At 72.2% G+C, this 165,389-nt stretch carries 128 protein-coding genes, 1 tRNA gene and 4 pseudogenes; 39 read left to right on the top strand and 94 right to left on the bottom strand.

Annotated features, from left to right (window positions below; translation table 11 throughout):
• Positions 1–22 precede the first annotated feature (22 nt).
• Complete coding sequence (locus tag STBA_RS06875) at positions 23–2,161, top strand: 3-hydroxyacyl-CoA dehydrogenase NAD-binding domain-containing protein (RefSeq protein WP_077058385.1); 2,139 nt, start codon at positions 23–25, stop codon at positions 2,159–2,161.
• A gap of 167 nt (positions 2,162–2,328) precedes the next feature.
• Positions 2,329–2,739 carry a VOC family protein gene (locus STBA_RS06880; RefSeq protein WP_077058386.1) on the top strand — a complete coding sequence of 137 codons (411 nt, stop codon included), beginning with the start codon at positions 2,329–2,331 and terminating at the stop codon, positions 2,737–2,739.
• Between the two features lie 60 nt (positions 2,740–2,799).
• Here STBA_RS06880 and dxs read toward each other — a convergent pair whose 3' ends face one another.
• The 9 genes and pseudogenes from dxs to acnA all read right to left on the bottom strand — a co-directional run bounded on the left by dxs (position 2,800) and on the right by acnA (position 16,233).
• The gene (gene dxs / locus STBA_RS06885) at positions 2,800–4,719 is read right to left on the bottom strand and encodes a 1-deoxy-D-xylulose-5-phosphate synthase (protein WP_077058387.1); all 1,920 of its coding nucleotides are present in this window, start codon (positions 4,717–4,719) and stop codon (positions 2,800–2,802) included.
• Between the two features lie 151 nt (positions 4,720–4,870).
• Positions 4,871–6,172, bottom strand: coding sequence for an ABC transporter permease (locus STBA_RS06890; protein ID WP_077058388.1), 1,302 nt, complete (start codon positions 6,170–6,172; stop codon positions 4,871–4,873).
• An 86-nt stretch (positions 6,173–6,258) separates the two neighbouring features.
• A pseudogene (locus STBA_RS06895) lies at positions 6,259–7,038 on the bottom strand (ATP-binding cassette domain-containing protein); the annotation flags it as partial.
• 165 nt (positions 7,039–7,203) lie between these two features.
• Positions 7,204–8,310 (bottom strand): substrate-binding domain-containing protein, encoded by a 1,107-nt coding sequence (locus STBA_RS06900; RefSeq protein ID WP_077058389.1) that lies wholly within the window; start codon positions 8,308–8,310, stop codon positions 7,204–7,206.
• 244 nt (positions 8,311–8,554) lie between these two features.
• Entirely contained in the window at positions 8,555–9,739 is a 1,185-nt protein-coding gene (locus tag STBA_RS06905; protein WP_077058390.1) for an ROK family transcriptional regulator, read from the bottom strand.
• A 171-nt stretch (positions 9,740–9,910) separates the two neighbouring features.
• Positions 9,911–10,774 (bottom strand): carbohydrate ABC transporter permease, encoded by an 864-nt coding sequence (locus STBA_RS06910; RefSeq protein WP_077058391.1) that lies wholly within the window; start codon positions 10,772–10,774, stop codon positions 9,911–9,913.
• Between the two features lie 25 nt (positions 10,775–10,799).
• Entirely contained in the window at positions 10,800–11,825 is a 1,026-nt protein-coding gene (locus STBA_RS06915; protein WP_079251771.1) for a sugar ABC transporter permease, read from the bottom strand.
• Positions 11,826–11,841: 16 nt separating this feature from the next.
• Complete coding sequence (gene ngcE / locus STBA_RS06920; protein WP_077058392.1) at positions 11,842–13,260, bottom strand: N-acetylglucosamine/diacetylchitobiose ABC transporter substrate-binding protein; 1,419 nt, start codon at positions 13,258–13,260, stop codon at positions 11,842–11,844.
• Between the two features lie 252 nt (positions 13,261–13,512).
• Positions 13,513–16,233: an aconitate hydratase AcnA gene (acnA, locus tag STBA_RS06925; protein ID WP_077058393.1), complete on the bottom strand. Its 2,721-nt coding sequence runs from the start codon at positions 16,231–16,233 to the stop codon at positions 13,513–13,515.
• A gap of 593 nt (positions 16,234–16,826) precedes the next feature.
• Between acnA and STBA_RS06930 the strand changes: the two genes are divergently transcribed.
• Positions 16,827–18,356 (top strand): UDP-N-acetylglucosamine 1-carboxyvinyltransferase, encoded by a 1,530-nt coding sequence (locus tag STBA_RS06930; protein WP_077058394.1) that lies wholly within the window; start codon positions 16,827–16,829, stop codon positions 18,354–18,356.
• A gap of 187 nt (positions 18,357–18,543) precedes the next feature.
• Positions 18,544–18,819, top strand: a complete 276-nt coding sequence (locus STBA_RS06935; RefSeq protein ID WP_077058395.1) for a hypothetical protein — start codon at positions 18,544–18,546, stop codon at positions 18,817–18,819.
• On the opposite strand, the gene STBA_RS06940 is transcribed toward STBA_RS06935, so the two are convergent.
• Together STBA_RS06940 and STBA_RS06945 are read right to left on the bottom strand one after the other, a co-directional pair.
• Positions 18,814–19,659 (bottom strand): GNAT family N-acetyltransferase, encoded by an 846-nt coding sequence (locus tag STBA_RS06940; RefSeq protein ID WP_077058396.1) that lies wholly within the window; start codon positions 19,657–19,659, stop codon positions 18,814–18,816. The genes STBA_RS06935 and STBA_RS06940 overlap by 6 nt on opposite strands.
• A gap of 97 nt (positions 19,660–19,756) precedes the next feature.
• Positions 19,757–21,025, bottom strand: coding sequence for an Nramp family divalent metal transporter (locus STBA_RS06945; RefSeq protein ID WP_077058397.1), 1,269 nt, complete (start codon positions 21,023–21,025; stop codon positions 19,757–19,759).
• Between the two features lie 156 nt (positions 21,026–21,181).
• On the opposite strand from STBA_RS06945, the gene STBA_RS06950 reads away from it, so the two are divergent.
• The 10 genes and pseudogenes from STBA_RS06950 to STBA_RS06995 all read left to right on the top strand — a co-directional run bounded on the left by STBA_RS06950 (position 21,182) and on the right by STBA_RS06995 (position 32,510).
• Complete coding sequence (locus tag STBA_RS06950; RefSeq protein WP_077058398.1) at positions 21,182–21,937, top strand: Clp protease N-terminal domain-containing protein; 756 nt, start codon at positions 21,182–21,184, stop codon at positions 21,935–21,937.
• Positions 21,938–21,977: 40 nt separating this feature from the next.
• A pseudogene (locus STBA_RS06955) lies at positions 21,978–23,333 on the top strand (3' terminal RNA ribose 2'-O-methyltransferase Hen1); the annotation flags it as partial.
• Positions 23,334–23,341: 8 nt separating this feature from the next.
• Positions 23,342–23,998 (top strand): annotated as a pseudogene (locus STBA_RS06960) (polynucleotide kinase-phosphatase); the annotation flags it as partial.
• A gap of 74 nt (positions 23,999–24,072) precedes the next feature.
• Positions 24,073–24,753: a Crp/Fnr family transcriptional regulator gene (locus STBA_RS06965; RefSeq protein WP_077058399.1), complete on the top strand. Its 681-nt coding sequence runs from the start codon at positions 24,073–24,075 to the stop codon at positions 24,751–24,753.
• Between the two features lie 190 nt (positions 24,754–24,943).
• Positions 24,944–25,759 (top strand): hypothetical protein, encoded by an 816-nt coding sequence (locus STBA_RS06970; RefSeq protein ID WP_077058400.1) that lies wholly within the window; start codon positions 24,944–24,946, stop codon positions 25,757–25,759.
• The gene (locus STBA_RS06975) at positions 25,756–28,068 is read left to right on the top strand and encodes a hypothetical protein (protein WP_077058401.1); all 2,313 of its coding nucleotides are present in this window, start codon (positions 25,756–25,758) and stop codon (positions 28,066–28,068) included. Before STBA_RS06970 ends, STBA_RS06975 begins: the two co-directional genes overlap by 4 nt.
• Before the next feature lie 104 nt (positions 28,069–28,172).
• Positions 28,173–29,234, top strand: a complete 1,062-nt coding sequence (locus STBA_RS06980; protein ID WP_143659446.1) for a hypothetical protein — start codon at positions 28,173–28,175, stop codon at positions 29,232–29,234.
• The gene (locus STBA_RS06985) at positions 29,231–30,463 is read left to right on the top strand and encodes an arginine deiminase (RefSeq protein WP_077058403.1); all 1,233 of its coding nucleotides are present in this window, start codon (positions 29,231–29,233) and stop codon (positions 30,461–30,463) included. Before STBA_RS06980 ends, STBA_RS06985 begins: the two co-directional genes overlap by 4 nt.
• A 94-nt stretch (positions 30,464–30,557) precedes the next feature.
• Complete coding sequence (gene argF / locus STBA_RS06990) at positions 30,558–31,556, top strand: ornithine carbamoyltransferase (RefSeq protein WP_077058404.1); 999 nt, start codon at positions 30,558–30,560, stop codon at positions 31,554–31,556.
• A gap of 309 nt (positions 31,557–31,865) precedes the next feature.
• The gene (locus tag STBA_RS06995; protein ID WP_077058405.1) at positions 31,866–32,510 is read left to right on the top strand and encodes a hypothetical protein; all 645 of its coding nucleotides are present in this window, start codon (positions 31,866–31,868) and stop codon (positions 32,508–32,510) included.
• 88 nt (positions 32,511–32,598) lie between these two features.
• Here STBA_RS06995 and STBA_RS07000 read toward each other — a convergent pair whose 3' ends face one another.
• The 3 genes from STBA_RS07000 to STBA_RS07010 form a co-directional block, all read right to left on the bottom strand.
• Complete coding sequence (locus STBA_RS07000; RefSeq protein WP_077058406.1) at positions 32,599–33,144, bottom strand: isochorismatase family protein; 546 nt, start codon at positions 33,142–33,144, stop codon at positions 32,599–32,601.
• 167 nt (positions 33,145–33,311) lie between these two features.
• On the bottom strand, positions 33,312–33,872 hold the full coding sequence (locus STBA_RS07005; RefSeq protein WP_077058407.1) for a hydroxylase: 561 nt from the start codon (positions 33,870–33,872) through the stop codon (positions 33,312–33,314).
• 115 nt (positions 33,873–33,987) lie between these two features.
• Positions 33,988–34,689 (bottom strand): hypothetical protein, encoded by a 702-nt coding sequence (locus tag STBA_RS07010; protein ID WP_077058408.1) that lies wholly within the window; start codon positions 34,687–34,689, stop codon positions 33,988–33,990.
• A 93-nt stretch (positions 34,690–34,782) separates the two neighbouring features.
• On the opposite strand from STBA_RS07010, the gene STBA_RS07015 reads away from it, so the two are divergent.
• Positions 34,783–35,565 (top strand): alpha/beta fold hydrolase, encoded by a 783-nt coding sequence (locus STBA_RS07015; protein WP_077058409.1) that lies wholly within the window; start codon positions 34,783–34,785, stop codon positions 35,563–35,565.
• A gap of 3 nt (positions 35,566–35,568) precedes the next feature.
• On the opposite strand, the gene STBA_RS07020 is transcribed toward STBA_RS07015, so the two are convergent.
• The 7 genes from STBA_RS07020 to STBA_RS07050 form a co-directional block, all read right to left on the bottom strand.
• On the bottom strand, positions 35,569–36,099 hold the full coding sequence (locus STBA_RS07020; protein WP_077063157.1) for a GrpB family protein: 531 nt from the start codon (positions 36,097–36,099) through the stop codon (positions 35,569–35,571).
• Between the two features lie 157 nt (positions 36,100–36,256).
• Positions 36,257–37,219, bottom strand: a complete 963-nt coding sequence (locus tag STBA_RS07025; RefSeq protein ID WP_077058410.1) for a carbon-nitrogen hydrolase family protein — start codon at positions 37,217–37,219, stop codon at positions 36,257–36,259.
• Positions 37,220–37,767: 548 nt separating this feature from the next.
• Positions 37,768–38,652: a homocysteine S-methyltransferase gene (mmuM, locus tag STBA_RS07030; RefSeq protein WP_077058411.1), complete on the bottom strand. Its 885-nt coding sequence runs from the start codon at positions 38,650–38,652 to the stop codon at positions 37,768–37,770.
• The gene (locus STBA_RS07035) at positions 38,649–39,572 is read right to left on the bottom strand and encodes an LLM class F420-dependent oxidoreductase (RefSeq protein WP_077058412.1); all 924 of its coding nucleotides are present in this window, start codon (positions 39,570–39,572) and stop codon (positions 38,649–38,651) included. Before STBA_RS07035 ends, mmuM begins: the two co-directional genes overlap by 4 nt.
• Positions 39,573–39,660: 88 nt before the next feature.
• Positions 39,661–42,345, bottom strand: coding sequence for a BTAD domain-containing putative transcriptional regulator (locus STBA_RS07040; RefSeq protein WP_077058413.1), 2,685 nt, complete (start codon positions 42,343–42,345; stop codon positions 39,661–39,663).
• 36 nt (positions 42,346–42,381) lie between these two features.
• The gene (locus tag STBA_RS07045) at positions 42,382–43,746 is read right to left on the bottom strand and encodes a TRAM domain-containing protein (RefSeq protein ID WP_077058414.1); all 1,365 of its coding nucleotides are present in this window, start codon (positions 43,744–43,746) and stop codon (positions 42,382–42,384) included.
• A gap of 40 nt (positions 43,747–43,786) precedes the next feature.
• Entirely contained in the window at positions 43,787–45,808 is a 2,022-nt protein-coding gene (locus STBA_RS07050) for an APC family permease (protein WP_077058415.1), read from the bottom strand.
• A gap of 83 nt (positions 45,809–45,891) precedes the next feature.
• Here STBA_RS07050 and STBA_RS07055 point away from each other — a divergent pair, with 83 nt between their 5' ends.
• Both STBA_RS07055 and STBA_RS07060 read left to right on the top strand, forming a co-directional pair.
• Positions 45,892–46,554 carry a TrkA family potassium uptake protein gene (locus STBA_RS07055; protein ID WP_077058416.1) on the top strand — a complete coding sequence of 221 codons (663 nt, stop codon included), beginning with the start codon at positions 45,892–45,894 and terminating at the stop codon, positions 46,552–46,554.
• A gap of 13 nt (positions 46,555–46,567) precedes the next feature.
• Positions 46,568–47,266 carry a TrkA family potassium uptake protein gene (locus STBA_RS07060; protein WP_077058417.1) on the top strand — a complete coding sequence of 233 codons (699 nt, stop codon included), beginning with the start codon at positions 46,568–46,570 and terminating at the stop codon, positions 47,264–47,266.
• Here STBA_RS07060 and STBA_RS07065 read toward each other — a convergent pair.
• From STBA_RS07065 to dut, 11 genes are all read right to left on the bottom strand, one after another.
• Positions 47,263–48,024, bottom strand: a complete 762-nt coding sequence (locus STBA_RS07065; protein WP_077058418.1) for a DUF3159 domain-containing protein — start codon at positions 48,022–48,024, stop codon at positions 47,263–47,265. The two genes, STBA_RS07060 and STBA_RS07065, sit on opposite strands and share 4 nt — an antisense overlap.
• Positions 48,025–48,028: 4 nt before the next feature.
• Entirely contained in the window at positions 48,029–48,418 is a 390-nt protein-coding gene (locus STBA_RS07070; protein WP_107484991.1) for an OB-fold nucleic acid binding domain-containing protein, read from the bottom strand.
• A gap of 39 nt (positions 48,419–48,457) precedes the next feature.
• Positions 48,458–49,138, bottom strand: a complete 681-nt coding sequence (locus tag STBA_RS07075; protein ID WP_077058420.1) for a response regulator — start codon at positions 49,136–49,138, stop codon at positions 48,458–48,460.
• Positions 49,113–51,671 carry a sensor histidine kinase KdpD gene (locus STBA_RS07080; protein ID WP_077058421.1) on the bottom strand — a complete coding sequence of 853 codons (2,559 nt, stop codon included), beginning with the start codon at positions 51,669–51,671 and terminating at the stop codon, positions 49,113–49,115. Before STBA_RS07080 ends, STBA_RS07075 begins: the two co-directional genes overlap by 26 nt.
• A 121-nt stretch (positions 51,672–51,792) precedes the next feature.
• On the bottom strand, positions 51,793–52,401 hold the full coding sequence (gene kdpC / locus STBA_RS07085; protein ID WP_077063158.1) for a potassium-transporting ATPase subunit KdpC: 609 nt from the start codon (positions 52,399–52,401) through the stop codon (positions 51,793–51,795).
• A 5-nt stretch (positions 52,402–52,406) separates the two neighbouring features.
• Entirely contained in the window at positions 52,407–54,512 is a 2,106-nt protein-coding gene (gene kdpB / locus STBA_RS07090) for a potassium-transporting ATPase subunit KdpB (RefSeq protein ID WP_077058422.1), read from the bottom strand.
• Positions 54,509–56,173 (bottom strand): potassium-transporting ATPase subunit KdpA, encoded by a 1,665-nt coding sequence (kdpA, locus tag STBA_RS07095; protein ID WP_077058423.1) that lies wholly within the window; start codon positions 56,171–56,173, stop codon positions 54,509–54,511. Before kdpA ends, kdpB begins: the two co-directional genes overlap by 4 nt.
• A 9-nt stretch (positions 56,174–56,182) precedes the next feature.
• Positions 56,183–56,272 (bottom strand): K(+)-transporting ATPase subunit F, encoded by a 90-nt coding sequence (kdpF, locus tag STBA_RS07100; protein WP_077058424.1) that lies wholly within the window; start codon positions 56,270–56,272, stop codon positions 56,183–56,185.
• 236 nt (positions 56,273–56,508) lie between these two features.
• Complete coding sequence (locus STBA_RS07105; protein WP_077058425.1) at positions 56,509–56,787, bottom strand: hypothetical protein; 279 nt, start codon at positions 56,785–56,787, stop codon at positions 56,509–56,511.
• An 84-nt stretch (positions 56,788–56,871) separates the two neighbouring features.
• Positions 56,872–57,639 (bottom strand): DUF3710 domain-containing protein, encoded by a 768-nt coding sequence (locus STBA_RS07110; RefSeq protein ID WP_077058426.1) that lies wholly within the window; start codon positions 57,637–57,639, stop codon positions 56,872–56,874.
• Position 57,640: 1 nt separating this feature from the next.
• Positions 57,641–58,156, bottom strand: coding sequence for a dUTP diphosphatase (dut, locus tag STBA_RS07115; protein ID WP_077058427.1), 516 nt, complete (start codon positions 58,154–58,156; stop codon positions 57,641–57,643).
• Between the two features lie 69 nt (positions 58,157–58,225).
• Here dut and STBA_RS07120 point away from each other — a divergent pair, with 69 nt between their 5' ends.
• Positions 58,226–58,678 carry a DUF3093 domain-containing protein gene (locus STBA_RS07120; protein ID WP_077058428.1) on the top strand — a complete coding sequence of 151 codons (453 nt, stop codon included), beginning with the start codon at positions 58,226–58,228 and terminating at the stop codon, positions 58,676–58,678.
• A 19-nt stretch (positions 58,679–58,697) separates the two neighbouring features.
• Here the strand turns inward: STBA_RS07120 and STBA_RS07125 are convergent, their stop codons facing one another.
• From STBA_RS07125 to STBA_RS07135, 3 genes are all read right to left on the bottom strand, one after another.
• On the bottom strand, positions 58,698–58,997 hold the full coding sequence (locus tag STBA_RS07125; protein WP_077058429.1) for a DUF4193 domain-containing protein: 300 nt from the start codon (positions 58,995–58,997) through the stop codon (positions 58,698–58,700).
• A gap of 272 nt (positions 58,998–59,269) precedes the next feature.
• Positions 59,270–60,532: a HAMP domain-containing sensor histidine kinase gene (locus STBA_RS07130; RefSeq protein WP_077058430.1), complete on the bottom strand. Its 1,263-nt coding sequence runs from the start codon at positions 60,530–60,532 to the stop codon at positions 59,270–59,272.
• 3 nt (positions 60,533–60,535) lie between these two features.
• Positions 60,536–61,189 (bottom strand): response regulator transcription factor, encoded by a 654-nt coding sequence (locus tag STBA_RS07135; protein WP_077058431.1) that lies wholly within the window; start codon positions 61,187–61,189, stop codon positions 60,536–60,538.
• Positions 61,190–61,494: 305 nt separating this feature from the next.
• Between STBA_RS07135 and STBA_RS37650 the strand changes: the two genes are divergently transcribed.
• Positions 61,495–61,656: a hypothetical protein gene (locus STBA_RS37650; RefSeq protein ID WP_171987661.1), complete on the top strand. Its 162-nt coding sequence runs from the start codon at positions 61,495–61,497 to the stop codon at positions 61,654–61,656.
• Between the two features lie 68 nt (positions 61,657–61,724).
• Here the strand turns inward: STBA_RS37650 and STBA_RS07140 are convergent, their stop codons facing one another.
• Complete coding sequence (locus STBA_RS07140; RefSeq protein ID WP_077058432.1) at positions 61,725–62,552, bottom strand: inositol monophosphatase family protein; 828 nt, start codon at positions 62,550–62,552, stop codon at positions 61,725–61,727.
• 12 nt (positions 62,553–62,564) lie between these two features.
• Positions 62,565–63,692: a ferrochelatase gene (locus tag STBA_RS07145; RefSeq protein ID WP_077063159.1), complete on the bottom strand. Its 1,128-nt coding sequence runs from the start codon at positions 63,690–63,692 to the stop codon at positions 62,565–62,567.
• A gap of 527 nt (positions 63,693–64,219) precedes the next feature.
• On the opposite strand from STBA_RS07145, the gene sepH reads away from it, so the two are divergent.
• Positions 64,220–65,221 (top strand): septation protein SepH, encoded by a 1,002-nt coding sequence (gene sepH, locus STBA_RS07150; RefSeq protein ID WP_077058433.1) that lies wholly within the window; start codon positions 64,220–64,222, stop codon positions 65,219–65,221.
• An 18-nt stretch (positions 65,222–65,239) separates the two neighbouring features.
• Here the strand turns inward: sepH and STBA_RS07155 are convergent, their stop codons facing one another.
• Positions 65,240–66,073, bottom strand: a complete 834-nt coding sequence (locus tag STBA_RS07155; protein ID WP_253195211.1) for a sulfurtransferase — start codon at positions 66,071–66,073, stop codon at positions 65,240–65,242.
• Positions 66,074–66,168: 95 nt separating this feature from the next.
• Here STBA_RS07155 and STBA_RS07160 point away from each other — a divergent pair, with 95 nt between their 5' ends.
• On the top strand, positions 66,169–66,951 hold the full coding sequence (locus tag STBA_RS07160) for a VOC family protein (protein ID WP_077058435.1): 783 nt from the start codon (positions 66,169–66,171) through the stop codon (positions 66,949–66,951).
• A gap of 46 nt (positions 66,952–66,997) precedes the next feature.
• On the opposite strand, the gene STBA_RS07165 is transcribed toward STBA_RS07160, so the two are convergent.
• From STBA_RS07165 to STBA_RS07180, 4 genes are read right to left on the bottom strand one after another with little or no spacing between them, the layout of a single operon-like run.
• Positions 66,998–67,678 (bottom strand): thymidine kinase, encoded by a 681-nt coding sequence (locus tag STBA_RS07165; protein WP_077058436.1) that lies wholly within the window; start codon positions 67,676–67,678, stop codon positions 66,998–67,000.
• Positions 67,679–67,695: 17 nt separating this feature from the next.
• Positions 67,696–68,889, bottom strand: a complete 1,194-nt coding sequence (locus STBA_RS07170; RefSeq protein WP_077058437.1) for a nucleotide pyrophosphatase/phosphodiesterase family protein — start codon at positions 68,887–68,889, stop codon at positions 67,696–67,698.
• Entirely contained in the window at positions 68,886–69,473 is a 588-nt protein-coding gene (locus STBA_RS07175; RefSeq protein ID WP_077058438.1) for a DUF5998 family protein, read from the bottom strand. Before STBA_RS07175 ends, STBA_RS07170 begins: the two co-directional genes overlap by 4 nt.
• Positions 69,474–69,520: 47 nt before the next feature.
• Entirely contained in the window at positions 69,521–72,214 is a 2,694-nt protein-coding gene (locus STBA_RS07180; RefSeq protein WP_077058439.1) for a GNAT family N-acetyltransferase, read from the bottom strand.
• Positions 72,215–72,314: 100 nt separating this feature from the next.
• Here STBA_RS07180 and STBA_RS07185 point away from each other — a divergent pair, with 100 nt between their 5' ends.
• Positions 72,315–72,605, top strand: a complete 291-nt coding sequence (locus STBA_RS07185) for an HPr family phosphocarrier protein (RefSeq protein WP_077058440.1) — start codon at positions 72,315–72,317, stop codon at positions 72,603–72,605.
• Positions 72,606–72,710: 105 nt separating this feature from the next.
• Here the strand turns inward: STBA_RS07185 and STBA_RS07190 are convergent, their stop codons facing one another.
• The 3 genes from STBA_RS07190 to STBA_RS07200 form a co-directional block, all read right to left on the bottom strand.
• Entirely contained in the window at positions 72,711–73,388 is a 678-nt protein-coding gene (locus tag STBA_RS07190; RefSeq protein ID WP_077058441.1) for a GntR family transcriptional regulator, read from the bottom strand.
• Positions 73,389–73,608: 220 nt separating this feature from the next.
• Positions 73,609–74,997 (bottom strand): pitrilysin family protein, encoded by a 1,389-nt coding sequence (locus STBA_RS07195; RefSeq protein WP_077058442.1) that lies wholly within the window; start codon positions 74,995–74,997, stop codon positions 73,609–73,611.
• Complete coding sequence (locus tag STBA_RS07200) at positions 74,994–76,352, bottom strand: pitrilysin family protein (protein WP_077058443.1); 1,359 nt, start codon at positions 76,350–76,352, stop codon at positions 74,994–74,996. Before STBA_RS07200 ends, STBA_RS07195 begins: the two co-directional genes overlap by 4 nt.
• Positions 76,353–76,499: 147 nt before the next feature.
• On the opposite strand from STBA_RS07200, the gene STBA_RS07205 reads away from it, so the two are divergent.
• The gene (locus tag STBA_RS07205) at positions 76,500–78,953 is read left to right on the top strand and encodes a DNA topoisomerase IV subunit A (protein ID WP_077058444.1); all 2,454 of its coding nucleotides are present in this window, start codon (positions 76,500–76,502) and stop codon (positions 78,951–78,953) included.
• A gap of 14 nt (positions 78,954–78,967) precedes the next feature.
• On the opposite strand, the gene STBA_RS07210 is transcribed toward STBA_RS07205, so the two are convergent.
• The 8 genes from STBA_RS07210 to STBA_RS07245 form a co-directional block, all read right to left on the bottom strand.
• Positions 78,968–80,044 carry a GTP-binding protein gene (locus STBA_RS07210; protein ID WP_077058445.1) on the bottom strand — a complete coding sequence of 359 codons (1,077 nt, stop codon included), beginning with the start codon at positions 80,042–80,044 and terminating at the stop codon, positions 78,968–78,970.
• 94 nt (positions 80,045–80,138) lie between these two features.
• The gene (locus STBA_RS07215) at positions 80,139–81,953 is read right to left on the bottom strand and encodes a glycosyl hydrolase family 28-related protein (protein WP_079251776.1); all 1,815 of its coding nucleotides are present in this window, start codon (positions 81,951–81,953) and stop codon (positions 80,139–80,141) included.
• A 46-nt stretch (positions 81,954–81,999) separates the two neighbouring features.
• Complete coding sequence (locus STBA_RS07220; protein ID WP_077058446.1) at positions 82,000–83,604, bottom strand: glycoside hydrolase family 13 protein; 1,605 nt, start codon at positions 83,602–83,604, stop codon at positions 82,000–82,002.
• An 18-nt stretch (positions 83,605–83,622) separates the two neighbouring features.
• Positions 83,623–84,492 carry a carbohydrate ABC transporter permease gene (locus STBA_RS07225; protein WP_077058447.1) on the bottom strand — a complete coding sequence of 290 codons (870 nt, stop codon included), beginning with the start codon at positions 84,490–84,492 and terminating at the stop codon, positions 83,623–83,625.
• Positions 84,493–84,505: 13 nt separating this feature from the next.
• On the bottom strand, positions 84,506–85,417 hold the full coding sequence (locus STBA_RS07230; RefSeq protein WP_077058448.1) for a sugar ABC transporter permease: 912 nt from the start codon (positions 85,415–85,417) through the stop codon (positions 84,506–84,508).
• Between the two features lies 1 nt (position 85,418).
• Positions 85,419–86,783: an extracellular solute-binding protein gene (locus tag STBA_RS07235; RefSeq protein WP_077058449.1), complete on the bottom strand. Its 1,365-nt coding sequence runs from the start codon at positions 86,781–86,783 to the stop codon at positions 85,419–85,421.
• A 99-nt stretch (positions 86,784–86,882) separates the two neighbouring features.
• A complete protein-coding gene (locus STBA_RS07240; protein WP_077058450.1) occupies positions 86,883–87,902 on the bottom strand; it encodes a LacI family DNA-binding transcriptional regulator in 1,020 nt (339 codons plus the stop codon).
• Positions 87,903–87,982: 80 nt separating this feature from the next.
• Positions 87,983–90,100, bottom strand: coding sequence for a DNA topoisomerase IV subunit B (locus STBA_RS07245; RefSeq protein WP_077058451.1), 2,118 nt, complete (start codon positions 90,098–90,100; stop codon positions 87,983–87,985).
• A 423-nt stretch (positions 90,101–90,523) separates the two neighbouring features.
• Between STBA_RS07245 and STBA_RS07250 the strand changes: the two genes are divergently transcribed.
• Positions 90,524–90,754, top strand: coding sequence for a hypothetical protein (locus tag STBA_RS07250; protein ID WP_077058452.1), 231 nt, complete (start codon positions 90,524–90,526; stop codon positions 90,752–90,754).
• A 100-nt stretch (positions 90,755–90,854) separates the two neighbouring features.
• Here STBA_RS07250 and STBA_RS07255 read toward each other — a convergent pair whose 3' ends face one another.
• From STBA_RS07255 to STBA_RS07280, 6 genes are all read right to left on the bottom strand, one after another.
• On the bottom strand, positions 90,855–91,685 hold the full coding sequence (locus STBA_RS07255; RefSeq protein WP_077058453.1) for a serine protease: 831 nt from the start codon (positions 91,683–91,685) through the stop codon (positions 90,855–90,857).
• Positions 91,686–91,813: 128 nt separating this feature from the next.
• Positions 91,814–93,448 (bottom strand): RNA polymerase sigma factor, encoded by a 1,635-nt coding sequence (locus tag STBA_RS07260; protein WP_077058454.1) that lies wholly within the window; start codon positions 93,446–93,448, stop codon positions 91,814–91,816.
• A 288-nt stretch (positions 93,449–93,736) separates the two neighbouring features.
• Positions 93,737–94,729 (bottom strand): FadR/GntR family transcriptional regulator, encoded by a 993-nt coding sequence (locus STBA_RS07265; protein WP_077058455.1) that lies wholly within the window; start codon positions 94,727–94,729, stop codon positions 93,737–93,739.
• A 144-nt stretch (positions 94,730–94,873) separates the two neighbouring features.
• On the bottom strand, positions 94,874–96,673 hold the full coding sequence (locus STBA_RS07270; RefSeq protein ID WP_077058456.1) for an ATP-binding cassette domain-containing protein: 1,800 nt from the start codon (positions 96,671–96,673) through the stop codon (positions 94,874–94,876).
• Between the two features lie 96 nt (positions 96,674–96,769).
• Positions 96,770–97,510, bottom strand: coding sequence for an NUDIX domain-containing protein (locus STBA_RS07275; protein ID WP_077058457.1), 741 nt, complete (start codon positions 97,508–97,510; stop codon positions 96,770–96,772).
• 31 nt (positions 97,511–97,541) lie between these two features.
• Positions 97,542–98,690, bottom strand: coding sequence for a DUF4192 domain-containing protein (locus STBA_RS07280; RefSeq protein WP_079251777.1), 1,149 nt, complete (start codon positions 98,688–98,690; stop codon positions 97,542–97,544).
• Positions 98,691–98,823: 133 nt separating this feature from the next.
• Here STBA_RS07280 and STBA_RS07285 point away from each other — a divergent pair, with 133 nt between their 5' ends.
• Positions 98,824–101,016 (top strand): RecQ family ATP-dependent DNA helicase, encoded by a 2,193-nt coding sequence (locus STBA_RS07285; RefSeq protein WP_077058459.1) that lies wholly within the window; start codon positions 98,824–98,826, stop codon positions 101,014–101,016.
• 26 nt (positions 101,017–101,042) lie between these two features.
• Here STBA_RS07285 and STBA_RS07290 read toward each other — a convergent pair whose 3' ends face one another.
• The 4 genes from STBA_RS07290 to STBA_RS07305 all read right to left on the bottom strand — a co-directional run bounded on the left by STBA_RS07290 (position 101,043) and on the right by STBA_RS07305 (position 103,990).
• Positions 101,043–101,747, bottom strand: a complete 705-nt coding sequence (locus tag STBA_RS07290; RefSeq protein ID WP_077063161.1) for a ribonuclease HII — start codon at positions 101,745–101,747, stop codon at positions 101,043–101,045.
• A gap of 13 nt (positions 101,748–101,760) precedes the next feature.
• A complete protein-coding gene (locus STBA_RS07295; RefSeq protein ID WP_077058460.1) occupies positions 101,761–102,426 on the bottom strand; it encodes a histidine phosphatase family protein in 666 nt (221 codons plus the stop codon).
• Between the two features lie 53 nt (positions 102,427–102,479).
• Positions 102,480–103,088 (bottom strand): YdbC family protein, encoded by a 609-nt coding sequence (locus STBA_RS07300; RefSeq protein WP_077058461.1) that lies wholly within the window; start codon positions 103,086–103,088, stop codon positions 102,480–102,482.
• Positions 103,089–103,225: 137 nt separating this feature from the next.
• A complete protein-coding gene (locus tag STBA_RS07305) occupies positions 103,226–103,990 on the bottom strand; it encodes an NAD(P)H-binding protein (RefSeq protein ID WP_077058462.1) in 765 nt (254 codons plus the stop codon).
• A gap of 172 nt (positions 103,991–104,162) precedes the next feature.
• Between STBA_RS07305 and STBA_RS07310 the strand changes: the two genes are divergently transcribed.
• Entirely contained in the window at positions 104,163–105,299 is a 1,137-nt protein-coding gene (locus STBA_RS07310; protein ID WP_077058463.1) for a hypothetical protein, read from the top strand.
• A gap of 73 nt (positions 105,300–105,372) precedes the next feature.
• Here the strand turns inward: STBA_RS07310 and STBA_RS07315 are convergent, their stop codons facing one another.
• Both STBA_RS07315 and nrdR read right to left on the bottom strand, forming a co-directional pair.
• Positions 105,373–108,267: a vitamin B12-dependent ribonucleotide reductase gene (locus STBA_RS07315; RefSeq protein ID WP_077058464.1), complete on the bottom strand. Its 2,895-nt coding sequence runs from the start codon at positions 108,265–108,267 to the stop codon at positions 105,373–105,375.
• A gap of 123 nt (positions 108,268–108,390) precedes the next feature.
• Positions 108,391–108,924: a transcriptional regulator NrdR gene (nrdR, locus tag STBA_RS07320; protein WP_077058465.1), complete on the bottom strand. Its 534-nt coding sequence runs from the start codon at positions 108,922–108,924 to the stop codon at positions 108,391–108,393.
• Between the two features lie 454 nt (positions 108,925–109,378).
• Here nrdR and lexA point away from each other — a divergent pair, with 454 nt between their 5' ends.
• A complete protein-coding gene (lexA, locus tag STBA_RS07325) occupies positions 109,379–110,128 on the top strand; it encodes a transcriptional repressor LexA (protein ID WP_077058466.1) in 750 nt (249 codons plus the stop codon).
• Between the two features lie 17 nt (positions 110,129–110,145).
• Here lexA and STBA_RS07330 read toward each other — a convergent pair whose 3' ends face one another.
• The 4 genes from STBA_RS07330 to STBA_RS07345 form a co-directional block, all read right to left on the bottom strand.
• Positions 110,146–112,146, bottom strand: a complete 2,001-nt coding sequence (locus tag STBA_RS07330) for an ATP-dependent DNA helicase (protein WP_077058467.1) — start codon at positions 112,144–112,146, stop codon at positions 110,146–110,148.
• Positions 112,147–112,218: 72 nt separating this feature from the next.
• Positions 112,219–113,967 carry an IucA/IucC family siderophore biosynthesis protein gene (locus STBA_RS07335; RefSeq protein WP_077058468.1) on the bottom strand — a complete coding sequence of 583 codons (1,749 nt, stop codon included), beginning with the start codon at positions 113,965–113,967 and terminating at the stop codon, positions 112,219–112,221.
• Between the two features lie 30 nt (positions 113,968–113,997).
• The gene (locus STBA_RS07340) at positions 113,998–114,666 is read right to left on the bottom strand and encodes a GNAT family N-acetyltransferase (protein WP_077058469.1); all 669 of its coding nucleotides are present in this window, start codon (positions 114,664–114,666) and stop codon (positions 113,998–114,000) included.
• Between the two features lie 10 nt (positions 114,667–114,676).
• The gene (locus STBA_RS07345) at positions 114,677–116,605 is read right to left on the bottom strand and encodes an IucA/IucC family protein (RefSeq protein WP_077063162.1); all 1,929 of its coding nucleotides are present in this window, start codon (positions 116,603–116,605) and stop codon (positions 114,677–114,679) included.
• Positions 116,606–116,893: 288 nt separating this feature from the next.
• Here STBA_RS07345 and STBA_RS07350 point away from each other — a divergent pair, with 288 nt between their 5' ends.
• Complete coding sequence (locus tag STBA_RS07350; protein ID WP_077058470.1) at positions 116,894–118,117, top strand: hypothetical protein; 1,224 nt, start codon at positions 116,894–116,896, stop codon at positions 118,115–118,117.
• Positions 118,118–118,199: 82 nt separating this feature from the next.
• On the opposite strand, the gene panD is transcribed toward STBA_RS07350, so the two are convergent.
• The 6 genes from panD to miaA form a co-directional block, all read right to left on the bottom strand.
• Positions 118,200–118,622, bottom strand: a complete 423-nt coding sequence (gene panD, locus STBA_RS07355) for an aspartate 1-decarboxylase (protein WP_077058471.1) — start codon at positions 118,620–118,622, stop codon at positions 118,200–118,202.
• Positions 118,623–118,818: 196 nt separating this feature from the next.
• Positions 118,819–120,309 carry a GTPase HflX gene (hflX, locus tag STBA_RS07360; protein ID WP_077058472.1) on the bottom strand — a complete coding sequence of 497 codons (1,491 nt, stop codon included), beginning with the start codon at positions 120,307–120,309 and terminating at the stop codon, positions 118,819–118,821.
• A 173-nt stretch (positions 120,310–120,482) separates the two neighbouring features.
• Complete coding sequence (locus STBA_RS07365) at positions 120,483–122,606, bottom strand: HD domain-containing protein (protein WP_077058473.1); 2,124 nt, start codon at positions 122,604–122,606, stop codon at positions 120,483–120,485.
• Between the two features lie 152 nt (positions 122,607–122,758).
• On the bottom strand, positions 122,759–123,670 hold the full coding sequence (dapF, locus tag STBA_RS07370; protein ID WP_079251778.1) for a diaminopimelate epimerase: 912 nt from the start codon (positions 123,668–123,670) through the stop codon (positions 122,759–122,761).
• A gap of 29 nt (positions 123,671–123,699) precedes the next feature.
• On the bottom strand, positions 123,700–124,206 hold the full coding sequence (locus STBA_RS07375; RefSeq protein ID WP_077058474.1) for a hypothetical protein: 507 nt from the start codon (positions 124,204–124,206) through the stop codon (positions 123,700–123,702).
• Positions 124,207–124,310: 104 nt separating this feature from the next.
• Positions 124,311–125,258, bottom strand: coding sequence for a tRNA (adenosine(37)-N6)-dimethylallyltransferase MiaA (gene miaA / locus STBA_RS07380; RefSeq protein WP_077058475.1), 948 nt, complete (start codon positions 125,256–125,258; stop codon positions 124,311–124,313).
• Positions 125,259–125,397: 139 nt separating this feature from the next.
• Between miaA and STBA_RS07385 the strand changes: the two genes are divergently transcribed.
• Positions 125,398–125,676 carry a hypothetical protein gene (locus STBA_RS07385; protein WP_077058476.1) on the top strand — a complete coding sequence of 93 codons (279 nt, stop codon included), beginning with the start codon at positions 125,398–125,400 and terminating at the stop codon, positions 125,674–125,676.
• A gap of 33 nt (positions 125,677–125,709) precedes the next feature.
• Positions 125,710–125,925, top strand: a complete 216-nt coding sequence (locus STBA_RS07390) for an antitoxin (RefSeq protein ID WP_077058477.1) — start codon at positions 125,710–125,712, stop codon at positions 125,923–125,925.
• A 20-nt stretch (positions 125,926–125,945) separates the two neighbouring features.
• Here the strand turns inward: STBA_RS07390 and STBA_RS07395 are convergent, their stop codons facing one another.
• Both STBA_RS07395 and miaB read right to left on the bottom strand, forming a co-directional pair.
• The gene (locus STBA_RS07395; RefSeq protein ID WP_077058478.1) at positions 125,946–126,653 is read right to left on the bottom strand and encodes a class III extradiol dioxygenase subunit B-like domain-containing protein; all 708 of its coding nucleotides are present in this window, start codon (positions 126,651–126,653) and stop codon (positions 125,946–125,948) included.
• A 38-nt stretch (positions 126,654–126,691) separates the two neighbouring features.
• Positions 126,692–128,197: a tRNA (N6-isopentenyl adenosine(37)-C2)-methylthiotransferase MiaB gene (miaB, locus tag STBA_RS07400; RefSeq protein ID WP_107484994.1), complete on the bottom strand. Its 1,506-nt coding sequence runs from the start codon at positions 128,195–128,197 to the stop codon at positions 126,692–126,694.
• A gap of 78 nt (positions 128,198–128,275) precedes the next feature.
• Here miaB and STBA_RS07405 point away from each other — a divergent pair, with 78 nt between their 5' ends.
• Together STBA_RS07405 and STBA_RS07410 are read left to right on the top strand one after the other, a co-directional pair.
• Entirely contained in the window at positions 128,276–129,274 is a 999-nt protein-coding gene (locus tag STBA_RS07405) for a TAXI family TRAP transporter solute-binding subunit (protein ID WP_077058480.1), read from the top strand.
• 43 nt (positions 129,275–129,317) lie between these two features.
• Entirely contained in the window at positions 129,318–132,398 is a 3,081-nt protein-coding gene (locus STBA_RS07410; RefSeq protein WP_077058481.1) for a glycoside hydrolase family 38 C-terminal domain-containing protein, read from the top strand.
• Here the strand turns inward: STBA_RS07410 and STBA_RS07415 are convergent.
• Together STBA_RS07415 and STBA_RS07420 are read right to left on the bottom strand one after the other, a co-directional pair.
• Positions 132,361–133,812 (bottom strand): HAMP domain-containing sensor histidine kinase, encoded by a 1,452-nt coding sequence (locus STBA_RS07415; protein ID WP_077058482.1) that lies wholly within the window; start codon positions 133,810–133,812, stop codon positions 132,361–132,363. The genes STBA_RS07410 and STBA_RS07415 overlap by 38 nt on opposite strands.
• 9 nt (positions 133,813–133,821) lie before the next feature.
• Positions 133,822–134,511 (bottom strand): response regulator transcription factor, encoded by a 690-nt coding sequence (locus STBA_RS07420; RefSeq protein ID WP_077058483.1) that lies wholly within the window; start codon positions 134,509–134,511, stop codon positions 133,822–133,824.
• A gap of 235 nt (positions 134,512–134,746) precedes the next feature.
• Between STBA_RS07420 and STBA_RS07425 the strand changes: the two genes are divergently transcribed.
• The 5 genes from STBA_RS07425 (at position 134,747) to STBA_RS07445 (ending at position 139,759) form a co-directional block, all read left to right on the top strand.
• A complete protein-coding gene (locus STBA_RS07425) occupies positions 134,747–135,532 on the top strand; it encodes an amino acid ABC transporter ATP-binding protein (protein WP_077058484.1) in 786 nt (261 codons plus the stop codon).
• 61 nt (positions 135,533–135,593) lie between these two features.
• Complete coding sequence (locus STBA_RS07430; RefSeq protein WP_077058485.1) at positions 135,594–136,421, top strand: glutamate ABC transporter substrate-binding protein; 828 nt, start codon at positions 135,594–135,596, stop codon at positions 136,419–136,421.
• An 84-nt stretch (positions 136,422–136,505) separates the two neighbouring features.
• Positions 136,506–137,180, top strand: coding sequence for an amino acid ABC transporter permease (locus STBA_RS07435; protein ID WP_077058486.1), 675 nt, complete (start codon positions 136,506–136,508; stop codon positions 137,178–137,180).
• Positions 137,177–138,109 (top strand): amino acid ABC transporter permease, encoded by a 933-nt coding sequence (locus STBA_RS07440; protein ID WP_077058487.1) that lies wholly within the window; start codon positions 137,177–137,179, stop codon positions 138,107–138,109. The genes STBA_RS07435 and STBA_RS07440 overlap by 4 nt, the downstream gene beginning before the upstream one ends.
• A gap of 72 nt (positions 138,110–138,181) precedes the next feature.
• Positions 138,182–139,759: an FAD-dependent monooxygenase gene (locus tag STBA_RS07445; RefSeq protein WP_077058488.1), complete on the top strand. Its 1,578-nt coding sequence runs from the start codon at positions 138,182–138,184 to the stop codon at positions 139,757–139,759.
• A gap of 100 nt (positions 139,760–139,859) precedes the next feature.
• On the opposite strand, the pseudogene recX reads toward STBA_RS07445, so the two are convergent.
• The 6 genes and pseudogenes from recX to STBA_RS07475 all read right to left on the bottom strand — a co-directional run.
• Positions 139,860–140,564, bottom strand: a pseudogene (gene recX, locus STBA_RS07450) (recombination regulator RecX); the annotation flags it as partial.
• Positions 140,447–141,583, bottom strand: coding sequence for a recombinase RecA (recA, locus tag STBA_RS07455; protein WP_077058489.1), 1,137 nt, complete (start codon positions 141,581–141,583; stop codon positions 140,447–140,449). The pseudogene recX and the gene recA, both read right to left, overlap by 118 nt.
• A gap of 162 nt (positions 141,584–141,745) precedes the next feature.
• Complete coding sequence (locus STBA_RS07460) at positions 141,746–141,940, bottom strand: DUF3046 domain-containing protein (protein ID WP_077058490.1); 195 nt, start codon at positions 141,938–141,940, stop codon at positions 141,746–141,748.
• A gap of 41 nt (positions 141,941–141,981) precedes the next feature.
• Complete coding sequence (locus tag STBA_RS07465; protein ID WP_077058491.1) at positions 141,982–142,290, bottom strand: AzlD domain-containing protein; 309 nt, start codon at positions 142,288–142,290, stop codon at positions 141,982–141,984.
• The gene (locus tag STBA_RS07470; protein ID WP_077058492.1) at positions 142,287–143,090 is read right to left on the bottom strand and encodes an AzlC family ABC transporter permease; all 804 of its coding nucleotides are present in this window, start codon (positions 143,088–143,090) and stop codon (positions 142,287–142,289) included. Before STBA_RS07470 ends, STBA_RS07465 begins: the two co-directional genes overlap by 4 nt.
• A gap of 9 nt (positions 143,091–143,099) precedes the next feature.
• A complete protein-coding gene (locus STBA_RS07475; RefSeq protein WP_077063164.1) occupies positions 143,100–143,963 on the bottom strand; it encodes an AraC family transcriptional regulator in 864 nt (287 codons plus the stop codon).
• A gap of 73 nt (positions 143,964–144,036) precedes the next feature.
• On the opposite strand from STBA_RS07475, the gene STBA_RS07480 reads away from it, so the two are divergent.
• The gene (locus STBA_RS07480) at positions 144,037–148,704 is read left to right on the top strand and encodes an ATP-dependent helicase (RefSeq protein WP_077058493.1); all 4,668 of its coding nucleotides are present in this window, start codon (positions 144,037–144,039) and stop codon (positions 148,702–148,704) included.
• A 67-nt stretch (positions 148,705–148,771) separates the two neighbouring features.
• Here STBA_RS07480 and STBA_RS07485 read toward each other — a convergent pair whose 3' ends face one another.
• The 8 genes from STBA_RS07485 to STBA_RS07520 form a co-directional block, all read right to left on the bottom strand.
• Complete coding sequence (locus STBA_RS07485; RefSeq protein ID WP_077058494.1) at positions 148,772–149,176, bottom strand: helix-turn-helix transcriptional regulator; 405 nt, start codon at positions 149,174–149,176, stop codon at positions 148,772–148,774.
• Between the two features lie 95 nt (positions 149,177–149,271).
• Positions 149,272–149,853: a CinA family protein gene (locus tag STBA_RS07490; protein WP_077063165.1), complete on the bottom strand. Its 582-nt coding sequence runs from the start codon at positions 149,851–149,853 to the stop codon at positions 149,272–149,274.
• A complete protein-coding gene (gene pgsA, locus STBA_RS07495) occupies positions 149,843–150,400 on the bottom strand; it encodes a CDP-diacylglycerol--glycerol-3-phosphate 3-phosphatidyltransferase (protein ID WP_366510753.1) in 558 nt (185 codons plus the stop codon). Before pgsA ends, STBA_RS07490 begins: the two co-directional genes overlap by 11 nt.
• A gap of 110 nt (positions 150,401–150,510) precedes the next feature.
• On the bottom strand, positions 150,511–152,049 hold the full coding sequence (locus STBA_RS07500) for a radical SAM protein (protein WP_077058496.1): 1,539 nt from the start codon (positions 152,047–152,049) through the stop codon (positions 150,511–150,513).
• A 51-nt stretch (positions 152,050–152,100) separates the two neighbouring features.
• The gene (locus STBA_RS07505; RefSeq protein WP_077058497.1) at positions 152,101–152,919 is read right to left on the bottom strand and encodes a helix-turn-helix domain-containing protein; all 819 of its coding nucleotides are present in this window, start codon (positions 152,917–152,919) and stop codon (positions 152,101–152,103) included.
• Between the two features lie 131 nt (positions 152,920–153,050).
• Positions 153,051–155,705 (bottom strand): DNA translocase FtsK, encoded by a 2,655-nt coding sequence (locus STBA_RS07510; protein WP_077058498.1) that lies wholly within the window; start codon positions 155,703–155,705, stop codon positions 153,051–153,053.
• Between the two features lie 58 nt (positions 155,706–155,763).
• The gene (locus STBA_RS07515) at positions 155,764–156,441 is read right to left on the bottom strand and encodes a response regulator (protein WP_077058499.1); all 678 of its coding nucleotides are present in this window, start codon (positions 156,439–156,441) and stop codon (positions 155,764–155,766) included.
• 390 nt (positions 156,442–156,831) lie between these two features.
• Positions 156,832–162,375, bottom strand: a complete 5,544-nt coding sequence (locus STBA_RS07520; protein WP_077063166.1) for a HAMP domain-containing protein — start codon at positions 162,373–162,375, stop codon at positions 156,832–156,834.
• A 236-nt stretch (positions 162,376–162,611) separates the two neighbouring features.
• Between STBA_RS07520 and STBA_RS07525 the strand changes: the two genes are divergently transcribed.
• The gene (locus STBA_RS07525; RefSeq protein ID WP_077058500.1) at positions 162,612–165,221 is read left to right on the top strand and encodes a SpoIIE family protein phosphatase; all 2,610 of its coding nucleotides are present in this window, start codon (positions 162,612–162,614) and stop codon (positions 165,219–165,221) included.
• A 78-nt stretch (positions 165,222–165,299) separates the two neighbouring features.
• Here STBA_RS07525 and STBA_RS38260 read toward each other — a convergent pair.
• Positions 165,300–165,372, bottom strand: a tRNA-Thr gene (locus STBA_RS38260).
• Positions 165,373–165,389: the final 17 nt, after the last annotated feature.

Here is a 165,389-nt window from a genome sequence, read left to right on the forward strand (position 1 = left end):
CCATGGACGTCAAGGAGATGCAGTGAGCGACGCGCAGGCGACCGCAGAGGTGTTGAGGGGCGCCGCCGAGGCGTTCCCCGACGAGGTGGTCACCGAGGCCAGGGTGCGCCATCTGGACCTGCCGCTCGGCGGGGGGCGGTTCGCCCTCATCACCCTGGACAACGGGTTCGACCACACCAAACCGACCACGTTCGGGCCGCGTTCGCTGGCCAATGTCGACGCGGCGATCGACCAGGTCGAGGCGGAGGCCGCGGCGGGTGAGATCGTCGGGGTCGGGCTGACGGGGAAGCCGTTCGTCTTCGCCGTGGGCGCCGACCTCAAGGGCGTGAAGGTACTGCGGCGGCACGAGGAGGCCCTGACGATCGGGGTCGGCGGGCACGACGTGTTCCGCCGCCTCGCGGCGCTGCCGGTGCCGACGTTCGCCTACTACAACGGTGCCGCGCTCGGCGGCGGTGTCGAGGCGGGGCTGCACTGCACGTACCGGACGGTGTCGGCGGCGGTGACGGCGTTCGCGCTGCCCGAGGTGTTCCTCGGCCTGGTGCCCGGGTGGGGCGGCTGCACTCTCCTGCCGAACCTGATCGGCGCCGACCGGGCGGTCACGGTCATCATCGAGAACGCCCTGAACCAGAACCGCATGCTGAACGGTCAGAAGGTGTACGAGCTGGGCATCGCCGATGCCCTGTTCGAGGCGGCGGACTTCCTGGAGCAGTCCCTGCTGTGGACCTCGGCCGTGCTGCGCGGCGAGATCGAGGTGGCCCGCCAGGACCCGGACCGCGGCGAGGCATGGGACCGGGCCGTGGCGCGCGGCCGGGAGATCGCCGACGGCAAGGTACACGGGGCCGCGCCGGCCGCCTACCGTGCGCTCGACATCATCGAGCAGGTGCGCAACGGGGACCTGCGGGCCGGGTTCGCGGCGGAGGACGTGGCGCTCGCCGACCTCATCATGGGCGACGAACTGCGGGCCGGTCTGTACGCGTTCGATCTGGTGCAGCGCCGTGCCAAGCGCCCGGTGGGCGCGCCGGACAAGTCGCTGGCCCGGCCGGTGACGAAGGTCGGGATCGTCGGCGCGGGCCTGATGGCCTCGCAGCTCGCGCTGCTGTTCGCGCGCCGCCTTGAGGTGCCGGTGGTACTCACCGACATCGACCAGGAGCGGATCGACAAGGGCGTGGCCTGGGTCCACGAGCAGGTCGACTTCCTGCTGCTGAAGGGCCGCGTCAACCAGGACAAGGCCAACCGGCTGAAGGCCGCGGTCACCGGCTCGCTGGACAAGGCGGAGGCGTTCGCGGACGCGGACTTCGTCATCGAGGCGGTCTTCGAGGAGCCGGCCCTCAAGCGGCAGGTGTTCGCGGAGCTGGAGGCCGTGGTGCCTGAGCACGCGATCCTGGCGACCAACACCTCGTCGCTGTCGGTCACCGGAATGGCCGCGGAACTGGCCCACCCGGAGCGGGTGGTCGGATTCCACTTCTTCAACCCGGTGGCCGTACTGCCGCTGCTGGAGGTCGTGCGGGCCGAGCGCACCGACGACGCGTCGCTGGCAACGGCGTTCGCGGTGGCCAAGAAGCTGAAGAAGTCGGCGGTGCTGGTGAAGGACGCGCCGGCGTTCGTCGTCAACCGCATCCTGACCCGCTTCATGGGGGAGGTCCTCGGCGCCATTGACGAGGGCACGCCCGTGGAGGTGGCCGACCGGGCGCTGGCGCCGCTCGGCCTGCCGATGTCGCCGATCGTGCTGCTCGACCTGGTGGGGCCCGCGGTGGCGCACCACGTGGCGGGCACGCTCAGCGCCGCGTTCCCCGAGCGTTTCCGCGTCTCGGCCAATCTCGGCCGCGTCGTCGAGGCGGGCAAGCGCACGCTGTACGTGCACGACGCGGGCAAGCCCGAGCTTGACCCCGAGGTGGCGGCGCTGTTCGAGGTCGGCGACGCGGTGCAGAGCGAGGAGCAGGTCCGCGCGCGGGCGCTGGACGCGATCGCCGAGGAGATCGGCCTGATGCTGGAGGAGGGCGTGGTCGCGGAGGCGCAGGACATCGACCTGTGCCTGCTGACCGGTGCCGGCTGGCCGTTCCACCTGGGCGGCATCACCCCCTACCTGGACAGCTCCGGAGTCTCGCGGCGCGTCCTGGGGCGGCGGCTGCTGCCCGCGGGCGTGGCGAGCGTTCCCGAGTGACGCGGGACTTCGCGGGAACGGCGGCATCCGGCCCTGGCCGGGTGCCGCCGTTCGTCGTGGACAAACTTCTGCGGATTTCCCGGCGTGGAGCGATGAGTCAGGGAAAGGGCGCGGGTCTTATTGTGTGACGGCCCACGAGGGCCGGCCACGAGAGAGAAGAGGCCACCGTGTCGACCAAGATCTTCATCAACCTGCCCGTGCAGGACCTGCCCCGCTCCCGGGACTTCTTCACCAAGCTGGGCTACTCCTTCGACCCGCAGTTCTCGGACGAGAACGCCGCCTCCCTGGTGATCAGCGACAACATCATCGTGATGCTGCTGGTCGAGTCGTTCTACGGGACGTTCACGAAGAAGAAGATCGCCGACGCCCACGAGACGTCGGAGGTGATGCTCGCGCTGAGTGCCGACAGCCGCGAGCAGGTGGACGAGCTGGTGGACCGGGCGCTGGCCTCGGGCGGGCAGCCGACCGGCGAGACGCAGGACCACGGGTTCATGTACGGGCGCGCCTTCGAGGACCCGGACGGCCACCACTGGGAGGTCACCTGGATGGACATGTCCGCGGTGCAGGAGCAGAGCTGAGCACGGCCGGGGGCCCGCGGGGGTGGCGCGGGGCCGTCCGGCCGTGCCGGGCGGTCCTGGTCAGTCGGTGGTGAGGCGCGAGGCCTCTTCGGTGTCCTCGTACCGGCTGTCGAGGCGGGACACCAGGCCGGTGATCTGGCGGGCGATGTCAGGTCCTGTGAGGCCGATTTCGGCGAGCACCTGTTCGCGGCTGCCGTGTTCGAGGAAGCGGGCCGGGATGCCGAAGTCGCGCAGGGGGATGTCGACGCCGGCGTCGCGCAGGGCCTGCGCCACGGCCGAGCCGACGCCGCCCGCGCGGCTGTTGTCCTCCACCGTGACGACGACCCGGTGGCGTTCGGCCAGGGCGGGCAGCTCCGGGTCGACCGGCTTGACCCAGCGCGGGTCGACGACGGTGGAGGTGATCCCCTGGCGGCCGAGCAGCTCGGCCGCCTCCAGGCAGACGGGGGCCAGCGCGCCGATGGACACCAGGAGCACGTCGGGCCGGTCGCTGCCGGGGTGGCGCAGGACGTCCATGCCGCCGACGGTGCCCACGGCGGGCACGGGGGCGGCGACCTTGCCGCGGGAGTAGCGCACGACGGTGGGCGCGTCCTTCACCTCGACGGCCTCGCGGAGCTGGGCGCGCAGCTGGTCGGCGTCACGGGGAGCGGCGAGGCGCAGCCCGGGCACGCACTGGAGGATGGACATGTCCCACATGCCGTGGTGCGAGGCCCCGTCGGGCCCGGTGATCCCGGCCCGGTCCAGGACGAACGTGACGCCGCAGCGGTGCAGCGCTACGTCCATCAGCAGCTGGTCGAAGGCGCGGTTGAGGAACGTCGCGTAGACGGCGAAGACGGGGTGCAGCCCGCCGGTGGCGAGCCCCGCGGCGGAGACCGCGCCGTGCTGCTCGGCGATGCCGACGTCGAAGACCCGGTCGGGGAACGCCTCGGCGAAGGCGTGCAGGCCGACGGGGCGGAGCATGGCGGCGGTGATGGCCACGATGTCCTCGCGCTCGTGGCCGAGCTTGAGGATCTCCTCGCCGAAGACGGAGGTCCAGTCGGCGCCCGAGGCGGCCACGGGCAGGCCGGTGTCCGGGTGGATGACGCCGACCGAGTGGAACTGGTCGGCCTCGTCCTCGCGGGCGGGCTGGTAGCCGCGGCCCTTCTCGGTGAGGCAGTGCACGATGACGGGGCCGCCGAAGCGCTTGGCGCGCTGGAGGGCGGACTCCAGGGCTTGGAGGTCGTGCCCGTCGATCGGGCCGACGTACTTCAGGCCCAGGTCCTCGAACATCCCCTGGGGGGCGATGACATCCTTCAACCCCTTCTTGGCGCCGTGCAGGGTCCCGTAGAGGGGGCGCCCGACGACGGGGGTGCGGTTGAGCATCTGCTTGCCGCGGGCGAGGAAGCGCTCGTAGCCGTCGGTGGTGCGCAGGGTGGCGAGGTGGTTGGCCAGACCGCCGATGGTGGGCGAGTAGGAGCGTTCGTTGTCGTTGACGACGATGACGAGCGGCCGGTCCTTGGCGGCGGCGATGTTGTTCAGCGCCTCCCAGGCCATGCCGCCGGTGAGCGCGCCGTCGCCCGTGACGGCGACCACGTGCCTGCCGTTGTCCTTGAGCTGGTTGGCCTTGGCGAGCCCGTCGGCCCAGCCCAGAACGGTCGAGGCGTGACTGTTTTCGATCACGTCGTGCTCGGATTCGGCCCGCGAGGGGTACCCGGACAAGCCGCCTTTCGCCCGAAGCGCGGAGAAGTCACGCCTGCCGGTGATCAGCTTGTGCACGTAGCTCTGGTGTCCGGTGTCCCACAGAATCCGGTCCGCGGGTGAGTCGAACACGCGGTGGAGCGCGATGGTCAGCTCGACGACGCCCAGGTTGGGGCCGAGGTGGCCACCGGTTCTGGCGACCGCGTCGATGAGGAAGGAGCGGATCTCCCCGGCGAGCCGGGTCAGTTGCTCGAAGGTGAGCCGGTCGAGATCGCGCGGTCCCGAGATACGGGTCAGCAGCGGCACCGTTCCTCCTTGCGGTCGGGGGCTTCGACGGATGGCCGTCCGACGAGTTTAGTGTTCCCTCCTGGACCCCCATGGTCTCAGGATGCGAGATACGTCACCAACGCGCCACAGCCCGGGCCGCATGGCGCAGCCCGGGCTGATCAGTGACCGGTCATGTTCGCCCGGCTGTTCGTTGTGTGCGCCGGGAGACCGAGTCGAGAACGACCGCGATCAGCAGGACGGCACCCGTGATCATGTACTGGATCTCGCTCGACATGCCCATGAGGTTCAGCCCGGTGGTGATGGACTGGATGACCAGCGTGCCGAGCAGGGCCGACCAGACCCAGCCGCGTCCGCCGAAGAGGCTCGTGCCGCCGATGACCGCGGCGGCGATGACGTTCATCAGCAGATTGCCGGAGCCCAGGTTCTTGGCGGCGCCGCCGGACTGGGCGGCGAAGAACAGACCGCCGAACGCCGCGAGGGTACCCGCGATGGTGAAGACGGTCATCCGGACGCGTTCCACGTTGATGCCGGCGCGGCGCGCCGCCTCCGCGTTGCCGCCGACGGCAAAGATCTGCCGCCCGTAGGTGGTGCGGCGGACCATGAAGTCGGCGAGCAGCAGCACCGCGAGGAAGATGACCAGCGCGAGCGGGAGGCCGCGGTGCTGGTTGAGGGTGTAGGCGGTGATGAACGCCGCGGCCGCCACCAGGCCGCCGCGCAGCAGGATCTCGCTCGTCGGCCGGGTGGGCAGCCCCGCGGCCTGGCGGCGGCGCTCGTGGCGCCACAGTGCGAGGAGGTAGCCGGCGGTGATGACGGTGGCCAGCGAGTACGCGGCGGCGATATCGCTGAAGTAGAAGTCGCGGAAGTCGCGGACCAGGCTGTCGCGCGGCGTGTTGATGGTGCCCTCGTCGCCCATCACCCAGATCTGCAGGCCGCTCCAGCCGAGGAAGCCGGCCAGGGTGACGACGAAGGCGGGGACGCCGATTCTGGCGAAGAAGAAGCCGTGGATGGTGCCGACGACGGCACCGGCACCGAGCGCGAGCAGGATGGCGAGCAGGTCGTTCACGCCGTGCGTGACCGAGAGCACCGCCCAGATCGCCGCGGAGAGTCCGGCCATGGAGCCGATGGACAGGTCGATCTCGCCCAGCAGGAGGACCAGGACGATGCCCACGGCCATGATGCCGGGGCCCGCGATGTAGATGGCGATGTTGGTCAGGTTGCGCGGGGTGAGGAAGCTGCCGGTCTCGGCCTCGAAGATGATGGCGATGAGGATGACGCCGACCACGACGGGGATGGAGCCGAGTTCGCCGCCCCGTATCCGGCGGCGGAAGTCCTCCAGGTAGCCGGCCAGACCCCGTTCGCGTACCAGCAGCCGCGGGTCGGGGGCGGGGTCCGCGCCCGGCGCGGTGGCGGGTGAGTCCTGTGCCGTGGCCGGCCCGGGGGACGCCTGCTTCTCGCGAGGGACGTCGCTCACGGTGCCTCCTGCGTTTCTTCCGTGCCGGTGGCGCCGTCGGCGCCGTCGGCGCCGTCAGTGCTGTCTTCCGACGCCCGTTCCTGCTCCCGCTCTTGCTCCGGGGTGGTCCTGCGCTGCCTGCGCACCACGGCGTTGTCGGCCGCGCCGGTGATCGCGGAGATGATCTGCTCGCCCGTGGTGGTGGCGGCGGAGAAGACGCCGTTGTTCCGGCCGAGCCGCAGCACGATGATGTCGTCGGCGACGGCCTGGACCTCGGCCATGTTGTGGCTGATGAGGATGACGGCGAGGCCGCGGTCGCGCAGCCGTTCGACGAGATCGAGGACCTGCGCCGTCTGCTCGACGCCGAGGGCCGCGGTGGGCTCGTCGAGGATGACCACCTCGGGGGAGCCGACCAGGGCGCGGGCGATGGCGACGACCTGCCGCTGGCCGCCGGAGAGGGACGCGACGGGAATGCGCACGCTGGGGATGCGGATGGACAGGGTGTCCAGCAGTTCCTTCGCGCGCTGTTCCATCGCGACCTGGTCGAGGATGTGGCGGCTGCGTATTTCCCGGCCGAGGAAGAGGTTGGCGACGACGTCGAGGTTGTCGCACAGCGCGAGGTCCTGGTAGACGGTCGCGATGCCCAGTTCCTGGGCGTCGTGGGGGCGGGTGATGCGGACGGGGTCGCCCTTCCACGTGATGGTGCCCGAATCGATGGGGTGGACCCCGGCGATCGTCTTCACGAGGGTGGATTTCCCGGCTCCGTTGTCACCCACCAGGGCGGTGACTTCGCCGGGGCGGATCTCCAGGTCGACGTCGGTGAGCGCCTGGACGGCGCCGAACCGCTTGGAGACGCCGCGCAGGGCCAGGACGGGTGCGGCGGTCAACTGAACCTCCTTGCATGAGGGTGTCCTTGCGCCCGGCCTGCCGCCGGCCGGTGATGGCGGCCGGCGGCGGCACGGCGGGCGCAGGGCCCGGGCCGTCCGGGTGACGGGGGACGGCCTTCGGGAGTGGTGGTGCGGTGCGGCGGCCCGGTGGCCGGGCCGGCCGGCTCAACCGAGTCCGGCCTCCTCGCATGCCTGGGCGAAGTCGTCGGTGCAGATGTCCTCGACCGTGTAGAAGTCGTCGGCGATGACGGTGTCCGTGATGTCGTCGACGGTGACGGCGACCGGTTCGAGCAGCGCACTGGGGACGCCCTGCTCGGTCGGGCTGTCGACGCTGTCCGGGGTCAGTTCGGAGAAGTCCTCGTCGTTGAGGAGCCGGACGGCGATCTCCGCGGTGGTCTCGGCCTCGATCCGCAGGGCCTTGTAGATGGTGAACGTCTGCTCACCGGCGACGATGCGCTGAAGGCCGGCGAGCTCCGCGTCCTGGCCGCCCACGGGGACGTCCGTGATGCCGGCCGAGTTCAGCGCGGTGATGACGCCGGCGGCCATGCCGTCGTTGGCGACGTAGACCCCGTCGATGTTCTCCTCGCCCAGGGACTCGATGGCCGCGGTCATCTCCTCGTTGGCCGTGGCGGCCTCCCAGCCCGGGATGTCCTGCTCGAAGACGACCTCGACGGTGCCGTCCAGAACGGAGTGGGCGCCGCGCTTGAACATCGGGGCGTTCGGGTCCGTGGGCGAGCCGTTGATCATGACGACGTTGGCGCCCTCGGCCTCGTCGCCCAGGGCGGCGAGCAGGGACTCGCCCTGGAGCCGGCCGACGCGCTCGTTGTCGTAGGAGACGTAGGCGCTGATCGGGCCCTCGGCGAGCCGGTCGTAGGCCACGACGGGGACGCCCTCGGCGGCCGCGTCCTCCACCCAGCTCGCGGTGGCCGAGGCGTCCACGGGGTCGAGGATGATCACGTCGACACCCTGGGTGAGCAACGCGTCGAACTGCTGCTTCTGGAGGTTGGTGTCCTCACTGGCGTTGCTGTATTGGACTTCGCACTCCGCACACAGCTCGGCGATTTTGCCCTCGATATAGGGACGGTCGAAGGACTCATAACGCGTGGTGGCGTCCTCGGGCAGCAGCAGGCCGATGGTGCCGCCGGACTCACCGCCGTTGCCCTCGTTCCCCTCGTCGTCGTCGCCGCCGCCTGCCTCGCCACAGGCGGCCAGGGCAACCGTCAGGGCGATGGACGCGGCTCCCGCGGCGAGAACTCTCAGATGTTGACGCATAGTTGGCTCCGCCTCCCGGTTGGGCCGCATACCGCGGCCATGGGTCGGCTGAGAGCTAACTCCGCCTGCTTCTTGCCGTCAATACATAAACCCGGGTTCAACCAAACCGATACCTTCCTTCACGACTGAAACGAAGGTTTCGGCAAACAATTACAAGGGTAGAAAGCATCGCCCCACATGTTCGGAAGCGACGCTTTTCTTTGTTTTTCGTTGGATTTACTTCTTAACTCTTCAACGAGGCCGGTCAGGCCGTGGCACCGACCGGCCCGAGCAACATGCCGTCGCCCATCTCGCGCAGCACCAGCGCCAGCGCGCCGAGCACCTCCGCCCGGCCGCCGAGCGCCCCCGGCACCAGGGACAGCTGGCGGGCCGCGCTCGGTATGGCGTAACGGCCGACCGAGTCGCGGATCGGCCCGAGAGCGATCTCGCCCGCCTCGGCGAGATCCCCGCCGAGGACGATGCGGCTGGGGTTGAGCAGATTGCACAGCTGCGCGACGCCGGTCCCGATGTGGCGGCCGATGTCGGCGACCACCCGGCGGCAGCCGGGATCGCCCTCGCGGGCCAGCTGCACGACCCGGTGCATCGTCAGGTCCTGGCCGTGGCTCGCGTGCAGCAGCGGGAGCACGTGCCGGGCCGCGGTGAACGTCTCCAGGCAGCCGCGGTTGCCGCACCGGCAGACCGGGCCCGACTCGTCCAGCGTGATGTGGCCGATCTCCCCCGCCGTTCCTCCGGGGCCGCGGTAGATCTGCCCGTTGATGACCAGGCCGGCGCCGACACCGCTGGCCACCTTGATGTACGCCAGGTCGCCCGAGCCGCGCCCGCTGCCCCAGACGAACTCGCCCAGCGCGCCGAGATTGGCGTCATTGTCCACATGGACCCTGACGCCCGTGCGCGCGGCCAGCTCCTCGCGCGGATTGGTGCCGCGCCAGCCCGGCAGGATCGCGGTGGAGCCGAGCGCCCCGGTCTCCACGTCGATCGGTCCCGGAACGCCCAGGCCGATGCCGATGATCTTCGCGCGGTCGACGCCGGCCACCCCGAGCAGCCGGGCGACCAGCTTCTCGGCCCGGCCGAAGCCCTGGTCGGCGGAGGAGTCCACGTCGAACGGCTCGGCCTCCTCGGCCAGCACCTGGTGGGCCAGATTGCCCACGGCCACGCGCAGATGGGAGTGCCCGAAGTCGACGCCGACGACGATGCCCGCGTCGCTGGAGAGCGACACGCTCCGCGCCCGCCGGCCGCCGGCCGAGGTGGTGCGCACCTCGACGGTGCCAAGCTCCTTCAATTCCCGAACAATATTGGACACCGTCGCCGCGGACAGTCCCGTGGTCCTGGCGATGTCCGCCTGGGTCAGTGAACCGGCCGCCCGCACGGCGCGGACCACCCTCTCCAGGTTGGCCCGGTGCAGCGAGGACTGCGACCCCGGAGTCTCCACGGCTCACTCCACTTCCCGTCTCGGGCGGGCGCCACGGTGGGCCCGCCGGCCGCTCCGACAGCGGTAGGAGACGGCGCCGGGCCCACTATATGAACTCAAGGGCTGGCGTGGGAGAACAGCAGGGAAACCGCTTGCCCTTCCGAGGTGTCGAGGTGTCCGGGAATGGCCTTGCTACCGCACCGCGCCCGCCGTCAGCCCCGTCTGCACCTGCCGCTGGAAGGTGATGTAGACGACCAGGACCGGCAGCATCGCCATCGTCACGCCCGCGTACAGCGCACCCCAGTCGCCCTCGTAGCCCTGCTGCACCATCAGCGCGGCCAGTCCCTGCGGCAGCACCGCATCGTCCGGGTCGCCGATGTTCAGCACCCTGGGCAGGACGAACTGGTTCCACTGGCCGAGGAAGTTGAAGATCCCGATGCTGATGAGTCCGGGCTGGGCCATCGGCATCATGATCTGGAAGAACGTCCTGGTGTGCGACGCGCCGTCCAGGGTGGCCGCCTCCTGCACGCCGGTGGGCAGGGTGCGGAAGAAGGAGACCAGGAAGAAGATGGTGAACGGCAGCGAGTAGGCGATGTAGACGATGATGAGGCCCTGCCGGGTGTTCAGCAGACCGAAGTTGTTCAGAATGAAGAAGAGCGGCACCAGCGCGAGGAACACCGGAAACATCATTCCGCCCACGAACAGCAGGTGGATGAGGCGGTTGCCGCGGAAGGTGAACCGCGCCAGGACGTAGGCCGCCATGGAGCCCAGGAGCATCGTGCCGGTCAGCGATCCCGCCAGGATGATCAGCGAGTTCATGGTGTAGCGGCCGATGTCCGCGTTGGTCCACGCGTTGGTGAAGTTGTCCCACTCCAGGCCCGTGGGCAGGCCGAACGGGTCCGAGACCAGGTCCGCGTGCGGGCGGAGACTGGAGATCACGACCCAGATCAGCGGCCCGGCGGCCAGGATGACCCACACCACGAGGAAGGAGTGGGCGAAGACGTTGAGCACACCGCCGGTACGCTCGCCGGCTTCTCTGTGCTGCTGCTCGCTCATGCGAAGATCTCCCCAGGTGAGGCGTTCAGTACTCGATCCGATCCCGGCGGCCCACGAGCATCATCAGCACCGAGAAGACGAGGGTGACGAGGAATAGGGCCACGCCGATGGCGGTGGCGTAGCCGGCCTGGCCGTCGCGGAACGCCTTCTCGAAGAGATAGGTCGGCACGACGTCCATTCCGTGCTCCGGCACCATGACGTTCACCAGCGCAAAGGCGTCCAGGGCCTGGATGCCCATGTAGATCCAGCCGGTGCGGATCGTCTCCCAGGTCAGCGGGAACGTGATGCGGAAGAACGTCACGGTCCGCCCGGCACCGTCGAGCAGCGACGCCTCGTAGATCTCCCGGGGGATCGAGCTCATCGCGGCCGAGAACAGCACCACGTAGAAGCCGACGAAGGACCAGCACAGCACGGCCAGCACGCACCACAGCGCCAGGTCGCCGCCGAGCCAGTCCTCCTGGCGCCAGGAGTCGAGGCCGACCGCGCCGAGCCCCTCGTTGAGGATGCCGCTGCGCGGGCTGTAGATGCGGGCGAAGATCACCGCGATGATCGCCAGGGACAGCACCTGCGGGAAGAAGTAGACGATCTTGTAGAAGCGGGAGCCGAAGACCCCGGAGACCGTCTCGTTGCTCCGCTGCCTGCCGCCCGCGTTCACCATGTAGGCGAAGAACAGGCCGAGGGAAAGCGTGATGACGGGCGCCAGGACGAGCAGCACCAGGCTGTTGCCCATGGCGTCCCAGAACTTGTCGTCGTTCCAGAGGCGTTCGTAGTTCTCGAAACCGGTGAACGTGTAATTGCTGCTGAAACCCGACCAGTCCGTCATCGAGTAGTAGAACGCCTGGAGAAATGGCGACACCACGAAGAGCAGATAGACCAGCAGCGGCAGCGAAAGGAACCAGGTGATGAACCGGTACTTGTCCAGCGTCCGGTAACGCCGGTCGTACCGCACGCGCTGGGGAGTGAGCCGGGGCGGCAGGAAGAACGCCGCCGCTAGGTGCAATCTGGTGGTGGGAGGCAGGCTCGCGGCCTCCCGTTCTTTGCGGACTTCCATACCGCCCCTCCCCCGGTCAGATGTGCTGGAACTTCGTGATCGAGTCGTCCTGAGCCGTGGCGTCGGCGGCCCGCTGGCAGCGGGTGATCGCCTCGTCGGGCTCGATCTCGCCGGCCATCATGGCCGCGATGGCGCCGCCGATCTCCTCGTTGTTGAGCTGGCGGTACCAGTCGGGCATCCGGGGGATCAGCAGATTGTCGCCCGCGGCGGCCAGGGTCTCGCTGGCACTGGTGAGGCCGGGCGGCAGGGTGAGCCCGTCGGCGGCGCCGCGCACGCACGTCAGGGAGGAGACCAGCTCGGTGAAGTTCCGCGTGGACTCGGCGCCGAGCATGATGCGCAGGAATTCAAGACCGCCCGGGACATTGGCCGCATCGGCGGGGACGAAGAACGGCTCGCTGCCCGACGCCCAGATCGTCTCGAAGGGCATGGCGTCGGAGGAGTCCAGGCTGGTGGGCGGCCCCACCGCCATCTCGAAGTCCTCCGGGGTGTTCTGCGCGGACTCGTTCTCCACCCAGGAGCCGTTGGGGATGAACAGGGCCCGGCCCTGGTTCCACTCGTCCTGCGACTCCTCGTGGGTCAGCCCCGGGCTGCCCTGGAGGATGTAACCGCGCGCCGCCAGCTCGTAGTACGCCTCGAACGCGGCGCGGACCGCATCGTGGCGCCAGGCGTTGGGCTCCAGGTTGTCAATGGCACGCAGGACATCGGCGCCGCCGATCTTCCCGATGAACGGGTAGAGCGTGAAGTTGAAGTAGTAGGGATAAACGCCGGGATAGGTCCAGCCGGCGATGCCCTCCTGCTTGGCCTTCTCGCATACGGCGATCATCTCGTCCCACGTGCGCGGATACTCCACCTCCAGCCGTTCCAGCGCGGTACGCGAGTACCACTGGCCGTAGACGGTGTAGGCGTAGTTGAACTGGTAGACGGGGTCGCTGCCGAACTGGCCCATCTCGACGACGCCCGGCATCAGCGTGTCCCGGACCGTGACCGAGGGGTCGTCGAGGGACGGCGCGTCCAGCAGCTCGGTGAGGTCGTGCACCTGATCGTTGCGGAGCAGCGCGGCGATGTCCATGGCGTCCGCACCGCTGTTGTTGATGACGTCCGGCGGGTCGCCCTGCACCATGCGGGGCTGGAGCCTGGTCCGGATCTCGGTGGTCTTGGTGTGGTCGACGGAGCCGTAGCTGCCCTGGTAGATCTCCTCGGCGTCGAGGGCGTACTGGTCGCCGAAACCGCCGTCGAAGATGACGACTTCGAGCTCGGCGTCCGGGCTGACGCCGAACGGATTGGAGTCGGTGGCCTCCTGACGCTCGACGCTGTCGCCGTCGTCGCCGCCACTGGCACAGGAGGACAGGGCACCGACGGCCGGGATGGTGAACAGCCCCGCCGCTGCGGACCTCCTGATCAGCGTGCGGCGGTTGAGGTACGGACTGGAAGTCATGTTCAAGTCCTCGCCTTCACAAGGGACGCGGGCGGTAGGTCGCCGCCGGAATCCCCGACAGGTATAGTCCACTTGGCGCGGCCGCGAAAGATCGCGGACTGGATCGCCCACAGGCTTTTCCGAGTTGAGATCTCCGCGACACACAGCGAGGCCGCCCTCCTCAAGGAACGGGAGGGCGGCCCCGGTGGCGTGCGGCGATGACTCCGCGTCGCCGGTGTCCCGGCGTCGGACGGACGCCGGGAAAGGTGTCGGTCAGGCGCCGATCAGCGAACGCAGCACGTACTGCATGATGCCGCCGTTGCGGTAGTAGTCGGCCTCGCCCGGGGTGTCGATCCTGACCGGCGCGTCGAACTCGACGCCGGTGTCGGTGGTCACCTTGACGGTCGCGGGAATTCCGCCCTCGTTCAGCGCGGTGACGCCCGTGATGGAGTAGGTCTCCTCACCGGTGAGCCCGAGCGCGGCGGCCGTCCGTCCCTCGGGGAACTGGAGCGGCAGGACGCCCATGCCGATCAGGTTGGAGCGGTGGATGCGCTCGTAGGACTCGGCGATCACGGCCCGCACGCCGAGCAGCGCGGTGCCCTTGGCGGCCCAGTCGCGCGAGGAGCCGGAACCGTACTCCTTGCCCGCCAGGACAATCAGCGGGGTGCCGGCGGCCTCGTAGTTCTGCGCGGCGTCGTAGATGAACGAAACCGGCGCGTCCTCCTGGGTGAAGTCGCGGGTGTAGCCGCCCTCGGTGCCGGGCGCGATCTGGTTGCGCAGCCGGATGTTGGCGAACGTGCCCCGGATCATCACCTCGTGGTTGCCGCGGCGGGAACCGTAGGAGTTGAAGTCGCGGCGCTCAACGCCGTGCTCGGTCAGGTACTTCCCGGCGGGGGTGTCCGCCTTGATCGCGCCGGCGGGCGAGATGTGGTCGGTGGTCACCGAGTCGCCGAGCTTGGCCAGCGCCCGTGCGCCGGTGATGTCGGTGACGGGGGCCGGCTTCGTCGTCATGCCCTCGAAGTAGGGGGGCTTGCGGACGTAGGTGGACTCCGGGTCCCACTCGAAGGTGTCCCCGGTGGGAATCGACAGCGCGTTCCACTGGGCATCGCCCGCGAAGACGTCCGAGTAGCTCTGCCCGAACATCTCCTGGCCGATGGCCGAGGCGACGACCTCCTCGATCTCCTGCTCGGTGGGCCAGATGTCGCGCAGGTAGACCGGCCTGCCGTCCTGGTCGGCGCCCAGCGGCTCGGAGGTGATGTCCACCTTCATCGAGCCGGCGATGGCGTAGGCCACCACCAGCGGCGGGGACGCCAGGTAGTTCATCTTGACGTCCGGGTTGATGCGGCCCTCGAAATTGCGATTGCCCGAGAGCACGGAGACGACCGCCAGGTCGTTGTCGTTGACCGCCTGCGAGACCTCCTCGGGCAGCGGGCCCGAGTTGCCGATGCAGGTGGTGCAGCCGTAGCCGACCAGGTTGAACCCGAGCTTGTCCAGGTAGGGGGTGAGGCCCGCCCGGTCGTAGTAGTCCATGACGACCTTGGAGCCGGGCGCCAGCGTGGTCTTGACCCACGGTTTGCGGCTCAGGCCGCGCTCCACCGCCTTCTTGGCCAGCAGGGCGGCGCCCACCATGACGGAGGGGTTGGACGTGTTGGTGCAGGAGGTGATCGCGGCCACCGTCACGGCGCCGTGATCCAGCTCGAAGGTGGTGCCGTCGGCCCCGGTCACGGTGACGGGGTGGCTGGGCATGCCGTTGCTGACCGCCGGGGAGTCGGAGGCTGGGAAGGACTCCTTGCCCGCCTCGTCGCCGTCGACGTCCGGCACGTAGGCGCGCACGTCATCGGCGAACTTGCGCTTGGCCTCGGTGAGGGCGATGCGGTCCTGCGGACGCTTGGGGCCCGCGATGGACGGCACGACGGAGGCGAGGTCGAGCTCCAGGTACTCGGAGAAGTCCGGCTCGGCCGCCGGGTCGTGCCACAGGCCCTGCTCCTTGGTGTACGCCTCGACGAGGGCGAGCTGCTGCTCGTCGCGGCCGGTGAGCCTGAGGTAGTTGACGGTCTCGGCGTCGATGGGGAAGATCGCGGCCGTCGAGCCGAACTCGGGCGACATGTTGCCGATCGTCGCGCGGTTGGCCAGCGGAACCGCGGACACGCCCTCGCCGTAGAACTCGACGAACTTGCCGACGACGCCGTGCTTGCGCAGCATCTCGGTGATGGTCAGCACCAGGTCGGTGGCCGTGGTCCCGGTGGGCAGCTCGCCGGTCAGCTTGAAGCCGACGACCCGCGGGATGAGCATGGAGACCGGCTGGCCGAGCATGGCCGCCTCGGCCTCGATGCCACCGACGCCCCAGCCGAGCACGCCGAGCCCGTTGACCATGGTGGTGTGCGAGTCGGTGCCGACCAGCGTGTCCGGGTACGCCTGGCCGCCGCGCACCATGACGGTGCGGGCCAGGTGCTCGATGTTGACCTGGTGGACGATGCCGGTGCCCGGCGGGACGACCTTGAACTCGTCGAATGCGGTCTGTCCCCAGCGCAGGAACTGGTAACGCTCGCGGTTGCGGCCGTACTCCAGCTCCACGTTCTGCTGGAACGCGTTGGCCGTTCCGAACTTGTCGGCGATGACCGAGTGGTCGATGACCAGCTCGGCGGGGGCGAGCGGATTGATCCGCGAGGCGTCGCCGCCCAGCTCGCGGACGGCCTCGCGCATGGTGGCGAGGTCCACCACGCAGGGCACGCCGGTGAAGTCCTGCATGATCACGCGGGCCGGCGTGAACTGGATCTCCTGGCTCGGCTGGGCGTTCGCGTCCCAGCCTGCGAGCGCCCGGATGTGAGCGGAGGTGATGTTCGCCCCGTCCTCGGTACGGAGCAGATTCTCCAGCAGGACCTTCAGGCTGTACGGCAGGCGGGCCGACCCCTCCACCTTGTCCAGCCGGAAGATCTCGTACGACTCGTCGCCCACCCGCAGTGTGCTGCGGGCGTCGAAGCTGTTCGCCGACACGACTGTCTCCTTCAACACATGAAATTCGCGCGTACTACGCATCCTGCCGCCCGCTCCGCGCCGGGTCTCGCTGAGGTGACCCTAAGCTGGCCGCCGGGGGCGATGCGGTGGCAGCGTCGTCCTGTCACCAGATATCTCGATGTCGAGATAACCCTAACGCATGCGCGCCCGCGGCTCATGCGCAAGACCGCCCGCGTCGCCGCCCCGGCGGCCGTGCTCGGGGCGGGCCTCGCGCCGGCGGCGCCGACCTCGGGCGCGTCGCCGCACACGGCGAGTCAGGACGATCCGGCGCCGCAAAGCGGGGAGGGCGGGTAAAGCCTGCGCCGGCCGGGGTGCGGCCGGATCGCGCAACCGGGCGGACCGCCGTACGGGGGTCCGCGCCGCCGCCGGCGGCCGGGACCGTTCCGCTCGGCCCCGGTGTTCAGGCCCGACACGCCGCCGCGGCCCGGAAGGGGGACGCTCCCGGCCGTCGCTCGTCCGAGTGGGCCGCACGGCCGTCCGCGGGACGGCGACACGCCGACGCTCCGGCGCGTCATCACCCGAACGGCCCCCACCGACACGCCTCATCTCATATGTGAGATAAGCTCGATAGCATGATCGATGACTACCTCGCCCGGATCGGTCAGCTCATTCGGGACGCACGCCAACATCGCGGCTGGACGCAGGTACAGCTCGCGGAAGCACTCGGGACCAGCCAGAGCGCGGTCAATCGCATCGAGCGAGGCAATCAGAACATCAGCCTTGAGATGATCGCGCGCATCGGCGAAGCCCTGGACAGCGAGATCGTCTCGCTCGGCTACGCCGGCCCGATGCATCTGCGGGTGGTCGGCGGACGGCGGCTGCACGGCAGCATCGACGTCAAGACGAGTAAGAACGCCTGCGTCGCGCTGCTCTGCGCCACCCTGCTCAACTCGGGCCGCACCGTGCTGCGCCGGGTCGCCAGGATCGAGGAGGTCTTCCGCATCCTCGAAGTCCTCGGCTCGATCGGCGTCCGCAGCCGCTGGATCAACGAGGGCGCCGACCTGGAGATCATCCCCCCGGCCGAGCTGGATCTCGACGCGATCGACCACGAGGCGGCGCGCCGCACCCGGAGCATCATCATGTTCCTCGGTCCGCTGCTGCACCGCATGGACCACTTCAAGATCCCCTACGCGGGCGGCTGCGACCTGGGCACGCGCACGGTCGAGCCGCACATGATGGCGCTGCGGCGCTTCGGACTCGACGTCACCGCGACCGAGGGCATGTACCACGCCACGGTCAACCGGCAGATCGGGCCGGAGCGGGCCATCGTGCTGACCGAGCGCGGGGACACCGTCACGGAGAACGCGCTGCTCGCCGCCGCCCGCCACGACGGGGTCACCGTCATCAGGAACGCGTCGTCCAACTACATGGTCCAGGACCTGTGCTTCTTCCTTGAGCAGCTCGGGGTGCGGATCGACGGGGTCGGCACGACCACGCTCGCCGTGCACGGCGTGCCGGAGATCGACCGGGACGTGGACTACTCGCCCTCGGAGGACCCGGTCGAGGCGATGAGCCTGATCGCCGCCGCGGTGGTCACCGAGTCGCAGCTGACGATCCGCCGGGTGCCGCTGGAGTTCCTGGAGATCGAGCTGGCCGTTCTGGAGGGTATGGGCCTGGACCACGATCTCGGCCCCGAGTACGCGGCGGACAACGGACGCACCCGGCTGGCCGACCTGACGGTGCGGCCCTCCAAGCTCGAAGCGCCGATCGACAAGATCCACCCGATGCCGTTCCCCGGCCTCAACATCGACAATGCGCCGTTCTTCGCGGCCATCGCGGCCTCGGCGCACGGCTCGACGCTGATCCACGACTGGGTCTACGACAACCGCGCCATCTACCTCACCGACCTCAACCGTCTGGGCGGCCGGCTCCAGCTGCTCGACCCGCACCGGGTGCTGGTGGAGGGCCCGACGCGGTGGCGGGCGGCCGAGATGATGTGCCCGCCCGCGCTGCGGCCCGCGGTGGTCGTCCTGCTGGCGATGATGGCCGCCGAGGGGACCTCCGTCCTGCGGAACGTCTACGTCATCAACCGCGGCTACGAGGATCTGGCCGAGCGGCTGAACTCGGTGGGTGCGCAGATCGAGACGTTCCGGGACATCTGATGCGCCGCCCGTCCCACGGGCCCCCCGCGGGGCGGAGGGTCCGCGGGGGCATACTGGGGGGAGTCACGATTCGGTCGCGTTTTCCTCACCGGACCGGCCAATTCCGCCGGGCCGCATGACCCGGGGCGTTCCGGGGGATCGTGCTCACAGGACCGGTGAACACCCGGCTGCGGTGAGGAGTTCCGTCATGGACCAGGCACTGGACAACAGGCTGGACAAGAGGCTCGACAACAAGGCGACCGGGCGGACGCTCGTCCTCTTCGGCGCCACGTTCGTGCTCGCGGTGCTCGCTTCCCCGGTGTTCGTGCTCTACGAACTGCTGCTCGGCGCCTTCGGCCTGGTCGCCACGGGCCTGCTCACCCGCGGCAGGGAGGGCACCAAGGCGCGGGCGGCCACCGTCGTCTTCGCCGGGCTGCTGGCCGGGAGCCTGCCGTACCTGGCCGCCGCGCCCTTCGTCTCATGACGGCAGGCGCAGCGCCACCCGGTCGCTGACGGGCCGGTAGCCGAGGCGCTGGTAGAGCGCGTTGGTCGTCGCATTCGCCACATCGGTGAACAGCACGATCTCCTCCGCCCCTGCCGCCAGGGCACGGCTGCCCGCCGCCGCGGTGACAGCCGCGGCATAGCCGCACCGGCGGTGTTCCGGCGGGGTGTAGACGAAGGCGACGCGCACGGTGCCCTCGATGCGCCGGGTCAGGGTCGCCATCGCGGCCGGAGCGCCGTCCTGGTGCTCCCAGAGCACGATGCCGTCGTGGCGCAGGCGGTCCTCGACGACCCCGGCCGCCGTGGCCGTCGGCATGCCGACCTCCGCGCAGAAGGCCGTGGCCCAGGCCGTCAGCAGGGCGCGGTCCGCCGCCGTGGCGCTCCTGGCCCGGCCGTGCGGGGCGGGCTCGGGCGCCGCGGGCGTGCCCAGCCGGTACAGCCGGGACCCGTAGGCGACGGCGGTCCCCGGGCCCCACGCCCGGGTGAACGCCGCGGCGGACTCCGCCGGCAGTTCGATCGCGGTGGGGGCGTGCTCCCCCACCGCTCCGGCCAGCAGTCCGGCCAGCGGCGCCACGGCGGACGCGGGGAGTCCGCTGACCTGCAGGCCGCCGGGCGGCGCGTGCACCAGCGCGGCCAGAACCCGGCCGTCCGCCTCCTGCCACCAGCCGAGCCAGGGCGGCGGCGCGCCGGCGGCCCGGCCGGCCGGGCGCCGCAGCGCGTCGGTGAGCGTGAGGAGGACCGTGTGCTCGACGGGCCGGGAGACGAGGAAGTCGCCGGCCGCCGCTACGAAGGCCCCGGCGTCATGCGTGGTGCGCCAGCTCATCGCCCCATCGTGGACGCCCGCACGCCCGGCGCACCACATCTTTTGCGCGCGGGCGTCCGGGCCGCGCGCCGACCGGACGGGCGCTGAGCACTGAGCGCTACCAGGGCAGGTCCCTGACCTGCTGCACGCACAGCACCAGGAAGAGCACGCCAGAGGCAAGCAGCATCACGTTGCTGAGTGGCCCGTTGCGCCACTGGCGCGGCACGCGGTCGGTGTTCAGCAGCCACAGCAGGGTCAGCGCGAGGAACGGCATGAAGAACGCGCCGAGCACGCCGTAGGTGAGGATCAGTCCGATCGGCTGGTCGAGCCACAGCAAGCCCATCGGGGGGAACGTCAGCCACAGCAGGTAGGCACGGAACGGCCGGGAGCGCTCCCTGTCCTCCTCGGGCACGGCGAGGGTGGGCTTGACGTGGCCGAGGAAGTCGGTGAACAGCAGGCTGACGCCGTGCCAGACGCCGATCACCGAGCTGAAAGAGGCGGAGAAGAAACCGATCAGGAACAGCTTTGCGGTGACCGTGCCGAAGCGTTCCTCCAGCACGTCGCCGATGTCGAGCAGGCCGCGGTCCCCCTGGCTCAGGGCGAGGTCGGCGGCGTTCAGCAGCTCCGCGCCGATCACCAGCATGGCGACGACGAACAGGCCGGTGGTGGCGTACGCGACGCGGTTGTCCAGGCGCATCATCGGCATCCACGACGGGCCCCGCCAGCCCTTGGCCGTCACCCAGTAGCCGTAGGCGGCCAGCGTGATCGTGCCGCCGACGCCGCCCATGAGGCCGAGCGTGTACAGCACCGACCCGTCCGGCAGGGTCGGCACCAGGCCCGCGGCGAGGGCGCCGGAGTCGGGGCCGATCCGGATGGCGATGCCGACGACGACCACGAACATCACGCCGACGAAGGCCATCATCAGCTTCTCGACGACGGTGTACCGGTTGAACCAGACGCACACGAGCCCGAGCAGCCCGGCGATGATGCCCCAGGTGCGCAGCGAGGGGCCGTCGGGGAAGAGGGCCACCAGCGGCAGCGCGCTGGCCGACATCGCGGTGGCGCCGTAGACGAAGCCCCAGACCACGATGTAGATGCCGAAGTACACCGCGGTCCAGCGGCCGAGGCCGCGCCAGCCCTCGAAGATCGTTTGGCCGGTGGCCAGGTGCCACCGGCCGGTGGCCTCCGCGAGGGAGATCTTGATCAGGCAGCCGAGCACCGCGGCCCACACGAGCGTGTAGCCGTACCGTTCGCCGGCCACGGCCGTCGCGACCAGATCGCCCGCGCCCACTCCGGTCGCCGCGACCACGAGGCCCGGGCCTATCAACCGCCAGCGGCTCCTGGGCGGTTCGGTCTGCTCATGCGTCGTCTTCGCCACGCCGGACATCCTGCCCCGGCGCGCACCGTTTGATTAGCACACGCCAATAACGGATGAGCCGGTGCACGCCGGTGCACGCCGGTGCACGCCGGTGCCCTTCCGCCGCGAACCTGAAGGGGTTATCTTGGGGTTATCCCATAACCCCACCAGAGAGGCGGTACTTCCATGCCCAAGATCAACGTCTATCTGCCGGACGAGCTGGCGGAGGCCGTCAAGGACACCGGCATCCCCGTCTCAGCCGTCTGCCAGCGCGCCCTGGAGCAGGCCGTGCGCCGCATCACCGCGATCCGCGAGAGCACCGCGGACACGTTCGACCCCGAAGACCCCACGGCGCTGGTCAGCTTCACCCCGCGCGCCAGGAGCGCGATCAAGCACGCCCAACGGCTGGCCGCGGCAGAGAACGGCGCGGTGATCACCACGCGCCACCTGCTCGACGGCGTCCTGGCCGAGGAGGGAAACCTCGCGCTGCGCGTCCTGGACGTGCTGGAGGTCGCCCCGGCGACGGTGCGTCAGGAGCTGGCCCGCCGCGGCGGCGAGAGCGGCCGCGAGCCTGGCGGGCCCGCGTTCAGCACCGCCGCGGCCAACGCCCTGGAGATGACCACCACCGAGGCGACCGGCCTCGGCCACAATTACATCGGCTGCGAGCACCTGTTGCTCGGCATGATCAGCGAGCCGGAGGGCACCGCGGGCCGCACGCTGCGCGCCCTCGGCGCCGAGTACCGGCTGGCCCGCCGCGCGGTCAACGCCGCCCTCGCCGGCTACGTGCACCTGCGCGCCCAGACCGCCGCGGCCGCCCCCGGAGCGGCCGCGGCGGGGGCCGGTGCCCTCGCGGAGGTGGTCAAACGGGAGCTGGCACCGCTGGTCGAACGCCTGGAGCGGCTGGAGCGGCAGGTCGGCCCCGAGCCGGGCGCCACGCGATGATTCCGCCGGCCGCCGACCCGTTCGCGGCATACTTCCCCGGGTGTTCCTGACGATATCCGCGGCCGGCGACGCCGGCCGCCCCGCCACAGACCTGGGCTTCCTGCTGCACAAACACCCGGAAAAGGCCCAGGAGTTCAGCACGTCAGCAGGCACGGCCCACGTCTTCTACCCGGCGGCGGACGAACGGCGCTGCACCGTGGCCCTGCTGCTCGATGTCGACCCGGTCGCACTCGTGCGCGGGCGCGGGCGCGGGGCCGCGCCCGACGCCACGCTCGCCCAGTACGTGAACGACCGCCCCTACGCGGCCTCCTCACTGCTCGCGGTCGCGCTCGGCCAGGTGTTCCGCACCGCGCTGCGCGGCGACTGCGCGGCCCGCCCCGAGCTGCCGGGGCGGGCGCTGCCGCTGCGCGTCGAGGTGCCCGCGCTCCCCGCGCGCGGCGGTGCGGACGTGGTGCGGCGGCTGTTCGAGCCGCTGGGCTGGGCGGTGACGGCGGTGCCGGTCGCGCTGGACGAGACGTTCCCCGAATGGGGCGACTCCCGGTATCTGCGGCTGACGCTGACCGGCACGGCCACGCTGTCGGCCGCGCTGCGCCAGCTGTACGTGCTGCTGCCGGTGCTCGACGCGGCCAAGCACTACTGGATCACGGCGGAAGAGGTGGACAAGCTGCTGCGGGCCGGGGACGGCTGGCTGGCTGGCCGGGCACCCGGAGCACAGGCTGATCGTCGACCGCTACCTGGCCCACCGCACCGCCCTGACCAGGCAGGCGCTGACGCGGCTCGAACTGGCGCGGCTCGCCGAGCTGGACGACGGCGCCGTCGAGGAGCTGGACAACGCCGTCGCCGACGGCCAGGACGGCACCGCGGACGAGGACCCGGCGGCCGGGGAGGGCGCCGGGGCCCCGGTGCCGCTCGCCGTCCAGCGGCGCACCGCGGTCCTCGACGCGCTGCGGGCGAGCGGCGCGAGCCGCGTGCTCGATCTCGGCTGCGGCGGCGGGCAGTTGCTGGGCGCGCTGCTGGCGGAGAAACGGCTGACGGAGGTCGTCGGCATGGACGTCTCGGCGCGCGCCCTGGCCGCGGCCCACCGGCGGCTCGGCGTGGACCGCATGCCGGAGCGGCAGCGCGCGCGGCTCCGGCTGATCCAGGGCTCGCTGGTGTACACCGACGCACGCCTGGAGGGCTACGACGCGGCCGTGCTGTGCGAGGTGATCGAGCACGTGGACCCGCCGCGGCTGCCCGCGCTCGCCCACGCCGTGTTCGGCGCGGCCCGGCCCGGGACGGTGATCGTCACCACGCCGAACGCCGAGTACAACAGCCGCTGGGAGACGCTGCCCGCCGGGCAGTTCCGGCACACCGACCACCGTTCGAGTGGACCCGGGCCCAGTTCGCCGCCTGGGCCACCGAGGCGCGCTCGGCGCGGCGGCGGAGCGCGGTGTCGACGTGGCGTCCCTCGCCGCGCGGCAGCGGGAACGCGCCGCGGACGCCGAGGCCTTCACGGCGGCGTACCGCACGTACTGCCGGCCCACGGGCGAGGGGCTCGACGGCGTGCGCATCGCGCCGTTCCAGCTCCTGGCCTCGGAGGGGCGTTCGCTCGCCGCGCTGCCGCACGACGAGCAGCTGGCGCTGATCGACCGCGTGGTGGAGCGTGACCCGCTGTTGTCCACGACCCGGCGGCTGGCGGTGGACACCGGGGACGAGGCGTCGGTGGCCGAGGGCGTGCGCTGGTGGCTCGGCCTGACCGCGGACGGCGGCGAGGGCATGGTCGTCAAGCCGCGCGCGGCGTACGTGCGGGGCGCGGACGGGCGGCTGGTCCAGCCGGGCATCAAGTGCCGCGGCCGGGAGTACCTGCGGATCGTCTACGGCCCCGAGTACACGCGCCCGGAGAACCTTGGGCGCCTGCGGCAGCGGAGCCTGGGCCACAAGCGGTCGCTGGCCCTGCGCGAGTACGCGCTGGGTCTTGAGGCGCTGGACCGGGTCGCGGCCGGCGAGCCGGTGTGGCGCGTGCACGAGGCAGTGTTCGCCGTACTGGCGCTGGAGTCCGAGCCGGTGGACCCGCGCCTGTAGCCGCGAACGGCCGGGGTCCCGGCGTGTATTGACGGGTGTGCGGCGGTTCTGACAGCGTGCCGCGGGGGGCGAGCATGAGTCTTTTCGGGCAAGACCCCTTCCTGGACGCGCTGGCGCGCGAGGACCGCCGCGCGCTCCTCGCCGCGGGCGCACCCCGGAGCTACGCGCCGGGCGATGTCATGGTGCGCGAGCGTGACACCACCACCTTCGTGCTGGCGATCCTCAGCGGCTGGTCCGTCGTCTCGGTCGGCACCGAACGCGGGACCCGGCTGATCCTCGCGCTGCGCGGCGCGGGCGAGGTGGTCGGCGACCTGGCGGCCGTGGACCAGCATCCGCGCAGCGCCACGGTCACCGCGCTCGGCCCGGTGGAGTGCGTGGTGTTGCCGGGCGAGCGGTTCCGTCGGTTCCTCTCCGCCCGCCCGGCCGCGACGCAGCTGATCATGCGCCAGCTGTCGGCGCGGCTGCGCAGCGCGGACGTGGAACGGCGTTCGCTGGCCTCGGAGCCGGTGCTGCAACGGCTGGCGGCACGCCTGGTCGAGTTGGTCGAACGGGCGGGGCGGCAGGCGCCCGAGGGGGTCGTCGTCGACCTGCCGCTCCCCCAGCACGACTTGGCCGCCGCGGTCGGCGCGACCAGGGAGGCGGTCGCCAAGGCGCTGCGGCTGCTGCGCGGTCAGGGGCTCGTGGAGACGGGCACCCGGCGGCTGGTGGTGAAGGACATCGGCGTGCTGCGCCTGCTGGCCGCGGGCCGCGACTGACCGCGCGCGGGGGGGCGCACGAACCAAGCGGGGGCGCGCGCGACGGGGGCGCGCGATGGTGGCGTGCGCCCCGAATATCACCTCAATCGGCGCCGGTTGTGTAAACGGCTACATCGCGCCCTCCGCATCCGCGCCACGCTGTTTCCCGAACGACCCACTCACCGGGCGGCGAAGGCGGCAGGGGGACAGCGTGGCCAGTACGGAAGAACGGGCCGTGTACCGGCTCGTGGTCTGCGGGGACGTCAAGGATTCCGGACGGTTGAATCTCGGCGCGAAACTGCGGATGCGCGAAAGTCTCTACCAGGTGTTCCAGGACGCGCTCGACGCCGTCGACGTGGGACCGGAGCAGGTGGACGTCATCGATCGGGGCGACGGGCTGCTGCTGTCGTTCGAGCCGGGGGTGCCGCCCGCGCTGATCGCGGGCGTGTGGCTCGAGGAGGTGCGGCAGGGCCTGATCGAGCGCAGGCCCGTGCTGCACGACCGGCTGCGGATGCGGCTCGCCATGCACCAGGGCCCGGTCTCGCACGACGGCAGGGGCCCCGTCGGCCGGGCCGTCGACCTCGCCTGCCGGCTGTGCGACTGCGATCCGGCGCGGCGCGTCCTCGACGCCTCCGACAGCGATCTGGTGCTGGTCGTCTCCGACCCCTTCCACGGCGCGGTGATCGCGGACAGCGTCGGCGAGCGGTTCGTCGAGCCGGAGGCGTACCGGCCGTTCCGCGTCTCGGTGAAGGAGACGGACGAGATCGCCTGGTTCCGCGTTCCCGGGCTGCCGGTGCCGCCTGACCTGACGGGGGGAGGCGGCACCGGCACCGCCCCCGGCGGGGCGCCGCCCGCGCCGGAAGGGCGCGAGCCCGGCGCGGCGGGCGGCGATACGGAACGCGACCTGTCGCGGTACCGCATCGACGTGCACGACGGGGACAGCACCGTGGTGTCGGCCCGCACCATCGAGGGCGGGCTGACCATCAAGCACGGCAACCGCTCGCGCCGCGACGGGCAGCAGCAGTGAGCGAGGACGGACAGGACGCGGACGACGCGAAGGGCAGACCCCCCGAGGGCGGCGGTCCGAAGGGCGGCGCCAAGGACGAGGGGAAGGACGACGGCGGCCGGGAGGGCAAGGAGAACCGGTTCTCCGGTGCGCACGCCGGCCCGCGGGACGGCGCACACGGCGCGGGCGCCGTGCACGCCGTGCGCCAGGCACGCGCCAACTACACCACCGTGCACGGGAGCAGCACGCTGGTCGACAGCTCCCGCATCGACCGGGTACAGGTCGGCGACACCCACCACTATCACTACGGGCCGCGCACCGCCCCCCTGGTGACCGGCGCGGTGACCACCGAGGAACTGCGGCGCCTGCGCCTGGTGTTCGCGCCGCCGCCCGAGTACCCGGCGCTGCTCGACCACCTCCGCGGGCGCCGCGTGCTCGCGCTGTGCGGCGACCCGGGCAGCGGGCGCGGCTGCACGGCGGTGTCCCTCCTGGACGAGGTGGCACACGGCGCGGTGGAGCGCATGGACCCGCGCACCGAACTGTCCGCGCTGTCCGGCGACGCCATCCGGGAGGGCCACGGCTACGCCCTCGAACTGGCCGGCGGCACCGGCCGCCCCGCCGAGCTGCACCTGGACCGGCTGGGTGCCCTGCTGGCCGAGCGCAACGCCCATCTGGTCCTGGTCGTGGACGCCGGGGACCTGGGCGACGCGTTGCTGCGCGGCCGGTACGGAAGGCTGTTCCTGCCGCCCCCGCCGCAGGAGGTGCTGAAGCGGCATGTGGCCTCGCTGGTGAAGGGCGAGGAACGGCGCACGCACGCCCTGGGCGTCGCGGAGCGCGACGACGTGCGCGGCGCACTCGGTCTCACGCGCCTGCGCCCGCGCGAGGCGGTCGCGCTGGCCGGGCTCCTGGCCCGGCACGCCGGCGGCGACCTGGACGACGCGGGCCTGCTCGCCGAGTGCACGCGCTTCGCGCCCCGGCAGGCCGCGCTGTGGTTCGCCGGTGCGGGCCGGGGCGCGACCCTGCGCGCGGCGCTGCCGACGCTGCGGCCCGCGGCGCTGCGCCTGGGCCTTGCGGTGTACGACGGTGCCCCCTTCAGCGTGGCCGCCGAGGCCGCCGAGGCGCTGACCTGGGAGCTGGCCACGACCCTCGCCCCGGGGCGGACGCCGGGCCGGCCGCTGTTCACCGAGGATCTGCGGGCCCGGCTGACCGCGGCCCGCGCCGGGCTCGGCACGGGCGAGGTCTCCCTCGGCGACGACCAGGTGCCGGTGCGCACCGTGCGGTTCGAGGGGCGGGGCCTGCCCTGGGCGGTGCTCTCCCACGTCTGGGAGGAGCACCACAACGCCCGCGGCCCGATGTGCCGGTGGCTGAACGCCCAGTGCGACGACCCACGCCCACTGGCCTGGGTGCCGGCCGCGCTCGCGGCGGGCGCGCTGGCCACCCTGGACTTTCCGTTCGCGGAGGCCGAACTGCTGATGCCGCTGGCCGGCTCCGAGTCCGGCACCCAGCGGCTCGCCGCCGCCACCGCCCTGGCCCAGACCGCCCGCACCCCGCGACTGCGGCCCGTCGTCGCGTCCCTGGTGCGGGGGTGGGCCGAGGACGGCAACGAGCTGCTGCGCAGCACGGCCGCCCTGGTCCACGGCTACGGAACGGTGGCCGGTTCCGTGGCCCGTTCGCTGGACGCGCTCGGCCCGCTCTCCGAGCCGGGGGACGACGCGGCGCCCGAGGCCGCCTGGGCGCAGTTGCAGGACGTGTCCTACAGCGTGGTGCGGCTGGCCGCGGGTGCCGAACCGGACACCGTGCTGCGGCGGCTCGGCCAGTGGCTCGGGGACCGGCGGATCGGCCGCAGGGACCTCGCGCTGCTGAGCATCATCCAGCTGACGGGAAGCCGCACCTGGCAGCTGTGGGGTCTGGACGAGCAGCCGGAGCTCGAAGCCCACCAGAACTGGCCGCTGACGGCCGCGCTGATCGCGGCCGGACCCGAGCGGGCACCGCTGCTCGCCGATCTGGTGTGGGCCGGGCTCGACACCGCCAGGTCGCGGGACGCGCTGCTCGTGGGCTTCAGGTCGTGGATGCGCCGGTCGGCGCGGAACGCGGAGCTGCTCGACGCCCTCTGCGCGTTCCTGCCGCTGCTGGTGAGCGGCCCGGCCGACGCCGCACGGCTGCGGGCCCTGGTGACGCGGCTCGCCCGCGACCCGGACGAGCCGATCCCGCCCGCGACGGTCGAACGGCTCGGCGCGGCCCTGGGCGCCGGGCCAGGGCCGCGCCCCGGCGGCCGGGACACTCCCGCCGCCCCCACACCGAGCACGCGCAGAAGGGAATCGACCGTATGAACGCGCACACCTGGAATCAGCCGCAACCGCCTCAGCACCTGCCGCAGCCGAGACCGATCCACCCACCGCAGGCCCGGCCCGGTTTCGCGGCCCAGCGGCCCGCCATGCCCGCCCCACCCACCACACCCGCCGCACCGGCCCCGCCCGTGCAGGAGCTCGCGGGCCCGTTCCTGCGGGAGTACGCGCCGTCCTGGCCGTTCCGGCACCCGAGCGCGCAGGTGGCCTCGGTGCTGTTCTTCCGCGGCAGACAGCCGCGCGTGGTCCTGCCCGAGGGACAGGAGGGCGTCTGGCCGCTGCGGCTGCTGCGCCGCCCCTACGCGGTGTTCGAGATACAACTGGGCACGCACACGCTGTCGTTCCACATGCGGCTGCCGGCCGCGGACAGCGTCTCGTTCTTCCCCGTGCGGGTGGGGGTGGCGTGGCGCGTGGCGGACCCGCTGCGAGTGGCCAGGGAGCAGGTGTCGGACGTGGCCAAGCTGCTGGCGCCGCTGTGGGAGGAGCGGCTGAAGGACATCTCGCGGCGGTTCCCGATCACCCAGGCCGAGCAGGTGGACACGGCGGTGCGGCAGGAGCTGAGCGGCAGTGACCTGGGCACCCGGTACGGCATCGAGCTGGAGGTGTTCGTCGACATCACGCCGGACGAGCTGACGATCAAGCACGCCGGCGAGGTGCTGAGGGCCCAGCACGGCCAGGCCATGGAGCGGCTGGAACAGCAGCTTCAGCTCATGAAGAACGAACACGAGCGGACCGTCGTCCGCGAGTGGGCGACGCACTTCCAGCAGGCGATGTCGCAGGGCGACACGGCGGTGATGGCCGAGCTGATGGCGCGCCACCGCGACGACATCCCCGGCATCAGGAGCATGCTGAAGAACGAGCAGCTGACGGCCAGACGGGACGGCATGGAGCTGCTGTCCCGGCTGATCGAGGGCGGCATGCTGGAGTCCTGGCAGCTCGGGGACCAGGCGCAGGCCGTGGTCGACTTCGTGCGGCAGGGCACGCAGCGGATGATCGACACCGCGGCGCGCCGGACGACGCCCGACCCCGGGGTGGCGGGCGGCGAACTGCCCGAGGCGCGGCGTGAGGTGTTCTGGCAGACGCAGCAGGAGACGCAGGAGACCGAGGACCCCGCGGACGGCGGGGGGCCGGGCCGCAGAATGGACCCATGACCTTCCATGTCGACTCCGAGACCGGGCGGCTGCGCCGAGTGATCCTCCACCGCCCCGGCCTCGAACTGAAACGGCTCACGCCGACGAACAAGGACGAGCTGCTCTTCGACGACGTGCTGTGGGTGCGGCGGGCCCAGCAGGAGCACGACATCTTCGCCGAGCTGCTGCGGTCCCGCGGCGTCGACGTGCGGCTGTTCGGGGACCTGCTGACCGAGAGCCTGGACGTGCCCGCCGCGCGGGCCCTGGTCCTCGACCGCGTCTTCGACGAGCGCGAGTACGGTCCGCTGGCCACGGACCGGCTGCGGGGGGTGTTCGACGGGCTGCCGACGGCGGAGCTGGCCGAGGTGCTGATCGGCGGCATGACGAAGCGGGAGTACCTGGAGCGGTACGAGGAGCCGGCCTCGGTGCGGTTCCACGTGATGGACCTGGACGATTTCCTGCTCAATCCGCTGCCCAACCACCTCTTCGCGCGGGACACCTCGGCCTGGGTGTACGACGGGGTGGCGATCAACGCGATGCGCTGGCCCGCCAGGCACCGGGAAAGTGTGCACTTCGAGGCCGTGTACGGCCACCACCCGCTGTTCGCCGGCCCCGGCGCCGGTGACTTCCACATCTGGTCGGAGGGACTCGGTGCGCACCCGTCCACCATCGAGGGCGGGGACGTGCTGGTCATCGGCAACGGCGCGGTGCTGGTGGGGCTGAGCGAGCGGACCACGCCGCAGGCGGTGGAGCTGCTGGCCCGCCGGCTGTTCGCGGCCGGCTCGGCGCGCGTGATCGTTGCGCTGGACATGCCGAAGCGGCGGGCGTTCATGCACCTGGACACGGTGCTGACGATGGTCGACGGGGAGACGTTCACCCAGTACGCGGGGCTCGGGATGCTGCGCTCGTACACGATCCAGCCGGGCTCCGGGGACGAGGAGCTGAAGGTCACCGACCACCCGCCGGAGCACATGCACCGGGCCATCGCCGCCGCGCTCGGCCTCGGTGGCATCCGGGTGCTGGCCCCGGTCCAGGACGTGCACTCGGCCGAACGGGAGCAGTGGGACGACGGTTGCAACGTGCTGGCGGTCGAACCGGGCGTGGTGGTGGCCTACGAGCGGACCGTCACCGCGAACACGCATCTGCGCGAGCACGGCTTCGAGGTGCTGGAGATCCCGGGCAGCGAGCTGGGACGCGGCCGGGGCGGCCCGCGGTGCATGAGCTGTCCCGTGGAACGGGACGCCGTATGAGCCTGTACCGCCGTCCGCCCCTGGCGCGATCTGCATACTCATGTAGAATTCCGCATACTATTTCAACAAGATCCGCGCGACGTACGGAGTCGATATGGCGACAGAGCTTTCGGGCCGCCACCTGCTCAAGGAGCTCGACCTCACCCCCGAGGAGTTCCGCTCGCTCATCGCCCTGGCCACGGAGCTGAAGGCGGCCAAGCAGTCGGGCAGCGAAACCAGGGCCCTGACGGGCAAACACATCGCGCTGGTCTTCGAGAAGAGTTCGACGCGCACGCGCTGCGCGTTCGAGGTGGCCGCCGCGGACCAGGGCGCGGCAACCACCTGCCTCGACCCCTCCGGCTCGCACATCGGCCGCAAGGAGTCGGCACGCGACACGGCCCGCGTGCTCGGCCGCATGTTCGACGCGATCCAGTACCGGGGCAGCGCCCAGCGCACCGTGGAGGAGCTGGCCGCGCACGCGGGCGTTCCCGTCTACAACGGACTGACGGACGAGTGGCACCCGACCCAGATGCTGGCCGACGTGCTGACCATGGCCGAGCACGGGCCGGGGCCGCTGGAGCGGACGGCCTTCGCCTACCTCGGCGACGCCCGCAACAACATGGGGAACTCCTACCTGGTCACCGGCGCTCTGCTCGGCATGGACGTGCGCATCGCAGCCCCCGCGCAACTGTGGCCGGACGCCGCGGTGCAGGCGGAGGCCAGGCGCCTGGCCGGGGAAACGGGTGCGCGGATCACGCTCACCGAGGACGTGGCCGAGGGCGTGCACGGCGCCGACTTCGTCGCCACCGATGTGTGGGTCTCCCTCGGCGAGCCCCAGGAGGTATGGGACGAACGGATCGCGCTGCTGCGCCCCTACGCGGTGACCGGGGACGTGCTGCGCGCCACCGGCAACCCGGACGTGAAGTTTCTGCACTGCCTCCCCGCGTTCCACGACCTGGGCACCGAGGTCGGCCGGGAGATCCACGCGCGGCACGGCCTGGACTCGCTCGAAGTCACCGACGAGGTCTTCGAGTCCGAGCGGTCGATCGTCTTCGATCAGGCGGAGAACCGGCTGCACACCATCAAGGCCCTGATGGTCGCGACCCTCGGCTGACCAGGCAAACGCCGCCCCCGCGGGCGCCGGGTGCGTGCCGGGTGCGTGCCGGGCGCGTGCCAGGGGGCCGTCGTCCGAACGTTCCGGGTGCGCGCACATCGTCCGGCGCATACGTCAGTTCACGTGAAGGACGCGTTCCGGTCGCACACGGGATCTACATTACCTGCGCGGGGCGGCCACGGACTTGGGGGGCCGCGGCGGACAGAGGGCTTGGCACCGGCCGCTCCTCGTGCACACCTCGCGGGTGCGCCATGCGGCTCCCGAAGCCGCCGCCCGCCCACGAACCGACCGAACGAAGGACGTCATTCCGTGCGAAGAAAAGCCGCTGTACTCCTGTCCCTCTGCGGCCTGCTGGCCGTGTCGACGCTCGGCGCCACGGCCGCCTCCGGGGCGCCGCAGACCGACGACGACGCGCCCGCGCCGGCCGGCTGGGAACGCGTCGACACGCAGCTCCTCAACGAACTGCTCGCCGACGACGGCGCCGCCCCGCTCAACGCCTCGGCCGACGAGCCGGAGGAGCTGCCCTGGGCCGTCCAGTCCGTGAACACCGGCCTGTTCGTCGCCTCGGAGCAGCGCTACGCCGAGCCGTACACGGGCGTGCTGCGCGCCCGTTCCGACTCGGTCGGCGGCGGCTGGGAGCAGTTCGACATCTACTTCGACGATGCCTCGGAGACCGTCACGCTGACCTCGCGGGCGAACGGCCTGAACGTGGCCACCGAGCGCAACTTCACGGGCGCGTCGAACGGAGTGCTGCGCGCCCGCTCCGAGGGCGTCGGCAGCTGGGAGCGGTTCGTCCTCTACTACCACGACGACCTCCAGACCTTCGCCTTCCGCTCCGTGGTCAACGACCTCTTCGTCGCCACGGAGCAGAACAACACCGGCTCGCTCCAGAACGTGCTGCGGGCCCGCTCCGACTGGATCAACGGCTCCTGGGAGCAGTTCTACCTTTTCTGAGGCGGACGGCGGACGGCCGCCCGCGGCGGCGCCGAGGGGGCGCCGCCGCGCACACGGCCCAACGGGCCGAACGGGCCGGACGGCCCGGTCACCGGGCGCCGCGGGCACTGCCCGCGGCGCCGTTCCCGTCGAACGTCACCGTTTCCGGGGCCGCGACCACCACGCCCGCCGCCCGCAGCGTCGCCTCGATCTCGCGCGGCACACCGGCCCGCAGGCTGGCGTGCGCGCCACGCACCAGTACCACCCGGTGGCCGCGGTCGAGCGCGGCGAGCGCGGTGGCCCGCACCACCGACTCGCTGTGCATCCCGGCCACCACCACCTCGGCCCCGACCGGGACCAGGCCGGCCAGGCCGCTGCCGGCGAAGGCATCCGGCCGGGTCCTGTGCACGACGGGCTCGCCGTCGAGCGGGCGGAGGAGCGGCTCGTGCCCGCCCGGAGGTCCGGCGGCGCCGGTGTCCTCCCCGGCACCGGCCTCGCGCACATGGATGACGACCGCGCCCGCGGTGCGCGCCCGCCGCAGCAGGTCCCCGATCACGGCGGAGACGGAGGAGAGGGCCGGACCACCGGGCGCGGGCGTGGGGGCGGGGTCCGACGGGGTCATGGATAAGTCGAGAAGAAGCAGCACAGGGGCCATCGACGCAGGGTAGCAACCGCCCTCCGACGCCAACTTCCGCGGAGGGCCTAAGCGTTGCTCTGCACGGCGGCATCCCGACGGGCCCCGCGCCGGGTTTGCCCCACCCGACGAGGCGGACGTCGTGGCGCGCCAGGGCCGCCCGGTCAGCGCGCGACGGGACAGGACCGTCACGGTGCGAAGGCGGTCGCGTTTTCCCCGACCCACTGGGCGAACGTCCGGGCCGGACGTCCGGTGACCCGCTCCACCGTGGGCAGCACGGTGTACCCCGCTGCGGGCGGATCGGTGCGCATGGCGAGGAAGAAGGCGACGTCCTCGTCCGAGAAACCGGCACCGCGCCACTGCGCGACGGCCTCCTCCCGGGACAGCTCGGCGTACCGCACCTCGCGGCCGAGGACCTCGGCGAGGGTGCGGACCTTGTCCCGAACGGTCAGCGCCTCGGGGCCGGTCAGCCAGTACTCCTGGCCGCCGTGCCCTTCGGCGGTCAGCGCCGCAGCGGCGACGGCGGCGATGTCCGCCTCGTGGATCATCGCGCTGCGAGCCTCGGGGAACGCCTCGCGCACGACACCGTCCTTCCGCACGGAATCCGCCCACTCCAGCGCGTTGGACATGAACTCCACGGGTGCGAGCCGCGTCCAGACGAAGCCGCCGTCCGCCGCCGCCCCGGCGGCCAGGGCCTCGTCCAGCGGGGTCGCCTCGGTCTCGCCCTTGAGCACGGTGATCCGCCGCACGCCGGAGCGCCGCGCGAGAGCCGCGATCTCCCGCCCGTTGGCCAGGGGCGAGAAGTCCGCGCCGCCACCGCCGAGCGGTGAACCCCCCGCGCCCCGGCCGACGCCGCGGGCGCCGTCAGGACGTCCTGACCAGAGGCCGCCAGTACTGCTTGTCCTCCCGGTCCCGCACCACGAACCCGAGCTTCTGCACCTCCTCCCTCAACTCCGCCACGTCATCGCCGTGCTTCTTCCTCAGCGCCGTCTCCCTCGCCCTCAGCACGGCATTGGCCGCGGGCGGCAGATCCGGGGTGCCCGGCACCCACCGGCGGTACAGCTCGGCGTAAGGATCGCTCTGCCCGGCCCACCGGTAGCCGTGCTCCTGGAAACCCCGCGCGAGTGCGGCCGGGCTGCTTTCGTGCCGCTCACGCAGCAGCTCGCGCGACGCCGGGTCGAGGATCACCAGCTGCTTGCCGTCGACGAACACCGCGTCCACGTCGGAGCGGGCTATGCGGCGTGACATGCCGTCCTTGTCGAGCCGTATCTCCCCGTCCACAAGCGTCACCTTCAGACAGGAGGCCAGGGCGAGGGCGGCGAACCCGAGCCCGAGCAGCAGCCCCGCGGCGGCGAGCGCCACCGCCACCCACGGCCCGTCGAACGAGGCGATCAGCTCGAAGGGACCCTGCATCGGCGCCCACGGCCGGTCGGCCAACCAGCCGGCCACCGGCGGCAGCACAGCGCCGAACAAAACGCCGAGCACCGGGGCGCCCACGATGATCAGCAGCCGGTCGCGGAGGGAGAGCCCCAGCACCGTAGGTCCTGTCGTCTTGCCGTACTCCATGCCGTCACCGTAAGTGACCGCAGGGCCACGGCACAGTAGTCCAAGGTCTTGTTCCCACCCGACTTTCGTCAACTTTAGTTGTAGGGTCTGCGCGTGTCCCTTCCCCTCCTCTCCCACGACACGGCCGGAGAAGGCCCCGCATTGCTGCTGCTGCACTCCGCCGTCTGCGACCGGCGGATGTGGGACCCGCAGTGGCGGATGTTCCTCGACGCCGGATTCCGGGTACTCCGCTGCGACTTCAGAGGCCACGGCGACACCCCCGCGCCGGACGGCCCCTACCGGGACGCCACCGACGTGTGCGACCTGCTCGACGCCCTGGGGGTGGCGGAAACGGCGGTCGTCGCCTCGTCCTCCGGCGGCGCGGTGGCACTCGAACTGGCCGCCCGCCGGCCGGAACGGGTCACCGCGCTGGTGCTGCTGAACACCGGCTCACCCGCCCACCCGCCCTCGGCAGCGCTGCGCGGCATCGCCTCCCGCGAAAGGGCACTGATCGAGGCCGGGGACGTGGCCGGCGCCGTCGAACTCGGCGTGCACACCTGGCTCGGCCCCGAAGCGGACGCGAACACCCGGGCCGTGGTGCGGCTGATGCGGCGCCGCGCCCTGGACATGCGGCCCGCCGCGGAGGACGCCGGGCGGGCCGGGGCAGCGGCCTTCCGCCCCGAGGACGTCAAGGCGCCCACGCTCGCCGTATCGGGCGCGCACGACCTGCACGACTTCCGGCAGGTCGCCGCCGGGCTGCCAAACCTCCTGCCCGCCGCCGAGCACGTGGAGCTGCCGTGGGCCGGGCACCTGCCGAATCTGGAACGCCCGGCGGAAACCGCCCTGCTCGTCCTGGACTTCGTCGAGCGGCACACGGCCGGGGCGCGGGGGCGCTGACGGTCAGTCCTCCCAGACGTCCACCCGCGGCAGGCCCCTGGCCTCGCGTTCGCGGTCGATGAGGCGCTGGATCACCTCCGTCTTCCCCTTCGTGTACTCAAGGCTGCTCCGCCGCTCGGCGGCCAGCCTGCGCTTCACCGCTGCGTACTCCGCCGCGGCCTCCGGATGCGCCCGCAGGTGGTCGCGCAGGAGCCGTTCGTTGCGCGTGGGCCAGGAGGCGGCGGTGACGACGTGGAGGTGGAACGCGCGCCGCCCGGCGCCGTCCGCGCGGTAGTAGAAGAAGCGGCCGGTCATGCCCGTCTCCTCGGGCACGTAGCCGAGCCGCGCCAGCACGGCTGCCCGTTCCGGTGTCACCTGCTCCAGCGTGTCGACGGACGCCATCAGGTCGATGATCGGCTTGGCCGCCAGCCCGGGGACGGACGTGCTGCCCACATGCTCGATCGCGCGGAAGAGTCCGGGCAGCGCCGCGGTCAGTTCCTCGCCCGCGCGCCCGGCCAGCGCGGCCCAGGCGGGGTCGTGGTCTGCTATCACCATGGTCACGGGCCAAGCCTAGAACCCGGTGTCGGTTGCTCACCCTGGCCGGCCGCAGGGCAACGGGCCCGAGAGCCGCGTTCACGCCGGGCCATCCCCGTGGTGGACCGGCGCGCGGGGACCGCGGTGCGGGTCGGCCGGAGCGGCCGGCCCGCGGTGTTCAGCGGGCCGGTTGCCTCCCCTCACTGGTGACGCGGACGAACGGATCGGCGGCGGCCGGATCGGTCAGCGAACCGTAAACAGCGGGGCGGCGGAAGGAGTTGCCCCAGGTCTCGCGCCTGCGGTAGGAGCGCAGGGCCCCGAGGTCGAACACCGCCGGGTAGACACCGGCGGCCTCCCCCGCCTCCACCACGAGCATGTCGCGCGCCCCTTCGGGACCGAACGCCATGCCGTCGAAGGCCACGGAGTGCCCCCAGCCGGGCCCCGCATAGTTCGCCATGGCGACGCCGACCATGTTCTCGTACGCACGCGACTGGAATTGAGCGATCCGATTCCGTTCCAGATCACAGGCGTTGGGCGTGAGAATGATTTCCGCCCCGGCGAGCATCAGCGCCCGGGCGCTCTCGGGGAACTCGCGGTCGTAGCAGATCATCGCGCCGATCCGGACCTCGCCGACCGCGGTGTCCAGCGTGCATACCCCGAAGGAGTCGCCGGGTGTGAGAGCGGCTTCCGGGACGGAGAACGCGCAGGTGTGCACCTTCGCATGGGTGAGGACCGGTCGGCCGTACCGGTCGATGAGCGAGACGGAGTTGCGCGGCGGCCCGTCCCAGGCTTCGAGATAGGTCAGCGCGATGGCCATGCCCAACTCGGCGGCGAGCGAACGGAAGTGGGCGACGAACGGCGAGTCCGCGGCGACGGGCTCGCCGCGCCAGACCACACGGTGGTCCGGCACCTCGACGGGTGCCGCGCCCCGCCACAGGTCAGGGTGCCGGTACACATTCTCCGCGGCCCCGCCGAAGGGGACGGCGGTCTCGTAGCCGTTGCTCCACATCTCGGGGAACAGCGCGATGTCCGCGCCGAGCGCCTTGGCCCGGCGGCAGGCGGCCTCGCCCGCCCGGCGGTTGGCGTCGAGGTCGTGCCCCGGCGGGTCGAGCTGGAGCAGGGCGATGGTCAGTGCAGGCATGATGCAGACTCCTTCGTGGCTGGCAGTGGCGGTCACGAAGGAGCGGCGGGGGTCCCCTGGCGCGGGGACGGCGTCAACGCATGCGTTCACTGTAATGCGCCCAGCCGGAGGGCATGGGCATGATTACTCGTCGGCCGCCTCACCCGAAGGCCCGGCGCACGATCCGCACGCGCAGACGTTCCGGGTCGCCGGCTGACGGCGGAGGCACGGACCGCGCCCGGCCCATACGCGGGGAGGCGGGGTCGCCGCGCGCGGTCCGTCGGAGGGGATCGGGACCTCTGCCCTGCACAGCGGGGGTACCGGCTCCTGCTCCCACCGGGGAGTCTGCCGGAAAGTCACTCGTACTCCAGCAGCGCACAGACAATTTCAGTCGCGATGTGTGTTGACTCAGCTACCAAACGATGAATTTCTCGACTCACGTGACGCTACTGCCACCTGGCCGCACGGACCCCCCTCCGCCACGTACCGGACAAAACGGAAGGCTTGCAACACGACCGGAAATCACGGCCGGGTGCACGTGCCGAAGCGCCAGGCCCCGGAGAACTTCGTCATGAGTCATCCGCCGCGCCGACCACGGCCGCCAGCTCCGCGATGCCGCGCGGCCCCACCCGGCAGCAGCCGCCGACCAGCCGCGCGCCCGCCGCACACCACTCCCCCGCCAGCGCGGCGGGCCCCGCGGCGGGGCCGCGCCACGTGCGGCGCGCGGCGTCCCACCCCTCGCCGCTGTTCGGATACGCCACGGCCGGCTTCCCCGTGACCGCGACCGCCAGTCCGACCGCCTCGGCCACCTCCCGCGGCTGACAGCAGTTGACACCCACCGCCACCACCTGTTCCTCCCCCGCCGCCACCGCGAACGCCTCCGCCAGCGGCTGCCCCGCCCTGGTACGGCCGTTCGCCACCGTGTACGACAGCCACACCGGCACCCCGCAGCCGCGGGCCGCCGCGAGCAGCGCCTCCGCCTCCCGCACATCCGGCACCGTCTCGAGCGCCAGCACGTCGGGGCCGGCCGCGGCCATCGCCTCGATCCGCGGCCGGTGGAAACGCACCAGCTCCGCCCGGCTCAGCCCGTAACGGCCGCGGTACTCGCTGCCGTCCGCGAGCACCGCGCCGTACGGCCCGACCGAGGCCGCGACCCAGCGCGCCCCCGCGGCCCTGGCCAGCCGCACGCTGTCGCCGAACAGCCGGACCGCGGCGGCCCTGCCGATCCCGCGGCGGGCGAAGCCCTCGAACGACGCCTGGTAACCGGCCGTCGTCACCACCTGCGCGCCGGCGCGCACATACGCCGCGTGCGCCCGCACGATCTGCTCCGGCTCCTCGGCGAGCACCCGCGCCGTCCAGAGTGCGTCGCGCAGGTCGCAGCCCTGGTCCTGAAGCTGGTTGGACAGGCCGCCGTCCAGGACCAGGGGGTGCGCACCGAGCCGGGGGAACGTCACGACAGCTGCGGCTTGACCTGTCCCGCGATCAGTTCCAGATGCGCCAGGTCGTCCAGGTCGAGGATCTGGAGGTAGATCCGCGAGGCGCCGATCTCCGCGAAGCGGCCGATCTTGTCCACGACCTCGGCGGGCGAGCCCGCCAGCCCGTTGCGCCGCAGCTCGTCCACGTCCCGGCCGATGACCGCCGCCCGCCGGGCCACTTCGGCATCGTCCCGGCCGACGCACGCCACCAGCGCGTTGGAGTACACCAGGTCGTCCGGCTTGCGTCCGGCCTCCTCCGCCGCCCGGCGCACGCGGTCGAACTGCGCCGCGCTGTCCTCGGCCGAGGCGAAGGGAATGTTGAACTCGTCCGCGTACCTGGCGGCCAGGCGCGGCGTGCGCTCCTTGCCCATGCCGCCGACCAGCACCGGCACCCGCGACTGCACGGGCTTCGGCAGTGCCGGCGAGTCCTCGATCCGGTAGTGCTCGCCGTCGAAGGAGAACGTCTCGCCCTCCGGGGTGCCCCACAGTCCGGTGATGATCTCCAGCTGCTCCTGGAGCCTGGGGAACTTCTCGCGCGGGAACGGAATCCCGTACGCCGCGTGCTCGGCCGCGAACCAGCCCGCGCCGAGGCCGAGCTCGACGCGCCCGCCGGACATGGCGTCCACCTGGGCGACCTGAATGGCCAGCACGCCCGGCAGCCGGAAGGTGGCGGCCGTCATCAGCGTGCCGAGCCGGATGCGGGAGGTCTCCCTGGCGAGCCCGGCCAGCGTCAGCCAGGCGTCGGTGGGCCCGGGCAGCCCGTCGGCACCGCCCATCTGCAGATAGTGGTCGGAGCGGAAGAACGCGTCGAAGCCCAGGTCTTCCGTGGCCTTGGCGACGGACAGCAGGGTGTCGTAGCTTGCGCCCTGCTGCGGTTCGGTGAAGATACGCAGATCCATGGACCCCATTCTCCGCGCTCGGGAAGGAGGGGCCGAGGGCGGGATCACCCGGCGCGCCGGACCGCCGCCGCCCGGCCGCCCTCCGCGCTCAGATCACCGAGTGCTTCTCGTCCATCCGCACCCGCAAATGGCTGTTCTCGCGGTGGTTGAGGTCTTCGAGCACCGCGCGCGCCTGCATCTCCTCCAGGTGGGCCGCGGACTCCCGGCCCAGACCCCGCAGCGCCGCCGCGAGCCAGGTGCGCTGCTGCGCCACCACGAACGGGTCGAACGGCTGCTCGGCCGCATGCCCGAGCGCCCGGTCCACCCAGCGGGCGGCCTCCTCGAACTCGCCGACCTCCAGGTGGTATTCGGCGAGCACACCGGCGGCGATGGTCCGTTCGTAGGGCAGCGGCGCCGTCTCGTAGTTGCGCGTCAGCAGGCGGTGCGCCGCCGCGTGATTGCCGAGGAACAGCTGGCAGCGGCCCAGATTGTTGATGATCTGCGGCTGGAACTCGCCGATGCCCGCCGCCCGCACCTCCGCGAGCGTCCGCTCCGCCACCTCCACCGCCTCGGCGATCCGCCCGGCCGAGCCGAGGCAGGGCACCAGGTTCAGCGTCGTGGCCAGCGCCTCCGCCCGCTCGCCGACGGAACGGAAGAGACCGATGCTGCGCCGCAGCAATGCCCCGCCCTCGTTGCCGCGGCCCTGCTGCCCCGCGGCCTTGCCCAGCTGCCCGAACGCCACCGCCTGGGCGAACCGGTCGCCCCTGCGCCGCCCGACCTCCAACGCCAGCTCGCACAGCTGCCGCTGGGCGCGCCAGCACAGCCGCATCCCGAAGTAGCTCTCCAGCGCGCGCACACTCTCCAGCGCGAACGTCGACAGCGGGCGCCCGCCCAGCTCGCCGCCGCCGTCGTACTCGGGCGCGGCCAGCTGGCGGGCCAGCGACAGCACGTCGTCCAGCGCCTCGTCCGCCCACGGCAGCGACTCGTCCACCGACGTGAACAGCCGCCCCTGCGGGTAGCGGTCCGCGCCCGCCTGGTAGCGCCTGCGGTAGTGCTCGGCCAGCGCCAGTGGCCCGTTCACCCGGTGCAGCGAGCCCAGGTACCAGCGCGCGAGCTCCGCGAGCCGCGCGGTGATCCGGTCATGCGGCACCCGCGCCGCCTGCCACGCCGCCGCGGCGCGCACCAGGTCGTGCAGCGCGTACACACCGGGCCGCGGGCTCCCCGCGATCTGCGCATCGGCCAGCCGGTCGAGTGCCTGCCTGGCCTCGGCGGCGGAACAGCCGACCAGCGCGGCGACAGAACCGGCGCTGAACGACCGGACCGCAGCGGCGCCGAGCAGCGGGAACATCGCGGCGGCCCGCTGGTCCTCCGGCTCGCGCGAGGCGGCGAGCTGGTCGATGCTCACCATCAGACTCGCCCGCAAATCCAGGTCGGGCGCGGTCAGTTCGTCCATGCGCCGCCGCTCGTCGGCGAGCACGGCCGTGAAGTCCGCCACCCGCCAGCACGGCCGCGCGGCCATCCTGGCCGCCACGATCCGCAGCGCGAGCGGCAGCCGGCCGCACAGCTCGACCAGCTCCTCCCACTCCGACCGGGTACCGCGCTCCCCGGTCCCGCCCGCCACCGAGCGCAGGAACGTCACCGCCTCCTCGGTGGTCAGCGGCGTCAGGTGCAGGTGGTGGCCGCGGTGCAGCCCGGTCAGCGCCGTGCGGCTGGTCACCACGGCCGCACAGCCCGGCTCCGTCGGCAGCAGCGGCGCCACCTGCGCCGCGTCGAGCGCGTTGTCGAGCAGGATCAGCACCCGGCGCGCGTGTAACTGCTCCCGGTAGAACGCGTCGGCGGCGTCGGCGTCCTGCGGCACCTCCTTGACCGGCGTGCCGAGCGAGGCGAGCAGGACGCGCCGCGCCTCCGCCACGTCGAGCGGCACGTTCCGCGGATCGGCACCGCGCAGGTCGACATACAGCAGGCCGTCGGGGTACCGGTCCTCGACCTCCCGGGCCGCGCGGACCGCAAGTGTCGACTTGCCGACTCCGCCGGGGCCGTCGATCAGGCAGACCGCGGGCGCGCCGAGCGCGCCGCCGAGCCACCCCCTGATGCAGCCCAGCTCAAGAGCGCGGGCGACGAACGTGGCGCTGCCGGGCGGGAAGACCGCCCGGTGCGCGGCCTGCCCGCCGGGATCGGCGGGCAGGCCGCCGCCGGCCGACGCGTCGAGCGCCAGACGGCGCAGGCGCAGGCGCGACGGGTGGGCGCGCGCCTGCGCCACCAGCTCGTCGGCGATCTCGGCGTGGCGGCCGAGCGCGATCAGCAGCTCGTACCTGTCCTCGGCGGCGCACAGCCGCAACTCGTCGAGCGCGGGCAGCTCGTTCGCGCGCAACGGCCCCTCCGGCAGGCCGTCGAGGGGCGTGCCGCGCCACAGCGCCAGCGCCTCCGACAGCGCCCGCTCGGCCCGCCGCGGATCGGCCGTGCCGACGGTGCGCGCCAGCCGCAGCGCCTCGTGCACCCGGCCGACGTCCGTCTCGGACGGCTCGACGGCCAGCAGGAACGCGCCAGGCAGGGTGCGCAGCCGCCCCGCGGGCAGTGCCCGGCGCAGCCGCCGCACGTAGTCGCACAGTGTCGCCCCGGCGCGTGCGGGCTGCCGCACGCCCCACAGGCGAGCGGCCAGCTCGGGCCCCGGCACCTCCTGCCCGGGGCGCAGCGCGAGCGCGGCCAGGAGCGCGCGCAGCCTGGGGGCGGTCACGGGCAGCGGGGTACCGTCGTCCGCCGCCACCTCCAGCGGGCCGAGGAGCCTGATGTCCAAGGGAAACCCCCACCGCCGACGCCGTGGACCACCACTCTACTGGGCGGCGGGCGGGGATTTGAGGGGCTGGAGCACGGCGACGCACTCCAGGTGGTGGGTCATCGGGAAGAGGTCGAACGCCCGCAGGAACCTGGGCACATAGCCGGCCGCGCGGAAGTGCGCCAGGTCGCGCGCCAGCGCCGCCGGGTCGCACGCGACGTAGGCGATGCGCCGGGCGCCGAGTTTGGTGACGCGCTCCACCACGTCGCGGCCCGCGCCGGCGCGCGGCGGGTCGAGGACGATGAGGTCGGCGCTGGTGATTCCGGTACGGGGCAGCACCTTGGACACCGTGCCCTGCTCGACGCGGACCCGCGGGAAGTCCGCGAGATTGTGCCGGGCGTCCTGGACGGCCCGCCCGGAGACCTCGATGCCCAGCACCGCGCCGCGCTCCCCCAGCCGGTCGGCGAGCGCCCCGGCGAACAGACCGGCCCCGCAGTACAGGTCGAGGGCGGTTTCGCCCTTGCGCGGAGTGAGGCCCCGCATCACCGCGTCCACCAGCAGCCCGGCGGCCTCCCGGTGGCCCTGCCAGAAGCCGCCGCCCGACACCCGCCAGGTGCGGCCGTCGGCGCGTTCGCGCACGAACGCCCGGCCGTGCACCCGGTGTACCGGCGGCTCGCCGCCGCGTTCGCGCCCCTCCTCGGCGCGCATCACCGACACCGGCCGGTCCAGCTCCACCAGCGGCAGCCGGTGGCCGGGACGCGGCGTGAGGACCACGAGCCGGTCGTTCGAGCCGGTGGCCGCCGCGGCCTCGACGGAGGCGATACCGGGCCAGGTGCGCCGTTCGATGCCCAGCTCCGTGACGCCTTCTGCGGCGATCAGGCAGCGGTCGACGGGCTCCACCTCGTGCGAGCGGTGGCGGCGCAGCCCCGCGCGGCCGTCCTCGTCGACCGCGTACTGCACGCGCGTGCGCCAGCCCGGGACCTCGCCCGCGCCGGCCTTGTCGCCCGGGGCGGGCTCGACGGTGCCGTCCCAGCCGGCCTCCTCGGGGGTCAGCCCGGCGAGCGCCCGCAGCTGCTCGGCGAGGACGTCGGCCTTCAGCCTGCGCTGCGCGCCCGGCTTGACGTGCTGCCAGTCGCAGCCGCCGCAGCGTCCTGGCCCCGAGAACGGGCAGGGCGCGGGGACGCGGTCCTTCGCGGCGTCCAGCACGCGCACGGCGTCGGCGCGCAGGTAGCGGGAGTCCTCCCGCCCCTCGGTGACGCGCACGACCACGCGCTCTCCCGGCAGGGTGTGGCGGACGAACAGGACCCGGCCCTCCGGGGTGCGGGCCACGCAGTGCCCGCCGTGCGCCACCGGGCCGATCTCGACCTCGTACTCCTGGCCCACCAGGGAGGCGGCCTTGGGCGAGGGATCTGCGGTGGGCATGGGGGGGTGCTCCGAACGTCGGCGACAGCGGCGTTCCAGTCTACGGGCGCCTGATCCGGTGCCCGTGGCCGCGCCGGACGGCGCCCGGCACGTGCAGCGGGTGGCGCCGCCCGATGCGGGCGCGGGCGGCCTCGGCCGAGTGCAGCTGCCAGGGCACGGAGGTCACGGTGACGCCCGGGGTCAGCAGGAGCCGCGCCTTGAGGCGCAGCGCGCTCTGGTTGTGCAGCAGCGTCTCGTACCAGTGGCCCACCACGTACTCGGGAATGATCACGCTGACGACGTCGTCGGGGTGGGTGTGCCGCAGCTTCTTGACGTAGAGGACGAAGGGGTGGGTGATCTCGCGGTAGGGGGCATCGAGGATTTCGAGCGGCACGTCGATGTGCCGGCGCCGCCAGTCCTCCGTCAGCCGCCGGGTGTCGTCCGGGTCGATGGCGATGGTGACGGCGGTGAGACTGCCGGCGCGCAGCAGCTTGGCGTAGGCGAGGGCGCGCAGCGTCGGCTTGTGGACCCGGGAGACCAGGACGACGGCGTGCACCTGGGAGGGCCGCATGTCCAGCCGGTCCTCCGGAACGTCCACGGCCAGTTCGTCGGCGACCCGTTCGTAGTGGCGTCTGATCGCCGTCATCACCGCGTAGAACAGGGCCATGCCGAGGAGGGACACCCAGGCGCCGTGGCTGAACTTGGTGAGCAGGACGATCACCAGGACCAGCGCGCACAGCGCCGCGCCGAAGCCGTTGAGCGCCCGCACGCGGTGCATGCGCCGGCGCGCGGCCGGATCGCGCTCGTCGGCGAGCAGGCGGTTCCAGTGCCGCACCATGCCGCTCTGGCTGAAGGTGAACGAGACGAAGACCCCGACGATGTACAGCTGGATCAGCTGGTTGGCGTCGGCCCGGAACGCGACGACCAGCAGGGCGGCCGGCAGCGTGAGGAACACGATGCCGTTGCTGTAGGCGAGGCGATCCCCGCGGGTGTGGAGCTGGCGCGGCAGGTAGCGGTCCTGGGCGAGGATGGAGCCGAGGACGGGGAAGCCGTTGTAGGCGGTGTTGGCGGCGAGGAAGAGGACCAGCGCGGTGGCCGCGGCCAGGCAGAGGAACGGCACGGAACCGTCGCCGAGGACGGCGATGCCGACCTGCGCGATGACCGGGTCCTGGTGGTGGGCGGCGCCCGCGGGCTCGCCGTCGATCAGCAGGTCGCGGGCGGGGTCCTCGGCGAGGCGGACATCCGTGTGGAGGGCGAGGGCGACGATGCCGGCGAACATGGTGGTGGCCAGGGCGCCCATCACGGCCAGCGTGGTGGCGGCGTTGTGACTTCTGGGCTCGCGGAAGGCGGGCACCCCGTTGCTGATGGCTTCCACCCCGGTGAGCGCCGCGCAGCCGGAGGAGAACGCACGAAGCAGCAGGAACCCCATGGCCAGTCCGGAGAGGCCGGTCTGCTGGGGAACGATCTCGTACCCGGCAGTCGGCGCGCTCATCGTGTCGCCGAGCACGAGTGCACGGAACGCGCCCCAGGCCACGGTGCCGAGGACGCCGATGACGAACGCGTAGGTGGGGATGGCGAACAGCCGTCCCGACTCCTTCGCCCCCCGCAGGTTCATCAGCATCAGCAGGGCGATGACGGTCAGCGCGCTCAGCACCTGGTTGTGCTGCACGAAGCCGACGGCCGAGCCCAGGTTGTCCACCCCGGCCGAGACGGACACCGCGACGGTGAGCACGTAGTCGACGAGGAGGGCGCCGCCCACCGTCAGCCCCGCGCGGCGGCCGAAGTTGCCCGAGACGACGGCGTAGGCGCCGCCGCCGCCCGGGTAGGCGTGCACCGTCTGCCGGTAGGACGCCACGACGGTGATCATCAGCAGGACGACGGCCGCGGTGATCCAGGCGCTGTGCGGGTAGGCCGCCACCCCGGCGATGGACAGGACGAGCAGGATCTCGCCGGGGGCATACGCGACGGAGGACAGCGGGTCGGACGCGAACACGGGGAGGGCGATGCGTTTGGGCAACAGCGTCTTGCCCAGGGAGTCGCTGCGCAGGGCACGGCCGAGGAACAGCCGCTTCGTGCGATCCATGCGCTCACGGTACGTGAGCAACGGACCGCAACCGGACAGTTCGGCACCCCGACCGGTAGCGTGGTCCGCAGCGAAGGAGGCCTATGCACATCGTCATCATGGGCTGCGGCCGGGTCGGCGCGACCCTGGCCCGGATCCTCGAGGAACGGGGACACTCGGTCGCCGTCATCGACCGCGACCCGACTGCGTTCCGCCGGCTCGGCTCCCGGTTCGGCGGGCGGCGGGTGACCGGCCTCGGCTTCGACCAGGACACGCTGCGCGAGGCGGGCCTCGCCGACGCGGGCGCCTTCGCCGCCGTGAGCAGCGGCGACAACTCCAACATCATCGCCGCGCGGGTGGCGCGCGAGGTGTTCGACGTGGAGAACGTCACCGCCCGGATCTACGACCCGCGGCGGGCCGAGGTGTACGAGCGGTTCGGCATCCCGACGGTGGCCACCGTTCGCTGGACGGCCGACCAGATGCTGCGCCGACTGCTGCCCGCGGGCGCCGAGCCGCTGTGGCGCGATCCGAGCGGCGGGGTGCAGCTCTCCGAGGTGCACGTGGCGGCGTCCTGGCTCGGGCACCGGGTGAGCGCGTTCCAGGAGCGGACGGGCGTGCGGGTCGCGTTCCTGACCAGAATGGGCGAGGCGATGCTGCCGACCGCGCAGACGGTGCTCCAGGAGGGCGATCTGGTGCACGTGATGATGTACAGCGATCAGGTCGCCGAGGTGGAAGCGGCGTGCCTGCTCGGCCCGGCGGATTCGTGAAGGGAAGCGCCGCATGAGAGTGGTGATCGCGGGGGCCGGGGCGGTGGGCCGTTCGGTGGCGGCGGAGCTGCTGGAGAACGGGCACGAGGTGCTGCTCATCGACAAGTCGCCCCAGGCGGTCTCGGTGGAGCGGGTGCCCGAGGCGGAATGGCTGCTCGCGGACGCCTGCGAGATCTCCGCGCTGGACGAGGCCGCGCTGGAACGCTGCCAGGTGGTGATCGCGGCCAGCGGCGACGACAAGGTCAACCTGGTGGTGTCGCTGCTCGCCAAGACGGAGTACGGCGTGCCGCGCGTGGTGGCCCGGGTCAACCACCCGAAGAACGAATGGCTGTTCAACGACGCCTGGGGCGTGGACGTCGCGGTCTCGACGCCGCGTCTGATGTCCGCGCTGGTGGAGGAGGCGGTGAGCATTGGCGACCTGGTGCGGCTGATGCGCTTCAGCCAGGGCGAGGCCAATCTGGTCGAGCTGACGCTCCCCGAGGGTGCCGCGCTCGTCGGCACCCGGGTCGGCGAGGTTGCCTGGCCGCAGGACACCGCCCTGGTCACGATCATCCGCGGCGCCCGCGTCCTGATCCCCGACCCGGACGACGCCCTGGCCGCGGGCGACGAGCTGCTGTTCGTGGCGGCCCCGGCCAGCGAAAGCCGACTGGAGGACCTGCTGTCGCCCCGCGGTCAGAAGAGGCCCCGCGAAGATCTGAACGACAGGGCCTAGTCTCCGGCCTGGACCTGGGGCGGTGGGCCGGTGGCGGGCTCCGGGTCCTCCGGGGCCGTCCCGGCCTGTGCGGCGGCCTTTTCCCGCTTCTCCCGCGCCTCGCGCTCCTCCCACTCCGCGATCACGTCGATCGGGGCGGGGGCCTTCACGAGGATGATCCAGGTCAGGTAGACCGCCAGCAGGAACGGCGGGATGCCGAGTGCCACCCGCAGCCAGCCCAGCTGGGTGGCGTCCCCCCAGAAGTAGATGGGGAAGGTGATGGCCGACTTGGCGAGCAGGATGGCGCCCCACACGTAGCTGGCCTTCGTGTAGGCGACCTTGCGCCCGGGGTTGCGGGTGCGCCACGAGAGGTTTTCGCGGAAGACGGGGCCGAGGACCAGCCCGAGCAGCGGGACGCCCGCGAGCGAGGTCACGACGTACGCGACGCCCAGACCGAGCGTGTACAGCATGCCGGGCAGATAGAAGTTCTTCGCGTCGCCCGACATCATCGCGAAGACCGCGCCGAACGCCACACCGAAGACACCCCCGAAGGCGTGCTTCGCGGTGTCCCGGCGGATCAGCCTGGCCAGGGCCAGCACCGCGGACAGGCTCAGCGCGAGGACGGCCGAGACGTTGATGCTCCGGTTGATCGTATAGCTGAGGACGAAGATCAGGCCGGGAACGGTGGTCTCCACCATGCCGCGGACCCCGCCGAACGCCTCGAAGAACGCGGCCCGGGTCGCGGCCTCGTCCACCTCTTCCGGTGCCCCTGCGTTCACTCGGCTACTCCTCTTCCCGCGGTTGCAGCTGGTATCGGGGATTGAACAGCACCGGGCGGCCCTGTGTCACCGCGATCCGCCCGACGGCGACCAGCGATCTGCCGGGCTCCACGCCGGCGATGGCACGCCGCCCCAGCCAGACGACGTCCAGGAAGGCGGTGCCGTCGTCCAGCTCGGCCTGGAGTGCGGGCATCCCGGCAACCGTCCGCTCGGTCACCGTACGCAGCGTACCGCTCACCCTGACGACGCGGCGGTCCACGGCCTCCCCGGCGCACTCGCGGATACGGGTGCAACCGGCGTCGGGCGGCTCCGGGTCCGGCGTCAGGTCGTCCCCGCCACCGGGCTCGGAACGTCCGAGCAGCCGCCGCAGCCAGCCGCGGCCCTCCGCACCCATGCCATCAGCGTAACGTGGCCGCGCCATCCGTCTGCTCCGTCAGCGTTCGAAGCGGTAGCCCATGCCGGGCTCGGTGATCAGGTGCCGGGGCGCCGAGGGGTCGGCCTCCAGCTTGCGGCGCAGCTGCGCCATGTAGACCCGCAGGTAGTTGGTCTCGGTACCGTACGCGGGGCCCCAGACCTCCTGGAGCAGCTGGCGCTGGCTGACCAGCCGCCCGGTGTTGCGGATCAGGACTTCGAGCAGGTGCCACTCGGTGGGGGTCAGCCGCACGTCCCTGCCCCCCCGGTGGACCTTCTTGGCCGCGAGGTCGACGGTGAACCCGCCGGTCTCCACGACCGCCTCGTCCTCGGCAGAGCCGGGCTCGGCCCGGCGGACCGCGGCTCGCAGCCTGGCCAGCAGTTCGTCCATGCCGAACGGCTTGGTGACGTAGTCGTCCGCGCCCGCGTCCAGCGCCTCCACCTTCTCGTCCGAGGTGTGCCGCGCGGACAGCACGATGATCGGTACCCGCGTCCAGCCGCGGATGCCGGTGATGACCTGCACGCCGTCCATGTCCGGCAGGCCGAGGTCGAGGATGACGACATCCGGGTGCCGGTCCGCGGCGAGCCGGAGCGCGGACGCGCCGTCCGCGGCGGTGTCCACCTCGTACTTGCGCGCCTTGAGGTTGATGACGAGCGCGCGGAGGATCTGTGGCTCGTCATCGACTACGAGCACCCGGTGCATGGGCCGCCTTCCGTTCCGTCTGTCGTGCCGTGGGCAGGGTGATCACCATGGTCAGCCCGCCGCCGGGGGTGTCCTCGGCGTCCAGCGTGCCGTGCATCGCCTCGACGAAGCCGCGGGCGACCGCGAGGCCGAGCCCGACGCCGTTGCCGCGGGGCGTGTCGCCGTGCCGCTGGAACGGCTCGAAGATCCGGTCCTTGTCGCTGTCGGGAACGCCGGGTCCGCGGTCGACCACGCGCACCTGGACCTGCTCGCCCAGCGCGTCGGCCCGCACCAGCACGGGCTTGCCCGGCGGGCTGTACTTCACGGCGTTCTCCACAACGTTCGCGACGCTGCGCTCCAGCAGGCCGGGGTCGGCGGCGGCGAACGGCAGCGATTCGGGGATGTCCAGCTCGACGACGCTGACATCGGACAGGCCGCCGAGCGCGCGCGGCACGACCTCGTCGAGGTCGATCTCGCGCAGCAGCGGCTCCACGGTGCCGGTCTGGAGCCTGGACATGTCCAGCAGGTTGCCGACGAGCTGGTCGAGGCGGTCGGCCCCCTGTTCGATGCTCTCCAGCAGGTCCGCCTCGTCCTCCTCCGACCAGGCGACGTCGTCGGAACGCAGACTCGACACGCTCGCCTTGATGGCGGCGAGCGGCGTGCGCAGATCGTGGGAGACGGCGGCGAGCAGGGCGGTGCGGATGCGGTTGCCCTCGGCCAGCTTGTGGGCGCGTCCGGCCTCGTCCTTCAGCCGCTGGCGGTCCAGGATGGCCGCCGCGTGGGCGGCGAACGCGGTCAGCACCCGCCGGTCCTCGGCCGGCAGGACCCGGCCCGAGAGCGCCAGCATGGTGTGCTGGCCGATCGGCACGTCCACGTCGGCGTCGTCCGGCGTGTTGACGGGCTTGGCGCCACCGTTGACGGAGACGCTGCCGACGCAGGCCCACTTGCGCCGGTCGAGGTCGCGTTCGAGCAGCGCCGCCGTCTCCATGCCGAAGGTCTCCCTGGCGCGTTCCAGCAGCGCGCCGAGGGTGTCGTCGCCGCGCAGGACGCTGCCGGCCAGCAGCGTCAGCGTCTCGGACTCCGCGCGCAGCCGCGCGGCCTGGTGCGTGCGGCGGGCCGAGCGGTCCACGACGGTCGCGACGGCGACGGCGATGGCGAAGAAGACGACGATGGCGACGATGTTGTGGCCCTCGGCGATATCCCACTGGTGGGTGGGTCTGGCGAAGTAGTAGTTGAGCAGCACGGTGCCGAAGGTCGCGGAGACCAGCCCCGGCCAGAGACCGCCGACCAGGGCGGCGAGGACCGTGAAGGACAGGAACAGCAGCACGTCGCTGGCGAACTCGGCGCCCGGCGACGGCTCGGACAGTGCCCAGGTCATCAGCAGCGGCCCGGCAATGCCGATCAGCCAGCCGCTGAGCGTGCGGGAGCGGCCCAGGCGCGCGCCGCGCGCGACGGGCAGGCCGCGGCCCTTGGCCACCTCGTCGTGGGTGACGATATGCACGTCGATGGAGCCGGACTCGCGGGCCACGATGGCCCCCACCCCGGGCCCGAAGATGTACTGCCAGGACTTGCGGCGGCTGGAGCCGAGCACGATCTGGTTGGCGTTGACGCCGCGGGCGAAGTCGAGCAGCGAGCCGGGCACGTCGTCGCCGATGACGTGGTGGAACGTGCCGCCGAGCTGCTCGACCAGGGTCCGCTGGGCGGCCAGCTCGCGCGGCGAGGCCGAGGTGAGGCCGTCGGCCCGGGAGATGTACACGGCGAGGATCTCGCCGCCCGAGCCCTTGGCCGCCATGCGGGCGGCCCGCCGGATCAGGGTGCTGCCCTCGGGCCCGCCGGTGAGGCCGACGACGATGCGCTCCCTGGCGTGCCAGGTGGAGCGTATGCCGTGCTCGTTGCGGTACTGCTGTAGGTAGGCGTCGACCCGGTCGGCGGTCCACAGCAGGGCCAGTTCGCGCAGCGCCGTGAGGTTGCCGGGGCGGAAGTAGTGGGCGAGGGCGGCGTCCACCTTGTCGGGGGCGTAGATGTTGCCGTGGGCCATGCGCCTGCGCAGGGCCTCGGGGGCCATGTCCACCAGCTCGATCTGGTCGGCCCGCCGGACGACCTCGTCCGGGACCGTTTCGCGCTGGCGCACACCGGTGATGGACTCCACCACGTCGCCCAGCGACTCCAGGTGCTGGATGTTGACGGTCGACACCACGTCGATCCCGGCGTCGAGCAGCTCGTCGATGTCCTGCCAGCGTTTGCCGTTGCGCCCGCCCGGCACGTTGGTGTGGGCCAGCTCGTCCACCAGGGCGACCTTGGGCTCCCGCTGGAGCACGGCATCGACGTCCATTTCGGTGAATACGCTGTCGCGGTACACGACCTCCCGCCGCGGCACCTGCTCCAGGCCGTGCAGCAGCACCTGGGTGCGGGGGCGCTCGTGGTGCTCCACGAGCGCGACCACGATGTCCGTGCCACGCTCCGCGCGCCGGTGCGCCTCCGAGAGCATGGCGTACGTCTTGCCCACTCCCGGAGCGGCCCCGAGGTAGATCCGCAGCTTGCCGCGTCGTGCCATGACTCCATTCTCGTCCCCCCGCCGCGGATCACCCGGCGATCGGGTGCCGGGCGGCCGTCAGGGTCCCGTATGAAATGCGCCTGCCCCGGCCCCGGGGCGGCCCCCGCCGCCCCGGGCCCGCTCACCGGGCGGTGAGCTCGCGCAGCGCGAGGTTCAGCTCCAGGACGTTGACCCGCTCGTTGCCGAGGAAGCCGAGGTCGCGGCCCCGCGTGTGCTCCTCGACCAGCCGCGCCACGTCCTCGCGCGGCAGGCCGTTCGCCTCGGCGACGCGGTCGGTCTGGAGCCGCGCGTAGGCGGGCGAGATGTGCGGGTCGATCGCGGACGCGGAGCCGGTGACGGCGTCCCGCGGGACCTCGTCCACGGACACGCCGTTGAACGCCGCGACCTGCTCGCGGGCCTCGCGGACCTCTCCGAGCAGCGTCGGGTCGCTCGCGCCGAGCTGGCTCGAACCGGTGGCGAGCGGGTCGTAGCCGCCGTGCGAGGGCCGCGGCTGGAACCAGTGCGGGTCGGGGTCGCCGTCCGCGTCGTTCCAGGTCTGGCCGATGAGCGCGGAGCCGACCTCGCGGCCGTCCGCCTCGGCCATCGAGCCGTTCGCATGGCCGGGGAAGGCCGCCTGCGCCACCCCGGTGATCAGCAGCGGGTAGGCCACGCCGGTCAGCAGGGTGAGGACGAGCACGGCCCGGACGGCGGCGAGCAGGGGGCGGACCGTGGTGCGGAGGTCGAGGGACATGTGGATCACCCGATGCCTGGGATGAGGGAGAGGAGCAGGTCGATGAGTTTGATGCCGATGAACGGGGCGATCAGGCCGCCGATCCCGTACCTGCCGAGGTTGCGGCGCAGCATGCGGTCGGCGCCGAGGGGGCGGTAGGCGACGCCGCGCAGCGCGAGCGGCACCAGCGCCACGATGATCAGCGCGTTGAAGACGACCGCCGCCAGGATGGCGGACTCCGGCGAGGAGAGCCCCATGATGTTGAGGTGGTCGAGGCCCGGGTATGCGGCGGCGAACATGGCCGGGATGATCGCGAAGTACTTCGCGACGTCGTTGGCGAGCGAGAAGGTCGTCAGGGCACCGCGCGTGATCAGCAGCTGCTTACCGATCTGGACGATGTCGATCAGTTTGGTCGGATCGGAGTCCAGGTCGACCATGTTCGCGGCCTCCTTGGCCGCGGAGGTACCGGTGTTCATGGCGACGCCGACGTCGGCCTGCGCGAGCGCGGGCGCGTCGTTCGTTCCGTCGCCCGTCATGGCCACCAGCCGGCCGCCGGCCTGCTCGCGCTTGATGAGGGCCATCTTGTCCTCCGGCGTGGCCTCGGCCAGGAAGTCGTCGACGCCCGCCTCCGCGGCGATGGCCTCGGCGGTCCTGGCGTTGTCGCCGGTGATCATGACGGTTCTGATGCCCATGCGCCGCAGTTCGGCGAACCGTTCGCGCATGCCGTCCTTGACGACGTCCTTGAGGTGGATGACGCCCAGCACCCGGGCGGCCCCGGCGCGGTCCTCGGCGACGAGCAGCGGGGTGCCGCCCTGCCCGCTGATGGCCTCCACGGCGCCGAGGACGGCGCCCGGCACGGTGCCGCCGAGCCCGGTGACCCACGCGGTGACCGCGCCCGCGGCGCCCTTGCGCACGCGCAGCGTGCCGGTGTCCACGCCGGACATGCGGGTCTGCGCGGTGAACGGGACCCAGGCCGCGTCCGGCACCTGGTCCCGGCGGCGGGCCGGGAGACCGTGGCGGTCGGTGGCCAGGGCCACGACGGACCTGCCCTCCGGCGTCTCGTCGGCGAGCGAGGACAGCAGGGCCGCCTCGGCGAGGTCGGCCTCGCGCACACCGGCGGCGGGCCGGAACCCGGCCGCCTGCCGATTGCCGTGCGTGATGGTGCCGGTCTTGTCGAGCAGCAGGGTCGACACGTCGCCCGCGGCCTCGACGGCCCGCCCGGAGGTGGCCAGCACGTTGCGCTGGACCAGCCGGTCCATGCCGGCGATACCGATGGCGGACAGCAGCGCGCCGATGGTGGTGGGGATGAGGCAGACCAGCAGCGCGGTGAGCACCACGAGGGACTGCTCGGCGCCCGCGTACACGGCGAACGGCTGGAGCGTGACCACGGCGAGCAGGAAGACGATGGTGAGGCTCGCCAGCAGGATGTTCAGGGCGATCTCGTTCGGCGTCTTCTGCCGGGCGGCGCCCTCGACGAGGGAGATCATCCGGTCCAGGAAGGTGTCGCCCGGCCTGGCGGTGACGCGGACGACGATCCGGTCCGAGAGCACCCGCGTGCCACCGGTGACGGCGGAGCGGTCGCCCCCCGACTCGCGGATGACGGGCGCCGACTCGCCGGTGATCGCCGACTCGTCCACGGAGGCGACGCCCTCGACGACGTCGCCGTCGCCCGGTATGACGTCCCCCGCCTCGCAGACGACCCGGTCGCCGACGGCCAGCGCGGTCCCCGGCACCCGTTCCTCGCCGCCGTGGGTGAGGCGGCGGGCGACGGTGTCGGTGCGGGCCCTGCGCAGCGAGTCGGCCTGGGCGCGGCCGCGGCCCTCGGCGACGGCCTCCGAGAGATTGGCGAACAGGACGGTCAGCCACAGCCAGGCCGCGATCGTCCAGCCGAACCAGTCCCCGGGGTCGGTGGCGGCCAGCACGGTGGTCAGGACGGAGCCGATCTCGACCACGAACATCACCGGGGCGGAGATCATCAGCCGCGGGTCGAGCTTGCGGAACGCCTCGGGCAGCGAGGCCCACAGCAGGCGCGGGTCGAATACGCCGTGGGCGGTGCGGGCGCCGGGCGCGGAACGCCCCGACCGCGGCGGGCCCGCCGCGGTTTCCGGTCGTACGGGGGTCGAGGTGCTCATACCGCGAGTCCTTCCGCGAGCGGGCCGAGAGAGAGCGCGGGGAAAAAGGTCAGCCCGGCGACGACGACGGTGCCGGCGACGAGCATTCCGGCGAACAGCGGCCGGTGGGTGCGGAGCGTGCCCGCCGTGACGGGCACCGGTTGCTGCTGGGCGAGCGAGCCGGCCAGCGCGAGGACGAAGACCATCGGCAGGAACCGCCCGAGCAGCATCGCGAAGCCGAGCGTGGTGTTGAAGAAGCCGGTGTCCGCACCGAGGCCGGCGAACGCGCTGCCGTTGTTGTTGGCCGCGGAGGCGTAGGCGTACAGGACCTCGGAGAAGCCGTGCGGCCCGGCGTTCGTCATGGCCTCCTCGCCGTCGGGCAGCGCCATGGCCACGGCGGTGCCGGTCAGCACCAGGGCGGGCGTGATGAGGATGGCGCAGGCGGCGAGCTTGATCTCCCGGGGACGGAGCTTCTTGCCCAGGTACTCGGGGGTGCGGCCCACCATGAGGCCGGAGATGAAGACCACGATCACGGCCATGATCAGCATGCCGTAGAGCCCCGAGCCCACGCCGCCGGGCGCGACCTCGCCGAGGACCATGCCGAAGATCAGCACGCCGCCGGAGAGGCCCTGGTAGGAGTCGTGGAAGGAGTTGACCGAGCCGGTGGAGGTCATGGTCGTCGAGACCGCGAACAGCGAGGAGGCGCCCTCCCCGAAGCGCTGTTCCTTGCCCTCCATCGAGCCGCCGGCCAGCTGCGAGGCCGTGCCGGGGGCCTGCCGCTCCACGACGGTGACGGCGATGACGCCGGCCAGCCAGATGACGCCCATCGCGGCGACGACGGCGTAGCCCTGCTTCACATTGCCGACGAGCCGCCCGAACGTGCGCGGCATCGAGAACGGGATGGCCAGCAGCAGGAAGATCTCCAGCAGGTTGCTCAGCCCGCCGGGGTTCTCGAAGGGGTGCGCGGAGTTGGCGTTGTAGAAGCCGCCGCCGTTCGTCCCCAGGTTCTTGATGGCCTCCTGCGAGGCGACGGGCCCGCCGGGGATCTGCTGGGCGGCGCCGGTGAGGGTCTGGACCTCCTGCGGCCCGGCGAAGCTCTGCACGGCGCCGAGGGCCACCAGCACCACCGCGGCGAGCGCGGCGATCGGCAGCAGGATGCGGATGGTGCCGCGGACCAGGTCGGACCAGAAGTTGCCCAGTTCGCCGGTGCGGAAGCGGGCGAAACCGCGGACCAGGGCGATGGCGACGGCCAGGCCGACGGCGGCCGAGACGAAGTTCTGCACCGCGAGGCCACCGGCCTGGACCAGGTGGCCCATGGCCGACTCACCCGCGTAGGACTGCCAGTTGGTATTGGACACGAACGAGACGGCGGTGTTGAACGCCTGGTCGGGCGGGATCGGGTCGAAGCCGAGCGACAGCGGCAGACGGTCCTGGAGCCGCTGGAAGGCATAGAGGAACAGCACGCCCACGGCCGAGAACGCGAGCACCGCGCGCAGGTAGGACGGCCAGCGCATCTCGGCATCGGGGTCGGCGCCGATCGCGCGGTAGACCCAGCGTTCGGCACGCAGGTGGGTGCGGGAGGAGTAGACGGCGGCCATGTAGTCGCCGAGGGGGCGGTGCACGAGGGCGAGCGCCACGATCAGGGCGGAGATCTGGAGCACGTCCGCGAGGGTGTGGTTCATCGGCGGTGCTCAGAACCTCTCCGGGAACAGCAGGGCCAGCACGAGGTAGCCGAGCAGGACGGCGGCCACGCACAGGCCGGCGACGTTCTCCGCGGTCACAGCTTCGCCACCCCTCGGGCGACGAGGGCCACCAGCGCGAAACCCGCGCCGGTGGCCAGGACGAAGACCACATCGGCCATCGGTTGCTCCTGAGCAAAAAGGGTCGGAAAAGGACTGACCCCTTCAGGGAACCTCTGTTCCAAAGCGATGGGAGCACCGTTGACGGGCCTCTGACGTGGGCCCGTCCCCCGTTGACGTCATGCATACGGCGCCGGGGGCGGCACGGCGCGGACGCCTCATTCGCGGGGCGCGCGGGAGCGGCGCAGGCGCCGCTGAACGACGACCAGATCGACCACCGCGACCACGGAGAGCAGCGCGCAGGCCAGCGTCAGGGTGCCGAGGGCACCGGGGCCGGGGCTGTCATCACTGTCCGTGTTTGCCCACCAGATGCAGAACAGCACCGTCAGGGCGAGGAAAACCGGCAGGAAGATACCCGAAAGCAGCCGACGCAGCCGCAGGGCGCTGAAGGCGGTCACCGGCTCGGTGCCGGTCCGCCGGTGACGCAGGTGGTCCATGGCGGCCTCCTCCCTGGAGGCCGCCGGGTACCCGCCCCCCGGCCGGCGACACACGGCCTTCTCCGGCGGGGCGGGCCGGGGAACCTAGCGGACCTCGGAGATCTCCGGGCCGCGGCGCAGCTTGTCCAGGCCGCCGGCGAAGCGGGAAACCTGCGGGCCGCCCTCCTCCGCCTGCTCCTGCTTGACGCCGTCGGGCACCATCTGCGCGTCCTGGGGCAGCTTCAGCACGATCGGGTCGCGCGGCGCCATCGGGGACTCCCCGCGCACCACGACGGTGTCGCGGAAGATCTGCTCCAGGAGCCCCGCGGCCTGCGGCTGGACCGCGCCCTGGCCGGAGATCACGCCACGCAGGAACCAGCGGGGCCCGTCGACGCCCACGAAGCGCACGACCTGCATGCCGCGCTTGCCGTCCGGCAGCTGGACCGGCACCCGGGCCCGCAGCTCCCAGCCGAGCGGCCCCTCGATCTCGTCGATCACGCCGCCCTGCTGCGTGATCCCGGCCGCGATCTCCTCGCGCACCTCGCCCCAGATGCCCTCGCGCCGGGGAGCGGCGAATGCCTGGAGCTGGATCGCGCTGTCCTTGACCACGACGGTCGCGGCCACGATGGCGTCGCCCGCGACCTCTACGCGCAGCTCCATGCCCTGCACGCCGGGGACGAAGAGACCGCCGAGATCGACCCGGCCCTCCGCCGGACTGCCCGGCACCTCGTCGAGGTCCCAGGGCCCGTCGGGCCGCGGCGCGGGCTCCAGCTTGACCCGCTCCGCTTCATCCGCGTCCGGGGTCTCCTCCTCCGAGGCGGTCTCGACCGCTTCCTCGGGGTCCTCGTTCCGCTTGCGACGACGTCCGAACACGTCATTGTCCTTTCCGGTCGGCAGTCCCGCCGGGACCGACCGCAGCAGCATAGGTGTTGTGCGCGCCGGCATGGCCGCCCGTGGAGCCGAAACCCCCCGTGGCCCGCGCGGACCCCGGCAGCTCCGCGACCTCGTGAAATCGCACCGTCTCCACCCGCTGGACGACGAGCTGGGCGATCCGGTCGAACGGCTGGAACCTGACGGTCTCCCGCGGGTCCAGATTGATCACGATGACCTTGATCTCTCCACGGTACCCGGCGTCGATCGTGCCCGGGGCGTTCACCATGGCCACCCCGCACCGGGCGGCGAGCCCGGAACGTGGGTGCACGAACGCGGCGTACCCGTCGGGGAGGGCGATCGAAACACCCGTCGGCAGCACGGTCCGCTCGCCGGGGGCCAGCTCGGCTGCGGCCGTGGTGACCAGATCGACCCCGGCGTCGCCGGGGTGCGCCCGGGCGGGGATGGGAACTGCCGGATCGATCCGCCGGATCAGGATGTCTACCGGGGCTTGGCTCACAGGGGCACTCACGGTGCAGACCCTACCGCCGCCGGGGGCCGCGGGAGGCGAGCCTGCCATGCTTGGGCCATGAAGCCGTATGACGAGCGACTTACCGTGCCGAGGACCTGGTGGCTGATGGCACTGTTCGGCGTGATTCTGCTGGGCGTCGCGCTGGTCCCCCTCGGCCCCGTGGCGCTGCTGTGCGGCCTCGCCGCCGGTGGCGCGCTGGCCGGGGTGGCCCTGAGCACGTACGGCTCGGCACGCATCCGCGTGGTGGCCGGCTCGCTGGTCGCGGGTCAGGCCAGGATTCCGGTCACGGCCCTGGGCGAGGCCCGGGCTCTCGACGCCGACGAGGCCCGCGCCTGGCGGACTCATCGTGCGGATGCCCGGGCTCATATGCTGCTCCGCGCCTACATCCCGACGGCTGTGCGGGTCGAGGTCACGGACCCCGGCGATCCGACGCCGTATCTCTACCTGTCGACCCGCAGGCCGGACCGGCTGACGGCGGCGCTGGCTGCCGCCCGCCCGGACGTGGCATAGCCGCGACCCGGGCGGGCGTTCAGGCCGCGCAGTCGCGGCAGATCAGCTGACCATCCTTCTCCGTGGCGAGCTGCGAGCGGTGGTGGACGAGGAAGCAGCTCATGCAGGTGAACTCGTCCGCCTGCCGCGGCAGCACCCGCACCGACAGCTCCTCGTTCGACAGGTCGGCACCGGGCAGCTCAAGCCCTTCCGCCTGCTCGAACTCGTCCACGTCGACCGTGGACGCCGACTTGTCGTTCCGCCGGGCCTTCAGCTCCTCAATGCTGTCCTCGTTGACATCATCGTCGGTCTTGCGTGGAGTGTCGTAGTCGGTTGCCATTCGTTCTCCCCCTCCGGGTGTCTGTGGTATCTCCAGCGCACGTAACGCGCGGGGGGTCGGACTTTGTGCCCGACCCGAGGCGGAGATTTTGCCTCACATCAAGTGGTGTTACTCAATCGACACCCAACCGAACGCCTGAAGAGGTGATCATTCCGGCTGCCGATCGGGCCGCTAACGGGCCAAAACGCCTGCTGCGGCCCCGTGGATGCCCGGCCCTCCGGGCACCCGTATGTGATTGATCACATCTCCTTCTTTCCCGCCTCGGCGTCTTCTCAGACCGGGATGACCACGCACATGACGAGTCCACCGGTCTCCCGCGGCTCGGCGCGCACGTAGCCCCCGTGGGCACGCGCGACCGAACGAACGATGGACAGGCCGAGACCGACACCCTTGTCGCTGCCTGTGCGCTGGGTGCGCAGCCGCCGAAAAGGCTCGAACATATTATCGACCTCATAGGCGGGCACCACCGGACCCGTATTCTCCACCACGAGGACCGCCTGTCCGTGCCTGGCCTCCGTCTCCACCCGGACCCAGCCGCCCTCGGACACGTTGTACCGCACCGCGTTCTGTACGAGGTTGAGCGCCACCCGCTCCAGCAGTACCCCGTTCCCGTGGACGTACAGCGGCGGTCTGGCGCCGGTCAGCTCCACGCCGCGGGTCCTGGCCTCCCCGCGCGTCTGCTCGACCGCCTGCCCGGCAACCTCGGCCAGGTCCACCGGCTTGCGGTCCACCAGCTCGTTCTCACTGCGGGCCAGCAGCAGCAGGCCTTCCACCAGCTGCTCGCTGCGCTCGTTCGTCGCGAGGAGGGTGTTGCCCAGCTGCGTCACCTCGGGCGACGCGTTCGGATCGGACAGCTGCACCTCGAGCAGCGTGCGGTTGATGGCCAGCGGCGTGCGCAGCTCGTGCGAGGCGTTGGCCACGAAGCGCTGCTGCGCGGTGAACGCCCGGTCGAGCCGGTCCAGCATCTCGTCGAACGTGTCGGCCAGCTCCTTCAGCTCGTCGTCCGGCCCGTCCAGCTCGATGCGCCGGTGCAGGTCGGAACCGGCCACCCGGCGGGCGGTGCGGGTGATCCGGCCCAGCGGGGACAGCACCCGACCCGCCATCACATAGCCGAACGCGAAGGCCGCGACCGCGAGTCCGAGCAGCGCGAGCAGCGAGCTGCGCAGCAGCTGGTCCAGGGCGATGGCGCGCTGCCTGTCCGTGCACTCGGCAAGCCACTCCTCGAACTCGTTCTCCTGCATGGGCCCCGGCGTCGCCGGGCACACCGGCGAGGTGATCACCTCGGTCGTGCCCGCGGGGAACGTGAAGGGCAGCTCGGTCCCCCGTTCGAGGGCGCGGGCGGCGAGCAGGTAGATGATCGTCAGCAGCACCACGCCCGCGATCAGGAACATCCCGCCGTACAGCAGGGTCAGCCGAATCCTGATGGTCGGCCGCAGCCAGCCGTGCGGCCGGTCGTCCTCGTGCGGGTCCCACTGCGGCTTCGGCGGGGCGGCCGGCATCGGTGGTGTGGAGGGCGGCGAAGGGGACGAGGCCATGGCTCAGATCCGGTACCCGGCGCCGGGCACGGTGGTGATCACCGGCGGATCGCCCAGCTTGCGGCGCAGCGTCATGACGGTGACCCGCACCACGTTGGTGAACGGATCGGTGTTCTCGTCCCACGCCTTCTCCAGCAGCTGCTCTGCCGAGACGACGACGCCCGCGCTGCGCATCAGCACTTCGAGCACCGCGAACTCCTTGGGCGCCAGCTGCACCTGCCGCCCGTCCCTGTGCACCTCGCGGCGGTTGGGGTCCAGGGTGATGCCCGACCGTTCGAGCACGGGCGGCAGCGGAGCGGTGGCGCGGCGGCCCAGGGCCCGCACGCGGGCGATCAGTTCGCTGAAGGCGAAAGGCTTTGGCAGATAGTCGTCCGCGCCGATCTCCAGGCCCTCCACCCGGTCGCTGACGTCCCCCGAGGCCGTCAGCATCAGGACCCGGGTGGCGCGGCCCAGCTCCACGATGCGCCGGCAGACGTCGTCGCCGTGCACCAGTGGCAGGTCGCGGTCGAGGACCACGACGTCGTAGTCGTTCAGATCGACGCGCTCGGTGGCGGCGGCCCCGTCGTACACGACGTCCACCGCCATGGCCTGGCGGCGCAGCCCGGTGGCCACCGCGTCAGCGAGCAGTTGCTCGTCCTCGACGACGAGTACGCGCACGTCATGGCCCTTCTCTCACAGAATCCGCTTGGCGGGACAGCGGCCGGCCGGCCCCGCGACCATCCTGCCCTGCCCCCGGGTAAACGAGCGGTAAGTGCGCCGGGCGGGGACGGGGCGGGCGAAATTCTGTGGTGGGCAGGTTTCCCCTCGCGGCCCGCCGGGGAGGAGAGGCACACACCCCGCGACCACGCCCGAGAAGGCGGCAAGCCAGTCCTCCGCGCTGCCGACCGTTTCGAGGGTCCGCTGTGGCCGCACCCACCCCCGGCACCCCCCAGTGCCGCCGATCGAAGACGAGGGGGCGCACCTTGGACGCGTTCACCGCTGGGATTCTTCAGCGCATCGAAAGCACCGAGTCCGATCTGCACCGCGCTCGTGAGGCCGGAGACGTGTTCACGATGGATGTGGAGCAGGCCGAGCTGGACGACCTGCGCCGACTGGCGGCGGAACACGGCGTGCACGTCGGCTAGGACCGTCTGACACTTCGGCAGCGGCGCCCCCGGGGACGGGCCCGGGGGCGTCGTCGTGTCCCGCCCCGTCACTCGTGGCTGTCGTGCCAGGCGCCCAGCTCGTCGAGCAGCGGCTGGAGTTCCGCGAACACGCCGGGCGTCGCGGCCACGGCCAGGTCGCCGTCCGGGCGCAGGCCGGGCCGGCCGCCGGTCACGGCGCCCGCCTCCCGGGCGATGAGGTCGCCCGCGGCCAGGTCCCAGGGCGCCAGGCCGCGTTCGTAGAAGCCGTCGAGCCGCCCACCCGCCACGTCGCACAGGTCGATAGCCGCGGAGCCGGAACGCCGGATGTCGCGCACCCGCGGGATCAGCCGGCGGGCGACGGCGGCCTGCGCGGTGCGCACGGTCGCCACGTAGTTGAAGCCCGTCCCGATCAGCGCCTGGTCCAGCGGCGGCGAGGGCCGCGGGCGCAGCGGCTCGCTGCTCCCGTCCGCGGCCGTGCGGAACGCGCCGCCGCCCAGCAGCGCGTGGTAGCTCTCGCCGCGCATCGGGGCCGCCACCGCGGCGGCGACCGCCTCGCCGTCCACCTCGGCGGCGATGGACACGGCCCACTGCGGCAGCCCGTAGAGGTAGTTGACGGTGCCGTCCAGGGGGTCGACGACCCACCGGACGCCGCTGGTGCCGCCGCTGACGCCCCCCTCCTCGCCGAGGAAGGCGTCGTCGGGGCGCCGTTCCGCGAGGAAGCCGGTGATCAGCCGCTCGGCGGCCAGGTCCATCTCGGTGACGACGTCGATGGGGCTCGACTTGGTGGCCGCGACGCCGAGATCGGCAGGACGGCCGTCGCGCAGCAGCCGGCCGGCCCGGCCGGCCGCCTCCCGGGCGAGGGCGAGCAGAAGTTCCGGTGCGGGTCGGTCGGACAAGGTGGGCGCTCCTCAGGCGTAAGGGCTGTCGACGCCGGCGGCTGCCGGCTTGGCCTGGCGGCCCGGGCAGCAGCCGACGGGGCAGATGTCGTGGCTGGGTCCCAGCGCGCCGGGCGCGCAGCGCCCGGGGCTTTCGCCGCGCTCGGTCGCGGCCCGTTCCAGCACCAGGTCGCGTACGGCGGCGACGAACCGCGGCTCCGCGCCGACGGTGGCGGACCTGACGGCGGGCAGCCCCAGTTCCTTCGCGACGGCCATGGCCTCGGTGTCGAGGTCGTAGAGGACTTCCATGTGGTCGGAGACGAAGCCGATGGGCACCATGACGACGCCGGGCGCGCCCTCGTCGTGCAGGGCGGCCAGGTGCTCGCAGATGTCAGGTTCGAGCCAGGGGATGTGGGGGGCGCCGCTGCGCGACTGGTAGACCAGCCGCCAGGGGTGTTCGCTGCCGGTGGCCTCGCGCACGGCGGCCGCGACCTGGCGGGCGGCGTCCAGGTGCTGGGCCACGTAGGCGCCGCCCGGGCCGTGCGCGGCGGGCGGTCCCGAGGTGTCGGCCGCGGCGTCCGGGATGGAGTGGGTGCTGAACGCCAGGTGCGCGCCGCCGCGGACCTCCTCGGGCAGCCGGGCCAGCGCGGCCAGGACACCGTCGGCCACCGTCTCCAGGAACCCGGGGTGGTTGAAGTAGTGCCGCAGCTTGTCCACGCGCGGCAGTTCGAGCCCTTCGGCCGCCAGGGTGGCCAGTGCGCCGGCCAGGTCCTCGCGGTACTGGCGGCAGCCGGAGTAGGAGGCGTAGGCACTGGTGGCCAGGGTCAGGACGCGGCGGCGGCCGTCGCGGACCATGTCGCGCAGCGTGTCGGTGAGGTACGGGCCCCAGTTGCGGTTGCCCCAGTAGACGGGCAGGTCCAGGCCGTGCGCCGCGAAGTCGGCGCGCAGCGCGGCCAGCAGCGTACGGTTCTGCTCGTTGATGGGGCTGACGCCCCCGAAGAGGTGGTAGTGCGCGCCCACTTCCGCCAGCCGTTCGCGCGGGATGCCGCGGCCCCTGGTGACGTTCTCCAGGAACGGCAGGACGTCGTCGGGGCCTTCGGGACCGCCGAAGGACAGGAGCAGCAGGGCGTCGTACGGGTGCGGGTCGGTGGCGCGATCCATGTCCCCGATCCTGCCACCCGCGGTGCGCGGGCCCGACGGCACCGCCCCGTGGGTGCGGGTCACACCGCACGCATGCCTTCTTTACCGAAAGTTCCGCCATTCGCCACTGCCCACACAACCCGCGCACGCGATCGGCGCACCGGCGGTCCGGGACACTCGCGAAGGTCCCGCGACGCGTTCCCTGTGAGGCTTGTCACCCGTGCGGGCGGAGATCGGAAGGCCGTGCGGCGGGCCAACTCCCTTGTGCGGCGAAAACTTCCGCGGCGCGGCGCCCTGTTCGCGTGGCCCCAATGGAGTAGTGTGAAATTCCTGGTCTTGGCCCCAGGAGGCCCGTGTGCGTGGAATTCGCTCGCGCCGGTCACCACTCGTGGCAAAGTGGTGACTGTGCCATAACGGCGGCTAAAGACCACGGCCCGACACGCCGGGCAAGTCGGCAAGGTTGTGGCACGCTGCGCCCGGGCAAGTCACACTCGTCTAGCGGGAGCAGCGACGTATGTGACGTCGGCAGGCACCACCGGGAGGTCCTCGTGCCCGAACTGCGTGTCGTGGCCGTGAGCAATGACGGCACACGCCTGGTGCTCAAGGCTGCCGACAACACGGAATACACGCTGCCCATCGACGAGCGGCTGCGCGCCGCCGTCCGAAACGACAGGGCCAGGCTCGGCCAGATCGAGATCGAGGTGGAGAACCACCTGCGGCCGCGCGACATCCAGGCGCGCATACGAGCCGGCGCGACCGCCGAGGAGGTGGCCCAGTTCGCCGGGATTCCCGTCGAGCGGGTGCGCCGCTTCGAGGGGCCCGTGCTGGCCGAGCGCGCTTTCATGGCCGAGCGGGCCCGCAAGACGCCCGTGCGGCGCCCCGGGGAGACGGCGGGGCCGCAGCTCGGCGACGCGGTCACCGAGCGGCTGCTGCTGCGCGGCGCGGACAAGGACGCGGTGCGCTGGGACTCCTGGCGCCGCGACGACGGCACCTGGGAGGTGCTGCTCGTCTACCGGGTCGCGGGCGAGACGCATTCGGCGAGCTGGACGTACGACCCGCCGCGGCGGCTCGTCCAGGCCGTCGACGACGAGGCGCGGGCGCTGCTCGGTGAGACGGACGACACCCCGGAGCCGAGCACGCCGTTCGTGCCGCGCATCGCCAGGCTGCCGCGCGAGGGCGACCGCCCGCCCGCGCCGCGGGTCTCGCAGGACAACGACACGGACTCGCTGACCAGCCTGCTGGAGGCCGTGCCGAGCTTCCGCGGGGACCTGGTGGTGCCGGAGCAGCCCGGGCCGCCGCCCCCGGCCGCCGCGGCCGAGAGCGAGCCGGAGGACGAGGAGCCGGTGCGCGGGCGCGAGGCCCCGGCCGCCAGCGCCGGGTCCACCTACGCGGACGTGCTGATGCCGCGTTCCGTGGGCGGGCACCGGGACCGGCTGACCGGCAACACGGACCGGCAGGCGGAGGCGGACGGGGTGCGCCCCGGTCGGCGGGCCGCGGTGCCGAGCTGGGACGAGATCGTCTTCGGCACCCGCCGCAAGAAGAAGGACTGACCGGCCGGAGGCGGGCCCTCAGCCCGGCTCCCGGCCCGTCGCCACGGGCCGGGAGGGGTCGGCGGTCCAGTCGCTCCACGAGCCCGGGTACAGCGCCGCGACGAGGCCCGCCTCGGCCAGGGCCAGGACCTCGTGGGCGGCGGACACGCCCGAGCCGCAGTAGACGCCGACCTCCCGGCCCGGCTCCGCGCCCAGCGCGGCGAATCGCGCGGCCAGTTCCTCACGCGTGCGTAGCCTGCCGTCCGGCGCGACATTCTCGGTCGTCGGCGCGGACACCGCGCCGGGGATGTGGCCGCCCACCGGGTCGATCGGCTCCACCTCGCCCCGGTACCGCTCCCCAGCCCGCGCGTCGAGCAGCAGGCCGTCCCTGGCGAGCCGGGCCGCGGCGGCGGCGTCGAGTACCGGCAGCCCGCCGGGCGCGGGCACAAAGTCGCCCTCCGCCGCGGGCCGGTCGACGCCGGTGCTCAACTCGCCGTCCCAGGCGGCCAGGCCGCCGTCGAGGACCCGCACCCGCGGGTGCCCCGTCCAGCGCAGCAGCCACCACGCACGGGCGGCGGCCCAGCCCTGCCCGCCGTCGTACGCCACCACCGGACGTCCGTGCGAGACGCCGGCGCCGCGCATCGCCGCGCCGAAGATCTCCAGGTCGGGCAGCGGGTGCCGGCCGCCGGGGCCCGGCGGCGCGGCCAGTTCGGTGTCGAGGTCGACGTAGACGGCTTCCGGGAGGTGCCCGGCCGCGTACTGCGGGCGGCCAGGGGGCCCGCCGAGCTGCCAGCGCACGTCGAGCAGCACGGGGCGCTCGCGCGGCGGCGTTCCGGGGCCGAGTGCACGCGCCAGGTCGGGTACCGCGATCATTGCTGTCATGGGCCCATTCTCTCCAGCACCCCGGGAGAGACTCGTGAGGGCGAACAACGGCAGTGGCGCGATGGTCCTGACAGGAGAAGAGAAGGATGACTGAGGCAGCGAGTCCGCCCGTTTCCGGAACGCACCGCTGGGTAAGTCTGATGGTCCACGACCTGGCGTCCAGCCAGGAGTTTTATCATGAGCTTTTCGGTTGGGAGTTCGAGGAGGGGCCTTCGCAACTCGGTCCCTACGTCCGGGCGATTCGCGACGGGCACCCGGTGGCGGGGCTCGGTGAGATCGCGCCGGGCGTGCGCCGTGTGGTCGCCTGGCTGCCGTACATCGCCACGCGCAACGCCGACAGCACGGCCGCGATGATCCGGGAGAGCGGCGGCACGGTCGCCGTCGGGCCGCTCGACGTGGAAGGAGTGGGCCGCCTGGCCATCGCCTCCGACCTGAGCGGCGCGGCCTTCGGCCTGTGGGAGGGCGGGCCGCGCAGGCGGGGTTCGGTCCACATCCCGGCCGGCGCCCCCGAGTGGAACGAGCTGATCACCGCGGAGACCACGGGGCTCGGCAAGTTCTACTCGCTGGTCTTCGGCTACGAGGCGGCGCCGGAGCCCGCGCTGCCCGAGGGCAGCGACTACCTGACGCTGCGGCTCGGCAACCGCCCGGTCGCCAGCATCCGCGGCGTCGCCGGAGCGCTGCCGCACGACCGCGGGCCGCACTGGCTGACGTACTTCGCCGTGCCGGACGTGGCGGAGGCGCTGGAGCGCATCGACCGTCTCGGCGGCCGGCAGCTCAGCGAGCCGCAGGTGTCCCCGTTCGGCCGGTGGGCCCAGGTCGCCGACCGGGAGGGCGCGCCCTTCGCGGTCATCCGGGCGGCCAAGCGCTGACGCCCGCGCGGGCCGTCCGCCCCGCGCGGGCGGCCCGAGGGCTCCGTCAGATCTGCCGCCCGGGGGCGGCCGCCGGCTGCGGAACGCCGTCCGCGGGCAGCACGTCGGGCGACAGGGGGCCCGCGCCCGCCGCGGCCGCGGTCAGGCGGCGGCGGTGGTGCCTTCGGCACAGCACCTCGTAGCCGACCTCCGTGCCCGCGCCCACGTCACCGACCACGACCTGCGCGCCCTCGACGACCATCCGCCCGCCCACGGTCCGCGCATTGTGCGTGGCACGCGCGCCGCACCAGCACAGCGCCTCCACCTGGAGCACCTCGACCCGGTCCGCCAGCTCGATCAGGCGCTGCGAGCCGGGGAACAGCCGGGTCCTGAAGTCGGTGGTGATACCGAACGCGAACACGTCGATGCCCAGGTCGTCCACGACCCGGGCGAGCTGGTCGACCTGCTCGGGCGAGAGGAACTGCGACTCGTCGGTGATCACGTAGTCCACGCGCCCGCCCGCGGTCAGGTACTTGACCAGGTGCAGGTGGAAGTCGAACGACTCGTCCGCCTCGACCGCGTCGGTGACGAGCCCGAGGCGGGAGGAGAGCCGACCGGTGCCGGCCCGGTCGTCCCTGGTGAAGATCATGCCCGTCAGCCCGCGGGCCGAGCGGTTGTGCTGGATCTGGAGCGCGAGCGTGCTCTTGCCGCAGTCCATCGTGCCCGAGAAGAAGGCGAGTTCGGCCAACGTTAATCGACTCCAGGTCAGGTGCGTACTTCGAGCAGCGGAACGAGCTGCTCGTCGGGGGTCACCGAGCCGTGCATGCCGATGAGGGCGGACTCCTTGGGCTCGGTGACGCTCGCGATCACACTGGCCACGCCGGTCATGGCCACCACGACGTCGCCGATGCGGTGCCACACGCGCGGCTCGGGTGCCACCCCGGGCGGCCCGAACCACCCCAGCTCGACGGCCTCCTCCCGCGTCACCACCCACGCGTGCCCGGCCAGGACCTCCCGCCACACCGCGTAGACGTCGGCCGCCGCGCCCGGCACCGCGTACAGGTGGCGTGCGCGGCCCTCCCCGCCGAGCCTGGCGACGCCGGCGCGCAGCTCCCAGTCCTCGTCGAAGTCGAAGCGGGCGCTCTCCGTCTGCGGCACGTCGATCATGCCGTGGTCACCGGTGATGTACAGCACGGAACGCGGCGGCAGCTGCTCGGCCAGCCGCGCGGCGAGCCCGTCGACGTGGGCGAGCTGGCCGCGCCACGCGTCGGAGTCGATGCCGAACCGGTGGCCCGCGCCGTCCAGCTCGGCGTAGTAGGTGTAGACGAGCGTGCGGTCCGCCGCCGCGAGGCGCTGCGCGGCCACGTCCATCCGCTCCCCCGCGTCCAGCCGCCCCAGGAACGTGCCGCCGGAGAGGGCCACCCGCGTCAGCGGGGTGTGCTCGAAGTGCGGGGCGGAAACCTGGCAGGCCGCGATGCCCGAGGCGTGCGCCAGCTGGAAGAGGGTCGGATGCGGCTGCCATGCCCGCGGCTCCGTCCACGGGTCCCAGCGGAGCTGGTTCATCACCTCGCCGGTACCGGGATCGAGCACGTTGTACCCCGCGAGGCCGTGTGCCGCGGGTGCGAGCCCGGTGCCCACGGAGGCGAGGGAGGTGGCGGTGGTGGCGGGGAACCCGGTCGTGATCGGCCCACCCGCACCCGCCCGCGAGCCGGGCAGCAGCGAGGTGAGGAACGGCGCCTGCGCGGGGTGGGCGCGCAGCGCCTCCCAGCCGAGGCCGTCGACGAGGAAGAGGCAGACCCGGTCGGCGGGCGGCAGGACGAGCCGGGTCCGCGGGGCCCGGACGCCGAGCCCGGCCAGCGCCGCGGGGAGTACGTCGGCCAGCGACCCCGACCCGTACCGTGGCGCGGGCGCCCCGCGCGGATCGAGCGGCAGGGGGTCGTGTGCGGGCGCGTGCGTCACCTGCCGGCCGCCGCCGTCGCCTCGGAGAGTGCCTGGGCGAACTCCAGCGTCTGACGTACCGTCTCGGGACCGTCGCCCGCCTCGCTGATGCGCAGGGAGAGGTCGTCGGCGGTGGTGGAACCCGTGTAGCCGTGGTCGGCCTCGCAGTTGGGGTCGCCGCAGCTGGCCGGCTCCATGTCGATGCGGGAGACGGCGCCCCAGCCGATGGTGAGGACCACCTCGCGGGGCAGCGTGCCAGGGTTGTACGACTGCGGATCTGCGACGACGCGGCTGATCACCACCGAGGAGATCCGGGAGAGCTTGACCGACTCGGTGGAGGTGGTGGCGTACGGGGCGGGCGCCGTGCTGTCGGCGGACTGCTCGTCGGTGTGGCTGACGATGAACCGCGTGCCCGTGAGCACCAGCACGGTGGCATGCCGGCGGACCTCGTTGCTGTCGAACGTCGTCTCCTGGTGCACCAGGAAGGAAACGACGGGCTCACGGCCCACCGCTGCCTCCACGGCCTCGGCGACCAGCGCCGGGTAGTAGCCGCTGCGTTCGATTGCCTCCCGCAGCCCCTGAGACGTCGTACCGGTCTTCGCCATGGGCCCATCCTACGGGGCCACTCCGCGGCGAGAAGGGCCGTTCGGGATCAGTAGGCCGCAAGACGGCGCGGTCCGAGATCCGTGCGCGGCGGCGGCGCCGCGACCGTTACTGCGGCGGACAGGACGGTCACTCCGCGCGGTGCCACGACGACGGGTTCGAGGTCCACCGCGGCGATGCCCGGGTGGTCGTCGACGAGCCGCCCGAGCCGGAGCAGCAGCTCCTCCAGGGCGTCGGTGTCCGCCGGCCGCGCACCGCGCCAGCCGAACAGCATGGGAGCGGCGCGGATCGAACGCACGAGCGCGGCGGCGTCCCGGTCGGTGACCGGGAGCAGCCGGTGTCCGACATCGCCGAGCAGCTCGGAGGGCGGTCCGGCCAGGCCGAAGGACAGGACGGCGCCGATGGCCGGGTCCACGGTGGCCCGCAGGACCGTGTCCACGCCGCGGGGGGCCATCGCCTGTACGACGGGCAGGAGTTCGGCCGGGTCGCCGAGCTGCCCGGTGAGACCGGCCCAGGCCCGGCGCAACTCGCCCTGGGTGGCGAGGCCGAGCCGGACGCCGCCGAGGTCGGCCCGGTGCCGCAGGTGGGGGGCCGTCGTCTTCAGCGCCACCGGATAGCCGAGGCGCCCGGCGGCCTCGGCCGCCTCGTCCACGTCCCGGGCGGGCAGCGCGGGTTGCACGGTGATGCCGTAGGCGGCGAGCAGGCCGGTGACGGCGTCCGCCGCGAGGCGCGCGGGCGCACCGCCCGGCGGCACGGCGCCGGCGAGCAGCCGCGAGGCGCGCGCCTCGTCGATGTCGTCGTACTCGGGAACGCGCCCGGGGGCGGCCGCCCGTGCGCGCCACTCGGCGTGCCGGGCCGCCTGGGCCAGGGCGCGGACCGCCCGTTCCGCCGAGGGGTAGGCGGGGATGCCGCGGTCGGCGAGCCCGTCGGCGAGCCCGTCGAGGGCCAGGTGGGCGACGACGACCGGCTTGCCCGCGTCCGCCCCGGCCACCGCCTCGTGCAGGGCGGCGGCCAGCCTGGCCCCCGAGGGCGGGCCGCCGAGGTGCACGCCGGGGACGGCGGTGACGACGACGGCGTCGGCACCCGGATCGGCGAGGGCGGCGGCCAGGGCGTGGCGGAAGTCGCCCGGGTCCGCGCCCGGCGGCAGACCGGCCGGGGGCAGGGGGCTCAGCCGCTGGGCGCGGCAGGCGTCGTGCGCGACGAGCGTCAGCGCTTCCGCGTTGCCGACGACGGCGACGCGCGGGCCCCGCGGGAGCGGCTGATGGGCCAGCAGCAGGCCGGTGTCCACGAGTTCGACCGCGGTGTCCGCCTCGATGACCCCGGCCTGGCCGAGCAGCGCGGACACGGTGCCCTCCGGGGTGCGCCCGGCGGGCGCGGCGTGGTCGTGCGGGGGCGCGCCCCCGCTGTGCCGGCCGCCGCGCACCACGACGACGGGCGTGCCCGCGGCCGCGGTGCGGCGGGCGAGCCGGGTGAACTTGCGCGGGTTGCCGACCGATTCGAGGTACATCAGCACGACGTCGGTGGCCGGGTCGTCGTCCCAGTACTGAAGCGCGTCGTTGCCGGAGACGTCCGCGCGGCTGCCCGCGGAGAGGAAGGTGGAAAGGCCGGCGCCGCGCCCGTCGAGTTCGTCGAGTACCGAGATGCCGATGGCGGCGGACTGGGTGAACAGGCCGATCCGGCCGGGCCGCGGCAGGCGCGGCGCGGGGCTGGCGTTCAGCCGGACGCCGGGGGCCGTGTTGAGGACGCCGAAGGCACCGGGCCCGATGATCCGCATGCCGTGGGAACGGGCCTGCGCGACCAGGGCGCGCTGCTGCTCCCTGGTCTGGCCGGCGGCCAGAACGAGGAGGCCCTGCACGCCGTGTTCGCCGCAGTCGGCGGTAACGGCGGCCACCCGGTCGGCCGGGACGGCGACCACGGCCAGATCGACGGGGGCGGCGATGTCGCGGACGCTGCGGTATGCGGGCACGCCGCCGAGCTCCGCGGCGTCGTCGGCCAGCGCGGCGTTGACCGCGTACAGCTCGCCGGCGTAGCCGCCGGCGCGCAGCCCGGCGAGCACGGTGCGGCCCGCGCCGCCGGGGCGGCGGCCGGCGCCGATGACGGCGACGCTGCGCGGGGCGAGCAGCCGCTGCACCGATCTGGCCTCGGCGCGCTGCTCCCTGGCGCGCATGACGGCGACGGATTCCGCGGTGGGTTCGAGGTCGAGGGAGAGGTGCACGGAACCGTCGGCGAAGCTGCGGCGCTGCGAGTAGCCGGCGTCCGTGAAGACCTTGATCATCTTTCCATTGGCGGGGAGCACTTCGGCCTCGAAGCGGCGGATGCCGCGTTCGCGGGCGACGGCGGCGGCGTGTTCGAGCAGGGCGGAGGCCAGGCCGCGGCCCTGGTGGGCGTCCTGCACGAGGAACGCCACCTCGGCGCGGTCGGCGGGCGCGGAGGCGGCATTGCCCTGCTCGTCCACGCGGTCGTAGCGGACCGTGGCCAGGAACTCGCCGCCGACGGTGGCGGCGAGCCCGACGCGGTCCACGTAGTCGTGATGGGTGAACCGGTGGACGTCGCGGTCGGAGAGCCTGGGGTAGGGCGCGAAGAAGCGGTAGTACTTCGACTGGTCGGAGACCCGTTCGTAGAAGCCGACCAGGCGGTCCGCGTCGTCGGGCGCGATGGGCCTGATGTGCGCGGTGCCGCCGTCGCGCAGCACCACGTCGGCTTCCCAGTGCGCCGGGTAGGGAGGCTGGGCGGGCGTCCGCATGGCTTCAGCGTACGGTTGACCGTGTCCGGACGGGAGGCTCGGCGTCTCCCTTCGGAGACTCCAGGTCCGCATGCCCGTTCAACGCTTTAAGGACACCACCATGGCCGAACGCCGCGTCTCCATTGGCTGGGCCGAAGGGCTGCACGCCCGTCCCGCCTCGATCTTCGTCCGCGCCGCGACGGCCGCCGGCGTGCCGGTGACCATCGCAAAGAAGGACAGCTCCCCCGTCAACGCCGCCTCGATGCTCGCCGTGCTGAGCCTCGGCGCGGAGGGCGGCGAGGAGATCGTGCTCGCCTCGTCCGCCGATGACGCGCAGGCGGCCGAGGCGGCACTCGACCGGCTCGCGAAGCTCGTTTCCGAGGGACTCGAAGAGCTTCCCGAAACGGTGTGAAAACGGCCGCCGCCGCGCATGCACTGAATTCGGGCAGCACAATTCCCGCCCTCTGATCCGGCAGCGGAATTATCGGTGCGATAACTCAGGTGTATACGGCCGCTGTTAAATCTGGCCGCGCACTGTGTTTACGGCAGGTTTCGGACCCCTCACGGTCACGGAACGGAACTGTCTGCGGGCCGGAGTCGCCCGTTCCAGCTGCGCGGCCGACAGCATCCTGGCGCGCTCCGCGTCCCCCCGGGCAATGGCGTCGACGAGCGCTCCGCGCTCCTGCCACAGGCCGACCGCGCGCGAGAGGGGCTCCGCGGCGTAGAGCCAGGTGATCTTGCGGCGGAGCTGCACCAGCAGGGAGGTGAGCCCGGGACTGCACGTGGCCTGCGCGACCGTCTCGTGGAACCAGTCGCCCAGCGACCTGAGATCGGTCTCCTGCCCCTGGCCTGCGCGCTGTCGCCCGAGGCGCACCAGACCGCGCAGCACCTTCAGGTGTGCCTCCGTGCGGCGCTGCGCCGCGCGCGCGGCGCCCAGCGGCTCCAGCAGGGCGTGGATGTCCAGCAGATCCGCGGCCTCGCGGTCCCCCGGCTGCGCCACGCACGCCCCCGCGTGGCGCCGGGAGACGACGAACCCCTCCGATTCGAGCGTCCGCAGCGCCTCGCGGACCGGGACCCGGGACACCCCGTAGCGCTGTGCGAGCTGCTCCTCGGCCAGCCGGGCACCGGGCGGCAGGACCCCGCTGACAATGTCGTCACGGATTGCCGTGCATACCGTGTGCGCGGAGATACGCATGAACAAACCCCCACAGACAATCCGGCGTCAGCCCTGTCGCATTACCACCGGGTCACTGCCCCGAACTGTATGGCAAAAAACAGAGCATGCCGATAGCCCCCCGAAAATCGGAGTGGTTTTCGGCCGTAAACGCCGCGAGATCGTGCGCCGGAGGCGCGCGCCGGACGGCAGCGGGCGCCCCCGGCCGGACAGCCCGGGGCGCCCGTGCGCACATCGCCCCTCAGCCGCCGACGACCGTCACCTCGCCGATGCCGAGCGCCCGCACCGGCTCCGCGATCTGCTCCGCGTCGCCGACCAGAACGGTCACCAGCCGGTCGACGGGGAACGCCTGCACCACGGCCGCCGTCGCCTCCACGGTGCCGGTCTCGGCCAGCCGCGCGTACAGCGTCGCCTGGTAGTCGTCCGGCAGCTCCTCCTCGACCTGGTCCGCCAGCGTCCCGGCGACCGCGGCGGCGGTCTCGAAGCTCAGCGGCGCCACTCCGACCAGGTACTGGACGGCCGAGTCGCGTTCCTCGTCGGTCAGCCCGCCCTCCGCCAGCTCCCGCAGCACGCGCCACAGGTCCTCCAGCGCGGGCCCGGTCACCTCGGTGGCCACCGAGCCGCGGATGCCGAGCAGCGCGGCGCCCGCGCCGTCCGCCCGGGAGCGCAGCACCTGGCTGAACGCCCGGACGCCGTAGGTGTAGCCCTTCTCCTCCCGCAGCACGCGGTCCAGCCGGGAGGTGAGCGTGCCGCCCAGGCAGTAGATCCCGAGGCGGCGCGCCGGGTGCACCGGGTCGTGCCGGTCGGGCCCGACGCGGCCGATGATCAGCTGCGTCTGCACGGCGCCCGGCCGGTCGACGATGACCACCCGGCCGGTGTCGTCCGCGGTGACCTGTGACCACACCGGCCGGCCCGCGGCCGGCCCGGTCCAGGCACCCAGCGTGTCCGCGAGCGCCGCGTCCAGGTCGATGCCGGTCAGGTCGCCCACAATGACGGCGGTGGCGGCGGCCGGCCTGACGTGGGCCTCGTAGAAGGCGCGCACCGCCTTGGCGTCGATCCGCGCCACCGACTCGGCGGTGCCCTGCCGGGGCCGCGCCATGCGGGACTCGGCCGGGAACAGCGCGTCGTACAGGGCCATCGCCGCCCGGCGGCCCGGGTTGGCCAGCTCGTGCGGGATCTCGTCCAGCCGGTTGCGCACCAGCCGCTCGATCTCGCTCTCCGCGAAGGCCGGGGCCCGCAGCGCGTCGGCGAGCAGCCCGAGTGCCTTGTCCAGGCGCGAGGCGGGCACTTCGAGCGAGACCCGCAGGCCCGGGTGGTCGGCGTGCGCGTCCAGCGTGGCGCCGTAGCGTTCCAGCTCGGCGGCGAACTCCTCGGCGCTGTGCCGGTCGGTGCCCTCGGAAAGGGCCCGCGCCATGATGGTGGCCACGCCCTCCTGGTCGGCGGGCTCCGCCGCCAGCGGCGCCGTCACGTTGACCTCGACGGCGATGACCCGCTGGCCGGGGCGGTGGCTGCGCAGCACGGTCAGCCCGTTCGGCAGGCCGCCGCGCTCGGGTGCGGGGAACGCCCACGGCCGGGCCGTGCCCGCGGTCGGCTGCGGGTGCAGTCGCATGGTGGGAGTGACGTCGGTCACTGGTCCGCCCCTTCGGTGTCGGCTTCCTCATCGGTGTCGTCCGAGGCGTCGGCCCCGGCCTCGGTGGGCTCGTAGACCAGCACCGCGCGGTTGTCCGGGCGCAGTCGCTCCGCGGCGACGGCCTGCACCTCCTCGCGGGTGACCTCCAGGATGCGCCGGACGGCCGTCAGTGCGAGCTGCGGGTCGCCGAAGAGAACCGCGAACTTGCACAGCTCGTCCGCGCGCCCGCCGACCGTCGCGAGCCGGTCGAGCCACTCGCGCTCCAGCTGGGCCTGGGCCCGTTCCATCTCCTCGGGCGTCGGGCCTTCGGCCGCGAACCGCGCCAGCTCCTCGTCCACGGCCGTCTCGATCTCGGGAATCTCGGCATCGCCCGAGGTCTTGACGTCCAGCCAGCCCATCGACGGCGCGCCGGACAGCCGCAGCAGCCCGAACCCGGCGGCCACTGCCGTGCGGTCGCGACGCACCAGCCGGTTGTGCAGCCGCGAGGACTCGCCGCCGCCGAGCACGGTCAGCGCCAGGTCGGCGGCGTCGGCCTCCCGGGTGCCGTCGTGCGGCAGCCGGTAGACCGCCATCAGGGCGCGGGAGGGCACGTCCTCGTGCAGCAGCTCGCGCACCTCGCCGTCCAGCGTGTCCGGCAGCGTGCCGTCGCGCGGCGGGCGCTTGCCCTCATGCGCGGGAATCGAACCGAAGTACTGCTCGACCCAGGCGAGCGTCTGTTCGGGGTCGATGTCCCCGACGATGGACAGCACCGCGTTGTTGGGCGCGTAGTAGGTGCGGAAGAACTCCTGCGCGTCCGCCAGCGAGGCGGCGTCCAGATCGGCCATCGAGCCGATCGGCGTGTGGTGGTAAGGGTGGCCGTCGGGGAAGACCATGGCGGTCAGCCGCTCGAACGCGGTGCCGTAGGGCACGTTGTCGTAGCGCTGACGGCGCTCGTTCTTCACCACGTCCCGCTGGTTCTCCAGGGACTCCTCGTCCAGGGCGGACAGCAGCGTGCCCATCCGGTCCGCCTCCAGCCACAGCGCGAGCTCCAGCTGGTGGGCGGGCATCGTCTCGAAGTAGTTGGTGCGTTCGAAGCTGGTCGTTCCGTTGAGCGAGCCGCCCGCCCCTTGGACGAGCTCGAAGTGGCCGTTGCCCTTCACCTGTTGCGAGCCCTGGAACATCAGGTGTTCGAAGAGGTGCGCCAGTCCGGTGCGGCCCCGGACCTCGTGGCGGGAGCCGACGTCGTACCAGAGGCAGACGGCGGCGACCGGGGTGAGGTGGTCCTCGGAAAGCACCACGCGCAGGCCGTTGGCCAGCCGGTGCTCGGTCGCGGAGAGTCCGCCGACGGACTCCTGGGGGGTGGCCCTGTGGCCCATGAGGTTGGGGTCCCTTCGCTCGGACGGTCGAGATCTAGGTCACCTTATGCAAGGTGAGCCAGGGTGTGCGAAGTTCCCCGTTGTCGGTGAAGCGGGCCACAATGGTCGGCAGCAACCCGACCACCCGTACGAAGGAGCCCTGCCGCGATGGCCCGCCGCAGTACGAAGTCCCCGCCTCCCGAGGAGTTCGAGGAGCGCATCCTGGACATCGACGTCGTCGATGAGATGCAGGGCTCCTTCCTTGAGTACGCCTACTCGGTGATCTACTCCCGGGCGCTGCCCGACGCCCGGGACGGGATGAAGCCGGTGCACCGCCGGATTCTGTACCAGATGCACGACATGGGCCTGCGGCCCGACCGCGGATACGTGAAATGCGCACGGGTCGTCGGCGAGGTGATGGGCAAGCTCCACCCGCACGGGGACACCGCCATCTACGACGCACTCGTACGGATGGCGCAGGCGTTCACGATGCGCCTGCCCCTGGTCGACGGCCACGGGAACTTCGGGTCGCTCGGCAATGACGACCCGCCCGCCGCCATGCGGTACACGGAGTGCCGCTCCGCCCCCGCGGCCGGGCTGATGGTGGAGTCCATCGACGAGGACACGGTCGACTTCGCGCCCAACTACGACGGCAGCGAGCGCGAGCCGGTGGCGCTGCCGGCCGCCTACCCCAATCTCCTGGTCAACGGGTCGAGCGGCATCGCCGTCGGCATGGCGACCAACATGCCGCCGCACAACCTCGGCGAGGTGATCGCGGCGGCGCGGCACCTGATCAGGCACCCGGCCGCCGACCTGGCCACGCTGATGCGCATGGTGCCGGGCCCCGACCTGCCGACGGGCGGTCAGATCGTCGGCCTCGACGGCATCCGCGACGCGTACGAGACGGGCCGCGGCACGTTCCGGATCCGGGCGACGGTGGCTGAGGAGAAGGTCTCGGCCCGCCGCCGCGGCCTCGTCGTCACCGAGCTGCCGTTCACCGTCGGCCCGGAAAAGGTCATCGGCAAGATCAAGGACCTGGTCAACGCCAAGCGGCTCCAGGGCATCGCGGACGTCAAGGACCTGACGGACCGCGAGCACGGGCTGCGGCTGGTCATCGAGGTGAAGAACGGGTTCAATCCCGAGGCCGTGCTCGCCCAGCTCTACAAGCTGACGCCGATGGAGGAGACCTTCGGCATCAACAATGTGGCGCTCGTCGACGGCCAGCCGCTGACGATGGGCCTGCGCGAGCTGCTCCAGGTCTACGTCGACCACCGCTTCGAGGTGGTGCGGCGGCGCAGCGAGTTCCGGCGCGGCAAGCGGCAGGACCGGCTGCACCTGGTGGAGGGTCTGCTCGTCGCGCTGGTCGACATCGACGAGGTCATCCGCCTCATCCGCTCCAGCGAGAACGCGGCGCGGGCCAAGGAGGCGCTGATCGGGCGCTTCGGCCTGACGGAGATCCAGACCCAGTACATCCTCGACACGCCGCTGCGCCGCCTGACCAAGTTCGACCGCATCGAGCTGGAGACCGAACGTGACCGGCTGATGCGGGAGATCGAGGAGCTGACGCGCATCCTGGACTCCGACGCGGAGCTGCGCAAGCTGGTCTCCGCCGAGCTGGGCGAGGTCGCCAAGAAGTACGCCACGCCGCGCCGCACCCGGCTGAGCGAGTCGGAGGCGGCCGCCACGGACGTGGTGCCGCTCGAAGTCTCCGACGACCCCTGCCGGGTGCTGCTCTCCTCCACCGGCCTGCTGGCGCGCACGGAGGACGGCGACGGGGCGTTCGGCGGCGGCCGCGGGGCGCGGCGCGGAAAGCACGACGTGATCGTCTCGGCCGTGCCGACCACCATCAGGGGCGAGATCGGCGCGGTGACGTCCTCGGGCCGGCTGCTGCGGCTGGCCGTGGTCGACCTGCCGCAGCTGCCGCAGGGCACGTCGGCCCCCAGCCTGGCCGGCGGCGCGCAGCTCTCGGAGTTCCTCTCGCTCCTGCCCGATGAGCGCGTGGTGTGCCTGACGACGCTGGACGAGTCCTCCCCCGGGCTGGCCATCGGCACCGAGCAGGGCGTGGTGAAGCGGGTGGTGCCGGACTATCCGGCCAATAAGGAGGAGCTGGAAGTCATCTCGCTGAAGGAGGGCGACCGGGTCGTCGGCGCCGCCGAGCTGCACACCGGCGAGGAGGACCTGGTCTTCGTCACCACCGAGGCGCAGCTGCTGCGGTACCAGGCGTCGCAGGTGCGGCCGCAGGGGCGGCCGGCCGGCGGCATGGCGGGCGTCAAGCTCGCCGAGGGCGCCCGGGTCCTGTCCTTCGCGGTCGTCGATCCGGCGCGCGACGCGGTGGTGTTCACCGTGGCCGGCGGCACCGGCACGCTGGACGACACGCTGGGCACGGCGAAGCTGACGCCGTTCGACCAGTACCCGCGCAAGGGGCGGGCCACGGGCGGCGTGCGCTGCCAGCGCTTCCTGAAGGGCGAGGAGCGGCTGACGTTCGCCTGGGTCGGGGCCGTCCCGGCGCGGGCCGCGACGGCGTCCGGGGCGCCGGTCGAGCTGCCGGAGCCGGACCCGCGGCGCGACGGCTCGGGCACGCCGCTGGCCAAGCCGGTCGCGGTGGTCGGCAGCGGGGTGTGAGCCGCGGCGCGTGATCAGCCGGCGAGGCCGGCCCCGGCGGCGTCCTCGGGGACGCGGGCGGGGCCGGCCTCGCCGCTCGGGGAGCCGTCTGCCGCGTCCTCGCCGACGTCATCCGGGTCGTCCACGTAACGCAGGATCTGCCACAGGGTGTCGGGGGACGCCGGCTCCGTTCCCGCGCAGGCGGCCAGCTCCCGGTGCAGGGACGCGGTGTCCAGGCCCGCGCCGATGAGCACAAGTGCGGTGTCCGTCCCGGCCGCGGCCGGATAGAAGCGGAGGAAGCGGCCGACGGCGTGCAGGCCGAAGCGCTCCCGGCCGAAGGACACGAAGCCCTTGATCCGGTACAGCCCGTCGGGCCGCGCGTCGAGGAACCGCATCAGCCGCCGCGGGTCCATCGGGTCCCCGGTGCGGAACGAGACGCTGTCGTACGCGGTGTGGGCGTGCTCCTGGCCGGTCTCCTCCTCGGCCGCGAGCAGGTCGGCGAACGACAGCTGGCGGGGGCCCGAGTCCCGGGCCCGGCGGCCGTCGCGGTCGAACAGCAGCCGCGGGTCGATGCGGCCGTGGACCGCGGCGATCACGGGTGCGCCGCCGGACAGGCCGCGCAGCTCCTCCCCGAGCGCCAGGCGCTCAGCTTCCCCGACCCGGTCGGTCTTGTTGAGGACGACGAGATCGGCGACGGCCGCGTGGCGGGCGTACCGCGGCTCGGCCGCGTCGACGACCTGGACGAGGCCGCCGTAGACGATGTGCCGGTTCTCGCTGGCGAGGATCATCCGGATCAGCGCGGGCGGCTCGGCCAGGCCGCTGGCCTCGACGACGATGAGGTCGATGGCCGCGGACGGCCGGGCGAGGGCGTCGAGCGCCGCGTCCAGGTCCTCGGTGTCGACGGCGCAGCACAGGCAGCCGTTGCCGAAGGAGGCCATGGCGTCGACCTGTCCGGCGACCGTCATCGCGTCGACGGGGATGCTGCCGAAATCGTTGACGACCACACCGATCCGCACGCCCTCACGGTTGCGCAGGAGGTGGTTGAGGAGCGTGGTCTTCCCCGCGCCGAGAAAGCCGGCGAGGACGAGGACCGGAATCCGGCTGGCTGACATGCCGTTCACGATAGTGGCACCCCGGCGGCGCGGGGGAAGCGCGCCGCCGGGGTGCGGCCTCGCGGGCCGGGCCGGGGTCAGGCCCCGGCCGGGCTCACGGAGTGCCGCCGGGCTCGGGCCAGGTGGTGCAGTCCGACCACTCGGTGTCCCAGCCGGAGTTGCCGCCGCCGTCCTGGATGGTCAGCGAGGGCCGGTCGGCCGGGAAGGGGCAGTTGTAGACGCCCGCGACACCGACGCCCCTCGCCGTCACGTTCGTGAACGTGACGTCGCCCGGCGTCTCGGCCTGCACGACGACCGTGCCGACGTCCTCGATGGTCGCGCCCTCGACGGTCACATGGTCGGCCGCGAGGCCCTGACCGCTGCCGGAGACGAACTGGATGGCGCTCCAGGGGCTGTCCAGGATCGTGGTGTCGGTGATCCGGACGTCCGCCTCGATCGGGTGGTTGTAGGGGTCGACCCGCAGCGCCGACATCGGATGGTTCCAGTTCGGGTTCATGGCGCCCGCCCGCACCAGCGTGTTGCCGTCCACCGTGGTGGTGCCGGAGAGCGGGAAGAAGGGCTGCATGAACGCCTGGTTGGAGATGGCGATGCCGCTGCCGAGGGCGTTGGTGTCCTGGACGAGGTTGTTGGTGACGCTGATGTCCTCGCCGCCGTAGATGGCGATGCCGTTCGCCAGGTTGGGCTGGATCACCGTGTTGCTGTCGAAGGTCGCGTTGCGGTTGATGCTCGGCAGCGACCACATGGCCAGCGAGTCGTCACCGGTGTTGCGCAAATAGTTGTTACGAACGGTGATGTTGTTGGCGTTGCCGTTGACGTTCAGCCCGTCGGCGGCCATGTCGACGATGCGGTTGTCCTCGACGACGAGATTGTCGTTCGTCCCGGTCATCCACAGGCCGACCTTGAGGCGCTGGAGCCACATGCCGGACACCGACGAGTCGGGGCCGAGACTGCCGTTGACGAAGTTGTCCGGGTTGCTGTCCACGCGCTCGGCGACGCTGCCGATGACGGCGAAGTCGCTGATGTGGACGTTCCCCGGCGACTCGCCCTGGTTGATGAACCGGGAGCTGTGCACGGTGGAGTACCAGTGGCCGGCGCCCTGGATGGTGACGTTCTCCACGTAGAGCGGCTGGTTCACCTGGTAGTCGCCCGGCGGAATCCACACCGTGCCGCCGCGGCCCTGCGCCACGGCCTCGGTGAACGCCCGCGTGGAGTCGGCCGCCCCGGTGGGATCGGCGCCGAGCTCGGTGACGTCGAGCGCGCCGCTCGGCGGCTCGGCGGGCGCCGCCACCTGCTCGAAGTCCGCGGAGTCGATGACGTAGGGGCCGGCGGTGTCGCCGGAGTCGGCCTGGAGGGCGACGGTGTCCCCGGCGGCCAGGTCCTGGCCGAGGAGGAGCCGCCCGTGGTTGAAGAAGTGGTGTGTCTTCGAACCGGCGATCCAGGGCGCGTCGAAGTAGGCGAACTCCGAGGTGACGTCGAGCGGCTCCGGCGTCTTCTCACCGTTGACGTAGACCGACAGCGTGCCGGAGCTGCCGTCGGGGATGCTGTACACGGCGGTGAGCGCGTTCGCGGGCTCGGTCAGCGTGAACTCCACGCGCTGGCCGGCCGACAGCTCGACGGCCTGCCGCCCCGACGCCTCGGAGGCGACGGTGCCCTGCGTGTAGTCGGGGCCGATGAGGGTGCCGTCGTGCTCGGCGTCCTCGGCCTCCTGTGTGACGAACGGGAGGTCCGCGCCCGCGAGTGGCGCGGCGTCGGCGGCCGTCACGGGCGGCGGGGCCGACGGGACCGACGGGGGCGCCTCGCCGCCGCGGGCGGTGGCGACGGTCCCGATTGCTCCGAGGGCGGTCGCACAGGCCACGACAAGCACCGTGCGTGATCGCTTCCGCGACCGCGCGGCACGTGCAGCAGTCATGACTTTCCCTTCTGTGTGGGGGGTGGGGCGGCGGCCGGCCGTGGGCTCAGCCCTGGAGCCAGGCCGCCGTGTCCTGCGGCAGCAGTCCCGCGTCGTCCAGCGGACCGCTGCTCAGCAGAACAGCTGTGTGGGCGGGGAGGGGAACAGGCCCCGCCGAGAGGTTGACGACGCACACAAGACCGTCGGGCCGGCTGAAGGCCAGCACGCCGGGCCCGGCGTCGAACCAGGTCAGCTCGTCGGCGGCACGTTCGGCCCGGCCGCGGCGCAGGTGCAGGGCGGAGCGGTAGAGGCTGAGCATGGACTCCGGCTCGCCCTCCTGCCGTTCGGCCGTGTACCGCGCCCAGTCCGCCGGCTGCGGCAGCCAGGTGTCCGCGCCGCCGAAGCCGTAGGGCGGCCGGATGCCTTCCCAGGGCAGCGGAACGCGGCAGCCGTCGCGGCCGGGGTCGACGCCCCCCGATCTGGCGTGCATGGGGTCGGTGATCCGGTCGCGCGGGATGTCGGCCTCGGGCAGGCCGAGTTCCTCGCCCTGGTAGAGGTAGACGGCGCCGGGCAGCGCGAGGGTCAGCAGGGCGGCGGCGCGGGCCCTGCGGGTGCCGAGCTCCAGGTCGGTGGGGGTGCCGAAGCGTTTGGCCGCGAACGCGAAGCCGGTCTCCTCGCGCCCGTAGCGGGTGACGGTGCGGGTGACGTCGTGGTTGGCCAGCACCCAGGTGGCGGGCGCGCCGACCCCGGAGTGGGCGGCGAGTGTGGCGTCGATGGACTCCCGCAGCTGGTCCGGGTCCCAGGGGCGGGAGAGGGTGTCGAAGTTGAAGGCGGTGTGCAGTTCGTCGGCGCGCAGGTAGCGGGCGAACCTTTCGACGTCGGGCAGCCACAGCTCGCCGATGAGCACGCCTCCGTACGCGTCGGCGACGGCGCGCCAGGAGCGGTAGACGTCGTGCAGTTCGTCGCGGTCCACGTACGGGTGGGGGCCGCGGCCCGGCTCGAAGTCGGGCAGGTCCGGGTCCTTGGCCAGGAGGGCCGCCGAGTCGATGCGGATGCCCGCGGCGCCGCGTTCGAACCAGAAGCGGAGGATGTCCTCATGCTCCTCGCGCACCCGCGGGTGCGCCCAGTTGAGGTCGGGCTGCCCGGAGGCGAAGAGGTGCAGGTACCACTGGCCCGGCTTCCCCTCGGGTGTGGTGGTGCGGCTCCAGGCGGGCCCGCCGAACTCCGAGCGCCACTCGTTGGGCGGCAGTTCGCCGTCCGGTCCCCTGCCCTCGCGGAAGTGGAACAGGTCGCGCTCCGGGCTGCCCGGCGGCGCGGCGAGGGCGGCGCGGAACCAGGGGTGCTCGTCGGACACGTGGTTGGGCACCACGTCCACGATCGTGCGCAGGCCGAGCTGACGGGCCTCCGAGATCAGCTTCTCCGCCTCGTCCAGAGTGCCGAACGCCGGGTCGATGGCGCGGTAGTCCGTGACGTCGTACCCGCCGTCGGCGAGCGGGGAGACGTACCAGGGGGTGAACCACAGCGCCTCCACGCCCAGTGAGGCGAGGTAGGGCAGCCGGGCGCGGACACCGGCGAGGTCGCCGGTGCCGTCGCCGTCGCCGTCGGCGAAACTGCGGACGTACACCTGGTAGATGGCGGCGGTGCGCCACCATCCGGAGGAGTTGTGCGGCACGGGGTTTCCTTTCGGTGATCAGCCTTTGAGGCTGCCCGCGGTCAGGCCGGCAAGAATGTGGCGCTGGAAGATCAGGAAGATCACCACGAGAGGAATGCTGGCCAGGACCATTCCGGCGATCAGCATGTTCAGCGATGTGGAGTCGGCTATGCGCTGGAGGTAGACGGTGATCGGCTGCTTGGCCGGGTCGGGCAGCACGACGAGGGGCCAAAGGAAGTCACGCCAGAGCGCGGTGACGGAGAGAATGGACACCACGGCGATGATGGGCCGGGACAGCGGAAGCGTGATCCGCCACATCGTCGTGAACGCGCCCGCTCCGTCGATGCGTGCGGCGTCGAGCAGCTCGTCCGGTATCTGGTCGAAGAAGTTTTTCAGAACGTAGATGTTGAATGCGTTGGCCGCGGCCGGCAGCCAGACGGCGGCCGGGCTGTTGATGAGATTCGTGCCGAATATCGGGACATCGGTGACGGTCAGGTACGTCGGTATCAGCAGCGCGGTCGCGGGCACCATGAGGGTAATCAGCATGAGGCCGAGGATGACGTTCCCGAATCGGGGCCTGAGCTTGGACAGCGCGTAGGCGGCGGGGAGCTGGACGGCAAGTCCGAGCAGCCAGGCTCCGCCGATCAGCAGGACTGTGTTGCCGAAGTAGCGGGCCAGTTCCAATTGGTCCCAGGCGTCCGAGTAGTTGCCGGGGTGCCATTCCTCGGGAATGTAGGTCGGTGGATTGCGGGCCACCTCGGGGGAGCTCTTCATGCCGCCCGTCACCATCCAGTACAGGGGGATGATGAAGGCGATGGTGAACAGCAGCAGCACGACGACGAGCAGGGACCAGTAGACAAGCCGGCCGCGGGTGGTCCTGAGGACCGCGGGGCGCACCAGGGTTCGCAACGGGGACCTCCTCTTATATCTGCCGGCTGCGGGTGACCCGCAGGTAGGCGGCGGAGAAGACGGCGAGGAAGATCAGCAGGAGCAGGCTCATGGCACTGGCCGCGCCGAAGTTGTTGTAGACGAACGCGTACCGGTACACGAGCAGCATCACCGTGACCGTGGAATCCTCCGGGCCGCCGCCGGTCATCACGAAGGGCTCCGTGAACACCTGCATCGTCCCGACGATCTGGAGGAGCAGCAGCATCAGAATGACGAAACGCGTCTGCGGAATCGTCACGTGCCACAGCCGCCGCCAGATGCTCGCCCCGTCGAGCTCCGCGGATTCGTACAGCTCACCCGGGATCGTCTGGAGTGCCGCGAGGTAGATGAGGGTGGCGGTGCCCATATTGGCCCAGGTCGAGGCGATCACCAGGGAGATCAGGGCGGTACTCGACGAGTTGGTCCAGTCCGACGTCGGCAGGTGCGCTGCCCCGAGTATTTCGTTGATCAGCCCGCCTTCGGGCTGGTAGAACCACCGCCACATCAGGGCGACGACCACGGGCGGCAGCATCACCGGCAGGTAGACCAGAATCCGGAAGTATGCTCTGGCGTGCCGGAATTCGTTGATGAGCACCGCGGCGACGAACGGCACGCCGAAGCCGAGCAGCAGCGCGTAGAGCGTGAATACCGCGCTGTTCTTCCAGGCGGTGGCGAACAGGGGGTCGTCGAAGATGTAGGTGAAATTATCAAGACCCACCCAGCTCGACCCGCGGACGAAGTTCACTTCCTGGAAGCTGAGGATGACGTTCCGGACGACGGGGTACCAGGCGAAGAGCCCGAAGATGACGAGCGCTCCGCACAGGAACCCGTAGGCGGTGAGGTGCTCGGTGAGGCGCCGCCGCCTGCCGGCGGCGCGCTTCCCCGGCGCGGTGACGGGGGCCGCCATCTCAGGAGCCGTAGATCCGGTTGACCTGGTCCTCGGCGTCGTCGAGGAGCGCGTCGATGTCGGCGTCGCCGTCGGTCAGCACGCCCTGCATGACGTTGTCGAGGATGGCGTACACCTCCTGGGCCCGCGGCGGCTCGATCCGGCCGGGGATCGTGGCGGCGGAGTCCATGAAGGGCTGGACGTTTTCGACCGGTACGTTGGCGTGCTCCTGCTTCAGCGCCTCGACGTTGTCGCGGATCTCGCCCTCGACCCAGATGTCGGGGGTGGGAGGCATCGGCAGGCCGACCGGCAGGTCGTCGGCGAGGCTCTCCTCGATGCGGCGTTCGATCTCGTCGGGGTTGACGAAGCGCCACTGGAGCCAGGTCAGGGCGGCCTCGATCTGCTCGGGCGAGGCGCCGGCGTTGATCATGTAGCCCTCGCCGCCGATCAGCGTGCCCTGCCCCTCGGGGATGGGCGCGAGGCCGAGGTTCTCGTAGGTGCCGTCGTACTGCCGCACCAGGGTCGGCAGGTTGTCCGGGGCGGCCACGTACATGCCGAGCTGTCCGGCACCCATGGCGACCATCAGGTCCTCGCAGGACCGCATCTGGTCGCTGCCCATGGAGTCGTCCTCCCAGCGCATGGCCTGGAGGTTCGCCAGCAGGGTGCGGGTCGCGTCGGTGTTGAACGCGGCCCGCCAGCTGTCGCCGTCCGGCTCGGCGACGGCGCCGCCCGTGGAGTAGATCTCGGAGGTCAGGTGCCAGCCGCCGGTGTTCTCGATCGCGCACTCGCCGTATCCGGTGACGCCGCCGCCCAGTTCGGCGATGGCCGCGGACGCCTCGCGCACCTCCTCCCAGCTGGTGGGCGGCGCGTTCGGGTCGAGACCGGCCTGCTCGAACAGGTCCCGGTTGTAGAGCAGACCCATCGAGTAGTTCGCGGTGGGGACGCCGTACTGCCGGCCCTCGGCGTCCTGGAAGACTTCCTGGAGTTCGGGCCGGACCTGGTCGAGGTGCGGCACGTCGGCGAGGTAGTCGGTGATGTCCGCGGCGTAGCCCTGTTCGATGATTTGCGCCGGGTCGGTGAAGTAGACGTAGAAGACGTCCTCCAGATCGCCGCCCGCGACCCGGGTGTTGAACGTTTCGGGCTCCATGAAGCCCTCGTGCGGAACGATGTCGATGTCCGGGTGCGTGGCCTCGAACGCTTCTATCTCCGCGTTGAACACCCGCAGCTCACGCGTGTCCGTGCTCGGCGGCTGGCCGTTGATGTGCAGCTGCACCCTGCCGTCGTCGCCGCCACCGTCGTCGTCCGAGGAACAGGCGGTGACGGTGACGGCGAGGACGGCGGCGGTCGCGAGGCAGCGGCGCGTGCGCCGGTAGGCGATGGGTGTCATCGGTGACCCCTTCATGGGCATGTCCGGGAAGTGGGCACACTCAACCACCGATGACACCCTGGCGCAATATCCTGCGCGTGAAATGAAAAAATGCGACTGTCAGCTGCTGGCTTCCCGTGCCACAGGACCGGTAGATTCACGCACAACGAGTTCGGGCTCGAACAACAGCTCGTCGCGGGACACGTCACGGCCGCCGAACTGGGCCACCAGCACCTCCACGGCGGCCCGGCCCATGGCCTCGATGGGCTGCCGCACCGTGCTCAGCGGCGGAGACGTGCTGGTCATCAGCGTGGAGTCGTCGAATCCGACGACCGAGAGGTCGCCCGGCACCGCCAGCCCGCGCCGCCTGGCCGCCCGCACCGCGCCGAGGGCGATCACGTCGCTCGCGCAGATCACGCCCGTGACGCCGCGTTCGAGCAGGGTCGCGGTCGCCGCCTGCCCGCCCTCCAGCGTGTACATGGCCCGCGCGACCCGCTCGGGCGGCAGCTCGCCCCCGCCGGCCCGCGCCGCCGCGTGCGCCGCGGCCAGCTTGCGCTGCGACGGCACGTGATCGCTCGGGCCCAGCACGAGACCGATGCGCTCATGCCCCAGCGAGACCAGGTGCCGCCACGCCTGCTCGACGGCCACCGCGTCGTCGCAGCTGACCGTGGGGAAACCGAGCCCCGGTACCGCGGCGTTGATGAGCACCACCGGCAGCCGGCGTTCCGCGAGGAGCCGGTAGTGCTGGTGGGAGGCGTTCTCCTGGGCGTAGAGACCGCCCGCGAAGACCACGCCCGACACCTGCTGCTGGAGCAGCAGGTCGACGTAGTCGGTCTCCTGGATACCGCCCGGCGTCTGCGTGCAGAGCACGGGGACCAGACCGCGCTGCGCCAGGACCCCGCCCAGCACTTCGGCGAAGGCCGGGAAGATGGGGTTGCCCAGCTCGGGCAGGACCAGGCCGACCAGCCGGCCGCGTTCGCCCCGTAGCTGGGTGGGCCGTTCGTATCCCAGCACATCCAGCGCCGTGAGCACGGCCTGCCGGGTGGCCTCGGACACCCCGGGCTTCCCGTTGAGGACCCGGCTGACCGTGGCCTCGCTCACGCCCACCTTCTGCGCCACCTGGGCAAGTCGTCGCGTCATGCCCGCAAGAATAACGCAAACCACGCAAGTAAATTGCGTGCACGTCCCACCCTGAAAGCGCCCGGTGGCTCGCCGGTGGCTCAGGTGTCGATGCGCGAACGGTCCAGCGTTGCGGCGGAACTCGTGATGAACTCGCGCCGCGGAGCGACCTCGTTGCCCATCAGCAGGCTGAACGCCTCCTCCGCCGCCTCCAGATCACTGATGTTGATGCGCCGGAGCGTGCGCCTGCGCGGGTCCATCGTGGTCTCCGCGAGCTGGTCGGCGTCCATCTCGCCGAGCCCCTTGTAGCGCTGGATGGAGTCCTTGTACCGCACTCCCCTGCGCTCCAGGTCGAGCAGCGTCTCCCGCAGCTCGTTGTCCGAGTACGTGTACAGGTACTTCTCCTGGCCGCGCTTCGGATTGCTCAGCTCGATCCGGTGCAGCGGCGGCACGGCCGAGAAGACGCGGCCCTGCTCCACCATGGGACGCATGTAGCGCTGGAAGAGGGTCAGCAGCAGACAGCGGATGTGCGCGCCGTCCACGTCGGCGTCGGCCAGGAAGATCACGCGGCCGTAGCGCGCCTGGTCGATGTCGAACGTCCGCCCCGACCCGGCCCCTATCACCTGGATGATGGCGCCGCACTCGGCGTTCTTCAGCATGTCGGAGACCGAGGACTTCTGAACGTTCAGAATCTTGCCCCGGATCGGCAGCAGCGCCTGGAACTCCGAGTTCCGCGCGAGCTTCGCGGTGCCGAGCGCGCTGTCCCCCTCGACGATGAACAGCTCGCTGCGGTCCACGTCGTCGCTGCGGCAGTCGGCCAGCTTGGCCGGCAGCGCCGAAGACTCCAGCGCGGTCTTCCGGCGCTGGGCCTCCTTGTGCTGCCGGGCCGCGATGCGGGTCCTGGCCGCCGCCACGACCTTCTCCAGAACGGCACGGGCCTGCTGCTTCGCGTCACGTTTGGTGGAGGTGAGGAACTCCTTCAGCTCCTTGGCGACCACGTTGGCCACGATCCTGGTCGCCGCCGAGGTGCCGAGCACCTCCTTCGTCTGCCCCTCGAACTGCGGCTCGGCGAGCCGGACGGTCACCACCGCCGTCATGCCTTCGAGGGCGTCGTCCTTCGTGACGTCCTCCTCCGCGACGCGCAGCAGCTTCGTCGCGCGCAGGACATCGTTCACCGTCGATCTCACGGCCCGCTCGAAGCCGGCCACGTGCGTGCCGCCCTTCGGCGTCGCGATGATGTTGACGAAGGACTTCACCGCGGTGTCGTAGCCGGTGCCCCAGCGCAGCGCGACATCGACCTCCAGATCGCGCCGCACCTCGGTCGGGATCATGTGCCCGCGGTCGTCCAGGACCGGCACGGTCTCCTTGAACGTGCCGCCCCCCGTCAGACGCAGGACGTCACAGACCGGCTTGTCCGAGGCCAGGTACTCACAGAACTCGCTGATGCCCCCGTCGTAACGGAAGACCTCTTCCGAGTGATCCGCGCCGTCGACACCCCGCTCGTCACGCACGGTGAGCGTGAGGCCGGGAACGAGGAAGGCGGTCTGGCGGGCGCGGGCGTGCAGCGTGTCCAGGGACAGCTTGGCGTCCTTCAGGAAAATCTGCCGGTCCGCCCAGTACCGCACGCGCGTGCCCGTGCGGCTCTTGGGAATCTTCTTGCTCTTCAGCAGCCCGCTGGTCGGATCGAACGGCGCGTCGGGCCCCGACTCCGTGAAGATGCCGGGGGTGCCCCGCCTGAAACTGATCGCATTCGTGTGGCCGCCGCGGTCCACTTCCACGTCGAGGCGGGCGGACAGCGCGTTCACCACCGAGGCGCCGACGCCGTGCAGCCCTCCGGAGGCCGCGTAGGAGCCGCCGCCGAACTTGCCGCCGGCGTGCAGCTTGGTCATGACGACCTCGACGCCCGAGAGCCCCGTCTTCGGCTCGATGTCGACCGGGATGCCGCGCCCGTTGTCCCGCACCTCGACGGAGCCGTCCTCGCGGAGGAACACCTCGATGCGGTCGCAGTGGCCGCCCAGCGCCTCGTCGACGGAATTGTCGATGATCTCCCACAGGCAGTGCATCAGACCGCGGCTGTCGGTCGACCCGATGTACATGCCGGGCCGCTTGCGCACCGCCTCAAGCCCCTCGAGAACCAGCAGGTGCCGCGCGGTGTAGTTGCCGCCGGGGTCGGCTCCGGTCAGCAGTGCGGTTGATGGCACGGACGTGTCGGCGGTCACGCAGTTCGCTCCTCGCTGAATCCTGATCGGTGGCGGAGTGCCGCTCAGAGGGTACCGAGGCCCTGTAGAGCGGTTGTGCAGCTACCCAGGAAGTATCAGGGTAGCCCAGAGTCGCTCACGCGTTCGATAACTCGTCTGGGTGACGTGTACATCACGTTCCCTTCGAGGCATGAACCATTTAGGGTTCGGGCACGTCCTCCTGAACGAAGGGCCGACCCCGGATACGCCGAGGTAGCCGGAATAAGACCACCAGACAACGGATACACCAAGCAACTACCGCAATACGGCTCATTCGCCGCCACCCGGCAGCGTTCGGCCATCTCGGAAGATTTTTTTCGCTGAGAAGCCGCGAGCGGGAACGTTCTCGGCCTGGTTGGATGTTGTTCCTGGTACGACAGCTCGTCGAGCTAGAGAAGAGGCGACGTGACTACTGTTCTGACCCCCGCGAGCCCGCTGACGGCTGGGGACCGCTGCGATCGCTGTGGTGCCCAGGCGTATCTCCGCGTGGTCCTCATCAGCGGCGGAGAGCTGCTGTTCTGCGCCCACCACGGCCGTAAGTTCGAGCCGGAGCTCAAGAAGATCGCCGCGGAAATACAGGACGAGACGGAGAAGCTGACGGCGACTCCCGTGTCCGCGACCGACGACGAACGATGACCTGACGTATCGCGTCCGACCACCGACCGACGGGCTCTGGTCCGGCCACCGCGCCGGACGGCGGGCGGGCACTCCGGCGTCACCCGGGGTGCCCGCCCGTTCACCATTCCGGCGCCTGCTGCCGCACCGGCAGCTGAGCGAGCACCGCCGCCCGGGTGTAGACCCCCGGTCGGCCGGGCTGCCCGCAACCCGTCCCCCACGACACCAGGCCGACCAGGCGCCCGCCCGCGACCAGCGGACCCCCGCTGTCGCCCTGGCAGGCGTCACGGCCGCCGTCCGGCAGCCCCGCGCAGACCATCGACGGCGAGTGGTACCGGCCGTTCCCCGCGCCCTCGTACGCACGCGCGCAGGCCGCGTCGGGCAGCATCCGCACGCGCGCCGATCGCAGCTCCGTGGCGTAGCTGCCGTCCCCGCTCATATCCCCCCAGCCGAAGACGCGCGCCGCGACGCCCGGCGTATAGACCGCGTCGCCGGGACCGGCCACCGGGATGGCCCAGTGGTCCGGCAGCGGCTCGGCGAGCGTGAGCACGGCAAGATCCTCCACGTGGGTCCGCTCGTCGTGATCCGGGTCCTTCCACACCGCGCGCACCGGCACCTCACGCCCCGTGCGCCCCCGCAGGTCGTCCCGCCCGACGACCACCGCGAGATCGCGCAGCTCCGCCGGGTCCACGCCGAGCACGGGCCGGCTCAGGCAGTGGGCCGCCGTCACCACCGTGTCGCTGCCGACGACCGCCCCGCCGCAGAACTGCCCGGAGCGTTCGTCGCCGAACAGCTCCCGGCTCGCCAGGGCCACCGCCCAGGGGTGCGCGGAGACCGGTGCGGGATGGCCGCCGACCACCGTCCCGCCGGCGGCCGCGGAAGTGCCCGGTGGCAGGGCAGCCGTCAGGAGGAGCAACAGGGCGATAGGCAGTGCCCGGGACGGATGGCGCATGGCGGCTCCTGACCGTTCGAGGTCCTGTAACCACCCAGCGTCAACGCCGCGGCCGCGGTGCGCATCCGGAATCGGATGCGCACCGCGGCCGACGGTGTGACGTGGAACCCCGCCCCGGGGCGGTCGCGCTAGTCCAGGTAGTCGCGAAGCACCTGGGAACGGGAGGGGTGGCGGAGCTTCGACATGGTCTTGGACTCGATCTGCCGGATGCGCTCGCGCGTCACCCCGTAGACCTTGCCGATCTCGTCCAGGGTCTTGGGCTGGCCGTCGGTGAGGCCGAAGCGCATCGACACCACGCCCGCCTCACGCTCACTGAGCGTGTCGAGCACCGAGTGCAGCTGCTCCTGGAGAAGGGTGAAGCTGACCGCGTCGGCCGGGACCACGGCCTCGGAGTCCTCGATGAGGTCACCGAACTCGCTGTCACCGTCCTCACCCAGCGGGGTGTGCAGGGAGATCGGCTCCCGCCCGTACTTCTGGACTTCGACCACCTTCTCGGGGGTCATGTCCAGCTCCTTGGCCAGCTCCTCCGGGGTGGGCTCGCGGCCCAGGTCCTGGAGCATCTGACGCTGCACGCGCGCGAGCTTGTTGATCACTTCGACCATGTGCACCGGGATACGGATGGTGCGGGCCTGGTCGGCCATGGCGCGGGTGATCGCCTGTCGAATCCACCAGGTGGCATACGTGGAGAACTTGTAGCCCTTGGTGTAGTCGAACTTCTCGACGGCGCGGATCAGACCCAGGTTGCCCTCCTGGATCAGGTCGAGGAACAGCATGCCGCGCCCCGTGTAGCGCTTGGCGAGGGAGACCACGAGCCGGAGGTTGGCCTCCAGCAGGTGGTTCTTCGCGCGGCGGCCGTCCTCGGAGATGATCTCCAGCTCGCGCCTCAGCTTGGGGGCGGTCTTGTCCGAGCTGGCCAGCTTGTCCTCGGCGAAGAGACCGGCCTCGATGCGCTTGGCCAGCTCCACCTCCTGCTCCGCGTTGAGCAGGGGAACCTTGCCGATCTGCTTCAGGTAGTCCTTGACCGGGTCGGCGGTGGCACCGGCCGCGGCGACCTGCTGGGCGGGGGCGTCGTCCTCGTCCTCGTCGGACAGGATGAAGCCCTCGTTCTCCGGCTTGCCGTCGGGGCCCTCGGTGGGTGCGGCGCCGCGAGCGGCGCGCTCCGCGGGCTCCTCCAGAGCGACCTCCTCCTCGCCCTCGAGAAACTCGTCGACGATCTCCTTCTTCGGCTCCGTGCCCTTGTCGGCGGCCGTCTTCTTGACGACGGCCTTCTTGGCCGGGGCCTTCTTCGCGACCGCCTTCTTGGCGGGAGCCTTCTTCGCGACCGCCTTCTTGGCCGGGGCCTTCTTGGCGATCGCCTTGTGGGCGGAGCCGCCGCCGGCTGACTCCAGGCTCTCGGCGTCGAGGGGTGGCTCGTCGGGGTGGGCCGTGGCTGTGGCCTTCTTGGCCGGCGTGGTCTTTGCCGCGACAGTCTTGGTCGCGGTGCGCTTGGCCGTAGTCTTCGCGGCGACACTCTTCCGGGTGCGCTTGGGCGCCTCGGCGGCACTCACCATCAGCGTCACGCCCTCCTCGTCGAGGATCTGGTTGAGGCTGCGCAGAACGTTCTTCCACTGGGTTGACGGGATCTGGTCAGCCTCGAAGGCCCGGCGCACGTCGTCGCCGGCGATCTGCCCCTCAGCCTTTCCCCGTTCGATGAGCGCCATCACAGAATTGGACTCGGCGATCTCTGCGGGGAGCGTACGGGAAGTGCTGGCCGACACGAACAACCTCTCGGAAACTCTGGGAACGGCTTCAGGCCCGCCCGATGCGGACGGAACCGGTGACCGACGGCAGGGGTGCGCCGACGGCGGCGGCGGAGCGGCGGCGGACTGCTGGTCCCACCGCTGCTGCCACCTCTTGGTTCATCGCGCTGCTCCCCGAAGCGTTACGCAGCTTTCGCGTGTCCCGAGTCACACCGCACGCTCGACTGTAGCGGGCCCGATCGGAAGCGTCGCCGGACCCCTGCCCGGATCGGGCCCGGCGACACCTCGCTGCGTGCCGATTCAGTACTCGCTTCAGTGTTCGCGCGGGGCGGGAACCACATGGTCGGCGCCTCCCGGTGCCGGTGCCGGTGCCGGAGCCGCGGCGGGGGCGGCGGCCTCGGGGGAGGCCATCAGCAACTGCCGCATCGCGGTCTCGGCGGCGCCGGGCTCGCCGGACGCGACCGCGTCCACGATGCGCTGGTGAACGGCGACCGACGCCTCGGTGGGCTGCTCGCAGCCCGAGGCGGCACCGCCGGAGACCTGGAGGGCGGCGGCCACGATCCCGGAAAGGTGCTCCAGCATGCGGTTGCCCGCGGCCTGGAGCAGGAGGCCGTGGAACTCGGCGTCCGCGCGGGAGAAGGTGAGGGCGTCGCCTTGGCCGAGGGCGTGGGTCATGATGTCGACCATGTCGCCGAGGCGCTGCCGGACCTCCTCGGAGACGTCCCCCGCGGCCAGCCGGGCGGCGAGCGGCTCGATGGTCAGCCGCAGCTCGCTCAGCTCGCGCCGCTGGTCCTCACGCTGGGGGCCGAAGGCGCGCCATTCGATGATGTCGGGATCGAGCAGGTTCCAATCGCTGACGGGCCGGACGCGCGTGCCCACATTGGGCCGGGCACTCACCAGGCCCTTGGCCTCCAGCACGCGCAGGGACTCGCGGACGACGGTCCGCGAGACCTCGAAGCGCTGGCCGATCTCCTCGGGAACGAGCGGGCGATCCGCGCCGAGGTCACCGGAGACGATCATCTGTCCGAGCTGCTGAACGAGTTGGCCGTGGAGCCCGCGCCCGCGGCTCCCGGCGGCACGGCGGCCGACCCGGCCCATGTCCGGGTCGCCGCCGTCCCAGGCGGGTGCGTTGGTGGTGCGGGCGGCGCCGGTGGACTCCGCGTAGGAGTAGCGGTCGAGGTCGCCCGCGCCGGCGGGGCCGGAGTCGGCGGGACGGGTGGGGGTCATCATGGAATGCGCAAGGGTAGTCACGCCTCCTTTGTCGGCGGGGTCCGTTGACACCTTGAGGTCTTTGGTGAAAAGCACACGAAAGGGTGATCGGCGCCCCCTGCATAATTGACGCCTAATCGGAAGGAAATGGACCCGGGCTGCCCAAGGCCGATACGCAGGTGGGTCGTTGAGGACCGAAGCGTGGTCCCGACGGTCGCCGCCGGGGCTGCCACGGCGTCCTCAACGCAGGCCGCTGCGCAGGCTGACAAGGGCATATCCGCCGAGCAGCACCGGAAGCGAAAGGGCCAGCGCCCAGCCGATCGGCTGAGACGCGAGATGCGCGGTTGCGGACAGCCAGTGGTCGACTCCGGAAGGGAACGGAAGCGTGGTCAACGCATGCATGCGGCCCGGCAGTCCGTCGAGCGATTGACCCGCAGGACCGTCGAGTACGGTGCGCAGCACCGGTGTCAGCACGAGTGGCACGGCGGCGACGGCGGCGAACCCGACGAGCGTCGAACGGAAAATGCCGGCGGCGAGCAGACCGGCCCACGCACAGCCCACCGAGAGCGCCACGGCGCCGATGAGCGCCACCTGCCAGGAGCCGTCGAAGGCTACGTCCTCACCGAACACGAGGGTGAACGACGTCGAGTTGATCGCGACGGTGGCGCAGGCGAGCAGCACGGCGAGGGCTCCGGACACCGTGAGCTTGCCCAGCAGCAGGGACAGCCGCCGCGGCACGGCGACGCGCGCGGGCGTCAGCGCCGGATACCGGAACTCGTGACCGAACGCCATCGCCCCCAACACCCCGGCGGCGATGGCGACGGGCGGGAGGGGCAACGGGTCGGCCCAGCCGGTGAGTACACGCTCCGCGGAGCGCGGGGCGCCGGACGACGCCAGGGCGAGCGCGGTCACCAGCCCGGCGAGCAGCGTCAGCACCTTCAGCCACCACCCGGTGGGGACCCCGGCCCAGCGCCGCAGTTCATAGCGCACGGGCCAGCTCGGCCCCGGTGGTGGCAGCGCGGGCAGCCGGGGCGGCAGGACGGATGTGTCGCGGAGCCCGCCGGCCGAACGCTGCGCGGGCGCGACGACCACAGCCTCCGCCGACCGCCTGCCGTCGGCCCGGTGCAGCGGCCCGCTGGGCGACCGGTCCCCGAAGGCCCCCACCTCGTCGGCGAGTTGGTGAACGAGGACCCGGTGCTGGTAGGCGACCTCACCAACGGCCGCGCAGGTGGTGCCGAAAACGGACAGCCGGCTGCCCGACTCCCGGACGATCTCCGGCAGACCCGCCGCCCCGCCCGTCTCCTCGGCGGTGCGGAAGCGCTCGGTGAGCGCCGCCGCGAGCCGGTCGGCGTGCGGAGTGCGCACGGCGACGCGGGGACGCAGCCGGGCGCGGGCGAAGTCAGCGGCCGTCTGGTCCGCGACGAGCCGACCACCGTCCAGACTCACCACCCTGTCGGCGACCCGCGCGACGCCGCCCGCGTCCTCCCCGGTGACGAGCACGGCCCCGCCCTGCTCCGCGTAGCCGCGCAGCAGCGTGTGCAGCCAGGCCGTCTCGCGGGGCGAGAGGCCGTCGGCAGGATCGTCGAGGACCAAGGTGTGCGGATCGCCCAGCAGCGCGGACGCCAGCCCGAGCCTGCGGTCCATCCCCCGTGAGAACAGCCCGAGCCGCTGGTCGGCCAGGCCGCTCAGCCCCACCACGTCGAGCACGTCCTCGGCCCGTCCGGCCGGCACCCCGGAGGCCGCGGCCAGCATCCGCAGGTGACCGACGGCGCTGCGTCGCGGATGACCGGGGACGTCACCGAGCAGGACGCCGATCTCCCGGGTGGCGTGCGGCACCCGGGACAGCGGCCGCCCGCGGAACAGCGCGACCCCGCGGCCGGGGGACAGCTGGAGCATCAGCCGCAACGCGGTGGACTTGCCCGCCCCCGGCGGCCCCAGCAGCGCGGTGACGCTGCCCGCCCGTGCCTCGAAGGTGAGATCGTCAACGGCCGGCGGCCGACCGCGCCGCGGCGCACTGGTGAGTCCGATGGCCTGGATCATCGATTCTCCCGTTGAGCATGCACTCTGGCACGATAACGGGACATATCAGATTTTCCGGGAGACGCGCGGGCCCGCGAAAGGCCGGTGCGCACCGGCTCAGACGTCGGGACGCAGCATCGGAGGATTGAGCGCGCTGGCGCCCCCCGCCCTGAACAGCTGGGCCGGGCGGCCACCCTGACGGGTCGTCGTACCTCCGACGGGAACGAGGAAGCCCGGGGTGCCCGTCACCTTCCGGTGGAAGTTGCGTGGATCGAGCGCCACCCCCCATACCGCCTCGTAGACCCTGCGGAGCTCGCCGACGGTGAACTCGGCCGGGCAGAAGGCCGCGGCCAGCGAGGAGTACTCGATCTTCGAGCGGGCCCGCTCGACTCCGTCGTCGAGGATGGTGGCGTGGTCGAAGGCCAGCCGCTCCGCCGGAGCCGCGTCCGTCGCACCGAGCAGCCGGCGGACCGGCATCCACTGAGCGCTGCCCGCGTCCCCGCCGGCCGTGGGGGCGGGCAGGTCGGGCGCGAGCACCAAGTGGGCAACGCTGACCACGCGCATCCTCGGGTCCCGGGAAGGATCGCCATAGGTGGCGAGCTGCTCGAGATGGGCTCCGGCGTGACGGCTGTCGGAGTCCTGGGTCCGCAGTCCCGTCTCCTCCGCCAGCTCCCTGGCGGCGGCGGACGCCAAGTCCTCGTCCGCCCGCACGAAGCCGCCGGGGAGTGCCCACTGCCCTCGGTACGGCTCCTCGCCGCGCCGCACGGTGAGGGCGCACAGCGCATGCCGCCTGACGGTGAGCACGACCAGATCGACGGTGACGGCGAACGGCGGGAACTCCGACGGGTCGTAGGGCATGCCGTGATCATAGGGGTCCGCAACACGGTAATCAGCGCCTGCGGTCCGCCCGCTGCTCCCGCATGCAGCGGCGCAGTCCCTCCGGGTCCGCTCCCTCCCGGTACGCCTGGAACAGCAGCCTGGCGAACGTGTACTCCGGATCGGTCTCCAGCGCCCGGGCCAGCGCCGCCTGCGCACCCGACAGGTCGCCCGTGGACCAGGCCACCCAGCCCGCCAGGGTGAGCGGCGGCGCGGCATGCTCCGCGAACTCCCCCACGCAGCGCCGCGCGAGGGCGCGCCACAGCCGCAGCGCGGCAGGCGCCTCCGCGCCCTCCATCCACTCCCCGGCGAAGTCCCGGGCGACGCGGTCCTGGAGGCCGAGGATCAGCCGGGCGGCCTCTTCGGAGGTGATCAGTGCATCGTCCCTTGCGTCGGGCGAAACCTCGTCGATCGCGGCCGGCGCCCTGCGGAACCGGGCGATCACCCGCTCCGCCAGCTCCAGGGTCGCCGCCCGGACGGCGGCGACGTCCCCGGACGCTCCGAGCATGGGACGGATCAGGGCGGCGGAAGCCGCGTCGAACGCACGGACCTGCCGGGCGGCCGCGTCGCCCGCCAGGGGCGCGAGCCGCTCCCGCTGGCGGTCCGGTGACGTGCGGACCTGGATGCCCGCATACGCCGCCGCGGCCGCCATCGGTGAACTGCCCGCCCTCGGCAGCTCGTTCCCTGCGGGCGGGCAGCAGTCGTCGGTGGCGCAGCAGTACGACCAGTACCGGCCCCCCGACAGGCAGAGCGCCTCGACGACCGGGACATCCAGAGCGCCGCACGAGGTGCGCAGCAGCTGCGCCAGCGGGCGCAGCCGCTCCTTGACGTCGTGGCCGCGGCCGTCGGCGGCGGGGGCCTGGCACAGGCAGACGAGTGCCGCGTCCGGTGCCGCCCCGTTCCGCTTGGTGCTTTCCTCGACGAGGCACGACGCCATCGCCTCGGCCGTCTCCCGCCAGCCGGCCGGATGCGAGGGGATGCCCGAGTACACCCTGCCGAGCAGCCGGCCGTGCGGCCGGTGCACGCCGATGATCACAACGGAGTTGTCCGGGTCGTGCCCCAGCAGGTACGGAAGCGCATCGGCCACGTCCCCCGCGCCGCGGAGCCTGACGAGCTTGAAGGGATCTGTCAGTGAACGAGCGGACTCGCTGAGTGATGTCATGTCGGGCAGGATGCACCATCCGGGCCTGTCCGTGTCGTCCGTTATCCACAGGAGCGCGCATCGATACTAAGAATGACCGGGTTATCCACAGGTTGATTGGCGGGCACCGCCGCCGATCCGCTTGCATGGGGGCATGCAACAGCCAACGGCGGGCACCGCCCCGCACTCCGTCCCGGAGCCATCGGACCTGCGCGCCTCGGCCGATGCGGTGCTGTCTCGTCTCGTCGGCGACGCCGACGGGACGACGCGGCTCCGCGAGGACCAGTGGCGCGCCATCGAGGCCCTGGTCGCACACCAGCGCCGCGCGCTCGTCGTCCAGCGCACCGGCTGGGGCAAGTCCGCGGTGTACTTCGTCGCCACCGCCCTCCTTCGGCAGCGTGGCAGCGGGCCGACGGTGATCGTCTCCCCCCTGCTCGCACTCATGCGCAATCAGATCGAGGCCGCCGCCAGGGCCGGGGTCCGCGCACGCTCGATCAACTCGGCCAACACCGAGGAGTGGGAAACCGTGCAGGCCGAGGTGGCCGCGGGCGAGGTCGACGTGCTGCTGGTCAGCCCCGAGCGGCTGAACAATCCGGATTTCCGCGACCAGGTGCTGCCCCGGCTCGCGGCGACCACCGGCCTCCTGGTGGTGGACGAGGCGCACTGCATCTCCGACTGGGGCCACGACTTCCGGCCCGACTACCGCCGACTTCGCACGCTGCTCGCGGAGCTGCCCTCCGGCGTGCCGGTGCTCGCCACGACGGCCACGGCGAACGCGCGGGTGACGGCCGACGTCGCCGAGCAGCTGGGCACCGGAGAAGACGCGGCGGAGGCACTGGTACTGCGCGGTTCGCTGGACCGCGAAAGCCTGCGCCTTTCTGTGCTGCGGCTGCCCGATGCCGCCCACCGGCTGGCCTGGCTCGACGGGCACCTGGCCCGGCTGCCCGGCTCGGGCATCATCTACACACTCACCGTCGCGGCGGCCGAGGAGGTGTCGGCCTACCTTACGGCGCGCGGCCACCGGGTCATCGCCTACACCGGCCGCATGGAGAACGCGGACCGGCAGGCCGCGGAGGAGGACCTCCTGGCGAACAAGGTGAAGGCCCTGGTCGCGACCTCCGCACTCGGCATGGGCTTCGACAAGCCGGACCTGGGCTTCGTCGTCCACGTCGGCTCGCCCTCCTCCCCCATCTCCTACTACCAGCAGGTGGGGCGCGCCGGGCGCGGGGTCGACCATGCCGAGGTGCTGCTGCTGCCCGGCCCGGAGGACGAGGCGATCTGGCGGTACTTCGCCTCCCTCGCGTTCCCTCCCGAGGAGCAGGTGCGCCGCACCCTGGACGTGCTCGCGGCAGCGGGCCGGCCGCTGTCCCTGCCCGCCCTCGAGCCCCAGGTCGAACTGCGGCGTTCGCGGCTGGAGATGATGCTGAAGGTGCTGGATGTGGACGGCGCCGTCCGCCGGGAGCGCGGTGGCTGGACGGCGACCGGCGCCCGGTGGGAGTACGACGCGGAGCGCTACGCCAAGGTGGCCCGCCAGCGTGAGGCCGAGCAGCAGTCCATGCGCGCGTACGCCGCGGGCAGCGGCTGCCGCATGGAGTTCCTGCGCCGCCAGCTCGACGATGAGGGGGCCGCCCCCTGTGGCCGTTGCGACAACTGCACAGGTGACTTCTACACGCCGGACGTTGCATCGGCGGCGCTTGACTCGGCCCGGGGGGAGCTGGCCAGGCCGGGAGTCCAGGTCGAGCCCCGCCGCATGTGGCCGACCGGCCTGCCCGGCATCGGCGTCGAGCTGAAGGGCCGTATCCCCGCCGGAGAACAGGCCGCGCCCGGGCGGGCGCTCGGCCGGCTGTCGGACATCGGCTGGGGCAATCGGCTGCGGCCCCTGCTCTCCCCCGGCTCCGGCGACGGTGCCGTTCCCGACGACGTGCTGAATGCCGTGGTCACCGTCCTCGCCGACTGGGCGAAGAGCCCGGAGGGCTGGGCCTCGGGTGCACCAGACGCCCGGGCGCGGCCCGTCGGGGTCGTCGCCATCGGCTCACACACCCGGCCACGCCTGATCGGCTCCCTCGCCGAAGGCATCGCCGACGTCGGCCGCATGCCGCTGCTCGGCACGGTCGAGACCGGTGCGGGCCCGCCCGGCCGCAGCAACAGCGCGCGGCGCGTCCAGTCCCTGACTGGTGCCCTCGGGCTGCCGCCCGAGCTGGCCGACGCCGTGCGGACCGCCTCCGGGCCCCTGCTTCTGGTGGACGACTACACCGACTCCGGCTGGACGCTGGCTCTGGCGGCGCGGCTGCTCCGCACGGAAGGAGCCACCGCGGTGCTGCCGCTGGTGCTGGCCCTACAGGGATGAGCGGTCGCACCGCTGCCGGACGCGGGTCAGAACATGCCGAGTTGGCCCGCGTCCTCAAGTGATTCGGCCGCCAGGGCATCACGATGGGAGGGGAGCTTGAGATGGCGCCAGCGCGGCAGTGCGTCCAAGTAGGCCCACGACCGGCGGTGGTAACGCGTCGGGCCGTGTTCCGCCAGCGCCGACTTGTGGATCGGCGAGGGGTAGCCCGCATTGCTGTCGAACGCGTACTCCGGGCACTCCGGGGCCAGTTCCGCAAGCATCGCGTCACGTCGCACCTTCGCGATGACGGAAGCGGCCGCCACCGCCACGCACGACTGGTCACCCTTGATAACAGTCCGCACGTTCCACGGCTTGCCGAGGTAGTCGTGCTTGCCGTCCAGAATCACGGCATCCGGCCGCTCCGGAAGGGCTTCCAGGGCCCGGCAGGCCGCGAGGCGCAGCGCCGCCGTCATCCCCAAGGTGTCGATCTCCTCGGGAGAGGCGTGCCCGAGCGCATGGGAGGTCACCCAGCCGGTCAGCACCTCGGCCAGCGCCGTTCTCCGCAAGGGAGTCAGCAGCTTCGAATCCGTGAGGCCCTCGGGCGGTCGGCGCAGTCCGGTGACGGCGGCGCACACGGTGACCGGCCCGGCCCACGCACCGCGCCCGACTTCGTCGACCCCGGCGACCAGACGCGCACCCGTCGTGGCCCGAACGGACCGCTCGACGCGATGAGTAGGAGGCTCATACGGCATGACCTGATCCACCCTACGCGCACCATCCTTCGAAGGGCCGCTCGGGTGTGTGCCAGCGTTCGAAGGGCCGGTCCAGGTGGTAGCGCCGGTCGGGGCCGAGCAGCAGCTCGCGCGTTTCGCCGTTGCCCGGATTGGACAGCGACTCGAATTCCGCGACGGTCCAGTGCAGCCATCGCATGCAGAACAGCCGCATGGTCAGTCCGTGCGTCACCAGCAGCACGTTCGGCGGATGGTCCGCCTTCTCGAAGCTGCGCCACAGACTTTCCAGGAAGGCGCCCACCCGGTCGTACACGTCCGCGCCCGACTCCCCCTGTGCGAAGCGGTAGAAGAAGTGCCCATAGGTATCGCGGGAGCGCTTCTGGCGCAGTACGTCCGCCTTGTCCTGCCAGTTGCCCCAGTCCTGCTCGCGCAGCCGCGGCTCCTCCCGGACCCGGACGCGGGAGGGGTCGAGAGCGAGCGCCCGGAACGTCTGGTGGGTGCGCCGGTACGGCGACACGTACGCGGAGACCCGCTCCGTGCCGAACACCTGCCGGAGGTGCTCCCCCGCCACCTCCGCCTGGCGTTTGCCCTTGTCGGTCAGCTCCAAGGCGTGGTCCGGGACACGTTCGTAGACCGAGTCGTCCCAGTTCCCCTGTGACTCTCCGTGCCGAAGGAGAACGATACGCCGAGGTTGTGCCATGTCCTCAGAGTAGTTCGACGGCGGGGCCGCCGCCGCACCCCCCGTCGCCCGGCTCAGACCGTCCAGCCCGGCTCCATGTCGATGACGTCACCCGCGATGGCCGCCACATCCGCGCCGGTCTGGGCCCGCAGCGCCAGCCTCTCCACCCGCTCCGTACGGTACTTGGCCCGCTCGGCGGCGGCGTCCCACATGGACAGCACGAGGAATTCGCTCTCCGGCTCCGCCTCGGCGAACACGCCGCGGAGCATGCCCGGCGATCCGGCCATCGCCGGATTCCAGACCTTCTCCTGCATCAGCGCGAAGTGCTCGGCGCGGTCGTCGTGGACCGTGCAGTGCGCGACCCGCAGCAGGTTCGCGTCCGTGAACCTCGGCTCGAAGCCCATCTTCACGTCGAACCGGTACTGGAAGAGGCGGACCTGCATGTCCTGGTACGTGCCGCTCTGGGCCGCGGCCAGCCGGTCGTGGGAGCGCGCCATGAAGGAGTCGTAGAACGCGCGGCTCTCCCAGAAGCCGAAGAGGTGCACCACGCCCGGCTGCTTCCGGCTCCACCCGCCGCCCTGAGCCCGGAATCCGGGCTCGCCCAGCAGCCCCGCCCACTTCCGCTGCCCGCGCTCGAAGCCGACTCGGTCGACCACCGTGCACCGCATCCACTTGACCAGCACCGCGCCATCGTACGGCCATCTCCCCCGCGGGACGTACGAGATCCTCGATCACGCGCACGGCCTCCCCGCCCGTGTGCAACTGGGATGCACGCGGGCACCGTTCGGCACGGGGCGCCCACCACGACGCCGCCGGGCGGTCACGCCGCCACGTACTCCTCGAAGCCCACCAGGCCCACCGCCCGGTCCGGTGCCAGCAGCGCGCCGTCACGCACCTCTCGGAAGCCCTTGCCCGGGAGCCGCACCGCCACGACCGGCCGGTGCAGACCTTGGGCCCTGGCCGCCGTCCTGGCCAGTTCCCTGGCCGTGCGGATCTCCGGCCCCGCCACGTCCGGCACCCGCCCCTGCGGCCGGCCGACCGCCAGGCCGGCCAGCCGGCTCGCGGCCTCCTGCTCGGCCATCGGCTGCAGGCGCACACCACCGCCCAACGTGAGCACCACCGGCAGCCACCGCTGCGCTCGCACCGCGCGCGTGATCAGACTGTGGAACTGCGTGGCGCGCAGCACGGTCCACGGCAGACCGGATTCCTCGACGATCCGCTCGCACTCGGCCTTGGCACGGCAGAAAGAGACGGATCTCGCCCGGTCGACGCCGACGACCGACACGTACACCACATGCGGCCGTCCGATGCGCAGCGCCGCCCGGGTCAGCCGCCGCGTCATGGCCACGTCCTCGCGCCCGCCCGCCGTGGCACAGTGCACCACGGCATCCACCCCGGTCAGGGCCGCGTCGAGCCCCGCTCCGGTTTTGAGGTCGCCTTCGCTCCACTCGACCGGGAGACGGTCGCCCTCCGGCCGCCCGCGCCGGCTGAGCACCCGTACCTCGTGCTCGTCCTCGAGCAGACGGCGCACGACTTCGCGCCCCAGCGTGCCCGTACCGCCGGTCACCAGAATCACGCTCTGCATGTCTCTCACCTCCGGCTCCCTCCATCGTGACAAAAGCGGCAGGAGCCCGCAGGCCGGAGTGGCGCCGGATCGTTACAACCGCCAGGCCCCGGCGCGGGTCTTCTGTGTGCGGAGGCGCCGGGCCCACAGGTGGTGCCGATCCCCGCCCGATGCCGTGCAGGGAAGGACAGACATGAGGACAGGCCCGCTCGTCAGACTCGCCGTGATCAGCGTCGTCACGGCCATGACCGCATTACTCGTGCCCGCCGCCGTCGCCGCGCCGGCCCCTCGGGAGGCCGGAAGGACGCCGGAGTGGGAGGTGTCCTCCGCGGGCCGGCTGACGTGGGGTTCCCACCTCAGGTCCGTCACCGCGGCCGGGCGGAACGCGGCCTGGGCCGTGGGCAGCCAGAGCGCCGCGGACAGCGGCCAGCAGGGCGTCCTGCTCCGCTGGGACGGGAGGGGATGGCATGAGGACCGCGCCCCCGGCCTGCCGGAAGCCGATCACTGGATATCGGTCAGCGCTGCGGCGCCCGACGACGTGTGGGCCTACGGCTGGAAGGGGCAGGAGGACCTCACGGCCCACTTCGACGGACACCGGTGGCAGCGGGTGCCGCTGCCCGAGGTGCCGGAAGGGGCGAGCCACGGCAGCCTCGCCGAGCTGGCCACCGTTCCCGGAGGCGCCTGGCTCGCCGGAGACCGCTACATCAGCGTTCACGTCGGCGGAGCCTGGCACACGACCGACCTGGGTCCCGGCCACAGCATCCGGGACATACAGGCGGTGTCCACGCGGAACGTCTGGGTTGTGGGAGCGTCGTGGGCCCCTGGGGAGGATGTCCGGCCGGTGGCCAAACACTGGAACGGGTTCGGCTGGGAGGACGAGCCGCCGTCCGAGGCTCGACTGCGCCTCGTCCACCTCTACGCGGAGTCGCGGAACAGCCTGTGGGCCATCGGGGACGTGGTGCCCGTCGGCGAAAATGGCTCGGAGCACCGGCTGCTGCACTGGGACGGACAGCGCTGGCAGGAGGTACCGGCGCCGCTGGAGGGGCTGCTCCCGCAGGCCATCAACGGTGACGGGCGCGGCGGGCTGTGGATCACCGGAGACCCGGAGGGCTGGGAGGGACCGCCGGTCTACTGGCACCACGACGGCCGCAGGTGGACGGAGGTCCGAGGCGACATGGTGACCGGTGGTGCCACCCAGGCGTACAGCATCGCCGACCTGGCGCCCATCGGCCGCACCGGGCGCCTGTGGGCCGTCGGCTCCTACTCGCTGCTCGACGGCCAGGGCGGGGCCAACAGCTACGAGCTGATCCAGCGCTCCACCCGCCGCTGAGGCACGCCCGCGCACGCCGGAGGGGGGAGCCGGCCGGCTCCCCCCTCCTGACCCCGCGGTTTCAGGCCCGGGTTCAGCTGCAACCGCTGGTGGAGCCGCAGCCCTCACAGAGATAGCAGCTCCCCGCGCGGCGCATCTTCGTGCCGCAGGACAGACACAGCGGGGCGTCCGCGTTCAGACCGAGCTGCATCTCCAGCAGCTCCGTCGAGCTGTGCGCCTCCCGCGGAGCGGGCCGCTCGTCGGCCGCCGCCGCAGCCTGCGGCTCCGTGCCGCCGGCCGACTCACGCCGGGGCTCCGCGGTCGGGACCGGGGCCGACTGCGACAGGCCCTCCACGTCCAGCTCATCGTCCGTCGGCTCGTAGGAGCCGGTCTCCAGGTGCCGCTTGCGCTCGGCGGCCGTGTGGATGCCCAGCGCGGACCGGGTCTCGAACGGCAGGAAGTCCAGCGCGAGACGGCGGAAGATGTAGTCCACGATGGACTGCGCCATCCGGACGTCCTGGTCGTCCGTCATCCCGGCCGGCTCGAAGCGCATATTGGTGAACTTCGAGACGTAGGTCTCCAGCGGCACCCCGTACTGAAGGCCGACCGACACCGCGATGGAGAAGGCGTCCATCATGCCCGCCAGGGTGGACCCCTGCTTGGACATCTTGAGGAAGACCTCGCCGAGGCCGTCGTCCGGGTAGGAGTTGGCCGTCATATAGCCTTCCGCGCCGCCCACCGTGAACGACGTGGTGATTCCCGGGCGCCCCTTCGGCAGCCGCTTGCGGACCGGCCGGTACTCGACGATCTTCTCCGGCTCCGGGGTCTCCTCGGACCGCTGCGCCTCCTCCTCCTTCTTCTTGGCGGACAGCGGCTGACCGACCTTGCTGTTCTCGACGTAGACGGCGAGCGCCTTGGTCCCGAGCTTCCAGCCCTGGAGGTAGATCTCCGCGACATCGTCGACGGTGCTGGTGCTCGGCATGTTGACGGTCTTGGAGATCGCCCCGCTGATGAACGGCTGTGCCGCGGCCATCATCCGCACGTGGCCCATCGGCGCGATCGACCGCTCGCCCATGGCGCAGTCGAAGACGTCGTAGTGCTCGTGCCTGAGCCCGGGAGCATCGATGACATTGCCGTGTTCCGCGATGTGGGCGACGATCGCCTCGACCTGCTCGGGCTGGTAGCCGAGCCGCTTGAGGGCCTTGGGCACCGTGTTGTTCACGATTTGCATGGAGCCGCCGCCGACCAGCTTCTTGAACTTCACCAGCGCCAGGTCCGGCTCCACACCCGTCGTGTCGCAGTCCATCATCAGGCCGATGGTCCCGGTGGGCGCGAGCACTGACGCCTGCGCGTTACGGAAACCGTTCTTCTTGCCGAGGCGCAGGACGTCCTGCCATGCCTCCGTGGCCGCCGCCCACACCGGCGTGTCCAGATCGTCCATGCGCTTGGCCGCGGCGTTGGCGTCCGAGTGCTGCCGCATCACCCGGTTGTGCGCGTCCGAGTTGCGTGCGTAGCCCTCGTAGGGACCGACCACCGCGGCCAGCTCCGCGGAACGCCGGTACGAGGTGCCCGTCATCAGGGACGTGATCGCCCCGGCCAGGGCCCGGCCGCCGTCCGAGTCGTACGCGTGGCCGGTAGCCATCAGCAGGGCGCCCAGGTTGGCATAGCCGATGCCCAGTTGCCGGAAGGCCCGCGTGGTCTCGCCGATCTTCCGGGTCGGGAAGTCGGCGAAGCAGATGGAGATGTCCATCGCCGTGATGATCAGCTCGACGACCTTGGCGAAGCGCACGGCGTCGAACGACTGGTTCCCCTCGTCGTCGTCGCTGAGGAACTTCATCAGGTTCAGCGAGGCGAGGTTGCACGAGGAGTTGTCCAGGTGCATGTACTCGCTGCACGGGTTGGACGCCGAAATGCGGCCCGACTCGGGCGAGGTGTGCCAGTGATTGATGACGTCGTCGTACTGAATGCCCGGGTCGGCACAGGCGTGCGCGGCCTCGGCCATTTTCCGGAACAGGTCGGCGGCGTCGACCTCTTCGATGATCTCGCCGCTGATCCGCCCGCGCAGGCCGAACTTCGATCCGGACTCGACGGCCCGCATGAACTCGTCCGTCACCCGCACCGAGTTGTTGGCGTTCTGGTACTGCACCGACGTGATGTCGTCGCCGCCCAGGTCCATGTCGAAGCCCGCGTCCCGCAGCGCGCGGATCTTCTCTTCCTCCTTCACCTTGGTCTCGATGAAGGCCTCGATGTCCGGGTGGTCCACGTCGAGCACGACCATCTTGGCCGCGCGGCGCGTGGCACCGCCCGACTTGATGGTGCCGGCCGAGGCATCGGCTCCGCGCATGAACGAGACCGGCCCCGAGGCGTTGCCACCCGAGGACAGCAGCTCCTTGGAGGAACGGATACGGGAAAGATTCAGCCCGGCGCCGGAACCTCCCTTGAAGATCATCCCCTCTTCCTTGTACCAGTCGAGAATCGACTCCATCGAGTCGTCGACGGACAGGATGAAACAGGCGCTGACCTGCTGGGGCTGGTTGGTGCCCACGTTGAACCAGACCGGCGAGTTGAAGCTGAAGATCTGGTGGAGCAGCGCGTACGCCAGTTCATGCTCGAAGATGTCGGCGTCCGCGGGAGACGCGAAGTACCCGAACTCCTCACCCGCGGCGCGGTACGTCTTCACCACGCGGTCGATCAGCTGCTTCAGCCCCGTCTCCCGCTGCGGCGTGCCCACGGCGCCGCGAAAGTACTTGCTCGTGACGATATTGACCGCATTCACCGACCAGAAGGCAGGAAACTCAACGCCTCGCTGCTCGAAGTTGACCGAGCCGTCGCGCCAGTTGGTCATGACGACGTCACGGCGCTCCCAGACCACCTCGTCGTAGGGGTGCACGCCGGGGGTGGTGTGGATGCGCTCGATCCGCAGACCCTTGCCGCCCTTGCCGCCCTTGGCTCGGGAGCCTCGTGCCGGGCCGCTCGCCGTCTCAGTCATTCCGCCTCCCTGTACGGGCATAACGCCCTGATGCAACCCGGTTCATCCCGGATCACGGATTCTGTTCTCATGGCCGGAACGCGCCGATGCGCCCGGTCAGCTCTTGTGGATTCCGGCCGCGGCTCAGCCTGCGGCGGGGGCGGACCTGCCCTCGGCCCCGGAGGCGGCGGCCGCCGGTCCGGCGGGTGGTCGCGCCTGCCCGGGCCCGTCGGGAGATCCCTCGCGCAACTCGGCGACGGCGGCCTCGAAGTCTTCCAGCGTGTCGAAGGCCCGGTAGACGGACGCGAACCGCAGATAGGCCACCAGGTCGAGCTCGCGGAGCGGCCCGAGTATCGCCAGCCCCACGTCGTGCGTGGACAGCTCGGCGCTGCCGGTGGCGCGGACGGCTTCCTCGACCCGCTGTCCGAGCTGGGCGAGAGCGTCCTCCGTAACCGGGCGGCCCTGACACGCCTTGCGGACGCCGGCGATCACCTTGTCCCGGCTGAACGGCTCGGTCACGCCACTGCGCTTGATGACCATGAGCGACGCGGTCTCGACGGTGGTGAACCGGCGGGAACAGCTCGGACACTGGCGGCGGCGGCGGATCATCGTGCCGTCGTCCGCGGTGCGGCTGTCGACGACACGGCTGTCGGAGTGGCGGCAGAAGGGGCAGTGCAACGCTTCTCTCCCTTCCGGCCTTGACGACACAGCGTGACGGCGCCCTGCGCGAAGGCAGGCCACCCAGGCCCCTGCGCGCCGCTCATGCGGCCCGTCGGGACGGTGTCCAGCATAAGCGATGTCACCCGCCGATGCGGACCGGCAACCACAATTTGTGGTGAGCCACCAGAGATCAGACCACTAGATCTAGGGTTTGGCTGTCAACATCATCGCCCCGCGTGTCGCGGGGCGACAAGAGGGGGCGAGGGAAAGCCGCCGCGGGCCGCATGGGAGGCTATCGCACGGGCGGTTACCGTTCGCGGCCGACTTCCCCGCGGAGCCACGCCGTCATACACCCGAGAACGTGATCAAGTCAGCTCATCTGCGAAATTTCACTCGAACGTGTGTTTGGCGCAACCTTTCGATAGCAACTACCGTTGTCTGACTAGGGAGTACCACCTGAGAAGGGGCCGACATGACCACCGCAGCAGACGACGCCATCACCGCCGCTGAGCGCCGCCAGGACCGGCTCGGGGCCCCGGGAACGCCACCGAGCCGCTCGCTGCCCGGGCGACCTCCCGGCATCCGGGCGGACAGCTCCGGCCTCACCGACCGCCAGCGCCGTGTCATCGAGGTCATCAGGGACTCGGTGCAGCGCCGCGGCTACCCCCCGTCGATGCGGGAGATCGGCCAGGCCGTCGGCCTCTCCAGCACCTCCTCCGTGGCCCACCAGCTGATGGCCCTCGAGCGCAAGGGCTTCCTGCGCCGCGACCCGCACCGCCCCCGCGCGTACGAGGTCCGCGGCGCCGAGACGCCCGCGCCCCAGGCCACGGACACGGCGGGCAAGCCGGCCGCGTCCTATGTCCCGCTGGTGGGGCGCATCGCCGCCGGCGGTCCGATCCTGGCCGAGGAGTCGGTCGAGGACGTCTTCCCTCTCCCCCGGCAGCTCGTCGGTGACGGTGAGCTCTTCGTGCTCAAGGTCGTGGGCGACTCGATGATCGAGACGGCCATCTGCGACGGGGACTGGGTCACCGTCCGCCGCCAGCCCGTCGCGGAGAATGGTGACATCGTCGCCGCCATGCTGGACGGCGAGGCCACGGTGAAGCGTTTCAAGCGCGAGGAGGGCCAGATCTGGCTGGTCCCCCACAATGCGGCCTACCAGCCCATCCCGGGCGACGAGGCCACCATCCTGGGCAAGGTCGTCGCCGTCATGCGGCGCATCTGAGACCGATCCGCCGACTCTCACGACGCGGCGGCGGCCCGCGCTGCCGCGTCGATCGCCGCGAGGGAGCGCCGCACCTGATTCCGGTCGGTGGTGTACCAGAAGTCCGGCATCGAGGCGCGCAGGAAGCTGCCGTACCTCGCTTTGGCCAGCCGCGGGTCCAGGACGGCGACCACGCCGCGGTCGTCCGTGGCCCGGACCAGCCGCCCCGCCCCCTGCGCCATCAGCAGCGCCGCGTGACTCGCCGCGACCGCCATGAAGCCATTGCCCCCGGCCTCCTCCACGGCCTTCTGCCGGGCGCTCACCAGCGGATCGTCCGGTCGCGGGAACGGAATGCGGTCCATCACGACCAACTGGCAGTTCACTCCGGGGACATCGACGCCCTGCCACAGCGAGAGCGTGCCGAAGAGGCAGGTCCGCGCATCGGCCGCGAAGGACCGGATCAGCTCGCCGAGAGTCTCCTCGCCCTGGAGCAGGATCGGCATGTCCAGCCGGCCCCGCAGCTCCTCGGCCGCGGCCTGCGCGCCACGCATCGAGGAGAAGAGCCCGAGTGTGCGCCCGCCGGCCGCTTCCACCAGCTCGGACAGCTCGTCCAGCATGTCGGCACGGCTGCCCTCCCGGCCGGGCGGGGAAAGATGCTGCGCGACGTAGAGGATGCCCTGCTTGCGGTACTCGAACGGGGACCCGACGTCGAGTCCCCGCCACTCGGGCAGTTCCTCGCCGTGGTCCCCCTCCGGGGCGAGCCCGAGCGACGCGCCCACCCCGTTGAAATCGCCGCCGAGCTTGAGGGTCGCCGAGGTCAGCACCACCGACCTGTCCGCGAACAGCTTCTCCCGCAGCAGGCCCGACACCGACAGCGGGGCGACGCGCAGCGAGGCACCGTATCGGTCGTGCCGCTCGTACCACACCACGTCGTACTCCGAGCCCTGCACAATGCGCTCGGAGACCTCCTGCACCGACTCGATCGAGGCCAGGGCCTGCTTGCGCACGGCGTCCTCGTCGGACAGCGACGCGTCGCGCGTGCCCCCGATGGCGGTGATCACGGCGCGTGCGGCGTCCCGCAGCGCGGCAAGGGCGTACCCGAGGTCCTCGGGGATCTTCTCCAGCCGACCGGGCAGCGCCAGCTCCATCAGCCGCTCGAACGTCTCGGCGGCGGTCTGGAGCTGATCGGCGATCTTTTCGTCGATGAGCTTGGCGGCCCGCCGCACCGCCCGGTTGACCCCGCCGGGGGTCAGCTCTCCGGTGGCGACGCCGGTCACGCGTGAGACCAGCTCGTGTGCCTCGTCGACGATGAGGACGTCGTGGCCCGGCAGCACGGGGGCGCCCTCGATCGCGTCGATGGCGAGCAGCGCATGGTTGGTGACGATGACCTCGGCGAGCTTGGCCCGCTCCCGCGCGGCCTCGGCGAAGCACTCGGCGCCGTACACACATTTGCTCGCGCCCAGGCACTCGCGGGAGGAGACCGACACCTGCGACCACGCCCGGTCGGACACCCCTGGAGTCAGATCGTCGCGGTCGCCGGTCTCCGTCTCGTCGGACCACTCCCGCAGCCGCAGCAGATCCTTGCCCAGCTTGCTGGTGGGCGTGCCGGGCAGGGACTGCGCCGCCTCGAACTGGTCGAAGAGACCGTCCTCGTCGTCCTGCGGAACGCCCTCGTGCAGGCGGTGCAGGCACACGTAGTTGGACCGGCCCTTGAGCGTCGCGTACTCGGGGCGGCGCCGCAGCACCGGGTGCAGCGCCTCCACGGTGCGCGGCAGGTCCCGCTCGATGAGCTGCCGCTGCAGGGCGAGCGTCGCGGTGGCGACGATGACGCGATCGCCCTGCGCGATGGCCGGAACCAGATATCCGAGGGACTTTCCGGTGCCGGTGCCCGCCTGGACCAGCAGGTGGGTGCCGCCCTCGATGGCCGCGGCCACGGCCTCCGCCATGGCGACCTGTCCCGGCCGCTCGGTCCCTCCGACGGCGGAGACCGCGGCGTGCAGCAGATCGTGGAGGGCCGGCCCCCCGGATGTGGCAGTCATAGGGCAGTCACCTTACGCGGCGCCACTGACAGCGGCGAGCCGACCGGGCACGGACCGGTACGGACCGGCCGTTCATGGAGTGTGGAGAGGGTTCGCGACCGTGCCGTGCACCGCCGCGTGCGGACGCCGCGCGCGGTCCCGGTAGCCGTCGAGATGAAGCCTGTTGCGGTTGAGGCACAGGCGGTCGATGCGCGGGGTGAGCAGGTCGAACGTCTCGTACCTGCTCTTGAGGTCGGGGAACCGCTGCTGGTGCTGAAGGATCTCCGCCCGGACGAGTGACCAGAAGTCGGCCTCGGGCACCCGCAGTTGCTCCTCGAACAGCGGAGCGAGATACCGGAAGACCCCGATGAAGAGACCGGAGTGGATGAACTGGGTGAGGAACGCGGGCGGTTCCGTCAGGAGTGTGCCGCGTACCAGGGCCGGGATGCCGTCGAACTCGGGTATCGGCTCGGCACTCAGGTTGACGTCGTCGACGAAATCCTTCACGGCGAGGCGGACCGGCACGTCGGACTCGTCGAAGACGACAAGCGCGTTCTCGCCGTGCGGCGAGAAGACGGTGCCGTACCGGTACAGGAAGTGCAGCAGCGGCGGCAGCAGCGCGGCGAAGAGGCGCCGCAGCCAGGCGCGCGGCGCGAGCCCCGACCGGCGCACGAGCTCGGCGGCGAGGGACCTGCCGTCCGGATCGGTCCAGAGGAGGGCCGCGAGGGTCCTGGCCCGCTCCCCCGGGCCGAGGTAGGGGCCGATCGGCTCGCGCCATATGCAGCCGAGCAGCTCGCGGTACTGGTAGGGAACGCCGGGCAGCCGGTCGTACAGGGGGTGTTCCACGGTGACGGAGGCGGTTTCGCCGAGCAGGATGACGCGGGTTTCCTCGGCGAGGAACGGGTCCCGGGCGCGCACCTGGTGCATCCACGCGGTGACGGCCGGGGCGGCGAGGGTGCGTTCGGTGGGCAGCCCGCGCCAGACCAGCGTGTTGAGGATGGACAGCGGCAGCTTGACGCTGCGGGCGTCGGGCCGGGAAACGTTCAGGAAGGTGCGGATCGACTGCTGCGGCAGCCGTAGATCCCCGTCGGAGGGCAGGGGTATGACCCCGCGGGCCGCGATCTGGGGCGCGTAGAGCGGGGCTATCGTCTCGTCCCACTGCCAGGGGTGCACCGGAAGCCACAGGTAGTCGGCCGGGTCCCGCCCCTCGTCGGCGACGGCGCGGGCGAACGTGTGGCGGGTGGCCGGCGTCAGCTCGTCGGCGTAGAGGCGGTCGGGGGTGGCGAGGGCGGGCACGCCGCGGTAGCGGGCGAGGTCGCGGTGGACGGCGAGCCACGGCAGCGGCTGCGGGCTGCGCGCCTCCGGCGCCCAGCGGGCGGCGTCGGAGGCGGAGAAGCCGACCCGGCCCTTGTTGGCGACGAGCCAGGGGTGCCCGGTCTGCCGGCCCTCCAGGTCGGCGTGGTCGAGGTCGGCGAGCTGTGCGGCGGTGAGCGCGCCGTCGGCGAGGGTGACGTCCGCGCTGAGAGTGGCCGTCAGCTCCCGGATCAGGTGCCCCGTGGTGTCCCCCGACAGCCCGAGCAGCCCGTCGTGCGCGCGGGCGACGAACTCCAGCGGGTCGGCGGCGGGGGTGATGGACCCGGGGTCCACCCGCCAGTGGCCGTAGGCCCCGCGCCGCGCACGGAAGCGGTACGTCAGGTCGCTGCCGACGGGCAGGTGGTAGGCGTCGGCGGGCGAGCCGTCGGCCCTGGGCCTGATGACGTCCTCGTAGGCGAACTCGGCGAGCATCTTGGCAAGTAGCCTGCGGGCGGCATGGTGCCAGGCCGACTCGGGTGCGCGGTGCATCGGACCTCCAGGGTGATGGGGACGGGCCGGTCAGCGGTCTCTGAGCATCAGTGCGGCACGTTTGTCCGGCAGGTCGGCCTCGGCGGCCTTGCGGAAGCCGGCCGCCCGGAACGCCGCGATCGAGGCGGTGTTGCGCACGTCCGGCTCGGCGACGACGCGCGGGCAGCGCGGCCGGTGGCGCAGCACGAGGTCGGCGACTCCGCGCAGCAGCGCGGCGCCGATGCCGCGCCCGCGGTCCTCGGCGCTGCCGATCAGTACGTGCACCCCCGTGTCGTGCAGCCGGGAGGGGTAGTAGCGGGCGAGGGGGTCGAGATCGGCGCGGTAGATCTCCCAGTAGCTCATCGGCAGGCCGTCCAGGACCCCGAGGCAGGGCACGCTGCGGCCGTCGCCGTTCAGCTGCTGTGCGAGGTGTGCCCCGGTGCGCCCGGCCGGACCCGCCAGCAGCCAGAAGGCGTCGACCACCGGATCGTTCATCCAGGTGGCGACGAGCGACAGATCGCGGTCGAGCTGCACGGGAACGAGCTGGAGCACACCCGCCGCGGTGGCGATGGGGCCCCAGTCGGCGACGCGGTCCAGCGGGTCGGGGCCGTACGGGCCCGGCTCGGTGCCGTAGGCGGCTGGGGCGCCGGTCAGGTCGGGCGGCAGGTCGAGGTCGGCGGTGTCCTCTCCGCCGTCGGTGCCGGTGTCGGGGGCGGGCACGCGGGCTCCTTCAGACCGTGGCGAGCGGGTTGGGGACGGTGACGTAGACCGACTGGCCGTCGACGGGGCCGACCAGCTCGTCCAGACCGTGCAGCCGGGTCAGCAGGTTGGCCTTGCACCGCAGGGACTTGGCGTCGAGCAGGCGGCCCACCAGCGGCGACACGGGCCCGGTGGCCAGGGCCTCGTCGGCCAGGAAGCGACGGCACACGGCGAGCAGCGCCTGCTCGTCGCCGAGCCCCTGGGCGCCGAACGCGCCGACCAGGCCCAGCACGTTGTTGATGCCGGCGTAGTAGGCGAACCGCTCATCGGCGACCTCATCGGTCACGAACGTGTCGGACTCCTCGCCGAGCCCGGGCAGCCGGCGCCGGAGCGCGTCGCGCCGCGAGGCGCGGAAGTAGTAGCCCTGGTTGTCGCGGAAGCGCCCGCCCGCCGGCCAGCCATCGGCGTCGAGCAGCACCAACGTGTTCTGCTGGTGGGCCTCCAGGGCGATCCCGGCGTGCGCGTCGAGCCACAGCAGCGGACGCAGAACCGCCCGCAGGTAGCGCAGCAGCCACTCCGCGGCCACGACGTGCACCGGCCGGCCGGTGCGTCCGGCCAGCGCGCGCACCACGTCCGCCAGCCGGGAGCCGAGACGGGGAGCCGCGTCGCCGGGCCGGGGGCGGGGGCCGGTGAGGGCGGCGAGGCACAGGACGTCGTCGCCGGGGCAGAACGGGCTCTGCCGCAGCAGCACGTCGAGCCCGGGAACGGGCCGGCCCTCGGCGTCGTCGACCGCGAGCCACGCCGGGTCGCGCACGATGTCGAAGCCGGGGCAGGCGGCCCGCCACTCCTCGGCGAGCCCGGCGTCGAGCAGCCGGTGGACCTCCACACCGCGGTGCAGCTCCTTCCGCAGGTTTTCGCGGCGGGAGTTGGTGATGCGCAGCGCGAGCGACAGCTTGAGCATGGCGGGGGCGCCGGGCCGGTGAACGGTGCGCACCGACGAGGTGGGGTACCACGGGGTGCCGTGCGGCCCCAGATCGTGCAGCAGGCCCGCTTCGAACAGCGCGGCCACGGCCGGGCGTTGCGCCAGGTCCCTGGCCTGCCAGGGGTGCAGCGGCAGGACGGCGGTGTCCGGCGGAACGGTGAGGCCCGGCCCGGCGAGCCGTGCGGTGAGCGCGTCCGCGGCGACCGTCCGGCCGTTCTCGTGCCAGGCCGAGTCGCCCGCCAGCACGGCACGGTCCACCGCGAACCAGTGCAGCCGGAACGCGCCGCGCAGCTCCGGTGAGCAGCGGCGGGCCTCCGCTCCGGTGAGGCCGTCGCGGCTCTTCGGCGTCGGGTGCAGGGGATGCCCGAAAAGGATGGACTGCTCCGCATCGAGGAACGCGTGGCCGTGTGCGGCGGGGTCCGGGTCCGCGCGCCTGGCACCCAGGAACTCCGCGGTGCGGCGGGCGGAGTCGGCGACCCGCCCCACCAGGTCCATCGCCTCAGCGGCCCGCCGTGCCTCGCCCCCGGCGGTGCCCTCCCCCGCGGCCGGCTCGCGGGCGAGCAGCGCGGCGAGGGTGACGGCGTCCAGGGGGCGTGCGCCGGCGGGCGCGTCCTCGAACGCGACGGTGCCGAACCGGTGCCAACCGGTCGCCGACCAGTGCCGCACGGGAACGCGCAGCACCGCACCCGAGGCGGGCAGCGGCAGCAGAAGCGTGCCGTCCCCGGGGCGCTCGGCACCGGCCTCGCGGACCCAGCACCTCAGCAGGCATTCGATCGCGGCCGCGTCGGCGGCCAGGACGGGGTCGGCATGCTCCAGCGGATCGGCCGGCTCCGGATCGGCACCTGGCGCGGGCCCGGCGGGCCGCGCGTCGGCGACGGGGCGGCGCGGGCCGGGCAGCTCCATGAGCCGGGCGAGCCGCCGGCGGACCGGCCGACGCTCACCGGACGGGCTCCGTTCGGGACGGGGGCGTGCGTTCATCCGTGTGCGGCGCACGTGCCGGGCACGGGACAGAACCCGGCGGCGCCTCCTCCTCTGTGGTCACCTGGCCGTCAACGCCTTGGCGTTCCTCCACCCGTATTAACGACACGGCGCACGCCGGATCACGGCCTCCGGCAAGATCCTTTCGGCTCGCCGGCCAACCAGTACGGAACCGGGGACCCGGCTGCGGCCGTCCTCAAGGTCACCGGCATAGTTGGGGGACCGCCTCCGGCCACTGCGGGCGCAGGCAGGCAACACCTTCAGGATCACATCAGGGGGAGTGCACCCATGTCATCGATACGCAGGCGACGATCACGTCGCCGCGCCGGCCTGGCCGTGACGGCCCTGGCCGCGGCGCTGGCGCTCACCGCCACCGCCTGCAACGGCGACGAGGAGTCGGGCGACGACGCGTCCGAGCAGCCGGGCGAGGACGGGTCGACGGGGGACGACCGCCTTCAGGAGCTGCTCGACACCCTGCCGTTCGAGGTCGATGTGGATGCCTGGATGGACGGCGGCTGGGCCGACTGGGACCGCGACACCTGGCTGCGCGAGGTCGGGGACTTCTTCAACCCGATCATCCAGGACCTGTGGGACCAGGACCGCATGGGCGAGGCCGAGGACCCCGATCAGTCGATCGACGACGACCAGATCGAGGAGGACCCGAACGCGCCCGAGGCCGACAGCCCCGAGGCCGACCGCGGGATCACCGACCCCGAGCCCGCCCCGGTCGAGGCGGTCGCGGTCGACACCCCGTACACGGAGCACGGCGCGCCGATAGGCAAGGTCTTCTTCGACAGCCCCGAGGGCCCGATGGTCTGCTCCGGCACCGTCGTCGCCGACCCGAACGCCCCCGGCCAGTCCAACCTCGTGGCCACCGCGGGCCACTGCGTGCACGCCGGCTCCGGCGGCGGCTGGTACCGCAACCTCAGCTTCGTTCCCGCGTACAACAACAACGGGCTGAGCGCCGACGAGCTGGCGAGCGCGCCCTACGAAGAGGTCGCGCCGTACGGGGCCTACTGGGCCGAGTACGTGTCCACCACCCAGTACTGGATCGACAACGGCACCATGACCGGCGGTGACGGCGCCCACGGCGACTTCGCGGTCATGTCGGTGGTGCCCGAGGACGACAGCGGCCTGTCCCTGGAGGAGCAGGTCGGCGCGGCCCTCGATGTCAACTTCGACGCGCCTGCCGTCGCCGGGCTCGGCGACGTCACGCTGTACGGCTTCCCCGCCGGGGAGCCCTACGACGGCGCCATGATGTACAGCTGCGTCGACACCCCGGGGCGGCTGTCCATGGACGCGTCGATGCCGGTGATGTACTGGGCCGGCTGCACGATGACCGGCGGCTCCTCCGGCGGCCCGTGGCTGCGGACGAACGAGGCCGGGGAGGCCGAGCTGGTCTCGGTCAACTCGATCGGCCCGCTGGAGAGCACCTGGCTGGCAGGCCCGCGGCTGGACGTGGAGGCGCAGGAGGTCTTCGACCACGTGAGCACCGTGGAGGCGGGGGGCTGACACTCCCTCGGACCCGCGCATGCGAGGGGCCCGGCGTCCGCACTGGCGGATGCCGGGCCCCTCGCGTGCGTCCCCGCCGGATTCAGCCGCCGGCCGTGGCCAGCGGGCTGCGCAGGGTATCGCCGCCCGGTACCGGCTCCGAGGGGTCGGAGCCGAGCGCGACGATGCGGTTGGCGCCGTCGACGTGCACCACCGCAGGGCGCATCCGACGGGCCTCCGCGTCGTCCACCTGTGCGTAGCTGATGAGAATGACGAGGTGGCCGGGCTGGACGAGGCGGGCGGCGGCACCGTTGATGCCGATGACGCCCGAGTCGCGTTCGCCCTCGATGACGTAGGTCTCCAGCCGGGCTCCGTTGTCGATGTCGACAATCTGGACCTGCTCGCCCGGCAACAGGTCCGCGGCCTCCATCAGCGCCGCGTCCACGGTCACGGAGCCGACGTAGTGCAGGTCGGCCTGGGTCACCGTGGCCCGGTGGATCTTCGACTTGAACATGGTGCGCAGCACGTCGCAGCTCTCCCCTGGTCCGTGAGGTCGCGTTCCCGCTGACCGGGATACGCGCCGATGCCTCCATGCTAGCCGCGCGCCGGACGGGTGTTCGGCCCGGCATCCGGTCCGTGGCTTCCGTCCGGGGCCGGGACAGGGTAAGGCCCCGCCCCTCGCGAGGGGCGGGGCCTTACACGTCTGCCGAACGCGTCCCCGCTCAGCGGCGGGCCGCGGGCATGTACGGCTCGAGCAGGGCGGCCAGCTCCTGGTGGACCTGGGCCTTCAGCAGGGTGCCCTCGCCGGTGTGCTCCTCCGAGAGCACCTCGCCCTCGGCGTGCATCCGGGAGACCAGCGCCCCCTGGGTGTAGGGCAGGAGCACCTCCAGCTCCACGGCCGGGCGCGGCAGCTCCGTGTCGATCCAGGCCAGCAGCTCGGGGATGCCGAGCCCGGTCCGCGCCGACACTGCGATCGCCCGCTTCTCCGCACGCAGCAGCCGCTGGAGCGTCAGCTCGTCGGCGGCGTCCGCCTTGTTGACCACCACGATCTCCGGCACGCGGTGCGCGCCGACGTCGCGGATCACCTCGCGGACCGAGGCCAGCTGCTCCTCCGGCGCCGGATGGGCGCCGTCCACCACGTGCAGGATCAGGTCGGCCTCGCCGACCTCCTCCATCGTGGAACGGAATGCCTCCACCAGATGGTGCGGCAGGTGCCGCACGAAGCCGACCGTGTCGGCCAGCGTGTACACGCGGCCGGAGGGCGTCGTCGCCCGCCGGACCGTCGGGTCCAGCGTGGCGAACAGCGCGTTCTCCACGAGGACGCCGGCGCCGGTCAGCTGGTTGAGCAGCGAGGACTTGCCCGCGTTGGTGTATCCGGCGATGGCGACGGACGGCACCTTGTTGCGGTGGCGCTCCTGGCGCTTCAGCTCGCGGCCGTGCTTCATGTCCGCGATCTCCCGGCGCATCTTCGCCATCTTCTCGCGGATGCGCCGCCGGTCGGTCTCGATCTTGGTCTCACCGGGACCGCGGGTCGCCATCCCGCCGCCACCGCTGCTCGATCCGCCGCCGCCCATCTGCCGGGAGAGCGACTGGCCCCAGCCGCGCAGACGCGGCAGCATGTACTGCATCTGGGCCAGCGAGACCTGCGCCTTGCCCTCGCGGGACTTGGCGTGCTGGGCGAAGATGTCGAGGATCAGAGCGGTGCGGTCGACCACCTTGACCTTGACGACGTCCTCCAGGTGGATCAGCTGGCCCGGGCTCAGCTCACCGTCGCACACGACGGTGTCCGCGCCGCTCTCCAGCACCAGGTCACGCAGCTCCTGCGCCTTGCCGGAGCCGATGTAGGTGGCGGGATCCGGCTTGTCGCGGCGCTGGATCACGCCGTCCAGCACGAGAGCGCCCGCGGTCTCCGCGAGCGCGGCCAGCTCCGCGAGTGAGTTCTCCGCGTCCTGCGCCGTGCCCGAGGTCCATACGCCGACCAGCACGACGCGCTCCAGGCGCAGCTGGCGGTACTCGACCTCGGTGATGTCCTCGAGCTCGGTGGACAGGCCGATGACCCTGCGCAGCGCGGCGCGCTCGTCGCGGTCGATCTGCTCGCCGTCCTGGTCACCGGGCCGGAACTCGCTCCGGGCAACGTCCTCATCCATCAGGGCGTCTGCCCGGCGGCTCGCGGTGCGGCGCTGGTGGTCCTGAGGAAGGGAAGAGAAGGTCAATGCGTTCCTTAGAGTCGAGGGGCCAGCCACGCGGCGGTGGCTGCGGAACCGAATGGTGCGGCCGCCCTGTTCAACGTCCCGGCGGGCCGGAACATTCCCGGCGGCGCCTGCCCATAGTGGCACGGGCGCCCACGGCCGTCACCCGGATTTGCGGCCCCGCCGCAACGACGGTGTCAGGGCTGGAGCCGCGCGGCGCGCGTCACGTCATACACGCCGGGTACCCGGCGCATGGCCCGCATCAACCTCGGCAGGCCCGCGGAATCCGGCAGCCGCAGCGTGTAGGTGTGGCGCACGCGCTGCTCGCGGGGCGGCTCCACCTCGGCGGCGAGCACCGCGGCCCCGTGCGCGGCCAGTGCCTCGGTGAGGTCCGCGAGCAGCTCGGGGCGGCCGAGGGCCTCGGCGTGCAGTGTGACGCGGCAGCCGACGGAGCCGGAGCGCCAGCTGACCGGCAGCGTGCGGCGGCCGGCGGCCCGCATCCTGACGGCGGAAGGGCAGTCCTCGCGGTGCACGGTGACGCCGCCCCTGACCACGAAGCCCTGCACACCGTCCGGCGGTACGGGGGTGCAGCAGCGGGCCAGCCGCACCGCGGCGCCCGGCGCGCCCGCGACGATGGCGGCCTGCTCCTCCGAGGGCTCGGCGGGCGCCCGGCGCACGGCCGGGGCGCCGGCGCCCGCGGACTGCTCCTGCGGGCCGACGCGCTCCTGGCGCGGCTCGCCCTCCGTGCCCCGCATGCTGTCGAGCCAGCTGCGGATGGGGATGCGGGCGGCGGCGGTGGCGGCGTACTCCAGCCACTCGGGCGAGGGGCCCGAACTGCCGTCCGGCGCGAGCAGCAGGTGAACGGTGTCCCCGTCGCGCAGCACGGTGCGCAGCGTGGCCAGCCGGCCGTTGACGCGGACGCCGATGCTGGCGTGGGCGTCCTGCCCGTGCCGGGCGTAGGCCGCGTCGACACAGGTGGCACCGGCCGGGAGCTGGAGCGGCGCGGCGCCCGGGGTCTCGCCGTAGACGGTGATCTCGCCGTCCTGCGCCAGCTCGTCGCGCAGCGCGGTCCAGAAGGTGTCGGGGTCGGGGGCCTGCCGCTGCCATTCGAGCAGCCGCGAGAGCCAGCCGGGCCGGGTCGGGTCGGCGCGTTCTCCCTCGTCGGAGCCGGGCTCGCCCTCGCAGGGGCGGTGCGGGTCGCCGAGTGCCACCACGCCGGCCTCGGCGACGCTGTGCATGGCCTGGGTGCGGACGAGGACCTCGGCGATCTGCCCGGCGCCGGCGGCGAACGCGGTGTGGAGCGACTGGTAGAGGTTGAACTTCGGTACCGCGATGAAGTCCTTGAACTCCGAGATGACCGGCGTGAAACAGGTGTGCAGCTCCCCGAGCACGGCGTAGCAGTCGGCGTCCTCCGCGACGAGGATCAGCAGGCGGCCGTAGTCGTAGGGGCCGAGGTCCCCGCGTTTCAGGCGGGTGCGGTGCACGGACAGCACGTGCCGCGGCCGGATGACGACCTCGGCGGTGATCTGCGCCTCGCGCAGCACTCCGCGCACCGACTCGGCGACCTCGGCCAGCGGGTCGGGACCCGCGGCGTGCGCGCGCATCAGCTCCTCGGCGCGGGCGTGCTCCTCGGGGTGGAGGATGGCGAAGACCAGGTCCTCCAGCTCGGTCTTGAGGGTCTGCACGCCGAGCCGCTCGGCGAGCGGGATGAGGACGTCCCGGGTCACGCGGGCGATACGCGCCTGTTTCTCGGGGCGCATCACGCCGAGGGTCCGCATGTTGTGGAGCCGGTCGGCGAGCTTGATCGACATGACGCGGACGTCGCTGCCGGTGGCCACGAGCATCTTGCGGAACGTCTCGGGCTCGGCCGCGGCGCCGTAGTCGACCTTCTCCAGCTTGGTGACGCCGTCCACCAGATGGCCGACCTCGTCGCCGAAGTCGGCACGCACCTGATCGAGGGTCACCTCGGTGTCCTCCACGGTGTCGTGGAGGAGGGAGGCCGTCAGCGTGGTGGTTTCCGCGCCCAGCTCCGCCAGGATCAGGGTGACGGCCAGTGGGTGCGTGATGTAGGGCTCGCCGCTCTTGCGGAACTGGCCGCGGTGCGCGGCCTCGGCGAGCAGGTATGCGCGGCGCAGCGTGTCGAGGTCGGCGCGCGGGTGGTGGCGGCGGTGTGCCTGGGCAAGGTGCTCGATGGCGTCGGGCAGCCTGCCGCGGAGCGCGGAGCGCAGGACGGCGGCGCGGCCGAGCTGCCTCAGCACGTCCCTGCGGTGCCCCCGTCGTCCGCCGGCGGTACCGCTCGGTGTGGTCGCCTCTGCGCTCATGGGGTGGCACCTCCCGCGGTCTCCTGACCGGACCGCGGCCGAATATCGATCGATCCCCGTGATCCCCGTGGTGATCCCGCAGCGGCGCCGGTGCTTGATGCTACCGAGCCCACCACGTGTGGTTCACCGGGGACCGCCCCTATCGTGGGGGATCACCCATTCGAGTGACTTATGTTCTGTGAAACATGGCTGAAATCCGTGGGGTGCCCGGCCGGGTTCAGCCAGTGGGGGTCGATCGTGCCCTCGGCGACGATGACCGCAGGTCCGGTCAGGGTGACCGTGCCGTCCGGGATCTCGGCGACGTGCAGCCGGCCGCCGGGAACGTCGACGGTGTACGCGGCGGCCCGGCCGTCCGCGGGGGGGTCGAGGCCGTCCCGGCGGGCGGCGGCGACCATCACGGCGCACGCGCCGGTGCCGCAGGACCGGGTCTCTCCCGAACCGCGCTCGTGCACGCGGAGGGCGAGGTGCCGGGGCCCGCGGTCGACGACGAACTCCACGTTCGTCCCACGCGGGTACGTCTCGGACGGGTGCACACCGGGCGCGGCCAGGAGCGGACCGGCGTCGGACAGCCGGTCGACGAAGGCGACCGCATGCGGATTCCCCATGTCGACGTGGCGGGCGGGCCAGCTGCGCTCCCCCACGGTGACGGTGACGGAAGGGCCCGGCCCGGCGGGCAGGCGGGCGGGGCCCATGCCGACGGTGATGTCGCCGTCGTCCTCGAACCGCACCCGCCGCACGCCCGCCCTGGTGGCGACGGGCAGGTCGTCCCCCTTGGCGAGCCCGGCCCGCTGGAGGTAGCGGGCGAAGACCCGCACCCCGTTCCCGCACATCTCGGCGATGCTGCCGTCGGCGTTGCGGTAGTCCATGAACCACTCGGCCCCGCCGCCCGACTGCCGCACGACCCGCAGCACCCCGTCCGCGCCGATGCCGGACCGCCGGTCGCACAGCCGCGCGACGGCGGCGGGCGACAGGCTCAGCCGGCCGTCGAGGTCGGGGATGATCACGAAGTCGTTCTCCGTGCCGTGGCCCTTGAGGAACGGCACGGGCTGCTCTGAGGTGCCCACCCGGCGAGCGTAACGGATCGTGACGGGGCTCAGCGCAGTGCGGCGACTCTCAGGACGGCGAGCACGGCGAGCAGGAGCAGGCCCAGGGCGTAGAGGGTGAGCAGCCGCCAGTCGGGGCGGCGGCCCGAGCCGCGCGGTGGCAGCCCCGGCCAGGTGTAGCCGACGCGGCGGGCGGCCATCATGCCCCAGCCCGCGGCGCTGCACCCGATGAGCAGCCCCAGCATGGCCACCACGGCGCCGGTGTCGTCGAACGCGAAGGCCAGCGGGAAGGCGAACATCAGCGAGCCGAGCAGGCTCAGCAGGACGATCGGGGCGACGAGGGTCAGCCGCAGCCGCCTGGGGGGGCGGAGGTCGGCATACGACTCGTCCCGGTTGAAATCGTCGATGATCTCTACGGCCTCGCCCGGCTCACCGTCGTCGGCGGGGGTGAGCACCGGGCTCTCCGCCAGCGGAACGGTCAGCGGATCGCCGTCCGCACCACCCGGCGGCGGAACGTCTTCCGTCGTGCCGTTGCTCTCACGAGGGCCGGCCTCCATCGCCACACGCCCTCCTTACTCAACGGCTTCACGGCATCGGCTCGATGATGGCACGGCACGGGACCGCTCCCGGCCGCTTGGAGCGTCCCGATGCCATCACGTGATCAGGATGTGACCGTCCGTTCGAGCAAGCCCCAGGCGCGCGCCTCAAGCTCCCCCGCCGCCCCTCGCGCCCCGCTCAGCCAGCGCACGCGGGGGTCGCGGCGGAACCAGCTCTCCTGCCGGCGGGCGAAGCGCCGGGTGGCGCGGATCGTCTCCTCGCGCGCCTCCTCCTCGGTGCGGTCCCCGGCCAGCGCGGCGAGCACCTGCTGGTAGCCCAGGGCCCTGGACGCGGTCCGCCCCTCGCGTAGTCCCGCGCGCTCAAGGGCGCGGACCTCCTCGACCAGCCCGGCCCGCCACATGCGGTCCACGCGGGTGGCGATGCGGTCGTCCAGCTCGGCACGTTCGACGCCGACCCCGATCTGGAGTGTGCGGTAGACGTCGCGCTCCCCCGCGGGTCCCGGGAGTCTGGCGGTGAACGGGCGGCCGGTGATCTCGATGACTTCGAGGGCGCGGACGATCCGCCGCCCGTTGCTCGGCAGAATGGCCTCGGCGGCGCGCGGGTCGGCCGCGGCCAGCCGGGCGTGCAGCGCGCCGCTGCCGTGTTCGGCGAGCTCCGCGTCGATCCTGGCCCTGACCGCGGGGTCGGTGCCCGGGAAGTCGAGCGCCTCGACGGCGCCGCGGACGTAGAGCCCCGAGCCGCCCACCAGGACGGGGGTGCGGCCCGCGGCGAGCAGCCGGTCGATCCGTTCCCTGGCGAGGGTCTGGTACTCGGCGACGCTCGCGGGTCTGGTCACGTCCCAGATGTCCAGCAGGTGATGCGGGACGCCCCGCCGTTCGGCGGGCGTGAGTTTGGCGGTGCCGATATCCATGCCGCGGTAGAGCTGCATGGAGTCGGCGTTGATCACCTCGCCGCCGAGGCGGGCGGCGAGGGCGACGCCGAGGTCGGACTTACCCGCGGCGGTGGGCCCCACCACGGCGACGACCTGGGGAACTTCGGCTCCGTCGTACACGGGGGCAGTCTCCCAGATCCGGCCGGAGCCCTCGAACGAGCGACGTGACGGACCGCGGCCCGGGTCGTTTGGCGTTCCGAGGTTCCGTTCGCCGTTTCTGGGCGGAATATCACCCACACGAGTAAGGTCAGGAGTAGTCATGGGAGTGCTTGCCTGGTTCCGCCGCCGTCGGCCGGACACGGAGGAGCAGCCGCCGGACGGCCAGGCCCGGGCCGCCGCGCCCGAGGCGGAGCGGGCACCGGCCGGGTCCGGGGCCGCCGCAGAGTCCGGGTGCCCGGCCGGGGCCGGGGCCGCGGCGGAGTCCGGCGCGGGGGCCGCGGAAGCCGAGGCCGACGCGGACGGCGTCGGCATTCCGAAGCAGACCGCGGCGACGGAGGCCGCGGACAGCGAGGCGGGCGAGGGAGCGGCCCGCCCGTAGCCGCCCGCGGCGGCCGACAGGAAGGTGACCACGATGAGCTTCATCAACCGGCTCAAGGACAAGCTCAGTCAGAACCGCGACAAGGTCGAGACGGGTATGGACAAGGCCGCGCGGGCGGCGGACTCGGCGACCAAGGGGAAGTACCGCGGCCGGATCGAGACCGGGGCGAAGAAGGCCAAGGGAGCCATCGGCCGCTTCACACAGGGCGACGGGCGCCGCGACGAGGGAGAGGGCGGCGGCCGCCGCTGACGCCCCCGCCCGCCGCCCGGTCAGGACCAGGACGCGACGAAGTAGCCGACCCCGTAGGGCGCGGAATCGTACAGCAGCCGGCCGCCGAGCCCGGCCTCCTCGGCGGCACCGGCGAGCAGCTGCCAGCCCGACCGCCCCGCGGCGTGCAGCTCCTCGGCCAGCCGGGCGTCGAGCATGGCCAGCGCCGCGGTGTTGGCATCGCCGAGGGCCCGGGCCACGGCGGCGTCGAAGGCTGCGGCGCGCTCGTCGAATGCGCCGGGCGCGCGGGGCGAGCGGCATGCGCTCCCGTCGCCCATGACCAGCAGGGCCAGGCGGTCCGTACCGGCCGCGAGGTCCCGGCCGAGGTCGGCGGCCCGCTGCCCGTCCAGCGGCCCGGCGATACCGAGCCCCTCCACCGGCGCGGCCCGCCAGCCGGTGCGTTCCAGCAGCCAGGCGCCGATCGTCAGCGACGGCGGCAGCTCACGTTCGCCCGGCTCGCCCTCGCCGATTCGCGCCGCCACGTCCACGCCGAAACCGCGCAACGAGCCGCGCGACCCGGCGGGGAAGGCACCGAGCCCTGTGGGCCCCGCGGGGCCCACCAGCACCAGCCGGTCGGGGCGGGAGGCGGCGAGGACGCCGATGGCGTCGGTTGCGGCGGCTCGCGCGTCGTCCAGCTCGGGCGCCGCGCCGCCCGCCACCTCGGGAACCAGCAACGGAGGGCAGGGGCAGACCGCGGCGGCGACAAGCATGGCCGCAGCCTAACCCCGGCAGGAGCGCGCCGCCGTCCTCAGCAGACTTCGCAGCCCGGCGCACCCGGTGCCCCCGCACCGGCCGCGGCCGGTGCGGGGGCACCGACGGTCGGCAGGCCCAGCATGACGCCCTGCGGCCGGTCGGCGGGCGCGGCGGTGCGCCGTTCCCATGCGTCGCCCGCGCGCGAGCGACGCACCGCCCGCACCGGGCCCTCCGCGAGCAGGTGGTGGGGAGCGGCGTAGGTGATCTCGACGGTGACCACGTCACCGGGGCGCACCGGCTCGGCCGGGCGGGTGAAATGGACCAGCCGGTTGTCCGGGGCGCGGCCCGACAGCCGCCGGGTCGCATCGTCCTTGCGGCCCTCGCCCTCCGCGACGAGCACCTCGACGGTGCGGCCGACCTGCTTCTTGTTCTCCGACCAGGAGATGTCGTCCTGGAGCGCCACCAGGCGCTCGTACCGCGCCTGCACCGTCGCCTTGGGGAGCTGGTCCGGCATCTCGGCCGCGGGAGTGCCGGGACGCTTGGAGTACTGGAAGGTGAACGCCTGCGCGAAGCGCGCCTCCCTGACCACGTGCAGCGTCTCCTCGAAGTCTTCCTCGGTCTCGCCGGGGAAGCCCACGATGATGTCCGTGGTGATCGCGGCGTCGGGGATGGCGGCGCGCACCTGCCCGATGATGCCGAGGTAGCGCTCCTGCCGGTAGGACCGGCGCATCGCCCGCAGCACCCGGGAGGAGCCCGACTGGAGCGGCATGTGCAGCTGCGGCATCACGTTGGGCGTCTCGGCCATGGCCTCGATGACGTCGTCGGTGAAGTCCCGCGGGTGCGGGGAGGTGAAGCGGACGCGCTCCAGCCCTTCGACGCGGCCGCAGGCCCGCAGCAGCTTGGAGAACGCCTGCCGGTCGCCGATATCGGAACCGTAGGCGTTGACATTCTGACCGAGCAGGGTGATCTCGGTGACGCCCTCGACGACCAGGGCCTCGATCTCGGCGAGCACGTCGCCGGGGCGGCGGTCCTTCTCCTTGCCGCGCAGCGCGGGAACGATGCAGAAGGTGCAGGTGTTGTTGCACCCGACCGAGATGGCCACCCAGGCCGCGTACGCGCTCTCCCGGCGGGTCGGCAGGGTGGAGGGGAATGCCTCAAGTGACTCGGCGATCTCGACCTGGGCCTCGCGCTGGACCCTCGCCCGCTCGAGCAGCACCGGAAGGCTGCCCACATTGTGCGTGCCGAAGACGACGTCGACCCAGGGCGCCCGGCTCACGATCGCGTCGCGGTCCTTCTGCGCGAGGCAGCCGCCGACGGCGATCTGCATGCCGGGGCGTGCGGCCTTCTTCGGCGCGAGCTGGCCCAGGTTTCCGTAGAGGCGGTTGTCCGCGTTCTCCCGGACGGCGCAGGTGTTGAACACCACGACGTCGGGGCTCTCGCCGCCCGCAGGGGCGGGCACGTATCCGGCCCGCTCCAGCAGCCCGGCCATCCGTTCGGAATCGTGCACATTCATCTGGCAGCCGAAGGTCCGGACTTCGTAGGTGCGCGCGGCGTCGGGCATGCGTGAACTCAATCCCATTCGATCCGAGACCAGACAGGGCCAGTCCCCAAGTCTACGTTCCGCTGATAGCTTGCTCGGATGCTCTCCGTGCGTTCCCCACGGCGGCGCCCGGTGCCGGTTCTGCTGGGTGTCCTGGTGACGCTCTCGGTGGCCGCGGCGCTGCTGTGGCAGCCGCTGTTCCCGCGCGACGAGCGGCCGTCCGGCTCGGTGACGCTGAGCACGGGCGTGACCACGGGGGTGTACGCCCGGTACGGGCAGCTGCTGCGCGGGCAGCTCGCGCACGACGCCCCTGGTCTGGACATGACGCTGACGCCCAGCGTCGGCTCCGTGCAGAATATCCGCCGCCTGGTCGACGGCGAGGCCGACTTCGCCATCGCCACGGCCGATTCGATCGCCGCCTACCGGGCCGGGGGCGGCGAGGGCGCGGACCGGCTGCGGGCGTGCGCCCGGCTGTACGACGACTACCTCCAGCTGGTCGTGCCGGCCGATTCCCCGGTGCGGACGACGGCGGAGCTGGCCGGTCTCCGGGTCGGAGTGGGACAGGACGGTTCGGGGGTGCAGCTGGTGACGCGGGAGCTGCTCGGCGCCGCCGGCCTCGACATGGACCGCGACGTGACGGCGTTCAGGCAGGGCATCAACGACATGCCGCGGATGCTGGAGGCGGGCCGGCTCGACGCGTTCTTCTGGTCCGGCGGGCTGCCCACCAGCGCGGTGACCCGCCTGGCCTCGCGCCTCGACATCCGCCTCGTGCCGCTGGGGGACCTGCTGCCCGCGCTGACCGACCGGGGGCCGCACAGCGAGTTCTACCGCGCGGCCGTCATGCCGCCCGACGCCTACCCGGCCATCGCGGGCTCCGACGTGGTCGACACCATCGCCGTGGCGAACCTGCTGGTGACGACCGAGAGCTCCGACGACGCGATCACCGAACAGATCACCCGCTCCGTGATCAATGGGCGCGATCAGATCGGGCAGGAAGTCCATGCGGCGCAACGGGTCGATCTGCGGACGGCCATCTACACCCGCCCGCTCCAGCTGCACCCGGGCGCCCGCGACTATTACCGGTCCGTCAAGTCCTGACCCGCCTCGCACCACGTGTACCGCAATCACATCGGAGTTCGCCATGCATGACGACCGCAGCCTCGTCGAAGACCGACTGCACCGGGTGCTGAACGAGCGCGTCCGGCCCGCAGTCCACCGCGACCCCGTACCCCTGACCGTCGAGCGCTGGGACGCCCCGGGCGAGCCCGTTCCCGTTGCCGAGGGGCTGGCCGCCGCGTACCGGCCGGCCGCTGCGGGCGAACGGTGGGGGCCGCCCTGGGGCACCACCTGGTTCCGGGTGGCGGGCCGCGTGCCGCAGGAGTGGGCGGGCCTGACCGTCGAGGCCCTGATCGACCTGGGCTTCGACCGGAAGATGCCGGGCTTCCAGTGCGAGGGGCTGGTCTACCGGCGGGACGGGGAGGTGGTGAAGGGCCTGAACCCGTTCAACGACTGGGTCCGCGTCGCCGAGGCCGCGGCCGGCGGCGAGGAGGTGGAGCTGTACGTCGAGGCGGCGGCCAATCCGGTGATCGACGGGGACAGCGACGACGGGTTCAGCGACCGGCTGACGGCGGGCGACGAGCCGCTGTACCACCTGCGGCGCGTGGACCTCAACGTCTTCGAGCCGCAGGTGTGGGAGCTGGTGCAGGACCTCGACGTGGTGGGCGGGCTGATGCAGCAGCTCGCCGTGGACGACGCGCTGCGCTGGACGCTGCTGCGGGCGGTGGAGGGCGCGCTGGACGCGCTGGACCTGGCGGACGTCGCGGGCTCGGCGCCCGCGGCCAGGGAGCGCCTGGCCGGCGTGCTCGCATCCCCGGCGCACGCCTCGGCGCACCGGCTGAGCGCCGTGGGGCACGCACACATCGACTCGGCGTGGCTGTGGCCGCTGCGCGAGACGGTGCGGAAGGTCGCGCGGACCGCGGCGAACGTCACGGCGCTGATGGCGGACCACCCGGACTTCGTGTTCGCCATGTCGCAGGCGCAGCAGCTGGCCTGGCTGAAGGAGCACCGCCCCGAGGTCTACGCGCGGGTGCGGAAGAAGGTGTCGGACGGGACGTTCGTGCCGGTCGGCGGCATGTGGGTGGAGTCGGACACCAACATGGTCGGCGGCGAGGCGATGGCCAGGCAGTTCGTCTTCGGCAAGCGCTTCTTCCTCGACGAGTTCGGCATCGAGACGGAGGAGGTGTGGCTGCCGGACTCGTTCGGCTACACGGCGGCGCTGCCGCAGCTGGTGAAGCTGTCGGGGTCGAAGTGGTTCCTGACGCAGAAGATCTCGTGGAGCAGCACGAACGCGTTCCCGCACCACACCTTCTGGTGGGAGGGTCTCGACGGGACGCGCGTGTTCACGCATTTCCCGCCGGTCGACACCTACAACTCGGACCTCGGCGGCCGTGAGCTGGCCCACGCGGCGCGCAACTTCCGGGAGAAGGGCCGGGCGACCCGTTCGCTGGTGCCGTTCGGCTTCGGCGACGGCGGGGGCGGCCCCACCCGCGAGATGCTGGCGCGCGCCCGGCGCGTGCGCGATCTGGAGGGCTCCCCGCGGGTGGAGATCGAGCGCCCCGCGCGGTTCTTCGAGAAGGCGCACGCGGAGTACCCGGACGCGCCGGTGTGGGTGGGCGAGCTGTATCTGGAGCTGCACCGCGGCACCTACACCTCGCAGGCCAAGACCAAGCAGGGCAACCGGCACAGCGAGTCGCTGCTGCACGAGGCCGAGCTGTGGGCGGCGACCGCGGCGGTGCGGGTGCCGGGGTACACCTACCCGCACGAGGAACTGGCGGAGATCTGGAAGACGGTACTGCTGCACCAGTTCCACGACATCCTGCCGGGTTCGTCGATCGCCTGGGTGCACCGCGAGGCCAGGGACACCTATGCGCGGCTGCGGGCGGAGCTGACGGCGCTGACCGAACGGGCGCAGCGCGCGCTGGCCGGGGACGGGCCGGGCACGGTCGTGTTCAACGCCGCGCCGCACGCCCGCGGCGGCATCCCGGCGGGCGGCGCGGCGCCGCGCGTGCAGGGCACCGGGGCGGCTGCGGTGTCGTCGGCGGGCCGCGCGGGCGGCGGTTACGTGCTGGACAACGGGCTGCTGCGGGTCGAGGTCGACGAGCGGGGCCTCGTCGTCTCGGCGGTGGACCTGGCCGCGGGGCGGGAGTCCATCGCGCCCGGCGGCGCGGGGAACCTGCTCCAGCTGCACCAGGACCTGCCGAACAAGTGGGACGCGTGGGACGTCGACGCGTTCTACCGGAACACCGTCACGGACCTGACCGGCGTCGACGCGCTGGCGCTGACCGAGTCCGGCGGCGAGGCGGCGACGGTCGAGGTGGCCCGTTCCTTCGGCGCCTCGCGCGTGGTGCAGCGACTGACGCTGCGGGCCGGTGCCCGCGTGCTGGAAGTGGACACCGAGGCCGACTGGTACGAGCGGGACAAGATCCTCAAGGCGGCCTTCCCGCTGGACGTGAAGGCGGACAGGTCGGCGGCGGAGACGCAGTTCGGCCACGTCTTCCGGGCGACCCACACCAACACCTCGTGGGAGGCCGCCAAGTTCGAGATCTGCGCGCACCGCTGGATTCACGTCGAGGAGCCGGGCTGGGGCGCGGCCGTCGTCAACGACTCGACGTACGGGCACGATGTCACGCGCGAGGTGCGGGCGGACGGCGGGCAGACCACGACCGTGCGGCTGTCGCTGCTGCGCGCCCCGCGCTTCCCCGACCCGGACACCGACCAGGGCGGCCACCGGCTGCGCTACGCGCTGGCGCCCGGGGCGACGATCGGCGACGCGGTCCGCGAGGGCCACTGGTTCAACCTGCCGGAGCGTGTCGTGCCGGGCGGCACGGCCGTCGAGCCGCTCGTCACCGTCGAGGACGGCGGGCAGGTGGTGCTCGAAACGGTGAAGCTGGCCGACGACCGCAGCGGGGACGTGGTGGTGCGCCTCTACGAGTCGTCCGGCGGCCGGGCCCGCGCCCGGCTGGTCGCGGGCTTCCCGCTGGCCGCCGCGGTGGTGACCGACCTGCTGGAACGCCCGCTGGCGGACGCGCAGGACCCGCAGGACCCGCAGGACCCGCAGGACCCGCAGGACCCGCAGGTGGCGGACGGGCGTGCGGTGGAGCTCGCTCTGCGGCCTTTCGAGATCGTCACGTATCGCCTGCGGCCGGCAGCGCCTGCGGACTGACGCCCGGCGGCCCGTTCTCCTCGGGGGCGTGGCGCGGGACCGAGACGGTGACCTTGAGGCCGTGCGGCCGGTTGCGGGCGTAGGAGACGCCCGCGCCGGCCGCGGCGAGCAGCGCGGCCACGATGGACAGGCCGAGTCCCGAGCCGGACACGTTCTGGTGCCGGCCGCTGCGCCAGAAACGGTCGCCGATGCGCTCCAGTTCGGCCTCGTCGAGTCCGGGGCCGTCATCCGCGGTCACGACGGTGACCTCGTCGCGGGCCGCGATGACGCGGACGCGGACCTCGCCGCCGGACGGGGTGAACTTCAGCGCGTTGTCGACGATGGCGTCCAGCGCGCTGGACAGCCCCACCGGGTCGGCCCAGCCCGTGACGGCCGCGGGCCCGGCCAGCAGCAGGCGCACGTCCTTGCGGTCGGCGACCGGCCGCCAGGCGGCGACGCGTTCGGCGACCAGGGCCGCCACGTCCGTGGTCCGCAGGTCGGCCGCGGTGCCCTCGGCGAGCGCCAGGTCGAGCAGGCCGTCGAGCACGCGGGCCAGCCGTTTGCCCTCGTTGCGGACCGAGGCGACCTCCGCGTTGCCGTCGGGGAGTTCGAGGGCGAGCAGGTCGATGCGCAGCAGGAGCGCCGCCAGCGGGTTGCGCAGCTGGTGCGAGGCGTCGGCGACGAAGGCGCGCTGCCGTTCCAGGACGTCCTCGACGTTGTCGGCCATCTCGTTGAACGAACGGGCCAGGCGCCGCAGCTCGGGCGGCCCGCCGGCGGGGGCGACGCGGGCGGTGAGGCGGCCGGTGGCGATGTCGTGGGTGGCCTTGTCCAGGACCCGCACCGGGCGCAGCACCCAGCCGGTGAGGCGGAACGCGACCGCGACCGCGAGCAGCATGGCGCCCGCCTCCCCCGCGGCGATGCCCGCCCAGCCCCGCACGATGCGGGAGCAGAGGGCTTCGGTGGGCGAATCGATGACGACGACCGCGATCACGTCGCCGTCCCTTATCACCGGGGAGGCGACGACCAGCCGCCTGCCCTTCTGCCACGGCCACACCTGCGGCGGGCCCTGGCTGCGGCGGCCGGCCAGGGCCTCGTTGAACTCCTGGCCCCGCACGCCACCCGGTGCCTCCCAGCCGGCGGGGGCGACGGCCATCGCGCTGCCGTCGCGGCGGAAGACCCCCGCCCTGATGCCGTACACGTCGTGGTAGGCGGCCAGTTCGTCGCGGAGCGTGGACAGGCGGGCGTCGCCGACGCCACCGACCTCCCCGTCGGTGACGAACTGCGTCAGCGAGGCGAAGCGCGTGGTGTCGTCGATGCGGTCGACGACGACGCGCTGCTGCTCGCTGCGGGCCTGGCTGGTGGCCAGCGGGATGCCGAGGGCGAGCAGGACGCCGGCGAGCAGCACGATGAGCAGCGGGAGGAGACGGGAGCGCATCGGTGCCGGTCAGGCGGCGGGGAGCGAGAGGCGGTAGCCGACGCCGCGCACCGTCTCCACCAGTTCGGGCCTGCGGAGCTTCGCGCGCAGCGAGGCCACGTGCACCTCAAGGGTGCGTCCCGTGCCCTCCCAGCTGGTACGCCACACGTCGCTGATGATCTGCTCGCGGCGGAAGACCACGCCGGGGCGCTGGGCGAGCAGCGCCAGCAGGTCGAACTCCTTGCGCGTCAGCGCGACCGGCTCGCCGTCCACGGAGACCTGGCGGGTGGCGAGTTCGACGGTGACCGGGCCGAGGGCGAGCACGCCGTCCCCGGGGCTTTCGGCGCCGGCGCTGTCCTCGGGTCCGGTGCGGCGGCTCACGGCGTGGATGCGGGCCAGCAGTTCGCCGGTGTCGTAGGGCTTGACGACATAGTCGTCCGCGCCGAGGTTGAGTCCGTGGATGCGGGAGCGCACGTCGGCGCGGGCGGTCACCATGATGACGGGCACGGAGGAGAGGCGGCGGATGCGCCCGCAGACCTCGAAGCCGTCGACGTCGGGCAGGCCGAGGTCGAGCAGCACCACGCCGAAGGAGCGGTCGTGCAGCAGGCCGATGGCCTCCTCGCCGCCGCGGGCCCGCACGACGTCGAAGCCGTGTTTGCCGAGGACGGCGACGAGGGCGGCGGCGACGTGCTCGTCGTCCTCGACGAGAAGCAGTCTCATGCGCCCTCCTTTCCGAATATTCACGCATCCACCCCGATGAAGCGGGCCCGCGTCAAGGCTCCCTGGGCGAGCTGCACTGTTCCGTTATGCGACCAGCACGTACGGCAACGGCCCGTGACGCTCCGCAGGGGCGGGGCGACCGGATCGTTATGCTCAATTTCCCCTCAGATCTGCTGACCATGTGTTGCATGGTGGCTAGGGTCCGTGCAACCGATGAGGACGGAGCAACATCACGATGAGCGATGTGTCGCTGACCAAGGACTTCGCGGACGCCGCGCCCCCTGCGGGCGACCTCGTCGTGCTGGACAGCGTGAACAAGCACTTCGGCGCGCTGCACGTGCTTCAGGACATCAACCTCACCATCAGGCGCGGCGAGGTCGTCGTCGTGATCGGCCCCTCCGGCTCCGGCAAGTCAACACTGTGCCGGGCGATCAACCGGCTGGAGACGATCGACGACGGCGCCATCTCGATCGACGGGGAGCCGCTGCCGGAAGAGGGCAGGGAGCTGGCCAGGCTGCGTGCGGACGTCGGCATGGTCTTTCAGTCGTTCAATCTTTTTGCGCACAAGACCGTGTTGCAGAACGTCACACTTGGTCCGATCAAGGTGCGGCGGAAGTCACGGGCGGACGCGGAGGAACGGGCCCGCGCGCTGCTCGACCGGGTCGGCGTGGGCAACCAGGCCGACAAGTACCCCGCGCAGCTGTCCGGCGGCCAGCAGCAGCGGGTGGCCATCGCACGGGCGCTCGCCATGGAGCCCAAGGTGATGCTGTTCGACGAGCCGACCTCGGCGCTGGACCCGGAAATGATCAACGAGGTCCTCGAAGTCATGCAGCAGCTGGCCCGCGAGGGCATGACCATGATCGTCGTCACGCATGAGATGGGCTTCGCCCGCTCCGCGGCAAACCGCGTGGTCTTCATGGCGGACGGGCGGATCGTCGAAGAGGCCGACCCCCACCAGTTCTTCGACAACCCGCGCAGCGACCGGGCCAAGGACTTCCTCTCGAAGATCCTCCAGCACTGAGCGCGGCCCGCGCATCCTGCTCACGACTTTCCGGAAACAAGAAAACAAGGGGAAAACGACCATGAGACTCCGCAAGGCAACCGCGCTGACCGCCTCCGCCGTCGCGCTCACCCTGGCCGCGACGGCCTGTGGCGGGGACGACGACGGTGGGGACGGCGGCGGTGGCGGCGAGTTCGTCATCGGCATCAAGTTCGACCAGCCGGGCCTCGGCCTGATGAACCCCGACGGCGACTACGTCGGCTTCGACGTCGACGTGGCCACCTACATCGCGGGCGAGCTGGGCTACGAGCCCGACCAGATCGTGTTCGAGGAGGCTCCCAGCCCCGAGCGCGAGAACCTGCTCTCCCGCGGGGACGTCGACATGATCGTCGCCAGCTACTCGATCAGCGAAGAGCGCGAGGAGCGGGTCGACTTCGCGGGCCCGTACTTCCTGGCCCACCAGGACCTGCTCGTCCGGGCCGACTACGAGGTGCCCGACGAGGAAGCGATCAACGACATGACGCTGTGCTCGGTGTCCGGCTCGACCTCGGCCGCCAACGTGCAGCGCGACTTCGCGCCGGATGCCGCGCTCGAGGAGTACAACACCTACTCCGAGTGCCTGACCGGCCTGGAGAACGGCGCCATCGACGCCCTGACCACCGACGACTCGATCCTCGCCGGGTACGCCGCGCAGGAGACGCACCAGGGCAAGTTCGCTCTCGCGGGTCTCCAGCTGAGCGACGAGTACTACGGCGTCGGCCTGCCGAAGGACTCCGAGGACCTGGACGCCGTCAACGAGGCGATCACCGCCATGGTGGAGGACGGCTCCTGGGACCAGTTCGTCGAGGAGCACTTCGGCCCGGCCGGTTACGAGCCGGAGCCGGCCCCGGAGATCGGGGCCAGGCCCTGATCCTGCCGGGTCCCGTGGCGCGCCGTCCTCCGGCGGTGCGCCACGCTCTCTTTCCGCATCCTCTAGGCGAGACTGCGAGATTCCGTGTTCGACTTCCTTGACCTCGACAGGTACGACCTGTTCGGAGCGTTCTGGACGACGGTGCAGCTGACCGTCTTCTCCGCGATCGGCTCGCTGATCCTGGGAACGCTGCTGGCCGCCATGCGCGTCAGTCCCGTTCCGGTCATGCGCGCCTTCGGCACCGCGTACGTGCACATCTTCCGTAACACGCCGCTGACCCTGATCATCGTCGCCTGCTCGCAGCTCCTGGCCCTCACGCTGGGGATGACGATGTGGGCGGACGTCGGCACCGACACCATGGGTTTCCGGCTGGCCGTTCTCGGTTTCGTCGTCTACACCTCCACCTTCGTGTGCGAGGCGGTGCGGTCGGGGATCAACACGGTGCCGGTCGGCCAGGCGGAGGCGGCCCGCGCGCTCGGGCTGAGCTTCGCGCAGGTGCTGACGATGATCGTGCTGCCTCAGGCCTTCCGGTCCGTGGTGGCCCCGCTGGCGAACGTCCTGATCGCGCTCACCAAGAACACGACGGTGGCCGCGGCCATCGGCGTGTCCGAGGCGGCGCTGCTGATGCGGGACATGATCGAGCAGGAGGCGCAGCTGGTGCCGATCGCCACTCTGTTCGCCTTCGGCTTCATCGTCCTGACCCTGCCGACCGGGCTGCTGCTCGGCCGGCTCAGCAAGCGCGTGGCGGTGAAGCGATGAGCAACCTGTCCGTTCTCTACGATGCCCCGGGACCGCGGGCCAGGCGCCGGAACGTCTACTACGCCATCGGCTTCCTCGCCGTGCTGGTCGGCGGCGCCTGGTGGCTGGTGTCCACGCTTCAGGACAAGGGCCAGCTGGAGTGGTCCCAGTGGGAACCCTTCTTCACCGACTCGAGGGTCTGGACGACCTTCCTGCTGCCCGGGCTCGAGAACACTTTGATCGCGGCCGGCCTGTCCATGGCGATCGCGCTGCCGCTGGGCGCCCTGCTCGGCATCGGCCGGCTGTCGGACCACTGGTGGGTCCGCGTCCCCGCGGGCGCCATCGTCGAGTTCTTCCGCGCCATTCCGGTGCTGCTGCTGATGCTGTTCGCCAACGAGGCCTACGCGCTGTGGACGGACGTCGACCGCAGCGTGCGCCCGCTCTACGCGGTGGTCACCGGCCTGGTGCTGTACAACGCCTCCGTGCTCGCCGAGGTGGTGCGCGCCGGGGTGCTGTCGCTCCCCAAGGGGCAGGCGGACGCGGCACGCGCGGTCGGCATGCGCAAGGGGCAGCTCATGCTCTACGTGCTGCTGCCGCAGGCGGTGACCGCGATGCTGCCGGCGATCGTCAGCCAGCTCGTGGTGATCGTGAAGGACACGGCGCTCGGCGGCGCACTGCTCGGCTACAGCGAGCTGCTCGGCAGCGTCGGCCTGATCGACGGCAACTACGCCAACCTGCTGGCCGCGTTCGCCGTGGTCGCCGTGCTGTACATCGTGCTGAACTTCCTGCTCACCAGCTTCGCGAGCTGGCTGGAGGGCCGTATCCGGCGGGGCAAGCGGAGCACCGGCGCGGTCCTGACGACGGATATGAACGAGGAGATGGCCATGGCCGGGGACGTCCCCGGGGCCACCGACGGCGCCGCGGGCGGAGGCGGGCCGGGGCGCACATAGCCCGGTTGAGCCAAGGACGGTGCGGCAAGGCCGACTTGACGCCCGAACATCCGCTGCCGTTGCATACGTGCTGTGCTGCCCGTGATCATTGCCGGCGCGGGCCCCGTGGGGCTCGCGCTGGCACTCGCCCTGGCCGGGCACGGTGTCCCGACCGTCGTGCTCGACGGCGCCGAGGGGCCGCCTGCGACGCGCCTCGCCCGCACCTGCGTGCTGCCGCACGACGTCGCGCGCTGGGCGCTGCTGCCCGGCGTCGGCGACGAGGCGCCGCTGTGGAGCGCCTGGCGCACCACCTACCGGGGCCGGGCGGTGCTGCACCACGCCTTCCCCCCGGAGACCGCGCCGCGACAACTGCCCCAGCATGTGCTGGAACGGGCGCTGCGCGACGCGGCCGCGCGGCAGGAGCTGATCCGGATCGCCCGCGGGCACCGGCTGACCGACCTGGAGCAGGGTCCGGCCGAGGTGATCGCGCACTCATCGGCCCGGGCCCCGCAGAGCGGCGGCGACCGGGCGCGGCAGTGGCGCGGCAGCCACCTCGTCGGCTGCGACGGGCCGCGGTCCACCGTGCGGAAGCTGATCGGCGTGCCGTTTCCCGGCCGCACCGACGTCGAACGGTTCGCGGTGGCGGCACTGCGGGCGGATCTGCCGTGGCCGCGGGAAGCAGGGCTGCACCGCGGGCTGCCGACCGGGGAGGTGACCGTCCGGCCGCTGGCCGGTGACCTGTGGCGGCTGGACTGGCCGCTGCCACCCGACGGCGGCCTCGTCACCCCCGAATCACTGCTGGCGCGCGTGCACGCCACGCTGGGCGCGTGGCACGACGGCGAAGTACCGGCCTACGACCTGCTGGACACCGGTGTGCACGTCTGCCACCAGCGGCTGGCCCGCGGCTGGCGCTCCGGGCGGGTCTTCCTCGCCGGGGACGCGGCCCACCTGCTGGGCGCCCTCGGCACCCAGCAGGTGGCCGAGGGGCTGCGGGACGTGGACAATCTGGCCTGGAAGCTGGCCGTGGCCTGCCGTCAGGGCGACGCCGAGACCCTGCTGGACAGCTACCAGGCGGAACGGCGCACCGCCGTCGGCGCCCGGCTGCGCGCGGTGGACCAGGCCCTGCCGCTGGTGCGCGGCCGGGGCGGGATCGCGGCGCGGCTCGGTGCGCTCAAGCGGGGCCGGCTCGCGCTGCTCGCCGACAGCCATCTGGGGCGGGGCACGATGGGCGGGCCCGCCCGCTACGGCGGCTCGCCGATCGCGTGCGCGCCCCGGCTCGTCGCGACGACGCAGACGCCCGTCGGCGCCCCGGTCGCGGATGTGCCCGTGATCACCCTGGCAGGTGACAGGGACCGGCTGCGGCACCGGCTCGGCGGGCCGCTGCTGCTGGTGCTCACCGCGCCCGGCGCGCGGGTCTGGGACGCCAAGCACTGGCTGTCCGCGGGCCTCATGCCCGAACTCGCCGCCGCGGCACAGGCATTGCCGCTGTCCGCGGAGCTGCTGGTCACCGAGGAGTACCCGGGCGCCGACGCGCACACCCTGCTGCTCGTCCGCCCGGACGGGCACCTCGCCGCCGCCTTCCCGGGAGCCGACCAGGACTCCCTGCGCTCCTGCGCCGCTGCCCTGCGCGGCTTCACCGACCCCGCCGCCGAGCCCGCGGCGGAGCACTGACGCGCCGCGGCCTGTCCGGCGGGCGGAACGGCGGCGTGCTCACGCGTCGCCCGCCATCCGGGGCGGCCGCCCCGGCCCGCGTCGTCCCCCTCTCCTACTCCTACGGCTCCTCCTGATCCTCCTGCTCCTCTTCGGCGAGTGCCTGCCGGATCACCCGCAGGGCCATCTCCTCCGGATAGCCGCGGCGCGCCAGCATCCCGGCCAGCCGCCGCATCCGCCGGTCGCGCGGCACCCCCCGGGTGGCACGCAGTCTTCGCTCCACCAGATCCCGCGCCGTGGCCTCCTCCCGCTCCGGGTCCAGCTGCCCGACGGCCTCCTCGATGACGTCGGCGGCCACTCCCCTGGCCCGCAGCTCGCGGGCCAGCGCGCGGCCGGCGAGGCCGCGGCCGTGATGCCGGGACTCGACCCAGGCTTCGGCGAACGCCGCGTCGTCGATGAGCCCGACTTCCTCGAACCTGCTCAGCACCGTGGCGACGGCGGGCTCGGGAATGTCCCGCGCCCGCAGTGCCGCGGCCAGTTGGCCACGGGTGCGCGGGGTCCCGGTGAGCAGGCGCAGACAGATCGCCCGCGCCTGCTCCACCGGGTCCCGCGGGGTACGCGGTGGCCCCTCACCGGCCCTCGACGAAGCGAGGCCACCGCTGTCTTCGTGTGCTGCCGGCTCCGGCCAGTCGCTGCGCCGGGTCACCGTCAGCTCTTGGCCGCCACGGGCTTGGCAGCCCTGGACACCTTGGCGGGAGCCGGGGCGGCGGCCGGGGGCGCGGCAGCGGCCGCCGCGGCAGCCGCCGCCCCTGCCGCGTCCTTGCCCGGCTCGCTCTCCGGCGCCTCGGTCTTCGGACCGATGCCCAGCTTCTCCTTGATCTTCTTCTCGATCTCGTTGGCGAGGTCGGGGTTGTCCCGCAGGAAGTTCCGCGCGTTCTCCTTGCCCTGGCCGAGCTGGTCGCCCTCGTAGGTGTACCAGGCGCCGGACTTCCTGATGAACCCGTTCTCCACGCCCATGTCGATCAGCCCGCCCTCGCGGCTGATGCCCGCCCCGTAAAGGATGTCGAACTCGGCCTGCTTGAAGGGCGGCGCCACCTTGTTCTTGACCACCTTGACGCGCGTGCGGTTGCCCACGGCATCGGTGCCGTCCTTCAGTGTTTCGATGCGGCGGATGTCGAGCCGGACCGAGGCGTAGAACTTCAGCGCCCGGCCGCCCGTGGTCGTCTCCGGCGAGCCGAACATCACGCCGACCTTCTCGCGGAGCTGGTTGATGAAGATGGCGGTGGTCTTCGAGTGGTGGAGCGCGCCGGTGATCTTCCGCAGGGCCTGGCTCATCAGCCGCGCCTGGAGGCCGACGTGGGAGTCGCCCATCTCGCCCTCGATCTCCGCGCGCGGCACCAGGGCCGCGACGGAGTCGATGACGATGAGGTCGAGGGCCCCGGAGCGGATGAGCATGTCCGTGATTTCGAGCGCCTGTTCACCATTGTCGGGCTGGGAGAGGATCAGCTGGTCCACGTCCACGCCGAGCTTCTTGGCGTACTCGGGGTCGAGCGCGTGCTCGGCGTCCACGAACGCGACGGTGCCGCCCGCCCGTTGGGCGTTCGCCACCGCATGCAGCGTCAGCGTCGTCTTGCCCGAGGACTCGGGCCCGAAGACCTCCACCACGCGTCCGCGTGGCAACCCGCCCACGCCGAGGGCCACATCGAGCGCGGTCGAGCCCGTGGGGATGATCTCGATCGGCTCGTCCGGCCGCTCCCCCAGGCGCATCACCGCACCCTTGCCGAACTGCCGCTCGATTTGCGCGAGAGCGGCGTCGAGCGCCTTCTCCCGGTCCGTACCTGCCATGGGTGCCACCCGGTCCGTCTGATTCGATCGCTTCACACCACGGACGCTAACGCCCGCCACTGACAATCACCGATTGCCCTTCCCATGAGAATGGCTGTTCGATTTCCGTGTCAAGCGATTCCCCGTATCCCGGCTGAATCAGAAAACCGCAGGTCAGCGGCTTCAGTGCAGGTGCGGCGGCACGTCCTGGGCGGAACACACCGCCCGCCAGACCTCCTTGGCGTCCCACCCCGCCTCCAGCGCCTCGTACACGGTCCGCCCGCCCAGCTCGGACATCACGTGGTCCCGCGCGAAAGAGTCCGCGTACGAGTCCCCGAAGTGCTCCGCCATCCGCTCCCAGAAGTCCGTCAGCCGCATGCCCCCAGTATCCGGCAGCCGCTCCGGCGCGGCGGCGCGGGTCAGCCGCCGAGCGCCCGCGTCCCGGCCGTCACCACCACCGCCACCGCCACGACCAGCAGGAACGGCGCGCGCAGCAGCAGGGCCACGCCCGCGGCCGCCAGCCCGAGGGCCCGCGCGTCCAGGACCGGCGCACCACCGTCGTCCAGGGTCTGGAGGACGGTGAGGGCCGCGAGGAGGGCGACCGGCAGCAGCGCCGCGAGACGGCGCACGACCGGCCGTTCCAGGGCACCGGCCGGGATGGCGAGGCCGAGCAGCTTCACCAGGTAACAGCCGAGCGCCGTCCACGCGATGGCGAGCCAGACGGTCACCGGTCCGCCTCCCGGGCCGCGGGGGCCGCGCGGCCCCCGCGCCGCAGCGCTGCGCCGCACAGCACGAGGGGTGCGGCGAGCGCGGCGGCGAGGACCGGCACGCCCGCGGGCAGCAGCGGCAGGCAGCCGACGGCGATCAGCACGGCCAGGGCGGCGGTGGCCCGTTCCACGGTGCCGCGGAGCATCGGCGCGAGCAGCGCGAGGAAGACGGCGGGCCCCGCCACGTCGAGTCCCCAGGCCTCCGGGTCGCCGATCGAACCGGCGCCGAGCGCGCCGAACAGGGTGGTGAGGTTCCAGCACAGGTAGAGGCTGAGGCCGGTGACCGCGAACCCCACGCGGGCGAGTCGCCGCCCCGGCTGCGCGAGCGCGACCACGGACGTCTCGTCGATGACCCAATGGGCCGCCAGCGGGCGCACCCGGCGGGGCAGGGCGAGCAGCGTGGACAACCGCAGCCCGTAGAAGCAGTTGCGCACGCCGAGGAAGAACGCGCCGGCCGCCGCGGTGAAGGGATTCCCGCCCGCGGCGAGCGCACTGACCAGGGCGAACTGCGAGGCTCCCGTGAACACGAGCAGGCTGAGCACGCACGCCTGCGGCACGCTCAGGCCGCCCGACACCGCGGTGACGCCGAAGGCGAAGCCGGAGAGCCCGACGGCGATCCCGACGCCGAGGGCGTCGCGGACGGTGCCGCGGACATCGTCGGCGGCCCCGTCCCGGCCGGGCGCCGGAGGCGGAGGTGTCGGGAGGGCCGCGGGTGGTGGGGAGGCACCCAGAGGAGCGCCTTCTGTTGCTGGTTCGGTCACACGTGCACGCTAGGGGCGACGCTCCCGAGCGGTCTTGTACGTTTTTGCACGCTCGGCGACGTGCTCGCGCTGGTAGGCCCCGGGGCCCACGCCGACGATCCGTGCGAAGTGCCGGTGCAGGTGCGGCTGGTCGGAGAACCCCACCGCCACCGCCGCCTCGGCCGGCCCGACCCCCGCGTCGAGCAGCCCGCGGGCCCGCCGCACGCGCGCGTCGGTGAGCCAGGCGTGGGGCGGCATCCCGTACCGGTCGCGGAACGCCCGCAGCAGCGCGAAGGAGTTGGTCCCGAGCCCGGCGGCGAGCCGTTCCAGCGTGGGCGGCGCGGCCATGCGCTCCATCAGCTCCTCGCGCGCCCGTTCCGCAATGTGCGCGCCCGCCCCGCGTATCTCGCGCCCCGGCAGCGGCCCGCCCGCCCGGCGCAGCAGCCGGGCAACGGCCAGCCGCATCAGGCTGTCCGCGGCCAGCGCGTCCCCCTCGTCCACGGCCCGCAGCACCTCCCCGACCATCCGCACCGCCCCCGGGTCGTGCACCACCGGCACCCCGAACCCGGCCGCCCCGCGCATGCCGAGCGTCTCCGCGGCGATCCCGTCCACCAGCGCCGCGGACGGGTACAGCGCCCCGTACGTCCAGCCCTCGGGCACCGCGGCATGACCGGTGTGCGGCACGTCCGGATTGATCAGGGCCACACCGCCCCGGCCCGCGCGCTCGATCGTGCCCCGGTGGTGGAACGCCTCCACGCCCCCGGTGATCCCGGCGATGACGAACGTCTCGTGCGTATGGCGGATGAACGTCCGCCGGACGTACCGGGCGCGCAGCAGGTCCACGCCCGGCAGCTCGGGACAGCGCCAGTGCCGCGCCTGCTCCTGCGGTGCCATGCCGCCATTGTGCGCCACCGCCAGGACACCCGGCCGGGCGGTCGCTGTCAGTGCCGGGGTGCACGATGGAGTCATGGCAGTCCCCTCCGCGCTCGACCGGTTCTCCCCCGCCACCAGGGCGTGGTTCACGCGTGCCTTCCACGCGCCCACGGCCGCGCAGGAGGGCGCCTGGCAGGCCATCGCGGAGGAGTCGGACGCGCTGGTCGTGGCGCCGACCGGATCGGGCAAGACCCTCGCGGCCTTCCTCGCCTCGCTCGACCGGCTGGCCGCCGTCCCGCCGCCGGCCGAGCCGCGGAAGCGGTGCCGCGTGCTGTATGTCTCACCACTGAAAGCGCTCGCCGTCGATGTCGAGCGCAATCTGCGCAGCCCGCTCACCGGCATCGGACAGGAGTCCGTGCGCCTCGGCCTGCCCCAGCCCGAGATCCGCGTCGGTATCCGCACGGGCGACACCCCGCCTGCCGACCGCCGCTCCATGGTGCGGCGCCCGCCGGACATTCTGATCACCACCCCCGAGTCGCTGTTCCTCATGCTGACCTCGGCGGCCAGGGAGGCACTCGCCGGCGTCGAGACCGTGATCGTCGACGAGGTGCACGCCGTGGCCGGCACCAAGCGCGGCGCGCACCTGGCGCTGACCCTGGAGCGGCTGGACGCGCTGCTGCCCCGTCCGGCCCGGCGCATCGGCCTGTCCGCGACCGTTCGCCCGGTCGACGAGGTCGCCCGGTTCCTGTCCCCGCAGCGCAGGGCCAAGGTCGTGCAGCCGCCCGCGGGCAAGGAGTTCCGGCTCTCCGTGGTGGTGCCCGTGGAGGACATGGGCGAGCTGGGCGGCTCCCCCGTGCCGGACGCGTCGGGCCCCGGCGAGGTGCCGTCGATCTGGCCCTCGGTGGAGGAGCGCATCGCCGATCTGGTTCAGGCCCACCGCTCCACCATCGTCTTCGCCAACTCGCGCCGTCTCGCCGAGCGCCTGTGCAACCGGCTGAACGAGATCGCCCACGAGCGGGCCACCGGCGAGCCGCTGCCCGAGGAGCACGGGCCCGCCTCCCTCATGGGCGGCTCCGGCGCGGCCCGCGGCGCCGGAGCCGTACTGGCCAGGGCCCACCACGGCTCCGTCTCGAAGGAGCAGCGGGCGGCCATCGAGGAGGACCTGAAGGCGGGCCGCCTGCCCGCCGTCGTCGCCACCTCCAGCCTGGAGCTCGGCATCGACATGGGCGCGGTCGACCTGGTCGTCCAGGTCGAGTCCCCGCCCTCGGTGGCCTCCGGACTGCAACGGGTGGGCCGCGCCGGACACCAGGTCGGCGCCGTCTCGGCAGGTGTGGTCTTCCCCAAGTACCGCGGTGACCTGGTGCAGTCGGCCGTCGTCACCGAGCGGATGCGGGCGGGGGCCATCGAGTCGCTGCGCGTTCCGGCCAATCCGCTCGACGTCCTCGCCCAGCAGATCGTCGCCATGACGGCGCTGGACAGCTGGGACGTCGACGAGCTGCTCGCCCTGGTGCGACGAGCCGCCCCCTTCGCCTCGCTGCCCGAGTCGGCCTACCACTCCGTGCTCGACATGCTGGCCGGCCGCTACCCCTCCGACGCGTTCGCCGAGCTGCGCCCCCGGCTGGTGTGGGACCGGGTGGCCCACACCGTCACCGGCCGCCCCGGCGCCCAGCGCCTCGCGGTCACCTCAGGCGGCACGATCCCCGACCGCGGCCTGTTCGGGGTGTTCCTGGCCGGCTCGGACCCGCGGAAGGGCGGCGGGCGGGTCGGCGAGCTGGACGAGGAGATGGTCTACGAGTCCCGCGTGGGCGATGTGTTCACCCTGGGCACCACCTCCTGGCGCATCGAGGACATCACCCGGGACCGCGTCCTGGTCACCCCCGCCCCCGGCGTTCCCGGCCGGCTGCCGTTCTGGAAGGGCGACCAGCTGGGCCGTCCCCTGGAGCTGGGGCGCGCGCTGGGGGCGTTCCTGCGCGAGATCGGCGGCCTTACCGACGCGGCCGCCAGGGAACGGCTGGCCACCGCGGGGCTCGACACCTGGGCCGTGGACAATGTGCTGGCCTACGTGTCCGAGCAGCGCGAGGCCGCCGGCCACGTGCCGGACGACCGCACCATCGTGGTCGAGCGCTTCCGTGACGAGCTGGGCGACTGGCGCGTGGTGGTGCACTCCCCCTTCGGCGCGCAGGTGCACGCCCCGTGGGCGCTGGCCCTGGGGGCCCGGCTGACCGAGCGCTTCGGCCTCGACGCCCAGGTGCTGCACGCGGACGACGGCATCGTGCTGCGGCTGCCGGACGCCGACCTGCTCGCGGCGGAGGCCGGGGACGGGAGCGACGGGACCGGCCACGCGGACGCCGCGTTCGACGAGGGCCGGGCCCCGGTCGGCGCGACCGACGTGCTGTTCGACAAAAGCGAGGTCGACCAGCTCGTCACCGACCAGGTCGGCGGGTCCGCACTGTTCGCCGCACGCTTCCGGGAGTGCGCCGCCCGCGCCCTCCTCCTGCCGCGGCGCGATCCCGGCCGGCGCACCCCGCTGTGGCAGCAGCGCCAGCGCGCGCACCAGCTGCTGTCCGTCGCCTCGGAGTTCGGCTCGTTCCCGATCGTCCTTGAGGCGGTCCGCGAGTGCCTCCAGGACGTGTTCGACGTGCCCGGCCTCACCGAGCTGATGGCCGACATCGAGTCCAGACGCGTCAGGCTGGTCGAGGTCACCACCCGCGAGCCCTCGCCGTTCGCCCGCTCGCTCCTCTTCGGCTACGTCGCCCAGTACCTGTACGAGGGCGACTCCCCGCTCGCCGAGCGGCGCGCCGCCGCCCTGTCCCTGGACTCCCGGCTGCTCGCGGAGCTGCTCGGCAAGGCCGAGCTGCGCGAGCTGCTCGACCCCGGCGTGCTCGCCGACCTGGAGGCCGAGCTGCAGTGGCGCACCGAGGAGCGCCGGGTCAGGGACGCCGAGGGCGTCGCGGACCTGCTGCGGGTCCTCGGCCCGGTCACCGGGGCCGAGCTGGCCGGGCGCGGGGGCCGCGCCGAGTGGGCGCAAGAGCTCGTGGACGCCAGGCGCGCGCTGCGGGTCCGGCTGGCGGGCGAGGACCACTGGGCGGCCGTCGAGGACGCGGGACGCCTGCGCGACGCGCTGGGCGCCGCCCTGCCGGTCGGCGTGCCCGAGGCGTTCACCGAGCCCGTCCCCGACCCGCTGGGCGATCTGCTGGCCCGCTACGCCCGCACGCACGGCCCGTTCACCTCGGCGCAGGCCGCCGCCAGGTTCGGCCTCGGCACGGCCGTGGCCGACGGCGTGCTGCACCGGATGGCCGCCGACGGGCGGCTGGTGCAGGGCGAGTTCAGGCCCGGCGGCGCCGGGCAGGAGTGGTGCGACCCGGCGGTGCTGCGGCGGCTGCGGCGCCGTTCGCTCGCCGCCCTGCGCCAGGAGCTCGAGCCGGTTTCACCGGCGGCGCTCGCCGCCTTCCTCCCGCAGTGGCAGCACGTCGGCCGCCCGGGACGGGGCGGCCTGCGCGGCGTCGACGGCCTGATGCGGACGGTGGAGCAGCTCCAGGGCACACCGGTGCCGGCCTCCGCCCTGGAGCGGCTGGTGCTGCCCTCCCGGGTCGCCGGGTACGCGCCGCCGATGCTCGACGAGCTGACGGCCTCCGGAGAGGTGGTCTGGGCGGGGGCGGGCGCCCTGCCGGGCAAGGACGGCTGGGTGGCGCTGTACCCGGCGGACTCCGCGCCGCTGCTGCTGCCGCCGCCCCACCCGCTGGAGACCTCACCGCTGCACCGGGCGGTACTGGCCGCGCTCGACGGCGGCTACGGCCTGTTCTTCCGGCAGATCGCCGAGCAGGTGCGGGCCGCGGGCGACGAGGCGACGGACGCCGCGCTCGCCACGGCCCTGTGGGAGCTGGCCTGGTCCGGCCTGCTGACGAACGACACCCTGGCCCCGCTCCGCGCCGTCCTCGGCTCCGGCCGCACCGCGGGCTCGGTCGCCCACCGCGGACGCAGGGCCACCCCCCGCGGGCGGTTCGGCGCGCTCACCGTCGGCCAGAGCCGGGCAGCCGCCCCGCGGAACGGTCCGCCGACCGTCGCGGGCCGCTGGTCGCTGCTCCCGGCCCGCGAGACCGATCCGACGCTCCGGGCGCACGCGCTGGCACGTTCACTCCTCGACCGGCACGGGGTCGTCACCCGCGGCGCCGTCGCGGCGGAGGGCGTCGAGGGCGGCTTCTCGGCGGCCTACCGCGTGCTGTCGGTCTTCGAGGAGAGCGGGCAGGCCAGACGCGGCTACGTGGTGGAGGGGCTCGGTGCCGCACAGTTCGCCATGGACGGGGCGGTCGACCGGCTGCGGGCCCTCAGTACGGCCGCCGAGCGCGGCGGCCGGCCACCGGGCGGCGGCGCCGACGGCACTCTGGTACTCGCCGCGGCCGACCCGGCCAATGCCTACGGGGCTGCCCTGCCCTGGCCCGAGCCACCGCAGGGTGCGGCGCACAAGCCGGGGCGCAAGGCCGGGGCGCTGGTGGTGCTGGTGGAGGGGGAGCTGGTGCTCTATCTGGAGCGCGGCGGCCGGACGCTGCTCGCGTGGCCTGCCGACGGCCCCGGGGACGAGGCGGCGCAGCCCTTGCGGGCCGGTGCCGAGGCGCTGGCCCGGGCGGCTGCGGACGGGGCTCTGGGCTCGCTGACGATCGAGCGGGTGAACGGCGAGCCCGTGCTCACCGACCCGTACTGGACGGGGATGCTGGAGGCCGCCGGCTTCCACGCGACACCGCGCGGTCTGCGCCTGCGGCCCTGACGGACGACGGGCGGGGCGGGCCCCGCCGCCTGCGGACTGCACCGGGAGCCTCGGATTGAGCCCCGGATCAGGCCGCGACGACGTCGACGGCCTCGCTCGGGGCCTTGATCGTGACGTGCTCCTCCGGACGGTGGGAGACGGTCGTCACCCGTACCGGATTGAGCATGGGGCGCTCCAGGCCGCGGCCGGCGGGCACCCCGAGAGACGGGACGGTGTCGCTCGCGGCGGACTGGGCCAGCTCTGCCAGGGCCAGCTCGTCGCTGACCTCCCTCAGCAGCTCCGACATCCGCAGATCGAGCGCGTCGCAGATGGCGGACAGCAGCTCGGAGGAAGCTTCCTTCTGTCCCCGCTCGACCTCGGAGAGGTATCCGAGAGAGACCCGTGCGGAGGAAGACACTTCGCGCAGAGTGCGGCCCTGACGTTGGCGCTGCCGACGCAGCACGTCACCCAGCAGGCGACGGAGCAGGATCATCGGTGGCTCCCTCCTCGGACCGTTGGCCTCGCTTGCTTCATGCCCCACCGTACCGCCTCGGACTCCAACCGGGCGGGGAGCGATGTCTTGTTCACTCAGGGCTGCAAACATCCGTCCCCTCCGTTCTGTTCCGTATCCTGCCCCCGTCCGGCGCCCCGGTGTGCGTCACCCGTCAGGGGGAGAATCAGCTCGTTCCGCAGCAGGGCCAGCACCGCTCGGACGCTGCCGGCCCGGATCGCGGCCCGGTCGCCTCGGAGATTGAGCCGCTGAGCCACGACTCCCCCCGTTCCGGGCGCCGAAACCGCTACGTGGACGGTACCGACCGGCTTTCCGTCCTGCGGCTCGGGTCCGGCGACGCCCGTGGTGGCCACGCCCCAGTCCGCGCCGAGCAGCTCCCGCACCCCCCTGGCCAGCTGTCGCGCGACTTCCGCGTCCACCGCGCCGCGCTCGTCCAGCACGGCGCCGTCGACCCCGAGCACGCCGCGCTTGACGTCCGTGGCGTAGGCGGTGACCGAGCCGCGGAAGGCACGGGACGCGCCGGGGATGTCGGTGAGGGCCGCCGCCACCAGGCCGCCCGTCAGCGATTCCGCCACGGCGACCGTCTCGCCGCGCCCGACCAGCAGGCCCAGGACCTGAGCGGCCAGTGAAGGCTCGGCCGGCCGCTGGTTACTGCCCACCGGCCGCACCGTCCGCCGTGCGCCGCTGCCTGGCCAGCCCGGCCCGCCGGAGCACGACCGCCTGCCGCACGTAGTCGAGGCCGGTCGCCACGGTCAGCACGACGGCCACCGCCATCACCCACCAGCGCAGGGAGGCCAGCGGGCCGGTGAGGGCGAGGATGTACATGCCGACGGCGATGCCCTGGGTGAGGGTCTTGGCCTTGCCGCCCCGGCTGGCCGGAATCACTCCGTGCCTGATCACCCAGAAGCGCAGCAGCGTGATGCCCAGCTCGCGCGCGAGGATGACGACTGTCACCCACCAGGACAGGTCGGAGAGGGCCGACAGGCAGATCAGGGCCGCTCCCATGATCGCCTTGTCGGCGATGGGGTCCGCGATCTTGCCGAAGTCGGTGACGAGATTGTGCCGCCTGGCCAGCTCCCCGTCGAAAAGGTCGGTGATCATGGCAATCGTGAACGCCGCCCACGCGAGTGACCGCCAGGCCGGATCGTGTCCGCCCTCAGCGAACATGAGCAGGACGAAGCCGGGAACGAGCAGCAGCCGCACCATCGTAAGTACGTTCGCAATGTTCCACAGGGCTGGTGCGGTGGACGGCCGCGGGGCAGTCGCGGGCCGGTCCGCCGCCGGCCCGCTCCCGGTGGCCCGGGCCGGCGTATCCGTCATCTTCCGGCCCCTGCGGGACTGCCCCCGGCAGCCTGCCGCAGGACCGCAACCAGGTCGACGCCCCGTGCGGCGACGATCTCGGCATCGACGAGCTGCCCGGTCCTCGGCCCGGCGGCCTCCGGCACACCGCCGGCAGGCACGGTGATCACGACCTGCCCGTCGGTCTCGGGGGCCTGGTGCGCGGCGCGGCCGAGAGCGATCACCTCGTGCCCGGCGGGGACGTCCTCCTCCTCGCCGCCGCCCGCCGACTCGACCAGCACGCGGGCCCACTCGCCGACCCGCTCCTCGGCCCGCTGCCCGATCAGCTCCTCGGCCAGCCGGGACACGTGGTCCAGCCGGTCGGCGATCTCCTCGGGCCCGTGCTTGCCCGGGAGCCCGGCAGCCTCGGTGCCCTCCTCGTCCGAGTAGCCGAACACGCCGATCGCGTCCAGTCTCGCGCCGGTGAGGAAGCGTTCCAGCTCGGCCAGGTCGGCCTCGGTCTCGCCGGGGAAGCCGACGATGAAGTTGGAACGGACCCCGGCCTCCGGCGCCTTGGACCGGATGGTGGCGAGCAGGTCGAGGAAGCGATCGGTGTCGCCGAACCGCCGCATCGCGCGCAGCACTCGGGGCGCCGAGTGCTGAAAGGACAGGTCGAAGTACGGCGCGACCTTCTCGGTGCCGGTGAGCACGTCGATCAGGCCCGGGCGCATCTCCGCGGGCTGCAGGTAGCTGACCCGGATGCGCTCCAGGCCGTCGATCGCGGCCAGTTCGGGCAGCAGGGTCTCCAGCAGCCGGATGTCGCCGAGGTCCTTGCCGTAGGACGTGTTGTTCTCCGAGACGAGCATGATCTCGGTGACGCCTTCGCCGGCCAGCCACCGCGCCTCGCCCAGCACGTCGGACGGGCGCCTGGAGATGAACGAGCCGCGGAAGGAGGGGATGGCGCAGAAGGTGCACCTGCGGTCGCAGCCCGAGGCCAGCTTGACCGAGGCCACCGGGCCCGCGCCGAGGCGGCGCCGCAGCGGCGCGCGCGGTCCGGAAGCGGGGGCGACGCCCGCGGGCAGGTCCGCGATGGCACCGTGGCCCGGCAGTGCCACGTCCGTGCCCTGGCGCTCGGCCGGACTCAGCGGCAGCAGCTTGCGACGGTCCCGGGGAACGTGCGGCGCGTGGGCGCCGCCGGACAGGATGGTCGTCAGCCGCTGGGAAATGTCGGCGTAGTCGTCGAAGCCGAGGACCGCATCCGCCTCGGGCAGGGCGTCGGCCAGCTCCTTGCCGTAGCGTTCCGCCATGCAGCCCACGGCGACGACGGCCCGGGTACGGCCGCCCGAGCCTTCGGTCGCCGCAGTCTTCAGCTCCCCGGCCTCCAGAAGGGCGTCCACGGAGTCCTTCTTGGCGGCGTCCACGAAACCGCAGGTGTTCACCACGGCGATCTCGGCGTCCGCCGCGTCCGCCACCAAGTCCCAGCCGTCCGCGGCCAGCCGTCCCGCGAGCTCCTCGGAATCCACCTCGTTACGGGCGCAACCAAGCGTGACGAGGGCGACTGTGCGGCGTTCGGACATGCCCTCAGCCTACTTCGTCCCCGGCCCAGCGCCTGCCCCGCCCGCGGCGGCTCAGCCCTCGCTGGGATCGCCCGGCGTATAGGTCAGGCGCTCGACCTGACCGCGCTCGAAGTCGTCGTCGATCTCCCTGCCGTTGACGTGGAGCTGAACGACTCCGGCATTGCCCAGCACCAGATCGATCTGCTCGTCGTCCTTGAAGGTCTGCGAATCGCCCTCTTCGATAACACCTTCGAAGAGGAGCCGTCCGTTGCTGTCCTTGGCGGACACCCAGCTCGACCCGCCCTCGGCCGTCGCCCTGACGGTGACCTTGTCCGGGGGAACCGCGGCCACCGCGCTCTCCGAGGGAGCGGGCGCGTCCGGCTCGGGGGCCTCCTCCGTCGCCTCCGGCGCGCCGGTCTCACGCGGGTCCGGCGTGTCCGTGCGCGATCCCTCCGCGACCGTGCCCGGGTCCTCGTTCTCCTCGCTTCCGGTGAAGAAGGTGAAGCCGACGAAGGCGACGACCACGACGATGGCCGCCACCATGGCGGCCGTCCAGTTCGGCCGGCGCGGCTCGGGCCGGATGCGCTCGGCTTCGAACAGTGGTCCGGACGAGAGTGGCTGCGGCTCCGGATGCTGTTGACCGTTGTACAGCTCCATCAGCTCGGCCGGATCGGCCCCGACCGCCCGGGCAAGCGTGCGAATGTGGCCTCGGGCATACACGTCTCCGCCGCAACGGGAGAAGTCGTCCTGCTCGATGGCGTGGACGATCGGAATGCGCACCCGGGTGGACGAACTGACCTCGTCCACGGTCAGCTTTGCATCGATGCGCGCCTGTTGGAGGATTCGACCGACGGAAGGCCGGTCCTTGGCGGAAGAGTTGCCGTTGGACACGGGGGCGCCTTTCGAGCGTGAAGCCACGTGCTGTGTTTATAAGTCTAGGGGGGGTCCGAAAGGAACGGGCAACCGGGCCGTCGGCATTTGTCCGCCAACCGGATGGCCGCCACCGGTGCCCCCTGGACTGTCTAGGAGGGAGTCTCCCCCCGGATCAGCGCCAGCACGCCATCGAGTTCGTCGGGCTTGACCAGCACGTCCCTGGCCTTCGACCCCTCGCTCGGCCCCACCACTCCGCGCGACTCCATCAGGTCCATCAGCCGCCCCGCCTTGGCGAAGCCCACCCGCAGCTTGCGCTGGAGCATGGACGTCGATCCGAATTGCGTGGAGACCACCAGCTCGGCCGCCTGGCACAGCAGGTCGAGATCGTCCCCGATCTCCTCGTCGATCTCCTTCTTCTTCCCCGAGGACACCGTGACGTCGTCGCGGAACACCGGCGCCATCTGTTCCTTGCAGTGCTCGACGACGGCCGCCACCTCGTCCTCGGTGATGAACGCGCCCTGCATCCGCACGGGCTTGTTGGCGCCCATCGGCAGGAACAGCCCGTCGCCCTTGCCGATCAGCTTCTCCGCGCCCTGCTGGTCGAGGATGACGCGGCTGTCCGCGAGCGACGAGGTGGCGAACGCGAGCCGGGAGGGCACGTTCGCCTTGATCAGACCGGTGACCACGTCCACGCTCGGCCGCTGGGTGGCCAGCACCAGGTGGATGCCCGCGGCCCGCGCCAGCTGCGTGATCCGCACGATCGCGTCCTCGACATCGCGCGGCGCCACCATCATCAGGTCCGCCAGCTCGTCCACGATCACCAGCAGATACGGGTAGGGCGCCAACTCCCGTTCGCTGCCCGGCGGCGGGGTGGCCTTGCCGGACCGCACCGCCGCGTTGAAGTCGTCGATGTGCCGGTACCCGTAGGCCGCCAGGTCGTCGTAGCGCAGGTCCATCTCGCGCACCACCCACTGGAGGGCCTCGGCGGCGCGCTTCGGATTGGTGATGATGGGCGTGACGAGGTGCGGGATGCCCTCGTAAGCCGTCAGCTCCACCCGCTTGGGGTCGACCAGCACCAGCCGGACATCCTCCGGCGTGGAACGCATCATCACCGAAGTGATCAGGCAGTTGATGCAGGAGGACTTGCCGGAGCCGGTGGCCCCGGCGACCAGCATGTGCGGCATCCGCGCCAGGTTCGCCATGACGTAGCCGCCCTCGACGTCCTTGCCGAGTCCGACCAGCAGCGGGTGATCCTCGCCGGCGGCGTCGGCGGTGCGCAGCACGTCGCCCAGATTGACCATCTCGCGGTCACTGTTGGGAATTTCGATGCCGACCGCCGACTTCCCCGGGATCGGACTGATGATCCGCACGTCGGGACTCGCCACGGCATAGGCGATGTTCTTCGTCAGCGCCGTGATCTTCTCGACCTTCACGGCCGGGCCCAGCTCGATCTCGTAACGCGTCACCGTCGGGCCACGCGTGAAGCCGGTGACGCGGGCATCCACCTTGAACTCGGTGAAAACGTTCGTCAGCGAATCCACCACGGCGTCGTTCGCCGCGCTCCTGACACGGCCGGGGCCGCCGCGGACCAGGAGGTCCAGCGCGGGCAGGGCGTAGGTGATGTCGCCCGACAATTGCAACTGCTCGGCGCGCGGCGGCAGCGGGTCGGACGGCTCGGGGGCCTTCTTGGTCAGGTCGGGAACGCCGCCGGAGTCCTCGCCGTCCCTGGCCGTCCGCGGCCCGGCGCCGCCGTTCTCCGCGCCGCCGCCCGGCCGGCCGGCCGCGACGCGGCTGCTGAGATCGGCCACCACCGGCGAGGGGTCGACCCCGTGCCGCACCGCGCCGTCCAGCGCGGCGGCCGCGGCCGACGCCACGTCCACCGGGTCCTCGCCGCCGCGGGACGCGGCCCGGCCGCCGCCGCGGCGCGCCCTGCGGCGGCTCTCCAGAGCGGCCCGTTCGGCCAGGTCCGGCGGCGGGCCGACGGGCTCGGGGTCGTCGCGGTAACGCTCCACCAGGAACTCGGTCTCCGTGCCCGGCTCGTTGCCCGCGAGCAGGCCGAGGCGGATGGCGCCCTGCCTGAGCCGCCGGGGAATGGCGTTGACGGGGGTGGCGGTGACCACGAGCAGCCCGAAGACCGTCAGCAGCGTCAGCAGCGCCACGGCGAGCGGCTCCCCGACGGCCACGATCAACGGGCGGGACGCGGCCCAGCCGAGGTGACCGCCGGTGTCCCGCAGGGCCTGCGCGCCCTCACTGCGCCCCGGGGCGCCCGTCGCGATGTGCACCAGCCCCAGCACGCCCACCAGCAGCGCGCTGAGCCCGATGACGATGCGGCCGTTGGCCTCCTGCTTCTCCGGATGCCGGATCAGCCGCACCGCGATGAAGCCGAGAACAAGCGGAAAGACCAGGTCGAGGCGACCGAAGGCACCCGTGACCAGCATGGTGACCAACTCGCCCACCGGGCCCTGGAGATTCGACCACGTGCCCGCGGCCACCACGAGGGCGAGGCCGAGCAGCAGCAGCGCCTCGCCGTCCTTGCGGTGCGCGGGGTCCAGTCCCTTGGCGCCACGCCCTATGCCGCGCAGCAGCGCCCCCACCGGGTGCGCAATGCCGAGCCACATACCGCGGATGATCCGGAAAGCAATATGCCGCCGCGGGGCGGGCTTCTTCGCCGGGGCAGCAGCCTTCTTCTTGGGCGCGGCTTTCTTCGCGGGCGCCTTCTTCGCGGGCGCCGCCTTCTTGGCTCCGCCCCCACCGCGCCCGGCGCGCGCGCTCTGGGAACCCTTGCCGGACGTACCTGAGGCCATGGAGGTGAGGTTACCGGGGCGGCACGTCCTGAGCACGGAGCACGTGCCGCTCGGCGGCTCAGCCGGTCTGCGGCTCCACGGACTTCTCCTCCGCGGCGCCGGGCTGCAACGCGTCCAGCGCGCGACGCAGACCTGACAGCTTGCGCTCCAGGTGGGCCGCCGTGGACACGGCCGGCCCGCCGCCCGACTCGGACAGCTCCTTGGTCAAGACCTCGGCCTGCTCCTCGACGGCGGCCAGCCGCGCGGACAGCTCGGGAAGCAGGCCGCCCGCGGAACGCTCCGTGTCCGCGCTCGCCTGGCCGCCCTCCAGCTCGCGGCGCAACAGCATGGCCTGCTCGCGCAGTTGCATGTTCTTCATGTGCAACTCGACGAAGACCGACACCTTGGCCCGCAGCACCCACGGGTCGAAGGGCTTGGAGATGTAGTCGACGGCCCCCGCCGCGTAGCCGCGGAACGTGTGGTGCGGGCCGTGGTTGATCGCGGTGAGGAAAATGATGGGGATGTCACGCGTCCGCTCGCGCCGCTTGATGTGTGCGGCGGTCTCGAAGCCGTCCATCCCCGGCATCTGAACGTCGAGCAGGATTACTGCGAAGTCTTCCGTGAGCAGCGCCTTGAGCGCTTCCTCCCCTGACGATGCCCGGACCAATGTCTGATCGAGCGCCGAGAGAATCGCCTCGAGCGCCAGCAGATTCTCGGGCCGGTCATCGACCAGGAGGATCTTGGCCTTCTGCACCATGGCCCGTCCTCCTTGCCCCTGCGGCGCGGCCGTGCGCCGCCGTTGTGGACGGCACCCTCACGCCGTCCGGTCCTGTGCCGGACATGTTGACATCCTCCCCGGCGCCATTGCCAGCGAGTGCGGTGCTCACCACAAGCACGCGCGGTGACCCCCGACGGGACCCTCACCCGTCACGAGGTACCGAAAACACCCCGGCCTGATCCCCGCTATACCGGAAAAAACGCCCTGCTCGCTCATTCGGCGACCAGCAGCGCAAGGCACCCGGTGATCAGTACATTGCGCTGCGTCACGATACCACGCACTCCACACCTGGGCGAACTGCGTTGCATGCACCGCGAGAACGAGCACACCGTCCTCAAAGTTCCCCCACACGGCCGGTCATGCGGCGGATCACTTCCTGCCTGCCTCCATCCACTGGCTCATCACCGTCATCAGATAATCAGTGTCGACCGGCTTCGTCACGTAGTCCGAGGCCCCGGACTCGATGCTCTTCTCCCGGTCGCCCTTCATCGCCTTCGCGGTCAGCGCGATGATCGGCAGCCCCGCGAACTGCGGCATACGGCGGATCGCCGACGTCGTCGAATAGCCGTCCATCTCCGGCATCATGATGTCCATCAGCACCAGCGCCACGTCCTCGTTGGACTCCAGCACCTCGATGCCCTCCCGCCCGTTCTCGGCGTAGAGGACCCGAAGACCGTGCTGCTCCAGCACGCTGGTCAGCGCGAACACGTTCCGCACGTCGTCGTCCACGATCAGCACCTTCCGCCCGCGGAAGTCCCGCAGCACGGCACGCAGCGCCTCCCGGTCCGCGGCCGGCCCGGGGCCCTGCTCCTGCTCCTCCTCCGGCTCCTGCTGCTCGTGCGAAGCCCCGTTCTCCGCGAACCGCTCCCGGTGACGCCGCGTCAGCGACTGGGCGGCGCGCTCGGCCGCGGCCGACGCCTCGCGGTTCTTGCGCTCCTGCCGCTCGGCGGCCGACCGCGCCTCCGCGGCGTCCTCCGTCGCCCCGCCCTCGGCGGCGGCCGACGCCTCCGGGCCAGCTTCGAGTGCGGCCGGCGCGGCGCCACCGGCCTCGACGGCCAGCGTGCCGCTGACCATCTGCCCGTAGCCGGGCGGCGGCAGCTCGGCCGGCTGGAGCGGCAGATACAGCGTGAACGTCGAACCACGGCCCGGCTCGCTCGCGGCGTGGATCTCGCCGCCGAGCAGCCGCGCGATCTCCCGGCTGATCGAAAGCCCCAGGCCCGTGCCGCCGTACTTGCGGCTCGTCGTGCCGTCGGCCTGCTTGAACGCCTCGAAGATCACCCGCATCTTGCTCGCGGCGATCCCGATGCCGGTGTCGGACACGGCGAACGCGACCAGCGGCGCGTCCGCCGTCCGCACGGAACCGCTCTCCAGCATCTGCTCGCGGATCTCGTTCGGCACCTCAGCGGCGGCCGGGCGGATCACCAGCTCGACCGAGCCCGTGTCCGTGAACTTCACCGCGTTCGACAGCAGGTTGCGCAGCACCTGGAGGAGCCGCTGCTCGTCGGTGTGCAGCGTGGCCGGCAGCTCGGGCGAGACCCGCACGGAGAACTCCAGGTTCTTCTCCGCCGTCAGCGGCCGGAACGACGCCTCGATGTAGTCCACCAGCTGCACCAGGGCGATGCGCGCCGGGCTGACGTCCATCTTCCCGGCCTCCACCTTGGACAGGTCGAGGATGTCGTTGATCAGCTGGAGCAGGTCGGAGCCCGCGCCGTGGATCGTCTCGGCGAACTCGACCTGCTTCGGCGACAGATTGCCCTCGGCGTTGTCGGCGAGCAGCTTGGCGAGGATCAGCAGCGAGTTCAGCGGGGTGCGCAGCTCGTGCGACATGTTCGCCAGGAACTCGGACTTGTAGCGCATCGAGACCGCGAGCTGCTCGGCCCGCTCCTGGAGACCGCGCCTGGCCTCCTCGATCTCCGAGTTCTTCACCTCGATGTTGCGGTTGGTCTCGGCCAGCAGGTCCGCCTTGTCCTTCAGCTCGGCGTTGGACTCCTCCAGCGCCCGGCGCTGCCGCTCCAGCTCCGCCGTCTGGTCCTGGAGCTTCGTCGCCAGCTCCTGCGACTGCTTCAGCAGCATTTCCGTACGGGTGTTGACGCTGATCGTGTTGACGCTCGTGGCGATCATCTCCGCCATCTGCGTCAGGAAGTCCCGCTCGATGTGCGTGAACGGCTTGAACGACGCCAGCTCCAGCACGCCGAGCACCCGCTCCTCGAACACCACCGGCAGAATGATCACCGTCACCGGCGGCGCCTCGCCGAGGCCCGAGGAGATCCGCAGGTAGCCCTCCGGCGTCGGACCGAACAGCAGAATCCTGCTCTCCGCCGCCGCGGTGCCGATCAGCCCCTCCCCCGGCCGGAACGACAGTGACTGCGCGTCCGGCGCGTAGCCGTAGGCGGCGATCATGCGCAGCTCGTACGCGTCGTCGTCGCCCGCACCGGTCACCAGGTCCTCGTCGCCGTCGACCGGCACCGACAGGTAGAACCCGCCGTGCTGCGCCGCGACCGCCGGGCACAGCTCGCTCATGATCAGCTTGGCGACGGCCGTCAGGTCCCGCCTGCCCTGCATCTGCGCCGAGATCCGCGCCAGGTTGCCCTTCAGCCAGTCCTGCTCCTTGTTGGCCTGCGTGGCCTCCCGCAGATTCCGGATCATGGCGTTGACCCGCTCCTGAACGGTCAGGATCTCGCCCGCCGCGTCGGTGTCGATGCGCACATTGTGATCACCACGCGTCACGAACGTCGCGACGCGGGCGATGCCGCGCACTTGGCCGGTCAGATTGCCCGCCATCTCGTTCACCGAATCGGTCAGGTCCTTCCAGGTGCCGGCGACGCCCGGCACCCGCGCCTGCCCGCCGAGCTGCCCCTGCGTGCCCACCTCCCTGGCCACCTTGGTCACCTGGTCGGCGAACAGGGAGAGCTGGTCGACCATCGTGTTGAGGGTCTCCTTCAGCTCCTGGATCTCGCCCCGCGCGTCGATGTCCATCTTGCGCGTCAGGTCGCCCTTGGCGATGGCCGTCGTGACCATGGTGATGCTCCGCACCTGCCCGGTCAGGTTGGACGCCATCGAGTTCACCGACTCGGTCAGGTCCCGCCAGGTCCCCGAGACGCCCGGCACCTTCGCCTGGCCGCCCAGGCGCCCCTCCGTGCCCACCTCGCGCGCCACACGCGTGACTTCCGCCGCGAACGACGACAGCGTCGTCACCATGCGGTTGACGGTGTCCGCGAGCGCGGCCACCTCGCCCTGCGCCTCCACGGTGACCTTGCGCGACAGGTCACCGTTGGCCACGGCCGTGGCGACCTCCGAGATGTTCCGCACCTGGCCCGTCAGATTGCGGGCCATGAGGTTGACGTTGTCCGTCAGGTCCTTCCACGTGCCGGAGACACCCCGCACCTCGGCCTGGCCGCCCAGCTGGCCCTGCGTGCCGACCTCGCGCGCGACCCGCGTCACCTCGTCCGCGAAGGACGACAGCTGATCCACCATGGTGTTGACGGTGGTCACCAGCACCAGGAACTCGCCCCTGGAGTCCACCGTGATCTTCTTCGACAGATCGCCCTTCGCGACCGCGGTGGTGACGTCCGAGATGTTCCGCACCTGCGAGGTCAGGTTGTTCGCCATGCCGTTGACGGACTGCGTGAGGTCCTTCCAGGTCCCGGCGACCCCCTCGACCTCCGCCTGGCCGCCGAGCCTGCCCTCGGTACCCACCTCGCGGGCCACCCGCGTCACCTGCTCCGCGAACGAAGACAGCTGGTCCACCATCGTGTTCAGCGTGTCCTTCAGCTCCAGGAACTCGCCGCGTGCATCCACCGTGATCTTCTGCGACAGGTCACCGCGCGCGACGGCCGTCGCCACCCCCGCGATGTTCCGCACCTGATCGGTGAGGTTGGACGCCATACCGTTGACGGAGTCGGTCAGGTCCCGCCAGACACCCGCCACATCGGACACCTGCGCCTGCCCGCCGAGCCTGCCCTCGGTACCCACCTGCCGCGCAACCCGCGTGACCTGCTCCGCGAACGAAGACAGCTGGTCCACCATCGTGTTCACGGTGTTCTTGAGTGCGAGGATCTCGCCCCTGGCGTCGACCTCGATCTTCTGCGACAGATCGCCGCGCGCCACGGCGGTCGTCACCTGCGCGATATTGCGCACTTGGTCGGTGAGGTTGAACGCCATCTGGTTCACGGAGTCCGTCAGCGCCTTCCACGTGCCGCTGACGCCGTCCACGCGGGCCTGGCCGCCGAGCCGCCCGTCGATGCCGACCTCGGTGGCCACGCGGGTCACCTGCTCGGCGAAGGACGAGAGCTGGTCGACCATTCTGTTGACGGTGTTCTTCAGCTCCAGCATCTCGCCGGAGACGTCCACCGTCACCTTCTGCGACAGATCGCCGTTCGCCACCGCCGTCGTCACGGAAGCGATGTTCCGCACCTGGTCCGTCAGGTTCCTGAAGGCGGTGTTCACCGAATCGGTGAGGTCCTTCCAGGCCCCCGCCACCCCGAGCACTGACGCCTGACCGCCGAGCGCGCCCTCGTCGCCGATCTCCCGGGCGACGCGCGTGACCTCGGACTGGAACGAGGACAGCTGATCCACGGTCCTGTTGACGGTGTTCTTCAGCTCCAGCATCTCGCCGGAGACGTCCACCGTCACCTTCTGCGACAGATCGCCGTTCGCCACCGCCGTCGTGACCTGCGCAATGTCGCGCACCTGATCCGACAGGTTCCTGAAGGCGGTGTTGACCGAGTCCGTCAGCTCCTTCCACACGCCGGCGACGCCCTGGACGCGAGCCTGCCCGCCCAGCGTCCCCTCGGTGCCGATCTCGGTGGCGGTGCGCGTCACCTCGTCGGCGAACGACGAAAGCGTCCCGGTCATCGCATTGATCGTGTCCGCGAGCCGTGCCACCTCGCCGCTCGCGCTGACGGTGATCTTCTGGGACAGGTCACCGTTCGCCACGGCCGTCGTGACCTGCGCGATCTCCCGCACCTGCTTCGTCAGGTTCCCCGCCATCAAGTTGACCGAATCGGTCAGGTCCTTCCACACCCCCGCGACGCCCTGGACCCGCGCCTGGCCGCCGAGCACCCCGTCGGTGCCGACCTCGCGGGCCACCCGCGTCACCTCGGACTGGAACGAGGAGAGCTGGTCCACCATGGTGTTCACGGTGTTCTTCAGCTCCTGCATCTCCCCGGCCACATGCACGGTGACCTTGCGGGACAAGTCGCCGTCCGCCACCGCCTTGGTCACCCCGGCGATGTCACGGACCTGCGCCGTCAGCCGGGCGGCCATCGTGTTGACGGAGTCCGTGAGGTCCTTCCACGAGCCGGTCATGCCGCGTACCCGCGCCTGGCCGCCGAGCTTGCCCTCCGTGCCGACCTCGCTCGCCACCCGGGTCACCTCGTCGGCGAACTCGGACAGCTGGTCGACCAGCCCGTTCACCGTCCGGCCCATCCGCAGGAACTCGCCCCGCAGCGGCCGCCCCGGCCCCTTGCCCGCCTGCGCCCGCAACTCCATCCGCTGCCGCAGGTCGCCCTCGGCGACGGCGGACAGCACGCGGCCGACCTCGGCCACGGGCCGCGCCAGATCGTCCACCAGGTCGTTCGCGTCGTCGATGGCCTTGGCCCAGGCGCCCTCGCACAGGCCGGTCTCCAGGCGCTCGCTCAGCTTCCCCTCGCGGCCGACGACCCGCCGCACCTGCGCCAGCTGGCCGGTGACGTGCAGGTTGCGCTCGGCAACCTCGTTGTAGACCGCGGCGATCTCCGCCATCGGCCCTTCACTCGCGACGGTGAGCCGCTTGCGCAGATTGCCGTCCCGCATCGCCTCGAGCGCCGAGAGCAGCCGGTTCAGGGCAGCAGCATCCACTTCAACGGTGCCACCGCTCCTGGACCTCTTCGCTCGTGCAGCCGTACCAGCACGCGCAACTGCTCCGTCAGACACCACTGTGTCCCTCCCGCGGGTCGACCATCCGGTCAGGGCTTTCACATCACGCGTTCCCAGTGTTTCACTCCCGACGGACCGGGCGATAACAGTTCGGCAGCATCGCATACCACTGTTTTCCCGGTCGGGGGGAAATCGGCGGATGCGCTGTCCGCGGGGGCGGCCGACCTCAGTAACCTGGCTTCCGGCTGTCCATGCGGCACCGGGTAGCGACGACAGACCTTTGGGGGAGTGACGTGATCACCGCGCGAGCTGCGGCCACCTTCGAGCCGGTTGGACGCTCGGTCGCGACCGCGCGGGGTTTTGTCCGGGACACGCTCCAGGGCTGGGGCCTCACCGACCTGATCGAGGACGCGGTCGTCCTCACCAGTGAGCTGGTGACCAATGCCGTGGTGCACGCCGGAACGTCGGCGGACGTCCGCTGCCTGCGGGACCCCGAGGGCGTCCGCGTCGAGGTCGTCGACCGCCACCCGGAGCGCGAGCTGCCGCTCGCCGAGGTCTCCCGCGGCCGGCTCGACCTGAACAGCGAGGGAGGCCGCGGGCTGCTGCTGTGCGCGGCCCTCGCCTCTCGCTGGGGCGTGGACTACACGGCGACCGACAAGTGCGTGTGGTTCCGCCTCGACCAGCAGGCACTGCCGGTCGGCACCCGCTCCGCGGGCCCCGTACTGCCCACCGAGGCGCTCCCGGTCAGCGATACGCGCGTGCGCGTGGCCGTCGTCCAGGTGGACCGGGCCGACAGCATCACGGCCTGGAACGACGATGCCAGGGAGCTGTTCGGCTACACCGCGGAGCAGGTCGTCGGCAAGCCGCTGGCCGACCTCGCCGCCTGGCCCCAGACCCCCGGCACCGGCACCGGCATTGCCGAGGCTCTGGCCCTGTCCCGCTGGGAGGGCAGCTACGGCCTGTGCGACTCCGAGGGCAGGACCGTTCCCGTGTACGCCTGCCACCTGCGGGTCCGCGACGCCCAAGGCGAGCCGTCGACCGTGTGCCTCATCGTGCGCGACCAGGAGCGGGCCATCCTCCAGAGCCCGTCCCGGCTGCCCGTCCACGGCACGGACCCCCTGGACCGGGCCGGCGGCGACCCGCTGGACGCCCTGATCGGCTCCCCTCCCCCGGACGACCTCGACGGCCTCCTCCAGCGCACGGTGGAACGCGCGCGCGACATGCTCGACGGCGATGCCGCGTTCCTGCTGCTGGCCACCGACGACGAAACGGAGCTGGAGGTCCGCGCCACCACAGGACTGCCCTCCGCCCGCCAGCGCTTCGCCCGCGTTCCCGTGGAGACCGGCAGCGGACGCTACGGCTCGGCGCGCATGCCCTCCGTCCACGAGGACCTCGCGACGGCGCCCGGTGCGGTGCCCCTGCTCTCCGGCACCGGCATGCACGCCGTGGTGATCGTGCCGCTGAAGGTCGAGGGCCGCCTCACCGGCTCGCTCGGCGTCGCCTCCGAGACGCCCGGCCGGTACAGCAACGAGGAGGCGCTGCGCCTCCAGTTCGCCGCCGACCGCATCGCGCTCGCCGTGGAGTCCGCCCGGCTGACCGAGCTGGAGCGGCTGCGCCGTGGCTCGCTCGCCTTCCTCGTCGAGGCGTCCGAGCTGCTGGCCGGCACGCTCGACCGGAATCAGACTCTGGCCCTCATGGCGCAGATGACCGTCCCGACGCTGGCCACCTGGTGCGCCGTCTACACCATTCCCGAGCCGGGTTCCGAGCCGGTGCTGTCCTACGTCCTGCACGAGGACGAGGAGCGGATCGACGGCATCAAGGCCCTGCTGGACCGCGTCGACCCGCCCGACCCCGATATCGACCTGGGGGTGCGGCCCTGGACGGCCCCGGCGGACGCCGCGCACAACACGGCGCTGCGCAGTTCGCTGCGCAGCCTCGCCCTCGGCGAGCTGCCGTCGGCCGGCGGGGGCGCGCCTGGTACGGGCCTCGGCACGGCCGCGGCCGTGGGCGGCGAGACGGTGGTGCTGCCGCTCATCGCGCGCAACCGCGTCATCGGGCTCCTCGCCCTGGGCAAGCCCACGGACGAACGCTTCCGCCAGGACATCCTGGAGCTGGCCGAGGACCTGTCCCGCCGGGCCGCACTGGCCCTGGACAATGCGCGCCTCTACAGCGAACGCACCGCCATCAGCCAGTCGTTGCAGCGCAGCCTGCTGCCTCCCGAGCTGCCGGAGATCGACGGCGTCGACGTCGAGGTCATCTACCGGGCCGCCGGCGAGGGCAATGAGGTCGGCGGCGACTTCTACGACGTGTTCCCGATCCGCGAGGGCGCCTACGGCTTCGCCATCGGCGACGTGTGCGGCACGGGGCCGCTCGCCGCCGCGGTCACGGGCCTGGCCCGGCACGCGCTGCGCCTTCTGGCGCGGGAGGGCCTGGGCGGCCCCGCCGTGCTGGAGCGGCTGAACGCGGCGATCCTGGAGGAAGGTCCCCGTTCCCGCTTCATCACCCTGCTGTACGGGGAGTTGTGGCCGCAGCCCGAGGGCGGCGCGCTGCTGAAGATGGTGTGCGCCGGGCATCCGCTGCCGCTGCGCCTCACGCCCGACGGAACGGTCGCGCCTGCGGCGAGCCCGCAGCCGCTGCTCGGGGTGATGGACGATCTGGAGTTGTACGAGCAGACCACGGTGCTGAATCCGGGCGATGTCCTGCTGTGCGTCACGGATGGCGTCACCGAACGCCGGGAAGGCACCCGGATGTTGGGCGACGACGGTCTCGCGGACGTGCTCGGTTCCTGCACCGGCATGACCGCCGGCGCCGTCGCGTCCCGAGTCCTGCGTGCGGTGGAACGCTTCGCATCCGACGCCCCGTCCGACGACATGGCGATTCTGACGCTCCGCATCCCGGAATAGGCGGGCGGGAGCGGCAGTCAGGAAAAGCAAAAAGGCCCCCGCTTGAAAGGCGGGAGCCTGAAAATCATGCAGTTGTTGAGCCCCAAAACGGAATCGAACCGTTGACCTTCTCCTTACCATGGAGACGCTCTGCCGACTGAGCTATTGGGGCGTTATTGTCCGGCGGTG

Origin of the sequence: Streptomyces sp. MP131-18 (genome assembly GCF_001984575.1) — a bacterium.
GTDB classification, from domain to species: Bacteria; Actinomycetota; Actinomycetes; order Streptomycetales; family Streptomycetaceae; genus Streptomyces; species Streptomyces johnsoniae.

What these genes read in the sequence shown, in the direction of transcription:
- STBA_RS06900 (WP_077058389.1), bottom strand. Translation starts at nt 8,310, where the DNA reads ATGCGTCAACATCTGAGAGTTCTCGCCGCGGGAGCCGCGTCCATCGCC.
- STBA_RS06910 (WP_077058391.1), bottom strand. Translation starts at nt 10,774, where the DNA reads ATGAGCGAGCAGCAGCACAGAGAAGCCGGCGAGCGTACCGGCGGTGTG.
- STBA_RS06915 (WP_079251771.1), bottom strand. Translation starts at nt 11,825, where the DNA reads ATGGAAGTCCGCAAAGAACGGGAGGCCGCGAGCCTGCCTCCCACCACC.
- ngcE (WP_077058392.1), bottom strand. Translation starts at nt 13,260, where the DNA reads ATGACTTCCAGTCCGTACCTCAACCGCCGCACGCTGATCAGGAGGTCC.
- STBA_RS06930 (WP_077058394.1), top strand. Translation starts at nt 16,827, where the DNA reads ATGATCGATGACTACCTCGCCCGGATCGGTCAGCTCATTCGGGACGCA.
- STBA_RS06935 (WP_077058395.1), top strand. Translation starts at nt 18,544, where the DNA reads ATGGACCAGGCACTGGACAACAGGCTGGACAAGAGGCTCGACAACAAG.
- STBA_RS06940 (WP_077058396.1), bottom strand. Translation starts at nt 19,659, where the DNA reads ATGAGCTGGCGCACCACGCATGACGCCGGGGCCTTCGTAGCGGCGGCC.
- STBA_RS06945 (WP_077058397.1), bottom strand. Translation starts at nt 21,025, where the DNA reads ATGTCCGGCGTGGCGAAGACGACGCATGAGCAGACCGAACCGCCCAGG.
- STBA_RS06950 (WP_077058398.1), top strand. Translation starts at nt 21,182, where the DNA reads ATGCCCAAGATCAACGTCTATCTGCCGGACGAGCTGGCGGAGGCCGTC.
- STBA_RS06965 (WP_077058399.1), top strand. Translation starts at nt 24,073, where the DNA reads ATGAGTCTTTTCGGGCAAGACCCCTTCCTGGACGCGCTGGCGCGCGAG.
- STBA_RS06980 (WP_143659446.1), top strand. Translation starts at nt 28,173, where the DNA reads ATGCCCGCCCCACCCACCACACCCGCCGCACCGGCCCCGCCCGTGCAG.
- STBA_RS06985 (WP_077058403.1), top strand. Translation starts at nt 29,231, where the DNA reads ATGACCTTCCATGTCGACTCCGAGACCGGGCGGCTGCGCCGAGTGATC.
- argF (WP_077058404.1), top strand. Translation starts at nt 30,558, where the DNA reads ATGGCGACAGAGCTTTCGGGCCGCCACCTGCTCAAGGAGCTCGACCTC.
- STBA_RS07000 (WP_077058406.1), bottom strand. Translation starts at nt 33,144, where the DNA reads ATGGCCCCTGTGCTGCTTCTTCTCGACTTATCCATGACCCCGTCGGAC.
- STBA_RS07010 (WP_077058408.1), bottom strand. Translation starts at nt 34,689, where the DNA reads ATGGAGTACGGCAAGACGACAGGACCTACGGTGCTGGGGCTCTCCCTC.
- STBA_RS07020 (WP_077063157.1), bottom strand. Translation starts at nt 36,099, where the DNA reads ATGGTGATAGCAGACCACGACCCCGCCTGGGCCGCGCTGGCCGGGCGC.
- STBA_RS07025 (WP_077058410.1), bottom strand. Translation starts at nt 37,219, where the DNA reads ATGCCTGCACTGACCATCGCCCTGCTCCAGCTCGACCCGCCGGGGCAC.
- STBA_RS07035 (WP_077058412.1), bottom strand. Translation starts at nt 39,572, where the DNA reads ATGGATCTGCGTATCTTCACCGAACCGCAGCAGGGCGCAAGCTACGAC.
- STBA_RS07045 (WP_077058414.1), bottom strand. Translation starts at nt 43,746, where the DNA reads ATGCCCACCGCAGATCCCTCGCCCAAGGCCGCCTCCCTGGTGGGCCAG.
- STBA_RS07050 (WP_077058415.1), bottom strand. Translation starts at nt 45,808, where the DNA reads ATGGATCGCACGAAGCGGCTGTTCCTCGGCCGTGCCCTGCGCAGCGAC.
- STBA_RS07055 (WP_077058416.1), top strand. Translation starts at nt 45,892, where the DNA reads ATGCACATCGTCATCATGGGCTGCGGCCGGGTCGGCGCGACCCTGGCC.
- STBA_RS07060 (WP_077058417.1), top strand. Translation starts at nt 46,568, where the DNA reads ATGAGAGTGGTGATCGCGGGGGCCGGGGCGGTGGGCCGTTCGGTGGCG.
- STBA_RS07070 (WP_107484991.1), bottom strand. Translation starts at nt 48,418, where the DNA reads ATGGGTGCGGAGGGCCGCGGCTGGCTGCGGCGGCTGCTCGGACGTTCC.
- STBA_RS07075 (WP_077058420.1), bottom strand. Translation starts at nt 49,138, where the DNA reads ATGCACCGGGTGCTCGTAGTCGATGACGAGCCACAGATCCTCCGCGCG.
- STBA_RS07080 (WP_077058421.1), bottom strand. Translation starts at nt 51,671, where the DNA reads ATGGCACGACGCGGCAAGCTGCGGATCTACCTCGGGGCCGCTCCGGGA.
- kdpC (WP_077063158.1), bottom strand. Translation starts at nt 52,401, where the DNA reads ATGTCCCTCGACCTCCGCACCACGGTCCGCCCCCTGCTCGCCGCCGTC.
- kdpB (WP_077058422.1), bottom strand. Translation starts at nt 54,512, where the DNA reads ATGAGCACCTCGACCCCCGTACGACCGGAAACCGCGGCGGGCCCGCCG.
- kdpA (WP_077058423.1), bottom strand. Translation starts at nt 56,173, where the DNA reads ATGAACCACACCCTCGCGGACGTGCTCCAGATCTCCGCCCTGATCGTG.
- STBA_RS07105 (WP_077058425.1), bottom strand. Translation starts at nt 56,787, where the DNA reads ATGGACCACCTGCGTCACCGGCGGACCGGCACCGAGCCGGTGACCGCC.
- STBA_RS07120 (WP_077058428.1), top strand. Translation starts at nt 58,226, where the DNA reads ATGAAGCCGTATGACGAGCGACTTACCGTGCCGAGGACCTGGTGGCTG.
- STBA_RS07125 (WP_077058429.1), bottom strand. Translation starts at nt 58,997, where the DNA reads ATGGCAACCGACTACGACACTCCACGCAAGACCGACGATGATGTCAAC.
- STBA_RS07130 (WP_077058430.1), bottom strand. Translation starts at nt 60,532, where the DNA reads ATGGCCTCGTCCCCTTCGCCGCCCTCCACACCACCGATGCCGGCCGCC.
- STBA_RS07145 (WP_077063159.1), bottom strand. Translation starts at nt 63,692, where the DNA reads ATGGATCGCGCCACCGACCCGCACCCGTACGACGCCCTGCTGCTCCTG.
- STBA_RS07155 (WP_253195211.1), bottom strand. Translation starts at nt 66,073, where the DNA reads ATGATCGCGGTACCCGACCTGGCGCGTGCACTCGGCCCCGGAACGCCG.
- STBA_RS07160 (WP_077058435.1), top strand. Translation starts at nt 66,169, where the DNA reads ATGACTGAGGCAGCGAGTCCGCCCGTTTCCGGAACGCACCGCTGGGTA.
- STBA_RS07175 (WP_077058438.1), bottom strand. Translation starts at nt 69,473, where the DNA reads ATGGCGAAGACCGGTACGACGTCTCAGGGGCTGCGGGAGGCAATCGAA.
- STBA_RS07180 (WP_077058439.1), bottom strand. Translation starts at nt 72,214, where the DNA reads ATGCGGACGCCCGCCCAGCCTCCCTACCCGGCGCACTGGGAAGCCGAC.
- STBA_RS07185 (WP_077058440.1), top strand. Translation starts at nt 72,315, where the DNA reads ATGGCCGAACGCCGCGTCTCCATTGGCTGGGCCGAAGGGCTGCACGCC.
- STBA_RS07190 (WP_077058441.1), bottom strand. Translation starts at nt 73,388, where the DNA reads ATGCGTATCTCCGCGCACACGGTATGCACGGCAATCCGTGACGACATT.
- STBA_RS07200 (WP_077058443.1), bottom strand. Translation starts at nt 76,352, where the DNA reads ATGGGCCACAGGGCCACCCCCCAGGAGTCCGTCGGCGGACTCTCCGCG.
- STBA_RS07205 (WP_077058444.1), top strand. Translation starts at nt 76,500, where the DNA reads ATGGCCCGCCGCAGTACGAAGTCCCCGCCTCCCGAGGAGTTCGAGGAG.
- STBA_RS07210 (WP_077058445.1), bottom strand. Translation starts at nt 80,044, where the DNA reads ATGTCAGCCAGCCGGATTCCGGTCCTCGTCCTCGCCGGCTTTCTCGGC.
- STBA_RS07215 (WP_079251776.1), bottom strand. Translation starts at nt 81,953, where the DNA reads ATGACTGCTGCACGTGCCGCGCGGTCGCGGAAGCGATCACGCACGGTG.
- STBA_RS07230 (WP_077058448.1), bottom strand. Translation starts at nt 85,417, where the DNA reads ATGGCGGCCCCCGTCACCGCGCCGGGGAAGCGCGCCGCCGGCAGGCGG.
- STBA_RS07235 (WP_077058449.1), bottom strand. Translation starts at nt 86,783, where the DNA reads ATGACACCCATCGCCTACCGGCGCACGCGCCGCTGCCTCGCGACCGCC.
- STBA_RS07240 (WP_077058450.1), bottom strand. Translation starts at nt 87,902, where the DNA reads ATGACGCGACGACTTGCCCAGGTGGCGCAGAAGGTGGGCGTGAGCGAG.
- STBA_RS07255 (WP_077058453.1), bottom strand. Translation starts at nt 91,685, where the DNA reads ATGCGCCATCCGTCCCGGGCACTGCCTATCGCCCTGTTGCTCCTCCTG.
- STBA_RS07270 (WP_077058456.1), bottom strand. Translation starts at nt 96,673, where the DNA reads ATGATCCAGGCCATCGGACTCACCAGTGCGCCGCGGCGCGGTCGGCCG.
- STBA_RS07275 (WP_077058457.1), bottom strand. Translation starts at nt 97,510, where the DNA reads ATGCCCTACGACCCGTCGGAGTTCCCGCCGTTCGCCGTCACCGTCGAT.
- STBA_RS07280 (WP_079251777.1), bottom strand. Translation starts at nt 98,690, where the DNA reads ATGACATCACTCAGCGAGTCCGCTCGTTCACTGACAGATCCCTTCAAG.
- STBA_RS07285 (WP_077058459.1), top strand. Translation starts at nt 98,824, where the DNA reads ATGCAACAGCCAACGGCGGGCACCGCCCCGCACTCCGTCCCGGAGCCA.
- STBA_RS07290 (WP_077063161.1), bottom strand. Translation starts at nt 101,747, where the DNA reads ATGCCGTATGAGCCTCCTACTCATCGCGTCGAGCGGTCCGTTCGGGCC.
- STBA_RS07295 (WP_077058460.1), bottom strand. Translation starts at nt 102,426, where the DNA reads ATGGCACAACCTCGGCGTATCGTTCTCCTTCGGCACGGAGAGTCACAG.
- STBA_RS07305 (WP_077058462.1), bottom strand. Translation starts at nt 103,990, where the DNA reads ATGCAGAGCGTGATTCTGGTGACCGGCGGTACGGGCACGCTGGGGCGC.
- STBA_RS07310 (WP_077058463.1), top strand. Translation starts at nt 104,163, where the DNA reads ATGAGGACAGGCCCGCTCGTCAGACTCGCCGTGATCAGCGTCGTCACG.
- STBA_RS07315 (WP_077058464.1), bottom strand. Translation starts at nt 108,267, where the DNA reads ATGACTGAGACGGCGAGCGGCCCGGCACGAGGCTCCCGAGCCAAGGGC.
- lexA (WP_077058466.1), top strand. Translation starts at nt 109,379, where the DNA reads ATGACCACCGCAGCAGACGACGCCATCACCGCCGCTGAGCGCCGCCAG.
- STBA_RS07330 (WP_077058467.1), bottom strand. Translation starts at nt 112,146, where the DNA reads ATGACTGCCACATCCGGGGGGCCGGCCCTCCACGATCTGCTGCACGCC.
- STBA_RS07335 (WP_077058468.1), bottom strand. Translation starts at nt 113,967, where the DNA reads ATGCACCGCGCACCCGAGTCGGCCTGGCACCATGCCGCCCGCAGGCTA.
- STBA_RS07345 (WP_077063162.1), bottom strand. Translation starts at nt 116,605, where the DNA reads ATGAACGCACGCCCCCGTCCCGAACGGAGCCCGTCCGGTGAGCGTCGG.
- STBA_RS07350 (WP_077058470.1), top strand. Translation starts at nt 116,894, where the DNA reads ATGTCATCGATACGCAGGCGACGATCACGTCGCCGCGCCGGCCTGGCC.
- STBA_RS07365 (WP_077058473.1), bottom strand. Translation starts at nt 122,606, where the DNA reads ATGAGCGCAGAGGCGACCACACCGAGCGGTACCGCCGGCGGACGACGG.
- STBA_RS07375 (WP_077058474.1), bottom strand. Translation starts at nt 124,206, where the DNA reads ATGGAGGCCGGCCCTCGTGAGAGCAACGGCACGACGGAAGACGTTCCG.
- STBA_RS07385 (WP_077058476.1), top strand. Translation starts at nt 125,398, where the DNA reads ATGGGAGTGCTTGCCTGGTTCCGCCGCCGTCGGCCGGACACGGAGGAG.
- STBA_RS07390 (WP_077058477.1), top strand. Translation starts at nt 125,710, where the DNA reads ATGAGCTTCATCAACCGGCTCAAGGACAAGCTCAGTCAGAACCGCGAC.
- STBA_RS07395 (WP_077058478.1), bottom strand. Translation starts at nt 126,653, where the DNA reads ATGCTTGTCGCCGCCGCGGTCTGCCCCTGCCCTCCGTTGCTGGTTCCC.
- miaB (WP_107484994.1), bottom strand. Translation starts at nt 128,197, where the DNA reads ATGCCCGACGCCGCGCGCACCTACGAAGTCCGGACCTTCGGCTGCCAG.
- STBA_RS07405 (WP_077058480.1), top strand. Translation starts at nt 128,276, where the DNA reads ATGCTCTCCGTGCGTTCCCCACGGCGGCGCCCGGTGCCGGTTCTGCTG.
- STBA_RS07410 (WP_077058481.1), top strand. Translation starts at nt 129,318, where the DNA reads ATGCATGACGACCGCAGCCTCGTCGAAGACCGACTGCACCGGGTGCTG.
- STBA_RS07415 (WP_077058482.1), bottom strand. Translation starts at nt 133,812, where the DNA reads ATGCGCTCCCGTCTCCTCCCGCTGCTCATCGTGCTGCTCGCCGGCGTC.
- STBA_RS07420 (WP_077058483.1), bottom strand. Translation starts at nt 134,511, where the DNA reads ATGAGACTGCTTCTCGTCGAGGACGACGAGCACGTCGCCGCCGCCCTC.
- STBA_RS07425 (WP_077058484.1), top strand. Translation starts at nt 134,747, where the DNA reads ATGAGCGATGTGTCGCTGACCAAGGACTTCGCGGACGCCGCGCCCCCT.
- STBA_RS07430 (WP_077058485.1), top strand. Translation starts at nt 135,594, where the DNA reads ATGAGACTCCGCAAGGCAACCGCGCTGACCGCCTCCGCCGTCGCGCTC.
- STBA_RS07440 (WP_077058487.1), top strand. Translation starts at nt 137,177, where the DNA reads ATGAGCAACCTGTCCGTTCTCTACGATGCCCCGGGACCGCGGGCCAGG.
- recA (WP_077058489.1), bottom strand. Translation starts at nt 141,583, where the DNA reads ATGGCAGGTACGGACCGGGAGAAGGCGCTCGACGCCGCTCTCGCGCAA.
- STBA_RS07460 (WP_077058490.1), bottom strand. Translation starts at nt 141,940, where the DNA reads ATGCGGCTGACGGACTTCTGGGAGCGGATGGCGGAGCACTTCGGGGAC.
- STBA_RS07475 (WP_077063164.1), bottom strand. Translation starts at nt 143,963, where the DNA reads ATGGCACCGCAGGAGCAGGCGCGGCACTGGCGCTGTCCCGAGCTGCCG.
- STBA_RS07480 (WP_077058493.1), top strand. Translation starts at nt 144,037, where the DNA reads ATGGCAGTCCCCTCCGCGCTCGACCGGTTCTCCCCCGCCACCAGGGCG.
- STBA_RS07485 (WP_077058494.1), bottom strand. Translation starts at nt 149,176, where the DNA reads ATGATCCTGCTCCGTCGCCTGCTGGGTGACGTGCTGCGTCGGCAGCGC.
- pgsA (WP_366510753.1), bottom strand. Translation starts at nt 150,400, where the DNA reads ATGGTGCGGCTGCTGCTCGTTCCCGGCTTCGTCCTGCTCATGTTCGCT.
- STBA_RS07500 (WP_077058496.1), bottom strand. Translation starts at nt 152,049, where the DNA reads ATGTCCGAACGCCGCACAGTCGCCCTCGTCACGCTTGGTTGCGCCCGT.
- STBA_RS07510 (WP_077058498.1), bottom strand. Translation starts at nt 155,705, where the DNA reads ATGGCCTCAGGTACGTCCGGCAAGGGTTCCCAGAGCGCGCGCGCCGGG.
- STBA_RS07515 (WP_077058499.1), bottom strand. Translation starts at nt 156,441, where the DNA reads ATGGTGCAGAAGGCCAAGATCCTCCTGGTCGATGACCGGCCCGAGAAT.